Source organism: Neobacillus sp. K501, assembly GCF_053749995.1.
The window spans coordinates 1-230,686 of sequence record NZ_JBSLYA010000006.1 but is presented as its reverse complement, the minus strand read 5'-3'; the positions used below and the strand labels follow the sequence as shown (position 1 = coordinate 230,686).

Below are 230,686 nucleotides of genomic sequence, written 5' to 3'. Positions count from 1 at the left end.
TCCGCTGGAGATTCTTAACCAAATTGGACAGCCTTTTTTTTCAACGAAAGAAAATGGAACAGGACTGGGCATGTTAGTAAGCAGGCAAATTATCAAGGAACATAAAGGAGACATACACATAGAGAGTGATTCAAATGGAGCCTCCATTCATGTTGAATTACCATTACCTACACAAGGGTAATAATTTTTATTAATTATTATCTCAGGGAGTTGTTATCCTTTCGTAATATTGTTAAAATGATATTTGTCTAATGTCTTGCAGTCATTAGTTATATTATTCTGTTAAAAATGATTGATTCATATAAAATTTGTCATAACTTATTGTGATGGTAAATGGTGGAAACTATCTTTATAGTCGTCCTAACTGTGGCCTAACTTCCTTTTTGTGAAGTTAGGCCTTTTTTATTTTTTGTAAGGAGGATTTGAATGGTTGCAACTCAGGAAGATTTGGTGTCTCTTAGCAGTTCATTTAGTAAAGTTATAAAGCGGGGGTTTGGAAAAGGTCCTGAAACATGTTACGCGGTTTTAAGGGCAAACAGATTATATGTTTATATCCGTAACTTTAGGACACCTGCTGAGGACATTTTAACGGAGAAGCAAGAATTTAATTTAATGATGAAATACCGGTCGACAGTCATAACAGCATTGTCAGATGAATTATTAAGTGAGGCATCAAAATTATTAGGAAATCCCTTTGAATCACTCTATCAAGATTGGAACTATCATTCTAATTCGGGTATATTACTTTTAGTGAATAATAGTTTTAATCCTGATGTTAAGATAGATGAAAGCTTGGAGAGGAAGTTATTTCAATTAGTTCGACTAGTAGGATCCAAGCTGCATAAAATTCCTAATGACCTCAAGGTTATTAAGTATACCCAAAATATTTGTGCGATTGAATCAAAAGGAGTCATTCTTCCACTAGACTATTTACTTGTTAAACAGGGAAATTCCGACTTGTTATTTACCAATAACAGGGAAATTAAAAAGGGGTATCATAAGCATCGAGAAGTATTTGAAGAATTATTTAAACGGACGATTGAAGATTTATTTATGATGTGGGATCCTAAAAAAAATAGAAGTTATTTAATTTTCATTTTTAATAAAGGTTATACTAATTAAAAAAATAAAGAATTTACTGCCTGGGCATGATAATGTCAGGCAGTATTTTTTTGTTTTGAGAAAGTGAGGTCTTAGCACTGATGACTTTGTCCCTGCAACAAAAGCTAATGGATATTAGCAGTTTAACTAGTAAATTGTTAAGGAAAAATTTTGGGCGTGGACCGGAATCCTGTTTTGCTTTTGCAAATGAGAGGTTTCTCGTTTTTTACATCCGGGGCTTCATGTCTCCACTAGAATCTACTTTGTTAGAGCACGGAAATTCAGATAACATTGATATTTCACGAAATATTGTCATGAAAACAGTCCTTAACCAATTAAAGGGGATTCTTGAGCTGGAATTTGAACAGGACATTGAATCCTTTTACCACGATTGGAATTATCCGCAAAATACGGGTATGATAACTGTTCAATTTGAAAGTGTTGTTACTCAGTTTGTTGGCCAGAATCAAGATGCCCATATTGACCTGAATCCTTTAATCGATGAGGTTGATAGAATTAGTATATTGGTGCAAAAAAAACCTGAGAAAACAGTTGCCTATTGTATTTCGCCAAAGATTTTTTTGGTAAAACGAGATGGAATTTTAGTGCGAATTGAAAAGGCGTTAATTGCTAAGGGATTTGAACAGACTCTGTTGGTCACTAAGGATGAACTTGAAAAGTCGTATCTACACCGTGATGGTCGCTTTGAAGAAATATTCAGCAATCCTGTTGCAGATATATTTGTGGATTGGGAATTTCACGAAGATAAAAGTATCATATGCTTTGTCCTAAAGTAATGCAACGTTTGAAGTGAAAAGAAAATAGAAGAGATGTTTTAATAAATCTAATTAAAAATTTTGGATGGATAATAAAAAGGGGTACCCAAGTGATTTTTATTCATTGGATACCCCTTTAATCTTTAATTAAAACACTTTCGTAGTCCAATCCTCACAATTCCAAATATCGGTCGCAATTTCACGATAGAAATCTGGTTCGTGGGATACCATCAAGATACTTCCGCGATAGGCCTTTAAAGCACGTTTCAATTCATCTTTTGCGTCCACATCTAAGTGGTTGGTAGGTTCGTCCAGAATTAATAAATTCGTTTCAGTATTTAAAATTTTACACAAGCGAACCTTGGCTTTTTCGCCACCAGAAAGGACTTCGACTTTACTTTCAATATGCTTCGTCGTTAATCCACATTTTGCAAGAGCAGCACGGACTTCAGCCTGATTCATACTTGGGAATGTGCCCCAAATTTCTTCAATACAAGTGTTGTAGTTGGACTGCTTCACTTCCTGCTCGAAGTAACCGATGTGTTGATACTCACCACGTTCCACTTTACCCGAAATGGGATCAATCAACCCGAGAATACTTTTTAACAGCGTAGACTTACCAATCCCGTTGGCACCAACGAAGGCAATTTTTTGTCCGCGTTCCATTTTTAAATTCAGCGGGCGGGAAAGTGGCTCATTGTAACCAATAACAAGATCTTCCGTCGTGAAAATCCAACGGCTCGCTGCACGAGCTTCTTTAAAGTTAAACTCTGGTTTCGGCTTCTCTCTCCCTAATTCAATGATTTCCATTTTGTCGAGCTTCTTCTGACGGGACATCGCCATATTACGAGTCGCAACACTTGCCTTGTTACGAGCAACGAAATCCTTCAAATCAGCAATTTCTTGTTGTTGACGCTTGAAAGCAGACTCTAGCTGCTGCTTCTTCATTTCATGAATCTTTAAGAAGTTATCATAATCACCAACATAGCGATTCAACTCTTGGTTTTCCATGTGATAGATCAAGTTAACCACATTGTTCAGGAATGGAATATCATGGGATATCAAAATAAATGCATTCTCATATTCCTGCAGGTAGCGCTTCAGCCATTCGATATGCTGTTCATCCAAATAGTTCGTAGGCTCATCTAGTAATAGGATTTCAGGCTTTTCTAGCAAAAGCTTAGCTAGCAAAACCTTCGTACGCTGCCCACCGCTAAGATCATCTACATCTCGATCGAGTCCAACATCGTCTAACCCTAGACCACGAGCAACTTCCTCAACCTTTGAGTTAATTTGATAGAAATCATTACTATCTAGAGTTTCTTGAAGCTCTCCAACTTCAGCAAGCAGTGCATCGATATCAGCACCTTCATCACCCATTTTTGCATAAAGTTCATTGATTTCTGCTTCAGCATCAAATAGATATTGAAAAGCAGTACTCAAAGCCTCTCGCATTGTTGTACCTTTTTGCAGGACAGCATGCTGATCTAAATAACCAACACGTACTTTTCGTGACCACTCCACTTTCCCCTCATCTGGCTGTAACTTCCCGGTCACAATATTCATGAAAGTAGACTTACCCTCACCATTTGCCCCAACCAGTCCAACGTGCTCTCCTTTTAACAGTCGAAAAGACACATCATTAAAAATTGCACGATCACCGAAACCGTGACTTAAATTTTTGACGTTTAATACGCTCATTTTTTTAACCCCTTATCTAATATCACATGTGGTTATCTTACTAAATTTAGACTAGATTATCTACTTGAAGTTATTTCAAGTGCAACATGTAATTTTTGAATGCTATTCCATTAGTAGGGAAAACGAACTGAAAATGGAGGGATAGAAAATGACTGAAAAAGCAGGGGTTATCAAATTAACGAGTGCCGAAATTTCAAGTTTATGGGGAACATATTTAAACGATTGAGGATTCATGTCCAAATCAGGGGCATATGGTGAAGATGGGATGAATTTAATGATTGAGCGAAGCTGGATGGAACAACCTCCGCAATTCACTGAACGTAATAAATTAGTTAAATAATTGTCGTGAATACCGTAACAGAGAAAAAAGAGAAATTGAGCGCCCTCAATTTCTCTTTTTCTATTCTATTTGAAGCGACACTTGATGTTGATATTTTATTCGAACGCCATGATTATTTTGCAAAATAATCTATATATATTTGTCCATATTCATTTGGTATCAATATAGAACAAAAGAGTCACATTGGGGATATCCTCTTTTTGTCGTTAAAAAGAATGCATTGCTACTCCAATTTATTGAACACTTTGTGACAATGATATTAATTAATTCTTGTAAATATCTGCTATGTCTTTAGGAAATATTAAAATCAGGGAAGATAGATGATCCTTCAATTCCAATTAGTTATGCTTTTGTAATAGGATTTGTACCGTCTACAACCTCCAATATTTTAAAATTTAATAATGTATTTTTGGTGTTCCATTCTTCTTGGACAATGGTTGACAAAAAGCGACAAGTTTTAAATAATAGAATTAGAAAATGATAATCATTATCATTGTTTGATTATTAAGTTAGTGAGAGTTGAGAGGGGTATATTAATGAAGAAAAATTTAACATTAACCAGATTGTTAAGTTTCATTATGGTTATGATAGTAGCAATTGGTTTAGTAGGATGTGGCTCTGATACAACCGAAGAGTCTAAGAAGGATTCAGGTAAGAAGACAGAAGACTTTAGTGCGACAATTGAAACGAAATTTGGTAAGGTTGAAATAAAAGAAAAGCCTGAACGGATTGTGGCCCTTGGCTGGGGTGATGCGGAAACCGCTTTAGCTCTTGGAGTAGAACCTGTTGGGGCTAGTGATTGGCTTGCTTTTGGTGACGAAGGGGTAGGTCCGTGGTTAAAAGGTGCCTATAAGAACGCACCGACCATTCTTGGAACGATGGAACTGGATTATGAGCAAATTGCTTCCCTCGAACCAGACTTAATTCTTGATGTTCGATCTTCCGGTGATCAGGAGCGATATGATCGTCTTGCTGAAATTGCCCCAACTATCGGTGTTCCTGAAGGTGGCGACAGTTACTTGACATCTTCTGAACAACAGGTTCAAATGATTGCGAAGGCCCTTGGTAAGGAAACAGAGGGCGAGCAATTATTGAAGGATGTTGAGGCAGCTTTTGAAAAGGCAAGACAAGAATACCCACAATTTGCTGACAAAACCGTAGCAGTAGGTGCGTACACATCTGAAGGCTGGGGAGCGTATGTATCCGGTGATTCACGTGTTGATTTTATGACGAAGCTTGGTTTTACAAATAAAGAAGAAATTGAAACACAAGCAGACGGTGCTTTCTATATTAAAGTAGCAGACGAACAATTAGAGCTTCTAAATGCAGACTTAACAGTCGTTTTACCAATATTCGTAGACTCAAAAGAGGTTACGGGAAATGCCCTTTATCAAAAAATTCCTTCAGTAGTAGAAGGAAGAGCCGTGATTGTTGACGGCGATTATGCGAATGCCTTCTCATCAGGTACAGCACCAGCCTTAATTTGGGCCATTGAAAAATTACCAGAAATGTTTAATAAAGCCTTAGAAGGCGGGGAGTAAACTCGTGACAGCAAGTAAGCAGCCAAAAGGTGAACCAAAAAAAGTAGTTGAAAAGAAAATTAAAACAATTACTGCCTTGCGGTTGCAACGGATTTTAGGATTAGTATTCGCCCTATTCCTTTTGGCGGTGGCAGTTTTCCTAAGTCTCATGATCGGAGCGAAGTCACTTTCCTTTAGTGTTGTTTGGGAGGCTTTGTTTTCCTCCTCCAATAGTTATGACTATACCATTATTCATGAGTCCCGTTTACCCCGGACGATCGTTGCCCTTGCAGTTGGACCAGCCTTTGGTTTAGCTGGGGCTGTGATCCAGGCCTTGACACGGAATCCACTGGCTGACCCTGGCATTCTTGGCGTGAATGCAGGGGCAGCCTTTGCTGTTGCATTGGCAGTTGGTATTTTTTCCATTTCCTCCACAGCGATTTATATGTGGTTTGCGATTGCGGGGGCATTAGTTGCAACCGTTGCCATCTATTTCATTGGTGGTGGTGCAGGGAAGAAATCGCCAACACCAGAACAAATTACTCTAGCAGGAGTAGCAATGGCGGCAGCATTGGACGGAATCACTACTGCGCTATCGTTGATGAATAGCCGGGCTTTTGCTGGGATGCTGAATTGGAGAGTCGGCTCAGTAGCGCGCAAAGCACTTGAGGATCTATGGCCGATTATTCCGGTTCTCATTGTGGGCATATTATTAGCCTTAGTCATTGCTCCAGCGTTAAATACGATTGCCTTTGGTGATGATCGTGCTTCCTCTCTTGGTGTAAATGTTGGGATGATTCGGATTTTTGGGCTTATTTCTATTACACTATTAGCAGGTGGTGCAACGGCTATTGCGGGTCCCATTGTTTTTCTCGGTTTAATGGTTCCTCATTGTGTTCGATGGTTTGTTGGTCCCGATCAACCATGGATTTTCCTCTATTCCTTGGTCATTGCCCCATTGATCTTGCTTCTATCTGATATTATTGGAAGAGTGGTCATGTCTTCAGGAGAGGTTCCTGTTGGTATAATCACAGGTTTTGTCGGTGCCCCTATTCTTCTTATCCTTGTGAGAAGACGAAAAGCGAGTCGTTTATAATACAGGGACAGGAACAATTATATCGGGTTTACGATAAAAGGAGTGAATCTCATGGATCGAATTGATTTTGGTCGGAAATATGTGCGGCTTAAAGGACCGGTAAAGCTGCGCCTGGATGTAAAAAGCATGATTATTACTGCCATTTTCCTTGCAGCTATTATAGCCCTCAGCTTGTTTTCCCTTATGGTTGGAACGCTTAAATTAAGTGTTGCGGAGGTTTTTTCTGCCTTTGTTGGTGATTTGACAGGATTTAAACGGACGGTTGTGATCGAGTGGCGGCTGCCTCGGGTGTTAGCGGCAATTGTTTTTGGTGCAGGATTAGCAATAAGTGGATTGATTTTCCAGTCAATTACAAGAAATCCTTTAGCATCACCTGACATTCTTGGTTTTACATCAGGGTCCTACACAGGTGCCTTGGTTGTGATGCTTGTGATCAAGTCGATGTCCTTTACTTCCATTGCATTGGGGGCGCTTATCGGTGGATTTGCAACCGCATTTGTTATTTATCTCTTTGCTTTTCGCAAGGGCACACAGGGCTTCCGATTAATTATTGTTGGAATTGCAATTTCTACTGTTTTAGGCAGTGTTAATTCGATGCTTCTTCTCCAGAGTAAAGCTGAGGTTGCTTTAACAGCGGGTGCTTGGGGAGTAGGTTCCTTAAATGGAGTCAACTGGAACCATACATTGCCAGCCATTCTATTCGTATTCGTGTTACTGATTTTTGGCATGTTCATGAATCGCCCTCTCCGTGAAATGGGATTGGGAAAGGATACGGCTATGTCCCATGGTGTCCATTTCGAACGGGCACAGCTTTTATTGATTGTGATTGCCGTTGCCCTAACCGCTTCTGCAACAGCAATAATGGGACCGGTTACTTTTGTGGCACTAGCTGCTCCGCAAATTGCCCTTCGATTTACAAATACGACGGAAAGCTTGGCTCCAACAGCAGCGGTTGGTGCATTTGTTTTATTAAGTGCTGATGTTCTAGCACAGCGAATGATTCCCGGAACGATACTTCCTGTAGGGGTACTAACGTTATCTCTTGGAGGCTTGTATTTAATTTGGTTATTGTTTCACCAAGCACGCTCTGCCTCGTAAGGGAAATTACTATACCGATATTTTTGAAAGAGGTTGTCATTGATTATGGTCATAACAAAAGCAGACATTCAAAACCAAGCGATATCACCTAAACGTTCTCGTCTAGGAGCAGAGGATGTTACCACCCAATACGACCATCGGGTGATTTCTCAAAATCTCTCAATTGAGATACCTGACCAATCGTTTACGGTCATTATCGGACCGAATGCATGTGGGAAATCGACTCTCTTGCGAACCCTTTCAAATTTAATTAAACCTTCAAAAGGGTATGTATTATTAGACGGAAAAAAAATTAGTACTTATAAATCAAAGGAAGTCGCGAAAAGGCTTGGTCTTCTGCCACAATCATCGGTTGCCCCTGAGGGAATCACCGTTGCCAACTTGGTGGCACATGGACGTTATCCTTATCAAAATCTCATTCAACAATGGACGGAGGCAGACGAAGAGGCAGTTGTAACCGCGATGGAGCTGACGAACACAAGTGATCTTGCGAACCGCTTTGTTGATGAGCTGTCCGGCGGCCAACGGCAACGTGTCTGGGTAGCGATGCTGCTTGCTCAACAAACCCCCTTGCTTTTATTAGATGAGCCGACCACTTACCTAGATATTGCCCATCAAATTGAATTGCTTGAATTATTTACCGATCTCAATGAACAAGGGAATACCTTAGTGGCGGTTCTTCATGATTTAAATCAAGCTGCCCGCTATGCTACCCATCTAATCGCCATGAAAGCAGGCGAAGTAATCGCCCAAGGCAGCCCATCCGACATCGTCAGTGAAGAACTCATCGAAGAAGTTTTTGGTCTAAAGTGTCATGTCCTCGAAGACCCGGTTACCCGTACTCCACTTATCGTTCCACTTGGCAGGGATCGATCCAAATAAGATGTGCAATGGAAAGGAACAAATCTTGTTCGTTCTTACCTCCCAGCACTGATCTAAACTGACTTTGTATAAAAAAAGGAACAGTGAAGGTTATCCTTCACTGTTCCTTTTTGAAAATCATTGTAAAAGTCTACTTCGAAATCCTCCGAGGACTAAAGTTATGATGTATTAACCTTTTACCGCCCCTAATGTAATGCCGCGTGTGAATGACTTTTGGAATAGTAAGAAAATCGTAATCATCGGAATGGAGGCGAGTGTGGCACCTGCCATCATGACTCCAAAGTTTGTCTTATATTCACCCTGCATAGTGGCGATACCGAGTGGCAGTGTCATCATATCAGTGGAACGGGTAAGAACCAACTGGCTGAAGTAATCGTTCCAACTTGTCATGAAAGTAAAGATTGCCAATGCCCCAATGGCCGGTTTTAGCATTGGGAGAACAATGTAAAAGAAGGTACGGAAATGGCCCGCTCCATCCATTTTCGCCGCTTCGAGCAGTTCATTTGGGATGGTTTGTGCGAATTGCTTCATTAAAAAGATCCCAAATGGCCAGCCAATGGCCGGAAGTATGAGCCCGTGATACGTATTTACCCAGCCCCAATCTGCTAACATCGTAAATAAAGGAACTAGGATCACTTGTTTCGGGAGTGCCATTGCGGCAATCAGGATGGCAAAGATCAGCTTTCGGCCAGGGAATACTTTTTTCGCAAGTACGAAACCGGCAGCGGCACTTACTAAACAAACCCCAATCATTTCACAGAAAGAAATAAAGAAGCTATTAAATGTCCAGCGCAAAGCAGGATTATGGAACAAGGTTACCCAGTTATCTAATATAGGTTGAAGCGGAAACCATTCAGGCGGTATCGTTGTTGCTACAACCTGAGCTTTAAATGAACCTGTGACAATCCAATAAAACGGGAAAATAAAGAATAATGCGGTAAGCAACAAAATAACGGCTGAAACAATTCTTATTGGGCCTATTCGTTGCTTCTTTCGGCTATTTAGCTTGATCTCTTTTGGTGATTTCTTATAACTTTGCTTGGAACTTAACTCGGTTTGTGCTTTCAACAATATCCCTCCTTTTAATATTCAACATCATTGCCGAAGTACTTAAATTGAATGGTAGAAATGATACCTATGATGACTGCAAGGACAACACCCATTGCCGATGCAAGCCCAAAATTCCCTAATTTGAAGGCCTGTTCGTAAACACCATACATAACGGTTGAAGTACTATAAACGGGTCCCCCGGAAGTAAGGAGCTGAATGAGCGCAAAGATCTGAAAGGAATTGATGGTTGTAATCACGATGACATAAAGATTAGTCGGCATCAGCAGCGGCCAGATAATTTTACGAAAAATCTGACCTGTAGTTGCCTGATCCATTTCAGCAGCTTCAATATAGGAAGTAGGGATATTGCCTAATGAAGCAATATAGAGAATGATCGGCTGCCCGACGGAGGTGGTGATTAAAATAAGGGTAATCGCCATTAGAGCGGTTCTTGTATCTCCTAGCCATGATATAGGCTCCATTCCTAAGAAACTAGTTAGATAATTAAGAACGCCAAAGTTTGGATGATAAATCCATCCCCATACAACTGTTACACTTACAACCGATGTGACAGCAGGCAGATAAAACACACCCCTATAAAAGGACCTTGTAAACTCACTTTTTTTATAGACGGCCATCGCAACAAAAAGGGAGAAGGCAATAATGATCGGAACAGCCACTGCTACAATCATAATGGTATTCTTTACGGATTTGTGAAACGTTTCATCGTGCCATAAAGTCTTATAGTTTTCTAATCCAATAAACTCAAAACTTGTAATATTATAATCAAATAAGCTCATATAGACGCCTTTTAACATGGGGTAAAGGACGAAAATAATAAAGAATATTAATGCCGGAAATAAAAACAGATAGCTCATAAACCAGTCATGATATTTATCTTTCTTTAACCTGCTGATAATGGCTGACATATATAGCCCCCAATCTACTTTTAGTAATAAAAGAAGGAGCGCAATATAAATAGGCTCCTCCTCTTCGGTAAGTCTATTGTTTTACTTTCCCGTTTTTAATGGCTTTATTTGCGTTTTCAGCAAAGTCATCTAAAGCCTCTTTTGCTGACTTTGTTCTAAGCAGAGCCTCTTGTAAAGCTGGGAACCAGAAATTTCGGATTTCGGCATAGCCATCTGCGATCGTCGGAGGATCGGTTATGAATTTTCGAGCCAGGTCCGAATATTCGTATTCAGAACCTTCATATATACCGGTAATGGAGTTGCGGGCAGATAACCCTCCGGTTTGTTGGAGATTTTTCTTACCCCATTCAGGATCGTTGATAATAAAATCAATCAGTTTTTTCGCTGCTTCTGCCTTCTTGTCATCATCGTTATTGAAAACTGCCATCCCTCCAAGGAAAGGTTCTAGCTTTGGATCCGAGCCGTCAGGAGTTGGATAAGGCAGTAAGATGTCTTCAAATTCGACCGTTTTGTTTGGTTCAAATTGTTTTTTTACTACAGCAGAGTAATTGATTGTAAAGGCCATTTTCCCTTGTAAAAACAGGTCATTATTATCTTGGGCGGCTAGGGAGGCAGCACCTGGAGCAATTAATCCTTCTTTGGAAGCCTTTACAACCCACTCTAGGCCTTTAACGCCTCCTGGTGAGTTAATCGCCACTTCACTATAATCTTCTGTTAAAAATCTGCTTCCCCCAAGGTTGGTAATTAATCCTCGAGTACCTTGGTCTCCAGCAGTGCTCTTTGCAAAGAATCCTGCAGGAATTACTTCTGGGGCCTTATCTTTCACGGCACGTAAAGCTTTTTCAAATTCGGCGACAGTCCAAGTACGTTCGGGACGATCGAGCGGTAGTAGGTCAAGAGCGCCAATTTTCTCAAATAATGTTTTGTTAACAGCCATCATAAATGGACCTGTATTGAATGGATACATATAGATATCATCGCCCACCATTGATTGCTTCATCAGAGCAGGTGAAATATCATCCTTTACTTCTTTTGAAAACATGTCATTTAAAGGAACTAACAAATCTTTTTTACCCCAATCAATAATTCGGCCTGGTGCATCATAGATCATATCAGGCGCTGTATTAGAAGCAATCGCTAAATTAAGCTTCTCAGGTCCGCCTTCAAAACTAATCATTTCCAGATTTACCTTAATTTCTGGATGCTTTTTATTAAATGCATCGATAATTTGCTGTTCATATTTTCCTACCTCGCCATCGAGTGGTTGGAAGTTTGGAAATGCCCACCATGTGATTTCAACAGATTCAGAGTTGCCCTTGTCGTTCCCGTTCGCTGCTTCATTCGTGTTGCTTTGTGAAGATTCTTTACTACACCCAACCAAGAACAATGAAAAAGTAAGAATCATTGTTAGGAATATGGTTAGTCTCTTCTTCAAAACTGGCATCTTATTTCCCCCTTTTAATTATTTATATTTAAAGCGTTTTCATATTTCAGTGATTATCATAAAATGGATCAGTAATGTAAACAATCCCATAGATTTTACATTCATGCCCTTATTTTTACATAGTAGTTTGAAAATTGTGATATTTATTGTTTTTTTGTTAAGTGCTGCGATTTATTAAGTATAATTTTATATAAAACATAGGAAAAGGATTTAGATAAAATTTACTGGGGGAAAACAATGGTTAAATTGATGATAACGGAAGATGAGCTGCTAGTGCGTGAGGGGTTGAAACAATATTTTAATTGGGAGGAGCTAGGGGTTACGATTATCCTGGAAGCTGAAAATGGGAAACAAGGAAAAGAGATAGCTCTTCTGGAACAGCCTGATTTAGTTATAACGGACATCCGTATGCCCGAAATGGATGGGCTAGAAATGATTAAACAGCTTCGCGGTGAACTTCCAAATACTATTTTTATTATTTTGACTGGTTTTAGTGAATTTAGTTATGCGAAGACAGCTATACATTTGGGAGGGGTCCATGATTATTTATTAAAGCCCTTGCAATACAAAGAAAGCCTTGCAACCATTTCAACTTGTATCGAAAACATAAAACAAAGAAAGCAGCTTCTTACAACAGCATCACACTTAGACGGATTGAATCAGCAAGAAGACCGAATAGACTCTGAAGGTCTTCATTTATTTCAGCAAATCGAAACATTCGTTAAGGAAAATATCAAACAGGATCTAACCCTTCAAACGGTAGCGGAGCACTTTTTCTATAATCCATCCTACTTAAGTCGTTTGTTTAAAACAAAATTGAATAAAAATTATATGATTTTTGTATCCGAAATAAGAGTGAAATATGCACAAGAATGTTTAAAACAGCCACATTTATCAATTACAGATGTTGCAAGAATGTGTGGATACCAAAGCTATAAACATTTTGTTAAAATATTTAAAAGTATTAGTAGAATGACACCTACCGAGTATAGAAAGAACCTGAGGGTGTAATAAGTGAAAAAATTCAGCGAGTTTTTTCAAGTATTTCAATTAAAACGATTAAATCATCAGATTTTTTTTCTAATGATTATGACCATCACCATTCCGCTTTTGATTATTTCGATTATCGTTTATCTGTACTCGATCCAATCGGTAAAGAATGAATATCAAACTAGTTCGAATCTCATTCTAAACAATTTGTCATTTAATATAGATCAATATTTACAAAGCATTGAAAAAGGGACCTTAACGGCATTAATGGATACTAAGCTGCAGAATGCCCTTACTAATCTATCTATTAGCGGCACTAGTATTGAAGAATTTCAAAGCATTCAATTCCAAAATGCGATAGAACATTTTAATAGCACAATTGAAGTATCAATCAAAAATGTTGAGAGTGTCCAAATTTATGTGGGCAGCAGGGTATTTTACTCTGCTCTAAATAAACGGGATAATTATGATGCCTTAAACATAACAAATGATAAATGGTATAAACAAACACTTGAGAAAAAAGGCGGTATCGTACTACTTGGACTACATAAACCATTTTATCAAACAAACACGGATGAATCCGTTATTTCCATTGCCAGGGTTATCAACAAAAAAGGGACAAGACAGCCGTTAGGCGTATTATTAATTGATATCCGTTTGGATTCACTAAGTGAAATTTTAAGTCTATCAGAGAATCAAGACCGGAATTTCATCATTTTGGATTCCAATGGAGGAATTATTTATGATACCCATTATAAAATGACAGATACTTCACCTAAGATCAGTGAAAAAAGTTCTTTCCTTTTGAGAGTTTTGGAGCAAGAAAAAGGAGATTACTATTCTACCATTGACGGGGAAAATTCCTTCATCAATTTTATCACTTCTCCCTATTCCGGCTGGAAGGTTGTTCAGTATATTGAAGATAGAGAGATCACAAAGCATGCGGACATGCTGCGGAAAATCACGTTAAGCTCGGCATTCTTTTCACTTATTACGGCTCTTTTATTTATGTATTTCATTTTTATTAGGGTAACAAAGCCAGTTATATTTTTAAGCAAGCAGGTCTTGCTAGTTGGTAAAGGAATGTTCAATGTTAACTTAAGCAGCAACCGTAAGGATGAATTTGGCGTCCTTTTTAATGGAATTAGAAAAATGGTTACAGATATCCAGATTTATATTGAAAGGTCCTCCATCTTAAGAGCACAACAAAAGATTGCTCAATATCGAGCGCTAAAAAGTCAGATTAATCCCCACTTTTTAGCGAATGCCTTAGAAACGATTCAGATGAAAGCAGTGATAAACAAACAACACGATATAAGTGAAATGATCGGCCTTCTTGGAAGTCTGTTTCGTGGTCATATTCAGACTGGTAAAGAAACGATTTCTTTAGAGGAGGAATTATCCCATATCCGCTTGTATGTTAAGATTCAACAAATGAGATTTGGTGAAAAAATCAAGTATAGCGAGAATCTGGCTCCCCGCAGCGAGTCAGTTAGAGTTCTCCATTTTTCTTTACAGCCAATCATTGAGAATGGAATTGTTCATGGCATCGAGCCGAAAAATGGGGCGGGATTCCTTGAGGTTTCGACAGCTTATTCGGAAGGAGACCTGTTGATAACCGTTCGTGATAATGGAATTGGGATAAGTTTCGATAGGCTTCAGCAGATTCAGAAACGATTGGCGGACGATAATAGCAGAATGGATGAGCCACATATTGGAATTAAAAATGTGCATGACCAAATTAAGTATTATTATGGCTATCAATATGGACTTGAGATTACCAGCGCTGAAGGGGAAGGTACAACTGTAACGGTAAGGATTCCTGTAGAAAGTCAAAAAAGGTAAGAAACGGACATGGTTTTTATTTTTGCTTGCGGCTCTTGAAATTTATTAGAGGATTTCCAATGATTGAATAGAGGGAAATGTTTGAAGTTTAACATTATTTTGGTATTGTGTGTCAAAATACACATCTGATAAGCTATTACTATGTTATCTTATTTATATAATCCTTTTGGAGGTAAAAAGCGATGCAACTAACTATGGAAAACCCGAATGAAACCAAAAGTGACAAACTGCTATTTTCAAGAACGAATCCATTTCAAGCGAAGGTTCTAAAAAATATTAATTTAAATGGTACAGAGTCAAGTAAGGAAACGAGGCATATTGAGTTATCATTAGAGGGTTCAGGTTTTTCTTATAACCCTGGCGACGCACTTGGCATTGTCCCTTCGAATGATCCTGAACTGGCGGCTTCCATTCTAGAAGAAATGAATTGGAATGAGGAAGAGATTGTAACAGTAGGTAAGCAAGGTGAATCACTTCCGCTTAAGAGTGCGCTAACAAATTATTTTGAAATTACCCTGCTGACGAAGAAGATTTTACAACAGGCTGCTGTATTTACAGATAATGAGGAGCTGCAAAAGCTGCTGTTGGTTGAAAATGCAGGCCAACTGAAAGAATATTGCTATGGGCGTGATTTGCTTGATCTATTACGTGATTTTGGTCCATGGAAGGCATCTGCACAAGAGATCGTCGCTATTTTAAGAAAAATGACGCCGCGTCTTTATTCGATAGCAAGCAGCATTAGTGCTAATCCTGACGAAGTTCATTTAACGATCGGTGCTGTACGCTATACGGCACATGGACGCGAACGCAAAGGCGTTTGTTCCGTTTTATGTGCTGAACGTGTTCAAGAAGGAGATACTCTTCCTGTCTATGTGCAACCAAATAAACATTTCCATTTACCGGAGACTCAAGATAAAGATATTATCATGGTTGGCCCAGGAACAGGGATTGCCCCATTCCGATCTTTCTTACAGGAACGTGCAGTGAATGAAGCTTCAGGCCGTTCATGGCTGTTTTTTGGAGACCAGCATGCTGCATCAGATTTTCTATATCAAGCTGAGTTGGAAAAATATCAACAAGATGGGGCACTGGCAAAACTAGATACGGCATTCTCCCGTGATGGTGCTCAAAAAGTCTATGTTCAACACAAAATGCTTGAACAGGGTAAGGAATTGTTTGAGTGGATTGAAAATGGAGCTTATTTCTACGTATGTGGGGATAAGGACCATATGGCGAAGGACGTTAACGAAGCGCTCATTAATGTGATTGAAAAAGAAGGTACTATGAGCCGCGAAGAAGCCGAAGCGTATCTTAAAAATATGCAAAAGCAAGGACGTTATCAACGCGACGTGTATTAATAATAAGCCTCCGTTCCGTTTGGATCGGAGGCTTTCTATAATATAGCTTCCTGACATGAAGAATAACATAATTTAAGCTTTATTCACTAGCACCAAGTTTTGTAACTGTATTATTCAAGTTCTTAATACAAAAAGCAAAGGAGTTCATCATCGACTCTTTTGCTTTTTTAGTTTAGTTTAGTTTAAACATATCGATTGCGCCCTGATAGCATTCCAAAGATCATTTGCACAACAGAGACGCCAATTAACATCATTAGCGGAACAGTCCACAGATGGGTTAAGTCATAGACATATCCAATCAGTAGTGGCCCGACTGCGGCAAGGATATACCCTGTTGATTGTGTCATCCCTGACAATTCTGCAGCCTCTTGTGCGTTTCGAGCACGAAGGCCAATATAACTAAGAGCTAAGGGAAAGCTTCCTCCCAATGCAAGCCCAATTAGCATAATACTAACAATTAATACAGGATAGCTTGAGCCAGCTAATAAGCCGCTATAGCCTAAAATAGCGCATATTCCAAGGAAAAAAGAAATCCACACTTGTGATTGAAAACGTCCTGCTAGGACAGGGATGATAAAACTAGCAGGTAATCCTACCAGCTGGGTAAAGGAAAGCAGCCATCCCGCTGTTTCCATACTCATCCCATTACTGTGCAAGATTTCAGGTAACCACGAAATCGTTACATAAAATAAAAACGACTGAAACCCCATGAAGATGGCAATTTGCCAGGCAAGAGGTGTACGCCACATACGGTTAGAATGAGTACTTTGCTTCTGTTGAATGCCGCTTCTACCCTTTTGATTATTTTTTAGAAGAATCGACCACAGGATGAGACCGATGATAACTGGTAATCCCCAGACAATCTGGGCTCCCTGCCAGCCAAGTTCCAAATCCACAGCTAAAGGAACACTGATCCCAGATGCTAAAGAGGCAACCAATCCCATCGATGTCGAGTAAACACTAGTCATCAGTCCAAATTTTTGAGGGAATCGTTCCTTAACAACTGCCGGCAATAGAACATTGCCAATGGCAATCCCCAAACCAGCTAAAAGAGTCCCGGTAAAAAGGAAAAAAGCCACTGGAATCGAGCGAATCGTTATTCCAATTAACAGAGTAGTTAAGCCGATCATTAACGTTCGTTCATTTGTGAGTCGGGAAGCTATTTTAGGAACGAGAGGGGACATGACAGCAAAAACAATTAATGGCAGACTCATCAATAGTCCGGCACTCCAGTGTGCCAGCCCAATATCCTCTTGAATCATCCCGACCAATGGCCCTAATGAAGTAATAGCAGGGCGCAGATTAAATGCTATAAGGACAATTCCGGCAATGAATAAATATATATACGTAGAATGAGCAGAAGCCTTGGTTTTCAGTAACTCCATAAAAAATCCTCCATAATCCAAACTTTCTAAAGTATAGCACTAAAAGATGGAAAAAGGTTAATATGACTTCTACCATTAAAAGAAATCCATATATATAGGAGTAAAAATGAACAGGAGTAGAAGTCAGTGGATAAACAAACTAGCCAATTTAGATGGGTTGTATTTGCTTCTGTCTTGTTTACATATTTATTCATGGCGAGTCAAAGAACCGCCCCAGGATTGATCACGGAACAAGTGATGAGGGATTTTCAGGTAACGGCATCAACGATTGGGTTACTGACCAGCATTCAATATTTGGTATACACTGGTTTGCAAATTCCGATGGGGATTTTGGCTGATCGTTTTGGACCTAATTTTTTCCTTATTATAGGTGCAATACTTACAGGTTTAGGGACAATCATTTATAGTCTGGGTACACATGAATATGTTCTTTTTTTTGCTAGGATCTTAACGGGGACAGGGGATGCGACCATCTGGGTCAATATGGTGTTGATTTTAGGGCAATGGTTCAATGTAAAGGAATTTGTCAGATTAATTGGCTTTGCAGGAATGACAGGCAGCCTTGGTTTCCTTGTAGCGACCGTCCCTTTCTCAGCATGGATTGACCTGTTAGGTTGGAGGGGGGCATTTTTTTCAACGGGGCTCCTATTATGTTTTTGTGGCATGCTTCTTTATTTTGTACTAATAAAAAAACCAAAACGAATTTTTCCAAATGAACCGCTATCTATTATAAATAATACACAACGGGAAAAAATGTCGGTTTTACTAAGAAGAATATTTTCGAGTCGACAGGCTTGGGCGTTATTCTTTTGTCACTTTGGGGTAGTCGGCTCCTATGCGGGTTTTATCAGCTCATGGGCAGTTCCATTCGGGATGAATATGTATGGAATGACACGTTCCGGTGCAAGTCAACTCATCATGATGGGGCTTATTGGGGCACTGATTGGTGCTCCCCTGACAAGTTGGATTTCAAGTCGGTTAGCAACGATTAAACGACCGTATGTGTGTGTTCATATCATAACTTTATTGAGCTGGTCTACCTTTCTTTCTTTTAATGGGAATCCGCCATTTTTAGTACTCATTATTCTTTTCTTTTTGATTGGCTTTGGGTATGGGGCAAGTGCCTTAACGTTTGCTGTCGTTCGTCAGTCTTTTCCAATAACCGAATCTGGACTCGTATCAGGAGTTGCAAATACGGGTGGATTTTTAAGTGCGGTATTGCTGCCAAGCATTTTTGGAATGGTATTGGATCACTATCTGACTGAGTCAGGTAGTATTGCTGATGGATACTATTATGGTTTTTTCACTCCCGTAATCTTTTCTTTTATTGGATTGGTGGGGGTCATTCTTATTAAGGAAAAGCGTTTGGAGGAAGAAAAATCATAGTATTGAAAAAAGATAATTGGGCTGTCCGAAAAATCAGGTAACTGACCTTTGGTAGCCCCTTGATTCCCGTTTAACAAGAAAAACCCTGTGGAGTGTCATCAGGGAAGCCATCTGATGCCCGTTTAGCAAAAAAATACATGAGGTGGGGATCAGATATAAAAATATTTATAAATAAGCAGGAATTTCCAAGGTGTTTAGCAAATGTTTATGAATGAATATTCATTCAGTTAAAGGGGAGATACGATGCTTTTCTTAAACCCAAAGAAATTAAACCAACAACTAGAAGATGAGAAAACAAAAGCAATAATGGAGAAGACTCTTTCCTTTTTTGAAAAAAAGGGAAATGCGAAGTTAAAAGATGAGGATCAAGCATGTAAATGGTATGACGACTTTATTGAATTTTTAAAGGAAGAGGAAATTTTTTCAACTCTATTAACGCCTGCGGGGTATGGGGAGAAGGATGCGAGATTTGATCTTTCACGTATCTGTGACTACAGTGAGTTGACAGCTTTCTATTCGTTAGCCTATCAATATTGCTATCAAGTGAGCATTCTTGGACTTGGTCCGATCTGGATGTCCAATAATGAAGCTATCAAGCAAAGAACAGGGCAATTACTAAGGGATGGAGGCATTTTTGCCTTTGGGATGTCCGAGAAAAAACATGGCGCGGATTTGTACTCAAATGAAATGAAGCTATTGGCTCGGGAAGACGGAACTTACACAGGAAATGGGTCAAAGTATTATATCGGAAATGCGAATGAAGCGGCGCTTGTTTCCGTATTTGGACGAATGGCAGAAACGGATGAATTTGTTTTCTTTGTTGTTAATCCAAAAGATGATCATTATCATTTAGAAAAGAAAATATACACATCGGGTGTAAGGCCAGCGTTTGTAGGTTCATTTTCAATTAACGACTACCCAATTACCGAAGCGGAAATTTTATCAAAAGGACAAGCGGCATGGGATTCATCCTTATCTACGGTGAATATTGGCAAGTTCCAATTAGGCTTTGCATCAGCAGGAATATGTCAGCATGCATTCTATGAAGCACTAAACCATGCGAGTGAGCGTGTCTTGTACGGACAAAAGGTAACCGATTTTAGTCATGTAAAAGCATTATTCACAGAGTCTTTTGCACGGATCATTGCGATGAAACTTTATGCACTTAGGGCTGTTGATTACTTCCGCTCCTCTTCAGAAGAAGACCGCAGGTATCTGTTATTTAATCCGATTCAAAAAATGAAAGTCACCAAGCAGGGAATGGAAGTAATTGATATGCTATTGGATATTGTCGCTGCCAAAGGTTTTGAACAGGATACGTATATGGAATTAGCGATTCGTGATATCGGTATGATTCCACGCCTAGAAGGAACAACGCATGTAAATATGGCTTTAGTTATTAAGTTTATGGAAAACTACTTTTTCCATGAGAAAGAGTTTGCAGAAATTCCAATCCGCCGTGATGCAAAGGATGATTCTAATCTTTTTAAGCAAACAACTGGTTCGCTTGCAAGTGTGAAGTTCCCAAATTATCGCCGCTGCTATGATGGGGTGGAGCAGCCGAATGTTGTAACGTTTTTAGAACAAGTGGATTTATTCCGCGAAATGCTTTATAACGCGCCGCCGACTAACCTGCAAGCGAAAGACAAAAATCATATGCTCCATTTAGGTGAGCTTTTTACCATGGTTGTTTACGCACAGCTTGTATTGGAGAATGCCAAATTGTATCAAGTTGAAGAGGATCTATTGAACCATATTTTTAAGTTCATGGTCAGCGATTTTGCTCAATTTGCTTTAGCTCATTTGTCCAAATTTGAAAATACATCCGAACAAATTGACTATCTGGAAAGAATGTTAAAACGGCCTGAAATTAACGCAGAACAAGAAGAGCGGATCTGGAAGGAACAAGTGCTGGCGTTGAGAGAAGCTTAAGAAGTCACGGTATGTTATTTGGATTGAAATAGGATGGACTCAAAAGGTTGTAATCAAATAAACTGAATATAAATAGAAGGAGCATAATCCCTTAATAAGATTAGCTCCTTTTCCATTTTCACATGACTTTTACTTGAGGGTTCTTTTTAATTTACGAATCCACGTTCAAAGTGATTCATATCTGTTAGTTCAATGATATATTCATAGTTATGAATAGAATCTTGGAGGTTTTTCCTCTCTTCCTCTGATAAGTTCTGTGACTCCAATTTTTTCAGCAGTTCATTTTTGGATACTTCTAGTATATTCTTCACTTCTTGGTAATCCATTAGGAAAACCCCTTTCTTATAATAAAAAATAGCCATTATTAAAACGTTTTCATTAATATTTATATTATAATAGCTAAATTTGCTAAATGATTATTTGAAATGTTAAGAATCAATGAATCATTTTTTCTAAGTTCAACCATCTAAGCTGTGATATACATTGATATAAAGTTGAATATTAATTAGAATGAATAAAAAAAGCAGGTACCAATATGAGTATAATCTTAGCTTTATTAGCAGCTTTATTTGCTTCCCTCACAGCGATCTTAGCAAAAATCGGAATTGAAAATGTCAATTCTAATTTAGCCACTGCGATTCGAACGATTGTGGTTTTAATCATGGCCTATTTAACGGTAATCATAACGGGTCAGCATGACTCGATTACTCAGGTTCCCATCAAAGCTTTATGGTATTTATTATTTTCTGGTGTTTCGACAGGCTTATCATGGTTGTTTTTCTTCAAAGCTCTCGCCATTGGGGATGTGTCGAAAGTTGTACCGATTGATAAATCAAGTATCGTGTTAACGATTGCACTCTCCATTCTCTTCTTAGGCGAACCGGCCGAGCCCCTTGTAATCGCAGGGGGAGCGATTATCGCGATTGGGACTTTTATTTTAATTGGAAAAAATGAGGAAAAGAAACGATTTACAGGCTCACAAATCTATATTGTGTATGCCATTCTTGCGGCAGTATTTGCAGCCTTGACCTCGATATTAGCAAAAGTAGGAATGGAAGGCGTTGATTCGAATGTCGCCACTTTTTTAAGAACTATCGTTATTCTTTTGTTTGCATGGGCGATCGTTTTTTTCAAAGGAAACCATAAGGAATTGAAAAACATTACGAAGAAAGGCTACCTATTTTTAATCTTATCGGGGATTGCGACTGGATTATCATGGATCTGTTATTTCGCCGCTTTGGCGATGGGGAAAGTTTCAATCGTTGCCCCAATCGATAAATTTAGTGTAGTACTTACAATGATATTGAGTTTTGTTCTTTTAAAAGAAAAGGCAACGAAACACACGATTATCGGCGGAATCGTCATTTCGATAGGAACCGTTCTACTGCTTTTATAGTTAAGGTTTTAAACAATCTAGAGGCTGACCTCTAGATTTTTTTATTGTTCCTTGATGCGTTTGTAATCCATTACAACTGATTCACTAAAGTTCAATAATTATTAAATGAAATCGGCATTTATTGATAAATCGTTCATATAAATTTATTATTCTAACGGTATTTGTAATCCATTACATTGGATGTTTAACGAAAGTAGGTAGCATGATGGCGAATATTCACCAGGTAGCAGAAAAAGCAGGTGTTTCCGTTGCGACGGTTTCCAGAGTGCTGAATAACGGCCCTTCAGTAAGTCCGAAAACAAGGCTAAAGGTTGAAAGTGCGATAAAAGAACTGAAATATGAACCTAGTATGTTAGGAAGAAATCTTAGAAACTCCGAAAGTCGCCTCTTACTGGTACTAATACCTAGTATTTCAAATCCTTTTTACACAGAAATCATCAAGGGGATTGAAAATATTGCGATCAATCACCATTACAACATTCTTCTTTGTGAAACAGACTCGAATCCACAGCGGGAAAACATCTATTTTAATATGGTGAAAAATAAATTGGCGGATGGCATTATTTCGATGGATCCCACTGTCAATAGGAAAAAGCTCAATGAATTGGCGGAGAATCATTCGATTATTCTTTGTAGTGAGTACGAAGAAGGCGGCGCCATTCCTTACGTCACGATTGATAACGAACTGGCTGCCTATCATGCTATTAAACATTTGATTAAAATCGGGAACAAAAGTATAGCTATGATTAATGCGGATGAAAAGTTCTTATACACTCGACAGCGTAGAAGAGGGTATGAAAGGGCATTAAAGGAGTTTAACCTCCCTATTCGAACGGAATGGATTTATAACACCGAGAAACTGGATTTTGAAAATGGTGTTCATGCAATGAGGATGCTGCTTCAATTAAAGGAGCGACCGACAGCGGTTTTTGCTGTATCTGATACATTGGCTATTGGAGCACTAAAAGAGATAAATGTGAGTGGTTTAAAGGTTCCAGACGAGATAGCGGTAGTGGGCTTCGATAAAATCAGCTTTTCGAATATGACAAATCCAACCTTAACGACCGTTGCACAGCCGATGTACAAAATGGGCTGTACCGCAGCAATCATGTTAATTAATAGAATTAAAGGGAACAAAGTAGAAAGTATTGTGTTAGACCACGAATTAGTCATTCGCGAGTCAACAATGGGATAGGAGTAAAGAGTGGGAGGTTATGGATTTGGGAATAAAAGTTGGCATTATCGGATGTGGTTCGATAGCGAGGGTTCGCCATGCACCGGAGTATAAAGCAAATCCTTATGTTGAGGAGATTGTCTTTTTTGACCGTAAGCTAGAAAGAGCGAAACAACTTGCAAAGGAATTTGGCGGCAGAGCAGTAGATACAGTGGAAGAACTGTTTACGGATCCAACGATTGTAGCGATTAGCGATTGTTCCTCTAACGACTCTCATCATATTCATTCTACAAATGCCTTGTTAAACGGCAAACATGTCCTCTGTGAAAAGCCGTTAGCAATAAATGTGGAATGTGCTAATAAAATCCTCGAGGCACAAGCACAATCAGGGAAAAAATTAATGGTGGATTATAACCAACGTTTTACAAAGGCCCATCAGAAGGCGAAGGAAATCATTGACAGAAAAGAATTGGGCGAGGTTCTAACCTTTCAAACTACCTTTGGTCACAAAGGACCTGAAAGCTGGGGCGTTGATAAATCGAATGCCACTTGGTTTTTTAAAAAGGAGCGTTCTTTTTCAGGTGTGGCTGGTGATTTAGGTATTCATAAAATAGATCTCATTCATTTTTTATTGGACGATGAAGTAGAAGAGGTTCATTCCTTCTTTGGTGCTCTCGATAAAGTGGATGAAAAGGGAAAGCCAATCGAGGTTTGCGATAATGTTGTCTGCACCCTAAAGACGAAAAAGGGCCGGTTAGGAACGGCTTCCTTTTCTTGGACCTATTATGGCTCGGAGGATAATTCTACGACCATTTACTGTCAAAAAGGGATTATCAAAATCTATCATCATCCAGAAAATCAGCTCATAATCGAAATGAAGGATGGAGGGGTGGTCAAATATGAACTTGAGCCCATCCAAACCAATGATAACCAAACGAACACAGGTGTGATTGATTCATTTATAGATGCCATTATTCATGATAAAGAACCAATGGTTACCGGTGAGCAAGCACTTGTTACCCTAAAAATAATTGAGAAAATACTAGGATCCTAATCCTTTTAATCTTCCCAACGAGGATTCATTGGCATAGGAATGTAGTCGTAGTTCATAAATAATAAATTTTTTAATAATATTCATGTAACGGATTTCATACTATATTTTATCAAATACTATTTGCTTTTTATGTCATTGTAATGGGCATTAAGGAGGGTGGAATGTTAGATCAGCTTACGATAAATTCAAATACTTACCACGGTTTTTCCTTAGAGGATGCGGTAAAAGGTGCAAGGGAAGCAGGGTTCACGAAGATTGAATTAGCTGCAGTGAAGGGTCATACTGCTCATGTTTTACCGGAAATGTCATCCCAACAATTAAATAATATCAAAGCCTTGCTGCGGGAATATGGAATGAAATGCGTTGGGATTGGTGCACATAGTAATGTCATGAAGGAAGAAGGAATCGCCAATCTATTAAAAAGCATTGAGTTGGCTGTGGAATTTGATTGTCGGTATATCATAACAGCAACAGGTGATGCCCATGATGATTCAGATGTGATAGAAGATGCAGCCGTATTGGCAGCAAATTTAGAACCGATTATAGAAAAGTGCGAGAAGTTAAATAAACAACTTGTTCTGGAAACACACGGAAATAACTATCCAACAGGTCTTTCATTAAAAAAACTCGCTCAATCATTAAATAACCGGGTCAAAATCAATTATGATACCGCAAATGTGATCTTTTACGGTAATACATTACCATATGAAGATTTAGAGGCTTCCGTTGAATACGTTGAATTCATTCATTTGAAGGATAAGCTTGGTTCTTATAACGAATGGAATTTTCCGGCAATCGGGGATGGAGTCCTAGATTTTCAGAGAATATTTGGAATCCTCAAGAAAGCAAACTATAAGAGCCCTATTAGTGTGGAGATTGAATTTACACCTAAAGGCCCCGCTAATCTTGAGGAAGTAAATCGATGTGTGAAACGTTCTTTCAGCTATCTTGCAAAAATAATAGGTTAAAAGAAGGGCATGGGAATGAAGAACATTGGTCTGGTAGGCTTAGGTTTTATCGGGAAGAATCATTTGGAGGCTTATCAACATATTGAAAATGCTCAGGTGAAGGCCATTCTTACGAGGAACAAAGAAAAAAATCAAGATATTACTAGCAACTACCATGGTTTCTTTGTGACGGAATATGAAGATTTATTAAACGATAAAGACATTGATATCATTGATATTTGTTTGCCTACCTATTTACACGAGGAATATATTATTAAGGCAGCAAAAGCAGGGAAACAGATCATTTGTGAAAAACCATTAACGTTAACATTGGAGTCTGCCGACCGCATTATTCATGAAGTAAAGGAGAATAATGTAAATTTATTCGTCGCGCATGTCCTAAGGTTTTGGCCCGAATATAAGGCAATAAAATCCTATTGCGAAAGTAAGAAATTAATAGATATTAAAATTGTTCATGCGAAAAGACTAGGCCAGTTACCGAAATGGAGCAGCTGGTTTCAACACCCAGAAAAAAGCGGTGGTGCCTTATTTGATCTGCATATTCATGATATTGATTTCGCCTATTATCTTCTCGGTGAGGTTGATAGGGTATATGCCGTTGGCAGCAAAAATAAATACGGTGCATGGGATCAAATTTTGACTACGCTTACATTTAAGAATCATAGTATTGCTTTTATCGAAGCATCTCAGCGAATGCCCGATGGATACCCCTTCACGATGTCGTTTAGGGCACAATCAGATGAAGGTACAATAGACTTTAACCTTGTTGCAGGTGAAAATATTGAAAATCGGGAGCACAGTAACCGTCAGTTTTCTTATTACTCTAATCAAAAGAAGTCTCCGGTTGTAATAGAAAAAGGCGATGCGTTTCAAAATGAACTAGCGTATTTTGTGAATTGTATAGAAAACAACTATGTAAACACCGTTATCCCTTTAAACGACGTACTGTATACACAAAAGTTGTTAATGGCGATTGAAAATTCATTGGAAACAAGGCGAGAAGTTCGTATTTAGGTTTCTGATAAAAATCAATAGATTACTAAGGGGGTTATTTTTTGAAAAAGGCGTTTTCTTACATGGTGTTACTCCTATTGATTATCGTTCCGATTCTTAGCGCATGTAGTGGTGAAAAATCAACAGGTGAAGACCCAGGTAAAACGGATGACAACGATACTAAGAAGCACAAGATTGGAATTCTGGCACCAGCTGTTACACATGGCTGGGTTGCAGCCGTTGCCTACCACGCCGAGGCCCGTGCGAAGGAACTGTCTGGTGAGATTGAGTACAAAATTCAAACTAGCACGAATGCGGAGGAAATGACTTCTCAATTAGATGATTTGATGACATGGGGAGCTGAAGCGATTGTAGCCTTTCCGCAGTGGGAAGGGATGGAGGTGCCAATCCAGAGGGCGTTGGATGCCGGAATTAAAGTAGTGAATTTTGATATTGTCATTGATGCCGAAGGAGTCTACCGTGTGGCCGGTGATAACGAGGATATGGGAGTTCAAGGTGCCAATTATATTGTCGATAGGATTGGGAAAGAAGGGAACGTTGTGATTCTGGAGGTTCCTTCTTCAGGTTCCGTTTCTGAGCTAAGAAAGAAGGGGTTTGTAGAGACGATAGAGAAAATCGCGCCTGATATGGAGCTGCTTACTTATGCTACTCAGTTTACGAGGGAAGATGGCTTGAAGGACTTTGCTGATATTTTAACTAGCAATGCAAAAATTGATGCCGTTTACTCCATGGATGATGAAACCTCCATCGGTGTCCTCCAAGCAATCAAAGAAGCAGGCAGAACGGATATTAAGGTGGTAACAGGCGGCGGTGGAATGCAGGAATACTTTAATATGATGCCAGAAAATAATGATATCTGGATACAGTCCGCTCTTTACAGTCCAGCAATGGTCAAAGATGCGGTCGATATTGCACTAAAAGTATTAAATGGCGAAAAAGCTGAACTAGAAACGATTATCCCGACAACGATTGTCGATCGAGAGAATTATAAAGACTTCCTAGACGCAAATTCCCCTTATTAGCATCGTTCAATAGATTAATGGAATAGAAGAGAGGTTATGGCTCAGCTGTAGCCTCTCTTTTCATCAAAAGTATGTAGGTGATGGCATGATCATAGCGATGAAAAATATTAGAAAATCCTTTGGAAGTAATGAGGTACTTAAAGATGTATCCCTTACGATAGAAGGCGGAAACATCTGCGCGTTGCTAGGAGAAAATGGTGCAGGGAAATCTACACTTATGAACATACTGGGCGGCGTCCATCAAACTGACTCAGGTTCGATAACCATTGATGGAGAACAAGTAAGATTCAATACCCCTGCCCAATCACAAAAGGCAGGAATCGCCTTTATCCATCAGGAACTGAATCTGATTAATGATTTGCCGATTTATGAAAATATGTTCCTGGGCAGAGAATTGAAAACGAAAAGAGGAAGTCTGGACCTCGAAAGAATGTTTCAAGAAACAGAAAAGATGTTTAAGCAAATGAACGTGGATCTAAACCCGAAAACAATGGTACGTGACCTGGATGCTTCCTATAAACAAATCGTTGAAATCTGCCGGGCGATGATGACAAATGCATCCACTATCATTATGGATGAGCCGACCACTTCCTTAACAGAACCGGAAATCGAACGGGTTTTTACGATGATGAAGACGCTCCGCGATCATGATGTGGGGATCATATTTATCTCCCACAAGTTAAACGAGGTCATGCAGATATGCAATCGCTTTGTCGTGCTTCGAGATGGAAACCTGGTGGCAGAAGGGAATGTCAGTGAAGTGACGACAGAGACCCTTGCCCGTTTTATGGTCGGCTATGATGTGAGAACAGAACATTTAGTAAGAGAGAGAAAAATAGGAACGGAGATTTTACGGGTAGAGGGAATTACAGGCAATCCGGCCTTTAAAGATATTAGCTTTTCTATTAATGAGGGTGAAATCGTCGGATTTACGGGGCTGCTTGGTGATGGACGAAGTGAACTCTTTCAAGCTATTTTCGGAGCAAACAAAATTTCTTCAGGAAAAATCTATCTAAATGGACAAGAAGTAAAAATAACAAGTACGACACAGGCCATATCTGAGGGAATTGCCTATCTGCCACGTAATCGAAAAGAAAATGCCATGATCAAGGATATGAATATCCTAGAAAATGCATCGATTGTGACATGGCCTAAATTTTCAAAACGAGGCATCATAAACAAGAAAAGGCATCAGGAGATTTTTGAGCAACAAAAGCAAGCTTTACGAATAAAAATGGGAAAGCTTACCGACAACATTACAAGTCTTTCAGGGGGGAACCAGCAGAAGGTAGTCTTGGCCAAATGGTTAGCGGCTAGTCCAAAATTGCTTATCTTAGACAACCCTACCCAAGGTGTGGACGTGGGAGCGAAGGAAGATATTTATGATATTATTCTGAAACTGGCTGAGGATAACATTGCCGTCATCGTGCTATCTAGTGAAGCACCTGAAATTATCCGCATCTGTGATCGGGCGGTGGTTATGTTTCATGGAGCCATTCAAGGGGAATTGGCTGGAAAGGATATGAATGAGCATATGATCATGAGTCTTGCTACAGGTGGAGAGCTAAATTAGTAAGGGGGGGAGGCCGATTATGGATAATGCTAATTTGAATAAGAAACGAAGTTTTTTTGGATGGTTCGGATATAAATGGTCGAATGAACCATTGTTTAGCACAGCAATTGCACTCATCATCATGATTATTTTACAGACATTGGTTTTAGGATTTGACTATGATTCCTTTGGCAGCTGGTTTCAATCTTGGATAAACAACTGGATCAATATCTTAAGAAATAATGCAGGAATTGGAATTATTGCTTTGGGTATGACTTTTGTGATCATAACTGGAGGCATTGATTTAGCCGTCGGTTCGACGTTGGTGGTCACAGGTGCTTTCACGATGATGCTGATCGACACGGGGACCAAAGGGATTTTGGGAATTTTAGGATTGACTGGATTTCCAGCATTTGTTGTGACGGTCATACTCGTGCTGTTAGCTGGCTACTTGCTGGGATTACTAATTGGAGCAACGATTACAAAAGGGAATGTCCCGCCATTTATTGTGACCTTGGGGGCGATGATGATCTTTAGAAGTGTTACCCAGCACTTCATGCAAGGGTATAATCCGAAGGTGCCAATCGAATTTTTACAGATTGCTAGTTTTAAATTCGGAAATTATATGATCATGCCGATCCTCTATTGGGCCATCATTGCCTATATCCTTTACTATGTATCGAAGCGAACAACCTTTGGAAGACAGATTATTGCCGTGGGGTCAAATGAAAGAGCAGCCAAACTTTCTGGTGTCAATGTAAACAAAGTCAAGACGCGAGTATATGCGCTGATGGGATTCCTTGTTTCGATTGCCGCAATCATTCAAGTTTCTCGAATTGGTTCGATGGACTTTTCTAATGCTGGAAGAGGAATGGAAATGGATGCCATTGCAGCGGCTGTCGTAGGTGGTACCAGCATGATGGGTGGAAGAGGATTCATTCTAGGAACCGTGTATGGGATGTTAATTATCGCGGTTATGAACAATTTATTGAATTTATTTGGCGTCCCGCCTTTCTTAAGAGAGGCCTTTAAAGGGTTTATTGTGATTGGTGCAGTTCTGTTGCAAAGGAAGGAAAAGACGTCTTAGTACAAAATCGTTGACCCAATCAAGAGGACCCTAACTAACAGTGATAGGGTCCTTTTTTAATAGATTATTTTTGAATCACCAATTCCTTTGGCTCCACCAATCCCTCTTCAGCAAGATAGTCATGAACCACTTTTGTCCGTGGAAGCGAAAGGTCAGTGAGAATATGGGATGCAGACACAATTTCGAGCACTGGTAAATCTGCTAACGGGGCGAGCGCATGGGCAAATAATTGTAAGCGGGCTGGTGATGTCCAGGCTCCTTTGATGGTGATGTCTGTAATCTCACCGCGTACAAGCTCACAGATTCGTGGTTTCCCGTCATTGCCGCGAATAAGCTTTAGCATAAAGTATGGTTTGCAAAGCTCAGCGCGTGCCTGTTCTAGGTCGATCGCCTGATGTTTATACCCCATAGTAGCCGTTGCAACGCGTAAAGTACCATAGTCTAGTGTTCCGACTAATGTATCAGAATCTATGTACAGACTTGGTTTTCCTAGCTTTTTCGGATAGGCCCCTACTTCACGGCCGGCAGCAATCGCTGGGTGGTTGTCTACGTACATGGAATGAACATAGTCCCCTTTTTCTCCATTAAAACGAACAGGTATGACCTGCCCTGATTCGGTATAAGAGCCTAAACCGGTTACGTCTGGCATGCGGATGACCTCAAATTTCACTAACGGTTCATCAATTTCCAGCGGTTCAGGTACTACCTTTCTTAATGCCTCCATATCAGTACGATAAACGATGTTAAGGTATTCGCGGTTATTGAATCGGTATGGACCACGAGGGAATGCAGGAGCATCCAATGGAGTCGAGATTTGTTTTGTTACTTGATCAAGTTTCATTTTACAATCATCCTTCCTATTGTTATTCAAATTTAATATGAGAACATTATTGAATGAATAATAAATAACTCCTGTTTTTTTTATGAAAGGAGAATTTATCAATAATAGATTGATAGCAACTCTAAATTTCGAATAATTTTTAAAGGTAATTGACAGAAAATTCATTTATGTTTTATTATTTAAAATATAGCATACCAACCGGTTAGTATGCAAGACGAGTTTAAATTTTTCATAAAGGAGAATGGCAAATGAATCATACAGTTGATCAAATTAGCACGAATGTTCAATTTCTAACGGCAGATGAAGCAGTGAAGTATATTCCTGAGGCGGCTTCTATCATGGTAGGAGGTTTTGGTTTTCCTGGTATGCCCCGGCATCTGTCAAAAGCATTGATCAAACGAACGGAACTGAAAGATCTCACACTAATTATGAATAGCCTTGGCAGTGTGTCCATTCTCAATGATCTATTTGTGCAAAATCGAATCAAAAAAGTGATTGGCAGTTTCTTTTCCACCAACAAAGAGTTAGTTCGAGCACACCGTGAGGGAAGCGTCGAAATTGATTTATTGCCTCAAGGCACATTTACGGAAGCAATTCGTCTGGGCGGAGCAGGAATTCCAGCCTTTTTTACACCGACTGCAGCAGGAACGGAGCTGGCCCGTGGCAAAGAGACACGTGTTATTAATGGACGTGAACATGTATTAGAGAATTCATTGACTGCGGATGTCGCGATCATTAGAGCCTATAAAGCAGATAAAGCCGGAAATCTCATCTATCGAAAAACAGCCCGTAATTTCAATCCAGCCATGGCGACCGCTGCTAAATTGACGATCGTAGAAGTGGATGAGATCGTTGAAATTGGAGAACTGGATCCTGATATGATTGTTACACCATTTATCTTCGTTGATATTATTGTGAAAAGGGAGGAAGTATAAATGAGCGATTCTACTAAGAACTATATTGCATGGCGCTGTGCACAGGAATTATCGTCTGGAGTTGTGAATCTAGGAATTGGGATTCCAACAATGGTTGCGGATTATTTGCCTAAGGGAGTTGTTACGCTTCATTCTGAGAACGGCATTCTAGGAGTTGGTCCAGAGCCAGAAGAGTTCGAACTGGATATAGAAAATATGGACTTGGTTAATGCTTCAGGTGTTCAACCGATTACCGCCTTGCCTCATGCTTCTTATTTTGACAGTTCTCTTTCATTCTGTATTATGCGCGGTGGTCACCTTGATGCCACTGTCATTGGTGCTTTGCAGGTTTCTGAAACTGGTGATATCGCTAGTTGGGCAGTGCCAGGGAAAGATGTACTTGGCGTTGGAGGCGCCATGGATCTGGTAATTGGAGCGAAACGAGTCATCGCAGCGATGACGCATCTATCCCCTAAGGGAGAGCCGAAGATTTTGTCAGAATGTACATACCCGCTAACTGCTAAAAATAGGGTAGACACAATTGTTACAGAATACGCGGTATTCAAGTTCAGAGAAGGACGTCTATGGCTAGTAGAGTTGGTGGACGAGCTGTCGTTTGAACAGTTGAAGGAAATGACACCTGCTTCCTATGAAATCGCCGATGATTTCAAATGGGTACAAAGAAAATTGGTAGTCGAAGAAGTGCTTGTTACTAAGTAAGGCGAAGGAAGCTTAACTAAAGTTCCCTCAGACGAATCGTTTGAGGGAACTTTTTTAGGTTAGAAATGAAGGTTTTTCTTTAAAGAAAATAGAATGTATGAAGAAATGCTAGAGGAGGGTTTTGCATGTTCAAAAATTGGAAAAAGACCATTAAGGAAGAACTTTCAGGCAGACAAGCCTTTAGATATGCCGATCGAATAGCCCAATATCATCGAATTCAGGCGTCTCCTGGATACCGACAAGCTGCTCATGAAGTGGTCTCTTTATTAAAGAGAGATGGAGTAGACGCTGACCTTGTCTCCTATCCAGCAAGATATGGTGAACGATTCTTATCACATTTCTCCTTTCAAGAATGGAAGTGTGCTTCGGCAGAATTATGGATTGAAACCCCAGTTCGAAAAAGAATTGCCCGATTCGAGGAAGAAGAAATTTCTGTTATTCAACGGAGTATTTCAACTCCAATCGGTGGAGTAGAGGCTGAATTAGTGGTCATTGAAAATGCAGAAGAAGAAAGCAGCTATCAAGGTCTTGATTTAGAAGGGAAAATAGCCCTTGTAAGAGGGAATCAATTTATCATACATATGTTAGCGGTAGAAAAATATAAATGTGCCGGACTTATTTTTGATAATCTTACAGAATTCCACCCAATCCGTACACGGCTGGATTTACCAGATGCAAGACAATATACTTCCTATTGGTGGACCAGCCAAGAGGAAATGAAGTCATTTGGATTTGCGGTATCGCCAAGGATTGGGGAAGAGCTTAGAAATCTTGCAAAAAAACAAACGGTCAAGTTAAAAGCCTTTGTAAAAGCTGAATTAGCAGAAGGTCAATTTGAAAATATTGAATATTTAATTCCTGGTAAAAAGGATAAGGAAATCCTATTAGTCAGCCATTTATGTCACCCGTATCCTGGAGGGCAAGACAATGCCTCTGGTCCAGGAACATTGATGGAAGTGATGCGAACATTAACGCGATTGATCAACGAGGGAACTCTGCCACAGCCAGAGCTAGGGATCCGTTTTTTAATGATGCCGGAAATGACTGGTACCGCGGCTTATTTTCACCAGCATCCTGAGCGGATTCCGCGTACCATTGCTGCATTGAATCTTGATATGGTTGGCGCTGATCAAACGAAGGGCGGGGGGCCGCTATGTATCGAACAACCACCAATGGCTATGCCTACTTTTGTTGATCGGTTTGCCTATAAACTGGTTGAAGAAACTACAAATAATACTGAGAATTTCACAGGTACTACGGAATATAGTACGGTGCATTATATCAATACTCGCTTCTCTGGAGGAAGCGACCATTATATTATTTCAGACCCTACAATTGGGATTCCTTGCCCAATGCTCATTCAGTGGCCGGATAAGCATTACCATACGACAGCAGACTCCACGAAAAATCTCGATGAAAATATGATGAAATTAGTGGGCACGGTAACGGCATTATATAGTTACGGGTTGGCAAATGGAGAAGAGTCTGACTGGCTTTCCTATAGCTATCATCATGTCGGGAAGGTGGGTACTCATCTTAGTCAGGTAAAGGAATGGCTGGTAAAAGGGGATTTATCGAAGGAGCAATTTCAAAATGCCTTTTCTTTTTATGTTAATTATGAACAGGAGTCTTTGTCCCAATTAGATACTTATGCTGGCCTTCGTCATTTTAAGAGTTTACAGGAGTGTATTGTGGCGACGAAGCAGCTAATTATAAAGCAAGCAGACATCTTACGGGAAATTGCTGAGAGAGAGCTTGGCGAAGAACAAATAGATTCAAAGGAAGAGGATAGTCAAGATTGGATGAATGCTATTTATAGTCGCAACTATTCAGCTCCAGTCCAAATGCGGGATGAAATAAAAGGGTTGTCACTACATGAGAGATATCATTTGTTAAAAGAGGTGGGAGCTAAAATTCCTCAAGGGTATACGGATTTCCTCTTTTATTGGATGGACGGTGTGCGCACGGTGAAAGAGATCCTTAACCTTACGAAATACGAAACAGGTCAATATTTCCCTGAATATGCAAAGGAACTACTTCAAATTTGTCTGACTTTAAATATTATTAGTAAAAAAGAGGATGCATAGAATATGACCAATCTTTATACATTAGATACCCCAACATTGCTGGTGGATTATCGAAAGCTTCTAACTAATATTAATGAAATGGCCACTTTCGCAAGCGACCACGGTATTTCCTATCGGCCGCACATCAAAACACATAAATCAGTGAAAATTGCGCAGCTCCAGGTAAAGGCAGGAGCGGTTGGTATAACGGTTGCTAAAATTGGTGAAGCAGAGGTCATGGCTAAGGGAGGAATTGAGGATATCTTAATTGCCTATCCGATTTCAAGCCCAGCTAAGATTGAGAGGTTAGTAAAGCTTTTAGAAAAAGGAGTCAGACTGAAAGTATCCGTGGATAATGCCGAATCATTATCCCATCTGCAAAAAGGACTGGACCAAACTCCTTTTACTTTAGAGGTATGGATCAAAGTGAATTCCGGATTAAATCGTTGCGGAGTTGAACCGGGTAGGAAGGCCGTCCAACTAGCCAAGGTGATTATGACGTGCTCAAAGTTAAAACTTGGCGGGATATTTACCCATGCCGGACATTCTTATGCAGCAAAATCACTGGCGGAAATCGAAGCCATTGGCATTTACGAAGGTCAGGCAGTTGTTGAAAGTGCTGAGGAATGTGAACGGGCGGGCATTCAAATTCCCGTTCGCAGCGTCGGTTCTACCCCGACCTATCAAATAGCGGGAAAGATCCAGGGTGTAACCGAAATTAGACCAGGTAATGCGGTGTTTTTCGATAGGATTCAAGCAGGTTTAGGTGTGACTTCATTAGAAAATTGTGCCCTTACGCTGCTCTCTTCGGTTGTGGGAGTTTATCATGATCGAATTATTTTCGATACAGGCAGTAAGGCTCTTTGTTTAGACAAGGGTGCCCATGGTAACGAAACGGTTAAAGGGTTTGGTCATATCATTGGCCATCCGGAAGTAGTCATCGAACGTTTATCGGAAGAACATGGAGTAGGAGTGTTTTTACAGGAAACGGACTTAAAGTTGAACGATAAAGTACAAATTATTCCCAATCATGCCTGTACCGTAGTGAATCAGTTTGAAGAATATATTATTCATGAAAACGGAAAAGTGATCGATGTCTGGAAAGTAGATGCTAGAGGAATGATCAAATAAATTCGATGGAATGAGGCTCAATCCTATTAATGGATTGGGCTTCTTTTTATTGGCTAATTCTCTCAATAAACATTAAGCGTTTTTTGTCGATAAATAATATTATACGAACATAATGTTTACTTTACAGGATGGATTTCATGTATAGGAAAAATGAGAAAGATATAGGAGGGAATACCTTGTTCGAAAAGTTTAGATGGTCAAATATTAGGATCGGCGGAAAGTATACCGTTATTTTCTCAATAATTACCCTTTCATTTTTAATTGCTATATTCATTACAGGATTATTTATTAATCGAACGAGTGGGGATATGGATGAAACAGTGAAAAGAAACAATATTTCAACGTATTCATCTGACTTGATTACTTTGTTCGATGAAAAGTATTTGTTAATACCAGAATATATTCTCCTTTCAGACGAGGCAAAACTAGATGAGTATTTAGAACACAGCAAGAAATTTGTAAGTACAGCGAAAAAACTCAAGAAGGATCTAGATAAAGATCAATTGGCGACCTTTAATCAAATGATCGAAAACAATAATAAACTAGATGAGTATTTTTTTAGCACGATTGTCCCAAAGGTACAGGAAATTAACACAGCTGAGTTCAAGGTTTTACAGCAATCTGCCAATGAACTTAAAAACGAAACATCAAAACTTGGACACGAATTAAAAGATTCAGCAAAAAAATTAAGTAATGAGAAAATGGACATTGCGAAAAAGAATCTCGAAAAGCTGATTTGGATTTTGGTTATTTCGGCTATTAGTTCGATCGTGATTGCGTTTATTCTTCTGTTTGTGATGAGCAAGAAAATAAGCAAAAACTTAAATGAAATAGTTTCCATTAGTAAAGATATTGCAAGCGGGCAATTGAACAACGAACCTTTAACCTATCATGGAGAAGATGAAATCGGTCAGTTATCACACTCCATCAATGTTATGGGGCAGAGTTTACGGGAGATGATCTCAGAGATTTCTCACGTTTCTAATGATGTGGATCGAAATATTCTAACATTGTTTGAATCATCGAAAGAGGTTAAGATTGGCAGCCAAGAAGTAGCCATTTCAATCGAAGAAATGGCAAATGGATCGACGATTCAAGCGAAAAATGTTACCAATATCTCGCAAAAAACAAGGGAATTTAATGATAATATTTTAAGTGCGAGTGAACAGGGGGAAAAGCTTGTCCGGTTCTCCGATGAAGTATTACAAGCTGCTATCAATGGGGATAAGCAAATGAAACAATCGCTGGAACAAATGCATATTATTAACAGTGTTGTCCATCATTCTGTTGACCAAGTGCGAGGCCTGGAAAGCCGAACCGAATCGATTACAGAAATTATCCAAGTCATTAAATCGATTGCAGACCAAACCAATCTGTTAGCATTAAATGCTTCTATTGAAGCCGCACGAGCTGGTGAAGCGGGTAAGAGTTTTTCCGTAGTAGCAACGGAGGTTCGGAAACTAGCAGAAGAAGTTTCTAGCTCAGTTGAGAGCATCGCATCGATTATTTATTCGATTAAAGAAGAAACCTCTAAAATCGCGGGAAATCTCGATAAGGGATATAGTGAAGTGAGCAAAGGCAGTGAGAAAATTGAAAGTACAGGCCAACAATTTGCTGAGATCAATGAGAAGGTTTCCGAGATGTCTACAGGGGTAAAAATGATTTCATCTACGATAATGAAATTCAAACAGTCAAGCCAAGAAATTAACGATAATATTGTGGATATCGCGGCAATATCAGAAGAATCAGCCGCTGCAACGGAAGAAATATCTGCTTCTGTTGTTCAACAAACGGCATCTCTTGATATGATTTCCAGTAGTACAAAGAATCTTACCGAAATGGTAGAGAGAATGAATGACCAGATTAATAGGTTTAAACTATAAAAATGTGAACGAAAGGAGGAAAAGAAATGAAAAGATTTAGCAGAAATTATCTACCTATCTTACTATCTATATTCCTTGTAGTGATTACAGCGGGCTGTACGAGTGAACCATCTAAGGATGTGGCGCATGCAAAGGATATGAAATTAATTTCGGATGAAGATAAACCATATGTTGGATTTCTAATTGATTCATTGAAAGACGAGCGGTGGTATAAGGATAAAAACTTATTTGAAGATCAAATTAAAAAACTTGGCGGGCAAGTAAAGACACTGGCAGCTAATGGACTGGACAATGTGCAGATCAAACAGGCAGAACTGCTCATCGAAGAAGGTGTCGATGTATTAGTCGTGGTTCCCCATGATGCCGAGATTTCTTCCAAAATTGTTGATAAAGCACATAAAGCGGGAGTCAAGGTAATATCGTATGATCGGTTAATTAAAAACGCTAAGGTGGATTACTATATTTCTTTTGATAATGTAAAGGTTGGAGAGCTCCAGGCTACTGAAATCTTAAAACGGGTATCAAGCGGAAATTTCGTTTATATCGGGGGGGCCGAGTCGGATAATAATGCCATCTTGTTCCGTCAAGGAGCACTGAAGGTTATTCAACCGCTTATCGATAATGGACAAGTGAAGCTAGTCTATGATCAGTATACTGACGATTGGAAGCCAGAAAATGCTAAGGCAAATATGAAAACGGCCTTAAATGAAAATGGAAACCAGATTAATGCGGTTATCGCGGCCAATGATGGAACGGCAGGTGGAGTTATTGAGTCGTTAGCTTTCGTTGGTTTATCAGGTTCTGTTCCAGTGTCTGGACAAGATGCTGAGTTAGCAGGGATTCGTCGTATTGTTGGTGGTGTACAAACGATGACTATTTATAAACCGATTAATATCCTCGCGGTTAAGTCAGCGGAAATGGCCATCAAGGTTGCAAAAGGGGAGAAAATTAAAACTGACCATGTCACTAACAATGGGGAAATGGATATTCCTTCGATTTTACTTGATCCGACTGCAGTCACAAAAGATAACATTGATGATACTGTCATAAAAGATGGGTATTTGACGGAAAGTGAAGTTTATAATAATTAGATATTTAGAGCCAGTCCTTTTATAAAAGGGGACAGGCTTTTTTTTGTGGAATTTAATAAACTTTTGGAAATTGTCGAACTTCACTGTCAAAATAGAGGATATTGTACTAGTTCTGTAGAACTAGTAACTGTATTCTTTTACTAGAAGAAGGAGCTGACAGAGATGGAGAATAATTTAAGAGTTTTGATTTGTGATGATTCCGTTTTAATTAGAAAAAAATTAAGAACAGCATTAGAAAAATGTAAATGTGCAGAAATTTTCGAAGCAGAAAATGGAAATATTGCAGTAGATTTAGTGAGAGAGAATTCTATTGATTTAATCTTTATGGATATTGTAATGCCTTATAAAGACGGGATTGAAGCACTAAAAGAGATTAAAGAAATTAATCCAAATGCCAAAGTAGTAATGGCTTCATCTGTTGGGACAAATGAAAATCTGAAAATCGCCCTTAAAAATGGGGCCTATGATTTTGTTCAAAAACCAATTACCCTCGAAGCGGTTGTAAATATCATCGAAAAAGTTTTGAAAGAAGGTACAGTCAATGTTTAGTCAATACTTTGGTCATTATTTACTGAATCGTGATCTTATAACAAGGGAACAACTTGCGGATGCATTAGAGTTTCAGAAGTCTGTTCATGTAAAGTTTGGGGTAATTGCGGTTGATGAGGGATATATGACCCCAACACAAGTGGAGGAAGTGCATCTAAAGCAGAAACAGGTTGATAAGCGATTTGGTGAAATCGCTATTGAACTTGGCTATTTATCGGATGAACAAGTAGAAGCTCTTGTTTCGAAACAAAAGCAAAATCATTTATTCTTAGCGCAAGCACTTGTTGACCTAGGGATATTGACAATTGAACAGTTCGGGAACGCCTTACATGACTATAAAATGGAGAATAGCCTTTCTGATGATCAATTTGAAGCCATAAAGAGCGGGAGTATTGAAACATTAGTAGGAAATATCCTTGATGTGAAAGATATCGAACGGAAAACTACGTATGAAAAGTACTTGTCCCTTTTTGCAAAGAATATGATTCGATTTATCGATGATCAAGTGTATTTAGAGATTGAAGGGCTTGAGGCTTCGCAACCTGGCGACTGGTTAGTTCATCAAAATATTACTGGGGAATCTCCACTTTTCACAGCAATATCAGCTACCGAGGATGTATTCCTCTATCTAGCTTCGAAGCATGAGGAAGAAGAGCTAACGGAAGTTGATGAACTTGCAAAAGCATCAGTCAGTGAATTTCTAAATTTACATAATGGCATCTATTTAGTGAATATGTCGAATTGGGGTAAAAAGCTAAATATGGAGCCGCAAAATGTGCTGGAAAATGCATCGGTTTCGGGAGAGTCTTTCCTTGTTACCGTTAATACTTCGGGGGGGTCTTTCCAATTGATTCTCTCTGATCAGCCTGAAACTATTTCAATTGAATTGGAAAGAAATTCTCAGCAGCCGGTATAAAAAAGAACTATTTAATAGCCAGATAATTGTAACTAACAACAAGGCCCTTTCGAAATATCGAAAGGGCCTTGTTGTATTACGGACTATAACGCTGAACAGGGTTGGGTTGGTAATTTACTCCATTACTATTTTAGAGCACAAAATCTATATTACTTTGGTCCTGTTTTTTGTATAATTTAATAATATTTATCAAACGCTTCATATTTTGTCCCTATGATAGTTCTTACTTCTAAATTATTTTAGTAAAGGTTGTTGTATTTATGTTTTCTTCACCGGCATCACAAAACATTTATGTTCTACATGGGGAATATTCAGTTTCAATCGTAATCCTTTCCATTGCTATAGCCTGTTGTGCTTCCTATACAGCTTTGTCGATGAACCAAAGGATGCAGCAGAGTAGCTTTTTCCACAAGAATTTTTGGCTTTTGCTCTCTTCGGTTGCAATGGGTTTAGGTATTTGGTCTATGCATTTTATTGGAATGAGTGCTTTTAAACTGCCAATTGAGATGGAGTACGATATCTTTCTAACCACGATCTCTGCATTTCCAGCTGTTTTCGCCTCCTATTTGGCATTTTCTTTTGCCAATCGAACACACAAGACTCATCGTCCTGCTATTATTGCAGGCATCATCATGGGGCTTGGAATTTCATCTATGCACTATATTGGTATGGCTGCCATGAAGATGAATGCTGAATATATCTACAAACCATGGATATTTTTAGCATCTATTGTCATTGCCATAATCGTATCTTACGTTGCCTTGTTTATATTTTCCAAGTTACAAAAATATATGGGAAAGCAATTAATTAAAATTGGAACTTCTATTTTAATGGGCCTTGCCATTACGAGTATGCACTATACAGGGATGTCTGCAGTCGTTTTCTATGGAGAAGAACCCTTGAGAAACAATTTACATCACATGCACCAAATGGATACGACTTTAATGGTAACTGTGGTAACAATCGGAATTTCCCTATTGTTACTCATTTCTGGATTAGCTAGTTTACTTGATCGTTATGTTGATCATCGATTAAATTATTTTGATGCCTTAACACTATTACCTAATCAAAGACAGTTTGAACAAGACCTAAAACATATGAAAACGGCTGGGAGCTTAGCTATTATTCATATTCATAATTTAGAGAAATGGGTTAGTGGGCAGGGGTATACCTTTGGTGATCAAATGATAAAGGCAGTTGGAGATGTCATTCAGAGCTTAAAACCTGCTTCTGCAAATATATATCGCATAGAAGAAAATCGGTTTGCGGTTTACAATCTTAAGGAACACGATTATGAAAGTATGAAATTATCATTGGAGAGGATTTTATCGATTTTCATGAAACCATTGATGGTGGATCACCATCAAATTGTCATTGAAATGGTATGTGCGATTTCTCATTCTGGTGATAAAAAAGATGGCAGGGAATTATTTTCAAATAATATGGCTGTTCTTCAACACTCTTCGATTAGGTATAAGCATGAAGTTATTGAGTATGATCCAGATAAACATACCTATAGTTTCGAGAGGCAGATCGTTGAAGATATTACTAGTGCCATCACAAACAATGAACTATTCTTAGTATACCAACCCAAGGTATGTGCGAAAACACAGGGTGTATCTGGAGTTGAAGCGTTATTACGGTGGAATCATCCAGTACATGGAATGATTTCTCCAGCGATTTTTATTCCTATTTTAGAAGAGAATGGAAAAATATTTGATGTGACAGACTGGGTCATTCAAGAGGTTTGTCGTCAAGTATCCCTTTGGTTAAAAGAAGACCTCCGATTTGGTCAGGTGTCCATAAATATCCCAGGACCATATGTTACTTCATCAAAATTATTAAAAGTAATCAATCAAAACCTATTGATGCATAAAATTAATAGTCATTTTATTGAGCTTGAAATTACCGAAACAAGTGTTATTCATGATATTGAAAATGCGATTACTGCTGTAAATGAATTTAGAGAGCTTGGTTTATCCGTAGCATTAGATGATTTTGGAACAGGATTGTCATCATTGTCGTATTTAAGAAGAATTCCCATTTCAACGATTAAAATTGATAAATCCTTTGTTGATGGAATTCCGCTATCTGAAAGAGATTCTGCTTTATTAAGAGCGGTCATCACACTTTGCTATTCATTAAATTTAAAAGTTGTCATTGAGGGAGTAGAAACGAAAGAACAATTTGATTTCATTACTACCATGACAGAAACACCTAATATACAAGGGTATTATTTTTCCCGACCACTAACAGCGATGGAACTAGCTTCATGGATTCAAGAAAGAGTTTTAACAGTAAAATCTTCAAATTAATTCAACAATGGAAACCTAATAAACAATAAAAACAGCAGAGAGTTCACACCTCTGCTGTTTTTATTTTACTAGGCCGTAAAATTCCCATCATAGCTTAACATGATCGCTGATTTTACACCTACAATGCCGGAGATATTATTGATGAAGCCCAAATCATTCTCTTTCACTCTGATTTCATAGGTAACTTCAAAATCATTGCCAGGCATAACGGATTTTGATTTAAGCGAATGCTTCTTGGCATGTCCAGAAATGACATGCTCCAATGAGTTTTCAATCGAAGTTTCATTGTATCTGATAACCAGGAGATAAGGATTCTCAATCTTAATTTTATTTACAAAGAAAAACAGAACCAGACCGATTAGTATAGAACCAGTAATCGCGAGTATAATGAAGCCTGCACCGCATAAAATACCGACAACAATGGACCAGAATATATAAACGATATCCATTGGGTCTTTAATAGGGGTCCTAAAGCGGACAATCGATAAGGCACCAACCATACCCAGTGATAGAAGAACGTTGGATGAAATCCCAATGATAATGAGGGCGGTTGCTAATGACATAATGATAAGAGATATATTAAAGGTATGGGAGTAAATAACCCCGGTAAATGTTTTCTTGTAAATCATGTAAATGAACAGTCCCAAAGCGAATGCCACCAACATACCAATAACAGCATCGACTACTGAAACGTTGCTAGTCTTTTCTAAAATGCTAGATTTGAAAATATCTTTAAAATTCGTGATTTCCATTTTCTATTTCCTCCAAGAGTTAATTTTTAAAAAATAATAAAATATATCAATTTCATCTTTGAGAATTGTCCAGCTCCACAAGAGTAAGCTTCGAAAGCGGTACCTCGCACGAAATAAAAGCGTTAGCTTTTATGAGGAGCGCCTAGGGGTAAGCCCCTGATCAAGGCGCTTACGCTTTTCGTATTACCCGAACATCCTGCTGATTTGATACTTTGAGTAAGTTCCTCTTCGTCTGTCACCCAGCTGAAGAAGATATTTGATTGTATCTGGCAGAAATTCATCATATTTTACTTCAAGAATGACAATATCCGGATTGGTTTCAACCATCGGTATATCAGGATTCAATACTTCATTATTTCGGAAGCTTGTTTTAATTGAACTGTCAAACGTGACTCGTACGTTTCCATATTCATATATGAATACTTCCCTTTCGTAGTCGACGACGGTGACAGGCTTTAATTGAAACAGATTCATTTGGACAAATAAATCCTGGATGAGAGGTCTTGGGTCATTTTCCATCCAGCCAATTTTGCCGTGCCGAATCTGTTCATATTCCTCAGCTGTAATCTTGCATTTTTGCTTATATGTCATATTATTGCGCTTACTCTTTTTTTCAAGGTTTATGAAATGGGTATTATTGTCGTACAGCCTGACCCGAAATTTATCCCGTTCAATATGACCTTCCTTTTTCTGGTTCAGTACTTTATTTTCAAAGTTGTCAAAATAAACACTCCTAATTAAATACTTCCCGTCATTTTTTGCATGGGGGTCGGACTCCATAACATGTTTTAATCTATTTCTTAAATGGAAGCAATCCATTTTGGAAATTTCATGCTTTAATTCGTATCTGCCTCTTACACCATTCAAGCTCATTGCCTTCATGTCCATCATTCTCCTCTGTAAGTGTTCCATGAATGACATTATTAGGGACTAACCTTAAACAAACCTTAAAAAGTAAATATAAAAAAAGAAGATCACTTTTGTGATCTCCTACTTTGGTAGTTTAACCTTGAAGGTGGTGCCTTTCGATGGGTTTGGAATCGCTTTTATCGTCCCATTATGCTGTTCAACAATCCACTGCGCTATTGATAAACCTAAACCAACTCCTCCAGATTCGCGCGTGCGCGCTTTATCTTCACGGTAAAAGCGGTCAAAAATTTGTTTTCGATTTTCTTCTTTAATACCGATTCCAGTGTCACTTACCTCTAGGACAATCCTTTGGTCCTCCAAATATGTCTTTACACTGATGCTATCATTTTCACCTGTGTATTTTAAGGCATTATCTAATAAAATGACCAAAAGCTGATGAAGCCGAACTTCATCTGCATCTATCTGAATATCACATTTTAAATTCAGCCAAAAGTTCTTTTCCTGTGATTCTGCTATTTCCTTGTAAGGGGTGCTGACATTCTGAATAAAAGAATCAACATGGATGGACTGTTTCATTAGCTTGGTTTCAGCAGAATCAGCCCGTGCCAATGTCAGCAAATCCGATGTAAGCTTCGACAGGCGCCTTGTTTCCGAAAGGCTGAGCGCTATATTTTCAAATTTATTTGCGATCTTTTCATGAGGAGCCGTTAGCAGGAGCTCCAATTTGTTCTGGATGATGGTCAATGGAGTCCTCAGTTCGTGTGAAGCATTTTCAACAAATTCAGCTTGTTTATTCCAGGATTGGATAATAGGTTTCATCATTTTTTTGGACAGGATATAACTTGCTGAAATCGAAAGGACGATGAAAATGACAGAACAAATGATAATAAGCTTTCCAAAATTGTTAAGGATAAGCTGTTCTGCGTCGACATTGATCATCAGTTGTGTGTAGGCAATCTCGTCATCTTCATTCGTATCCTCAATCAGGATGTATCGGAAATGATACAAATCATTAATAACGATTGAGGTAACCTGATCTACATTTGTTTTATCAAGTTGATAATCCTGCAAATAGCTTTCAAAGAGTAGTGTTCCGATTTCATCTTTATTCAAGATTTCGCCGTCTTCACTCCAATTAACTACCATGATCCGCGGATTGGGGTTCTTTTGCCGGCCATTTGGAGGACCGGAGGGGTCCATTTCTTTATTTAGCAATGGAACCTTCGAATTTTCTATAGCATGATTTGCAAATCTATCTTTAAACGATTTAAGCTCCTCATCTGTTTTTTTATATAAAGTACTTTGGACCTGACTGAAAATGATAATGCCAAAAAATGTAAAAATTACAGTAAAGGCTAGCAGATTCAGAAGCATGAACTTCAGCTGCTGCTGTCGGAAAATTTTCCTTTTGAACATTAGCCTTCACCATCTTCCGACAGCATATAGCCCAGGCCGCGGAATGTCTTGATATAGTTGTCATATCCATACTTCTTCAGGCTTTTCCGTAAATTGCTTGCATAAACTTCAACGACCGTCGTCGAGGTATCGGACTCAAAACCCCAGATACGGTCAAAGATTTGTTCTTTGGTTAGGATGGTATTGTTATTGTTGATTAAATATTCAAGTAAGTCGAACTGTTTACCATTCAGTTTTACGGGTTCACCGTTTACCTCTGCCGTCTTATTTTTTAGATTAAGCTTTAGCTCTTTAAAGGAAAGGATGTTTTCCTTGAACTTTCCCCCTGCTCTTCTGACCATTGCCTCCAGTCGCAAAAGCAATTCTTCGCGGTGGAAAGGCTTGACCATATAATCATCGGCCCCGACCTTGAAGCCTTGGATTTTATCATCAATTCCATCTTTTGCTGTCAGCATGATAACAGGAGTTTCAATATTGCTTTTCCGCAATTCTTTTAAAACCTCATAACCATTCATCCCAGGCATCATAATGTCTAATATAATGACGTCAAATATATTTTGCTCTGCTAAGAAAAGCCCTTCTTCACCATCGAAGGCCTGCTCCGTTTCGAACAAGTCTTGGGTGGTTTCCCGGATTGTTTCTGATAGATGTTTATCATCTTCTATAATTAATAGCTTCATCCGTTTTTCTCCCTTTCTCTGAAAAGAGTCCTCTTCTTTCTCCCCATTGATATGTTCGATTATAGTCACAAACTCTAAAAATGCAAATGAAATTAGATTTTAAGGTTTGTTTAAGGTTAGTCCTTAATAATGTGGCTCATAGGGGACAAACAAACCCATTAAGATCTGCGCAAAAATATAATCTTATTTTAAAGGAGAAAATCATGTCGAAAAAAAAATCTAGATATACGAAATTAGCAGCATCACTTATGTGCACGGCCTTATTATTTGGCTGCAGCAATAACAGCAGCGAGACAGATAGCGCCAATAACAACGTTACGAAAGTAAACGCAGAAAGCTTGAGCACAATTGGTGATAAAAAGATTGCTGACGTCATTAGTGGGATCGTGAAGTATGACAAAGATGATCTGTACAGTGACTGGAAAAACGAGGACACTACCTCAATCAAATTAACTGGTACAGGAGCTGAAGTTGGCGATTCCAGCGGAGCAATGGCTGATGCGAATATCGTCACAATTAAAACTTCTGGCACCTATGTGATCAGCGGAACACTGAATGATGGGCAAATCATTGTCGATGCCGAGGATAAAGCAACAGTTAGGCTTGTGCTGAATGGAGTGGACATCAATTCCTCCAGCAATGCGCCAATATATGTAAAGCAAGCGGAAAAAACCGTCATTTCCCTTGAGGAAGGGACAGAAAACTATATCACGGACGGCACAACATATGACCTTGAAGACTCAGAGGATGAACCGAATGCGGCTATCTTCAGTAAAGACAACCTCACCATTAACGGAACAGGAAAACTGGTTGTCAAAGGCAATTATAATAATGGAATTGCTGGCAAAGATGAATTGAAAGTTATCGGTGGGACGATTGAAATCGAAGCAGTGGATGACGGTTTATTGGGCCGTGATATTTTAGCTGTGAAGGAAGGGAATATCACGATTAAAGCAGGCGGGGATGCGGTCAAGTCGACCAATGATGAAGATACTTCAAAAGGAGTGATTGCCATTGAAGGAGGAACATTCGATCTAACTGCTGCAAATGATGGTATCCAGGCAGTAACCTCACTACTGATCGCAGACGGTAACTTTAAAATTTCCGCTGGCGGTGGAAGTCCAGATACGATTGCCACAAAGGAAAATGGCGGACCAATGCCAGGACAAACGAACACAACTACAACTACTGTTACTGAGAAGGAATCGGATAGTGCCAAAGGCTTGAAGGCGGGCACCGAGGTTGCAATCGGAGGCGGGACATTTGATATTGATACTTTAGATGATGCTGTTCACAGCAACAACAGCGTAACAATAACAGGAGGAAAATTAGCGATTGCTACCGGTGATGATGGCATTCATGGGGATACCGCCATTCTTACCAAAGGCGGCGACATCACGATCAGCAAAAGCTATGAAGGAATTGAAAGTACGGTTGTAACCATTGCAGGCGGCGATATCCATGTTAATGCTAGTGATGATGGCATTAATATCGGGGGAGGAGTGGATGGTTCTAATCCTGATATGCAATCAACCTCTTCCGAAAACAATCTTCTTTCCATTACAGGTGGGAATGTCTATGTGAATTCACAGGGAGATGGTTTGGATTCCAATGGTTCCATCCAGATGACGGATGGTACCGTGATTGTCAGCGGACCGACTAATGCTGGTAATGGTTCACTTGATTATGACCAGACCTTTGACATGAGTGGCGGCCTCTTAATTGCTACAGGAAGTAGCGGCATGGTTCAGGCTGTGTCAGAGGATTCTAAACAGTACTCCATGCTGATGACTTACCCTGAAACACAAAAAGCAGGGACAATCCTCCATTTGGAAGACAGTAAAGGGAATACTGTCGTAACGTTCGCACCTGAAAAAGATTACCAAACTGTATTTATCAGCTCTCCGAAACTTGAAAAGGACGGCAAGTACACGTTATACGCTAATGGCTCCTCAACTGGAAGTGAAGAGAATGGGTATTATACGGATGGAAAATACTCTGGTGGTACCAAAGTAGTCGAATTCACCATAGCGGATTCTGTAACATGGCTGAACGAATCTGGGATTACAACGGCCGGGAGTGGCGGTCCTGGCGGCGGTGGTGGTCGTGGCGGGCAAGCTCCACAAGACGGTGGAAACCGTGGTGATATGTTCTCAAATCTAGATGAGGAGACGAAAGCAAAGGCCCAAGAAATCATGGAACAAGAACGGACAGGAACGATTACTAGGGAAGAGGCACAAGCTAAACTAGCGGATCTGGGAGTAGAATTTCCAGGAGGAGGCAATAGACCTCAATAACCAATACCTTGAGAAAGGGCAGCAGCAATAATATTGCACTGCCCTTTTCGTAATCTATCGGATGGCGGGAATCTTAATTTTAATAGTGAATTCTTCGTTTTTGTAGACAAAATCTAGGAATCCTTGGTGCTCGTTTACAATGTCTTGGATAATTTTCGTACCTAGCCCCTCATGCCCATCAGCCTTAGTGGTTTTACCATAGGTATGGAATAATTCATCTAGAATCTCCTTTGGGATGGGAAGACTATTATTTTTACAAATTAATAAGTACAAACCGCTTCTTTTATAAAATTGCAATGTAAGCATGGCCTGTTGTTTATGTTGCTTCTGCCACTCTTCACAAGCATCAATGCTGTTTGAGAGAAGATTTCCAAGCAGGGTGACCATATGATTATCAGACAGCGGCAATGTTGAAAATGGAAGATCAAGATCATATACAACAGAAATACCAGCGGCTTGGGCACGACGATACATTTGATGAAGAATTCCAGCCACACTGCCTCGCTCTCCTTTAATCGAAAGATTGGTCTCTTCATATCCATCCATTAACTGGTCGAAATAAATCTTTGCCTCATCATATTCTTTGTTCTCAAGCATGAAATGGACAGCGGCGATATGCTTTAGAAAATCATGCCTTTCACTGCGAACGATGCGAAAGGTTTCATTAAAATGGGCCTGCTGTTCTGCTACCTGGGCAAGCTCTTTCTGCAGGGAAGCTAGCTTATTTGCTCCCATTTGCCGTACCACTTCAATCCCGATAAAAACGCTCAGCAGCACGAAACCTACCGGTAAACCAATATCTTCAATGTATATCAATAGAAGTAACAGCTGCAGGGCCAGAAGGGAAATATTCCATTGCAGCCCTAAATGAGAGATTTTGAGAATGATTCTTTTTGAAAAATAAAAGACAAGACCTACAACTAGAAAAAATGGTAGATAAATCGGAATATTAATAGGAAGATTCGTAAATATCGTGTAGAGATGGATCATCCCAAGAACGGTTACGAAACTCCAATACAGTTTAGCTGATTTCAAGTTTTCTCCGCCTTTAAAAGTAATTTTCCTGTAAAAAATCTACCTTTTCCTTCGTAATCATTGCCTGTTCTTCGATTCCCTCGAAGATAACGATATAAGAGTTTTTCGCATAAAGGGAGAAATTCTTTACATAGTGAATATTAATGATGAAGGATCGATGGGAGCGGATAAAGTCTCTTTCTCTCAATTCACCCTCTAATTCATTAAGGGTTTGATAGGTTTTAATCGGACCGGATTTGGTATAAATGGTCGTCGATCGCCCTGATCTTTCGATAAATACAATATCCTTCTTTTGAATAATGTGGATATCATTCTTCTGTTTTAAATAGAGTCGGCCGGCAATTTCAGCCGATTTTGTTTTTTCCTTAAGTCTTTCAATCGATTTAATCAACCGTTCCTTCGGATAAGGCTTCATAATATAATCATGGACATTCAGTTCAAAGGCATGAACCGCATAGCCGCTATTCCCCGTGACAAAGATGACTGAGATATTTAGTGCATGGGAGTGAATAATATCTGCCAGTTCATAGCCTGATAGATTGGGCATCTCAATATCCGCTATCAATAAGTCGATTTCTTCCTTCTTAATATGCTCATAAGCTTCCTCCGCGGATAGAGTTGAGAATACGATCTCCACACCTTCTATCCCGGAAACAATTCCATTCAATTTATCTAAATCAATCATGCGATCATCGACTAATCCAACCTTCATATATTTCCGCCTTACCCTCAAAGTTTTCGTTTTAGCTTTATCCAACTGGTGAATGTTTCCACTTTATTTTACCACTTAAAGGGGGGAATTTGTCATTTTCACGACATCAAAAGGAATATTCGCGACATAAGTGCAGATTCCTGCTTTGTTTCTTTGTATGATAATGACAAGAAAACAAACAGATGGGATGGGAAAGATCATGATCGAGATTCATGAGGTAACGAAGAAATTTCAAGATAAAAAGATATATGTAACAGCACTAAAACACGTTTCCTTTTCGGTAAAGGAAGGTCAGGTAGTAGGTCTCTTAGGGGAGAATGGAGCGGGAAAGACAACTTTGTTAAGAACGGTTGCCACTCTGTTAACGCCAACGGAGGGTTACGTAAAAGTGGGCGGTTTTGATACGGTTAAAGAACCGAATGAAATCAAGAAGAGAATTGGTGTTTTGTTTGGCGGCGAAACAGGCTTATACGATCGCTTAACGGCCAGAGAAAACCTGGAATACTTTGCAATGTTATATGGCTTAGGGAAGCATGAAACGAAGGTGCGTATTGATGATCTAGCAAAGATGTTTGGGATGAAAGATTATCTAAACAGAAAAGTTGGCGGTTTTTCAAAAGGGATGCGCCAGAAGGTAGCCATTGCGAGGACACTTATCCATAATCCGGATATCATTCTGTTCGACGAACCGACAACTGGGTTGGATATTACCTCCTCGAATGTATTTCGCCAATTGGTTCATCAATTGAAGCGAGACGGCAAGACGATTATCTTTTCGAGCCATATTATGGAGGAAGTATCGATGCTGTGCGATACTGTCGCAATGATGCATAAGGGAGAGCTTGTTTACCAAGGTAACCTTGAGGAACTTTACAAATCCGAAGGAAGCCGCGATCTGAACTATATATTTATGAGTAAACTTGTCAGGGGGAACGAAAATTATGCTTCTTAATATCTATTTAAAAGAAATGAAGGACAGCTTCCGTGATCGTAGAACCTTATTCTTAACGGTACTGCTGCCGATTGTGATGATGACAGGATTAACCTTTTTTTATGAAAAATTAGCTTCTGATGGGGAAGGCGAATCCTTTACGCTCGCTGTTCATCAATCCTTAAGTACAGAGGAAGAGAAGATTTTTTCTGCTTATGAAAATATTGAATTTGTTAAATCTGCGGATCCTGAAGAAACGCTTGAAGAAGGAGAAGCTGCAGCGGCACTCATCCTTAGTCCCGACTTTGTCAGCAATATTGAGAACGGTAAAGAAGCATCGGTTACGATCATCGGCGATTCATTTAGCCAGAAATCATCTAATTTAATGAATCTAGTAACAAATGCGCTAAGTGTTTTTGAAAAATCCGTTACGGCGGAGCGCCTGCAGGCACAAGGAACAGATCTTTCACTCATTCAGCCTTTTACGGTCAATCAAAAGGAAATTTCGGAAGAAGACCCTAATATTAATATCCTAACTTTGTTGATTCCTTTGATTTTGTCGCTATCAATCGGGATAGGGGCAGGTCCGGCTGCTTCCGATCTATTTGCCGGAGAAAAAGAACGAAAGACGATGGAAGCTTTATTAATGACTCCCGTCAACCGAGGAACGATGCTCTTTGCAAAATGGCTGACCATTGCTTCAGTAGGGGCGATTACGGGTATTATTACCTTGATCGTCGTGGCTTTAGAAATAAATTTATTAACAGAAACTCTGAAAAAGGCAATCTCATTTGGCGATGACGCTGTTCTAGTTGTTGGATTAGCCGTAATTGTTTCGATTATTTATGCCATGTTCAATGCATCATTACTAATGCTAACAAGCATCATCGGTAAGACCGTTAAGGAATCACAAAGCTACAGCACTCCGGTTATGATGCTGACCGTATTTCCGAGTATGATGATTACTGGCATCGGGATTAATGAACTGAGTTTTCAACATTTTGCGATCCCAATCATGAATCTTTTCAGCCTCTTAAAGGAGTTGCTCTTTGGTGTTGTCCAAGTTGAACATATCTTAATCACACTCGCGAGTAATTTAATCGTCATGGTTGTTATATTTATCATTGGAAGAATCTTATTTATGAAAGATAAATGGGTAATGAATTAAAAAACTGACCCGCCTGAGCATTAGTCTTCGGCGGGTTTTGTTTTGGGCATTTCGATTTGAATTCTTTTGTACGTTTCCATCGCGAAATCTTTGTAGGATGTATGCGGGAGTGGCTCAAATTTTTCAACGGCTGATCGTGCTGATTGGAAAGCTTTCTCTAGGTTTCCGAGTTCCAGATAGCACAGCGCTTTGTAGGAACCACTTACATAAAGCAGCGCTAAATCAAAGGGATGATGAGTATCGACGGGTACTTCGACTTTTTCGAAACAGAGAATTGCCTCTTTAAATTGACAAAGAAAATACAAAGCTTTTCCTTTTTCAACCAAATGATAAACTTCAATCTTTGGGTCATTTACAAACTGATCAATGATTTCTAAGGCCTGTTGATACCCCTGCTTTTCTTCGATAAGAGTCATTACCATAATGAGATCATAAAAAATGATGGAATTGGGGTCCTCAGCAAATTCACCATATTGCTTTAACTTTGTCGCATAATGATCTTTCTTTGCAACATCTTTCGTTAGCAGCGCGTGGGCGCAGGCTAGCCGGTATAGATCATCAATTCGAAAATAGATACGGTGCTCCTTTGAAAAATTAATCGCGTTTTCCATCACACGAGTTGCCTCTTTGGAATTCCCGACAGCGAAATGCAAAATCGCCTCATGATAATCAAGGTCAACCCTTGTTATCGGATCAATGTATGAGTGTGTTGCTTCGATTTTCTCTCTTTCATTCAAAAGGATATTTAATGCATGTGTGTAGTCGTGTTCAACAAATTTCACCATAGATTGAAAGATGCCAACACTTGCACGTTTTCCAGTTATATTCATTTCATCGTACATCTTTGCTGCACGATCGGAAAAATCCTGCCAGCAATCCTCTTTTTCTTTAAATAGGCAGCGGCTATAAAGGTCTAATAATCGGGCTGCTTCATATCCTTGGGTCAGCTTTGGAAGATAGGGATCAATAAGAGCAATTAATTGTTTATGATGAGCTTCCTGCGTATTGTATAACTTCTCTGCTTTTTCAAGAATCTCGCGCAATTCCAGTGTGCTTGTTTCTTGCAACAGGTCGGTCAATTCTACGCCAAGACGTTTGGCGATATACGATAAGCTTTCTATGGAGGGATTCGCCTTATTATTTTCGATCAGGCTAAGCATTCCCTTTGTTAATTCTTCCCCCGCGAGTGCTTCCAGGGTCATCTTTTTCTTTTTCCGTATTTCACGTATCCGTTCACCTAACATATCGAAGGAACACTCCTAATTATAGTAATATAAGTTTAATTATATTAAACTTTTTCTTGAAATGGAAGAAATTTCATGATAAAATTTGTTTAATTAAATTAAACTTTTAGGTGGGATTTTGATGGAGGAGATAAAAAAGCTTAAAAAAGCGACATACCATCTGTGGACGTTCACCATTAGCAAGCTCATTTCTTCGTTTGGTGCACAAGTGTATGCCTTTGCGATTAGTTTTTATATTTTACAAGCGACTGGTTCGGCCACGAGCTTTGCTGCAAACCTAATTTGTAATATTTTGCCCCGTACATTGCTGGCACCCTTTGCCGGTTATTTAGTCGATAAATACTCGAGAAAGAAGATAATCGTTCTTTCCCAAATTGCCACAACGATTGCGATTGGAGGATTATTAGCTGTTATTATGATGTCCGAGTTATCATTAACAGCGATTTATGCTACTTCGTGTATCCTGTCGGTGACCTCGATGTTTTCAGGCGTAACCTTTACCTCTTCGATCACCGGCCTTGTTGATAAGGAAAGGGTTCAAAGAGCGATGTCATTGAATCAAATGTCGATTTCCTTTGCGTCAATTGGCAGTCCTGCGGTTGGAGGTCTTTTGTATGGAGCAGTATCGATGGAAGTGTTCCTTATTGTCTATATGGTTGCATCCATCATTGCGGTCATACTTGAGTCAACCATGAACTTCCAATTATTTGCGAATCGCAAAGAGAAGGAGACCTTTGAAGAGAAAGAGACGATGTGGCAAAGTATGAAGGCTGGAATTCGCTATTTGAAACTGCAGCCACTGCTGATGACCATCATTTGGATTTCGCTGTTAATAAATTTTCTCTTTTCAGCATTTGAAGTAGGCTACTCCTTTATCCTCATTGAAAAAATGAAAATGGCTTCTCAGCATTTTGGCTTTACACAAGGTGGATTTGCCATCGGTATGTTGTTGTTTTCGATTTATTTTTCTATAAGAAAAGATGTGAAATTTCCGTTACTAGTATCAAAGCGGGGGATCCTTGGAATGGGGGGCATCATGGGCGCGATTGCTATGCCATTACTGATAAAAATGTCCTATGGGGTCGTTTTTGGTTATTACCTGCTGTTGATGTTTAGTTTAGGATCATTAGTCATTATCGTGAATACACCCATGCAGGTGATGATGCAAAAACAAATCGATGACGATTATAAGGGCCGGGTTTTTTCGATACTTGAAACGATGGCAATGGCGTTAATGCCTTTAGGGATGGTGCTTTACGGTTTCTTGTATGATGTCTTCCCAGCACAATGGATTCTCCTAGTCTCTGCATGTATCTTCCTTGGAGTTGTTCTATTTCTGGCGAGGCCATCTGTTATTAGAAAGGCTCACCCACAATTGGAGCGGGATAGAGTGGTTAAAAGTGAAGCGCGAGTCACATCGTAAACAAATAAAAGGAACTAGACGAGCTCTAGTTCCTTTTTGCAGCTTGAAAACCTAAATGAATGTCGTTATACTTATATTTAGTAAATCAGTAATTTACTAAATTACTAAATATAAGGCGGTAGAAATTTATGAAAATCCCAACTAATTTAAAACATAAACCTGTTATCGTATCTGAGAACTACGAGAATGTAGACGGGAGAAATGCTTATCAATCGGATGCGAAGGGTCTTTCTTTAGGATTGGCTCAGTGGAATGATCGTGGCAAGGTTGATATTTCGGCTAAAGTGTGGCGATATACAGGAGAAAAATGGTCTAGGCAATCTGAGGAATTACCGCTCCATCGTGTCCTTGATCTTGCGATTCTTGTTAGTCGGGCCAAGCTTCATTTTCGCGAAGCCTATCAATATGAGAAATTGTATGATCCAGAAAATCCGATGATCGACAGAGTAGGAATTCAAGGTGATGCAATGACGGTTGCTGTTTGTACGGACAATGAAAAAATTGATGAAGATATTCAATTGTTCAGTCAGGCGCTTAGCCATGATGATGAGCTAATTGGTGAACGGCTGCGGACTTTATCAAGTATCTTGAAAGAGATGGGATATTAAATGGAGAGTAATCGAAAAAAGGAATTAAAATTGCAGTATAGAGAAATGAAGCACCCGATGGGCATCTATATCATTCGTTCAAAATCGGATAATAAGTGTTTCCTTGAAGCGACGGCCAATTTAAAGGCAAGAATGAACAGCAGTATCGTCAAGTTGCAATCAGGATTTCACCCCAATCGCGAATTAACCAAGGCGTGGAAGCAACAGGGGGAAGAAAACTTTGAGATGGAGATCCTCGAGAATCTTGAATATGATAAGGATGAAGCCAAAACCGACTACTCTGAAGAATTAGCTGTGTTGCAGTTTATTTGGGAAGAAAAATTGAGTAACGAAGGATTAGAATTTTATAAAAAGTAATGCAAAAGGATAGGGAACTGCTCCCTATCCTTTTTATATGCCCCTGACCAAGGCGCTTCCGCTTTTCGTTTTACCAGGCCATTTCACCATTGTCGTAGTTAATCTGCCAGTGAATTCCAAATTTATCGGTTACTTGACCGTAGAGCTTGCTCCAGAATGTTTCTTGAAGCTCCATCCCTACCTTGCCGCCTTCTTTTAATTGGTTAAACCAGGAGGTAAGATCGTCCGTATTATTACTGATTAAGGAAAGGGTAATGTTGTTGCCTTCCACAAACGGCATGCCTGGGAAAGTATCTGAAAACATGACATTGCTTCCAGCGATGTTCAGTCTTGTGTGCATAACTAAATTTTTCGCTTCTTCCGGCATTGGATAATTTGGATCTTGTGGTGTTTCACCGAAAGTCATCATTTTCGGTACTTCAGAACCAAAAACCTTGGCATAAAATTCTACCGCTTCCCGGCAATTGCCATTAAAATTAAGATAAACATCTACAGACATTTGCTTCACTCCCAAATTAGATTCGTTATACAACTCCATTTTTACCCAAATTAGGATAATTAATCAATAATGAAAAGGAACTATTATGCAAATAAGAGACTGAATGAAAAATGTGGTAGGATAATAATAAATGTAAGGGGTACTGAAAAGTTATTTAGTGAAAAGGTGATAACGTGGCAAATATTCGGGATTTGGCAAAAATGGCGGGAGTTTCAGTCACGACTGTTTCCCGTGTATTGAACCAGCATCCTTATGTGAAGGATGAAAAAAGAAAAGCCGTTTTAGAAGCGATCCGAAAGAGTAATTATCAGCGGAATATAAATGCCGTTCATTTAAGTAAAGGGAAGACCTTTCTTGTTGGTGTGGTCATTCCATTTTCAAATCATCCATACTTTGCCCAGTTGGTTAATGGAATTGCAACTGAGGCATTAAAGCAAAACTATAATCTAGTATTAATCCAAACCAATTATGTGAGGAGCAGGGAAATAGAGGCATTACGGATGCTTAAGCAAAAGCAGGTTGATGCCCTCATCATTTGTTCGAGAATTTGTGAGTGGTCCAAAATTGAAGAATACTTACCTTATGGACCAATTGTTTTTTGTGAAGATACCAAAGGGAAAGAAGCTTCTTCCACCTTCATCGACCATTATAAAAACTTTTCTTTTGCCTTGGATTATTTATATCGTGAAGGTCATCAAAAAATAGGTTATTGTATTGGTCGCAAAACAGGTCCGAGCAGTAAGGCTAGAGGATTGGCCTATAAGGATTTTAATGAAAAATACAAGTTACCGTTTCGCTCTGAATATATCTTTGATGATTGCTTGTATTTTGAAGATGGAGAGCAAGTGATTGAGCAGATTAAGCAGATGGTTAATCCACCATCTGCCTTATTAGTCACCGGTGACCAAGTGGCTGCTGGAATTGTTACCTGTGCCCAACAGCAAAACATTTCCATTCCCAATGAACTTGCGATTATCGGTTTTGATAATCAGCCGATTGCTAAAATGATGAACATCACAACCATTGAAATCCCTCTTGTTGAGATTGGAAGAAAGCTTTTTAATCAAGCTGTAAATAATGAAAAGCTCACTTACGAGGAAATACCCGTCCACTTGATCGTACGACGAACTGTTTGAAAAAATTTTTTAACCCTACTATTTTGGTTGATTTTATCGGAATGAAAGCGGTTAACGAAAGTGAAGGTTATTTTTAGACGATTGACAAAATAAAGATAGCTTAGTAGTATCTAAATAATCCTAATTTAATAATTAATTGAACTTATCGAGAGTGACCGAGGGACAAGGCCCTATGACGTCCGGCAACCCCCTTTTTGGGAAGGTGCCAATTCCTGCAGAATGACTTTCATTCTGAAAGATAAGTCGAGATATAGAATGTATTTCGATGCCCCTTTCAGTTGAAAGGGGCATTTTTTGTTCTTGATTTTTAAAAAAAGAGGGTAATCATATGATTGAAATTCGGAATCTTTCAAAAGTTTATAAAACAAAAAATGGGAGCATAAAAGGTGTTGATGAAGTCTCGTTATCCGTGCAAGAGGGCGAGATATTTGGAATTGTTGGTTATTCAGGTGCCGGAAAAAGTTCGCTGTTGCGCTGTATTAATCTGCTAGAGCGGCCAACCTCTGGAAGTATTACGGTAGATGGTATTGATCTAACTTCTTTAAAGGGTGAGAATCTTCGACTGGCACGGTTAAAAATCGGGATGATCTTCCAGCATTTCTACTTAATCAGCCAAAAAACAGTGTTCGAGAATATTGTTTTTTCCCTAAAGGCGGCCAAGATACCAGCCGACCAAATCAAAGAAAGGGTAGAAGAGCTGCTTGAGATGGTTGGTCTTTCGGATAAAAGAGATGTTTATCCCGCACAGCTAAGCGGCGGTCAAAAACAGCGGGTTGGTATAGCGCGGGCGCTTGCCAACAACCCAAAGGTGTTACTATGTGACGAAGCAACATCTGCACTCGACCCAACGACAACAAAGTCGATTTTAAATCTATTAAAAAAAATCAATAAAGAACTCAATATTACCATTGTTTTAATTACCCATGAAATGGATGTTGTAAAGGAAATCTGCAACCGGATGGCGATCATGCAGGATGGAAAAGTCATAGAAGAAGGTGCTGTCTATGATATCTTTGCCAATCCTCAAACGGAATTAACAAAAGAGTTTATTGAAAGTGTTGTTTCCTTAGAAATACCAGAAGTCATTTTAAATGGATGCGAAGGACCCATTGTGAAGGTGACATTCAAAGGGAAAGTAGCTGGAGAGGGGGTCATTTCTGATATGCTTCAGCAATTTAACGTAAAAGGCAACTTCCTCCACGGTTCGATTGAGTATATTCAAGAATTCCCTCTCGGCATCTTTATTATGGAGCTGAATGGTGAAAAACAAGAAATCAGAGCTGCCCTTCAATATATCGAGAATCGGGCAGCGCAAGTGGAGGTGTTACGTGATGGGCTTTGATTTTCAGCATCTCGTGGAACTCATTCCAGATATTAATACCGCTTTTTTTCAAACGATTTATATGATAACCATTTCATTACTAGTAGCCATCGTGATTGGACTGCCAGTTGGAATTCTATTATATATCACCGATAAAGGTTTGTTTTTAGAAAATCGTTTGATCCAAAATGTTTTAGGCTTTGCCGTAAATATGGTGCGGTCGATCCCGTTCATCATTTTACTAGTAGCTCTTATTCCATTAACAAATTTCTTAGTAGGAACAACCATTGGTCCGACAGCGGCAAGTGTTTCACTTACAGCTGCGGCAATTCCGTTTTTCGCAAGGATTGTTGAAACGGCGTTAAGGGAGATTGATAAAGGTGTTATTGAAGCTGCCATTGCTGCCGGTGCTACACCGTGGATGATTATTAAAGATGTACTGCTGCTTGAAGCGAGGTCTGGAATCATTTCTGGAGTTACCTTAACGCTCATCAGTTTAATTGGCTTTTCAGCGATGGCGGGTACCGTTGGCGGCGGAGGAATCGGCGATTTAGCGATACGGTTTGGTTATTATCGATACGATAATACGATTATGATTGCAACCGTTGTAATATTAATTGTTTTAGTTCAGGTAATCCAGCTACTTGGTGATTATATTGCCAAAGTTTTAGATAAAAGATAAGAAAGAAAAGGGGAATTGATGATGAAAAAGTGGTTAACAGGGATTATTTTAGTAGTAGTTGCTGCGGTTTTAGCAGCTTGCGGAGGTTCTGCTAGTAAGGAAAGCAGTAGTGAGGGAAAAGCAGCAGAAACAAAAGAAATTAAAATTGGTGCAACAGCTGGTCCCTATAGTGACATGGTATCAAAAGCGATTAAACCAGGGTTAGAAGAAAAGGGCTATAAGGTAGAAGTGGTTGAATTCAGTGATTATATTCAGCCGAACAAAGCATTAGATAATGGTGACATTCAAGCAAACCTATTCCAGCATACGATTTACCTTGAAAATTTTGAAAAAGAAAACAAGATGGATTTAACTGGACTTATTTCTGTACCAACTGCACCGATGGGGCTCTATTCAAATACATTTAAATCTATTGATGATGTGAAAGAGGGGGCAACGGTAACTCTTCCAAATGATCCGACAAATGCAGCCCGCGCATTGAACACGCTTCGTGACGAAGGCCTTATTAAAATTAATGAAGGTGCAGATCCGTTAAAAGTGTCAGAAAAAGATATTACAGAAAACAAGAAGAATTTGAAGTTCCAGCCAATTGAAGCTGGCCAGCTGCCACGTTCTGTTGAAAGTGCAGATTTAGCCGCAGTACCAGGAAACTTTGCATTGGCGGCAAAAATGGATCTACTTGATGCTGTTGCACTTGAAAATATGCTCGATCCATACCGAAATGTTGTAGCGGTTAAGGCAGATAATGAAGATGCTCAGTTTGCCAAAGACCTTAAAGCCATTGTTGAGTCAGCGGATTTCGAAGCGATCATTGATGAACAGTTTAAAGGCTTTGGAAAGCCAGAATGGATGCAAAAATAGGACATGCGTAAGAGCCTTTCAACCTAGAAAGGCTCTTTGCTTTGATTTAAGATATTTATAGTACTTTTAGTAAATCATCCTCTATCTTAAGTGGCTCAGTGGTTGGACTATAGCGTTCAATAACCTGTCCATTTCGGTCGACGAGGAATTTTGTGAAATTCCATTTAATTCTGTTCGTGAGAAGACCTTTTTTCTGCTCTGTTAAGTGTCTAAATAAAGGGTCAGCTTCTACTCCATATACATCGATTTTTGCAAACATCGGGAAGTTTACACCATAGTTTAGTTGGCAAAACTGTGTGGTTTCATCAATATTAGCAAACTCTTGATTATTGAATTGATCACACGGGAACCCCAGTATTTCTAAGCCTTGGTCCTTATACTTTTCATACAGTTCCTGAAGCCCTTTGAATTGTGGAGTAAAACCACATTTACTTGCTGTATTCACGATAAGTAAGGGTTTACCTTCAAAATCCTTCAACGATTTCACTTCACCATTCGTCATCTTCACATTAAAATCATATACTGTTTTCATTCTATCCCTCCCACTACTATTAGTTTAATTGCCTCAAATTAAATTGTACACCGTTTAGATTAAAATTGAAATTATAAGCCTTATAGAAATAAAAAAAGTACTTGCCACTAAAGTGACAAGTACCATTTATTATTAACGAATACCCTTCATAAAGCCCTGAATTTTTGGAGATAGGATCATGAGAATGATACCTAGAGCAATGGATGCTCCCCCGATGACACCGAAGTAAGTCATTTCTGTTTCAGGTGTGTAGAATTTAACAATTTGTGCGTTTAATGCTTGTGCAGCCGCACTTGCTAAGAACCATAAGCTCATTGTTTGTGCTGAGAATGCTGCAGGAGCTAATTTTGTTGTTGCAGATAATCCTACAGGTGACATACATAATTCACCAAATACTACGATTAAATAACTAAGAACAAGCCACATAGGACTTACTAGTGAATCAGTACCGCCAAGCCATGCAGGAATAAGGATTACAAGGAATGATAAACCAGCAAATAATAAAGATAATGAGAACTTTTGTGGTACTGTTGGCTGACGCTTTCCTAATTTAACCCAAAGAGACGCAAAAATAGGTGCAAAGATGATGATAAATAATGGGTTTAATGACTGGAACCATGCTGGAGAAATTTCAATTCCCATCCAGTCTAATTGCGTACGCTTATCCGCATAATTTGCAAGGATCGTTGAACCTTGTTCTTGGATCGACCAGAACATAACGGCAGCGATAAATAATGGTATATAAGCAATGATACGTGAACGTTCTATATCTGTTGTTTTCTTGCTGCGGTACATGACAACAAAATAGATCGTTGGAATCACGACACCAAGAATGGTAACGATATTAATAAAGCTAGAGAATGTTAAAACTCCCATTGGGATTAAGACAGCACATAAGATTGCTAGAACGACTACACCTAAACCAATCATTGTAAAGGTTTTTTTCTTTTCAGAAGGTGAAAGTGGGTTCGCAACAGTTGTACCTGCAAGACCAAGGTTTTTCTTCTTTGTTAAAACAAACATAACAAGTCCAAGGAACATACCAATAGCGGCGATACCAAAACCTAAGTGGAAGCTATAGTCCATCACACTTCCGACGATAAGTGGTGATAAGAAGGCCCCCATGTTAATTCCCATGTAAAAGATAGTGAATCCGGCATCACGACGATCATCCGTTTCGCTATACATTTCGCCAACGACAGTAGAAACGTTAGGTTTCAATAATCCTGTACCTAAAACAATCAATACCATAGATACAAAGAACATGGCAACACTGCCCGGAATGGCAAGAACAATATGACCAAGCATGATCAAAATTCCACCATAGAATACGGCTTTAGAAGTACCAAAGATCCGGTCAGCTAGCCATCCTCCGATAATTCCAGACATATACACAAGTGAACCGTAAATGGACATAATGGATAGGGCAAGGTTTTCATCAATTCCTAATCCACCTTTTGAAACTTCATAATACATATAGTATACAAGGATAGCTCTCATACCATAATAGGAGAAACGCTCCCAAAATTCTGTAAAGAAAAGAGTGAATAGTCCTTTAGGATGACCGAAGAAACCTTTTTGAGGAACACTATCCACAATTTTCTGTCTATTGATGTTTGACATCTTACAACCTCCCTTTATCTTCATATATTATAATACTTTTAATATTTTTCAATTGTCAAAAACTATTTTTTATAATAATTTTACATCTGTAGTCAAACCCTTGATTTTATTGGGTTATTTATATATCGAAGCATTAAAAAAAGTTAATTTAAAATAGTGGTTTTATTTTTAATAAAGGGACTTTTCGTTATATTTAAATAACTATTTGCGAAGATGAGATAATCTAGGAGTGAAAAATGTCATCGCTTACATCTTGTTTTTTAAAATTTTCATGATATGATGAACTTAATACGAATATCGAATCACATGTTACTAATACGATTAGGCATGGTGGTAAATAATAAGACTAATTTGGTCTGTTATGATACCCCCATGCCTTTTTTTTGTATTCTGAATTGCAAGGACAACTTATGTAGGAGGAAGATAGTATGTTCAATCTATTTAAAAAGAAACCATTACAAATAATCTCGCCAGTGACAGGAGCTGTAATACCGCTTTCTGAGGTTCCAGATCCCGTATTCAGCCAAAAGATGATGGGGGAAGGGCTAGCAATTATGCCGTCAGGTGGAACTATCCATTCACCTGTTAATGGGACTATTATGTTAGTCGCGGATACAAAACATGCAGTTGGCATAAAAGCCGAAGATGGGACAGAAATACTCATTCACGTCGGCTTAGAAACAGTAGCATTAAATGGAATGGGCTTTACCGCAGAGGTTAAAGAGGGAGAAAAGGTCTCTGCCGGCCAACTCTTGCTAGAAGTAGATTGGGATTATATTCGTAACAATGCGAAAAGCATTGTGACACCAATCATTATTACGAATAGTGATGACGGGAAAAAGCAATTTGCTATGACCGAGGAAGTTGAAGCGATTCAAGGAAAAACTGTCATCATTACCGCTTCTTCTAAATAAAAACTTAATAGTAAGGATTTGATAATTAAAGGAGGTGATCGTCTTCCAACGGGTGAGAGCAATGGTTATGACAAAGAAAAAATATTATTGATAGGGGGACAAAAAAATGATGAAATATTTGCAAAGACTGGGCCGATCCTTGATGCTGCCAGTTGCCGTATTACCGGCTGCAGCGATTTTGATGGGGATTGGTTATTGGATCGATCCTACTGGATGGGGTGGAGGAAGCCCAGTTGCTGCCTTCTTAATTAAAGCTGGTGGATCAATTATTGATAACATGGCTATTCTTTTTGCGGTTGGGGTAGCGCTGGGAATGTCGAAAGACAAAGATGGGTCAGCGGCTCTGAGTGGATTGGTTGCTTACTTAGTGGTAACAACAGTTCTTTCAACTAACTCTGTTGCCATGCTTCAAGGGATTCCTGCAGAAGAGGTCAATGCTGCATTCGGAAAGATTGGAACACAGTTTATAGGGATTTTATCTGGTATTATTGCTGCCATTATGTATAATCGTTTTAGTCATGTTAAATTGCCAGATGCCCTTTCATTCTTTAGTGGAAAACGTCTTGTTCCAATCATGACATCCGTGGCGATGTTAGTCGTTTCACTTGTATTATTATTTGTATGGCCAGCTGTATTCTCAGGTTTAGTGGCTTTCGGTAAAGCGATTGCAGAAATGGGTGCAATCGGTGCTGGTATTTATGGATTCTTTAACCGCTTATTAATTCCGATTGGATTGCACCATGCGTTAAACTCAGTATTCTGGTTTGATGTTGCTGGAATCAATGATATCGGTAACTTCTGGGCAAGTAAGGGTGAAAAAGGGATTACCGGTATGTATCAAGCTGGATTCTTCCCTGTAATGATGTTCGGTTTACCAGCAGCAGCATTAGCTATGTATCATACAGCAAAATCTTCTAAAAAGAAAACCGTTGCTGCCTTAATGATGGCTGCAGGTGTAGCTTCCTTCTTTACAGGAGTAACAGAGCCACTTGAATTTGCCTTTATGTTTGTTGCACCAGTTTTATATTTAACTCATGCAGTGTTAACAGGTATTTCCTTAGCGATCGCCGCAGCGTTCCAATGGACAGCTGGTTTCGGCTTTAGCGCTGGTTTAGTTGACTTTGTTCTAAGTTTAAAAATTCCAATTGCTAACCAACCTTATATGTTACTTCTTCAAGGCTTAGTATTTGCAGTTATTTACTATTTCTTATTCCGTTTTATTATTACGAAATTTAACTTAATGACTCCTGGCCGGGAGGAAGATGTAGAAGAAGAAGTTGAAGGTGTTACAGGCGGAAACAAATTTGAGGCAATGGCTGCTAAAATCTATGAAGGTTTAGGCGGCGATGCAAACGTAACATCTGTTGATAATTGTGTTACTCGTCTACGTTTAGAGGTTAAAAACATGGACGCAGTAGATCAGAAGAAGATTAAATCTACGGGTGTGCCGGGAATAAATGTTGTTGGGAAAAACAGCATTCAAGTTATTGTCGGAACAAACGTTCAATTTGTTGCAGATGAAATCATGAAAATTCGTAAACAAAAATAAAAAAGCGGAAGCGCCTTGTCCAGGGGCGACAGGCATAAGACGAGCCGGCGAGAAGGTTGTTCTTTAACCTTCTTGACGGATTGGCTTATGACCCGAGCCCCTAGGCGCTGGAGCTGGATTCAGAAAACCTCTCAAGATTATCCACACTAATATTTGTATAAAGTTTTTAAGTAATCAAAAAAATGCCTGGACCAATTTGGTCTAGGCATTTTTTAACGGCTTCTTAAGCGTTCGATATGGATGGTGATGTATCCCAGTTCCTGCTCGGGAAGACGTATTTCATGGTCTCGAGCAACCTTACTGGCAACCTTTTGAGCACAGCTAAAAGCAACAGGGAATTTATTTCTTATCATCATTAACATTTCGTCATCCATAATCGGCATTTCATCATTTGATAACCTATATAAGGCAAAACGGAGATGTGTCATTAATCGTTGATAGGAAAGGTCATCTTCATCATCCAAGGTAATGTTCAGGTGATCTTTGATCGTCTGAATCATTTCTCCAATGATCGCAGTTTGCCGCAACGTTTGCCTCATATTCTCTGCCTGCGGTTTGGCAGTATGAATATGTAGAGCGATATACGCAGCTTCGTCTACCGGCATCTTAATGTTGGATCTTTTTTCGATTAATTTAATGGCCCACATGCCTATATCGAATTCTTGTTTATAAAGGATTTTGATTTCGTTAAAAAGTTTATTTTTAATATGAATGCCATCGTTGGCTCTTTCAATCGCAAAGGATAGGTGATCGGTAAGTCCGATATGTATATGTTCGTTCAATTTTAACCCTAGGTTATCCTCAGCATAGGTGATGATTTCTTCGGAGAGGGCTAAATGTTCTGCAGGAATTTGCTGAAGTAGTTGCTGAAACTTCTCGTTTTCCTTCATCACAAATAGCTTTTCAATTTTTTCAGGATTCACAATATCGTTTTTCCTTTTTTGAAAAGCGATTCCTGCACCAATGGCGATTTTCTCTTCATTGTTATCGGAAACTACAACTGCATTATTATTTAGGATTTTCTTTATTTTCAACTAATCCAGCTCCTTGTTTTTTCCTTAACATGTCGAGATGATATCAAGAGTAAAATGAACTAATTCTAATTTTACCTTATTTCAATCAACAGTTCGACACCTTTCATAAATTCTCCTTTAATCTAGGGAAAAATAGATGTGCTGGTGAAGGAGAAATACGGTTTTAATGTATACAAATTAAATAGGAGCAGGTAAAATGAATTTAACCAATAAATCCAATCTGAAAGGTGGGTTTTTTATGACGAATACAGTAAGATCTATTCCTCGACCGCTTGTTAAAACGAATCAGACAGTCATTGTCCTTTGTGTTCTCTTAACATGGGTATTCGAAGCTGAATGGTTTTTATTAATCCCATTATTAGCAGGAATCTCAGGAATTGTTTTTCGATATAATCCAATTATGAATACGGCCAAACTTTTTCTTAAGAAAAAACCGGAGGAGTATATTCCGGAGGACTGGGAGCAGCAGCAATTTAATCAAATGATCGCTGTTTTTTGTTTAGGGGTCGGTTTTTTGGGCTTTCTCCTTGGCTGGGAGACTCTTGGCTATGTGTTTACCACTCTTGTATGTATCGCGGCGACTGTAGCAATCTGCGGTTTTTGCATCGGATGCTTCATCCACTATCAATGGAAAATGTACAAATATCGGAGAGCGAATTAATTTAAAAAAAGACTGATGTTCAGAATTCTGAACATCAGTCTTTTTTTATGACACGGCTTTTGCTCTAAGTGAGCGCTTCTGCCAGGTAATGGTGATGAATAAGGTTACGAGTAGTAGTACAAATCCGAGCATGAACGGGAAGCTTATTTTTACATCGTAAAGCAATCCGGCTAGTGTTGGTCCAAGGACGTTTCCTATACTCATATAAGCATTGTTCATCCCCATTGCAAATCCTTGCTCCTGACCTGCCAGCTTGGAGATCAGAGTATTTAAAACCGGACGCAGGATCGATGTGGAAAGGAAGATGAAAAGAGAAATTATAAAGAAGAAAGTATAGCTATTTGCGATTAAGGAAAATAAAAATCCGAGTGCGGCAACAGCGATAAAGACATTTAATACCGGAATTTCACCGAAACGTGTAACAATTCGGTCGACTACAAATAGTTGGACAATAACGCTGACAACGCCTGTAGCTGTTACCATTATTGCGATATCTTTGGCTGTCGACTGGAATTGATTATCAAGATAAAGTCCGATGACGGATTCATAGGCAATTAATCCAAAGCTCATGACAAGTGTGATAATAAGCGGGATGAAATAAGCAACTTTGGTTGAACGAGCAATTTTCTTCATCATTGATTCATCATCTACCATGCCCATTTCTTCTGCTGAATGAGCGGGTTTGCTTTCCTTAAGGAGAAAAATCGAGAACACTACGGAAACAAGCGAGACAAGTGCTGAGACTAAGAATGGGAACTTTAACCCAAAGTCAGCCAAAAACCCGCCAATTCCAGGTCCAATCACAATTCCTAACGACATAGCTGCAGAAACTAAACTGTTTCCTCTTGCCCGTTGTTCAAAAGTGGTGATATCGGCAACATAAGCAAAAATAGCTGGTACAAGCATCGCACAGCCGATACCGCCGACAGCGCGGGACAGATAAAGTACCCAGATGCTATTGGATGCGTAAAAGATAAACATCGATAAAGTCAGTCCAGCTAACCCGTAGATAATCATCTTTCTGCGACCGTACTGGTCCGTCCATTTTCCGGCGATTGGTGAGAATAGGAACTGAGCACCTGCAAAGATCGCAATAAACAGTCCGGCTGCTGTTCCACCTTGGTTTATGGACTCTAAATACGCGGGTAAAATGGGGATGATAATCCCGAAACTGCCTATGGCAATGAACATGTTAATCATTAACATGGTTATTTTCTTTTTTTGATCTGCTGTCATCTGCAAACCACCTTTCTTCAAAAGACACCCCTGAATTAAGGGCTAACTTATTTTTCCATGCTTACAATCTTATATAGGGAGACATGTTTTTGTCAAAGAAAATACTTGTAAATTGTTAGAAAGTTGTTAAGACTTATCCCGTTTACCAATGTCATCCCGTGGTATGTTTTATTTAAGAAGTAGATTTCCGTAAATGGAAGGTGGTTTCTAATTATGAGAAGTCAATTAATCCAATTAAACAATGGTCCACATGTTCAAAAGGAGAAAGAGATCGTAACCGAAATGTTTAATCTTTATTGTCATAGGAAACATAAAAGCAACAGTCTTTGCAAAGAGTGTCAGGCTTTAAAAAGCTATGCTTTAACAAGATTATCTCTATGCCGTTTTGGTGAAGAGAAAAGCGCTTGCTCCAATTGCCCCATTCACTGTTATAGGCCTAAGTATCGGGAAGAAATGAAAACCGTTATGCGCTATGCAGGTCCGTGGATGATGGTATACCATCCAATCTATTCTGTGAAGCATTTGTTGAATAAACCAAAAAGCAGCAGAAAGGCTGTTAAAAAGGCCTGATTCCCTCATGTTTGATTATTCAGATAATTCTGTACTAACATTAGTCGATTTTTGGTATTATTTAACTAAGGAATGGACAAGGAGTGATTCGTATGACTGGAACAATAGCTGTAATAATGGTATTTTCGATTCCCATCATTGCGATTTTAACAGGTCATTATCAGAAGCAGTCTAAAATTCGATTCAAAATCGTCCAGCAGGAGTTGGAGCTGGAGAAGTTAAAACATCAAAACTTTTTAATGGAAACAGAAAGAATGAAGCTTGAGCTAGAGAAAATGAAGCTAGATGATCCAAAAGATAAAATTATTTAATCGAAATAAAAAGGTCTAATGGGACCTTTTTATTTTTTCGTTGATTTTTGCTCAGGATTGATTTTTGCCAGCGTCTTTTTATCGCAAATGATAAAAAGCTGTGCATCCTCCGGAATGGGTTCGTCCAGTTTTTGGTTTATTTGAAGGTTACCGCGATCCGCAACGAGTGTTGCTCCTTTATTAAGCAGGTCAACGAAGGCATCGCGATAGGTTTTCCAGTTTGTCTGCTTTGGTATTTCATACATGGCTTCTTCGTATTGCGTGCTCATCAGTTCAGAATACATATTGGTCACCCCATGAGAAAAAAGGGAGCGGACAGCAGCGTGGGAAATCATCTCTTGTGTCGGAATAAATTCATCTACCTTTACCCGTTGGAATAAGCGAATATGCTTTTGATAGACCACTTCTGCCGTAACATGAATCGGTGCGTTGATTTTTTCTTCAATTGATGTGATTGCAGCGGCGATCAATAAAGTTTTTCCATCAACCAAGAGCGGATCTTTAGTGGCGAAGTTGTCTTGGGTTATTTGATCAGCAAATATAATCACGCCTTTTGCTTCTGGTAAATTAGCCTGGTAGAGCGTTTCTTCATCGGTAGCATCGCCGCGGATATAGTAAAGCTGCTTCTCTACCATTGGGGCTTTCTCTAAATCATCAACAATGACAATATCAATGGTTGTATCAGATTTTAATATCTCTTTAATCGCTAATTGTGATTTATCACTCCAGCCAATGATAATGATATGATTTTTGCCTGTGTATTTCATTTTTCCACCAACTTTTAATTTGTCGAGCAAATAAACGGATTTAATGACTTTACCAATAAATACGCTGATCAGCCCGATTCCAGTGATGTAAAGAACAATTGTAAAGGCTTGACCTAGCTGGGTTTGGGGGGCATAATCACCAAAGCCAACTGTAGCCAGTGTCGTCAGTACCCAGTAAATAGCGGTGAGATAGGTTTTAAAGGTTTGCGGTTCAAGATATAAAGCGATATAGGCCGCAAATAATATGTAAAGAATCGCAATCGGAAAGAAGATCCGATCCCGAAGCTTAACTAAATAATAAACAATTTTTTTAAAATACATCCCCATCAGTATCCATCCTAGCTGTAAGTCATCGAATAAAGTGAAACTACAAACTTATATTTCCATTTGCAGTAAGAAATTAACCATTATGAATTATTTGGTTTTATTTCATCGGAAAGCTTATAATGGTAACAAAATAAATTGCCCGTGGGGGATGGAATACATTGTCGAACACATCATTAAGAGAAAAAAATATTGTATTTATCGGTTTTATGGGTGCGGGAAAGACCACGGTAGGGAAACTTGTAGCGAAAAAGCTCTATCGAGATTTTATTGATATCGATGAAGAAATCGAAAAGGAATATAAGATGCCAGTTTCACAGATCTTTGCTGAAATTGGGGAGAAGGCATTTCGAGAAAGAGAGAAGAATATGATCACCAGCCTTTGTGATCAAAAGCTAAAGATAATTTCAGTTGGCGGAGGAGCATTCCTACAAGAAGAAATCAGAAATTTCTGCTTATCTTCCTGTATTGTTTTTTATCTAGATATCACATGGGATGCTTGGAAGAACCGGTTAAGTTCTATTATTGACACGCGTCCTGTATTGCAAGGAAAGACAATGGCTGAAATAGAGGAGTTATTTTATAAGAGAAAGGAAATTTACTCGAATAACTACCACTCAAAAATTGAAATTGATGGGCAGGATATGGAAGAACTAGCTGAGAGCATCGTGGAAACGCTGAAATTATCATGGGAGCTGCATGAAACGAAATAAGTTTGGGCGGGGGAGAAGATGAAAAAGACGGTAACGGTTAGGGGAGTTACGCTAGGCGAGGGAGCACCGAAGATTTGTGTTCCGATCGTAGGAGAAACGTTAATCCATTTAAAAGAAGAAGCGGCATTATTAAAAACAGTCGACTTGGACCTAGTAGAGTGGCGTGTTGATTTTTTTCATCATGTGGAAGATATCGAGAAGGTAAAAGTGGCGCTGACTGAAATTCGTACGGTTCTACCTGAGACACCGCTTATCTTTACTTTCCGCAGTTTGAGGGAAGGTGGAGAGAAAGAAATCAGCCCAGCCTATTATTTTGAGTTAAATAGAGCCGTTGCTGAAACAGGCCATGTGGATATCATGGATGTGGAGTTATTTAACGAAGAGGCAGAGGTCAAATCACTAATTTCTGCGGCACATAGGAATAATGTGTACACCATCATTTCGAATCATGATTTTGACAGGACGCCCGAAAAAGCTGAAATCATCTCACGCTTACGAAAAGCGCAGGACCTGGGTGCGGATCTGCCAAAGATCGCCGTTATGCCAAGGAATGTTGCAGACGTACTAACGTTGTTGGATGCAACCAATGAGATGAACGAGCAGTATGCGGACAGACCAATCATTACGATGTCAATGGCTGGAAAGGGAGTAATCAGCCGAATCGCTGGTGAGGTATTTGGTTCGTGCCTTACATTTGCAGCCGCCAAAAAAGCATCTGCTCCTGGTCAGGTACCAGTCAATGAACTAAGAAAAATACTATCACTCATCCATTCTAATTTATAAAAAGCACAGAGGCCTGCCACATTGGACAGGTCTTTGGTTTTTAGTGGTGCCTGTCACCGAGGGTGGTGTTCCCTAGCCTCCATATACAGCGCTTGGATGAATTTCTTGATGTTGATACGGGTGTTGCAGTTTTCTTCGTGCCCTTTTTTTCCTTCTAGTTCTAGCATTTTCATTCGGACTTGGCTGTAGTCGAAGAAACTGGATGCGTAGTTTTCGAATTTTGGATTGGTGTAGTCAGTTAGTCCAAGTGAGGCGATGTGTTCGAGTGCTTGATGGATGGCACGGCGAATTCTTTGCTCACAGGCTTTTATTTCCTTTTTTATCTCAGTTGCTGAAGCAGTGGGACCGAGACGTTTTATGATTGCCAATTCATATAAATCCTTTAATGACGGGGTTTCGCGAACTCCGTTTTCTTCTAATTTTTCTAAAACAGCTAATATATCGAGCAAATCCTTGTTGCCGCTTTCACCGATTAAGCCAAGTTCTAAAAGGATATTCTTTCCCGAAGTCACAATGGGATTCTGCTTTTTTCCAAGCGGCTTTTTCGATTCAGGCTTTTGGGTGTGATCTCTTAAGAAACTTAATGACTTTTGAATATCATTCAGGGACTTCTCCAGCCTGAGATGGTCCGAAACTTTTTTCAAGATATTCACAACCTCAAGGCGGTTGATTGGTTTCGTGATATAGTGATCAACTCCAAGTTGGTAAGCTTCACCAATCATATCTTTGGTTTCAACTTGTGAAACCATAATGATTTTCCCTTGGAAAAAGGGAGCAATTTCCCGAACGGTTTCAATGCCATCACGGTTTGGCATTAATAAATCAATTATCAGAATATCGATGTTTTGCTTAGCAAGAATATCAGCATAAACCTCTGAACCATCTTCTGCCTCACCAGCTACTGTTCCCAGCCCTTCTTCTTCAATAATATTCGAAAGCATCGCTCTAATTGTAGCCGAATCATCAACTATAAAGTATTTCAAAGCTATCAGCCTCTTTCTGTTAAGCTTGCCACCGGCAGCATAATTCCAAAGGTGGTGTTTGCTGGTGTATCCACCAGGTTAATTTCTCCACCGATATTTTCAATCACGTTCTTAATATGAGATAAGCCAATACCGTTGGAAGCGATACCTGTATCATCAAATTTGGTTGTAAAACCAGGTTCAAAAATAAAGGGTTTATTCTTATCAGAGATCCCCGCCCCAGTATCACTCACAGTTATTTCAAATACCTTATCCAGCTTTCGAACATTTAGGAAAATTCTCCCCTGCTCATGGATTGCTTCAACTGAATTGGCGACTAGGTTATTAATGAGGGAAAAGAGAATAAAAGAACGGTATTGAGAATGTTCCCCTGAAATATTGGCCTTATATTCAATGGATTTGCCCAGCATTTCCCCGTAGCATTTATTCGCTGAGATAATAACCGAGATAATTTCTTCGATGTTCATATAATCATTCCAGTTTTCCTTGACCATTAACTTGGATAGACCGGCATATATACGCTGATGATCCTTTTTTATTTCGTGCATTTGCCCGGCTATTTTGAGGGCCGTTTGTGCCTCTTGATTATTTTGCAGTGCCTTCAAATCCCGATATAAGCCATAGCAGGCGCTGGTTAACTCTTCGGCATTCTTTGCCGATTTCCTCACTTGAATCATTTCAACATATAAATTTGAGATTAATAGCAAGATCTCCTCATTTCTTTTCCGCTGTTGGTCTTCAGCAATCTTTGTTTCACGGAGAATGAGTATATTGAAAAAACCAAGAACAAAGAAGCTTCGGAAAACAGCAATCCCCCCAATCACCAGAAAAGTGGTAAAGGTAATCGGCATATGAGAATAAAAGGTTCTAACCGTAATTTCTACCATACTGGCAATGATCTCAATCACGACTCCTAGTAAACCGATGAAAAATGGACTTTCATGAAGGGTGTTAATTTTAAAAAATAAAAATAGCGATGCGTAAACTAAATAATAGAAGAAAACAGGAAAGTTCAACGAGAAAGAATCAATAAGCTGAAAGGGTTCTGCTTGAAAACTCTGAATAAAAATTCTAAAGCTAACGACAGCCATTCCAGCTAGTAATCCGGCCATAATTGGGTGGATTTTTCGTGACCATAATAAGATAAAGAAAAATAATGGAGTACCTAAACTGACTCGTAGGTCTCCGTCTATCGGGTAAAACTTTAACTCTCCAGCAATTGGTACAGCGAATATCATAAATAAGTAGGCAATCAGTTTCTCTCGCACAGAATCACTTCCTATAATAACTGTCACTATCATCGTATAGCATAAGAGTAATCATGTTATTCAGTAAAAATGACAAATTTATTAAGTTTCATAACAGTTGTGTTGGTTTTTGTAGTTTTTAGTAGTCTAGAAGATATGCTCTATGTGAACAGGAGAAGCAGATAAGAGATTGTTAGATCCGGTTCGATTTGGCCATTTTATATTTTTTATAGGACAGGAAAATGAAGTGCACGTCACAAAACACCGGAGGATTTGTGAAAATGTTCACAAGAAATTTCTTGAAGGCGGGTGAAGAAATCTAAGTTTTGAAGGCTTAAGGTTTCATAAAATTATTTTTATTACCGTTTGGAGGTAATCAATCATGTTCTGGATTCAATTTTTAATTATTCTAGCATGTATTTTCATTGGTGCTCGTTTAGGCGGGGTAGGCCTTGGAGTAATGGGTGGAGTCGGTTTAGCGATTCTCGTTTTCGTTTTCAAACTGCCGCCAACATCGGCACCAATCGATGTCATGCTGATGATCTTAGCTGTTGTAACCGCAGCAGGAGCCCTGCAGGCATCTGGCGGGATGGAGTATCTTGTCTATCTTGCTGAAAAAGCGTTAAGGAAAAATCCAAAGTGGATTACATTTATTGCACCGATTGTTACGTATGTATTCACATTTTGTGCAGGAACTGGCCACGTAGCTTATTCCGTTTTACCAGTTATTGCGGAAGTATCTCGTGAATCTGGCATCAGACCAGAAAGACCGATGTCAATTGCTGTTATTGCCTCCCAACAGGCGATTACAGCCAGCCCAATTTCAGCCGCAACCGTTGCCTTACTTGCCTTATTAACAGATTTCAAGATTAGTTTACTAGATATTCTTATGATCTGTATTCCGTCTACTTTTATTGCTTGTATGATTGCAGCATTTGTATCTAGCAAAATGGGTAAAGAGCTTAATAATGACCCTGAATACTTAAAGCGTTTGGAAGCAGGATTAGCTCCAATTAGAAAAGATAAAAAGGAATATGTTGCAACAAAGGGTTCAAAGCTTTCCGTTATCTTTTTCTTATTAGCTGCTGTTCTTGTTGTTCTATTAGGTTCATTTGAAGAATTACGTCCTGGTTGGGAAGTTGAAGGCGTATTTACACGAATGACGATGCCGGCATCGATTGAAATTGTCATGCTGACCATCGCAGCGTTAATCATTATTTTCTGTAAGCCAAATGTCGAAGAGATTGTCTCTGGCAGTGTTTTCAAGGCAGGAGCTGCCGCTGTTGTAGCCATCTTTGGTATCGCATGGATGGGAGATACGTTCTTCCAAGGAAACATGGCATTAATCTCTGGATCCATTTCTGATTTAGTTACAGCAGCACCTTGGTTATTTGCAGTTGCCTTATTCGCCTTATCCATCCTGCTTTATAGCCAGGCAGCAACTGTTCGTACATTAATGCCTCTTGGTGTAACACTTGGAATCAACCCAGCTTTACTTATTGCCATGTTCCCAGCGGTGAACGGATATTTCTTCATTCCGAACTATCCAACCGTAGTAGCAGCCATTAACTTTGACCGCACCGGAACCACTAAAATTGGTAAATATATATTAAATCACAGCTTCATGGTGCCAGGATTAATCGCAACAGTCGGTGCCGTAGCAATTGGTATTTTACTAAGTACTATTATTCTGTAATTTTTTAAACAAAAATGAATTTGGAGATGACGAGAATGAGTTGTTCAGAAGATTTCCGTATTGAAAAAGACTTCCTTGGCGAAAAACAGGTTCCGATTGACGCGTATTACGGTGTACAAACGATGCGTGCAGTCGAAAACTTTCCAATCACAGGATATCGAATTGATGAAGCATTAATAAAGGCGATGGCAATGGTTAAAAAAGCATCAGCATTTGCCAATGCAGAAATCGGTCAATTAGATAAGAATGTGTCCCGTGCCATTATGGCAGCTGCTGACGAAGTTCTAGAGGGAAAGCTGCATAACCAGTTTATCGTTGATCCGATTCAAGGGGGAGCAGGGACTTCAATCAACATGAACACAAATGAAGTCCTTGCGAACCGTGCCCTTGAGATGATTGGGGAGCAAAAAGGTAATTATAAAGTAATCAGCCCTAACACCCATGTCAATATGGCACAATCAACAAATGACGCTTTTCCAACAGCCATCCATTTGTCCACGTTAATGACATTGGAACAATTAATTAAGGTCATGGAAGACCTGCATCACGAATTTATGAAAAAGGCAAATGAGTTTGATGGCATTATCAAAATGGGAAGAACCCATTTACAGGATGCTGTGCCAATTCTGCTTAGTCAGGAATTCGAAGCATATGCTCGTGTTTTAAGAAGAGACATTAAGCGCATCAAGGCTACCCGCGAAAATCTTTACGAAGTCAATATGGGAGCAACAGCAGTTGGAACAGGCTTGAATGCTGAACCTGAATATATTGAAAAAACGGTTGCGTATTTAGCTGAGTTAACGGGTTATCCAATCAAAGGCTCCGAGGATTTAGTGGATGGAACGCAGAATACCGATGCGTATATAGAAGTTTCAGCGGCACTAAAAATTTGCATGCTGAATATGTCAAAAATTGCAAATGACTTACGGATGATGACCTCTGGTCCGCGCTGTGGATTAGGAGAAATCAATCTTCCAGCCCGTCAACCAGGATCTTCAATTATGCCAGGGAAGGTAAATCCAGTCATGGCTGAGGTCTTGAATCAAAGTGCTTTCCAGGTGGTCGGTAATGATTTAACGATCAGTATGGCATCAGAAGCCGGTCAATTTGAATTGAATGTCATGGAGCCGGTCATCGTTTTCAATCTATTACAATCTATCAAGATTATGAAGAATGTCTTTACCGTGTTCCGCGAGCATTGTTTAAGCGGAATTACCGCAAATCAAGAAAGAATGGAAGCTTATGTGAATAATAGTGTCGGAGTGATCACGGCGATTAATCCACACGTTGGCTATGAAACTGCAGCAAGCATTGCAAGAGAAGCAATTGTTTCAAACCGACCTGTTAGGGAAATTGTCCTTGAAAGAGGCGTGCTAACTGAAGGTGAGTTAGATACCATTTTACATCCATTTGAAATGACCAACCCTGGGATAGCAGGGAAAGAATTACTTATGAAAAAACGTCTTGAGAAAGAATTAGCATTAGTATAGTAAATGGATTGGGGCGCCTAGCTTCAGGGCTTGGCGCTCTGTTTTTTACAATGCATCATTAGGAGGTTTTACATTATGGAGCGTGGAAATCATCAGCATTTTCTCCGGAAGCTGCATTCCTTGTCGGGAATCATTCCTGTCGGCGTGTTTATGACTGTTCATTTATTCGTTAACTATACCGCGACATGGGGAGTCGATTCCTACAACAAAGCGGCTGGTTTTATGGTGAATTTGCCGTTTAAATATTTTTTAGAGCTATTTGTTATTTTTATCCCGTTATTATTTCATGCGGTTTACGGAGTCTTTATTGCTCGCCAAGCGAAGAACAATGTGAAAAGGTATGGGTTTTTCCGAAATTGGAAGTTCTTTTTACAAAGAATGACGGGTGTTATCGCGCTCGTTTTCATTATCTGGCATGTATGGGAAACGAAGGTACAAGTAGAGTTTAAGGATGTTCATGCAGATTACAACTTGATGGCAAATATCGTCGATAACGGCATTTCGCTATCACTCTATATTATTGGAATTCTCTCTTGTATTTATCACTTTGTAAACGGTATTTGGACCTTCCTGATTACATGGGGAATTACCGTCTCACCAAAGTCGCAGAAAGTAACTCAATACATTTCGTACGGATTGTTTATCGGATTAGCCTACATTGGTATTCGCGCAATCCTGGCATTTGCTTAGAGGCTAGATAGGGAGGACAGACAAATGAGCAAAGGTAATATTGTGATTGTCGGCGGCGGTTTGGCAGGGTTGATGGCCGCTATTAAAATAGCAGAAGAAGGAACGAAAGTCGATTTGTTCTCCGTAGTTCCTGTTAAACGCTCGCACTCTGTTTGTGCCCAAGGCGGCATTAATGGAGCGGTGAATACAAAAGGGGAGAATGATTCTCCTTGGGAGCATTTTGATGATTCTGTTTACGGTGGTGACTTCTTAGCCAACCAGCCAGCAGTAAAAGCGATGTGTGAGGCAGCACCGAAAATCATCCATATGTTTGACCGGATGGGGGTTATGTTTAACCGTACACCTGAAGGTTTGCTAGATTTCCGCCGCTTTGGGGGAACACAGCACCATCGGACTGCATTTGCCGGGGCAACAACCGGTCAGCAGCTCCTCTATGCATTAGATGAACAGGTGCGAAGCTTTGAAGTTCAAGGTTTAGTAACAAAATATGAAGGCTGGGAATTTGTATCAGCGATCCTTGATGATGAAGGCGTATGCCGCGGAATTACCGCACAGAATTTACGCTCAATGGAAATAAAAGCTTTTTCGGCTGATGCTGTAATTATGGCAAGCGGCGGACTAGGAATGATTTTTGGAAAGTCAACAAATTCAACTATCAATACAGGCTATGCGGCGGCAAGACTTTATCAGCAAGGTGCCCTGTATGCGAACGGTGAGTTCATTCAAATCCACCCAACGGCAATCCCAGGCGATGATAAAAACCGCCTGATGAGTGAATCAGCTCGTGGTGAAGGCGGCCGGGTTTGGACCTATAAAGATGGGAAACCATGGTACTTTTTAGAGGAAAAATATCCTGCCTATGGCAACCTTGTTCCGCGTGATATTGCAACCCGCGAGATCTTTGATGTCTGTGTGAATCAGAAGCTGGGGATTGATGGTGAAAATAAAGTTTACCTTGATCTCTCTCATATTGATGCAAAGCAGCTCGATATCAAGCTTGGCGGGATTATGGAAATCTATGAAAAATTCATGGGTGATGACCCACGCAAGGTACCGATGAAAATTTTCCCTGGTGTCCACTATTCGATGGGTGGCTTATGGGTCGATTATGATCAAAAAACAAATATTCCTGGATTATTTGCTGCAGGTGAATGTGATTATTCGCAGCATGGTGCCAACCGCCTCGGAGCAAACTCGCTATTGTCAGCGGTATACGGCGGAATGGTTGCAGGACCGAAAGCACTTGAGTATCTGAAGGGAATGGAAAAGTCGACTGATCAGATTTCAAGTTCCGTTTTTGATAGACAAGTTAGTGAAGACCTTGGAAAATACGATTCGATTTTAACTATGAATGGAACGGAGAATGCCTATAAGCTGCATAAGGAGCTAGGCGAGTTAATGACGGCAAATGTTACCGTTGTCCGTGAAAACAAAAAGTTAAAATACACGTACGAAAAGCTTCAGGAATTTTCTGAGCGCTATAAGCGGATTAATATTGAGGATACGGCAAAATGGAGCAATTCCAGTGCTTCGTTTGTCCGCCAGCTGGAAGGAATGATTAATCTCGCACATGTGATTACCCTTGGAGCTTTTAACCGTAACGAAAGCCGCGGGGCTCATTATAAGCCGGAATTCGCTGATCGTAATGACGAGGATTGGTTAAAAACAACGATGGCAAGATATAATCCAGCAGCAAATCTTCCTGAGTTATATTACGAGGAAGTAGATATTTCCTTAATCAAGCCGCGTAAGCGTGATTATACAAAAGCGAAGAAAGGAGCCAAATAATCATGTCGGATACAGGGAAGAAAATTCATTTAATTATTACTAGACAAACAGATTCGCAGTCTGCTCCCTATACGGAAGAATTTATGGTTCCTTATCGCTCAAATATGAACATCATTTCAGCTTTAATGGAAATTCAAAAGAATCCGATTAATACAAAAGGTGAACCATCGACCCCGGTTATCTGGGAATCAGTTTGCTTGGAAGAAGTTTGTGGTGCCTGCTCCATGGTGATCAATGGAAAGCCACGTCAAGCCTGTTCTTCTTTGATTGACCAGTTGGAGCAGCCAATTCGGATTGAACCATTGGCAACCTTCCCGGTTATGCGGGATTTAACCGTTGACCGTTCACGGATGTTTGATGCTTTGAAAAAGGTCAAAGCCTGGATTCCGATTGATGGAACATATGATTTAGGACCGGGACCAAGAATGCCTGAGAAAACTAGGCAGTGGGCGTATGAATTATCAAAATGTATGACCTGTGGCTGCTGCCTTGAGGCATGTCCAAACGTCAATGATAAATCTGATTTTATCGGACCAGCACCATTATCACAGGTTCGCTTATTCAATGCTCATCCAACTGGAGAAATGAATAAAGAAGAACGACTTGCGGCATTAATGGGCGAAGGAGGAATCACCTCCTGCGGCAACTCACAAAACTGCGTCGAAGTATGCCCGAAAGGCATCCCACTCACCACATCGATCGCCGCCCTAAACCGACAAGTAACCCTGCAGTCATTTAAGAACTTCTTTGGGTGAGGTTTTAGAGGTTTAGGTGCCTGTCACCGTTCGTGGACAGTGTCCACCCCAGATGGACACTAAGCAAAGTTTTGATTAAAAAGTGAATTTAATTTTAATTGTTGGAGCTGTTGGGAATTGTAATCCTGACAGCTCTTTTTTGGTAAGATTGGGTGGAGGGGGGATTGGATGATTCCGATTGAGGGAAATAGACGGATTGAGGTTCTTGATTATTTACGGGGTTTTGCGTTGCTTGGGATTATTTTAGTGAATATTATTCCATTGTTAGCTGTTGGGCTGCCTGCTCCAGGATCGGTGGATGCTTCTTATCAAAGATTTCTCTTTTTGTTTGTCGAGGGCAGATTTTATACGCTTTTTTCGTTTTTGTTTGGGGTTGGCTTTTATCTATTTATCTCAAGGGCCAACGCAAAAGGGAAAAATGGATATATCCTGTTTTTGCGCAGGCTTGTTGCTTTATTTGTATTTGGTTTCATTCATGTCAAGTTTCATCCGGGAGAGGCTTTGACGGTTTATGCCGCTGTCGGCTTCATCCTACTGCCCTTCTATAAAGTGAATAAGTGGGTAAATCTCATCATCAGCTTATTACTCTTACTAGTAAGCGGCGTTCTCGGAGTTAAAGTATTTATGGTCATTCCTTTAATCCTACTTGGTATTGCAGTAGGACAATTTCACTTTTTTGAGAATATCAATGATAAAACAAAAAAAATAGCTATTTTCACTGCGATTATCCTTATCATCAGCGTGGTAGGACTCATTTATCAATATAAAAATGCGCCATCGCTTCCGTTTGAGTTTTGGGGCGGAGACGCGTCGGCCTATCTTTTTAAAAGTATTGGAATTATGATTGGACCTTTGGTATCGGCTCTATATGTTGGGTTGTTGATACTGCTCTTACAAATTCCGTTAGTACAAAGACTGTTGTCCCCGCTAAAAAACTATGGCCGGATGGCGCTGACAAATTATGTTTCCCAAACATTACTAATCTACCTAGCGGGAAACCTATTTCAGTTATATGGACAAATTTCGTATCTGCAATCACTAATCGTATGTATCGTCATCTATGTGATACAGCTTTTATTCACCACCATTTGGTTGCGCTATTTCAGCTTTGGTCCACTCGAATGGATTTGGCGGATGATTACATACATAGAAGTACCACCTATGAAAAAACAATTAAAAGAGAAAGGGGTCTAAAATTTAGACCCCTCTTTCGTCGAATGCAAACCTTTCATCCATGTCCTATCGTCATTGATTGGTTTGGTTGTTTCGAATATAGTCCGAGTACTCCATGATTAAGATCGTGTTATCGATTTTTTCTTGAAGACCTTCGGCATTTTTCTTTTTCTTCATTGTTTTTCGGTCATATAAGGAGGCTGGCAGCTTTGCACTAGGCGCCATGTAAAAGGTTTTGTCACTGATAAATGATCCTCCAGGCAGATAATAACGCATTCCGAGCAAATTCTTCTTGTACTGAAATAAATTGTGTCCCATCATTTGCGTCTCATGCTCTACCCCCATCAGGTTTAAAAGGGTAGGCATCAAATCAATTTGACCGCCAAGATGGGAATAGGTTTCTCCGTTAAATAGGCCAGGGGCGGTAAAAAGAACAGGAATCACAAAGCGGTCCTGCATCGTATACTCATGTCCTAATGTCTCTTTTAATAAGACTTTATCTTGTTCCGTCACCGGTGCCCCATGCAGTCCGGAATGATCACCGTATATAAGTATCAGCGATTCATCATAAATCTCCATTTTCTTCAGGTGATCGATGAATAATCCAATTTGTTCATCTGTGTAGCGAACGGCCTGAAAATAGTTGCCGACATATGTTCCTTCATATTTAGCTGGTAATTCCAGCATTTTATACTCAGTTGGCATTTCAAAAGGAGTATGGTTGGTTAAGGTAATAATATTCGAATACATTCTTTCATGGTTTTTCAATTGCTTTGGCAACTGTGACTCAACATAATTGAATAACACTTCATCTGCTGGGCCAAAGCCAATTTCTTTTTCATTTGGTATTTCATTGCTCGTGTAAACATAGTCGAAGCCGAGTGCAGGGTATAGCTTATCCCGACTCCAATAAGTAATATCGTCAGCATGATAGGTTGCTGTCCCATAGCCATGCTTTTTCAATGTGCGGGTGAGCGAAGGGATTTCACTGCCGTCAATCGTATTAACCGTTGGGTCCATCCCTTCTGGGTAAAGGGAAGTATGCAACAGCCATTCTGCATCAGATGTATTGCCAGCGCCGATTTGCTGGTAAACATTATCGAAATAGGCACTTTCCTTTAGCAATGCATTTATATTTGGCGTAATTTCCTGCCCATTGATTTTTTGATTAATCGCAAATTCTTGCAGTGACTCGACTTGAATGATAAATAGATGACGATTTTTTGCAATACCAAAGCTCTTGTGCTCTGGAGCAGGGACAAATTTATTCCCTTTTAACTTTTCCAGTTGTTTTTCTGACATATGCTCCTGGCTGGCAAGGGCTGTCCCGATACTATTTTCAAAGGCTTGAACAATTTGGGACTGAATATAGCCATGCTTTTTGGCAAAATAAGAGACATCGATTAATGGATAGAAAAAGGCAATCACGGTTGTTAGTAAGCCGACACAACTAAAAGAAATCGCCCACCTTTTTGCATTTGCAAAGGAGGCAGACCTTTTGGTGAGAAACCAAATCAGCGGCAGGGCTAAAACGACATCTAAGAAAAATAAGAAATCAAATGGACTTCCCAGCAAGGCAACTGTCCCACCAACGGAATTGGATTGATAGATTTGTTTCACATCATAATAGGATGGAACCGTTGAAAAATAACGCGTGTAATACAGGACAACGATAAACAAAACAGATAGGATAAAATGATAGCTCCAGATGGCTAGCCAGGTGCGTTTTTTGAAGATCATGATAAGTAACATCAAGAATAGTCCCCACATCGGAAACTCAATAAGCAGGACATGGAAAAATGACTTGTTATCAAATATCACAACCTGAAAAGCAGTAAGTTTTATAAACAGCACTAATAAAAGTAATGTAATGGGATGGAGTAAATATTCCTTCATTTTAAGAAACCAATTTTTTTTCATAAATAGACACCTCTAAAAAAACCTCTTCTCTCTTAAACTTATCAAATCAACTGCCACTCTATCAACCAATATCTAGCAATAGACCTGTAATTTTATTCAACATCTTAAACAACCACATTGGAAAAAACTAATCAAACGTTTGATTAGATTGGCCAAAACCTTGATATAAATGGCTTGGATCAATTAATCAAACGTTTGTTTGAATTTTTTATTTTGTTTTTGAAACTGAAAAATTAAGTTTCATAGGCATCGATGAATTGCTTTTCTTTTTCAACCTCGATCGCAGAGACAATGTAGGCAAATCCATTCATTAAAAAGTAAATCATATTGGATTGAACCTGTTCATGTTCGCCTAAATACGTATTTATTATTGTACAGACTGAAAAGAAAATAACAAACAATAAAGCAATTTTATTCAAAATGATCATCGTCTCACACCCCATTCGTTAAAGTTCTTATAATGTACCACTGCGTAACCCTTATTTTTAGATATGGGGATATATGCTGTTTTATTACAAAAAAATAAATGATAACACTATACATTCCAGTAGCTTCTCTGATATAATTAAAAGGAACACTTGTTCTTGTTGTTAGAGATTTTCAAAGCACCAGACCTTTACAAAATAATGGATTAGAAAGTTCTCATCCATGGGGATGAATGCTATAACGAAATGGATATTTCGTCAAAATTTGTTGGAAAAAAAATTGACCCTGCCGTTACGTAATGCTGTATAGTATCTTGAGTACGGTCAATAATGAATTTATGTATATGAATGAAAAGTATGATTACAGATTTGGAGAGGCAGGGATAGGATGGAAAATCATAATAATGAAGGAGTATCCACGATGCCGGCAGGAAACATATTTTCTAATCGAATTGTATTAGCGATAATGAGCTCAAATTTCTTGCTGCAGCTTGGTATATGGATAAGAAATTTCGCGATTCTACTATATGTAACAGAGATAACGAATAACGATCCAGTTTATGTATCGTTGATTTCGGTAGTAGAGTTTGCACCCATTTTTATTTTTTCATTTATCGGTGGTACTTTCGCAGATCGATGGAAGCCAAAACTTACTATGGTTAGTTGCGATTTGTTATCTGCAGTTTCTATTGGACTAGTTTTAATAGCACTTATTTACGGTTCTTGGCAGGCTATCTTTTTAGCAACCTTAGTATCTGCGATTCTTTCACAATTCTCGATGCCTTCCGCAATGAAGCTGTTAAAGCAGCATGTACCTGGTGAGCAATTGCAATCTGTTATGGCGATGTTTCAATCATTGATGGCCATCTTTATGGTCATTGGTCCTGTAATTGGAACACTTATTTATCAACAGTATGGGATCTATATCTCAATCGCAGTAATGGGTGTTATGTTCTTACTATCAGCTCTTGTATTAATGGTCCTTCCACCTGATTTAGAAAAGGAAAAGTCCGAAGGTCAAAATAATTTTAAGAAAGAGCTTGCAGATGGATTCCGTTACGTAATGTCAAAAAAAATACTGAAATCAATGGGTGGTATATTTGCAGTATGTGGTCTAGCGGTAGGGCTTATTTCTCCTCTAGCTATTTTTGTAACGATGGAATTACTTGGGATGCCTAAGGAAAGTCTTCAGTGGTTATTAATGGCGAATGGCGCTGGGATGTTACTTGGCGGTGGTATTGTAATGGCTTTCTCCAAGAAAATTTCCCCACAAAAACTTCTAGCGCTTGGAATTTTCGCCAGTATGATCTTTACGATTAGTATAGGCTGGTCAACGAGCATCGTGGTAACACTTGTGTTACAGGTATTGAACGGGATGTTCTTTCCATGTATTCATATTGGGATTAACACGATTATCCTTAAATATTCAGAAGAAGCATTTATCGGGCGCGTAAACGGTGTTCTAAGTCCATTGTTTATGGGGATGATGGTCATCGGAATGTCGGTTTCAGGATTGGTAAAAGTTCCGCTGACTTTATCCGGTGTTTATACCCTATCAGGTGTTTTATTCCTGATTGGCTCGCTATTGGTTGTTCCGCTTTTTAAAATAAAAGAAGAAGGCGCAGCGGTTTCTATTTCAGAGAAGCAACCACAAACATAGATGGAAAAGGTGCATGAAGATTAGATTCATGCACCTTTTCTATTAAATTCTTTTTCTTCTGCTAAAAATAATCATCGCTGCAGTAAATGACACAACTAGCATTATTCCAAACCAAGAAAACGCCATCCATGAATTTCCTCCAATTGGTGTTCCAATGAGAAGGCCGCGTAATGTTTCAATAAGAGGTGTCATAGGCTGATTGTCAGCAAAACCATGAAGCCAAGAGGGCATCGTTTCAGTCGGAACAAAGGCGCTGCTCACGTAAGGTAAGAACATAATGAAAAAAGAAAATGAGCTGGCTGTTTCAACGGTTTTGGCAAGTAAACCAAATACCACGGATAGCCAGCTAATCGCTAGTAGAAATAAGCTAAGAAAACCAATTACACTAAGCCAGTCTAGCCATCCTGCATTTGGCCTGAAGCCAACCAACAAGGCAACAATGATTACCAATGCTGTACTGATAAGATTACGAACGAAGCTCCCGGCCACATGACCAACTAAGAGAGAGGAGGGGTGGAGTGGCATACTGCGAAAACGTTCAAAAAGTCCGCCTACCATATCCTGGCAAACACTCATGGCTGTTGTTGAGCTTCCGTAGCCAACACAAGTAATAATAATGCCAGGGACAATATAATTCACATACTCCGATCCCGTTTGAATAGCACCTCCGAATACGAAAACGAACATCAGCATAAGGATGATAGGTAAAGCGATACTCAAAAACAAGGAATCTGGATGACGTAAAATATGCTTGAGATTGCGTCTGAACATCGTCCAACCATCACTTAGAACCCAATATAGTCTTGATAAAATCACTGTCCATCCACTCCTTTACTGCGGTTTGTTAAATGCAAGAAGACATCATCGAGTGTTGGTTTGCGAAAATGAATATCATCCGCTGCGATTCCATGTTCATGCAAATCATTGAGGATTTGCCGCAGGCTTTCCATCGAGCCATCGGAGGTTAAGGCAATGCTTTGATTAGTTTCATTCGTATGGCCTTTTAACAGCGTTTGCGCTTTTTGAAGCATGGTCTTGCTAGAAAATTTGATCTCTAGTTTTTCTTCACCAACGATCCGTTTTAACTCATCAGCCGTTCCTTCTGCAACAATTTTCCCGCCGTCCATCACCGCAATTTTATCGGCCAGTCGTTCCGCTTCTTCTAAATACTGTGTCGTTAAAAAGATGGTCACCCCGCTGTTTGCCAGCCCTTGAATTAAACTCCACATATTCAGCCTGCTGCGCGGGTCCAGTCCTGTTGTAGGTTCATCTAAGAAAATAATCTGAGGGGTGGAGAGTAGACTGATCGCAATATCAAGCCTTCTCCGCATACCACCTGAATAGGTTTTGGCAGGCTGTTTTGCGGCTTCCACTAAATCGAATTGCTCTAATAATTCTTTTGAACGTGCTTTAACAGTACGGCGGTCAAGGTGATTTAAACGCCCCATCATTTGGAGATTTTCCTCGCCAGTAAGCAGCTCATCAACAGCGGCATATTGCCCTGTTAAACTGATCATTTTTCGAATTGAGGGAGCATGTTCCCTGCAATCAAATCCAGCAATGGTTGCAGTACCGCCATCAGGATGAATTAAGGTGGATAAAATTCGGACAGTCGTTGTTTTTCCAGCGCCATTTTCACCCAGTAAGGCAAAAATTGACCCTCGATTTACATCAAAGCTGAGTCCATTCAAAACGGTTTTCTTTCCGTAGTTTTTCTTTAGCTCTTTCACCGAAATAAGGCCCATTAATTTGACCTCCTTTAAACTTTTTTGATTGAATCATTCAGTCAATCTTAGAATAAAAGGTAACCCAGTTTTTGTCAACGGAGAATTTTGTTGAAAAAAGCTGGGTTTAATTATTTGCTAACGAACCGTAAACATCCTAATCAGAAGGGCTATTTTTCGATCAATATTTTCTTGCCACCATGGTAAATCATCTGACATGATTCCCGAAACAACAGTTAAGAAAAGTTCGAGCAATTCTTCAGGATCTCCTTCGATTATTTCGCCCATTTTCTGTCCTTCGATAAAGAGCGGAAGAAGTTTTTTTATGTACAGTTCACCTGAATATTCAATAAGATCTTGAGTTTGTTTAGGTATTGGATTACTTAAGCGAGACAGATGTTGAATAATCCGAAAGATATCGCTATTACCTTCAGATAAGCCAATCTTTAGGAACTGCTTAATTTTACCTAATGGAGTCAGTTCCAAGGCGTCAATTTCTTGAAGGATTTCGTTCGTGCCACCGGCCATCTTCCATTCAAGACTGGAATGGAGCACTTCTTCTTTGGATTTAAAATAGTGATATAGTAAGCCATGACTGATTCCGGCTTCAGCGGCAATCATACTGATTTTCGTCAATTTAATCCCATTTTCAGCAAATACCTTTAAAGCAGCAGTCATAATTTGATTCTTGCGATCATTACGAATTTGTTCTAATTGATCTTCGTTTAAGGGGGCCACTTAAATCAAAACTCCTCAATATATGATAAAACTATTTTATCATGCCAGTTGCTGCTCTGCGAATTCTCGATATAAGTTATGGGATCTTGTTAGTTCTAGATGAGTTCCAATTCCAGTAACTTGGCCTTTTTCGATGAAAATAATTTTATCTGCGTCCACGATCGTTGATAAGCGGTGGGCGATAACAAAGGTCGTTCGTCCTTCCATTAATCGGGTGAGGGCTTGTTGAACGATTCCTTCCGACTGGCTGTCTAAGCTGGCTGTTGCTTCGTCCATCATAAGAATTTTTGGATCTCGTAAAAAGGCACGAGCGATGGCGATCCGCTGTCTTTGCCCGCCCGATAATTTCACCCCGCGCTCTCCAACCTCTGTGTCCAACCCATTAGGGAATGATTGAATAAACTCATCGGCATAGGCCATTTTTGTCACTTCCCATAAACGTTCATCAGAAATTGTGGCGCTATCTTCTAGCCCATAACATAAATTCTCGCGAATGGTTCCTGCCATCATCGCGCTTTCCTGTGAAACATAGCCAATTTGCCGGCGCCATGTGGTTAGTGAAAGCTGAGAGATTGGCGTATCTCCAATTAGAATCTCACCCGTAGATGGCTCATAGAATCGTTCTAGCAACCCGAACATGGTTGTTTTTCCGCTGCCGCTTGGACCGGCAAAGGCAATCATTTCGCCTGGCTCTGCATCAAATGAAACATTTTCAAGGACGGGTTCCTCGTCGTAATAACGAAAAGTTATGTTTTTGACATGAATTGATTTATTCGTAATATCCATTTCCACACCATGCTGACCTTCTTCTAGAGGTAGATTAAGAATATCGATAATCCGCTCCGTTGCGCCTTTGGCTTTTTGTAGCTGGGTGAAAAACATGGCAAAGGAAGTAATGGGAAAAATGATTTGGAAAAGGTAGAGCAAGAAGGCTACAAGGGAACCAGTGGACATCGTCCCATTGGCAACACGCATCCCGCCGTATCCGATAATCATCACGATAACCATCATAATGACAAGGTACATGATTGGGGCAATGAATGCTGTAATCCGTGCTTCTTTAAGGCCAAAGCTGAGTAATTTATCAATTCCATTTAAGCCTTTGGTTTCTTCATGATGTTCAGCTGTGGATGATTTCATCAGGCGAATTTCACTCAACGTTTGCTGGATACTCCCTGTGAAAGTGGCCGTCTCATTTTGCAAACCACGAGAGATTTTCGCCATCTGCTTTCCAAGTGGTGTCATAATCGCAATGGTGACAGGCACCGAGATGAGCATCAATAACGTCATTTTCCAATCCATGATGAGTAGGATGATGACGGCACCAATAATCGAGATGATCCCTGTTATAAATTGAGGGAAGTGACTGGTGATTAACTCGCGGACCACACTAGTATCGTTAACGACCCGACTGACGTTTTCACCGCTTGACTGTTTATCAAAATAGCTCACAGGTAAACGGATTAATTTTACCCACATCCGTTCACGTAATCTCGCAACAATTTTTTGTCCGACGTAGCTAAGGAGATAGATAGAGATGCCATTGATGACGGCTTGAGCAATGAAGGCTGCTCCAATGCCAATCATGAGCGGGACACTTAACGATGATACCGAAAAACCGTCTACTAAATTTTTGGTTAGGACCGGTACAAGCAGGCCTGCTAGAGTGGTCAGGAGGCTAGCTGTTAATCCAATACTTAGTGCGAGTTTTGGTATTTTTGTAGATAGAATAAGAGAGAAAAACGGCTTTAAGCCATCTTGTTTCGAGTTCATTCTAACGACCTCATTCCATTTAAAAAAGTTTTTCCATAGCCAATGATACTGGTTACGTGACCGAAAACGCAAACAAGAAGGGGTTACGGTAACATAAAGGGTGTCTACGTGCCCGAAAAGGTGATCAAGATGCGGGATCGGTCACGTAAAGAGTGTCTACGAGCCCGAAAAAGCAAATAAGAAGGGGATGTGGTCACGTAAAGCTTGCCTACATGCCCGAAAAGGTGATCATGAAGCGGTTACGGTCACGTAAAGGGTGTCTATGTGCCCGAAAAAGCAAACAAGAAGAAACGAAAACGGTCACATAAAAGGGCTATTTTCAATGAAGGAGTCTTTTTTTTACATTTTTTAAAAATTACTTTGACAGATAGAGTAATTTTCAGTAAGATTACTCTATCAGATAGAATAGTGAAAAATCAAGGAAGTGACACCATGCTAAGAAGTGATACTATTCGTGGTCATTTGGATTCGCTAATTTTGCGGCTGATTTTTGAACAAGACAGATACGGATATGAAATCTCGAAGGAAATTAGCCAGCGGACAGATAATCGTTTTCAAATTAAAGAGGCGACACTATACGCGGTATTTCAGCGGCTTGAGAAAAAGGAATTGATTGAATCGTATATGGGCAGTGTTTCTCAAGGCGGGAAGAGGAAGTATTACCGAATTACAACACTAGGCAAAGCCTATTTAAAAGAATTGATCGAGGAATGGAAAGAAACGAAGGAAGTTCTTGATTTATTTTTGGAGGGATTAACGTGAAGAAGTTGAAAAATCATGTCGATGAGTTATTTAAAGATGTCCCGGAAAGTGAAGAAAAAACAGCGATTATGCAAGAAGTATTAGAAAATCTAGAAGAAAAAGTGTGGGATCTGATGGCTCAAGGGAAAGAAGAAGAGGATGCCATCAATAAAGCAATTGTAGATTTTGGTGACATTGAAGAAATTAAAAACGAACTAGGCTCCAAGCAGCCGGTTAAGAAAGATACAAAGAAACTTAACTTAAGCTTTTCGGTCTGGGGCAGCCTATTGATCATTGCTTTGTTTATCTTTATTAATTTCTATTACACGCCGCGAACAATCTGGTTTGTTTACCCAACCTTTGCGGTATTATGGTGGCCGTTAGCGATGTATTTTAGCTGGCAGCGTTCAAGGTAGGGAGGGATGAAAGTGAAGAAATTGGATATGGGTTTTGCAGTCGCAGGAAGCGTCATGACGATTATCTTTTTAATGATCGTAAATTTTATTACCAGCCCTAGCTACTCGTGGTTTATTTACCCCGCCTTTGCCGTTGCATTCATGGTTATCGGTTTGTATAGTTTGATGAACAGGATGCATAAACAGCTGTCTATTTCTTATAGTGTGCTTATCATAACATTCTTGATCGTGACAAACTATCTCAATACACCAGACTATCCATGGTTTCTCTATGCGGTTTTTCCAATTCTTTGGTGGCCGATTCTAGTTCATTTAGGTGACCGTGCCGGTTCGATGAAAGTGGCTGTGATTGGAAGCTCAAGCATCATTCTTTATTATGTCATCCTAAATATTTTTCTTGCACCTGGATATCTTTGGGCGATCTACCCTGCCTTTGCGGTATTATGGTGGCCGCTATCGCTCTATCATGCTGGAAAAAGAGCCTATTTCGAATTCTCTGTTCATGCGAGTCTATTAATTACGGTATTCTTTATTACGGTGAATCTTATTTCAACACCAACGACCATTTGGGCCGTATATCCCATCTTTGTGGTATTATGGTGGCCATTAAGTATGTACTATTTTGTGTATAAAAGATAAAAAAACGCTCAATTGAGCGTTTTTTAAAATTCTTTAGATTTACCTTTAGCTGGTAGTATAGCCCGTTCAGCTTTCTCATAAATAGCTAATAATTTTTGAATGACTTGTAGTCTAGGTACAATGTTGTAAACAAATGCCGCAGCAAGAGCGCTAATGACAGCACCGACGAAAACATCGGCTGGGTAATGAACGCCTACCCAAATCCTCGAAGTGCCTACAAGGAATGCCAACAAGATCCATAAGAATCCCCAACCTTTTTTAAAAAGCCAAAACGTCACACAAAAAGAAAAGAACAAAATCGTATGGTCACTCGGAAAGGAATTATCAACGGCTTTTTCGATGAGTTTATTCACATTCGACAGCTCCGCAAACGGATTTTGATTGGAATGGATTTTCCCGGCTAGTTTTCCGATGATTTCAGCGAGAATGAAAGAGAAACCTCCACAAATCACCATCATCCGATTTGTGTTTTTTCGGGTAAACCAAAATACAATAACGGACAAAGCTAGGAAAAGTACCATATATTCTGCAATGATTACCATCGAAGGATTCACCGCTGGGAATTCTTTACCTAAATCATTAATCATTCTAAATAACTCGATATTAAAATCCATATAAAATTTCCTCCTTGAAGGGTACTGATACAAGGAGTATATTTCAATCGTTTAGGGCGAGGAATGGCGTAACCTTACACGATTCTTACAGTTTTGTAAGCTTAAAAATCACCTTCGGATGCAGGGTGATTTTTTTATGCTGAACGATAAAAAACTCGGACTTAGGTCTTAGAGGATTTTACTTCTGTAGATAGGTTAATAATATGATAATTTTTTATATGCTTAATATACCTTCTAGAAAGTTGAAATGGGGGTTTCAAAATGGAAGTGTATATTGTTCTTACTGATACCGGGACATTATTAACAAAAATGATCAAACAGGTTACGAAGCAGCCATTAAATCATGCTTCGATTGCTTTTACAAAAGAATTAGACACGGCGGTTAGCTTCGGACGGAAAAGTGTAAACAACCCTTTTATCGGAGGATTTGTTAGAGAAGAGATGAAGGGGAAGTTATTCAATAAAGCAACCTGTGCAATCTACAGCTGTTCTGTTTCAGAATTTGAATTTGAGCAGATGCAGCAGTTCGTTCAACAAATCGAACAACAACAGCAAAACTATAAATATAATTTTATCGGGCTATTCGGAGTACTGCTGAATAAAAAGATTAATAGAAAAAGAGCTTTCTTTTGTTCAGAATTTGTAACCACGGTTTTAAATAACGGTGGAATATCGATTAAGAATAAACCTGCTTGTTTAGTCAAACCTGGCGATTTTATGGATTGTCACGATTTTCGCTTAGTCTATCAGGGGCAGCTAAGTTCCTACATTTCAATACATGATCATAGTAGAGAGATTGCAAGGGAGTCGGAAAAAGATCGCAGATTTCTACAATTTGATTTGTTTAAACTAACAAAATATCTTGTTTAATAAACTTTATTTTTTGAGGTTGGTGAAAAAGTGAATTTCATAGTAAACAAAGGCTCAAGTATTTTCCATAAATATGTTGGCTTTTTCTTTTTGGCAGTATTTTTCCTCTGGATGAAAACCTATATCGTTCAAGTTTCTCAGTTTGATTTGGGAATCGAAAGTACATTACAACAGTTTCTTTTATTTATCAATCCTTTAGGATCGTCCTTGCTGTTTTTAGGCTTTGCTTTTCTTTTTAAAGGGAGAAAAAAATATATTTGGCTGTTAATTATTGATTCGCTCTTATCGTTTCTACTATATGCCAATATTTTATATTATCGATTTTTTAATGATTTTATTACCTTGCCCACTTTAACGCAGACGCAAAATTTTGGGGATGTCAGTAGTAGTGTTCTAACCTTATTAAAACCTTATGACTTTTTATTTTTCATTGATATCATTGTCCTAACCGCATTACTTACTTTTCGGTTTGTGAAGATGGAAGTCAAGGACATGAGTCGTCGGAAAGTGGCCGCTTTATTTTCAATTGCAATGGCCTTTACTTTCATGAATTTAGGCTTAGCAGAAGAAGACCGTCCACAATTATTGACAAGAGGTTTTGATCGGAATTACATTGTGAAATATTTAGGTATTTACAATTACACCATTTATGATGCTGTCAAAAGTACGCAAGCCTCTGCACAAAGGGCGATGGCGGATAGTGATGACATGACAGAAGTAATTAACTATACGAAGTCCAATTATGCCGGGCCCAATCCAGCCTATTTCGGGACCGGAAAAGGGATGAATGTAATTTATTTACATCTTGAATCAATGCAAAACTTTCTTATTGATTACAAGTTGAATGGAGAAGAAGTAACACCGTTTTTAAATTCTTTGACAAGGGAAGAAAATACAATGTATTTTGATAATTTCTTCCACCAAACGGCACAAGGGAAAACGTCTGATGCCGAATTTATGCTGGAAAATTCACTCTATGGATTGCCAGAAGGTTCAGCTTTTACTAGGAAGGGTTTAAACACGTACCAAGCGGCACCTGCGATATTAGACCCTCTTGGCTATACATCGGCGGTGTTTCACGGGAATTCAGGAAGCTTCTGGAATCGGAATGAGATTTATAAATCATTTGGCTATCACCACTTTTTTGATGCGGATTTCTATGAAATGAATCCCGAAGACTTGGCCGATTATGGGCTAATGGATAAGCCGTTCTTCGAGCAATCCATACCGCTCTTGGAGTCTTTGCCTGAACCATTTTACACAAAATTTATGACCGTTTCGCACCATTATCCATATCCAATTGAGGAAAGTATTGCGACAATTGCCCCACATACAACGGGGGATAAATCTGTCGATACCTACTTCCAGACAGCACGATATGCAGATGAAGCATTGGAACAATTCTTTGCCTACTTAAAGGAATCAGGTCTTTATGATCGTTCGATTATTGTTATGTACGGTGACCATTATGGTATTTCCGAAAATCATAATAAAGCGATGGAAATGGTCCTTGGAAAAGAAATCGATTCGTTTGAAAGTTCCGGTCTGCAACGTGTCCCATTATTGATTCGTGTGCCTGGTATAGATGGCGGAATTCATCACGAGTACGGTGGACAAGTCGATTTACTTCCGACACTTCTTCACCTGCTGGGAATCGATACAAAAGATTATGTGCAATTCGGGACAGACCTATTGTCGGAACATCATGATGATATCATCCCATTCCGAAATGGTGAATTTGTAAGTTCTACTTTCACATTCACTGACGGTAAATATTATGATTCAAAAACTGGAATTGAATTAGACGAGGAAAGACAAGCTAAGGCGAAAGAATATGGGGAAATCGTAGAACAAAAACTGGCTCTTTCAGATAAGGTAGTCAATGGTGATCTCTTACGCTTTTACACTCCTAAAACGTTCACGCCGGTTGATCGGACACGTTATGACTATAATAATATTTTGAATAAATAAAAGTAAAACATCTCTCGATTAATCGGGGGATGTTTTTGTGTAACTCTGATAAGGTTATTCAAGTCTATATATTTATAGAAGGAATTTTTTATAAAAGGAGAATGTGAAATGAAGTGGAAGCTGTTAATAACATTGTTAATAGGTTTTTGCTTGTCTTTATTCTCGGCCGGGAGTACGTTTGCGGAAGCTGAGGACATGATTAACAAACAAAAAGAAGTGGATGATTATGTTTTTGTCCAGCATTCAGATGAATTAGCAGAAAAGGGAATTACGGTTACCCATACTGCACCACTTGAAAATACCGTTGAGATTGGAATCACTCCTTATTCAGAAGAAAACGTAAACTATTTGAAGGAGATTCTTGGTGCCGATATGGTTACAATTGTAGAGGGGATACAAGCTGTTCCGCTGAACCAAACAAGTGAACCATTTGACACGGAAACATTTGTTGAAAGTGCAACTTCCAAGAATCTTCTATATCTGCTAGCAGGAATCGTTGTATTGACAGGTCTCGGTTTTGTTTTATTCATGAAAAAAAGACGAACGGCGATTTGAAAATGAGGAAGACATCTCTCAAAGATTCGGGAGATGTCTTTTTTTATTAATGATTTAATTTTTCTAGCTCCGCGAATACGGCCTCGTAATCCTCTTTCTTATCAGCTTTGAAAGAGGTGTTTAAATAGGTGATGACTCCATCCTTATTCACAACAAACACCGAGCGGATAGCGACTTCGCCTTTTTCATTGAACACCTTATAGTCCTTTATCGTCTGTCTATGCCAATCAGATAATAAAGGATAGGGCAGCATGCTCATGCTTGCGGAAAAGACCTTGTGAGAATGAATATGATCAGCACTGATCCCTAACACTTCCGCTCCCAATTGTTCAAAACGTTTATAATCCTCTTTCCAAGAGGTAATTTCTTTAATTCAGCCAGGGGTAAAGTCCATGCCATAAAAAGCCACAACGACATTTTTCTTTCCTTTATAATCTGACAGTGAAATTGTCTCCTTTGTAGTAGCAGGTAAGGTAAAGGCGGGTGCAATCTCTCCAACTTTCAAAGTATCTTCCAAGGTCATTCCTCCACTTCTATAAAAATTCTTAGCGTAAAGTATGTTTTCCATTTTGGACGAATAATAGACGGATTTCTTTGTTCTTTTATCAAGGTAGAAAGAAAAAGTGCCATAATTAGGGAATATAATTGAAAGTAATTCTCAAGTAACGGTTGACTGGAAAATTCACAATGTTATAATCAAACTTAATAGCGGATGATAATCATTATCAGTGGTAAAGGTTTTGCCAGTGGCGATCATTATTTTCAGTATTTTTTTTATGTAATTAAGTGATAATTATTCTCACTTAATGCAAGATAGCTAGAAAGATAGATAGGATGAATAAAATAATAATCTATAAATATTAAAGAAGAATAGGGGATGTTAACGTGTTTGTTCAAATGAGAAAAACAGTTGTTACTGAAGGTAATGCAGAAAAGGTCGTTGAGCGTTTTGGTGGTAAAGGGTTAATTGAACAGCAAGAAGGATTTATTGATGCAACCGTCATGGTAAAAAAAGTTCGACGCGGCGATGAAGAGGTTGTAGTGATGATTAGGTGGGAATCAGAAGCACATTGGAAGCAATGGGAAAAAAGTGATGCCCATATTGCAGGCCATAAGGCAAAAATTGGTCAACCAAAACCTGAGTATGTCATCAGTTCAGATGGTGGCTTATACGAAGTAAAAACAGTCAAAAAAGCAGTAAAATAACTATTTTACATCTAAGATTTTCAATATCAGATAAAAAATTTTCACTTAGAATGATAATGGTTATCAATTGTCATGCTGAGAATAAACATATATGAGGATTACAAATGAGACTATGGATATTGATAATAGCAACGATCGTCCTGTCATTTGTATCGCTATTTATTGGTGCGATTGATATTAAGATTAGTGACTTGCTCGATTGGAATTCGGATAAGACACAAATTTTCCTAATCAGTCGAGTTCCTCGATTAATGGCGATTATTTTGGCAGGAGCAGGAATGAGTATTGCTGGCTTAATTATGCAATCTTTAAGTAGAAATAAATTTGTTTCACCCACGACTGCGGGTACATTAGATGCAGCGAAATTAGGGATTTTACTTTCCATGCTGTTTTTTCCTAACGTAACGTATACGCAGCAAATTATTTTTTGCTTTGCATTTGCTCTAGCCGGAACCTTTGTATTCATGCAAATTTTAGATCGTATCAAATTTAAAGATGCTATTTTCGTTCCCTTAATCGGGATTATGTACGGAAATATTTTATCAGCAATTACGACATTTTTTGGATATGAAGCAGACCTACTTCAAAATCTTTCATCCTGGTTAATGGGGAGCTTCACGTTAATGATTGCTGGCCGCTATGAGTTGTTGTACGTAAGTATTCCTGCGGTTATCTTAGCGTATCTTTATGCAAATAAATTTACAGTTGCAGGTATGGGGGAAGATTTTGCAAAAAACCTTGGATTAAGCTATAAGGCTGTGTTAAATATCGGTCTTATCCTTGTAGCCATTATTTCAACGACTGTTTTGCTGACGGTCGGAGTGATTCCATTTCTAGGATTAATCGTCCCTAATATTGTCTCTCTTTATTTGGGTGATAACCTTCGTAAAACGATTCCACATACAGCTGTGTTAGGGGTAGCCTTCCTATTAGTATGTGACATTTTGGGACGCATCATCGTTCACCCTTATGAGATTCCTGTTAACGTTACGGTAGCGGTAATCGGCAGTACGCTCTTCCTAATTATGCTATTAAGGGGGAAAGCGTATGCGAAATAGTACGAAATTGATGATATTAGCTGTAATTTCGATTGTTTGCATCCTGTTATATGCTTTTTATGATATTAAGGGAGGCTTTGATTACGCCTTCCCAAGACGGATGATTAAGATTACGGCGATGGTTGTAACTGGAATTGCGATCGCGTATTCAACCGTCGTATTCCAGACGATTACGCATAATCGAATTTTAACCCCTTCTGTTATGGGGCTTGACTCGATGTATCAAGTTGTCCAAACCTTAATTTACTTCTTTGCGGGTTCGATGTCCGTTTGGGTGTTAAATAAATATTTAAACTTTGGTGCAGCAATTTTTGCCATGGTATTGTTTGCCCTGATCCTATATCGATTTTTATTTCGGGCGGATAAGCATCCAATCTATTTACTGCTGTTAATCGGGATGATTTTAGGAACATTGTTAGGAAGCCTTGTGTCCTTCTTACAAGTATTGATTGATCCAGTAGAGTATTTGAGTTTGCAAAGCCGTCTATTCGCCACTTTTACTAACGTAAAGGCAGACTTATTATTAATTGCCATCGGTATTTTAGTCTTAGCATTTATTTACGGCTATTTCTTGATGGATAAGCTTGATGTTATGTCGCTTGGCCGTGAAAACGCGATTAACCTTGGTGTCAATTATGACGGTATGATCATGAAGGTATTAATTTTGTCGTCTATTTTAATTGCGACATCAACAGCGCTAGTGGGGCCAATCTTGTTTCTTGGTCTAATTGTCGCGAATCTTTCCTATCAATATTTAGTGTCGTATAAGCACTCTGTATTAATTTTAGGAGCAAGTTTACTTAGTATAATAGCGTTAGTAGGAGGACAGTTCCTCGTCGAACATATTCTTGAATTGAAGACAACGTTAAGTGTCATTATTAACTTTATCGGTGGTATTTACTTTATTTACTTATTATTAAAAGAAAGTAGGGCAGCAGGATGATTGAGATCAAGGGATTAACAAAGCGATTTGGTAAAAAGCCTGTTGTAGAAGATGTATCTGTCACGATCGAACCGGGGACGATTACATCGTTTATTGGACCGAATGGTGCTGGTAAATCGACACTTCTTTCAATGGTAAGCAGGTTGCTAGAATCAGATACAGGAGAGGTATTACTAGATAAAAATAATGTGAAAAAGTGGAAGTCTTCTGAGTTTTCGAAGCGCGTTTCGATTTTAAAGCAAGCAAACTTTATTAATGTTCGTTTATCGGTTCGTGAGCTTGTTTCCTTTGGACGCTATCCGTATTCAAAAGGACGACTTACCGCAGAAGACGAAAAGTTTGTTGATCAGGCGCTTGAATATATGAATTTAATGGATATGCAGGATAAATTATTAGATGAATTATCTGGCGGGCAAAAGCAGCGGGCTTTTATTGCCATGGTTATTGCACAAGACACGGACTATGTATTGTTGGATGAGCCTTTAAATAACTTAGATATGAAGCATTCCGTTCAAATTATGAAAATTTTACGGAAGCTAGTAGATGAACTTGGAAAGACGGTCGTTATCGTCCTTCACGATATTAACTTTGCGTCTGTTTATTCGGATCGTATTGTCGCGTTAAAAGACGGAAAGCTTGTAAAAAATGGGCCAACACATGAAATTATTAATTCGGATGCACTAAGGGATATTTACGATATGGAGATTCCTATTCAAGAACAAAATGGATGCCGGATTTGTGTTTACTTCAATTCTCATGCGTAAACCAGCATGATTAAAGCTGCCTAGAGGAAAGATTACTAGATTAACTGTTTTCTCTAGGCCTTTGTTTTATAACTATGCTTTTGATCTCTTGATTCGAAAAGTTAAATTCTAGAAAATATTTGCAATTATTGTTGACGGTGGAAATTTAGAACGGTATAATGAGAATTGTTATCAGTGATAATGATTATCATTATTGATTAAAAAGATACATAAAGGGAGAGAAACAAGAATGAAAAAATGGAAGTTTGCTAGTGCAATGTTAGCTTTAACTTTAATGCTATCTGCGTGTGGTTCTAGTGAAGAAACCACAACAGAGAAAAAGACTGAAGAGACTGCTTCAGAAACGAAAGCAGCGGAGGGAAAAGGTCCGGTTTATCCAATGACTGTATCTCCAACAGTTGCATCAGTTGAAGGCGAAAATCAAAGTGCAATTAATTTTGAGGATATTAAATTTGAAAAAATGCCAGAAAAAATCGCCGTATTTGATTATGGTTTCTTAGACACATTAGATGCTTTAGGTGTTGAAGGGATTGAAGGGGTTGCTAAAGATAATACCTTACCAGCTCACCTTGAAAAATATTCTGGAGATGAGTATAAAAGTGTTGGTGGTTTAAAAGAGCCATTACTAGAAGATATCGCTGAAATGGCACCAGATGTCATCTTTATTTCAGGCCGCCAATCTGCATTCTATGAAGAATTAAAGGAAATTGCTCCTGTCGTTTTCGTTGGTACTTCTGAAGATGACTATTGGAACACATTCTTAGCCTCTGTAGATCTAGCAGCTAAAATGTTTGGTAAGGAAGCGGAAGCGAAAGAGTACACTGCAAAGTTTGATACAGCTTTAGAAGAGATTAAAACTTTATCTGGTAACTATAAAACTTCATTAGTTACGATGTACAATGAAGGGAAATTAGCTGGTTTTGCTTCAAATTCTCGCTTTGGTTATATTTATGACATCTATGGTTTCAAACCAGTAACAGAGAATATTGAAGCTTCTTCACACGGTTCTAACTTCGGTTTTGAAGCAATTTTAGAATTCAACCCAGAAGTATTGTTTGTAATCGACCGTACAGCTGCTGTAGGTGGCGAATCTAACATCAAAGCTGATATGGAAAATGAAATTGTTAAGAAAACAGAAGCTTACAAAAATAAAAAAATTGTTTACTTAGATGGTCCGCTTTGGTACTTAAGTGGTGGCGGCTTACAATCTGAGCTTGAAAAGATTGAGGAAATTTTAGCAGAATTGAAATAGAACATCTTTGACCATAAGGTAATGCTAGCCCCCTTAGCGCCAAAACCTGGTTATGTCATTTATTAGATATATATGAAATAGAGGCTGACACTGAAACGTCATGATAGAAGACGATTTCGGTGCAGCCTCTTTTTAGGTCCTTATTTTTTCTCTAGCTCGACGTCATGATCCTTTGCTAATGCGTCAAGCTTCTTTTGATAATCCTCAATCAGCTGTTTTCCTTCGTTTAACAGTTGATTCGCCTCTTCAACAATACTGGCATCTTGTTTTTCAAGTGCTTCTACGACTTTTACAAATCCTTGATGCTGGAGATCGGCACCTTTTAGATAGATTTCATGTATTTCTTTTAGTTCATCCGTTTCAATCTTTACCGCCTCTAGTTCATCGAGAAATTCTGTGTAATTCGGGATGACATCATTTACTAAAGCGTCATACATGATTTGATCATCCTGATAATTGGCCCCCGAAACACCTTCATACGCTGCAATTGCCTTACTCTCTAACTCAGCCGCCGCTGTAGTCTCCTCATTTACATAATTCATAATATCATCCTGAACAGAATCCCCCAAACAACCTGACAGCACCAAAACAAAAACAAACATAACCACAGCCAACAAACGCTTCCCCATCACACACCACCTCCCACTCCACCAATATATGAACCACTGGAAGTCCACTATGTATCCAGTGGTTAGAAAAAAATGGAAAAGTGTCTGCCTGAGGTGGACAATGTCCACGAGTGGTGACAGGCACCGATTTTCACTGATTTTCAAAAGTTATTTTCATTTGTCGTACAATTCTGTAAGATATAAATATATTGATTCTGTTGTGTTTGGAGCGATTTTAATGGCCAAGTGTTTTCCGATTTTTGGGGATGAATGTGATCGTGATTTGTTTAATCCAGATGAGTTAATTGATTTGTTTCTTAATTGTACGGCTGATGGTATTGCGATTGTTGATATGGAGAATCGGTTTATTCGTGTGAATCAGATGTATACCAAGATTTTTGGATATACCGAGGAGGATATCATAGGGAGAAGCTTTGAGGAGTTTCCAAATCCGGATTCCGTCATAGAAATCGTATCAGAAGTGAAGATGGGCAGAGTATTTCAGAATATGGTTACCCAACGAAGTCATAAAGATGGACATATCCTCGATATTGCCGTTTCGTATTCACCTCTTCGAAATTCAAAGGGTCAGATTATTTCGATCATAGCTCTTTTTCGCGATATTACCGATATCATTTCAATGGAAAAAGAACTGAAGAAAACAAGAGAACTCTACAAATTGATTACGGAAAATACAACCGATTTAATAGGGGTATTTAATAAAGACACAACGATTGTCTACGTTTCTCCCTCCTATGAAGAAGTGGTGGGGATACCTCCTGAGGAAATAGTAGGGAAGAAAATAATAGAGTTTATTTCACCTGATGAAATAGAAGAACATAGTCGTGCATTCCAGAAACTGCTTGATACCGGAGAACCACAGCTCGTTCAAAAGAAAATGAAAACGGTCGATCAGGAGGATTTGTATGCGGAATACAATATTTCACCGATCTATAATGAACATGGAGAAATGGATTCGTTTGTCATTGTCGGAAGAAATATTACCGAAAGAATTAAAAATGATTTAGCGATGCGAAATTTAGATCGCCTTTCTATCATTGGTCAATTAGCCGCCGGAGTTGCACATGAAATTCGGAACCCGTTAACGTCGTTAAAGGGATTCTCGAAGCTTTTAAAATCGGCTTCTAGTAAGGAAAAACAAGAAAAATATTTATCCATTATATCAGAGGAACTAGACCGAATTGATATGATTGTCAATGAGTTTATGTCATTAGCAAAACCTCAAGCGATAAAATTTGAGCGTGGAAATCTAGTTTCTATTTTAAAAAGTACGGTGAATGTTTTAAACCCGCAAGCATTGCTCGATAATGTTCAATTACATATGAGTTATCATCAAGAGGATGATGTGGACCTCCTATGTTCACCCAATCAGCTTAAACAAGTATTTGTTAATATCCTGAAAAATGCGATTGAATCCATGCCTACTGGAGGAAAAATAGAAATCTCGATTCAAAAGTTGGAGAATAATAGAGTGGAGATCACCTTTGTCGATGAAGGTATGGGGATCGATGATGAACTACTTAGATATTTAGGCACGCCTTTTTACACAACGAAAGATAAGGGAATCGGTCTCGGCCTTACCGTCAGCAACAAGATTATTCAAGAACACAACGGTATAATGGAAATCATCAGTCAGCATGGAAGTGGAACAACCGTAAAAATAAACTTAGAACATATATAAAGGTGGATGGAAGGCTCTGAGCATTGTGCAGAGCCTTTTTATATTGCGGATACTTTATAAAAAAATCCATTAAATGCCTAACAATCTTTGTGCTCATTCATCATTTTATAAAGAGAGACAAGTATTTTTAATGATAGGGATGGATGAAGATGGCGAAAAGAAACCGAGGGAAAACACTGAGCCACCTGCCTTCCGGTGGAAGAGGAACCTGTCCGCTATGTGGCAGAACAAGAATAAAACTACTTTACCCGCATAAAACAGAAAACGATCAAACCATCAAGGTCTGCAAAAACTGCCGGCTTAAATAAAAAATGGGTGACAGGCACCAAAAATATACATATGTCCTCCTGGGGTGGACAGTGGTATGTTTAGGGTGTCTGGCTTTTTTTGTGGGTTTGAAGGAATTTTAGGCTGGGTGTGTAAATAGTTTAGATTAGGTAGATTATAGGAAATTTTTCAAAGGGGTACGGGTTATGGGCAGGGGTTTTCGGTGGATTTTTCTGTTTGTTTCTCATGGTGTTTGGTGGTACATTGCGGTTATTTCAGTAGCGTTGTTTCTTTATTCTGAGACGAAGGTGTATGATTGGCTGCTGCTGGTATGTAAGGGGAATAACTGTGCGGATTTATTCCTGCTCACTGCAGGGGAAGCGCATAGTCTACAATCCTATGGAATTTCGCTAACCTTCTATAGTAGTATTCTTACTGTTTTGTTACTCATCCAATTCCTGTCCTTTTTCGCGGTCGGCTGCTTACTTTATATATATGGGATGAGGGATCGTATTTGTTTGTACGCTTCACTCTTACTAATCGCTACGGGAACGATAATGAGTATTAGTAATCCAATCGTTTCCGGGGCGCCACAATTACAAAATATCTTGATGGTGGAAACCTTTGTCGGAGATCTTTATCTATTCTTTTTCTTTTTATTCCCAGATGGTCGGTTTATGCCAAGGTGGCTCGTCGTACCGGCTCTAATTGGATTCGCTGGGAATATTGGGACTTATTTTTTCTCGGGCTCACTGATCGACCCTGTTACCTGGCCGATGGCACTAAGAACAGGGACTTGGGTATCACTTCATCTTCTCGTTATTTTTTCGCAAATTTACCGTTATCGGCAAGCGGAAACGAAGCAGCTCAAAAGGCAAATTCGCTGGTTTGCCGTAAGTATGAGCGGATTTATTCTTTCGGTAGTAGCGTTGATATTGTCTTCAAATCTTAGTGATAATGGTCTTGTAAAATTAATGATGTGGTTCGTTTACTATTTGGCTCTTCTTTTTATGCCTTTTTCGATTGGAATTGCGATCTTAGAGCAGCGCCAGCGCAATTTATCGCTCGTTTTCAACCGCACCATCGTTTATACATTTGTAACGATATTCGTAATGGGCGTTTATGTATTGATTGTTGGATCACTAGGTTATCTACTAAACTATCAAAACAATATTTTTATTTCACTTTTGGCAACGGGGATTGTTGCTATTCTTTTTCAACCTTTACGGGAAAAAATACAAGCTTCTGTGAATCGGTTAGTATATGGCGATCGTGAGGACCCTTATAAAATATTATCCTCATTAACCGAACGATTAGAGTTAACGATGACAAATTCCTCGGTTCTGACCACGATCGTAGAGGAAGTGGCTAGGGCTCTTCGTCTTTCCTTTGCAGCGATTGAAATGAAGCGGGGGGAGAGATTCCAAAGAATCACATCATTTGGTGACGATAGTCAATGGAAAACTGAAATTCCTTTACAAATACAAGAAGAGTGTATTGGCAAGCTGATTGTTGGGGCGAAATCTTTACAAGAGACACTTCCTCCTGAAAAAATATATCTTTTAAACGATCTACTAAGACAAGTCACGGTTGCAGTACAAACGGTAAGGATTACAAATGAGCTGCACCGGTCGCGGATCAAGCTTGTCAGTTTAAGAGAAGAGGAAAGACGCAGGATGAGGCGTGATTTACATGACGGTCTTGGGGCTAGTCTAGCGAGTATCTCGTTAAAAATGGATACGCTTATTTTTCAAACTAAAGTGGAACAAGAAGTAAAAAGGAGATTCATAGCATTACAGGAACAGCTTCGTGCAGCTGTCGGAGATATTCGCCAATTGGTTTACAATTTGCGCCCGCCAGCATTAGATGAACTAGGGTTAATTTTTGCATTAGAGGAACTTTGCATCCAATATGAGGATAGTTCGGTCAAAGTAACATTGGAGGCACCTGAAATCGGCACTCCTCTTCATCCTGCGATTGAAGTCGCGGCTTACCGGATCGTCCAGGAGGCAATAACCAATGCGGTCAAGCACTCAAAAGGGTCATTATGTCATGTAACGCTAAGTACGGATGAAACTACTTTGATGATCACGATAAAAGATAATGGAATTGGTCTGGCCGCTGAACGGAAAAATGGTATTGGCCTACATTCAATGAGAGAACGTGCAGAAGAGGTTGATGGGCAATTTTTTATCCAAAAAGAAAAAGATTTAGGAACAACGCTCCAAGTGAAATTACCGCTTTGGAAGGAGGGCGAGTTAACTTAAATGAGAATTCTAATTGTTGAGGACCATCCGATGTTTAGAGATGGTTTACTTAAAATGTTAGAAACGGTAGAGGGATTTGATGTGGTGGGGGAGGCTGCATCGGGCGAGGAAGCATTGGAGCTTGCAGAACAACTGTATCCGGACATCGTATTAATGGATATTCATTTACCTAAGATGAGTGGGATTGAAGCGACCAAAAAGATTATTCATCAACAGGCGGATATCGGGATCCTCGTCTTAACGATGTATGACGATGACAGTTCGGTGTTTGCGGCTATGAGGGCTGGGGCAAGAGGATATCTTTTAAAAGAAGCCAATCGTAATGAGATCATCAGAGCGATTCAAGCCGTCGGAGAAGGGGAGGCTATCTTTAGTCCTGCGATTGCCCGAAGGATGATGTATTATTTTGAGGCAAAATCGAAGCTTTCCAAGGCGCAGGCTATGGTTTTTCCACAACTAACCGACAGAGAACGGGAAGTACTTGACCATATTGCCAGAGGAAAAAATAATGGTGATATTGCCAAGTGCCTTGATTTAAATCAAAAAACAGTCCGAAATCATGTTTCAAATATCTTAAGTAAACTGCATGCCAGCGACCGTGCTCATGCAATTATTATGGCAAGAGAAGCTGGGCTGGGAAAAGACTGTGAATAAATATCTGGAAGGAACTCAATTCATATTGGGTTCTTTTTTATTTAAAAACTTCCCGGCCTAGTCGGGACAGTGGTCACAGGACGCTGGGACGCCGGGATTGATACAGTAAGGTTAATAAAACGAAAGGAAGTTGATTCAAATGACATGGAATAAAGTGATTCGTTTGTTAGCCATTTTCAGTATCATCGGAGGTTTTTTCCGTGCTCTCATGTGTCCATTGGCATTAGTTTGGGGTATGAATAGTCCGCAGGAATTAATCGCAGGCGTGCTGGGAACGGTATTCATGGGATTGGGTATTTTTGGATTGTATTTTTCGCATCAAAAGGAATTTGGCAAATTAGGTTTTACAGCCTTTATCCTATATGCTCTTGGAAGCTTTATCCTTATGGGAATGGTGTTTACTACATTGGTTTTTGCGGTACATGATCCGAAGGTATTGCAGATGGATATGCCGCCGCTGCCGATTTTGGTTGCTAGTCCATTAATGATGCTCACGATTATGCTTTCAATGATATTACTCGGCATTTCCGTTCTAAGGACTAAAATTTTCTCCGCTGCTCCGGCAATCCTCCTTATTGTAGCACCGATTCTAAATTTTATCCCAGTGATGGGGGACTTTTCCGTGCTAGCCTGGGGTATCCCGTTCATGTGGTTTGGCTTTGAAGTATTCAAGAAAACAAAAGACAGCTCTGTCATAACATCTATAGAAGCGCCTCAGCTTCACACAAGAGGATAACACACAAAAGGCATCCACTTAATCGTGAGATGCCTTTTGTCGTTCGTTCAGAAAAATAACACTGTCCGCCTCAGGTGGACAAAATGGCTTAAATGTCCACGGGTGGTGACAGGCACCAATGTATAAACTATTTAAATGATGGTTGACTTTTGGATTTGTGAGGTGTACGATATAAACATAAGTTTAATTCATAAACAAATGTTTGCGAGGTGAGTGTGTGACGGATAAGGAACAATTGATAGTGGAGTTGATCCGCAAGAATCCATATGTTTCACAGCAGGAGTTGGCGGAGAGTTTAGGTTTATCTCGTCCTTCCGTTGCGAATATGATTTCCGGATTGATTCGAAAAGGAAATATTTTAGGCAGGGCCTATATTTTAAATGAATCACAGCAAATCATTTGTATTGGCGGCGCCAATGTGGACCGGAAATTACATGTGAAGGAAAAAGCTCATCTTGGCACTTCGAATCCGGCCGCGTCCACGCAAAGTGTTGGTGGAGTTTCTCGAAATATCGCAGAGAATCTTGGGCGCCTTGGTAAGGATGTGACATTATTAACTGCAAGTGGTGCGGACAGTGATTGGTCGTTCATTGCCGACTCGTCTTCTCTGTATATGAACCTTGACCAAGTAGCCCAAATTCCTGGGATGGCGACGGGCTCCTATACAGCGGTTTTAGATAATGAGGGAGAATTAATCATTGCCTTAGCAGATATGGAAGTGTACGAGTCCATTACCCCGGACTGGCTCCGTAAACATGATATTTTATTAAGTCGGGCACAATGTATCGTTGCCGACCTTAATTGCCCGAAGGAAACACTACAATTTTTATGTCATTTTGCTAAAAATCATGAACGGCCTATCGTGTTAATCCCGGTGTCCTCACCAAAAATGAACCGATTACCGGATGATTTAGAAGGTGTTACCTGGTTAATTACAAATCGCGATGAGTCGGAGATGTTTTTAAACACAGAGATTCATACCGAAGAGCAGTGGAAGCAAGCACTGGAAAAATGGCTCTTACTTGGTATCGAAAATGTCGTTATCACCAATGGAAAAAAAGGCGCAATGATCGGAAACAAACAGGAAGGGATTTTTCATATTCCTTCTATTGAAACAAAGGAAATTGTTGATGTTACAGGGGCAGGGGATGCATTTTCTTCAGCAGTCATCTATTCATGGCTTGAGGGGAAAAAGCTCAGCGATATTGCGAAAGCCGGTGCCGTAAATGCTAGTAAAACATTACAATCTCCCTATACAGTTCGTCACGATTTATCTGCAGCACAACTTCAAAAAGACATGGAGGAATTATAGATGCAACAATATATCACATTATCAGAAGAAGTACGTACAGCAAAGGAACAGGGAAAACCGATTGTCGCTCTTGAATCCACGATTATTTCACACGGTATGCCTTACCCGCAAAATGTTAAAACTGCACGTGAGGTAGAACAAATTATTCGTGACAACGGTGCTGTTCCGGCAACGATTGCTATTTTAGACGGAAAAATAAAAATCGGTTTATCAGATGAAGAGCTTGAAATGTTTGGGAAAAGTTCAGATGTTGCCAAAGCATCACGCCGAGACTTAGCATATTTAATTGCTACAAAGCAAAAAGGAGCAACAACCGTTGCGGCAACAATGATCTGTGCAGAATTGGCTGATATTAACATATTCGTTACGGGCGGAATTGGCGGAGCTCACCGCGGAGCAGAAACAACAATGGATATTTCTGCTGACTTAGAAGAACTTGCGCAAACCAATGTGGCAGTTATCTGTGCCGGTGCAAAGTCGATTTTAGACCTAGGTTTAACGATGGAATACCTTGAAACGAAGGGTGTACCAGTAATTGGCTACCAAACAGATGTCCTTCCGGCGTTTTACACTCGGACAAGTCAATATGCCGTAAACTTCCGAGCGGATGACGTTGAAACGATTGCTGCAACATTAAAAACGAAATGGGATCTTAATTTACATGGCGGAGCAGTCATTGCAAACCCAATTCCTGAAGAACATGCAATGGATGAAAAAACAATCACCGATGTGATCGAAACAGCACTGAAGGAAGCGGAAGAGAACAACATTGCCGGAAAAGATGTTACTCCATTCCTTTTAGGAAAAGTAAAAGAACTTACCGGTGGAAAAAGCTTAGAATCAAACATTGAACTTGTAAAAAACAACGCAGTTGTCGGTGCGAAACTTGCAGTCAGCTTCTTTTCACAAAAATAATTAAACGAGCCTGGTTCCTAGTTGAGCCAGGCTTTGCTATTTTAGGAAAAATGAAGGTATTGAAGGATGAATATCGAATAGTTTCATATATGTAGATGTTTACGAGAGAGAGGAATGAAAATGGCTTTTTCAGAAATGGAAATTATCGCTGAATCGAGTAAGTTTCATGTGAGTAATGTTCAGATGTATCAGTATTTAGATGAGGCACGAAAGGATTGGTATCAATACTGCATTTCAGTTGGTGTCGAAGCAGTATTAGTACATATAGGCGCAGATTTTAAAAAGGAAATTTTCAATCAGGATCTGCTCCGAATCCGAACGTGGCTTGAAAGGGTAGGAAATACTAGCTTCACTCTCAAGCAGACAGTCATGAACCAGGGAGATGATCTTATTGTTTCAGCTGAAGTAGTACTTGCAACCATTGATCGTGAAAAAAGAACAAAAGTCCGCGTCCCGAATGAAGTCAGGAGTCTTTTGAATGACCCTTCTGCTTTGGATATAAATGTGATAAATAGAGTATTAAAAAAATCCTAGGTTTGTCTAGGATTTTTTTAATCGAGATTATGATTTTGCTTTTTTGGATACTCGTACCGCGTTGTAGACGCTGGCTGCTAAGCCGCCCCATAGGATGATCATTCCGATTATCATCATTGTTATGGCACTTGCTGACATGTTAAGCAACCTCCCTTTTCTCGTCTAATGCTGTATTCGATTTCCATTTTTTGAAGGACAATAGTACTCCAATTATGATGCTTGCAGCAACTACGAACAACCCTGCGTACATGATCAACTCTGTTGGATACCCTTCATAATTTTCTTTTAAGTTTTGACGGATGTTGTCAAACATCATATAACCAAGGACCACTGGCGTTACAACTGTTAAGCAAATTTTCCACCATGCTCCAATGCGCAGGTCAGAAACGGCATTTGCATGAGCTTGTATACCACCAAGACCTTTAAAGAACCAAGCAATTAATAGCACTTCCACTAAACCTGCTGTTACGACACCAAAGTTATTGATAAAATAGTCCACGACGTCTAGGAAGTATAGACCGCCATTTGTTGCAAAAAGCAGGGAAATGGCAGTCGCAACTAAACCACTTGATAGTACAGCTTTTGTCCGGGATACTTTGAACTTATCTTGAATTCCTGCAACGAAGGTTTCTACGATGGAGATCAGAGAAGTCATTCCTGCAAAAACAAGGGAAAGGAAGAACAATACTCCGAAAAATCCGTTCATACCAGGAAATTCGTTAATAATGCTTGGGAATACAACAAAGGCTAAACCAATACCGCTGCTTACTACTTCTTCAACAGCCACTCCTTGCTGATTTGCCATAAAACCAAGAGCAGCGAAAACTCCAATACCGGCAATTAACTCAAACCCTGAATTAGCAAATGCCGTAATGAAGGCATTGTTATTGATATCTGATTTTTTTGGTAGATAACTAGAATAAGTTAACATAATTGCAAAGCCAATAGACAATGAGAAGAAAATTTGCCCGTAGGCAGCAATCCAAACTTTTCCGCTAAAAATCAAATCCCAGTTTGGTTTGAAAAAGGCATTTAATCCTTGTGCTGCACCATCAAGAGTGATGGCACGAACAACGATGATTAAAAACATAACAACAAGAGTAGGAAGGAAGATCTTATTTAGTTTTTCAATCCCCTTAGATACTCCGCGGTATAAAACAAAAAGGGTAACAGCCCATACAAATAGCAAAGGAATGACGATGCCAGGTACTAATCCGCCAATCGTTCCAGGTTTTTCAGCTAGCTTTAAAACATCACCGAATAAAAAACTTCCAGGGTCTGAACCCCATTGAGTACCAAATGAATAAATCGTATATTTTACAGCCCATGCGATAATTACCGCATAATAAGTACAGATGACGAAGGAGATTAATAGCTGCCACCAGCCAAGCCATTCAGCTTTTTTATTTAGACGAAAGAGTGAGAGTGGTGCGGAACCTCTATATTTATGACCGATCGTGAATTCTAAGATTAAAATCGGAATACCAGCTGTTAAAATCGCAAACAGGTAAGGTAAGAAAAATGCCCCTCCTCCGTTTTCATAAGCAACTGCTGGAAACCTCCAAATATTTCCTAAACCGACGGCGGATCCAACCGCTGCCATGATAAAACCGTAACGTGACCCCCATTGTTGACGTTGTTCCATAAGATGACCTCCAATAAATCTATCTTTTATAAAAATTCAGATAATTATTTCGTTATCTTAATATATCTTCTTTTTTTTGAAATGTCAAACTACTTGATAGATTTTTGTCGAATTTTTGCATAATCACACCGTATATCAGGGAAAAAACTAGGTTTAGAAGACAATTAATCACTATTGGTGTGAATTTCAATAACTTTTATTTCAACCGTGGATAGCAATGATTTTTAAAAAGAATACATAATAGTTTGGGATAAATTTATATATAGAAGGAAAACTTAGGGAGAAAACTTTCAAATTCGGGGGCTATTCATATGTTCATGTTAAAAAGACTTCTATCTATTTCTCTCCTCACCGTTTTAGTTTTTTCATCTCTTCCGAGGGAGTATGAAGCTGAAGGAAAGGTGAAAAATATCATTTTTCTAATCGGTGATGGAATGGGTGTTTCTTATACCTCTGGATATCGATACTTTAAGGATGATTCCAAAACAAAGAATATTGATCCTACTTTACTCGACAAATACTTAGTTGGACAGCAATCTACCTACCCAAATGATCCGAACCATAACATCACAGATTCAGCGGCTTCAGCTACGGCGATGGCCACAGGTGTTAAAACCTATAATAGTGCGATCTCGGTAGGAAAGGATCATCGGAAACTGAAAACCGTGCTGGAGTCTGCCAAGGAAAAGGGGAAGGCTACGGGACTGGTTGCAACAGCGCAAATCACTCACGGGACACCAGCGGCCTTTGGCTCCCACACCACTGACCGTAACAACATGGGGGGGATTGCTGACGATTATTATGATGAAAGGATTAATGGAAATCATAAAATCGATGTATTGCTTGGGGGAGGTTCTGCGTTGTTCCTCCGGAAGGACCGAAATCTTGTCCAAGAATTTGAAAGAGACGGATATAGCTATGTTAGAGATTTACATGAATTAACACAGGACAAAAATAGTCAGGTGCTAGGTCTGTTTTCAAAAGCCGGGATGCCGAAAATGCTCGACCGTCCAAATAGTATTCCCTCATTGGCTGATATGACGGTATCAGCGATTGAGAGATTGAAGCAAAACCCTAACGGCTTTTTTCTGATGGTTGAAGGCAGTCAGATTGATTGGGCGGCTCACGACAATGATATTGTCGGTGTCATGAGTGAAATGGAGGATTTCGAAAAAGCGTTCCAAGAGGCGATTAATTTCGCCAAACTAGATGGTGAAACTCTGGTAGTGGCAACGGCGGACCATTCAACAGGGGGATTCACAATTGGTGCGAGGGGCGAGTACAATTGGTTTAGTGAAGTATTAAAAGCAGTAAAACGTACCCCGGATTATATTGCTAGAGAAATTATGAACGGTGCGGATGTGAAAAACACACTAACAAAATATATTAAGTTTGAATTAACTTCGGAAGAAATTATATCCGTCAAAGCCGCTGCAAGAAAACAAAAAGCATCCGAAATTGACCGCGTAATCGAACAAATCATCAACGCCCGAACCTTCACAGGTTGGACAACTAAAGGACACACAGGGGAAGACGTAAACGTCTACGCCTTCGGACCTGAGAGTCACCGATTCACAGGACAAATCGACAACACCGATCATGCCAGAATCATTTTTGACATTCTGAAATAAGATCAGCCGTTGTTATGGTTAAAATTATGATTGTTTTCGATATAATTGAAACAAGTCACCCATAAATTTATTTGGGTTACGGTGATCATTTGTTAGCGAAGTGAGGATTTTGCCGTCTTCCATGAACAAAATGCGGTCCGCCGTTTCTGCGGCAACGTCCATCATATGAGTTGAAAAAATGACCGTTGTCCCACTGTTTTTTATATCGATTAGAAGTGTAATAAAAATATCAATCCAAAAAGGATCCAGACCGTTTGTAGGCTCATCCAATATTAAAACAGCTGGTTGTGACAGCCAAGCCTGCCCAAATAGAAGTCTTTGTCGCATCCCTTTCGATAACTGTTTATTTCGGGTATGTCTTTTTTCCTCCAAACCAAGTATTTGAATAACCTCCATAACTCGCGAGGGAGATATTTTTCTAAATGCAGCGTAAAAATTTAAAAATTCTTCGACTGTCAGGTTCTCTTGGGCAAAAAATTCATCAGGCATATAGCCAATTAACGATAAATACTGCTTCCTATTTTTGAGAATATCAATATCTTTAATCCTTACGGTACCCTGACCAGGTGAAGAAATACCAGCAATAATTGAAAGTAAAGTACTCTTTCCTGCACCATTTCCCCCACAAAGGGCAATGCACTCTCCAGCGGCTGCTTTTAATGTAATAGGGTGAAGGGCGGTTTTGGTTTTAAAAATTTTCGTTGCATTTATTATTTCGAGATGGGTTGTCATCGCAGCTGCCTCCTTCTCAAGATGAAGAATGATAGAGCAACCAATACAATGTGGTAGCTAATAAGATATGCCAAGAGAATAAACCAGCTGACGCCAGATTGAAATAGTTGGACAATCGAATCATAGGATTGGCCAAATATGGAACCGCTGTCCCATTTGCTGATAAGAAACACCCTCAGAAACTCAGCCGGATTTAACATCATGGCAACCTTCATTAACACTTCAATCATTGGGTAAGGGAGCAATCCTAAAACGGCAATAAGTGCTGTCGGCCAAATCATAATAAGGAAGAACCAGGTTGCTACCGTCATTGTTAAGGCTTTCCATCTCGTTTTGACTAAGCTGCCTAGAAAGATCCCAAGTATCAGAAAGATAAAGATGAGTAGTAACGAGAAAAGATAAATACCGAGCAGCCATTCTATGGATAACTCGATGCCTGACACCAATCCGATTGCCATGCTGATTCCAAAACTAAGGGTAAAAATGATTGCTTGGGCGGTAAACAACCCCGTGAATTTTCCATATAAGTAGGTTGGGATACTGATAGGATAGGTAAATAACAGGTCCCATTGTCCGTTTTCAAATTCATTTGTAATCGAGAAAGAGCCGATAATCATCATAAATAAGGGAAGTAAATAGAGAATAATATTAACAATGGTGCCGGTTATATTGGTATAGCCAGATAAACTACGATTGTTTCCTTCTAGCAAAAATAAGAGCGAAAAAACAGTAACCCATAGGAGTAAAAAAGAGTAATAGGACCGCTGCCTGGTCATTATCTTCCATTCAGAAAACCATAAATTTAACATATAATGACTTCCTTTCAAGTAAAAAGACAATCATGTATGACTGTCTTTTACGTACATCTTCTTAGTGAGTGGAATCCGCATCTTCCATTTTCATGTCTTCTTTTTCGCTACCCTCACTCATTTTCATTTTCTTCATTTCTTCCATCATGTCTTTATTTCTTTCCCATGAGTGCTTCGATAAATCTGAATAAGCTAATTGACTGCCTTCATTTTCATCAATGAATTTCTGAGCATCATCTTTGGTTGTAAAAGTGATGACATTGTAAGCCATTGGAGTTTTAATCGATTTTCCATAGACATAAGTAGCCTTTTCCATTTCAATCCAATCACTAGTTGAGTAATCACGAACATATTTTGCATCGACCTTCTGATCCTTGTTTTCCAGCAGCCATTTATTCATGCAGCCAATATCATCAAAGACAATAGCCTTTCCATTTTCCAAGATAATCTCAGTGGCAAATTGGTTATCTTTAACCTGCATATTGCAAATCTCACATTTTGCAGTTTCTTCATCAATAGCAACGGGCTTTACCTCTTGTTTTCCACACCCAGTGAAAACGAATAAGACGACAACGGTTAAAAGAATAGTTTTTAACACATGGTTTTTCATGTCTTTCTCCTCCCAAAATAGAAAAATAGTAGACTACTGGCGATCATGATAAAACTAATGGACCATAGCAGGGTTTGATTCGATTTTAATTTGTTTTCAGGTTCTATCGTATTTTGCATTAATGGTTGTTGGTCTACGACTAGTTGTTCTTCAGGTGTCTTTAGCATTTTTTGCAGCAAAATCATTCCAGGGTGTTGAAAGAAAAGCTGGTATGGCGGAAAATCCTTTGAGAGATTTAGAAAAAAGGGATCTGCACGATAAGGTAGGTTGCTATTTCCGTCCCCGTCAGTATCAAGCTTTAAAGCCGCATCCCAATAATTATTTTGGAGAATATTATTTGTCTCCTCATTTGCTTGTAACTCATTGACATTGCTAATAAAGGAATTGTTTGCTATGGTGTTATTCTTGATTTTCGTCAGTTGAGTGCCAACAAAATTGGCAGTTACTGTATTGCTGCTTATCTTATTGCGATTTGAATCCTCCATGTACAGACCAACTCTATTTTTTGAAATCGTATTTTCATAGATGTTCGATTCATGTACATCATAGAGCAGAAGTCCTTGAGCATTCACATTCTGATTGTTTTCAGTTAGTTGATTTCCTTGAATAAGAGAATCTTTTGAGCCCATAACCATCGCACCTGTAAAGTTTTGTGTGGAAATATTATTTTTGATGGTAATATGGTCTGAAAACATAATATGAAATCCATACCTTGATTTTCTGATTGTATTGTCAATAAAAGTATTGAGGTGGCTATTTTCCATATAAAATCCGTCCTGGACACGCCCCATTTGAACCTTTTCAAAGCGGTTCGAGTGAGATTCCCACAAATCTATACCATTTTCTATTCCTTGTCCGAGTATGCTAATATTCCGCACATTCGTTTTTTCAGTCTCTTCGAATTTAATTCCAACGATGGGAGAATCTATTGTAATTTTTTCGAGCCGATGATTATTGCCGCTAACATAAATGGCTGCTGGACTTGAATCATTTTGACAGCTCTTGATCGATATACCTGAAAGACTGACGTCTTGTCCTGTAATAGTAATCAGCGGCTCTGTGGAAGAGCAGGATAGGAAGGAGGCTCCTTTTTCACCTACTACCTTAATTGGTTTATCCAAAACAATCGCTTCACGATAAACTCCCTTTTTCAAATAAAGGGTATTACCTTCCAATGTTGAATCGATCCTTGACTGTAAAGACTGGGCCGCAAAAACATTTGTACCACTAGTTATACTCATAAAAATAATCAAAAGAATTATCCATTTAAAACCCTTCATAATAGTAAAATCCCTTCCTAAGAAAGAGTCATCCTACTACTAAATTAGTTAAGATTAGCAACAAATCATATGACCCCTTTGGGCTATATTTCTCGCAATTGTGAAGTATTTATGAACAATTGGTGAGTGGTGGTGAATGGTGACAGTGAATGGTGACAGTGAATGGTGACAGGCACCGCTCGTGGACACTGTCCACCTCAGGCGGACAGTGGATATCATTTTTGTAAGATTTGTGAATTTAATGGTTCGAGTTGATACTAAAAAGGCCTAAGCCCTTTTAGCATTTCTTCTTGAATGCATCAGGGTTTAGACCTTTTTTGAGGATTCCATTTCTCTTATTATCTTTTTGTATTGCTTGAGAGAGCCTAATTTACCTATATAGGAATTTTGTATTTTTAAATCATTTGAAATAAAGAGGATCGTTTGCTTTTGAAAAAACTTTTTGGATCGAAACCGCAAATCCTTCCAAAAAATAAAATAACCAGTTTTTCTTTTTTGAACAAAGGGATAGGCAAAATGCGTGCTTTTGAGAAAATCAGATACATGTTGGTTATTACGGCTGTCTAAGACAAGATTAGGATAATCTATTTCCTTAGAGAAAGTATGTTCAATCGATAGTTCTCCATTTGTATAGAAACCAAATAGAAAATCTAGATTGGTTTCAATGATAATATTCCATTGAAACGGTGAGGTTTTAGGAATCATTTTTACTTGGATTGCATTTTGAAAATGCTGCTTAAGCTTCCATTTCGTAAATTGTGTGGAAGCCATTCGAACCAAAATGTATAGAAAAATCCCAAAATAATTAATGGAAAAGACGGCTCCAGCTGCAAAAAAAGGAAGCAGACAAAATCCAAGTATATGAAACATAATGATATAAGGGTCGACCAATGGGAGGAAGTCTAGGGAAATCCAATTTGCAGAATAGGGAAATAACGCCTGTGTACCATTTACATTAAATATATCAAAGAGAACATGAACAGTAACGGAGAGTAATGTCCAAAAGAACAGATGAGAAAAAGATGTTTCGAGGAAGAAGAGAAAAATGAAACCAGCTAAGCCGAAACTCGTGGTCAGAATGGCAGGAAGAGAATGTGACCAGCCACGATGATTTTTATAATAGCAGCTTTTTCCTTTGATACGGTAGATAAAGTCAAAATCTGGACCGTTCGAACCGATGATGGTCCCAATAAGAACTGCGGTTGATAACGTATGATTATTGGAGATTACAGGATCGATTTGAGCCAGAGCACCTAATCCTAAGCCGATAATGATATGTGAAGCAGTATCCATATAATTACCTCCTTTGGGCGGAGAATGACTATGCATATTTTTTTTCTTTTGGTTCAGAGATAACCTCGGAATAATGGTTGATTAAATAATCAAACATCTGCTCCCACTTTTGTGTTAAGGCATATTTCCTTGCCTCTAACCCCATTTGTAGTCGTAAAGCGTCATCCGTTAACAAATGGATGATCTGATTGTTAAAATCTTCAGCATTCCCAGGGTCACATAATTGTCCCGTAACTCCATTTTTAATAATATTGATTACCCCGCCTGAGTTCGCGGCAATGACGGGCGTTCCGCTAGCAAGTGCTTCTAGAACAACATTTCCAAAGGTTTCTGTAGGAGATGGAAAAATGAATAAGTCTGATGCAGAATAAATTTCCGCTAATTGATTGCTGTTTAAATAACCTGTAAATGTCATATTTTTCGGTGCATTTTCCTCTAGCTCCTCACGTAGTGGCCCGTCTCCAACTATTAACCAATGAACTTGTTCACTTATGTTAGGAGGTAATGAGTTGGCTATTTCCATCAGTGTTTTTAGATCTTTTTCTGGTGCGAGTCTGCCTGCATAGGTAAAAAGAAATTTATTGGAAATAGAGTATTGTTTGCGGACGGCGTTTTTTTCATAAAATGGATGATATAGCTGACAATCAACACCTCTAGGCCAAATTTCTAAATGTGTGAAGCCATGGCGTTTTAGTTTTTCATACGTATCCTGGGAAGGGACAAAAATTTTTTTACAAGTGCTATGGAACCACCTTAAGTATTTCCATAGCACTTTGGATAGAAATTGAAGGTCATAGTATTGTAAATAGTAATTAAAATCGGTGTGATACGAACCGATAAGTGGAATTTGAAATTTTTTTGCAAAATAAACACCTGAAAGGCCTACCGTAAAGGGAGTGGCTACATGAATCAAATCAGGGGAGAATTGCTCAAGTTCTGACTTGATCTTAATAAAGTTTGGAAAAGCAAACCGACATTCCCGATAGAGAAAAAAGGGCAGGCTTTTAAACCGATGAATATGGCTTGACACATATTCATTTGAATCGGTATTAGGTGCAAAGATTTTAAAGGTAATTCCTTGATTCTCTAAATAATCGGTAAATCTTTTTAGTGTTCGTGCCACCCCGTTGATGTCTGGGTAAAAGGTATCAGTGAAAATCGCTATTTTCATAAAAACCCCTCCTAAACCTTCTTAATGATGTTGGGCAGGCTTCACATTCGAAATAGTGGGTCTTCCAATCGATACATAGGTAATCGGGTGCTTTTGAATGTCTTTAAGGGAATAGCAATTTCGGCCATCAAGCACTACCGGTACCTTCATATATGAAGCATATATTTGTAATGGTGCGTACTTGATTTGATCCCATTCGGTTACAATCATGGCAAAATCAGCATCCGTGATTGCCTGCCGAATATCCGTTGTGTATTGAATGGTATCGCCTAACACCTTTTGTACATTTGGTATGGCAATCGGGTCATACACCGTCACCTTTACCCCTTCTTTAAGCAGCTCGTTAATGAGGGTTAAGGAAGCAGCTTCACGAATATCATCTGTACCTGGCTTAAAGGCTACACCTAGCAAAGCAGCATTTTTATCTTTTAGCGGGCCAACGATTTCTTTTGCTTTTGATATGAGTAGAGATTGCTGCTGACGATTTACCTTTATGACGGACTCAAGCAATTCAAAGGGGTGATCGACGTTTCCAGCAAGTTGAGCGAGAGCTTTTGTGTCTTTTGGAAAACAAGAGCCCCCATAGCCAATCCCAGCTTGGAGAAAAGCGTGTCCGATTCGTTTATCGGTCCCAATCCCATTCGCCACTTCTTCAATATTGGCCCCAACTTTTTCACAAAGGTTGGCTATTTCGTTGATAAAGCTAATTTTTGTAGCGAGAAAGGCATTAGAGGTATACTTGATCATTTCAGCACTTTTGATATCTGTAAAGATGAGCGGGATTTTTAATGGCAGATAGAGTTGCTCCATTATCGATGCAGCTTCAGGGTTATCGATTCCTACCACAATACGATCGCCTTGAAAGAAATCTATGATGGCTGAGCCTTCGCGAAGAAACTCAGGAGTGGAAACCACTTCTGCATGGAGGTGTCGTGGCTTTCGCTTTTGGATAATGTGTTTAATTTCTGCATTTGTACCAACTGGTACTGTACTTTTCGTACAAACAATCACATCATTTTCAATATTCTCAGCAATGGTATAGGAAGCGGCATAAATGTATGATAAATCTACAGCCCCATCTGGTCTTTGAGGAGTCCCTACTGCGATAAAGATTACTTCGCTGCCGCCATAGGCTTTCCTTGGATCCATCGTGAAATGAAGTCGGCCACTGGAGAGATTCTTTTCTAATAAAGACTCCAAACCAGGTTCAAAAATTGGTGAATGTCCTTTTTTCAGCTTTTCTATTTTCTCTTTTTGAATGTCCAAGCATGTCACTTGATGACCTACTTCAGCAAAACAAACAGCTGTAACTAAACCTACATATCCTGCACCAGCGACGGCAATCTTCATCTAATCCCTCCAAACAGTTGTGTTAGTTTTATCTTATCGGAAAATTTTGAATTTATCCTTAATCTAGTGTTAAAAGAGTGTTAAGACTTTGTATAGTTAAGGAAACAGTATAGGGCCTGAGCCCCGGTGCGTTAGCTTGTGAACGCACCGGGGCTCAGGCCCCTATTTGGTATAGCGATTGGCATAGCTTGAAGCGACGAAGGCATTCGGCTTAATTTTCGGCTCTACTCCCATTGATTCTATTCTCGTCACCATTTCTTTGACAAATTCCCTTGTTTTATTGCGTTTGCCGGCCCCAATATCAATATGACCTTCCATCGTAAAGGTAGCCCCTTGATAAAGATAAGGGAGAACAATCTCGATTAAGCGATTTTTCCGCTCCTCGGTGAAAAGAGCTACGATGTCCTCTGTTAGTGTGAGCTCAAGAGAAATTCGCTCATGAAGCTGTGTCATTTTCCTAGGGATCACAACTTTTCTAATACAAGCCCAGACACCTTTCCCTTCATTTTGAATCACGATGCCGGTAATAAAAACAGTTTGCCTTTTATGAACCTGTGAATCAGTTCCGACCATTAAGCGATAATTCCCACTCGGCGCCAAGCTCATAAACTTAACGATATGATCAAACACCTGCTCAAACGACATACTACGCTCCTGGAGATTCTGAAACGAATAATGATAAACCTGATATTTTTTCATTTAATCGCACCACATCTTTCCTCTCGCTAAATTTAAGTCTCTAATTTTAATACTATTGTATGGAATAGAAATTATTCTCGTGAGTCAAAAGAGGACAAGGAACAAACAAAACTTTCAGGGTCAAAATAGTCAGTGTCCACTGGAGACGGACAAATGTCCTTGAATGGTGCCTGTCACCACTGTTGGCACCACTATCCCACTGTTGGTAACATAATACCATTGCCATTCATGTTAGATTTTGTTACATTAGAAACTTGAGAATATACAGAAAAATAGACTAACAGGAGGGAACAGAGGATGAGTTTGATTGAGAGTTTTTTAAATGGTGCGAACACGATATTGTGGTCATATGTTCTGATCGTGATGTTGGTGGGGTTGGGGCTCTATTATACCTTCAAAACTAAATTTGTTCAGTTTAGAATGGTTGGGGAAATGTTCCGTCTGATGGGGGAAGGTACAAAGGGCGATAAAAAAGGAATTTCGTCATTCCAAGCTTTTTGTATTAGTACAGCTTCCCGCGTTGGTACAGGTAACCTCGCCGGGGTTGCGATTGCGATTACGACTGGTGGCCCGGGAGCTGTTTTCTGGATGTGGTTAATTGCCATCATTGGTTCAGCATCTGCCTTTATGGAAAGTACCCTTGCGCAAATTTTTAAAGTGAAAGATGGCGACACTTATCGTGGTGGACCTGCTTACTATATGGAAAAAGCATTAAATGCGCGCTGGATGGGGATTACCTTTGCAGTTTTAATCTCGATCACTTTTGGACTAGCATTTAACTCCGTACAAGCAAACACGATTACTAGTTCATTAAACAATTCTTTTGGTCTTAATAAAACGGTTATTGCAATTATTTTATCAGTTGTGACAGCGGTAATTATTTTTGGCGGGGTAAAAACCGTTGCTAAGGTGTCAGAGTGGATGGTACCGGTTATGGCGGGTGCCTATATCTTAATTGCCTTATATATTATGGTAACGAACATTACAGAAATTCCTGGAGTATTAGCATTAATTTTTAAAAGTGCTTTTGGTTTTAGTGAAATCGCCGGCGGTGCTATGGGTGCTGCCATGATGAACGGAATTAAGCGCGGTTTGTTCTCGAACGAAGCAGGGATGGGTTCTGCGCCAAACGCAGCCGCGACAGCAGAAGTCAGCCACCCAGTTAAACAAGGATTAATCCAGGCACTTGGTGTATTTTTCGATACACTTGTGGTTTGTAGTTCGACGGCCTTTATCATTCTATTATCAGGTCTTTATACTTCAAAAGAGTCAGACGGGATTGTCTTAACTCAGAATGCCCTTGAAGGTTCACTAGGTTCATGGGCAGGTATTTTCCTTGCATTTATCGTATTCCTATTTGCATTCAGCTCGATTGTAGGAAACTACTATTATGCACAATCAAACATTGAATTTATAAAAAATAATAAACTAGCACTCAATGGATTCCGCGTGTTAGTAGTTGGTATGGTAGCATTTGGATCCGTAGCGGAGTTAAGCTTCGTATGGAGCCTTGCAGATTTATTCATGGCGCTAATGGCCATCATCAATTTAATTGCCGTCACACTCCTTGGGAAAATCGCTTACGCAGCCCTAGCAGACTACAAAAAACAAAGAGTAAACGGCCAAGACCCAGTCTTCTACAGCAGCAATATTGAAGGACTAAAAGATCTAGAAGCATGGGACAAAGCACCAGAACAGCAAACAGGTAAAAAAATAGGTTAATAGAATATCGGTGACAGGCACCGCTCGTGGACATTTGTCCTCCTGGGGTGGACAGTAAAAAGAGCCAAACAATTTGTTTGGCTCTTTTTTGTATGTCGGGCAGGTGCATATCTCCAAATAGAATGAAGGCAGCCGTGCAGTTTAATTGTTTTCCCCATAAGGGTGAATGGTTTGGATTGTTCCGTCTATGTTATAAGTTAGTTCGGTGTATTTTACTGAACGCTTATGGTCGACGCCATCTGATAGTGAGCAATCATGATAGAATAAATACCATTTATCCTGAAATTCGACTATCGAATGATGGGTGGTCCAGCCGCTAACCGGAGTAAGAATCGTTCCTTTAAAAACAAACGGACCCTGTGGATTTTCACTTACCGCATAAACAATTTTATGAGTAGTGCCGGTAGAATAAGATAGATAGTAAAGACCATTGTACTTATGAACCCATGGACCCTCAAAATATCTCCGATCCTCGTCACTTGCTAGAAGTGGATGGCCGTTTTCATCCACAATGGAGATTTCTTTCGGTTCACTTTTAAACGTCAGCATATCCTCGTTTAATTCCGCTACGATGGGCCCTAGTGCAGGTGCTGTTGGAGCTGGACCTTCAGCATCTTGAATAAATTCTCCTGTTTGCCATTTTTCCAGCTGTCCTCCCCAAAGACCGCCAAAATACATATAGGCACGGTCATCCACATCCACTAAAACGGCCGGATCAATGCTGAAGCTGCCTGGTATGTAATTTTCTTCTGGTGTAAAAGGTCCTGCAGGGTTAGGGCTTGTCGCGACGCCAATTCTAAAAATTCCATCATGGTCTCTTGCTGGGAAAAATAAATAATAGGTGTTGTTTTTATAAGCAGCATCAGGTGCCCACATTTGTTTAGATGCCCATGGGACATCTTTAATGTGAAGCGCTTCCCCGTGGTCGACAACAGAAGAGGTAACATCATCCATAGATAAAACATGGTAATCTTCCATCTTATATTGATCACCATTGTCATTTGATGGTTCATCATGATCAAGGTCATGTGAAGGATAAATATAGAGCTTCCCTTCAAAGACATGAGCAGAAGGATCTGCCGTGAAAATATGAGTAACTAAAGGTTCATTTGGTCTTGAGTTTTTCCCCATAACGCTCTCCCCTTAACAGTTTTTAGAAACTTACAAAATTAGTATAGCTTAAGTACAACGACTTTGTACATCCAAAAAACTAACCTTTTTAGAATATTGTTCGTGAAATAGGTAATATGAGTGTTCTAACCATGTCTGCACTGGATAGATTTTGAGTTGTGATTTAAGGAAAGAGCTGATTTTTTGCAGATTAACCAAGAAAAGACTCAAATAAATAAAAAATAGGCATGGCCAAAAACTTAGTTTATTTGATAGACAAACTTATGGAGTGGTGATACAATTTTCACATATTAGTAAGCAAGCGTTTTCATATGAGTTGAAAATAAAAGCCATTAATCTAAAAAACTACTTGGAGGAATAGCAAACTATGAAAAAACAACGAAACGCGCTTTATATTTTCTCACTTACTCTTGTTGCTGCTATAGGCGGCTTGTTGTTTGGATACGATACCGCGGTCATATCCGGTGCAGAGAAGTCAGTCCAAGCATATTTAATTGATAGTCTAGGTTTAGGGACATTAGCTCATGGTGCAACGATATCAAGCGCATTAATTGGTTGTATCTTTGGGGGAATCATCTCAGGGTATTTTGCTTCCAAACTTGGTCGGAAAAATTCGTTAATTATCTCAGCTGTTCTTTTCTTTATTTCTGCCCTTGGTTCGGCATATCCAGAGTTTTTGTTTTTTACAAAAGGAGAACCAAGCTTAGCTTTGCTTTTTATGTTTAATATCTACCGGATCATTGGCGGAATCGGAGTTGGTTTGGCCTCAGCGATTACCCCTATGTATATTAGCGAAATCGCTCCAGCTGATATTCGTGGAAAAATGGTTTCCTTTAACCAATTTATGATTATTTTCGGGATGCTCGTTGTTTATTTTGTCAATTGGGGTATTGCCAATGGACAATCAATTGAATGGATTAATGATATTGGTTGGAGATATATGTTTGGTTCTGAAGCGATCCCAGCCATTTTATTTGCACTATTATTATATTTTGTTCCAGAAACACCACGTTATCTAGCCATGCAAAATCAAAATGAAAAAGCACTTACGGTTCTTACAAAAATCAATGGTGCTGCCGAAGCGAAGTCTATTTTAAATGAGATTAAAAATAATGTCCGGTTATCATCGAATTCAAAGGCCGAAAAGATATATGCTTACGGAAAGTTGGTCATAGTCGTAGGGATTTTGCTTTCAGTCTTTCAACAATTTGTCGGAATTAATGTAGCTCTCTATTATGCTCCTCGTATTTTTGAAAGTATGGGAGCCGCGAAGGATGCTTCGATGTTACAGACAATTGTTATGGGCCTTGTAAATGTAATCTTCACAGTTGTTGCTATTTATACAGTTGATAAATGGGGACGTAAACCTTTATTAATAACAGGTTCGATAGGGATGGCAATAGGGATGTTTGGTGTAGCAGGACTAGCCTTTGCAAATATCATCGGCATAAGTACGTTAGTTTTTATCATTCTTTACACAGCTTCCTTTATGATGTCTTGGGGACCGATTTGCTGGGTGTTGATATCAGAAATTTTTCCTAATAAAATTCGCGGACAGGCTGTTGCGATTGCCGTTGCGGCACAATGGGCGGCTAACTACTTTATTTCATCGACTTATCCAATGATGATGGAATATAGCGGTGGAATGACCTATGGTTTCTATGGTCTAATGAGTGTCCTTTCTGCCATCTTTGTATGGAAGTGGGTACCAGAAACAAAGGGAAAAACACTGGAACAAATGGAAAGCTTATGGATGAAGAAAATGAAGGTCAACGAGAAAGCGTCATAAGAGGTATTGGGGTTGTCCTTGGGGGCGGCCCTTTTTCTAATTCCAATTATTATCCGAAGTCACGGTTGGCTTGACTGTGCTTAAAAAATAAACGGAATAATTCCGTTTAAATTGGGAAATACACTTATTTCCTTATAAATAAAGGTAGTATTTCCGCTTATCTGATCAAAATCTATAGATTTTCTCTTATTTGGAGTAGATAAGCAGAATTTGTTCGCTTATATCTGCTTCTAAGCTTCCTCAATCTAAAATAACCGGAAATTCTCCGCCTATGAATTCCTATACAACGAAAATCAACAATGAATAATAATAACAGAGCCAATCGAAAAAAAAATAACCCCGCTTTCGGAAAGCAGGGTTTTAAGATTATGATGTTTTGGCTTCTTCCTTGATAAAGTTCTCAACGACGAAAGCAGACACACCTAATGCAGTCGAATATTTTCCAAGCCGCGAAAAAGCTAATTGCAATTCATTTTGGTGATGTGCGAGGGTATGGTTTGCAATCGTGTTCCGAATTGACTGTTCAATCCATTCTTTTGTTAATGCTAATCGGTTTCCTAAGATCACCTGGTCAGGGTTAAAAGTATTAATAATATTATTAATACCATATCCGAGGTATTTTCCAATTTCCTCAAAATGATGTAGCACGGATTCCTCTCGCTTTTCAGCCAATCCAATCATTGACTCAAGCGAATCTTGATTCGCCATCTCAAGCAAGGCATTTTCAGAAGCATACGCTTCCCAACACCCTCTGCTGCCACAGCTGCAAGGTTTCCCGTTAAGATCAATGATCATATGTCCCATTTCGCCAGAGTATCCATTTCTACCTTGATACAATTCCTTGTTTAAAATAATCCCTACACCGATTCCGATACCTGCACTAATGTAAATCATGTTTTTATAGTCTTGACCAGCACCGAATTGTTGTTCCGCAACAGCCCCGGCATTTGCCTCGTTTTCAATAATAACGGGAACCTGGAATAAGTCCTCAAGGTCCTTTTTTAGGGCAATGTTCATCCAACCTAAGTTTGGAGCTAGCAGGACAGAGCCACTTTTGTTGACGATACCTGGAACACCGACACCGATGCCAACAACACCATAGCGGCTGGTTGGCATCTCCTTCATAATTGCCCCAATCATATTTTGAATTTTACTCATAATCGATGGATAAGGGGTCCGATTGACACGTTCATTTTTCTCAATCAAAATATTGCCTTTTAAATCGGTTAAAACAGATAGTACATAGTTAACCCCGATATCAATTCCAATCGCATAGCCGGCTGATTTATTGAAATGGAGGATAACTGGGCGCCTGCCACCGCTTGATTCCCCTGGTCCGCTTTCAAAGATAAGTTCCTCATCTAATAATTCATTTACTAAAGAGGATACCGTTGCCTTGTGCAAACCAGATACTTGAGCGATGTCTGCTCTTGAAATCGGCTCTTTTTCCATAATGAGTTGTAAAACGAGCGCTTTGTTATTTTTTTTTACTACTTGTTGATTCCATGTGATGGTTGCCACGTACAAAAACTCCTTGTTAACTAGTTATCATTATATTATCACAAACTTTGTTCACTGAATATACAAACTTGCGGACTCAATGGTATAATGAATACAGTTATTCCCTTTTAGTGCGAGATTCATTAAGAAAGGATCGATAAAATGAGAAAAGTCAGTTGGGGAGTTTTAAGTACCGCAGCTATTGGCCAGACACAGGTGATACCTTCGATTTTGCGTTCGGACAATGCGGAGTTAGTTGGAATTGCTAGCAGAGGTCCGAAGGCCAAGGAAGTAGCTGACAAATTTGCCATTCCAAATCACTATGATTCCTATGAGAAGCTGTTAAAGGATCCTGAAATTGAAGCCGTTTACATCCCGCTTCCGAATCATTTACATAAGGATTGGGTGATCGAAGCAGCTAAGCATGGGAAGCATGTCCTTGTCGAAAAACCGGCGGCGCTGACAGTGGAAGAAACAGAGGAAATGATAAAAGCTTGCCAAGACAACAATGTGAAATTCATGGAAGCTTTTATGTACCAATTTCATCCTCAACACAAGCGGGTACAAGAGATCATCGTTGCGGGAGAGATTGGTGAAATCAAATTCATGCGGGCAAGTTTTTCTTTTTTCCTAAAAGATCGAAAAATAAACATTCGAATGAACAAGGAGATGGGCGGAGGCAGTATTTATGACGTTGGTTGTTACTGTATTCATGCGATTCGGAACTTACTCGGATCTGAACCCATCACGATAGAGGCATTTGCGGAACAGGACCCTGAAACAGGAATCGATTTATCAGCGATTGTCCATATGAAGCTGGAGAATGGCGTGAATTGTGTGTTTGATTCCAGTTTCGATATGTCATTCAGACAGGAATACGAGATTGTAGGAACCGAAGGCAGGATTATCGTACCGAATGCCTTTCGGCCTGATGTGGTTGGACATGAAGCTGTGATTCACATCGGCAACCGGACGGAGAGTGTAGCTGGTGATCAATATAAACTGCAAATTGAACATTTTTCAAATACGATTCTAAAAGAATTAGTGCCTTGTTATTCAGGAAAAAATACCCTTCAAAATATGCGGGTGATTGATGCTTGTTATAAATCTATTGAATCCAGAAGTGAGGTAACTTTAATTTAATGTGGTGTTTCGTAAAAATTTTAATATCTTAGTTTATTCAATAGACAAACTAAGATTGTGGTGCTATAATTCATATTGTCAAAGGTTAATAGATTCCAATAATTAAATGTAAGCATTTACAAAGTGATTTAAAAAAATCTAATCTCTTAGGAGGAATCATCAATGGCTTATTTTGAAAACGTTAGCAAAATTCAATTTGAAGGTGCAACATCTAAAAATCCTTTATCATTCAAGTATTATAATCCAGAGGAAAAGGTTAACGGCAAAACAATGGAGGAGCTCCTTCGCTTCTCTGTTGCCTACTGGCATACATTCACAGCTGATGGCACCGATCCATTCGGCGTAGGAACTGCAATTCGCCCTTGGAATCGTCTCCAAGGTCTAGATTTAGCAAAAGCACGTGTAGAAGCAGCATTTGAACTTTTTGAAAAATTAAATGTTCCTTTCTTCGCTTTCCATGATGTGGATATCGCACCAGAAGGAAGCACATTAAAAGAAACAAATGAAAACCAAGACGTGATCGTTTCCATGATTAAAGAATACATGAAGACTAGCAAGACTAAACTGCTTTGGAACACTGCAAACATGTTCTCTAATCCACGCTATGTTCACGGTGCAGCAACTTCTCCGAATGCAGATGTGTTTGCTTACTCCGCAGCAAAAGTGAAAAAAGCGTTGGAGGTAGCAAAAGAGCTTGGCGCAGAAAACTATGTATTCTGGGGCGGCCGTGAAGGTTATGAAACCCTTCTAAATACGAATATGAAGCTTGAGCAAGATAACCTAGCACGCTTCTTCCATATGGCAGTTAATTATGCAAAAGAAATCGGCTTAAACGTTCCATTCTTAATCGAGCCAAAACCAAAAGAGCCAACAAAACACCAATATGACTTTGATGTAGCTACTGGTCTAGCATTCTTACAAAAATATGACCTAACAGACTACTTCAAATTCAATATCGAAGCAAACCACGCAACATTAGCGGGTCACACATTCGAGCATGAGCTACACGTTGCACGTATTAACGGTATGCTTGGTTCTGTTGACGCGAACCAAGGTGATACCTTACTGGGCTGGGATACGGACGAATTCCCAACTGACTTATACACGAACACATTAGCTATGTACGAAATCTTGAAAAATGGCGGTCTAGGTAAAGGTGGCTTGAACTTCGACGCGAAAGTACGTCGTGGCTCATTCGAACCAGAAGATTTATTCCACGCACACATTGCTGGTATGGACGCATTTGCAATCGGCCTAAAAGTTGCGAACAAATTAATTGAAGATAAAGTTCTAGACAGCTTCATCGAAGAGCGCTACAGCAGCTATACAAAAGGGATCGGCTTAGAAATCGTTGAAGGCAAAACGAACCTCCGTGAGCTTGAAGCGTACGCCCTTGGATTAACAGAAATCAAGAACACTTCTGGCAGAACAGAGCGTCTTAAAGCAACGATTAACCAATATCTACTTGAAACTCTTTCTAGTGTGACAGTTTAATTTAAATTTATAAAAAAGTGCTGGTAGCTTATTCTTCCAGCACTTTTTTGAAAAGGATGATACGGGATGAAGTATGTAATTGGTGTTGACCTTGGAACCAGTGCTGTAAAGATCTTACTTGTGAATCAGAACGGTGAGGTTTGTCAGGAAGTTTCTAAATCCTATCCACTTATTATTGAAAAATCAGGCTACAGCGAGCAAAATCCAGAAGAATGGGTGGCAAAAACAACAGCAGGCTTAACGGAACTCATCCAACAATTTGATGGAGACGTAAATGATATCGAAGGCATCAGCTTCTCTGGACAGATGCACGGCTTAGTGTTATTAGATGAAAACAACCAAGTGCTAAGAAACGCGATTTTGTGGAATGACACTAGAACGACAAAACAATGTCAGGAAATCTATGACGTAGTCGGCAAAGAGCGTTTATTAGAAGTAACGAAAAACCCTGCGTTAGAGGGCTTTACTTTGCCAAAAATACTCTGGGTAAAAGAGTACGAACCTTCGATATTTGAACGTGCTAGCGTGTTTTTGCTACCAAAAGATTTTCTTCGTTATCGTCTCACAGGAAACATCCATATGGAGTACTCTGATGCCGCCGGAACATTATTGTTAAACGTTGCAGAGCGCAAATGGAGCAGTGAAGTGTTAGATGCATTTGGTCTTTCAGCAGTTTTCTGTCCGCCGTTAGTAGAATCTCATGAGTTTGTGGGTACGGTTACTGCTGAATTCGCGCAAGAAACAGGCCTTTCAAAAGCTACTAAAGTAATTGCGGGTGGAGCAGACAATGCTTGCGGTGCAATTGGATCAGGAATCTTGTCTGAAGGGAAAACGTTAGCAAGTATCGGCACATCTGGTGTTGTTCTTTCCTATGAAGAGCGAAATGACCTCGATTTTGAAGGCAAGGTTCATTACTTTAACCACAGTGAAGAAAATGCTTACTATACAATGGGCGTAACGCTAGCTGCGGGCTACAGCTTGAGCTGGTTTAAAGATACATTTGCGAAGGAAGAGGCATTTGACCAATTCTTAGCAGGTGTGGATGAAGTGCCAGCAGGCAGCAACGGTTTACTTTTTACACCATATATCGTTGGTGAGAGAACACCACACGCGGATTCTACTATTCGCGGCAGCTTCATCGGTGTTGATGCTTCTCACGAGCGCAAGCACTTTGCCCGCGCCGTTCTCGAAGGAATTACGTTCTCTTTAAATGAGTCCATTGAGATTTTTAGAAGCAGCGGTAAGAAAATCGATACGGTTATCTCCATCGGCGGTGGTGCAAAAAATGAAACATGGCTGCAAATGCAGGCGGATATTTTTAATGCAAAAATTGAAAAACTGACAAGCGAACAGGGTCCTGGAATGGGGGCTGCGATGCTAGCGGCATATGGCTGCGGCTGGTATTCATCATTGAAGGAGTGTGCGGAAACCTTTATCCAAACAGCAAAATCGTATGAGCCGATTCCAGAAAATGTGGAAGCTTACAAGAACTTATTTTCAATCTACCATCAGGTATATAAGCAAACAAAGGAATTAAATGAGCAATTAAGAATGTATAGAAAGTGATACTTGAGAGCTGGCATTTGGTCAGCTCTTTTTAGCAAGCAGGGGCGATGATGGAAAATAGAAACGGCATGGGATCTGATACCCATCATCTGATGTAGCAAGCGTTTGAAAAAAGAAGTCATTTTAAATAGGAGGCTGCACAAATGAACTACCGTGAATTAGGAAATACAGGAATTAAAATTAGTGAGGTTAGTTTTGGAACATGGGCAATTGGCGGTTCATGGGGCAAGACCGATGACCAAGAAGCTTTGAGATCCTTAGAATATGCGATGGATCAGGGTGTGAACTTTTTTGATACGGCCGATGTATATGGGGATGGCCATAGCGAAGAGTTGTTGGCTAAGGCAACAAAGGGAAAGGAAGACCAAATCTACATCGCAACAAAATTCTGCCGGCAGGGAGACATTTTCGATCCGAAAAATTACAGCTATGAAGCGGTAAGCCGTTACTGTGAAGATAGTCTTCGCCGTTTAAACCGAGAGACCATCGATTTGTATCAAATCCATTGCCCGGCAACGGAAATTTTGAAGGATGGAAGTGTTTTTGAAGTATTAGATCGGTTAAAGGCTGAGGGGAAAATCCGTCATTATGGTGTGAGCGTGGAAACAGTGGAAGAAGGTCTTATCTGTTTGGAGCATGAGAATGTGAAAAGCCTACAGGTTATTTTTAATATGTTCCGTCAAAAGCCATTAGAGAAATTAATCCCTGATGCATACTCGAAGGGTGTCGGTCTCCTCGTTCGCTTACCGCTTGCTAGTGGATTATTAACCGGTAAATTTACAAGTAATCATGTGTTTGAGACGGATGATCACCGCCATTTTAATGAAAATGGTGAGGCTTTTAATGTGGGTGAAACCTTTGCGGGTCTTGGGTTTAAAAAAGGTGTCCAATTAGCAGATGGTTTAAGATGGATTGCAGACGGTCGAGATTCAATGGCTAGTGCAGCCCTGCGCTGGATTTTGGATCACAAAGAAATCACTTGTGTTATTCCCGGCTTTAAAAATGTAAAACAAGTAAACGGTAATCTCTTAGCATTAGATACAAGGCCTTTTTCTGAGGAAGAGAAGCTAGAAATTCAACGCTTCTATCAGGAAAAAGTGAAGGATTCTATAAGGGGACCGTATTAAATAAAGGAGGCCTTACCTTCTTCTTGCTAAATTTTTGAGAAGGGTCCAACTTGATAGAAAACTGCTATATAATAAAATTATTCAGTTTAATTGAAATGTGATAAGGCCTTATCTGCGGGTTTGGAGGGATTTGTTTGTATCAAACGAAAACGGTCAGTCGGATTTATTCCGCCACGGAATGGATTAGCAAATTTGCTTATATTAATATATTATGGCTTGCCTTCTCGTTAGTCGGTTTAGTCGTCCTTGGATTTTTTCCTGCCACAGTTTCAATGTTCACGATTATTCGCAAATGGTTAAAGGGGGAGGGGGATATTCCGATTTTCCGAACCTTTTGGAGCACCTATAAATCGGAGTTCCTTCGCAGCAATGGGCTGGGGTTGATTATGGCAGTAATAGGTGGATTGGTTGTTGTGGATTTCATTTTCATGAAGAATATGGGGAACAGTTTTACCAATGCGCTTCAAATCCCTCTTTATTTGTTGTTATTTGTCATCGTCATGACCATGTTCTACCTGTTCCCGGTTTACGTTCATTATGAATTGAAGCTGATCCAGATAATCAAAAATTCTTTTTTGATCATGATCATTCATCCCCTTGAAAATCTTGTTATGATTGCGGGTATTGTCGCATTGTTCTTTGTGGTAAAGTTCCTTCCAGGCTTAGGATTTTTCTTTTTCGGCAGTCTATCAGCTGCCATTATAATGGCGCCATGTTATCTTGCTTTTACAAAGGTGGAAAAAAAGAAGCAACAAACCTAATAAATAAAAGACAGATAAGAAGGTGTTTTATCCTTTCTTATCTGTCTTTTTCCATTTTGTAGATTTCTTGCCGATCAACCTTTGACCGAACCTGCCGCCATCCCCTCAACGATCTTATCACTTAAGAATAAGAAGGCAAGGAGAATAGGTACAATACTGATGACAAGCGTGGCACCAATTGCGCCCCAATCTGTTAAATATTGACCTACGAAATTATTAATCCCAACCGTTAGGGTTTTAAAATTGTCCGAACTAATGAAGGTGTTGACAAAGACAAATTCATTCCAGTTGTAAATCATGTTAATAATAGCTGTAGTGGACAGTACAGGTACAGTCATGGGAAGGGTGACCTGGAAAAAGATCCGGTGTACCGAGCATCCATCCATTACCGCGGCTTCTTCAATTTCACGAGGGAATGTTTTATAGAAGCCTAGTAAAATCATAATCGTTAACGGTAAGTTAAAGGCGGTATACGACAAAACAATCGATGCCGGATTATCTATTAAATTCACATTGTTATACATATTAAACAAAGGAATTAAGGTTGAATGCAACGGGATCATATAAGCCACTAAAAATAGTCCGAGAACGAGACCACTTAGTTTCCATTGCATCCGTGTAACAGCAAAAGTTACGAAACTAGCTAGAATAATCGTTAGGACAACGGATAAGATTGTAATCCAAACACTGTTGAAAAAGTAGAGTCCGATATTTCCAGAAGTCCAGGCTTTTGTATAGTTCTCCCATTGCGGGTCTTGCGGTAAAGAGAAAGGTGACATTCCAAACACTTCTTGATTGGTTTTCAGTGAAAAGAACACCAGCCAAACTAATGGATAGATCTGCATAATTGCAAATATCCCTAATATTAAATAAAGAAATCCAAATCCGATTTTGTTCAAGTAAGATTTCTTCGTGTTATTGGGTACGGAAAGGTTGGTTGTTGCTTGCTGTGTACTAACCTCACTCATCTTGTTTCACTCCCCCTTAAAATTGAACATCATCGTTAGATTTCGTTAGTTTCGAAGTTAACCAAGTCATGACAAGACAAATGATTAATAGTCCAAATCCGATGGCACTACCGTAACCGAAGTTATTTAATTTGAATGCTTCTTTGTACATATAGGAGGCCATTACTTCACTTGCTCCGTTTGGCCCTCCGCCAGTCATAACATAAATGAGATCAAAATATTTCAATGATCCAACTACTGCAAGCATAATCGTTACTTTAAATACTCCGGAAATCAGTGGTAATTTAATTTTAAAAGCGATTTGCAAGGCGCTAGCACCATCAATTTTCGCTGCCTCAATTACTTCTTCCGGTACATTTTTTAAGGCTGCATAATAAATAAGGATATAAAAGCCGGCATACTGCCAAATGACTGGGATAAAGATTGCGTAAAGCGCGACGGCCGGATCGGCTAACCAAATCGGTGTATTTTCCACGCCAAACATCTCAAGTAATTTGTTAGCCATGCCGTTCGTTGGGTCAAAAATCTTCATCCAAAGCTGAGCAATGGCAACAGAGGATAAGAGCATTGGAATTAAATAAATCTTTCGTAATAAATCTGATCCCTTAATTTTGCTTGCTAGAACGAGTGAAATTCCTAGGTATAGCAGTAAGCTAGCCGCGGAGAAAATCGCTAATTGAAAAGAATGCCATGTGCTTGTCCAGAAAACTTTATCCTGAACGAGGGTGACATAATTTTCTAAGCCAATAAATTTCATTTCGCCAATTCCGTCCCAATCCATGAGACCATAATATCCTGATAATGTAATGGGAATATAGATAAGGACTAGAATGAGAAGTAAGGCTGGGAGTGTATAAAGGGCAATAACATATTTATTCGACATCACATTTTTCATGTTGGTTTGTTCCCTTCCTTTCTATAAAGAAGAGGGCATATTTTTCAGCAATATGCCCTCCTTCTAAGGAATTATTATTTCTCAGCAGCAAGAGCCTCTTCTTGTGTTTTGGTAAACTCTTTAGGAGATGATTGTCCGCCGAATAATGCTTGAATTTGATTTAAGTGCACATCTGCTACGCCAGCAGACATTTGAACATCTGCATAAAGTGTTAGGTTTGTCGCATTTCCTAAATCTTTTAGGATGTCAATGTACATCTGATCAAGGTCACCATTGGATGTATCTACAACCGTTGCAGGAATAACACCAGCGTCAACCACGGAACGTTTGCCCCATTCTTCCACTAAATAAGAAACAAATTGTTTCGCTTCATCTTTTACTTTCGATTGTTCAGATACGAATAATCCAACACCAGGGCCGCCAACATAGCTGTCAATATTGCCTTTTCCGCCTTCATAGGTAGGGAACTTAAAGTAACCAACTTTGTCTTTAAATTTCTGATCCACATCAGGGCTAGTCGTGTAGTTTGGTAATTCCCAAGTCGCCATTAAATACATAGCTGCTTGTTCATTCATGAAATACCCTTTCGCTTCATCATTTGATAAGCCGTTAAATCCTTTAACAAATGCATTCATTTTCACTAGTTTCTCGATTTCTTCTGCTGCTTTAACCAATGCGGGATCTTCAAAGCTTCCAGTACGATTGATGGCATTGTTTAAGGCTTCTGGGCCGCCAATTCGGTCCGCAAGGTACATATACCACATGGATCCTGTCCAGCGGTCTTTGTTTCCTAACGTGATTGGAGTAACACCTTTATCAACAAGTGTTTCAACCACTTTTAAAAACTCATCATATGTTTTTGGAACCTCTAGGTTATGCTTTTTAAAAATTTCCTTGTTGTAATACACTGGGGTAATGTTTAATTCAAGAGGAATAGCGTATGGCTTTTCGTCAACCGAGAAAGCATCGAGTGTACCGGCAACGAATTTGTCTTCTTGGACAATATCATCTAATGGTGTAAACATATTTCCTTCAACAAATGGTTGCATGTATCCAGCTGCCCAAGTAATCCCAACGTCTGGTAATTCATTAGAAGCAGATAATACCTTGACTTTTTCTTTGTACTGCTCATTTCCTAAAATTTCCGTCTGAATGTCAACATCAGGATTTTCTTTTTCGTAGGCCTTGATAATGTCATCAACAATTGAATATTGGGCATTTGAACTTCCTTCAGGCCATAGATGCATCATTTTTACAACGGTTTTGTCACTACTTGACTTACCTGAATCCTCCGATGATCCAGAAGAAGATGATGAACAACCTCCTAAAATAAGCCCGCTCGTTAATGCCAAAGACAATACAGCGGTAAACGCTTTCTTTTTCATCAATTGAAACCCCCTTAATGTGTATTTATCCTTTACTATTTAAATCTACCATCGTTGTAATCATCATTAAAGGGCACTGAGGTTAGGAAAAATACCACCATTTTTAGAAATCGCTTTCATTACTTGTTTTTCGATAAGCACTTGGTGTCATTCCTTCCATTTCCTTGAAGATTTTTATAAAGTATTTAGCGGTTTTATAGCCTGCCATTTCAGCAATTTCATTTATCGGCAGCTTGGTTGAAATTACTAATTCTTTTGCCCGCTGAATTCTGCGTCTTGTCACGTATTCACTAAAGTTAAGCTTGACTTGCTCCTTGAACAATACGCTAAAATAACTTGAATTCAAGTGAACATGAGCAGCCACATCTTTAAGGGTTAATTCTTCTTTTAAATGTTTGTCAATATAGCTAATCGCTTTGCGAATCGTGTCTTTGGTTGAATCCATTTTCGTATTGGCATCGACAATTTTTTCATCCACTACTTTTTCAATCAGCCCGACTCTTACTTGTTTTTCAAGCACCTTAACGGCTTCTTCCACGGCTTCAATTAACTTTTTTTTACCGATAGGCTTTAAAAGATAATTCACCACCCCGAGTCGTAATGCTTCCTGAGCATACTCAAACTCTGAGTATGCGGAAATGACAATCACTACGGGAGAGTGACCTTTTTCTTTGATGTTTTTTAATAGTTGTAAACCGGTTATTTCAGGCATGCGGATATCAGTCAGTAAAATATGAATCTTCTTTTCCGTCATAATTTTCATGACCTCCTCACCGTTTTCCGCGGAGAGGATGGTAAATTCACTGTTATTCCAACTTTCTAGAGTTCTCTGCAGGCCTTGCCTTGTTCTAGGTTCATCATCAACGATTAGGATATTTTTCGTAAACATGCTATTCTCCTCCCGTAATCGGTAGTTCAAATGAAATCCTTGTACCCTCGTTTAACTTACTCTCAATCAAAAGGTCAGAATGTAAAATTCCTTTGTAATACAATGTTAAGCGCTTGTAAACGTTGGAAATTGCGATTCCTTTTCCGGTCATGGAGGACGTACCGCCATATTTCATGGATTGAATAATCCAATCAAGCCGTTCTTTATCCATACCAGAACCATCATCTTGAACCGTGATGCGTATACATTCTTTGTCTTCCCTTTGAACTGGTTCAACCGTTACGGAAATCAGACAATCTCCGACTTTGTTTCCTGCTCCATGCAAGATTGCATTTTCTACCAATGGCTGTATGATCAGTTTCGGTATTCTTACAAGCTCGTATTCTATAGGAATAGAGATATGCCATTGTAATCGATCTCCAAAACGCATTTTCATAATTTCCATATAGTCGCCGATATGCTTGATTTCATCCTTCAAAAATACCCAATCATCATCGGTTTCTTTTGTAATGGTATATCGAAATAAGTTGGACATGGCAAGGACAAGTTCAGATAATTCCTCTTCATCTTTTTCCTCCAGTGACCAATGAAGGGCATCGAGAGTATTGAAGAGAAAATGTGGATTAATTTGTGCCTGAAGGGCTTTAAGTTCACTTTGGCTCCTTAATATCTCTTTTTGATAAACCATTTGGATTAAATGGTTTGTCACTTTCACAAGTTGATTATACGTACTATTTAATTCATTAATTTCATTGACGGAAGCCACACTTGGATTCAGTGTTAATGAGCCTTCTCCTGCGCGCTGCATGGTTCTCGTTAATCTAACAATGGGCCTTGTAATGATGGTTGAAAGGAAAAAGGAGCAAATCGTAAAAATGAATAAACCGACAACTCCAGATAAAATAAATCCTGTTCGAATCCTTGACATTCCTTCTGTAAGTTCACTTACAGGGGTTAATATGAATACAGTCCACCCTGTGAGATCCGATGATTGCTTTGTCAAAATATAATCCTGATGATTTAGCTGAACAATGTTTTCATCACTATTAATAATGCTGTTTATGTTACCATGATAATTTCGAAAAATGGGTTTCTGGTCCTGATCTAAAAGAATCGTATATTGATCATCTTCATAGGCTTCATTTTCAAATTTAAAATGATTACGGTCAATACTAATGAGAAGATAACCAATATTCCTAAACTGTTTTTCTATTAAATTGACCCTGCGGATGGCTAGAAAGTAGTTTTTATCAATGGGATCCTCACCAATCCAAACCATTCTTCCTTTTGCCCGGTTCGCTTCATCAATCCATTTTCGATCGATGCGGTTCATTAAAGCCTCTTCACCTAGGGGGAGAACACGTCGCTGTTTACCAGAAAAGAGCTGAAAGGAAAAGATTCCATCCGTATTTCCTACTATTCTGTTAATATGTCCCATTAATTGTTGACGGTCATTAAAGCTTACTTCTTTTTCTTGATAGACGTCCGTAAGAATTCGCTGGACTCGTTCATCTGTTATGACAAGCTTAGAAGACATATTAATTTGCCCGTAAAGTGATTCTATTCGGCCATTTGCTTCAATTGCAACTTGTTGGATTTGTTTTTCAGCATTATTTTTCAATAAAGAGGAAACATGTCTCAATGTCAGCAGACTGACAACCAATAGAACAATGATCATAACAAATAAGAAGATAAACAAAATTTGGTTACGTAATGTATTCCATTTTTTTAGTCGATTCAGCATTGATTGTTCGCCTTTCTATTGGAAAATAATTTCATGAGTTTATAGTATGATTCTACCATTTTTGTGAAAATTAAAAAACCTTAGTTTATTTAACGGATAAACTAAGGTTCAACTTGAATATTCATTTACTTATGCATAAATGGGGGTTAAATGCATAAACGGTGACAGGCACCCTTCGAGTGCCTGTCATTCTTTTTGCTTGATTACTTGTTGTTGCGTGCGGTTGTGCTTAGCCAGGAAGGCCAAGGTTACGATGATGGATAGGCCGCCGAATAGGACGCACATGAGTTGGAGGCCGATTAGGTCCAGGAGGGAGCCTGTGATGATTAGGACGATTTGAAAGCCAATGCGGTCAAGCATGTTGCGGAAGGAGAAGAATCGGCCGTGAAAGTCCTTTGGTACTTTGGTTTGGAAGATGGTCGCGGCTGTTGGAAAAAAGCTGCCGACGGAAAAACCAAAAATGAGAAAGGCAATGATCGTTAACATCGGTATATCTGCAAAATAGAGTAAGAGCTGAGATAAACCTATGAGAATCGAACTGCCAAATAATATCGTGTAAGGTGAGATTTTGTCGCTGATTTGCTTGATGAAAAAAGCACCAATCATAAATGAAACGCCCTCTGCCGTGTAGATCCAGCCCTTGATCGCAGAACTTCCTTGAAGTTCACTGATATTGATGACCAATAAGTTGAACCCGCCTAAAAACAGGAGCGGAACTAGTGTCATCAGTAAGGTCATAAAGACAATGGGAAGTCCTTTAATAACCGGAAATACATCCTTAAAACTCGTTTTCTCCTGTTTGCCTTTACCTGCTTGCTGTTTACCCCTATCTTCATCAATATCCAAGAACCAAGTCATAATGAAAAGGACAATATACGCGACAAGTGAACCAACATAAAGCAGCGATAAGGGGAGGAGCACCAAAAGGATCCCAGCCGCCGCTGTTCCGATAATTCGTGATAGGGTTGAAACGTTCATATGAACGCCATTTAATTGAAGCAAATCCTTATCTGCAACGACAAGCGGGATCGCGGCTTGCAGCGCTGGAAAATAAAAGGCTGCTGAAATTTGAATAAAGATGAAGAAAACAACCATCCACCAGACTGAACCAGTGGCAATCGCGATCAGCATAAAAATAACACTAACGGCCCGAAGAAATCCGCTCATCAACATAACTTTCTTTTTACTAGTTTGATCTGTCAGCCTCCCAGCATAAGGACCAACGGCAATTCCCGCTAAAAGTCCCGTAGCCATCAAGAGGGACTTTAAAAAGTCTGAAGGTACCTTCTCCTGCATGAACTCTAAGTTTCCTATGATACTGAGCCATAGTCCTAGACCAGCGATGAATTCCCCTGTTAATAAAATCCACACATTTTTATTTTTCCACATGAAGTTAGCCTCTCAATTAAATAATTTCTAGTAATACTTACTATACTATAGAGTTTCTTACGGATAGGATATTTTTTAAAAAATTTACTAGATAATCTTTTGCTTTCACCAAGTTTTCACCATTCTCTTTTAAACTACAAACTATCAAGAACGAAAGGAGGAAAACAAAATGAAGGCCAAAGTAAAACTAGCAATATTTTTCGGTGTCGTAATCACGTCTATTCTACTCATCGTTAACTTCTTCTTACATCTGTTTGCCAATCAACCACAACAAGTTGTCGTAATGAAAGGATTTCATCCAGGTGGAAGAGGTCATCATGGTGGATTTGAAACACATGCGGTTATGAGAGCTCCGTATCATGGCAGTGATTTTTCATGGATGGGCTTACTACTATTCCTTGTTATTGGACTAGCTGTGGTGGTCCTTCTCGTGAAATGGTTAAGTAATAAATCAAAGAAGTCGTCTATGCAGCGCTTGATTGAAACACCTGTAACAGGTTCATATACAACGGTTATTAACCGTAATGCCCAGGTTTTAGACCAATGGGAAAAGAATTTACCAACTAAAAAGGAGAATCAGTAAAATGGGTATTTTTAAAAGAATTAAAACGATGACAAAGGCACAAGTCAATGGAGTATTAGATGGGATGGAAGATCCGATTGCGATGTTGAATGAGTATTCTAGAGAGTTAGAGGAAGAAATCGTCAAAGCGCAGAAAGCATTATCATTGCAAATTCTTGTGGAGAAAAAACAGGCGAATCTCCTATTAGAAACAGAAGGATTAGTAACAAAGAGAACCCGCCAGGCAAAACTAGCGATTGAGCAAGGCGAGGATACAATCGCAAAAATAGCTGTTCAAGAAAAACTAACAAACGAAAAACAACTAGCGCTATATCAGCAACAATATGAAGCGATTAAGGCTCAGACTGAAATCCTGATCGATAAAATAAACGAGTTAAAAGAGTCCTATAATGAATTACAGCATAAGAAGATTCTATTGGCTTCCAGAGCGAATGTGGCGCAATCGATGAAGCAGATTCAGCAGGCTACGGCTACATTCCAAACAGACAATATCGCAAGAGGTGTAGCACGAGCAGAAGAGCAGATCATGCTGATGGAAGCGCAGGTTCAGGCAGGCAGCCATTTCTCTAACTCTTTAGCCCAGCAGGATGCTGCCTATCAAACGTATGTAAACAACGAGGAACTTGAAAGAGAACTTGAGAAACTAAAAAACGAAAAAGAGTTACTTGTAAAAAACTAATTTGAGATAGGAGAGGGGGCACAAGGCAGGTGAGAGTGCTCCCTTTTTTGATAGAATGCTCTGGTTTTTATTCATTGCTGATTTTCGTGTTGGAGTTAGAGAATCCATAACCGGAGAAATTCCGGCTAATGTAGATTGAGGAGGCTTTAAAGGCAGATATAAGCGGAGAAATTTCCCTTAACTGCTCAAAAAAAGACAAAATCCATAGATTTGGATAAGATAAGCGGAAAAACTACCTTTATTATCAAGGAAATATGGTATTTCCCAGTTTAAACGGAATTTCTCCGTTTATTTTTCAAACACAATGTCAGTGAAAACAGAGCTTTTTTAATAGAAAGGAGTTTGGAACGTGAATACAATGACGCTCACCCTCGTTTATTTGGCTGCTGCGTTGCTGATAACGAGACTTCCATTCTTAAGGAGTTATTTTTCCCTGTTTAACACGTTGATCCCTGACATCATCCAACGATTATTAATAAAAGGGAAGACTTCTCCATCGGGAGAAAAGGTTATTTCTCCCCTTAAGCAGGGAATCATTAAGTACATTGGCTATACCATGACGTCGGTTCTAGCCATCATGTTGTTCTATAGTGTTGCAAAGGGAAGTTACTCTATTATTTTACTTATGCTAATTGGTTTAATCGTTTTAGCGCTGCTACTTTCAGTCCGCAGTTTTATTGCTTTTATTTGGGCACTTTCCTTTGTGGTTTTATTAGCTGGCCCACTTTATTACAAGCATGAAGCAGCGATTATGCATCTTAGTATTTTTCTATCATCGATGATTTTGGTCCAATTGATTAATAATGCTTTGAGAGAATTGAGCCGTAGTTTGAAGAAAAATCCTGAAAAAACTGCTCCGCTGGCCATGTTCAAAAGGGTTCCCGCTGTAATTTTTGGAGTGGTCGTGCTGGGCCAATCTCTATTTGCAGGCTACTTTATCGTCAGCAGCCTTCTTAATTTACAGGTAGCTGTGATAAGATTTGATATAGTGAAGACACTCCAAGGAGTAGAACAACTTTTTTCCTAAAAGCTCTATTAAATCAGGGGCATTAAAATAAAGAATCAGCTTTAATTTATCATCCTACTATGATGAAGGAGTTTCTTGGTGATGAAGATTTTATTAGCAGAAGATGATTCCCAGCTTGGTGAATTAGTTGTTTATATGCTAACGAAAAGTGGATATAAGGTAGAGTGGGTAATGGAAGGCGAGGATGCTTTTTATTATGCAGTCAACTCGCATTATGATGTCCTAGTCCTAGATTGGATGATGCCGAACGGGGATGGAGTGGAGGTATGCCGCCGTTTGCGAAAGCAGGGCTATTCGGGTGCGATCTTGATGTTGACCGCGAAGGATACGGTGGAAGACCGGATTGAAGGTCTGGATTCGGGAGCGGATGATTACTTGGTGAAGCCATTTGAAATTGGTGAACTCCTAGCGCGCTTACGTGCTCTTTCACGTCGAAATTATGCACCTATTTTAGAAGAGGAAACCCAAATAAAAGATTTGATTCTAAATCGGAATAGCCATTCGGTTCGCTTAGGCAGCGAGGAAATTCAATTAAGCCCAAGAGAATTTCAACTATTAGACTTATTGGTGCAAAATAAGGGACAGGTCATTCCCCGAGAGGTAATCCTTGAGCGAATTTGGGGATTTGATTCTGAGGTGGCTCCTAAAACGATTGATGCTACCGTGAAATTGATTCGCAAAAAGCTTGATCTGTTAGGGAAACAAGAATTAATCCAGAGTATTAGAGGGGTAGGGTATAAGATTGAAAACTAACCTTCTTTCTGTTTTTCGCATGATGACTAACCGTGGAGAAAAGGATGTTTTTAAAAGCACCCAAAGGCGGCTAACGCGAATTTATAGTGGCTTGCTATTGCTATTTCTCATTCTGTTTAGTGTGATTGTCTACTCGGTCCTCTACTTTAGTATTTTAAAGAATCAAGAACAAGAACTTCAAACATTAGTGGAACAGGAAGCTAAGTTGATCGAGGATTACTTAGTGACCAATCAAAAAAGTGACTTACGCGGCTTTCAAAATCAGGAGCTTGTCTTCGCCGGAGTAAATCAATTCTTTTATTATGTCGTCAATACGAATGGTGAGTTACTCATGGGGAGTGAAAGTGATGAACGGTTACGGCCAGCGTTACTACGGCTTTTAGGAGATGGAGTCCACAGAGATAGTGAAATTCGCAAGGAGTCATTGGAAATAGAAAGGAGCTTTGGTGGTAGGGGGGAATTCAGAGAATTTAATCAACCTGAACGAAAGCAAAATATTCGTCTGCTGATTGCGAGCCATTCTGTCTATGAAGATGGTCAATATATAGGGCAACTGTATGTAGGAAAAGATATTTCTTTTGCTTATCAGTTGTTTAAATGGTTATGGATTATCCTTTTAATGATTGGAATCATTTTTATTGGTGTTGCCTTGATTTTGAGTGCTGTGATGTCAAAACGAGCGATGGACCCGATTAGTAAAGCATTTGCAAGGCAACGTGAGTTTGTGGCCGATGCCTCCCATGAATTACGGACCCCTTTAAGTGTTTTGTTATCTTCCGTGGATGCGATGGAAATGACGATAGATACTGAAAAAGAGGACTTCGCTGGAAAATTGCTTGCGAATATGAGACAGGAAGTAAAACGAATGACCAATCTCGTAAGCGACCTTTTAACATTGGCCCGCTCAGATTCAAACATTATCGAACGGAGAACGGAAACGTTCGACTATCTCCCTTATGCAGTGAAGGCGATTGAATCCGTCCAGCCCCTGGCAGATTCGAAGGAGATTGCCCTCCATTTGGAGGCGTCTGACCGTGTCATGGTGGACGGTGACCCGCAAAGACTGTCCCAGCTTTTATACATTCTTTTAGACAATGCCATTAAATACACACCCAATGGCGGAGATGTTCGCCTCGCCTTATGGGAAAGCAATCAAGAACTGTGTATCAAAGTTCAAGACACAGGAATTGGCATTAAAAAAGAGGACCATCACCGCATATTTGAACGCTTTTACCGTGCTGACAAATCACGATCCCGGCAAATGGGCGGTCACGGACTCGGACTATCCATCGCCAAATGGATCATCGAAACCCACCAAGGAACCATCAAAATCTCAAGCGAAATCGGAAAAGGAACCACCTTTATCATCCAAATTCCTATTAAAAATTAGTAGCAGGTGCTAATAGTGGTGCCTGTCACCAGCCGTGTACATTTGTCCTCCTCGAGTGGACAGTGGCGAAAACGGCACCAAAAACAATACCGAAAACAATGCCTGACCTTATAAGGGGTCAGGCATTGTTTTTCGAGGGCCATTGTATAGGAATTGGCTGATGGTCTGTGTGATGGCTAATAGGATGATTGGCAGGCTGATGTAGTACCAGGGGTCCCACCATGCTTGAATGTGGAGAATTCCAACTTTTTTAAGGAGAAACGTTATGATGGCAAAACAGATGACGGTGGTTAGGTATTTCATCCAGGTCGTTCTCCATTTGATTTTTGTCATAAGAACATATAGGAAGCTGGCACTAAGGTAGTAAATGGCCGCAAAGGCCGTTGTATCTTGATATTGATTTTCGAACAACCCAAATTGATAGTAGCGATTTGAAAAAATCATTATCGGCGTGATGTGAAACATCCCAGAAAATGGCCCCACCAATAAAAATAAGGTTAAGGAATGCATAAATCCTTTCATTGGCTTAAGTAATTTCTTATAAAGGAATTTTGCCGAAATGAAATAAAAAGGCAAACCAAAGGATGTAAACCAACTATTCCACCAATTATGGGAGTAAATATGAATCTTTAGGAAAAACCATTCGATTAAGTGAATGAGTGCCACAAAAAAAAGCATCCAGACCCAATTTGTTCGAAAAATACTAATGAAGGTGGCTAGTGCAGGCAAGGCGAAGGCATTGGATGCGACGGCACCCAAATTACTATCGTAATATGGGTTGTGTTTGAAAATTTTAGGATAATAGCGATAGCTGTCTAAGAGATTATAAATCACCGCCTCAATGATATAACCAAGGCCAATCACAGCTAGAAAAAGCAACCAAACTCGGGGATTTCTTGTTTTTAGATAGATATAGATGATCAGAAGAATGCTTAAAGTAACCAAACCAACATACCAGTAGGCATTATTATCCATATATAACTCTCCTTCTGGTTCGTATTTGTTGGTATTATTTTTCCTGCCAGGAATATTATTCATATTAATAAAAGAAAGTCTAATTCCAACTTGACCGATAGGAATTAATGTATTAATATTTTCATAATATTAATAATAAAAATATTTAAAAGGGGGAGTCCAAGATGAACGCAGTATTAATTATTGTGAATGTCGTGGTTTTACTGGTGCTTATGTATGGTTTGTTTATCATGCAAAAGAAGCATGTATCTTTTTCAAAACGCGTCTTCGCGGGTTTAGGTTTAGGTCTTATATTTGGTTTTATTATTCATTTAATCTATGGAACTACATCTGAAGTGACAACAGAAACAATCAATTGGTTTAGCATCGTTGGTACCGGTTACGTCAAGTTATTACAAATGGTCGTGATGCCACTTGTATTTATTTCGATCGTTGGTGCATTTACGAAATTGAAGTTAACTAAAAACATTGGGAAAATTAGTTTCCTAGTTATCGGAATATTACTAGGCACAACAGCGATTTCTGCAGCCATCGGAATTGGCTCCGCTTTAGGATTTGGCCTTGATGGCATTGAGTTAACAGAAGGAGAAGCAGAAGCAGCACGTAATGCAGCGTTAGAAGAGAGAGTTGTTGGGGTTGAAGCGATGACGATGCCACAGCAAATCCTTGAATTAATTCCAAGCAATCCGTTTTTAGATTTAACGGGTGCACGTGCAACTTCAACGATTGCGGTCGTTATTTTTGCGGCATTTATCGGGGTTGCTTACCTGGGAGTAAAACGAAAACAACCAGAACAAGCTGAGTTTTTCGCTAAGATTATTGATACGTTATACAGCATTACTATGAGAGTCGTAACATTGATTCTTCGTCTGACTCCATATGGGATTCTAGCTATCATTACAAAGGTAGCAGCAACAAGTGATTATGCCGCGATAGCGAAGTTAGGTAAGTTTGTCATTGCCTCATACGTTGCACTTATTCTCATGTTCGTAGTCCACTTACTATTACTAGCATTGGCAAAATTGAGTCCTGTTAACTATGTGAAAAAGGCATTACCAACTTTAACTTTTGCTTTTACTTCACGTACAAGTGCAGGAACACTGCCAATGACAATCAAGACACAAACGAAAGACTTTGGTGTATCGGAGGGAATTGCAAACTTTGCTGGTTCCTTTGGACTTTCAATTGGTCAGAATGGATGTGCGGGAATCTATCCAGCCATGTTGGCAGTAATGGTAGCTCCAGCTGCCGGAATTGATCCATTAAGCCCAGGATTCATCATCTCTCTCATTCTTGTTGTCGCAATCAGCTCCTTTGGTGTTGCTGGAGTCGGTGGGGGTGCAACGTTTGCAGCTTTGATCGTACTTTCTGTCATGAACCTTCCGGTGGCTATTGTCGGATTACTAATCTCCGTTGAACCTTTAATCGACATGGGACGTACAGCTCTTAACGTAAGCGGCGCCATGACATCTGGGGTACTAACAAGCAAAATAACTGGAGAATTCGAAAACGAAGTTTACCAACAGCCAAATATTGTTGAGGCATAATAAGTAGGGTGACAGGCACCACAAATGTACAAATGTCCTTCTGGGGTGGACAGTGATAAATCATACAGCTGGATAGTCTTTGGGCTATCCAGTTTTTTTGTGAGCATTTTCGAGTATCAATAGTAAAGTTTTGATTTAGTGCTTATTTTTAATAGTAGTGGTACCTGTCACCTTGTGTTTTTTGATAAAATAGTTTTTAAAAATAGTATAGGAGGATTTTAGGATGATTTCTGAAATTGCAACAGTTGCCGTATATGTAGAAGATCAGCAAAAGGCGAAGGAGTTTTGGACAAATAAAGTGGGATTTGAAGTGTACGCCGAGTATCCGATGGGTCCGAATGCTTACTGGCTCGAGGTTGGACCACAAAATGCCAAATCCCATCTCGTTATTTATCCTAAATCAATGATGCAAGGACATGAAAATAGAAAGGCATCGATTGTGTTTGCTTGTGAAAATGTGGTGGAAACGTATGAGAAGATGAAAGCAAATGGCGTTCACTTTATCGATGAACCGAAGACCATGCAATGGGGGACGTTTGTCCAATTTGCGGATGAAGATGGAAATGAGTATTTAATGAAGGGATAACCTCAATTAAATCAAACGTTTAATTAGGTTCAATAAACCTATAGATAGCAACGCTTTTTGAGGTTTTAATCAAACGTTTGATTAGATCAGCTGGTAAACTAATCAAACGTTTAATTAAATAAAAACACGAAAAGCCCTCATTTCTCTGAGGGCTTTTTTGCTAGTCCATGCATAATAAATTGGATGACACGCTCTGTTTCAAGTTCATCGTCCCAATTGTTCTCTGGGAAAAGGACATATCGGGTAAATAAATATCCAAGGATATTGGTTATCGCGAGCCTTGCAACACTTTCAGGCGGCATCTCAATAATTTGGCCCTTTTCCTGATAGCTTTTGATCAGCACAGAAACCCGATTAAAGATGGTTTTGGCAATTTTATCAATAAACTGCTGCCGTAATTCCGGATGAAAGGGGATTTCTTGAAGCATGATTTTAACAACTGGAAGCAGCCGAATTAAAACGGCTCTTCTGTTTTCAATCGTCGCTCTTAGGAAATCTTCAACCCGGTCATATTGTTGATCCAGCACTTTATTAAAATCATTGACAACAAATGGAGCCACAAACTGTGTCATGAGTGGTGCAACAATGGATGTTAATAGTTCTTTTTTGGTTTTATAATGACGAAAAATGGTGCCTTCGGCTACTCCAGCCTTTTTTGCAATTTCACTTGTCGAAGTGGCAGAGTATCCTTTTTCTGAAAAAGATTCAATAGCGGCAACCAGGATTTTTTTTTGCTTATCGGTTAATTTCTCTTCATCAAACAGCTGTTGGATCATCAATTCTTCTTCTGACATGGTTAACTCCTTATAAAACAGGTTTTATTAGATTTTCCGATACTTCTTCAATGCTAATACATTTAGGACAATGAAGACAAGAGCGAAGCCTAATAAAACAAGGAGTTCATTTCTGATTGCACTGAATCCTAATCCTTTGTACATGACATCCACCAAAGCACTTCCGCCATAGTACATTGGCATACATTTCGCGATGACCTGCAGCCAATTTGCCATCCCATCTACAGGAAAAATTCCAGCGAAGAACACTTGAGGAACTATCGCAATTGGGATGAATTGCATCATTTGGAACTCGGAATTTGCAAATGCGGATAATAAAATACCGAGCGACAAGGCAACAAGAGCTAAAACGATGTTAATTAACACGACGAGCCAAAATGAACCAACAAGGGTAATATCTAAAACTGTAACCGCATATGTTACGACAATGATCGTTTGAATGACCGCAAACAAGCCGTAGCCTAACAAATAGCCGAACACGATATCTTTCCTCTGGATCGGTGTCGCGACTAGCCGTTCAAGAGTACCTGTCGTTCTTTCCCGCAACAAGGCAATTCCGGAAATTAAAAAGACGAAGAAGAAGACAAAGAAGCCTACTAAAATCGGACTTAACTGATCAAAAAAGACCGTATCTTCATCACCATAAATATAAGATATATCAATATCCGCTGCTTTAACGGGCTCCATGCTTAATGGGACTCCAGGAAGTTTGCTCTGAATAGTTTGCATAAAAGCAGCAAGATTTTCACCCTGAGCTTTCGCTTTCTCAGCAGCAATCGCCTGTTGAACCTTTATTTGTAAACCCTTTGCAGCAGACGGCTGCTCATTAGAAAGCGTTAAGATAATCTCATCATCACTCCACTGAAGAAATCCATCTAATTCATCCTCAATGACAAGATCTTTTACATCATCAAGTTTCTCATACTTTTTGACGATAATATCCATATCCTTTAATTGCTCCACAAGGGCATCATCAGCATTCACCACACCGATCCTTGGGTCAATCGTGTTAGCTGAGAGTAAGTAATGAAGCAGAGTCAGGATCAGCAAGGGAGCAACCATCATCAGGGCAAGAGCCCGCTTATCTCGTAACATCTGATGGATGATTCTTTTTACCATCGCAGCTATTCTCATCCTCGTTTCCCTCCTGCCTTTAAAAAAACATCTTCAAGACTGCTAATTCCGTAACGGTCTTTTAATTCAGCTGGTGAGCCGCTGGTAAGGATCTCACCTTCACGAACCATAGCGAGTTGGTCGCATTTTTCTGCTTCGTCCATGACATGAGTAGTGACTAAAATGGTTTTACCCTCATTTTTTAAACGGAATAACTCAGCCCAAATGGATTGCCTTAGTTCAGGATCAATTCCAACCGTAGGTTCATCTAAAATCAATACGTCAGGGTCTTGAATTAAGGCAACAGCCAGAGACAATCGGCGCTTCATTCCTCCTGAGTAATTTTGAACCCTCTTTTTTAAATCTGCCGTTAGATTTACTAAATTTGCGGCGTAGGCTATACGGTTTTTCTGTACATCCTTTTTTAACTTAAAAAGCGATGCGAAGAAAGCAAGATTTTCTTCTCCCGTTAAATCAGCATAGAGGGCATCTGCCTGAGCCATATAGCCGATTTTCTGCAGTAGGTTCAAACTAGGAACGGGTGTATCCAAGACATGGGTGGAGCCTTGGGACGGGCGGTCCATGCCGACAATAATCTTTACCAATGTGGTTTTCCCTGAACCTGAAGGCCCGATAAGACCATAGATTTGTCCAGGTGCGACATTTAAGCTAATGTTGTTCAAAACAAGTTTTTTTCCAAAGCTTTTAGTTACATTTTCAATTTTAATAGCGGATGTCATTGTAAAACCTCCTCTTCATACAAAATGAGTGATTACTCACTATTATTATAATCCATTCTAGTCTCTGGTCAATAGGCAATTAGGGAGCCATGCCCTTTTTCTAACGGAAATGATATACTTAGATGCAAAGAATTACTTAGTAGTAGGTGAGCATATGGCAAGAGAACGAAAAATCAATACCGCTGATTTATTTCAAACGACAAAGTACCTGCTTTTACAGCACGGTTATGAGGGATTTACCTTTAGTCATTTAGCAGAGCGATTAGAAGTATCAAGGGGCGCTTTGTATAAATACTACGAGAATAAAGAGGAATTAATAACTGACTTTATGGTCTATGAAATGGAGCAATTCCTATTTGAATTAACAGAAATGGAAAATCATGATGGTTTTGAGGCCAAATTTGATTTTTTGATCGAGTTTATTTTTAATAAAACAGAAATACAACATTTAATTAAAATCGGCCAAGAAATGTTGCCACGCGAGGATCTGCATAAAGAAACGAAAGAAAAGCTGTCATATCTTCCTTTAAATCTTTATAAGTATTTACAGAGCTTTATTGATATTGGAAAAGAAGAAAGAAAAATCAAACCACATATTCCAAACAGTCTTATGATTGGAATGATCCTTCAAACCGTTGCCATTCCTAATCATTTTGGAATCCCGCAAGAGGAATGGGTACATGGGATGAAGGAAATGATTAGTCAAGGAATGTTCACAAGTAGTTAATTGACACTAGTGTTACTTTCCAAGATAATTATAGTGTTAACTAATTTTTTTCGCGAAAGTGACAGTTGTGTTACTTTAAAAAATGATAAGGAGAGTGGAGCATATGAAATCACTCTTGCTGTGGATCACGGATCGGGTTACATCCAAAAAAGGAATGTGGATGACGCTCGGAATTTGGCTAGTAGTCACCGTATTACTTGCCGTCCTTGCTCCTGGTGCAAAGGACTATGAAGTAACGAAGATTGATTCTATTCCAAAAGATGCAAAATCTGTCATGGCACAGAATAAAGTCGATCAGTATTTTAAGGATAGTGAAGGAATTCCAGCCATTTTAGTCTTTCAATCGGATGACAAAGTGGAAATTTCACAGTTAACTTCTTTCATCGAAGATGTGGAAAAAATGGATGGGGTAAAGGAAGTCGTTCCATTAACAAGTATGCCTCCACAAGCCACAGCAAGTTTCTTTTCCGAGGACCAAACGACGTTGATATTGCCATTGACGTTTAAGTCTTCACTTGAATCAAAGGAAATGAGAACAGCACAAGAAAAAATGGTTAAAATGGTAGAAAAATCTACTGATTTGGAGCTAAATATTACTGGACCTGCAGGGATTGCTGTGGACACGGTTAATCTGTTTTCTCGTGCGGATGTGGTACTGATCCTTTCTACTGTAGGTCTCATTCTGATTTTGTTGATTGTGATTTACCGATCACCATTATTAGCGTTAATTCCACTGTTGGCTGCAGGATTTGTCTATGAGGTAGTCAATCAGATACTTGGATTAATGGGGCGTGCTGGTTTAGAGATAGGAAGTCAGACGTATTCGATTATGACGATTCTTTTATTCGCAGCCTTGATCGATTATTCACTCTTTGTTTTCTCGCGTTATCGTGAAGAATTAAAGAAACATGAATCTAAATTTGATGCAATGAAATATGCAATGAGAGAAACGGGAATGCCCGTATTCTTCTCTGGGGGAACGGTTTTAGCAGCGATGCTGGTGCTATTTTTCGCAGAGCTTGGCGACTATCGGAACTTTGCACCGATTTTTGCCACCGCGATGTTTGTCATTATGCTCGCTTCCATTACATTAGTACCTGCCTTATTTACTTTATTCGGCAGAAAGTCCTTCTGGCCAAAAATTCCGAAGGTTGGGGAGGATACGATTAAAACCAACTCCATTTGGAGTAAAGTTGGACGTTTCGTGGTGAAAAAACCGGTCATTTCGATAACGGTCATTGGTTTAATCATGCTGGCATCAGCTCTCAATATGCTGAACTTAAAATATGAGTTTGACACGATGAAATCATTCCCTAAGGATATGCCATCAAGAGTAGGATATGAAATTTTAGAAGAGAAGTTTGAGAAAGGTGACCTTGCTCAAACAACGGTTTTAGTTGAAGCGAAAGAGAAGATTACGCAAGACCAACAAGGTAAACTGTTAGAAACGTTAGCAGACCAAGAACTTGTTAGTAATGTCCGTCCAAATGGGACAGCAGAAGATGAAAAAGTACTCCAGCTAAGTCTGACTTTTAAAGAAAGTCCTTATGCTGTCGAGACGATGGATGCTTTAGAAAAAATGAGAGAAAAAGAGAATCAGCTATTAGCGGACAGTGATATCGATGGAGAGATTCATTTTGCCGGTGAAACCGCCACAAAAGTAGATGACCGGGCAGCCAATAATCATGACCTTATTGTGATTGTTTTACTAGAATCACTGTTGATTTTCGTCCTATTAATTGTTATGACAAAATCGTTCAAAATGCCGATTTATATGATGGGAACAATCTTAATTTCTTTCCTTGCTGCGGTAGGTTTAGGGATGTTCTTAAGCAATCTGTTCTTTGATATTGATACGATTAGTAACCGTGTGCCGCTTTATTCGTTTGTGTTCCTAGTCGCCCTCGGGATCGACTATAACATCATCTTAATTTCAAGATTCATGGAGGAGCGGAAGAAACATTCAGTGAAAAAAGCGGTCGAAATTGCTGTTGCCAATACAGGCGGAGTGATCTCGTCAGCGGGGATTATTCTTGCCGCAACCTTTGCGGTATTAATGACGCAGCCAATCCAATTGCTATTTGTTTTCGGCTTCATTGTGGCCGTGGGTATTCTGTTGGATACATTCCTTATTCGCGGAATCTTACTGCCAGCATTAATCGTATTACTTGAGAAGGATAAACCATTGGCTCAAAAACAAGAATAAGACAATTTTGAGAAGTATCATCCTCGGTGGTACTTCTTTTGTCTTTGTCTCAATTTTCCAAATGAAATATTATTTAACATATAGCCATAGAAATTGCTCTAGTTTATGATAGTAGAGTATTGAATTTATGTACTAGGTGGGAGCCAATGATTCTATTAGACTATATTGTTAATCTATCGGTATTTTCACTGCTGGTTAGTATTCCTTTAGTGATTCGTTCCTTTATTAAACATAGGCCATGTAAACAATTTCGCTTAATGGCAGGCCTATATGGTGGAATTGTTTCCTATATTCTCGTTACAATGGCTTTCGAGCAAGGTGGTTATACATACGATATCCGCTATGCGCCAATTGTTCTTGTTTTTGCTTATCTTGGACCGATTTCAGGTATCATAACGGGTGCTTTTGGGCTCCTCGCAAGGTTGGCTTCAGGTGGTCATTTACTCCCAGTGATTGTTGGCTGGGCCATGATTATGATCAGTTTATCCATTGTGCATTTTTATATCAAGAAATACTCATCCGTTATAAAATCCTTCATATTATATTGTTCTTATATTGTCGTATATCTCATAGTCGTTTTTATTTTTCATATATTTGAAGATAATCTCATGTTCCACTTACAGTATGGGTTGTTTGTTTTGCTAGGTGTGATTGTTGGTGCACTTTTAATTGAATCCTATGTAAAGCTGTATCGCCTAAATAATCGATTAGCTGAAATGTATCGGATGGTAGAAGAAAGTGAAACGAAATATCGGCTTATTGCTGAGAATACCTCTGATTTGATCATGGTGATGGATAAAGAGCATTCGTTTAGTTATTTCTCTCCCTCTCATGAGAATGTACTAGGGTATGATAGCTCTGAAATAGAAAAGGTTAAATTATGTAAGTTCATTCATCCTGAAGATGCTGCCATGTTTAAAAATACGATTGATCAGATGTTTGAAATGTCAGAATCAAAATCGATTGAATTTCGTCTTAACCACAAACAGGGACATTGGATAGAATTTGAGTCCCGCTGTATGCCTGTTAAGGGAGAGAATCAAGAAATCGAGTATATTGTCATAATAAGCCGGGATATATCTGAACGAAAAAAAGCAGAGGAAATCCTGTTACAATCTGAGAAACTATCCATTGTCGGGGAACTGGCAGCAGGGGTAGCCCATGAGATTCGCAATCCGCTTACAACGATTAAGGGATTTGTGCAGCTGTATAAATGGGAAAACGGAAAGAGTGAAATTAATGACTTACTCTTAAGTGAACTCGAACGGATTGAAACGATTACGAGTGAAATGCTTTCCTTAGGAAAACCCCAGGCTGTTCAACTTCATCGAACCAATTTAGGTGAATTGGTTGAAAATACACTTGAGCTTCTTTCGCCAGAAGCACTTATGAGTGATATTCAGTTTAATCTACAAATTGAAGATTCAGGGTTATTTATTACCTGTGAAAAAAATCAGTTAAAGCAAGTATTTCTCAATATCTTAAAAAATGCCATTGAAGCGATGCCAAAAGGTGGTACGATTGATATTCATCTTCGCAAAAGTGGCATAGGGGAATGCATTCTATCCTTTCAAGATGAAGGGGTTGGAATTCCAGAAGAAATTCTCCCACGCTTAGGTGAGCCTTTTTATACGTTAAAAGAAAAAGGAACAGGATTAGGTTTAATGATTTGTAATAAAATCGTTAAACAGCACCAGGGTACGATTTCCTATCATAGTAAGAAACAAGAAGGAACCTTGGTACAAATCAGATTACCTTTGACTGATTAATAGAAATGGGAGTGGGGCACCTCAAAACGGGTGCCCCACTCAATTTAACACTACATCCTATATAGATTCCGTTTTTGCTGAAAAAATGAGTTTGCTCGTGTTACAAATAAATCATGGGAGTGGTTAAAAAGTCTTCTCTTTTGAGAGCAGGCTTGAATAATTAACTGCTCAGCTTTTGTTGTATTTTATTAAATAGTTTATTAATCAAATATGAACTAATAGCAAGAGAAGGAATACCTATTATTAAGTACCAAACATTTTTGGGCATGTATATTTTAAAATAATATAGGAATAATACGGCCCATAAGAAAATTGCGACGTACTTTAAAGCTTTTAACAATGTCATCACCCTTTATTAAGATTAATAAATGTTTATCCATCCATTGTTGGGCTGTGAGTCTCTTTTGTCAATTTGTATTGCAATCATTCCACCGACATCAGAATAATCTAATGCTATGGCAACGGCAGCACCAACCACCCAAGCAAGTTTATTTGCTCCCCAAGCTTGTAGTCGGCTTGTAACGGTTTTAGTGAATATTCTTTGTGCTTCTTTTTTACCTTTATTAATAATGAATGATTGTATCGCACCAACACCACCACCAACAGCTACTCCAATAGCAACATTTAAAACAGAACCTGCAAAGTTTACCCCAAGGACAATTCTCAAAGTCGAATTTTATACATTCTTTCAATATCGCTATTGTCGTTTTAAATGATAGATAATTTATCAAAGCATAAAATTCCTTAATCGTCTTTTGTTTTTCTAACCTGAATCATTGGATTCCGCAAAAACGGAAGTTTCCGCATTTGCGGAATCCAAAACACAGGATATTCCGCAAATGCGGAATATGAACAGGCTCGTGATGGAGAAATGATTTATTTAATTACTGTAGACTGAATTTTTTAAAAATATAGACGTTGGCACGGAAGTTGCATTCGTAATAATCGTAGGTTGTTTTATGAAAACGCTTACCAAAAGGTGGATTGGGAATTTTTTTAAAACAGTAAAGGGGGATTATTATGGAGTTGTTGGCAATTCTTCTCGCGCTTGGACTGCTCATGTTTGTTGCTTACCGGGGTTTTTCAGTTATCTTATTTGCTCCACTTTGTGCCATTTTAGCTGTCTTACTTATTGATCCAAGTCATGTTTTACCGTTTTTCTCAGGTGTATTTATGGAAAAAATGGTCGGATTTATTAAATCATACTTCCCTGTGTTCTTGTTAGGGGCAATATTCGGGAAGGTTGTAGAAATGTCTGGGCTGGCAGAATCGATTGCGAAGACAATCGTTGGTTGGCTTGGAGCAAAACGGGCGATGCTGACAATCGTCTTATTGGGAGCCATTTTAACTTATAGTGGTGTCAGCTTATTCGTCGCTGTTTTTGCCATTTATCCATTTGCAGCACAAATGTTCAGACAAGCAAATATTCCAAAGCGGCTTATACCGGGAACCATTGCCCTTGGTGCCTTCACCTTCACCATGGATGCTTTACCTGGATCCCCACAAATACAAAACGTAATCCCCATTGCTTTCTTTAAAACAGATATTTACGCTGCCCCTATTTTAGGGATACTCGGCGGGATTTTTGTCTTTGCTCTCGGTTTATTATACCTGGAGATGAGAAGGAAGAAAGCAGAAAAAGCTGGTGAAGGCTATTATGGATTCGGAGCGGAGAACGCTTCAGCTTTAGAAAAAGAAATCGACTCTAATAAAGACGAAGTCCTACCAGATCTAACCTCGAAGCAATCAACATTAAGACAGGTCATGGCTTTCGTTCCACTTATTCTGGTTGGGGTGACGAATAAACTTTTTATTACCTACATCCCGAAATGGTATCCGAATGGCTTTGATTTTTCAGCTATCGGTTTAGGGACATACGCCGTAGATGTCCCAGCTGTTGCGGCCATTTGGGCGATTGAAATGGCGCTAGTCGTCGGGATTCTGTCTTCCCTTGCCTTTGACCCAAAGCGGGTAACGAAAAACTTTAAAGAAGGAATCAACCAAAGTATCGGTGGTTCTTTACTGGCAACGATGAATACAGGTGCAGAATATGGTTTTGGCGGAGTGATTGCCGCCCTTCCGGGATTTGCGAAAATCAGTGATGGCATTTCTGGTACATTCACAAATCCGCTTGTTAATGGGGCAGTAACTACAAGTACGCTTGCTGGTATAACAGGATCTGCATCTGGAGGAATGGGGATTGCCTTAGGAGCGATGGCTGATAAATACAATCAAGCGATTGCTGCAGCCAATATTCCACCAGAAGTCATGCACCGCGTTGTTGCGATGGCATCAGGGGGGATGGATACCCTTCCGCACAATGGAGCGGTTATTACTTTGCTTGCTGTAACAGGTTTAACCCATAAACAATCGTACCGTGATATCTTTGCGATCACGATCATCAAAACAGTGGCTGTGTTCGTCGTGATTGCCATCTATACTTTCTTAGGCCTGGTTTAGGAGGGTTACTATGTTAAAAGAAAAAGTAGCGTTTATTACCGGTTCTGCTAGTGGGATCGGTCTAGAAATGGCTAAGACGTTTGCTCAAGAGGGGGCTAAGGTGGTTATTTCCGATTTAAATAAGGAGAAATGTCATCAAGTTGCTTCAGAGTTAAAGAAGCAAGGGTTTGGTACCCTAGCTGCTCCATGTGATGTTACCGATGAGGAAGCTTATAAAAATAGCATTGACCTTGCCTATCAAACGTTTGGAAGGATCGATATTTTAATCAACAATGCCGGACTACAATTTGTTGCCCAGATTGAGGAGTTCCCAACAGAAAAATTTGAACTTTTGATAAAAGTGATGTTAACGGCACCGTTCATTGGCATTAAACATGTCTTCCCGATTATGAAAGAACAGGGCTTTGGCAGAGTCATCAATATGGCCTCGATTAATGGTGTAATTGGTTTTGCTGGAAAGGCGGCTTACAATAGTGCGAAACATGGCGTCATTGGTTTAACAAAGGTAGCGGCACTGGAAGGAGCTGCTCACGGAATCACTGTAAATGCCTTATGTCCTGGTTATGTCGACACCCCGCTCGTTCGAAATCAATTGAAAGATTTATCGATTACGAGAAATGTGAGTTTAGACAGAGTGATAGAGGATGTCCTCTTTCCGTTGGTTCCACAAAAAAGGCTACTATCGGTTGCTGAAATTGCCGATTATGCTGTGTTCTTAGCAAGTGACAAGGCAAGAGGAGTGACCGGTCAGGCGGTTGTATTAGACGGGGGCTATACAGCACAATAGTCATAGAATGAGAGAGCCCTTTTCGGTTTGTTCGATAGGGTTCTTTTTTTAGCCGATAGGAAAGTATAACTTTCCTATCAGGCATAAGTGCACTAAGGAATGCTTCGTGAGCATAAACATCGCAGTCGAAAGCTGTGCTTTAGACGAACTACGCCTCTGTCTTCGCCTAATGGCTCGCCAATCGACGAGTTTTCTTTAGGATGGACGTAATAGACAAACAATTCAATATATTTGTTATAATGGAGCAATAGATTAGAGGCAGGTGAGTAGATGATGAAAGTAGGAATCGAGGACATCCCCTATCATTGGCTGGAGGAAATTATCAATCTCTCTGCAGAACGGATTGTGGTCGTCGACCGCGATGGGATTATTCGCTATATCAATGAGTCATATTGTGAGTTTTTAGGTACAACCGTTGAAAAAGCCATTCGCCGGCCTGTACTAGAAGTCATCGAAAACACCAGGATGCATATTGTGGCCAAAACCGGTCAAGCTGAAATTGCGGCTGTACAGCATATTAAAGGCAGTGAGATGGTCGCCAATCGATTCCCGCTTATTGTAAAAGGAGAATTAGTCGGTGCAGTGGGAACAGTGATGTTTCGTAATCCAGAAGAACTGCATGTTTACAAAACAAAAATACAGCATTTAGTGGATGAAGTAAAATATTATAAGACAAAAGTAGAAAGAGATTTAACGAGTAAATATAGCTTCCGTGATTTAATTGGCGGAAGCCCTGCTTTTTTAGCAGCCAAAATGCTAGCAGAAAGAATTTCTGGGAGTCATTCTGCGGTTTTATTATTAGGAGAATCGGGGACAGGAAAGGAATTATTTGCCCATTCGATCCATCAAAACAGCATGCGTGCTGCGTTTCCCTTCGTTGCGATAAACTGTGCGTCCATACCGGAACATTTATTAGAATCGGAATTGTTCGGTTATGAGGACGGGGCGTTTACAGGAGCAAAAAGAGGGGGAAAAAAGGGTCAGTTCCAAACAGCTAATCGAGGAACGATCTTTTTAGATGAAATCGGTGATATGCCGCTAGCGATGCAGAGTAAACTACTGCGGGTTTTACAGGAAAAAGAAATTTATCCTGTCGGTGGGCAAAAGTCAGTTCCTGTGGATGTCCGAATTATTGCCGCCACCCACCGTAACTTAGAAAAAATGGTAGAGGAAGGGAATTTTCGCCAGGATTTATATTATCGATTAAATGTTATAAAAATAGAAATTCCACCATTAAGGAAACGGAAAGAGGATATTGAATCTATTTCCCTGAATTTGCTGCAAAAGCTCGAAGGGAAGTTTCATCGGAAAAAGTTAAGGATTTCGCTCGATGTCATAAATAAGCTAAAGGAGCATACATGGCCTGGGAATATCCGCGAGCTGGAAAATGTTCTGGAGCGATGTATTAATGTTTTGGATGGCACGATCATTGAAGAGAAACATCTTCCCCTGTATTTACGAGATCAAGAGAGTGAAACGAGTCCTAAAAGAGTAATAGAGGTAGAAAAGCAAAAGGAATTATCGTGCATCCCGCCCGTTCAGCCATTAAAAGAAACGCTGGCCCAAGTCGAAAAGCAAGCGATTCAACAGGCAATGGCGGTTGCGAACGGAAATAAGCTAGAAGCAGCGAAGCTTTTAGCAATAGGGAAAACCAAATTTTATCATATGTGCAAGTTGTATGACATTTGAGATTAATAGACACCATACTTCCTATGTGGTGTCTATTTGATTATTTACAAGCTGCAACTTGAAAGTGGTGAGAGTGGAATCGTCAAAATTGTCCTATGCCATTTAAAATATTGTAGAATATTATTACATTCATATTTTCACCAATTGGGGGGATATCGTTGTCAGCTGGGGAAAGAGGAAGAGTACTTATCGTAGATGACGAAATATTAATCAGACAAGGGATTAAGCATTATATCAATTGGGAGAGTGAAGGTTTTGAGATTGCCGGGGAGGCTTCGAATGGTAAGGAAGCTCTCGAATTAGTGGAAGCTGTCAATCCGCATATCATCATAACGGATATCGTCATGCCAATTATGGACGGGGAAGAGTTGACGAGAATTGTTAAGGAGAAATATCCCCAGATAGAAATGATTGTCCTTAGTAGTTTTGGAGAATTTGACTATGTGCGATCCACTTTTCAAAGTGGAGTTATCGATTATATACTAAAACCGAAGCTTGATGCAGAGGCGTTATTAAATGTGTTGAAGCGGGCATCAAGCAGGATTCCTGCGCTCAAATCCCGGGGAAAACAACTTGAAGCGATTCCATCTGTTGGGCAAATGTTGAACAAGCTTATTTCTGGCTACGAGGTCGATGATTATTCTTTAAAATTAACGGAAATATTTCCTAACCCAAGGTTTTGTTTATTAGGGGTAGAAATGATGAACAGGCAATCTGAAATCCCCCCTTATATAAAGGAGAAAATGGATAAGGGCTTAAAAAAAACAAGCTATCGCCTCTATATGGAGAAAAATCTTATTCTAGTGAACGGAAATGAGTTTTCCAAGTTGATAGAATTTGTGAAGGAACTGGCAGAAACCGAACAAGGCATCGGTTTTGTACTTAGCAACGAGTTTGATGATGTTTCGAAAATATGCCAAATTTACAAAGAAGATTTGTTAAAGCTACTAAATTACCAGTTTTATTTTCCAGACTCCCCGCTATTAATGAACCAAGACCTTAAAAATCAATTGCCTAAGTCTGAAAATTTTAATCTCGATTGGTTTACTAGTGAAATGAAACGTAAACATTTTGATTCTGCTTTTAGTTATTTACAGGAGCATGTGTCAGTATTGTCAAAATGCTATAAAACAGATGTGTATGAATTTAAGGCATTTTTCGGAAATATTATTTTCAATATTACGGTTCTTCTAAGTAATATGGAGTACAATGTAAAGGAATTTGAACAGGCTAGATACTCCTATTTAAGGTCCATTGAGGATGCCCGATCAGCGAAAGAAGCCGTAGAACAATTGTATCGCTTTATTGAAGAAGTAAAAAAATCGATTTTCTCTTTCCAAAATCAGCCGGAAAACGCAAATATCAAAAAGATATTAGATTATATTAATGACCATTATACAGAGCCTTTAACACTTGCCGATGTAGCACAGCATTTTCATTTTAATCCATCTTATCTTTCAAGTTATTTATCGGCTCATAATAATGAAGGATTTATTGAGTACTTAAACAAGGTTCGGATTGAAGAAGCGTCAAGGCTGCTCATGCAGGGTTCTGTCTCCATCTCTGAAATCAGCAGTATGGTTGGATATTCAGATCATAGTTATTTTTGCAAGGTGTTTAAGAAAATGAAAGGGCTGTCACCCAGCCAATTTAGAAGAAAACAATCGATGAGATAAGTGATGGTATACCTATGAGACTCATTCCTGAACGCTTTAGATATAATAATTTATTTATTACCATGTTTCTAATAACGGTCATGATGATCATTACCGTTTCAATCACCATTACATGGATGACAATTCGTATGTCGGAGGAATTCTTTTTTGAAAAGTTTAGCATTACAAATGCAAAAGTAATGGAACAAGTAAAAGAAAGTTTTGAAAAGTTTAATTACTCCGTTGTCATTACTTCAAACAACATATTACAAAGTGTCTCCATTAAGGAAGTCCTAACGAAGGAAGAGGAATCGAATATCGAAAAATTAGGTTCTATCTATACGATGAGTCAACTGATGAAACGTATTGAACCAAATTTGGCTTCTTATGAGGTTGGTATCATTGTTACTGGTGTAAACGGAGTAAGCTATGCAACCGATGATCGTATGTATTGGCCCATTAATGATGATGAGTTGAAGAATAATGACTTAACAAGAAAAACATTTGAAAATCCAAAAAAATTGTTATACCAATATAATCAGCGAACAGATAAAGCGAATGGCAATTACATAGTGGCTTCCAAGGCGCTAATGGATCGGTCTGGAACAGTCTATGGCGCATTGTATATTTCCATACAAGAGGATGAATTTAGAAAATTTTACTCCAATTATTCAAGTCCTGGAAATAATGTTTTTTTAGTAGACAAGCAAGGAGTCATTGCTTCGAGCAGCCAAACGAAGCTTATCGGAAAAAAATCAAATGAACTACTAGGTTATGCTCGGGAATTGGCGACGCCTTCAAAAGACGATTACATAATCAAACCATTCATGGGTAAGGAACAAATTATTTTAATGGAATATCTTCCATCCTTTGATATGTACATGTTTAACATTATCGATAAACAGACGGCAATTGGAGATTTAATTGATAAGAGAAAGATATTGTTTATATCAATGGGAATTGTATTGATCGCGATGATCATAGTCCTGCTTGCCTCGAGAAGATTAACAAATGCATTATCCAAACTGGTAAGGCAAATTGAAGGGGCATCGGAACATGATTTTGACCAATATGTTTCTGTTTCAGGCACATATGAAACAAGGCAAATTGGAAAAGCCTTCAATTCGATGCTTGATGAACTCCATGAGTATTTAGATCAGCTTGTCATATCACAAAAGCAGCGACGAAATGCGGAATTGGCAGCCTTGCAGCAGCAAATTAATCCACATTTTTTGTACAATACGTTGGCGTCTATCAAGTTCATGGTAAATCAAGGAAGTAAAGAAGATACGGAATCCATGATTAATGCCCTCATTTCTCTGCTTCAAAACACGATTGGTAATGTAAATGAAACCATTACCGTAAAGCAAGAAGTAGAAAATTTAAAGAACTATGTATTAATCAATCAAAAACGATATGGTGAACGAATTAAGGTGTACTATTTTATTTCACCGGATTGTATGGAGTTGCAAATTCCAAAGCTGATCCTTCAGCCCTTTATTGAAAATTCCTTTTTTCATGGTTTCACCCAAAAGCTAGAAGGTTATATTCATGTCCTTTTCTGGCGGGAGGGAGAGAATATGATATGCGAGGTTGTCGATAACGGTGATGGGATGGAAATTTCAGAGGATGTTACACTCCCTAGCACGAAGCGAAAACATCAATTTTTTTCAGGTATTGGTGTAAGAAATGTTGATGAGCGTATACAACTGATCTACGGCGATTTGTATGGGGTCACCATTTCTAGTGAGTTGGGAAATGGAACAAAGGTGCGAATATCCCTTCCTATCCAAAAATTGTCATAAAATCTAAATATAATACAAATTCAAAAAGAAAGCGGATACATCATCAAAATATAGTACAAATTTTCAAAAAAAACGTCCTAACGGTTTCTCTCAAGAGGGTGTAACATAATGTTTGTAAGATGGATAGCGCTTACAAAAGCAAGGTATTCATAATTGGGGGGAAATCTATGAAAAAGATACTCGGATTATTTTTAGTCAGTATCCTCATGTTGACAGCCTGTTCCTCAGGTTCGAAAACAGAAGATGCTTCAGGAGATTCAAAGGATACGAATCAAATAACGGTATGGACGTGGGATCCAAATTTTAACATTAAAGCTATGAATCTAGCAAAAGATGCGTATGCATCAGAAAATTCAGACCTTGAGATAAAGGTTATTGAAAATGCCCAAGATGACATTATCCAAAAGCTAAATACTAGCTTAAGCTCTGGAACGACGAAAGGGCTGCCAAATATTGTATTAATCGAAGATTATCGTGCGCAAAGCTTCCTTCAGGCATATCCGGATATGTTCCATGAATTAACTGGAACTTTTAAAGTAGAAGATTTTGCGCAGTATAAAATCGCTCCTACAAGTGTGGATGGTAAAAACTATGGTATTCCATTTGATACTGGTGTAGCAGGACTATACGTTAGAACCGATTATTTAGAAAAGGCAGGTTACACAGTAGACGATCTAAAAGATATTGATTGGAAGCAGTACATTGAAATTGGTAAAAAGATAAAAGAGGCAACGGGAAAAAATATGCTTACTCAAGATCCGAATGACCTTGGTCTCATTCGTATGATGATTCAATCAGCTGGTTCATGGTATACAAAAGAAGACGGAGTAACGCCTAATTTGGCTGGAAACGACGTACTCAAAGTAGCATTTGAAACCTATAAAGAAATTTTGGATGCAGATTTAGTAACACCTGTATCTGACTGGAGTCAATTTTTAGCTGGATTTAACAGTGGGGATGTTGCAACCGTTCCAACAGGAAACTGGATCACTCCTTCTGTGAAGGCTGAGGAATCACAAGCTGGTAAATGGGCAGTTGTTTCTCTTCCACGCCTTCCTGATGTAAAAAGTTCAGTTAACTCTTCCAACCTAGGCGGAAGTTCATGGTATGTTCTAAATGTTCCTGGAAAAGAAAAAGCTGCAGAATTCCTTGCGAGTACATTTGGTTCAAATGTTGACTTCTATCAGACATTAATTAAAGAAGTTGGTGCCATAGGTACGTATACACCGGCAACAGAAGGTGAAGCGTATCAAGAAGCGGACGAATTCTTTGGCGGCCAGCAAATTATTGCTGATTTTGCAAAGTGGACAGAGGAGATTCCTCAAATCAACTACGGGCTCCACACTTATGCCATCGAGGACATCTTAGCGGTTGAAGCGCAAAACTACCTAAAAGGTAAAGAGCTCGATAAAGTGTTAGAGGATGCACAAAAACAAGCAGAGGCACAAGTAAAATAAGCAAATAAAAAATTTTAATAAGAAATTAAGCCTCGGGAACTCGCCGGCTTCTCCTATTTGGTTTAATGGAGCGATCTAATTGTTTAGGTGAGATGGTTCCGAGGCTTTTTCTTTTTATTTATAAGAAGTAAGGAGTTGAATGGGTGTGATTGCAGCGAAAACCAAGCAGAATTTCCAACCTGTAAAATCTACACGGAACCTTCGTCTAAAAAATACAGCTATTGGTTGGTCTTTTATTACGATTGCAGCTTTGATGATTTGTTTATTTTATTTTTATCCAATGATTCAGGCGTTCATTATGTCATTACAATCAGGTACAGGTACGAACTTAACATTTGTCGGGTTTGAAAATTATGCACGCCTAATTAAGGATCCAACATTCCTTACCACGCTGAAGAATACGGTCATCTATTTAATTATTCAGGTACCGCTCATGATTGTCCTGGCCTTGTTTATTTCTGTTTTGTTAAATGATAAAACGATGAAATTCAAAGGTGTATTCCGAACAGCTATCTTTTTGCCATGTGTCACATCACTGGTTGCTTATTCAGTTATCTTTAAATATTTGTTTGGTCAGGAAGGAATCATAAACCTTTTTCTATTGAAGTTTTCGCTTATTTCAGAGCCGATCCAATGGCTGACAGATCCTTTTTGGGCAAAAATTGCGATTATTGTTGCGATAACCTGGCGTTGGACCGGATATAACATGATATTTTATCTATCTGCCCTACAAAATATTGATCAATCCATCTATGAAGCAGCGAAAATTGACGGAGCATCAAGCTTTCAAACCTTTTTTAAAATCACCGTACCGATGTTAAAGCCGATTATTTTATTTACATCGATTACTTCAACTATCGGGACACTTCAATTGTTTGATGAGGTCATGAATATTACTCAAGGTGGACCAGGCAATGCAACAATGACAATCTCTCAGTACATTTACAACTTATCATTTAAATACACCCCTGACTTTGGCTATGCCGCAACGGTATCTTACGCTATCGTCATTATGATTGTAATCTTCTCCATCATCCAGTTTAAAGTGGCAGGTGATAAAAATGATTAAAAAAATATTCAGCTATGGATTTTTAACAATAGCAGCAATCGTTTCGGTTTTTCCATTTTTGTGGATGATTGTCAGCTCAACGAATAAATCAGTCGATGTCACAAAGGGACGGTTATTACCAGGAAGCCATTTTTTGGAGAATTTAGGCAAGCTGTTAGAAACGGTTGATTTAGTACCTGCATTAATCAATTCTGCGATAATCTCTATTACTACTACCGTCCTTTCATTGGTGATTGCTTCTTTAGCAGGATATGGATTTGAAGTTTTTCAAAGTAAAGCAAAAGACATGGTGTTCAATTTCCTGCTGCTCTCCATGATGATTCCCTTTGCTGCATTAATGGTTCCATTATTTAGAATGTTTGGGACCATTTCTCAAACCGCACCGCTTATCGGAATTGATACCTTCGCAGCAGTCATTTTACCAACGGTTACAACGGCGTTTCTTATTTTTTTCTTTCGCCAGAGTACAAAAATGTTCCCGAAAGATATACTTGAAGCAGGACGAATTGATGGTTTAACCGAGCTGGGTTGTTTTTTCAGAATTTATGTTCCAACTATGAAAACCACCTATGCTGCTGGAGCGATTATTACGTTCATGGCTAGCTGGAACAGTTACTTGTGGCCGCTGGTCGTATTGCAGTCACCTGAAAAACAGACCATCCCTCTATTGATTTCTGTTCTTGGATCAAGTTATTCGCCAGATTTCGGTGTTATTATGACGGCGATCGTCATTGCTACGCTGCCAGCAGCACTTATTTTCTTTATTATGCAAAAGCATTTTGTGGCGGGTATGATGGGGTCTGTAAAGTAGTGTTAGGAAAAATTTAAATAGGAAGTGTGAACGTATGACTATAATCCCGAATTTAAACTGGCTTACAGATTTGAGTGTTTTTGCTGTAAATCGAATTCCGGCGCATTCAGATCATTACTATTATGAAAAGATGGAAGAGGCAAGAAGTTCTGCTCCAATGAAAATGCGTCATGACTTGAATGGAGACTGGAAATTTCATTATTCGGTTAATCCGGATAACCGGCCAGAACTTTTTTATAAACTTGATTTTAATTGTTCGGAATGGGGGGATATTTCCGTTCCAGGACATATTCAACTACAGGGCTACGGGCAGCCCCAATATGTGAATACGATGTACCCTTGGGATGGGCATAACGAGATTCGCCCGCCCGAAATTCCGACAGATCATAATCCTGTCGGCAGCTATGTTAACTATTTCACGGTTCCAGTGAATATGGAAAGTAAGCCCGTCTACATTTCCTTTCAAGGTGTAGAGTCAGCTTTCTATGTATGGTTAAACGGCGAGTTTGTCGGCTATAGTGAGGACTCATTTACTCCAGCAGAGTTTGAGCTAACACCATTTCTAACGGATGGAGAAAACAAGTTGGCTGTCGAGGTTTACCAGCGGAGCACTGGGAGTTGGCTTGAAGATCAGGATTTTTGGAGGTTTTCGGGAATCTTCCGTGATGTCTATATATATACCACACCAGAAATTCATGTTTCTGACTTGAATGTTCTTCCTGAGTTAGATTCTACTTTTACAAAAGGTACGTTAATAGCAGACTTAAAGCTGCAAGGGCAGGCTGTTTCAAAAATTAATGCTGAATTAATGGATAAGAATGGTGAAACGATTGCTGTTGCGAATGGAGAAGAAGTAAATGGTAAGTGGTCATTTACGATGAATGTTGATCAGCCAGAGCTTTGGAGCGCGGAAAGTCCCTATTTATACACATTATATATCCAGCTTTATAACCTTTCTGGAAAATTAGTTGAGGTTGTTCCGCAAAAAATTGGTTTTAGAAGATTTGAGCTTGTGGATAAAATCATGCGTCTCAACGGCGAACGGATTGTGTTCAAAGGGGTTAACCGTCATGAATTTAACCCACGACATGGTCGGGCGATAACAAAAGAAGATATGCTATGGGATATTAAAACGTTAAAGCGCCATAACATTAATGCTGTTCGTACCTCTCATTATCCAAATCAAAGCTATTGGTATGAATTATGTGACGAATATGGAGTGTATGTCATTGATGAAATGAATCTTGAAACACATGGTTCGTGGCAAAAAATGGGCACGGTGGAACCATCTTGGAATGTGCCAGGAAACAAACCGGAATGGCAGGATATCGTTATGGATCGTGCGATTTCGATGGTGGAGAGGGATAAGAATCATCCTTCGATCCTTATTTGGTCTTGTGGAAATGAATCCTATGCTGGTGAAGTTATTCTCAACGTTTCTAATTATTTTCGTCAGGTGGATCCAAGCCGACTGGTACATTATGAAGGGGTTTTCCATAACCGTGACTTTAATGACACCAGTGATATGGAAAGCCGGATGTATGCAAAGCCAGCAGATATCGAGAAGTATTTAACTGAAAATCCAGAGAAGCCCTATATCAGCTGTGAATACATGCACGCAATGGGGAATTCACTAGGCGGTATGTACAAGTACACTGATCTTGAACAGAAGTACCCGATGTATCAAGGCGGCTTCATTTGGGATTATATCGATCAGTCTATGTATAAGAAGGACCGCTATGGAAACGAATACCTTGCCTATGGCGGCGATTTTGGCGATCGTCCGACGGATTATGGGTTCTGTACGAATGGGATTGTGTATGCAAACCGGGAAATATCACCAAAGATGCAGGAAGTGAAATTATTATATCAAGACTTCAAGTTATTGCCGGATCAGACAGGTGTAACCATAAAAAATGAAAGTCTCTTCTCCAATATCGATGTTTATCAATTGGAATATGCACTATTTCTAGAGGGTAAGGAATTATATCGAAGCAAACTTTCTGCAAGTGTCGAGCCGCAACGCGAAGGACGATTTGAATTTAATTGTCCTGTGCACCTTACAGAAGTTTCCGGTGAGTATTGTGTGCAAACATCATTAAAGCTGAAAGAAAACACAGTATGGGCAGAGGCTGGTTATGAGATCGCGTTTGGACAGTTTGTTTATGAAGTTGGAGCGAAAGAAATTACTCATGCAGAGGGAGAGCTGAGGGTTGCTCATGGTGATGTAAACATAGGTGTTCACGGCAAAGATTTCACTGTTCTGTTTTCCAAACAGGTTGGCAGTCTCATTTCCTTGAACTATGCAGGAAGAGAAATGATTGCCCTTCCTCCAGCTCCGTTATTCTGGAGAGCTACCACTGACAATGATCGTGGCTATTCTCAGAGCTTCGATTCTGGAATTTGGTATGCAGCCAGTTTGGCAAGGAAATGCGTTGATTTTCAAGTGGAAGAGAGTGAAAGTCAAGTAACCGTTGCTTTCACCTATAAATTCTCCATTAACAGTGAGATTGAGGTTAAGAATATTTACACCGTATTTCCAGACGGAAATGTCCGTGTGAAATCTGCCTATAAAGGTGCAGAGAACCTTCCGCAACTTCCAATTTTCGCCTTGTCCTTCAAAGTTCCGGCAGATTATAACAAGTTGGAGTGGTATGCGATGGGACCAGAGGAAAATTACTCAGACCGTGCAATGGGAGCAAGACTTGGAATCTTTAAAAATAAAGTAACTGATAATCTATCAGAATATGTCATGCCGCAGGAGTCAGGAAATCGCACTGGAGTACGCCGCGTCAGCGTTACGAACCAAGAGGGACATGGAATTAGATTAGCTTCAGTAGGCAATCCGTTGGAGTGCAATTTCTCACCATATACAGCGTTTGAGCTTGAGAATGCCCAGCATATTTACGAGCTTCCGAATGTTCATTACACCGTTGTAACGCTTGCAGGAAGGCAGATGGGTGTTGGTGGTGACGACAGCTGGGGAGCTCCAGTACATGATGAACACCTGATTAAAGCAAATGAAAATCTGGAATTTCAATTTTTGATCCAAAGAATTTAAAACAAAAGAAGAGTCCCGCAAACCTGGGGCTCTTCACTTTTAATAGATTCTGGAGAAGGTGATATTTATTATGCTCATTTATGTGAATCAAGAAAATAAACAATTTCATTTAACCAATGGTCATGTAAGCTATATTTTTCATGTAATGAAAAATGAGCATCTTGGCCACCTTTATTATGGGAAAGCACTAAGGCACCGAAAGGATTTCTCACATTTGCAAACATATGATGTGCCGACGGCTGCAAGCTGTCATGTTTATCAGGATGACCCTGCGTTTAGCTTAGAAACGCTCCGTCAGGAATATCCCGCTTATGGGAACTCAGATTTCCGTGAACCGGCGATTAGTGTTGGAAAGGAAGACGTGCCACATGTCCCAAATTTTAAATACCATTCTTTTAAAATTGTAGAAGGGAAGCCTAAACTTAATGGGCTGCCAGCTACTTATGTGAACGGTGATAATGAAGCGAGCACACTCCAAATAGTCTTAAAAGATGAATTTTTACAGGCGGAATTGACCCTTAACTATACTATTTTTAGAGAAAAACCTGTTATCACCAGAAGTGCTGTTTTAAAAAATATCGGAACAGGGAATCTAGTGATTGAAAGATTAATGGGTGCATCCGTCGACCTGCCAGATAAGGAGTTTATTTTTACCCATTTAGCAGGGACTTGGTCGCGCGAAAGACATGTAAAGGAGCGCAAACTAGAGATGGGAGTTCAATCCATCTCCAGTCTGCGCGGGGCAAGCTCGCACCATCATAATCCGTTTTTGGCATTGAAACGTCTGGATTCCAGCGAGCATTCGGGTGAGGTATACGGTTTTAACTTCGTTTATAGCAGTAATTTTCTCATGCAGGTTGAAGTGGACCATTATGATACCGCTAGGTTAACCGTTGGGATTCATCCATTCGGATTCAAGTGGATGCTAGGTGGGGATGAAAGCTTCCAAACACCTGAAGTGGTCATGGTTTACTCTGATAAAGGATTGAACGGTATGAGCCAGGCATTCCATAATCTGTATCGTGAAAATTTGATTCCAAATCAGTGGAAAAGTGAAGATCGTCCGATTCTAATTAATAACTGGGAAGCGACTTATTTTGATTTCAATGAAGAAAAACTTGTGGACATTGCAAAATCAGCAAGTGTATTAGGGATAGAGTTATTTGTCCTCGATGATGGCTGGTTTGGAAAAAGAAATGATGATACTTCCTCTTTAGGGGATTGGCAGGTTGATTTGGATAAACTTCCTAACGGCCTGGAAAGTTTAGCGCGGAAGATTTCCGAAACAGGCATGCAATTTGGGCTTTGGTTTGAGCCGGAGATGATTAGTCCCAACAGCGAGTTATTTAGGGATCATCCAGACTGGGCTGTTGGGATGCCGGAACAGCATCAAACGCTTGGCCGTAACCAGCTTGTTCTCGATTTTTCCAGACCTGAGATAGTAGATTATATTTATGAGAAGATGTCCGATATTATGAAACGTACTGACCTTTCTTATATTAAATGGGATATGAATCGGAATATTACAGAGGCTTTTTCACAAAAATTGACCGTTAACCAGCAGGGAGAGTTCTTCCACCGTTATATTCTAGGTGTTTATCACTTATATGAAAGATTAACAAGAGCGTTTCCGAATGTCTTATTTGAGTCGTGCGCAGGCGGCGGCGGCCGATTTGATCCAGGGATGCTGTACTATGCACCTCAGGCTTGGACAAGTGATGATACGGATGCTGTCGAAAGGCTAAAAATTCAATATGGTACATCCTTTGCTTATCCAATCTATAGTATGGGTTCTCACGTGTCCGCTGTTCCAAACCACCAGACATTGAGGGAGACACCGTTAGCAACCAGGGCGAATACCGCTTATTTCGGAACCTTTGGCTATGAATTGAATCCGCAGATGTTAACAGACGTAGAACGAGAGGAAATAAAAGAACAAGTGGCATTCTATAAGCAACACCGCGGCTTAATCCGGGATGGTCATTTTTATCGGATTTTAAGCCCATTCGAAGGTAATGAAACAGCCTGGATGATTGTAAGTTCTGATCAAACAGAGGCACTGATAGGATACTATAAAGTATTGTCAGCACCGAACGGCAGGAAGCATCAGACCTTACGATTAAAAGGATTAGACGAAGAAAAAGTTTATCACGTTGAGGGAAGGGACTATTACGGAGATGAATTAATGCAAGTTGGCCTACCGTTGCCAACCGAATTTAATGGGGTCAACAGCAAACTAGCAAAACGTGGTGGAGACTACCAATCAGAAGTATTTCATTTAATAAGTAGGTAATGGAACAACTTTTTCAAGTTATGAAAATATCTTTTATGAACAGCCTCCAATAAAAAGATGGGAGGCTGTTTTACATTAGTAGGAAAAAGGTCATTGTCGATTTTTGGAATGTTCCGTATAATGTGTTTATCCCTCATTAACGGGCAGTAAGACCCCCACTGATTGAAGTTTCACTTTATCGAAAAAAGAATAGAGGTCGTGTGATGAGCAGATTTTCCATCTTGGCGTATACCTTAGGGATTTTGTTTTTTCTAGTAAGCTGCTCTTTTGCTAGTTTCTATGGTTATAAAGTCATTACTCATGATTTGCCGAATGAAAAGAAAACGGTTACAACCTATAAATATCATTTCGTCCTTGTTACGGAGGAGCTGGATAATGAATACTGGCGCCTTGTAGAAAAGGGGGCTCAGGTTGCAGCGAAGGAGAACGATATTTTACTTGAATATGTCGGCCCAAAGCAAGCGAATATTGAGGAACATGTCAAAACCATTGAAATGTCAGCGGCTTCAAAGGTCGATGGCATTATGACCCAAGGTTTAAGTGACGAGCAATTTACGCCTTTGATTAATAAGATAGTGGCAAGTGGAATTCCGGTGATTACGGTGGACACGGATGCCGCCAATAGCAATCGAATCGCCTATATTGGAACGGATAATTACTATTCTGGATACTTAGCAGGCCAGGCCTTGATTGCTGATACAGGTGGAAAAGCCAATGTCGCGATCATTACCGGGAGTTTTTATGCCAATCATATGCAACAGCGCGTCCTTGGTTTTCAGGATGCGGTGAAAGAAGCGCCTGGTATTAACATCGTTACCGTGGAAGAATCTGAGATTAGTAGGGTAATCGCAACCGAAAAAACGAATCAAATCTTGAAGGATTATCCTGAGGTTAACGCTTTTTTTGGGACAAGTGCCCTTGATGGAATTGAGATCGCTAAAGTCATTGAGAAATATAACAAACAAGATCAAATCTACATCATTGGATTTGATACACTTCCGGAAACACTCGAATTGATACGCAGGGGAACGATCAAGGCAACGGTGGTGCAAGAGCCGTTTGAAATGGGTTATCGTGCAGTTAAGATGATGATGGATCTTTCTGAAGGGAAACAGGTTCTTCCGATTGTACATACGAATACACAAATTATCCGAAAAGCAGATCTACCTATCAGTCACTTGGAACGATTGGAGGGGATGCGATAATGTTATTTCGAATCCGATCGAAACTGCTTCTTTATTTCATCGTCCTCGTCGTTTTGCTTACTTCAGTAGGGTTCTTTTTCTATAACAGCAGTGAAAAGCTGGTTAGTGAATATGATGATAGCTTTGAACGATTTCTGTTGTTAAATGATATCTCGCAAAGAACCAATTTAATGACGGAGAAGCTGAATGCTTATATTTTAGATAAAGAAAAATCGGATCTAAAGGATTATAAAAAGGAAAAGGTAAAGCTAATAAACAATCAAAAGCGACTTTATGAAATCATGGACTCCAGTGATATGACCCTTATGAATTATAAAAACATGATTGATAGTTTTCTAGATGAATGTGACGCTACCATTGGTGCCTTTAACAAAGACGAAATTAATAATTATTCTTATCATTTTAATGAACTTTTAAAAATTAATAGTTTTCTCCAGGAAAGCACATTAGCCCTTTTAAATAGCAAGCTGACCGATTATCAAAACTTTTATGATCAAATGGAAATGCAAAACCAGTATTATAAGAAAATGTCGATATTTCTTTTTGCAGCTGCATTTTTCCTCAGCACGTTACTGGCGTTTTGGATTTCAGGAGGGATAACAAGACCAATTAGTCTGTTATCAGCCGCTGCTAAGCAGATTTCCCGTGGAAATTTATCGGGGGAAGATATAAAAATTACGACAAAGGATGAATTAAAGCCGTTAACAGAGACGTTCAACCAAATGAGAACAAACTTAAGACAATTGGTTATGGAAATTAAACAAAAGTCTGAGCTTGATCAGCTTTTGAAGGAATTAGAACTGAGAAGTCTACAGAACCAAATCAACCCACATTTCTTATTCAATACGCTAAATACGGTTTCGAAAATGGCTTATCTGGAGGGGGCAGAGAATACCTCAAGATTGATTGAGGCCGTAGCAGCCTTACTACGTTACAATCTTGGCGGTGATTTAAATAAAGCAGCGACCCTGAGAGATGAAGTGAAAATCGTCCAAGAGTATTTTTATATCCAACAAACGCGCTTCGGAGATCGTATTGAATTTGTCACGGAAATTGAGGATGACTGTTTAGATATTGAAATCCCATCGTTAATTCTCCAGCCCATCGTTGAAAATGCCTTCATTCATGGGGTTGAAGCGTATGAAGAAGATGCCGTCATCGGCCTCTACATTTATCGCAACCAAGATCAAGTTCATATTGAGGTGGCCGATAATGGAGAAGGCATGGATGAGCGAACCAAAATGAAATTTTTGAATTATGTTAGAGGAACAGAGACAGAAGCGGATGTGGAGCCGGAAAAACCACAAGGCCACTCTACAGGTATTGGCGTGAAGAATGTGATTCGCAGGCTTCAGCTATTTTATCAAAGAAACGATATGGTTGAGATTGAGTCAGAGTTGAACAAAGGAACCATTTTTAGACTTACGATTCCTGATGTTGCAAGAGGGGGAAAAGAGCTTGTTGAAAATTCTCATTGTGGATGATGAAAATCTTGAACGGAAGGCATTAACCAAAATCATTAGCAGTTCTATTGAGAACGTCACGGTCATTGGTGAAGCACAAAATGGCAGAATAGCCATTGAATTGGCCAGGGAACATCGTCCAGATATTATTTTTATGGATATAAAAATGCCGGGGATTGATGGGGTCCAGGCAGTGAAGGAAATTAAGAAGCTGGATGCTGGCATCCGCTTTATTATGGTTTCGGCCTTTAATACCTTCGAATATGCCAAAGAAGTGATGCAGCAAGGGGTCAAGGAATACATCTTAAAGCCGAGTAGAAAGCAAGATATACTTGAGAGTTTGCAGCGTGTTGTAGATGAAATTCTTATGGAACGGAAGCTTGTGGAGGAGCAACAGAGCTTAAGATATAACTTGGAACGTGCCGTATCCATCGCTCAAAAAGAATGGGTCGCTTCGCTGATATTAAATCAAGTTGACGATTTGACGTTTGATGAATGGAGTCAGCTATTAGGTGTAGAAATTATCTCTGGATATGTGATGCTTTTTTCCCTCCTGCCTGCCAATGAGAAGGGAATTCCTGTGGAAGAAAGACAACATTGGTACGGTTGGATGAAGGAGGCGTTGAAATCAGTCGTAAAGAAGCACGAATTCATGATTGGCCCAATGAAGGACGAGCATGTCCCGGTCTTATTCCTATGCAAATCATCTAATGAGAAAGTCCCTTTTAAAACAAATGCACAGTCCATCCTTGAAAATCTGCTAAGTCTTTTTAAAGAAACAGATTTCCAAGCAGAGCTAAGAGCAGGGATTGGTCTCCCTTATGACGATGCAAAGAAACTGAATCATTCTTATCATGAGGCGGTATTAGCACTACAATGGCTATTGAAAACTCCGAATCGCAAGTATTTATTTGGCGGTAAGAATAGTACCAGTGAAATGGATTCTGTATCGGATGTCCTGGATATCGAGAAAAAGCTATTGGAGGCTGTCCGCCAAGGGGATATCAACGAGGTTTTATTGATGTTTGATTCCTTTATGGCCAAAATGGAAGAAAATGAGGTAAAGGCATCAGTAGTGAAAAAATCCTTTGATGAATTGTTTATTCTTATTTCTCGGATGCTTCATGAATTAGGAATCGGCTACGATCGCATTCCAACCATTGATGAGCCTGAAAATATTAAGCATATTTTTGAAAAAGGAAAAGTGCATTTACTAACAATCGTACAGCACGTTCAGGTTTGGAGAACCAATCATGCAAAGGGCATGCTGCATAAGGCTAAGGAGTATATTGAAACCCATTATGCTGATTCCATTACATTAGAATTAGTAGCCGAGTATGTGGAACTGAGTCCATATTATTTAAGCAAATTATTTAAAGATCGCTTCGGAATGACGTTTATTGATTATTTGACGGAAATCAGAATTAAACATGCGAAGACGGAAATGCTAAATCCCTCCAAAAGCTTAAAAGAAATCTGCTATTCGATTGGCTATAAAGACCCGAATTATTTCAGCCGCGTGTTTAAAAAACACACAGGTCTCTCCCCCTCAGAATTTCGCAAAGCAACAGTAAGTTAATAGATTACGATGAGAAAAGGCCCAAACACAAGGATTGGGTCTTTTCTCATGTTGATTGGAGTGCAAATGAATGCTATAAATTGTAACCGTTTGCAAGATAGTCTAGAAATTCACAAATATGTGCTATTGTTTGCAACTATGGAAGGATACATCCCCGTGCTAACATACATGTAAGGGCTTTCTTAAAAGGAAAGGTAAGTGCGGTTACCGAAGCCTTTACTAAAATAGCAAAAGGAGAAGGATGACATGTTTAAAAAGAAAAAGGGGTTAATGCTTTCATTAACAGTCGCATCTAGTATTCTATTAGCTGCAGGCTGCAGCAGCTCGACTGGCGGGTCTGATGATTCTGGTAAAGGTAAGGACAGCGACCTTCCTGCAGTGGGTGCAACGATTTACAAATTCGATGACAACTTTATGTCCTATGTGCGACGTGCAATGGAGACAGCAGCTGATGGAAAAGTAGACCTAATGTTGAATGACTCTCAAAACGACCAAGCAAAACAAATTGAACAAGTAGATACGCTGATCGCAAAAGGTGCTAAATCACTAGCTATCAACCTAGTAGATCCGAAAGCAGCACAAACGGTTATCGACAAAGCAAAAGCAAAGGATATTCCCGTTATCTTCTTTAACAAAGAGCCAGATGCAAAAGTATTAAAAGGCTATGACAAAGCTTACTATGTAGGAACTACTTCATCAGAATCAGGTATTCTTCAAGGTGAATTAATTGCGAAGGCTTGGGAAGCAAATAAAGATAAATATGACAAAAATGGTGATGGCAAACTTCAATACGTTCTTTTAAAAGGTGAGCCAGGACACCCAGATGCAGAAGCACGTACGAAATATGCAGTAGACACATTGAAAGAAAAAGGTGTCGAGGTTGAAGAATTAGCTTTAGATACAGGTATGTGGGATGCAACAAAAGCAACTGAAAAAATGGATGCATGGATAGCGAAATACGATGAAAAGATCGAATTCGTAATTGCTAATAACGATGGTATGGCACTAGGTGCGATTGCTTCTCTTGAAAAAGCAGGATACTTCTCTGGCGACAAGTTTATGCCGGTTGTTGGCGTAGACGCGATTCCAGAAGCACTTGAAATGATTGAAGACGGCAAAATGGTTGGTACAATCTTGAATGATGCGAAAAACCAAGGTAAAGCAACAGTTGAACTTGCTACAAATGCTGCTAACGGCAAGGATGTTTTAGACGGAACAGAGTGGGAGCTTGACGACAATAAAGCCGTTCGTGTTCCTTACATCGAAATCACAAAAGAAAATATCCAAGTTGGTAAAGACGCTTATAAGTAGAAAAGCGGAAGCGCCTTGTCCAGGGGCGACAGGCATAAGACGAGCCGGCATGAAGGTTGCTCTTTAACCTTCTTGACGGATTGGCTTATGACCCCGAGCCCCTAGGCGCTGGAGCTAGACAAGTAGAAAAGCGGAAGCGCCTTGTCCAGGGGATGTAATAATGCCCCTTTGGCGCTCCTCGAACGAAGGAAAAGAGGTTACTTTTCCTTCGTTCGGGGTAATGTTTCTAACTGGACACCGATAAATTTTTAAAAAAATTCATAATAAATATGAGACCACAAGAAAGTCTCATATTTTTTAAATGGTTGGCGAGGAGGTTCACTCATGACAGAAGCCAGTACAACCAATGTACTTGAAATGATTAACGTAACAAAGAGATTTCCTGGGGTAATTGCGCTTCAAAACGTCTCATTAAAAGTGAAGACAGGGACGGTCCATGCTCTCATGGGCGAAAATGGTGCAGGTAAATCGACTTTAATGAAATGCTTGTTTGGAATCTATTCGATGGATGAGGGAAAAATTCTCTTTGGCGGAAAAGAGGTTGCGTTTGCCAATTCAAAGCAGGCGCTAGAAAGCGGCGTATCGATGGTGCACCAGGAACTAAATCAGGTGCGTCAACGAAATGTCATGGATAATATTTGGCTGGGGCGATACCCGAAAAAAGGTATTTTCATTGATGAAAAGAAAATGTATGAGGACACAGCCGCTATTTTCAAAGATCTTGATATCAATATTGATCCACGCAGCAAGGTTAGTAGTTTATCTGTTTCCGAGATGCAAATGGTGGAAATTGCAAAGGCGGTTTCCTACGATTCGAAAATCATCGTAATGGACGAACCCACTTCCTCTCTTACGGAAAAAGAAGTGGATCATCTATTTAAAATCATTCGCACGCTGCAAAGGAAAAATGTTGCTGTCATCTATATTTCTCACAAAATGGAAGAAATTTTGAAAATCTCTGATGAAGTGACGATCATGCGCGATGGCCAATACATTGCAACGAAAAGCGCAAAAGAATTAACGACGGACGAAATCATCAAGCTGATGGTTGGCCGTGACTTATCACAGCGTTTCCCTGAAAAGGTGAACCAGCCTGGAGAGGTCATCCTAAAAGTAAGAGATTTAACCGCTGAGACTCAAGGCTCCTTTACCGAAGTTAACTTCGAATTGCGAAAAGGGGAAATCTTAGGGATCGCCGGCTTGGTAGGATCGAAACGGACCGAAGTGGTTGAAGCATTATTTGGGATAAGAGGATTAAAATCAGGGACGATTGAGGTAAATGGCAAGGTCGTTGACAACCATTCGCCACAGCACGCGATCAAAAATGGTTTTGCTCTTGTTACCGAAGAAAGAAGATCGACAGGGATTTACCCGGATCTAAGCATTAGTTTTAACTCGATTATTGCGAATCTAGCACAATATCGCAAAGGGATCTTCCTTTCTGATAGCAAAGTGCATGACGATACAAAATGGGTAATTGATTCGATGAAGGTGAAAACACCTTCGCAAAAAACACCAATCGGAAGTCTTTCAGGTGGTAACCAACAAAAGGTAATTATCGGGCGCTGGCTCCTGACAAGACCAGATATCTTATTGTTGGATGAACCAACGCGTGGTATTGACGTTGGGGCAAAGTTTGAGATTTATCAGCTTATTAACCAATTAGCAGCAGAAGGGAAAGGAATCATCATGATTTCTTCCGAGATGCCAGAACTTATGGGTACAACAGATAGAATTTTAGTAATGAGTAATGGAAGAGCCGCTGGAATCGTAGACACGAAAACGACATCTCAAGAAGAAATCATGCGATTGGCAGCTTTGTATTAGGAGGAGTGTAAAATGAATACTCAAGCCACAAAAAAATCAACTATTGTTAAATGGCTCTTTGATAATGTTATTTATGTATTTTTAGTTTTACTCGTCATTGGAATCGTCATTGCCTCACCAGACTTTTTGTCGATGACCAACCTGATTAATATCCTTAGCCAATCCTCTTCAAGGGTTATCATTGCGTTAGGTATCGCGGGAATTCTGATTTTAGGTGGGACGGATTTATCTGCAGGGCGTCAGGTTGGACTGGCAGCCGTTGTTTCGGCATCATTGCTCCAGGCAGGGGATTATGCTTATAAAATGTATCCGAACCTTCCTGAATTGCCATTATTTGTTCCTATTCTTATTGCAATGGCGATTACCGGTTTATTTGGAACTTTAAATGGATGGATTGTAGCGAAATTCCACGTTCCTCCGTTCATTGCTACATTAGGTATGATGATTGGTGTTTATGGTGTAACATCTATCTACTTTGACCGCCCGCCATATGGTGCACAGCCAATCGGTGGATTAAGTGAAGCTTTCACTACATTTGCTCAAAAAGGGATTAAAATTGGGCAGTATGAATTTCCGTACCTGATTATTTATGCAGTGATTGTTTCAGCTATCATTTGGGTACTTTGGAATAAAACACAACTTGGTAAAAACATGTATGCCATTGGTGGAAATCCAGAAGCAGCAAAGGTTTCCGGCGTAAACGTAGCGAAGAACATGATTATTATCTATATGATTGCCGGTCTTCTTTATGGATTTGCTGGTACGCTTGAAGCAGGTCGTGTAGGTAGTGCAACGAATAACACAGGTAATATGTATGAATTAGATGCGATCGCAGCTGCCGTTGTTGGTGGCGTATCGTTATCAGGTGGTATCGGTACCGTACCAGGCGTTATCACAGGGGTACTTATTTTCCAAATTATCAACTACGGACTAGCATTCTTAGGTGTAAGCCCATATATTCAATTTATTGTTAAAGGTGCAATCATCATCGTCGCCGTTGCCTTCGATATGAGGAAGCACGCGAAAAAGAAATAAATTCCTAGAAATAAAGACATGTTCTGATAAAAGGGCATGTCTTTTTTTTAGTAAAATAATAATAAAATTTAGTAAAAAATACTTGGTGATTTTTACTAAAAGGATTATGATAGATGTAAGCGGTATTATGGAAGGGAAGGAGGGGATAGGGTGGCAACAATTAAAGACATTGCTGAAAAGGCCGGTGTATCGATAGCCACGGTTTCACGGGTGTTAAATTATGATTCTTCCTTGTCGGTGACTGACGAGACGAGAAAGAAAATATTAGAAGTGGCGGAGGAGTTATCCTATAAAAAACGAGCTGTCCGAAAGCCTTCAACATCAAAAATAGCGATTATACATTGGTTTACAGAAAAAGAAGAGCTGGAGGATTTATACTATCTGTCGATCCGTTATGGGATCGAACAGCGCTGTCAGCAATTAGATATTCAATTTGAACATTATTTTTATAATGATTTAGAGAAGGTCAAAAATGAAAGTCCTCAAGGGATTATTGCGATTGGGAAATTCAGCTCACCTCAAGTAGAGAGCATCGCAGAAATTACCGAAAACATTGTGTTCGCTGATTTCAACCCAGATGAGGATCGATATGATTCAATCATTATTGATTTTGAAAAAGCGACCAAGAAAATTATCGACTATTTGCTTGAAAAAGGTCATCAATCGATCGGTTATATTGGCGGCCGTGAGTCTTTTAAAGATGGGACAGCGGAAATTGAGGATATTCGAGAAACTGCCTTTCGTCTTTATATGACTGAGCACGGCCTACTGGACGAGGGGAACATTTATATTGGAGCTTTTTCTGTTGATAGTGGCTACAGCTTAATGAAAAAAGCCATTGAGGAAAAAAGGGATAACTTGCCGACTGCTATTTTTGCTGGGAATGATTTAATCGCCATTGGCTGTCTGCGAGCACTGCACGAGGAGAATATCCTTGTTCCTGACCGGGTAAATGTGATTGGGATTAATGATATCAGTGTGTCTAAATATATCTACCCAGCATTAACGACGTTAAAGGTTCACACTGAATTAATGGGTGAGACGGCCATTGATACGATGATGGAACGAATGGCTGGAAGAAAAATAGCGAAAAAGATTTTTATCGCAACCGAACTAGTGAAACGGCAGAGCAGTTTTTAGGGGGCTGATTCCCGTTCTCGAGAAATTTCTTGTAAAACGGTAATCAGATGGATGATGTGATGCCCGTTCCCGATAAATTTCTAGTAAAACGGTAATCAGATGGATGATGTGATGCCTGTTCCCGATAAATTTCTAGTAAAACGGTAATCAGATGGACGATGTGATGCCCTTTCCCAAGGAATTTCAAGTAAAACGGTAATCAGATGAGTGATCTGATGCCCGATAGCGTGAATGATCAAGCAAAACCGGAATCAGAAGAATTTAATGTTGGGGGAATCAAGTTATGGTGAATCTTCAATCGTTAGTTAATCAGTTTCATGAAATTTTTTCACAGCAAGATGGTGGCGAAGTAAGAACATTCTTTTCACCAGGACGTATTAACTTAATCGGCGAACATACCGATTACAACGGTGGCCATGTTTTTCCATGTGCAATTACATATGGAACCTATGGGATTGTGCGAAAACGAAACGATAACCTTGTTCGTCTATATTCAATGAATTTCCCTAAAAGAGGAGTTATCGAATTTACCTTAAACAATCTAGAGTATCAAACAAAACATAATTGGGCGAACTATCCAAAAGGAATGATTCACTATATTCAGGAGGCTGGCTGGAAGTTGCCAGCTGGAGTAGAAGTTCTAATCTACGGCAATATTCCAAATGGTGCTGGTCTTTCTTCTTCTGCGTCACTTGAAATGCTAATGGGAGTAATCGTCGATGAATTATTTGCCTTTAACATCGATCGAATTGACTTAGTGAAGCTTGGCAAGAAAGTCGAGAACGAATTTATTGGTGTGAATAGTGGGATTATGGATCAATTTGCCGTCGGAATGGGCAAAAAAAACAGTGGAATTCTCCTAGACTGTAACACATTAACCTATGAGTATGCACCTCTTGAACTAACTCAGCACCAAATCATCATTATGAATACAAATAAACGGAGAGAGCTAGCTGATTCAAAATACAATGAACGGCGCGGGGAATGTGAAAGTGCCCTAGCTTTCCTTCAAAAAGAACTTGATATTCAATCATTGGGAGAGTTAACGGAAGCAGAATTTGAAATGCATAAGCATTTGATTCCTGAGGACGTTTTGCAGCGAAGAGCGAAGCATGCAGTTTACGAAAATCAGCGCACGCTGAAAGCACTGCAAGAATTGAGAGCAGGAAATCTTGAAAAGTTTGGTCGATTAATGAATGACTCCCATGATTCATTGCGAGATGACTATGAAGTAACGGGTGTAGAGCTTGATACATTAGTGGCAGCAGCATGGCAGCACAAAGGAACCTTAGGTGCTCGGATGACAGGCGCAGGCTTCGGTGGTTGTGCGATAGCCCTTGTTGAAACGAGTCAAACGGAATCATTTATCGAGGAAGTGGGAAAGACATATAAAGAAGCGATTGGTTACGATGCCGAATTCTATGTTGCAAGTATTGGGGAAGGCACAACAGAAGTAAAAATGGAGGTATATGGATGAGTGTATTAGTACTTGGCGGGGCCGGTTATATCGGTTCACATGCCGTTTATCAGTTGATTGATCAAAACTATGAGGTTGTGGTGATTGATAATTTACAAACAGGACATAAGGATGCCGTTCATCCACAGGCGAAATTTTATCAGGGGGACATCAGAGATAAGGAATTTCTTCGTACGGTATTTGCAGCCGAGAAAATAGATGGAGTACTTCATTTTGCTGCCAATTCACTTGTGGGCGAATCAATGGAAAAACCGTTGATGTATTTCGATAACAATGTATATGGAACCCAAGTGTTGTTAGAAATCATGAATGAATATGGAATCAAAAACATTGTCTTTTCATCAACAGCGGCAACGTATGGCGAACAAAAGGTAATGCCGATTACTGAAGACATGCCAACCCTTCCGACAAATGCCTATGGGGAAACAAAATTAACCATGGAAAAAATCATGAAGTGGTGTGAAATTGCACATGAATTAAAATATGTTTCATTACGCTATTTTAATGTCGCAGGAGCACGGTCAACAGGGGAGATCGGCGAGGATCATATGCCAGAAACCCATCTCATTCCGCTTATTCTTCAAGTTCCACTTGGGCAAAGGGAATTCATTTCCATTTTTGGTGATGATTACGACACAGAGGATGGAACATGCATCCGGGATTATATCCATGTTGAAGATTTAATTGATGCCCATATCCTTGCCCTAAACTATTTGAAAAATGGCGGAGAGAGTAATGTCTTTAATCTAGGCAGCGGCAGCGGCTACTCCGTAAAAGATATGATTGAAGCAGCACGGGAAGTAACCGGGCATGAAATTCCGGCTAAAGTTGTCCCGCGCAGAAGTGGTGACCCGAGCAAGCTCATTGCTTCATCAGCAAAAGCGAAACAAATTTTAGGCTGGGAGCCGAAAAAAGCATCGATTCGAAAAATCATTGAAGATGCTTGGAATTGGCACCAAGCTCATCCTCATGGTTATAACGATTAAGGGGGATTTTGAATGGATGTGTACCAAGTGATACAGGCCCTATTAAATAGGGCCCTGTCTCTGGAACTAATCGACCAGCAGGATGAAATTTATGCCCGTAATCAAATCATGGCGCAATTGTCGTTGAGTGATTTCCCTCAACAAGATACGATAGAAGCCGAAACGAGCATTCCTGATTTACTTGAATTGCTTGTTGAGTATTCGCTGGAGAAGGGGCTTATCGATGATTTGGACAGTGATAAAGATATTCTTTCCAGTAAAATTATGAATGTCCTAATCCCTAGACCTTCTGAGGTAAATCGGATATTTTTTGAAAAATATAAGAGTGGTTCTGTCGAAGCAACGGACTTTTTCTATCAGCTCAGCCGAAACAGCAATTACATTCAAACGAAAAGTATCGCCAAGAATATTAATTATCCGATTGCAACAGCTTATGGTGATTTAGATATTACGATTAATCTTTCTAAGCCGGAAAAGGATCCGAAGCAAATTGCCCGCGAGAGGGAAATGAAACCTGTGACTGCGAATTATCCTAAATGCCTGCTTTGTGTGGAAAATGAAGGATATGCGGGGCGGATAGGGCACCCAGCTCGGTCGAATCACCGAATCATCCATTTAGAATTAACGGAAGAGCCTTGGTTTTTACAGTATTCCCCTTATGTTTATTACAATGAACACTGCATTGTTTTCTCTGGTGAGCATCGGGATATGAAAATTGACCGTGGTACTTTTGCGAGATTGCTAGAATTTGTTGAGAAATTTCCACACTATTTTGTTGGCTCGAATGCCGACCTTCCAATTGTTGGTGGTTCCATTCTAATTCATGATCACTATCAGGGCGGAAATTATGAATTTGCCATGGCTAGAGCGAAGGAGGATGTTGCTTTTTCACTAAGTGACTTCCCGTCGATTCAAGCAACAACCTTGAAATGGCCGCTATCGGTGATTCGCTTAAGGGGTATGAATCGGGTTGAGTTGGTTGCCGCCTCAGATATGATTTTAGAAGCTTGGAAGAATCATAGTGACTCATCCGTCGGGATTGAGGCCTATACCGGTGAAACAAGACATAACACGATTACTCCAATTGCGAGGATGAGGGGTGAACTGTTTGAGATGGATCTTGTTCTTCGGAATAATCGCACGAGTGATGAACATCCACTTGGGATATTCCACCCGCATGATGATGTCCATCATATTAAAAAGGAGAACATTGGCCTGATTGAAGTGATGGGGCTTGCGGTGCTACCGGCAAGATTGGAAACAGAGTTAAAAGAAATCGAGCAGTTTTTGTTATCACAGCCTTCAGAAGTAAAGGAATACCACTTACCATGGGCGAATGAACTTAAAACGAAGTACAACTCAGCTGTGACTGCAGAAACTGTAGAAGGGATCATTCGCAACGAGGTTGGTGCGAAGTTTGTAAGAGTATTAGAGGATGCTGGTGTCTTTAAGCAAAACGAAACGGGTAAACAAGCGTTTCGCCGTTTTACTAAAACTTTGTAAACGATTGGAGTTTATGAGAATGAGAGTAATTCAAAAAAAGTTTGTTGAATTAGCTGGCCAAACGGTTACAGCGTATACGTTGGTAAACGACCATGGCATGGAAGTGACGACGATTGATTATGGCTGTACGATCACAAAAATTCTTGTTCCGGACCGAAACGGGGTAATCGAAAATGTGGTTTTAGGCTTTGATACACTTGAAGAGTATCAGCAATATTCTCCTTATTTTGGTGCAATCTGCGGTCGTCATGCTGGCAGAATCGCCAATGCTGAGTTTACATTAGATGGAACTACTTATCAGCTTGCGAAAAATAACGGCGGTAATCATCTCCATGGTGGGTTGCAAGGTTTTGATAAGGTGGTTTGGAACACGGTGGTAGTAGAAGAAAAGGATTCAATTCATCTTGAATTTTCCTATTTAAGCAAAGATGGGGAAGAAGGTTATCCTGGGAATTTGGAGATGAAGGTAACGTACACCTTAAATAATGAGAATGAACTTGTGATCGATTATGAAGGGGTAAGTGATCAAGCCACTGTCTTAAATGTGACGAATCATTCTTATTTTAACCTAAGCGGAAATTTGAAACGGGACATTCTTCAGCATACATTAACGTTGAAAAGTGATTGCTTTCTTGAACTGAATGAGGAACTGATTCCCACTGGTGAAATTCTTCCTGTTGAAGGGACGGAATTTGATTTCAGGACTGGGCGTAAAATTGTTGGTGGAACAGAAACAACGAACCCACAAAATGTGCTGGTTGGAAATGGCTATGATCACCCATTTTTACTAGCGGAAAATGGGAATAAAGAAATTCAGCTTTACGACGAAAAAAGCGGCCGGAGACTAATCATCGAAACAGACCAACCTGGAGTCGTCCTCTACACCGGAAACATGCTAGGCGAAGACTTCTCAATTCGCGGAGTTCAAGCAAGAAAACACCTGGGACTATGCCTAGAAACACAAGGACCGCCAGACTCACTGAACCACCCGCACTTCCCATCTGCTGTACTTGAAAAAGGTGAAAAATACAAAGCAGTAACTAAATACAGATTTATGAACTAAGGGTGTTCACTATACGGTGCCTGTCACCGCTCGTGGACACTGTCCACCTCAGGCGGACAGTTCATGCATGCTGAGATTCAAAAAAGACTTGGATTTCCTTCGGGGGACCAAGTCTTTTCTGTGTTATTGCAGGCTGCTGAAGAAGCCGAGTGCGTATTTGATTCCTTCTTCAATGTTGTTTGTTTCGTAGCCTTGCAGGTCTTCGTTGGTGATTTCGAGTTTGGTTCCGGTTAAGGAGTAGCCGCTGTCGAGGTTGATGTCGAGCAGTACTTCATAGCCATTTGTGGTTTGGTTGATTTCGATGATGTCGTAATCGCGGACCGGGGCTCCGGTTTCGTAATCAAATGAATCTAGTTCAGACACACTAGCACCTCCAGATTTTTCTTCTAACCAACATAGCTTTTCCAAAAAACGCTACAATAACCAGTTTTTAAGGTGAATTTATTCAAAAATCAACATCAGATTATTCCACACAACTGGACATAATATCCAACATTTTATCGTCTGCGATGGATACATTGTCTAATGACACCCCCCCTATATGTTATATAATTAAAGTTAACAGAAAATTTACATAAAATAATGGCTTATACAATCACTATTTGAATAGGAGTGATGAAAAGTGCAGCGACAAAAGCTATTGATTAATGGTGAAAGACTTAAGAATGAACTGGAACGTTTCGCCAACTTTGGCCAGACAGAAAATAATGGGGTTACGCGTCTGTCCTTATCAGAGGAAGACAGAAGGGCACGAGATTTTTTCCGTTCTTGCTGTGAAGAGCTGGGCCTACATGTCAGGGTAGACGATATGGGCTGTATGTATGCCACGCTGGCAGGAATCGAAAACAAGCCACCGATTGTCATCGGGTCCCATCTTGATTCCGTCAAAAAAGGCGGACGCTTTGATGGTGTCCTAGGGGTATTAGCTGGATTAGAAGTAGTAAGAACATTAGTCGAGAATAAAATCAAACCGCAAATTCCCATTACTATCGTCAATTTCACCAATGAAGAAGGAGCGAGGTTTGAGCCTTCGATGATGGCATCAGGAGTGCTGTCTGGTAAATTTGATAAAGCGGTAATGTTAAAAAAGACCGATCGCGATGGAATTACCTTTGAAGATGCACTAAAGTCAATAGGCTACGAAGGGGAAGTGGAGAATCGTCTCAAAGAGGCGTCCGCCTTTTTGGAGCTGCATATTGAACAAGGTCCTATCCTTGAAACGGAAGCCATTTCAATTGGTGTCGTGGATTGTGTTGTTGGGATGGCCTGCTACGATATTGAAATTACTGGTGAATCTGACCATGCTGGAACAACCCCGATGAATATGCGTAAGGATGCTCTCTTTGCAGCAAATAACTTAATTAATGAGATTCGTAAAACACTCTCAGCATTAGATGAACAACTCGTCTTTACGATCGGCAGGGTCAATGTATATCCGAGTATCCATACGGTGATTCCAAATAAGGTTGTCTTTTCATTAGAAGCTCGTCATAAAAATCCAGAGATCGTCAGTGTCTTTAAAGATTTTGTCCAAGAACTGCCGTATAAAGGGTTAAATGAAGGCTGTGAGGTCAAAACCACAAAGCTTTGGGAGCGGGATACGGTTTGGTTTGCACCGGAGCTGGTGAATCAATTAGAGCAATCTGCGCAGTCTTTAGGTTACCCCAACAAAAAAATGGCCAGTGGTGCCGGGCATGATGCCCAATTCATTTCCAGTTATATCCCGTCGGCGATGCTATTTGTACCAAGCATCAACGGTAAAAGTCATTGTGAAATCGAACTTACTACCTGGGAGGACTGTGAAAAGGGAGTCAACGTCCTTTTGGATACAGTGCTTGCCTTGTTAGCTAAATAAGTGGTTATTTTGAGAGGCACCCATCAGGTTGGGTGCCTTCTACTTTTTTTGCATGCGACAGTGGGAATGTGGTAAATATGTAAGAGAAGCTAAAAGAAAGAAGGTAACCTTTGTGGCATACAGAGTAAAAGATGTAATGATTTCAGAACAAGAGATTAAAGAGAGAGTAAAGGAATTAGCAGCGGAAATTGAACGTGATTTCAATAACGAGGAAATTTTTTTCATTGTTGTTTTGAAAGGATCGTTTGTATTTGCAGCCGACTTGCTTCGTGAAATGAAGAGCAATATTCAAGTAGATTTCATCTCCGTTTCCAGCTACAGTGACCAAACTGAAACGACCGGGAAAGTGAAGTTATTAAAGGATCTTGATGCAGATATTACTGATCGGAATGTGGTTGTAATTGAGGATATCATCGACAGCGGTCTTACCCTGCATTTCCTCCGTGATCACTTGAAAATGCATAAGCCAAAGCAAGTTAAAATCTGCACGCTTTTAGACAAGCCGGAAAGAAGGAGAATTGACCTGCCAGTGGATTATGTCGGCTTTGTGATCCCCGATGAATTCATTGTTGGTTATGGGATTGACTATGCCCAGCAGTATCGGAATTTACCGTATATCGCCAATGTCGAAGAGTATTAGATATGGAAAAAGCAAAAGACTAGTGAATTCTCACTAGTCTTTTTGTATAACTTTGTTTATAATTTTTTACTTGCCAAGTTTTTCTCGGTTTGCTGCCGTTGGTGGTTGCTCTAACCATCCGTATTTTATCAACAGTTGTGCTCCGTCCTCAGCATATAACCCTACCTCTGCCATAAGGGCAGTATACTCCACAGCGAGGTCCCTTCTTTGCGAAACGGATACACCAGCTCCGTAATATCCTACTGCAGCTGAAATCAAAATGACAATATGATTAAGCATCAATTTATCTGAAAAAGGAGGTACTGTTGAATTTTTCACTTCAGATACCCATGATTTAGGAGAAGATAATTCATCTTTGGTTAATATCTTACTGAGAACTCCAAATTGCTGTTCACAAAGAGTTTTCCCTCTTTGGAAATATTTTTGGACTTCTTTTGTTTGGCATACTTGTCCAAAGCCAATTTCTAAAACCACTTTAACAATAACCTTTACCATATTATAACTTATTCCGCTAATTTCCATTGCGTTTAAAGGTCGTTTCTTACCAAACCACCCATTTAAATAACGTTGATCCTCTACAAAATCAACTTGACTTGGTGTATTAATACGTGGGGGTTTACCGTAAACCCCTTTATTCAGCATTACATGTGCGATTCGTTTGTATAGTTCCATTGTTTCTTTATTACATTGGATAAAGTAGTCGATTTGGTCAGGACGAGCAGATGTAGCAACGGCACCAGCATAACCTGTTAACCCTAACAATGTCATGACATGCATATAGACCAACATAAAGATATCCGTAAATATCGGAGGGGCATGAATGTTAACATCTTCTGCTATTGTAAATCCCTTTGGAATAGGGAAATTCTCTTGATGAAAAAATCCCTTGATTTTTACAATATGGTTTTCCGCAATATTTAGAGCAAATTCAAGAATGTCTTTAACGTCTTCATCTTTTGCATGTTCAATAGAATGAGTAAGGATGCAGATTGATAAGGAGTCATTGATATATTGGGTCCAGAGATTGGCTATTTCTGATGAAGTGAGTTCTGTGTCGTGACTGATTTCTTTCAAAAAAAACCCTCCGATTTACTTTTCATTAAGTCCCTTTAAAGTTCTATGTATAATTACCATGTTATTATTCAAAATTTGATGAGGATTTATGCTAGTTTTTATAGATTTTAAGTATGGATAAAAACGAAAACACACGCTCTAGCAAGAGCATGTGTTTTAGATTAAAGTGCTTCTTTAATGATTTTTTTGTAGTAAAAGACCGATAGGATCCCGAAGATGGAATATAATGCCGTGTATAATACCATGACAATAATCATTGGTGTCCATACTTCAGTTCCAAATAGGAACCAGCCTGATTGGACGGCAAAGTAGCTATGAACGAGTCCGACGATTAAAGGGATTCCAAAATTAAAGATTTGTTTAGCTTGAATGCCCTTCAATAGATCTCCCTGTGTGTAACCGAGCTTACGTAAAATCGTGTAATTCGGCTTTTCCTCTTCGCCTTCGCCCATTTGTTTAAAATAAAGAATGCAGCCGGAGGTAACTAGGAAGGTTAAACCTAGGAAGCCAACGATAAACATGGTCAGACCCATCAGTTTTTTCTGATTGTTGCTGATTTCTAGGCGTGAATCATTCCCAGAATCTTCATTAATATTCACTTTATTAAATAAGTCATTTGCTTTTTCAAGCTTATCTTCATTTTTTACCGTAATCCCGTTATAGAGGGAAGATTCCAACTGAATTTCTGGATCCAAATCATTTTTTAATCGCTCAAAGGTGAACTCATCGACAATCGCAGTAGGTGCACCGCCGTCCGTGAAATACCAAGAAATAATTGAATCCTTCTCTAAACCTAAATACTTTAACGGAATCGAATCCTGTTTACCGTTTAATTCGATTTGACCGGAATCTTTTAATGTCATTAATTTTTGCAATAAATCGCTATAACCGGTAAAAATGGTTTCCTCTGGGGAAACATCTACGCCTTTAATAGCTCGATCACTGACGACTGATAGAGGCATTTTATTCGGGTCGACCATTAATTCATCTAAAGTAGAATCCATAATCGCTGATAAATTTGTGTTCACTTGAATTACATCGATTTTCTTTTCGTGAAAACCAATCTCATTGTCTTTTAATTGCTGTTTAAATTTCTCTGCCTTCCCTTTATCAATGAACGAAAAGTCTGCGGCCACATTATTAGAGGCTGATTTTTCTGCAGAGAAGTAGGAAATATAACTCAACGATAATAAGCCAATCGCTAGTGCTGAAACTGTCGTCACAATCGTTAATAATAGGGCATTTGATTTCATACGAAACATGACCGATGACAGGGATAGCACCTCATTAATCGATAAATAACCATTTTTCCTTTTTCGAATGAGGTTAAAGATAAAACTAACCGATCCTTTATAAAAAAGGTACGTCCCGATGATGACCGATCCGAGGATAAAGATCATCGCCCCGAACAATTCATTCATCGTTTTAAAATCGCCGCCAAATAATTTCGAAGAAACGAAGTAGCCAAGAATGATTAACACGATTCCAAAGATACCAATCGTCATTTCAAAAATACTTAGCTTTTTCACTCTTTCCTCTGCAGAAGAAGTCACGCGGAATAATGATAAAATCGTTTGTCTTTTAATAAAAAGATAGTTCATCAACATGATTAACAAGTAGATAATGCCGAAAACGATCAAGGTTTGGATGAGCGCTGCCGTCGAAAAATGAAGGGTTGCAATCGCATCCACACCGGTAATCTTAAATAAAATCATGATGATGAATTTTGAAATAGAAAATCCAAAGAAAATTCCGAGAATCAAAGAAGTAAAATAAAGAATAAAGTTTTCTGCGCTCAGAATTCGAAAAATCTTATGTTTTGTCATGCCGATTAACTGAAAGAGTCCGATTTCTTTACTACGCCTTTTGATAAAGATGTTATTGGCGTATAAAAGAAAGATCGAAACAATCGCGACGAGCAGAATGGATGCAGCACGGATCGAAGCCGCTCCTTTGACCGTACCTTTCGCTTCGTCCATTGCCGGGTCGTACTGCAAAGTAACAAAGGCAAAGTAAAGGGCGACACTAAAAACCAAGGCAAACACATAGAGATAGTAATTCTTGAGGTTCTTTTTCAAATTTCGAAAAATTAGTTGATTAATGCTCATCGTGCACACCACCTAGTACACCCTGCGTTTTCATAATGTCTTTAAAGAAGGCTTGCCTCGATTCATCCCCTTTATTTAATTGGGTATAGATATTTCCATCTTTAATAAAAATGACACGGCTGCAATAACTAGCCGCAACAGGGTCATGGGTAACCATAAGAATGGTTGCTTTTCGTTTTTGGTTTAAATCGCTTAGTTTTTTTAATAAATCAGAGGCTGATTTCGAATCAAGCGCTCCGGTTGGTTCATCGGCAAAGATAATACTCGGCTCGTGAATGAAAGCACGGGCTGCAGAGGTTCGTTGTTTCTGACCGCCGGAAATTTCATTTGGATATTTATCCTTCAATTCATAGATTCCGAGCTCTGTCGCCACCTCTTGGAATTTTGCCTCCGCATCCTTCTTCGCAGTTTTTGTCATCGAAAGCGGCAATAGGATATTTTCTTTAACCGTCAATGTATCAAGCAAGTTATAATCTTGAAAAATAAACCCTAAATGGTCTTTTCGAAATTCGGCTAATTGTTTTTCCTTCAACCTTGTGATTTCTTTACCTTCGATTTTGATTTCCCCTTGGCTCACCTGATCAATTGAGGAAAGAACATTAAGTAACGTGGTTTTACCAGAACCAGATGCTCCCATAATACTGACAAATTCACCTTTTTCAATTCCGATGTCAATGCCTTTTAAAACCTCTTGTTTATTAAATTTATTTCCATAGCTTTTATAGATTTTTGCAGCTTCTAAAATTTTCATCTTCACACATCCTTTGATTCAATAGCTTTATTATAATTTCCCTTATTGTTGAATTCCTTCGATTGGGCGAACAAAATAATAAGGCATGTGACATTTTTGTCACATGCCTAAAATCGTAACGAAGTCATTTCTTTGGGGAAAAGTTAGCGTAAAGGTCGTACCAGCTCCAAGAGTAGAGTGAACATCGATATGGATCAGTAACGGTTGTGCGGCTTTTTGGGCTAAGAATAACCCCATGCCAGTGCCGGCATGATCTTGATGATGGGTCGTGGAGGTAAACCCTTTATCAAAGATACGTGGGAGATCCCTTTGATCAATGCCGCGGCCAAAATCCTCGACTTCGAGGATCGTATGACCATCCCGCTTGTAACTTCTGATGATAATATCAGAGGCTTCACTATATTTAACGGCGTTCGTTAACAGCTGTCTTAGGATAAATGCGAGCCATTTCGCATCACTTAGTACTTCTGAAGTCTCGAGCTCGACTTCAAAGCCAATTCCTTTTTGGATACACCAGGATTGTAACATCTTAATCTCTTTAAAAATGAGCGGCTTTAAGCCAGTATTTTCGATATATAAGTCATTTTCCATAAATGGAATTCGCTTTTGGTGAAGCTGTTGATCAAGCAGGAGGTGGATGCGCAGCCATTCGTATCTCATTTGTGCTTTCATCGTATCATCGTCAAGGCGGTCAATCATTAAATGCATTGCCGTCAGCGGTGTTTTCACCTCGTGAATCCAAGCTAATAGTTCATCCTTTTCTACCTCTAACAACAGCTGATTTTCTGAAGCCTTTTTTATTAACAACTCCGTTTGGTTGGTAATGCTATTTTCAATGATTTTTTCAAACGGAGTTTCGGAATCGATGATCTTTGTTAAATCGAGATTGTTTTCCCACTCTGCTAAGCTTTGATAGAATTTCGTTTCTTTATGGTAGCGGAAGATTAAGAAAATCGTAAAAATGATCAGCGACAAGAAGACAAGATAAAAGATCGACGAGAATGGGATGGTTTTATCAAGAAAGGTGACACAAAGGGTGAGAATCTGCAGGAGTAGGTACAGTAGAATCCAACTGCGTCGTTCGGTTAAGAATTTTTTTATCATCCTTCGCCAGCCTCTTCAATGGCGATGTACCCTTGTCCAACCTTTGTTTCAATATATTGTCCCAAGTGAATCTCATCTAATTTTTTCCGAAGGCGATTGACGTTGACTGTTAAGGTATTGTCACTAACAAAACGCTCGTCCTCCCATAAGCTTCGGATTAGTTCTTCGCGGCTAACAATTCTATTCTTGTGGTCAATCAATTGCTTTAAGATAAAAATTTCATTTTTCGTCAGTTCAATCGAGCCTTGGTCGCTGCTGACCGTGTTTTTCTCATAATCGATAGTGGCGCCGCACCAAGTTTTGAGCGCAATCGGATCCGTATTGTAATTGTAGACACGGCGGAGAATCGCCTGTATTTTGGCAATTAGCACTTCGAAATGAAACGGCTTTTGTATAAAATCGTCGGCTCCAAGCTGCATCGACATCACCATATCAGTCGGATGATCGCGGGAGGAAAGAAAAACAATCGGAACATTCGAATGAGAGCGAATCATTCGGCACCAATGAAAGCCATCAAACTTCGGTAATTGAATATCAATAATCACTAAATCAGGTTTGATCACAGTAAATTCATGAAGCACTTTACTAAAATCGGAAATCCCATATACCTCATAGGCCCAGCCCGTTAAGCGGTCCTTGACTTCATGAAATAAGGTTTCATCGTCTTCGATGAGCAATAGTTTAAACAAAGTTTTCACCACACTTCTTTATCTACCATCATTTTAATGGAAAATCTTGCAAGATTCTAGTGAATAGGTAAGATGGCTGAACTGGAAAAAGCTTATGGTGGTTGTTGCTCTTTGAAAATAGTAAAATATTATCTTGGAACTTTAACAGCAGGGGGGATTCCCACATGAGTAAGGATGATAGATTTCCGGCACAATACGAGAGTGCCTGGCAGGAATTGATCAAGGGAAAAGAAGAGTCTTCGGCAACTATTGCGCTCGAAGAAAGAGTAAAGCTTCCTAAGCGCTTCGGAAGTAGGAAAAAGCATGTTATTAAATTCATTGGTGTTAAAAATATATTAATTGTGATCCTGGCAGCAATGGTCGTTGGTGCCGGGGTATGGATATTTAATGGCAGTACGTTTAAAAAGGAAAGCACCACTTTTATTGAACAGGTACAGGAGTTAGCCACGCTGGCAACGGCCCAAGCACATGTGAAGGTTGTTATTGAACAAGAAGACAACAAATTGTTTGGCAAGGATATTCAAGTAGATTTGCCTGGTACGAAGCGGGAGTTATTACTAGTGGTGCCAGCAACGGTTACGGCAGGAGTAGATTTAAAGGAAGTGACTGAGGATGATATGAAGATGGATGAAGGGAAAAAAGTGATCGAAATCGTCCTTCCACACGCAGAGTTCATTCAGGAACCAGCAATTCAAATGGACAAGGTTAGAACCTTCTCTGATGAAGGCCTTCTCCGTGGAGAAACAAAATGGGACGAAGGCTTCGACCTAGCAGCAGAAGCCCAATACCAAATCAAAGCCGAATCCGTCGAAATCGGACTACTTCAAACCGCGGAAAAAAACGCTGAGAAAGTCCTCAAAGAATTCTTTGGAACCCTTGGGTATTCGGTGGAGATTTCATATCGATAAAAGGTTCGCCTCTAAGTTTGAACTCTATTAAAATCAAAAAAATAGACTACAACCGTTCCCCTTTCTTCTAGCATTCATATTTTATTAAAAAGTATGAAAGGAAGGGATAGGTATGTTTGGGTATTCGATGGTTCAAATGGTACGAGCCCATGCTGGTAAGTTAGAGAAGCCGTTGCGGGAACAATTACTGAACCTTTATAGACCATTTAAATGGACACCATGCTTTTTGCATAATATGTTTGAGGGGTTTCTTAAACTAGGGAAGAAATTCTCCGTCATTGTTGAGTTTGAAAATAGTTGCTTTGAGGCAGGTTGTAATAAAGTTAAGCAGGTTACAAATAATCATTTCTTCAATAACGTAAAACGCGAATTTCCTCGTGTATCCTGTTGTAGTGTAGATGTAACGCCAAAGGGATTGGAAGAAATGCTTGCTAGCTGTAATCATATCCGTAGAGTTTATTTAAATCGTGAGGTTAATGCTTTGCTTGATAATGCCGTGTCTTCAGCAAAAGCAAAAGGGATTGTAAGAAATGATCAAGTACTAACTGGCGCGGGTGTAACGATTGCTATTATTGATACAGGAATTTACCCGCATCAAGACCTAGAAGATAGAATCATAGATTTTAAGGATTTTGTGAATAATCGAACCGAGCCTTATGATGATAATGGCCATGGAACGCATTGTGCAGGGGATGCTGCCGGTAATGGCGCCGCTTCAGATTTTCAGTATATTGGACCAGCACCGGAGGCAAATCTGATCGGAGTAAAGGTTTTAGATAAATTGGGGTCAGGATCACTTGAAACCATTATGGATGGGGTTGAATGGTGTATTCAATACAATGAGAGCAACCCGGCCAATAAAATTGATATTATCAGCATGTCATTGGGAAGCGATGCCCAAGATTATGGAAGTGACAACAATGATCCAATGGTCAGCATCGTTGAGGCAGCTTGGAAATCAGGAATTGTAGTTTGTGTCGCTGCAGGAAATTCCGGTCCTAGTGCGGGTTCGATCGCCAGTCCAGGTGTCAGTGATCTAGTGATAACTGTTGGAGCACTGGATGACCGTGATACTCCTGGCACAAAGACGGATGATGTTGTTGCGGAGTTTTCAAGTAGAGGCCCCACTGTATATGGCTTAGAGAAACCTGATATTGTTGCACCAGGGGTTAATATTATTTCTTTACGTTCACCAAATTCCTATTTGGACAAGCTGCAAAAATCCAGCCGCGTCGGAAATGATTACACCGTGTTATCCGGTACCTCCATGGCAACACCAATATGTGCCGGAATCGTCGCACTCATGAAACAGCACAAACCTAACCTCACGCCAGATGACATTAAACATCAACTAAAAATAGGTGCAGATACATGGAAAGACCTAGACCCTAACAAATACGGCGCTGGATATATCAATGCAGAAAACTCGATAAGGTGATGCTAATACGGTGACAGGCACCACTCGTGGACAGTGTCCACCGTGGGCGGACACTCTACGTTTAATTTCACTAAAAAAGAAGCTTTGGAATTTTTTTATTAAATACAAAGCTTCTTTTTTGTTGTTTTAGCGTTTGCTTCCTAGTTTGGCGGAGATGCACAGGCCGTATTGGGTAACTTTTTCGCATAGGAAGTGTTGTCTTTCTTCTGTTAGGTTGAAGTTGACGTAGCCGATGCTTAAAGCTCCTATTAGTTCATTGGAATGATTAAAGATTGGAGCTGCAACGGACGAAGTACCATTCGTTTTCTCGCCGTGGCTTTCTCCATAGCCTTCATCTCGGATTCTGTTCAATAATTGTAAGAAATCGTCTTTTTCTTCTGAAGGTACTAATGTATGAACCAGTTTTAAAGTTTCTTTCTCAGGCATATGGGCCAACATCACCTTGTTTGCCGCCCCAATGTTCATCGGGATTCTGAGTCCTAGCTGGTCATAAATTCGAATCGGATTATGCGGGCAATCAATTCTTTCAACTACTAATGCCTCTTCCCCAATCGGTTTACTAAAATAAACACTCTCTCCCACTTCATGCATTAATTTCTCCATTTCGGGGCGGATCAGCCCGACAAAGTCAAAGGTATCGTACATTTGCAGCCCATATTCCAGCCAAGTATTACCCATCGAATAGAGTTTTAGATTGGGATCCTGCTGGATAAGCCCATGTTTAATCATGGATTGCAAAAGTCGATGCATCGTGCTTACAGGTAAATCACATTCTTTCGACAAATCGGAAATAGATATCCATTTCTTTTGGTCACTTCCAGCAAGAACTTTAATAACTTGCATAGCTCGATCAATTGTTTGCATGATAGCGCTCCTATCTGAATTCTATAAAAATAAATATTCAGCAAATTCTAAATATATTGACATGGTTTTATACCTACTATAATATCATATTATAAGTTTTCCATCATAAGAAAATGTTTTCCACTATGCGGAAAAAGAGAGGTGAGTTGGTTGTTAACTTCTATGTTTAAAAATCTTAACAAGGTGATCGTAAAACATCCAAAAGATGCTTTTATCAGTCAAGAACATTTAAGGAATGAATGGAAGAAATTCAACTATATCGATGAGCCAGATTTCATTAAGGCCCAGCTTGAGTATGAACAGTTTCTTTCGATTATGAAACAACATGTAGAGCAAATTGAATTTTTACCTGCTGTAGATACGGTAGGACTAGATTCTCTTTACGCCCACGATCCTGTTAAGTTCACGAAAAATGGTGCCATTATTTTAAAATCAGGAAAGAAGTTGCGCCAGTTGGAAGCAGAGGTCTATAAACAATTTTTAGAAGAAAAGAATATACCGATTTTAGGAGAATTAGCGGGAGATGCGGTTGCTGATGGAGGAGATCTTGTTTGGCTGGATGACCGCACGTTGTTAATTGGCCGCGGGTACCGTACGAATGATGAAGCCATCCAACAAATCAAAGAAATGACCAAAGACCTAGTAGATGAGTGCATTGTTGTTCAGCTCCCGCATGATCAAGGGGAAGAGGAATGTCTTCATCTTATGTCCTTTATCAGCATTGTGGATGAAAATTTGGCAGTGGTTTATTCAAGACTTATGCCTGTCTTCCTCAGACAGCTTCTTCTTAAGCGAGGCTTTCAATTGATTGAAGTACCTGATGAAGAATACCTTGGGCTTGGCTGTAATGTGTTGGCGTTAGCGCCTAGAGTTTGCCTGATTGTTTCTGGAAACCCTTACACAAAGCAACAATTAATCGAAGCAGGCGCAACGGTCTACGAATATGAAGGAAATGAAATTTCTTATTTAGGAACTGGCGGGCCGACATGTCTTACATGTCCAGTGGTTCGTGGATAATACAAAGGGGGAAAAAATATGTTTAAAAATACAATTGTCAAAACACCAGGAGAAAGCTATATCAATGGTTTAACTACTTCCGATCTTGGAACACCCATTTTGGAGAAAGCGTTAGAGCAGCACCAAGCATATATTGAAGCTTTGAAAAAATGTGGAACAGAAGTAACGGTGCTTCCAAGTAATAATGAATTTCCAGACTCCACATTTGTGGAAGACACGGCTGTACTGACTCCTAATTTCGCTGTTATCTCAAATCCTGGAGCCCTTTCGCGGAATGGTGAAATTCACGAAATGGAGCCTGCGATTAAATCATTCTATGAAAATATTTACTATATTAAGGCTCCTGGAACGCTAGATGGAGGAGATATTCTCCAGATTGAAGATCATTTTTATATTGGGATTTCAGCAAGAACAAACCTTCAGGGTGCTGAGCAGTTAAAAGTGATTTTAGAATTAGAAAACTACAAAGCAACCATTGTTCAGCTTGAAAAATTCTTTCATTTAAAAACAGGAATTGCCTATCTAGGAAATCAAACGATTGTGGCTGCGGGCGAATTCATTGACCATCCAGATTTCAACTCCTATAAAAAAATCGTTGTTCCGCCAGAAGAGGAATATGCGGCCAATTGTATTCAAGTGAATGACTATGTCATCATTCCGGCAGGATATCCTATCACTAAGCAAAAAATCAACGAGGCTGGATATCAAACGATCGAGTTGGAAATGTCTGAATTCCGTAAACTAGACGGAGGATTAAGCTGCTTGTCACTGCGCTTTTAAAAGGGGACTGCCATTAATTAAAGGGGTGTGAGTAAGTATGGTCAATCAAGGGGGTCAGCAAGAACAGTTAAATCGTTCAATGAAACGGCGGCATTTGTTTATGCTTTCGTTGGGGGGAGTCATTGGAACAGGGCTGTTTTTAAATGCGGGGTATACGATTAATCAGGCAGGAGCCGGAGGCGCGTTAATCGGTTACATATTCGGCGGTATTATTTTGTATCTTGTCATGGTGTGTTTGGGGGAACTAGCCGTCTTTATGCCTGTAACAGGTTCGTTTCAAACCTATGCAAGTAAGTTTATTAGCCCTTCCGCTGGTTTTTCCTTAGGGTGGATGTATTTTATTGGATCGGCAACCACAGCAGGAGTTGAATTTACCGCCGCTGGTATTTTGATGCAGCGGTGGTTCCCTGATATATCGGTTTGGGTCTGGTGTGCGGTTTTCATCGCACTGTTATTTGGTCTCAATGCCTTAACGACTAGGGGTTTCGCCGAGGCAGAATACTGGTTTGCTGGAATAAAAGTAATAGCAGTTATTTTCTTTATCATTATTGGTGTAGGGGCCATTTTTGGAATCATTCCATTGGAAGATAGACCCGCTCCCTTATTAGAAAACCTGGCTCCATCTGGTTTGTTCCCTGCCGGTATTGCGATTTTGTTTGTCACAATGATGAATGTTATTTTTTCTTATCAGGGATCTGAGTTAATTGGAATAGCTGCAGGGGAAAGTGAAGAACCGGAAAAGAATATTCCGCGTGCCATTCGTAACGTTTTATTTAGAATTATCGTTTTTTATCTTGCTTCTATTATTATCTTATCTGCTATTTTTCCAACGAAGGAACTTGGATTATTAGAAAGCCCATTCGTTACTTTGATGGATTTAGCGGGAATTCCTTTCGCTCCGGATATTATGAACTTTGTCATCCTTACCGCAATTTTATCCGTTGGTAATTCCTGTATTTATGCCTCCACACGTCTACTGTGGGCAATGTCTCATGAAGGAATGGCACCAAAGGTTTTTGGAAAACTATCAAAACGTAAGGTTCCATTTACAGCACTCGTGTTTACAATGATTTTCTCCCTTTTATCGTTACTGACAAGTGTGATTGCAGCCGATACAGTATTCGTGTTATTGATGTCGATAGCGGGGATTTCCGTCACGATTTCTTGGATGGGGATTGCCTTAAGCCAGTTCATGTTTCGTCGTAAATACTTGCGTGATGGCGGTAAACTAGAGGACCTGCACTACAAAGTTCCGCTTTATCCGCTCATCCCGATTATTTGTATCGTCTTCTGTATATCCATACTAATCTTCCTAGCTTTCGACCCAACCCAACTAATCGGGCTTCTAATCGGACTAGGATTCCTAGCTGCATGCTACCTGTTCTATTACATCAAAAACAAAAAAACAGATAAAGCTAATGCAGAAACGGATATTAAAGGATAATATTGGCGGTATTTGCGTTGCAGTTTGCGGTGCCTGTCACCGCTCGTGGACAGTGTCCACCCCAGGCGGACACTTGAATGAGAATGATATAAGAATGGTAAAGGGGTAAATGAAATGGAACAGCTTAGGTGGGGGACGCCAGAGGCATTGCGAAGGTTGTTGGGTGAGTTGGTTAGTTGGAGGAGTATGACGTTGACCGACGGTGAGCGTGAGTTTCCTGGCAAGGTTCTGGCGAAGCTTAAAGAACTCCGGTATTTTCAGGAGAATCCTAAAAATCTGGGACTTCATGATGCGGATTTGGGGAGGAGCTTTTTAACGGCTATATATAAGCATGAAGATGCAAAGGAAACCATCGTTTTAATCAGTCATTTTGATACAGTCAATACAGAAGAGTACGGTGATCTAGAGGAATATGCGTATCGACCAGAGGAATTAACGAAATTACTTTTAAACCGAATTGATGAATTACATGAAGATGCCCAGCGGGATCTTCTGTCTGGGGAATATTTATTTGGCCGGGGCACAATGGATATGAAGATGGGTCTTGCCATGCACATGGGGTTAATCGAAAAAGCATCGGTTGAAAAATGGCCGATTAACCTTCTGCTGCTAACGGTGCCGGATGAGGAGGTTAACTCATCTGGTATGCGTGCCGCCGTGACAAAATTATTAGAAATAAAGGAAGCCTACAATCTTACCTATAAGCTATTTTTAAACGGTGAGCCAGTATTTACGCAAGAACCAGGTGACAGAAACTATTATGTCTACTCAGGTTCAATCGGGAAAATCATGCCATCTGCTCTTTTTTATGGAAAGGAGACCCATGTAGGCGAACCGCTCAGCGGTATTACGGCACCCTATATGGCCTCTTTTTTGACCCAGCGGATGGAGTGGAACTTGAGCCTTCAGGAAAAAGTAATGGGGGAAGTCACGCCACTTCCCGTAACTCTTCAGCAAAAGGATTTAAGAATGGAATACTCCGTTCAAACTCCGTACCGTTCAGCCGCTCTTTATAATGTTTTTTTAATGAAGCGGAATGCGGAGGAAATTATGGAGACATTTGAAAAAGTAGCCAATGATGCAGCACAGGCATGTAACCGAGCCTATAAAGCGGTTTGTTTGAAGCAATCTGTAAAGCCTGTTGGTGAAGTTCGTGTTCTACGCTATGAGGACTTACAAACGCATGCGATCCGTAAATTTGGCAGTGAGTTTGTGGAAGAAATTAAAGCAGAGGTTCAGGGAAATGTTGATTGGGATGATCGTGAAAAATCATTGCGAATTGCCGACAGCCTGATGATTGAATGTCAGGAGCTCGCTCCTGCCATTGTTCTACTGTTTGCACCACCCTATTACCCGGCGGTTAATTCTTCAGAAGATGGGCTGGTCAAGCAATGTATTGAGTATGTTAAGGAAAAGGGAAATGAAAAATTTGGGCTGCCTGTCAATCAGGTGCACTATTTCAATGGAATCAGCGATTTAAGCTATGTCAATTATCAGGATGCCGGAGAGGGCTGGACCGCCTTTAAAGCTAACACCCCAGTATGGGGGAGCAGCTATAGTATCCCATTTGATGCAATGGCACAGCTCCAAGCACCAGTCTTGAACGTCGGTCCTTTTGGAAAAGACGCCCATAAACGAACCGAACGCCTCCACACCAAAAGCGCCTTCGAAGAGGTACCAGCACTCGTTGAAGGAATGATCAAAATGATTTGTGGAAATGTGGAAAAAGAGACGGTAAAGGATACCGTAATAATAAAAGCGGTGACAGGCACCACTCGTGGACAGTGTCCACCTCAGGCGGACACTAAAGAAAAAATGGCAATGAGAGAGTTGGTTTAGATTTAGGCTGCATTCTTTTCTCAATTTATTGAGAGAGGGATGCTTTTTTGTTTTTATCATTAGCTTTAATTTGGCAGGATAAATTTACTAATTCAAAGTCTTGAAGATTCTTACAATGATGATTTAAAAAATAAGGAGTATAATCTTTAGATGAAGTTAATGCAGGGGAAGAGATAGATTTGGAAAAGCAAAATAGCAGGTATAGATGGGTTGTTTTTTCGACGGTTCTGTTTGCCTATTTTTTAATCGTCAGTCAACGAACAGCACCGGGGTTAATTACCGATCAATTGATGAAAGATTTCAAGGTGAGTGCATCGACGATTGGGTTTCTGACTAGTATTCAATTTTTGGCCTATGCATCCTTACAGGTTCCGATTGGGATCTTATCTGATCGTTATGGTCCCAATTTTTTTCTTATTGCCGGTACCACATTATGCGGTCTAGGAACGTTTATTTATAGTCTAGCAGGAAATGAATACATTCTTTTACTGGCAAGGTTAATGGTAGGAATAGGGGACGCGGCGATTTGGGTAAATTTAGTTTTAATCTTAAGCCAATGGTTCAAAGTAAAGGAATTTGTTGGTCTCCTTGGTTTGGCAGGAATGAGTGGCAGTTTAGGGTTCTTACTGGCAACCGTTCCGTTTTCAGCCTGGATTAGCCTATCAGGCTGGCGGGCTCCGTTTTTCATTATGGGAATTATCTTATGCTTGTGCGGTATCCTCCTTTATTTTGAACTTGTTAAAAAAGCAAAAAAAATCATAACAGGTTATTCTGCCAAAGGTTCAAAGAAAAAAGAGCGTCAACGTGGAAATACGATGGTGATGCTTCGAGGTTTATTGACGAATCGCCAAGCATGGGCCACCTTCTTTTGCCACTTTGGTGCAGTAGGGACTTATGTTGGTTTTATTGGCTCATGGGCGGTTCCTTATGGAATGAACGTTTATGAAATGACAAGGGGAAGTGCAAGTCAGCTAATTATGGTGGGGCTTATCGGGGCCATGATAGGTGCTCCGTTAACTAGTTGGATTTCCAGCCGCTATGGAACGATCAAAAGACCTTACATCGTTGTTCATTTGATTATCTTAATGAGTTGGTCAGCTTTTGTTGTGTTTGGTGGAAAACCACCAATGTTTATGCTAATTATACTTTTCCTTCTCATTGGTTATGGTAACGGGGCAAGCACCTTAACCTTTGCCGCCGTCCGTCAATCATTTCCAATGAAAGAGGTGGGAGTGGTTTCAGGATTTGCAAATACAGGAGGATTTTTAAGTGCCGTCCTTCTGCCAAGTATTTTCGGTAAGGTGTTAGACCATTTTCAGACTACCGGAGGTCACACCGGCTACCATTACGGATTTATGATTCCTGTTTTCTTTGCTTGCCTTGGTTTAATGGGCGGGCTTCTTATCAAAGAGAAGCGGATGGAAGAAGAGCAACAGAGCGAACAAATCGCATAATTTTTAGTAAGTTAAAAGGAGCTGGGTGACAGCTCCTTTTCTGCATCATGCGGCTAGGTTTAGTTGTTGTTGTTTACGTCTAAAAACGACCTTTGATAATAACACGCTGCATTCATAAAGAAAGATGAGCGGGATGACGACTAAAATATCAGATAAGAAATCCGGCGGGGTGATGAAAACGGCAATGACAATTAATACAAAATAGGAGTATTTACGCATCTTTTGCAAGCGGTAGGGGTTTAATACTCCTAGGCTGGTCAGGAACATAATAATCACTGGCAGTTCGAATAAAACGCCAAATGGCAATGTCATATGAATCAGAAAGCGAAAGTATTTTTCTGTCGTAAAGAAGGTCATGAACATGCCTTCTGACATCGAAAGCAGGAATTTAAAGACAATTGGAAAAATCACGAAATAGCCGAAGCAAATTCCGATAATAAACAGAAAGAATAGTGCCGGAATATAGGCTAGAGTAACCTTTTGCTCACTTTCTTTCAAAGCAGGGCGGATAAACAGCCAGATTTGATAAGCGGCCATCGGAATGGTTCCGGCAATGGAGACCACACTGGCGAGAACTAAATAGACCCATAAAATGTCACTTGGACCGAGGATTGCAAGCTTAATCTCCAAGCCGCCGACAAGCCAATGATAAATATTCTGTACATAAATAAAGGCAATGATGAAAAATAGAATAAAGGTTCCTAGAGTGATAATGAGCCGTTTTCGTAATTCCTCGAAATGGCCGACAAGGTCCATATCTTGAGGCTTCATTATAGGGCTTTTTCCTTTTTGTTTTTCGATGAATCATGACTTGGGTCATCGTCGTTTACTAATTCCCGGGTCGATTTTTTGAATTCCTTTAACGTGGAACCCACGGCACGACCTAATTCAGGTAGCTTTGACGGGCCGAAAATAATTAATGCAATCACGAGAACGAGAATTAAACCTGGAATGCCAATGTTTTGCAGCATAAATGTACCTCCGTTTACATCGCGTTTTTCCGCTGATGGATATAATTAAACAGCCTATATTTTGCTTTACTGTTGCAAATGAGACAGCTTGATTGGATTGCTTCTTCCTCGTTAATTAGCTTAACATGGGGAAGAAAGATCATTTTCAGTGCATCCTTTACATGGTTAGAGCAGACGAGAATCATTGAAGTAACCCCTCCAGACCTGTTTAGCAAATTTATGATGTGATTACTGCACGAAATCAATAGATTTCCGCGAACTTTTGTCATATTTCCGCGGAAATTAGGAGCAATTCCGCGGTGTTTTGCAAGAATTCCGCGAGATTCACCATTATCCCGCGGATGTCAAAAAGTCACAGACCTCAAGTTAACTATTTACCGAAGCTTCCCCCTTGAATCGCCACCAAACAAGAACGTCCAAAGGCTTGCCCAGGGTATGGGTTCCAGGTTTCAGGATGCTGAATGTCTAAAAATAATGTACTTTCATCCGGTGTTAACCACGGACCTGTACACTCACTCCCTTTTGGACCGGAGGCGAACTGCTGTGGTTCACCGTAATCTTTTCCATTGGTTGGGACCATAAACACGCCACAGTTTTTATAAGCCGCATAAACATTGTCTTCGGTTGCTCCGAAATCTTCTACTACCCAAAGGTTACCTTTGCTGTCGAAGTGAAGATTATCCGGGCAGGTAATCCCACTGCGTTCACCGCCAGCAATAAATACTTCAAACGTAAAGCTGTCGCTGCCATGGTCGCCATTGGCTGGGGCAAAGCGAATAATTTGTCCATGGAAGTTTCCGTGGCCAGTATTATTGGTCAAGGCTAAGAAGACAGATCCATCATGCGGATGAATTTCAACATCCTCAGGACGATCCAATTTCGTTCCACCTACAGCAATGGCCGCGTCGCGAGCATTGGTCAGGACCTCGGCTTGGTCGGAAAATTTGCTTTGAAGGTTAGCATTTGCCGAATGATCTAAAGCCACCCATGTCCGTTTGCTCAGATTCGCCGTATACAAAGTTCCGCTTTCTAAAATATCGAAATTGGCTTCACGATTTTTCCCGTTGAATTTCTTACTGCTAATAAATTTATAAAAACACGCGTCGCCTTTATCATCTCCCATATAAACGACGACTCTGCCATCCTTCGTTAAACCCATCGCGGCATTTTCATGGGCAAAACGGCCAAGTGCTGTATGTTTGCGGACAGGACGATTTGGATCAAATGGATCGACTTCCACGACCCAGCCGTAATGATTATCGTTAAAGTCTGGCCAGCCGTAGTCATCCCCATATTCAGTGTTTTCCTCACAGGATAATGCCGTATTCCAAAGCGTGCGTCCGCCACTGCAATTTCCTAATGAGCCAACAACAGTTGTTGCCCCGTTGACAGCATGACTTCCACGTGCAGGGCCGGTTAATTCGATAGGAGTATTCCCATCAACACGGCGGTTATATGTATCATCTTGAACGAGTTTCCATTCTCCCTTTTCTTTCTTCACGTGTATGACGGATCCGCCGACTGCTTCTTTTTCCATTTTTAAAAGTTCAGGGTAGTCAGCTGGATTTCCAGAAAAAGTAGCTTCATTGATTCCTAGCAGCCTCAGATAGTTTCCTGGCTCAGGAAATTCATGATTTACCCATATTAATCCTTCCTCGGAATTACTTCCGCCCTTTAAACTATCAATTGGGAAGTAGACAGTAAGATCGGCTGCATCCCCAAATTTTTCTCCTTTGGAATTAATAGGGTCACCATATGAAGCGATAATATTGTAGTAGTATCCTTTAGGGAGGGTTAAATCATTTTCCCATGTACGGCTAATCGGCTTAAATGGTGTAGTGAGGGGTCTCCCTTTTGGAAATGGCTGTCCGTTCATTAAGTGATTTCCCGTCATGGCATTTCCTGTTATTGCTCCAAATCCTGATGACGCGGCAACAAGTGCAGCAGTACTGCTACCTACATAGGTTAAAAATAATCGGCGATCCATCCATCATTCTCCTCTTCTAACTGGTTTAGTAGATTACAACCTTGATTATAGGTAAGCAACATTGCGATGTTAATTAAGGGAGTGTAAAGAATTGTTAAGAAAAGTTGGACTATTTTAATTGTTAGTAAATTTTGTAAACAACAGTCAAATAGAGAAGGAAAGTTGCGTAACATATATGTTTACTTCGAAGCAATCCTTCTTTAAATTGGATGGATTGTAAGGTTTTTGCGGAGGATTACTATTTTTTTGCGTGTTTCATGTATTTAACCTCCTTTATAATGAGTATTAAGAGGACCGATCTCAATGTTAAGGAGTAATGTGATGAAGAATGATCAAGAAATCATCAGAAGTGCTCAGTGCCTGCTAAAGGAATTTCCAAATCCAATATATTTTATTGACCTGGAAAATAAAGTTATATGGGTAAATGATCTGTTTCAGGAACGGTTTGGCTCAGATTGTCATCATTGGAATCGTCAGTTAGAGAAATTAATATTTGTGGACAAAGAAGAGGCTGGTCAATCAATCCTCTTTTGTGAAAATGGATCTCGTATAACGGTAAAACTCCAAATTCGGCCAATCTATAACAATTTGAATCTTCCTATTGCCCATTACGGTATCATCCAAGAATGCAATTCAGATGAGCTTCTTATTGAGGATATTAGGTACAAAATCGCCGCGGATAACACTTCAGATGTCATTGTTCTAACGGACAACAGAGCAATTGTCCGTTATGTTTCACCCTCTATTGAATCTTCTGTTGGTTACACAGTGGAAGAGTATGAAGGGATGGATGCCTTCGACCTGATTCACCCAGAGGACAGAGAGCGGGTTCGAATCGCCCATTTACAAGCAGTTCAAACGAAGACTTCCTGTGTATTGGAATATCGTGTCATCCATTCAGATGGTTCAACCGTTCATGTAGAAGCAAAAGTGAAGCCTGTTTTGAATAGTTTTGGAAATGTAAAATATGTTGTCGCTGTCGTCCGCGATATTACGGCCCGTAAAAAGACCGAGCAATTACTGGAGAACATTTTGGAAAGTGTAAACGCTGCGGTATGGTCAACGGATAAAGACTTTTCTTTTTACACCTATTGTTCAGAGAGTATTGAAAAAATCTCGGGTATCCCAAAGCAGGAAATCATGCATAACCCGATTCGACTGCACGACCATATCCATCCTGATGATAATGCTATGCTCATGGGAGAAGTGAAAGCTACATTGGATAGAGGAATACCAGTTAACAAAGTCATCCGTAATATTCATATAGAAGGTGAAACAAGATGGCAAAGACTCATTGTTCATCCCTATATGAATAATGCGGGGATGAATGAGCGGCTTGACGGAATGTTATTAGATATTACTGAGAAAAAACGTTCGGAATTAGCCTTGGAGGAGAGTGAACAAAGGTATAAATCTCTCTTTGAAAATAATTTGGATGGCGTATTTTCCATTGATTTAAATGGTTATTTTGTCAATGCGAATCAATCCTTTGAAACAATTACAGGAATTAATATTGATGCCCTTCCTGATCGTTGTTTTATTGGATTAATCTATGATGAAGATCATATTGCAGTGAATCAAGTCTTATTTGAAGTCGTGAAAAAGCAGGAGCCTAGGGATGTAGAGTGTCGAATTTATCGCCCTGGTCATGGGGAGAGAATCGTCACGATTACCTTTGTGCCTATCTTCCTTTCAGGTGAACTCAATGGCGTTCATGGAATTGTGAAGGATATTACGGAAAGAAAACGGGAGGAAAGGGAATTAATCAAAAGTGAAGAACGATATAAATCGCTTCAGCAAAGTATTACCCGCTTCTCGAATGACCTTGCGAACGTAATGAAGGTTTCAGAATTGGAGAATCGTCTAATAGAAGAGGTTAAGAAAGTATTACCGGTTACCAGTGTATCCATTGTAGAAGTTGATAGAGGTCAAGAATCTAATCTTGAAGAGAAATGGATCAAAATTGCCGAGAAGGATTCGTTTGTCTATTTGAAAATCGGGATCCGACAGCCGCTGTTAAAAATAGAGGAAGAATGGATGGAAACAGCCGTTCATTATGTCACTATTCTTTATGATAATTTACAGCTTATTGAAGATCTATTTGAGCGCCTTGAGAATATGGTAGAGAATAATGATACACCAAGATGGATGTTAAGGCTGTTATTTAAGCTATCGGAGAAGGAAAGGGCGTCACTTTCAAGTGACCTGCATGATTCTGTTCTACAGGATTTAATTATTTGGTATCGGAAGCTTGAATCGATGCGATCCTCTGCTACATTTAGCGAGGAAACACAAAATGAACTCATGGAAATTGAAGAAGGATTATTAGATGCGATTCATCAAATTCGAATCACCTGTAATGAATTACGGCCTCCTTTTTTATTAAAAATGGGATTAGTTGAAAGTTTAAAAAGTCTTTTTTCATACGCACGAATGTTTTCTAATTATGAGATTGAATTTTCAGCGATGAATTTGGCTAATCCGCTAAATGAAGACCAGATTCTTGGGATGTATCGGATTGTTCAAGAATTGTTAAATAACGCGACCAAGCATTCAAAGGCCACAAAAGTGACAATGGAGCTAAAAGTAAATAATGAAAAAATTCTTTTTTCCTATAAGGATAATGGTGTCGGTATGGATTTAACTATTTTTGAAGACTCGTTTAAACATATGGGGATTGCAGGAATAAAAAATAGAGTTCTTAGTTTAGAGGGGGAAGTAGAGATTATTTCCGCTCCTCAAGAAGGTCTACAAGTGGATATATATATTCCGATTACTATGAAGCAAAAAGGTGAGCGCTATGGAAATATTATTGGTTGATGACCATCGGTCTGTCGTTGAGGGAACGAAGATGTTAATTGAAGCGGAGAAAGACATGAATGTCACCATTGAGACGGACGTGTATCTTGTTCCAGATTTAGTTCGTCTAAAAGAATTTGATGTGATTCTGTTTGATTTATATATGCCTAATATGAATGGGGCAGATTTGGCCCGTAAGGTGATTGAGGATGTTCCGGATGCTATCATTCTCATTTATTCGGGCTTTGAAATTGGTCCACATTTTAATTTATTGATGGAGTCAGGTGTTTCTGGGTTTATTTCCAAAACATCTACCCGTGAGCAGCTAGTCCAAGCAATCCGCAGTGCAGCGAGAAAAGAGGCAATTATCCCCATGCAGCTCCTAAAGCAGCTTAGACGTAAAGAGATTGTTCTCCAGGGGCAAACACCGAATGATAAGACGACGATCAGCCAAAAAGAAGATAAACTACTCCGAGAATTAGCAAAGGGCCATAGCAACAAAGAAATCTCGAAAACACTCTTGATCAGTCAACGATCATTGGAATACAGCTTAACAGAACTTTTTCAAAAATTAAATGTGAACTCCCGGGTGGAAGCAATCAAAAAAGCAAAAAGCCTAGGGATTCTGCCAACGGAAGATTTATATTAAGGGCCGGTATATTTGTACCGGTTTTTTTGTACGTTAAAGTATTAAATTTTTTCTCTGAAGAAATTTCGACGTAGTTAAAATTTTTAGGAATTAAGTATAAGTGCAACTAGGCAATCGCCTGCGCCTAACGGCTTGGCGCTAGCCAAGTTTTCTTTATGTTCAAAAATTGTAGGATTTGCGGGAAGTCCGCAAATGATTGCGGGAAAGTCAGCATAGTTTGCGCGAATCGGTATCTTTCTCTGACTTATGATGGTGTTATATCGATGAAGAGGAGAGACTTTGATGCTTGATAAGGTTTTACTACAATTAAATTGGAAGGGTGATTGGAGATGAATGCATTGATTTTACAATGGGGATTATTCTCCTTTATGATTGGAATCTTTTTGTCGCTCCCACTTGCTGCAGTTTACTATCAGAAGAATTCCATCCTAACAAAGGTATTTACCAATGCCAGAAAGCTTAAATCGGCACACCTTGATTTTTTTACGCAAGCTTTTGCAATGGGATTTGCTTATTTATTGGAATTTTCAATGAAGCTGGAGTTGCCCTTGTATGTGGTAATCCCCCTCATTTTTGGAACGATTATGAACCCGTCTATATTGTTACTAGAGGCAACTCCTTTTATCCGATCTGGATTGGGTAAAATAGTTTATAAGTTACTCAGGGCAACCAGCCCCATATCACTTTTATTTGCCTGGTTTGCCATCGCGATTCAATTTTTGCCATTGTCATTACAGTTATTACTTTTGGCTGTAGTGATCTTTGGAGGATTGTTATTTATATTTATAACTTTTCAAAATAAGGAAAAAAAGCAGGGGGAAGACAATCAAATCCAACATTATCTCAAACCTTAACAATTTATGTTAAGGTTTCTTTTTTTTCAACAGAGAAAGGTAAATGCAAAACACATGCGGAGATACCCCTGAATTCTGCGGTAGTTTACAAAAAACGTGCGGTTTGGAAGGTGTTAAAAGTAAGTAGAATGAGATTGTAAATAATTTCTATAAAACTAGTTGAAATAGTAAAAAACAAAATGGAGGTTTCGAAAATGATTCTTATTCAAGATGTTTCAAAAGTTTATTCGTTAGAATCTGGGGATTTTTTTGCCTTAAAAAATAACAATGTTCACATTCAAAAAGGAGAGTTCACTGCGATCATGGGTCCAAGTGGGTCGGGGAAAAGTACCCTGTTGCAGCTAATTGGCGGACTTGACCAGCCATCCTCTGGCAGTGTAATCGTCGATAATGTTCAATTAACAGACCTTGGTGAAAAGGAGACGACGCTGTTTCGCCGTACAAGAGTCGGATTTGTGTTTCAAAATTATCAGCTGCTGCCAATGATGACGGTTGGAGAAAATATTGCTCTTTCCTTATCTGCGAATAAGGCTTCTAAAGCAAAAATTCAGCAACGAGTGCAGGAATTGCTTAGAGATGTAAACCTTGAAGGAAAAGAGTCCCAGTTCCCGTCCCAGCTTAGTGGAGGCCAGCAGCAGCGGGTCGCAATTGCCAGAGCGCTAGCGATGAAACCAAAACTGATATTAGCGGATGAACCGACAGGGAATTTAGATCAAAAAAATGGCGAAGATATCTTGAGGCTTCTTTCCAAATTAAATAAAGAAGAGCAAATTACGATTGTGATGGTCACGCATGACCAACAGGCAGCGTCCGCAGCTGACCGCATCATTGTCATTCGTGATGGAGAAATCGTAAAGGATCATAAAAAAGGGGTGATTGTTAATGAATCCATGGCTAGTAGCTTGGCGTAATTTAATGCGCCGAAAAGTCCGAACGTTCCTTACGATGATGGCTATTGTCATTGGAGTTGCCTCAACCTTTGCGGTAATATCGGCAGTTGATACGGCAGAGAGAACGATTCCGCTTTACCTGAAAGCAGCGTTTGGCAAAGCGGATTTTACCTTAAATGGTGAAAAGGAATATTTTTCAGAAAATCTCCATGAGGAAGTCAAGAAACTTAATCAGACGAATTCAATCGCGGTCATCAAGGAAAATACAAAACTTCATCTTAAAGACAAGAAAGTTTCCGCGATACAGAAGAGGGTTGATATCAGCGGCTATAGTCGGTTTGATACAGCCCTGACTGATTTCAAACTCATCGAAGGAAAATTGAAGGCAGATGGAGCGGTCATCACCGATCGAACAGCAAAAGTATGGAAGAAAGGCGTCGGTGATACGATTTCCTTTGAAACGGACAAAGGCTTAAAAAGTATTAAAGTTACAGCGATTATAAAATATACGGTAGAGCTTATGGGGCCAAACAACTGGGGAATGGCTAAATATCATCCTTGGACGGTAGCAGTCCCCTTAGAAGTGGTGCAGGATTGGTTTGACGTATCCGGACAAATTGGCAGCGTTCAAATCAAGGCGGTTGATGGTAATTTGGAAGATTTAGAGCATCAGCTGGAGCATTTTGTGAAGGGGCAGGAAGGAATTTATCTGCAGCCAGTCGTTGTTGATATGGATGCTCAATCTGAAATATTAGATTCGTTTTTTCTCGCCCTGTATATTGCTGGATTTTTAGGAATTGTGCTTAGTGCTTTTATTATTTTCAACTCGCTTTATGTAAGCATCAAGGAACGGAAGAATGAATTCGCGGTACTGAAAACAATTGGCTATACCCCAAAGCAAATTCAAAATATGGTTTTATCTGAGGTGGTATTGTTATCCATCGTCGGAACGGCCATTGGGCTAGTGGTTGGTTATGGGCTTGGAATTGGTTTGAAAGCACTAATCTTCATGATCGTTGGTGTCCATGGTGGAGGCAGCATGGTGGTCGTAAAAGGGATGATCATTTCCGTCTTAGCTGGCATTCTAGTACCGATTTTGGCAGCTCTGTATCCGATGAAGCAAGCGGGCAAGGTAAGTGTCATCGAGGTATTAAAAGAGAATCGCGCTGCGGCTTTCTCTCCGAATAAGTGGCTCGCGTTGCTTGGAGTTTTGTTGATCATTACTGGATTTTTTATCAAACATTTACTTCTGGTTGTCCCGTTATTAATCGGAATCGCTCTTGTTTTTCCATACTTGTTTAAAGTATTTGATTTCCTATTAAAAGGCATTTATCGCGTGATGTTTCGATTCACTGGCGGAATGGCTACCAAAAATTTAAATAGGAACTTAGGCAGGACCTCGATGACTTCTGTTATTCTCTGTATGGGAATTGCGATGATTGTGTTAATGAGTTCATTGAATGCGGCGCTTTTACAAACGTACGAAAGAGTTATTTACTCCTCTTATGGTGGGAATTTGGATATCATGCTCCACCATATTGAAAAGGATGATTTAGAAATCATCAAGAATACTGAAGGTGTTGCCGATGCAGCCACCTACTCCTTACAAACAGCTGTGTGGGTCGATGCGGATCAAAAGCGGCAGCTCCCCGTTTATGGAGTAGGAGAGGAATGGATTGATCGTTTTCCATTGTTTTCTGTATCTGGAAAATCACACAGTGAATTAATTGGAAAATTAAAGAACGATGAAATTATTCTCGATAAGATTTCTTATAGGATTTGGGGTGGGAAGATTGGTGAATCGATCACGCTGAATACCTTGAATGGACCTAAAGACTTTAAAGTAACAGCTGTTGTCGATACGATGAAGAACAGTGGTTACGGGGCATTTATGAATCATGAGTTTTTTAAAGAAAGCTTTGGGACCAAGTTCGAAAGGAATGCCCTTGTCATTAAGGGTGAGAAGACAAGTCCGTTACAGCTAAGGGAAAATATTTTTGATCAGTTCGGTGAAAGAATTGAAAGTATGTTCGGTCCAGAAGACTGGGTTTCGGTCATCAGCGCTTATTATACAGGCTCCTTCTCGATCATTAATGGCCTTGTCTTATTGGCGATCATTGTTTCTGGAATTGGGATTACGAATACCCTGTTGATTAGTGTCATGGAACGGATTCGCGAGATTGGGATGATGCGTGCGGTTGGGGTAACACGTCGGCAAATCATTGGGATGATTTTATTAGAAGGCTTTGGGATTGGACTGTCTGCGACCGTCATCGGTTCTTTGTTTGGTATTTTGTTAGTCTATATTTCTTCTACATTTATGGAGATTGGATCCCTCACCTTTGAATTCGGAATTTCCTGGCTGATCATTCTGCTAATCTTCTTATTCGGTATCGTTGTGAGTTTAGTATCGAGCTTCGCACCGGCATCACGAGCGGCAAAAACGAAATTAAGTGAGGCACTGCGTTATGAGTAGGATTCTGTTTATACTCCTGCTGCCATTGTTATTTTTGACTGCTTGTGGAACCGATACATCATGGGAGGAAGAACAGGGAGTAGAGGTTAGTGATCGTGTCCTGGCTGATGACGTTCAGGTAGAGTGGAAGATGGACGGGGATGTAGTTCAACTGAAGATTGTTGATAAAAGTGGTAAACCCATTGAAAAATTCGATATCAATCACGAAAAATTGCTTCATTTAATCATCGTCAGTAAGGACCTGTCTTACTTTAACCATGTCCATCCTGAGTACAAAGGGGGCGGTTTTTTTGAAATAAAAAATGACTTCCCTGCTGGCGGTGAGTATCGAATGGTAGCAGACTTTAAGCCGACCGACGGCGGTTCTATGACGAAAATGGAGTGGGTACAGGTTGAGGGTGAGCAGCTGAACCCCGTACCTGTCACAGTTAATGAGAGCTTAGTAGATACTGTCGATGGAAAGCGGGTTACCTTAATGATTGACTCCCCTGCAGCAGGGAAGGAGCTGTCACTTAAGTTCTCTTTGAATGATGAAATGACGAATCAACCGATTATGGATTTAGAACCATATTTAGGGTCTATCGGCCATGTGGTAGTTTTATCGGAGAATGGAGAGCGCTATTTACACGTTCACGCCATAGAAGGGCAGGGTAGTGGACCAGAAGCACTCTTTGAAACTGAGTTTCCAGAAAGCGGAGTTTACAAGATATGGGGGCAGTTTCAAAAAGAAGGCCAAGTGTTTACCGTTTCTTATGTGGTAAACGTTCCTTAAAAAAAGAGTGGTGATATCCTCTTTTGGCTAATCACACAGTGTAGTTCTCTCTATGTGGCCGAAAGGGAGTAGAAAATCCGAGTAGGGTCACATAGGAGGGTTCTACGTGACCGAAGAGTTAGGTGAAATTTATGAGATGGTTGTTAACGTACTTTAAGGCATATCCTCCCATCGTTCATTTTCTGATTATGGGTACTACTATCATAAGTTTAACAAGTTCAATGAGTATAGTATTTTTGCCGATTTATCTGATGAATTTTGCCCAAATAGGGCCAATAGCGATCGGACTTATCGTAGGAGCTGGAGCTATATCCGCTACAATTGGAGGATTTTTGGGAGGAGCACTTTCAGATTTCATGGGAAGAAATCGCTTGATGCTAATTTCCTTGATTGCGTTGGGCGCACTATTTATCGGATTTGTCATTACCAATAATGTTGTATTGCTATTCGTCATCAATACACTACGAGGCCTTTTTTCTGCATTTTTCTTAACCATTTCTAAGGCATTAATGGCGGATGTAACTCCTAAGGAAAAGAGAGTTAGAGTGTTTTCCAATCGGTACTTGGCCGGCAACATTGGCTTTTCGATAGGCCCAATTTTTGGATCATTTTTTGGGATAGCAGGAAACATGAATGCCTTTATCCTTACTGCATTCATTTACTTTTGTTACTTTCTTTTAATGGGTGGTCTGATTCTTTTCACCAATGTTAATAGAGAGGAAGAAGAAATTCCCGAAAAGGTGTCGATATCGCAGGCTTGGACTCTGTTTCGAAAGGATAGAGCCCTCCTCCTCTTTATTATTGGGAGTGTATTACTTACTACGGTTCATGGAGAAATGTCCGTCACCATGTCCCAATATTTAAAACTAAATATTTCAGACGGTGTAAGGCTGTTTGGGTATTTGATGAGTTTAAATGGAATAACGGTTATTTTAACTCAAGTAATGATTACAAGATGGTCGGAAAGGTTTGGTCTTTTAACAAGGATTGCCCTTGGCAGCATGTTATTTACAATCGGAGAAATCGGGTTTGCCTTTTCAAGCGGTTGGTCCGGTTTAATTCTCTCTATGATCGTATTCACTTTTGGCGAAATCTTGATCATCCCATCGGAATACGCGCAAATTGATGAAATTACCCCTCATGGAATGAGAGGCATGTACTACGGTGCACAAGGATTTAGTGAAATTGGTAATTTCATTGGTCCGTGGTTCGGCAGTATTTTACTGGTTTCATTTGGTGGGAAAACGATGTTTCTTACGTTTGCTTTACTGCCTATCGTTAGTATTGTTTTCTATGCGTGGGGCCGCAAACTTCACCTTAGGAAAAAGCCATTGACAAATGTAAACCATATTAAGGGAGTGACAATATGAAAAAGCAATGGAATGTTGGTATCGTATTATTTGATAATGTTGATGTTTTAGATTATTCGGGCCCGTTTGAAGTACTGTCATTAACGACGAACGATGCCAAAGAAATAACAGAATTACTAACTCAATCCATACCAGTGGAAAGAAAGCCTTTTAAAGTATGGACAATTTCCAAGGATGGTGGTGTTGTTATATCCAATAATGAGATGAAAATTATTCCAGACTTTAGTTTTGAGAGCTTGAATCAAAATCTTGACATTCTCGTTGTACCAGGTGGTCCTTTTAAGGCTATTGAAGCCTGTCTTCAGGATCGTGATTTCATTCATTGGATTGGATCATTCCACCAATCTGGTGGTATCATAGCATCTATTTGCTCAGGGGCCATTTTGTTAGCAGAGGCTGGAGTTTTAACTAATAAAAAAGCAACTACCCATCCGTTCGCCTATGATTTTATGGAACAGTCTTATACAAATATAGAGGTTGTGCGAGATGTCCGCTTTGTAGATAATGGGAACGTACTTACCTCCGGCGGAGTGTCAGCTGGCATTGATATGTCACTTTATTTGGTAGGTAGATTAATGGGAGAAGAAGTGGCAGAAACAACTGCCGCTACGCTGGTATATCCATACTTTGATAATAAGCAAAATCTAAAATTAGTATAATCGCTCTTTGAAATCCGCCAGTTCAGGCGGATTTTTTTTCAAATGTATTCGGTGAGTTGCAAAAAACATTCGGGATGGTGCCAAAACAATGCGGGAATCACCGAAAAAGTATGCGGTTTGTTATTGATGAATCTGCCGTACAATGAAATCATCCGTTTTAGGGAAATGTTTCCTAAGAGCCAAAGGAGGATTTCAGAATGAAAGATTATAAGTTCTTTATTCCGTATGTAAGACGTGTAAATAAGTTATATCTGATCGGATTTGTTGGGAGCCTGTTTCGATTCCTGATCCCGCTTTTTGTTCCGTTGATATTAAAATATACTTTTGATCATTTGCTGCAAATTGAAGCAATGTCCCGTACGGATAAGTTGGAACAATTAATCTACATTACTATCGGGATGCTTATTGTATTTCTTTTCATTCGAACCCCGATGGAATATGTAAGACAGTTCTGTATTCATAAGGCTAACAACAATATTATTAAATGCCTACGTAAAGATGCCTTTAAAAAAGTGCATTCACTGGATGCCAAATATTTTGTGGACAACAAAAGCGGCGAAATTGGAACGCGATTTTTCGATGATATTGAAAAAATAAGAGGCTTTTTAACAGCAGTATTTGGAAACATCTGGATTGAAATGATTGTCTTGTTGTTTGTTGTGATCGTAATGTTGGGTTTAAATGTAAAATTAACGATCCTTGCAGTTGGACTTGTTGGTTTTCAATTTATTCTAGCCCATTTATTATCGAAGAGGTTTAAACAATCAACACGAAATATGATGAATTATCGTTCGGTATTGAGCGGGTTTATCTTTGAAAAAATCCAGGGTGCGTTTATGTCGAAGTTATTTGCTTCTGAAAAACGTGACAAGGAAGAGCTTCAGCAACACCTAAATCATTTTGATACCTTAACGGATCGGCATGCAAAAATAAATGCCGTTATGTTAGCATCGGTTAATGTATTAAGTGATATGACACCCTTTATAGTGGCAATGCTTGCGAGTCTGTTTGTTATGAATGGCAGTTTAACCGTTGGCAGTCTAATCGCCTTTTTTGCCTATGTGGATAAAATGAGAAGTCCTGTAGCTGCACTTGTAAATGCGTTTCCTGTGATAACGGAAGGTCGTGTTGCGTTAAAAAGGATTTTTGAATTCTTCCAAACTCCTTCAACCATTAAAGAACAGGAAAATCCAGTTGAATTAAAGCAATTTGCAGATTCCATAATTTTTAATAATGTGTCATTTTCTTATGATGGTAAAGAAAATATAATCCGAAACCTTGATTTTTTGATAGAAAGAGGAAAATCGTATGCTTTTGTGGGTGAGAGCGGGGGCGGTAAGAGCACCATCCTTCAGTTATTGCTGAGAATGTATGATGTCACAAATGGTGAAGTTTTAATAGATGGAGTCAATATCAAAGATTACTCAATTGCTAGTCTTAGAGAACATATGGGAATCGTCACACAAGATAACTTTTTGTATAGCACGTCGATAAAAGACAATATCCAAATGGCAAAGCTAGATGCGACGGATGAAGAAATCATTGCTGCTGCGCAGAAGGCTTTTGCTCATAATTTTATAACAGCATTACCCAAGGGCTACGATACAGAAATTGGAGAAAGAGGAATCAAGCTCTCGGGAGGTCAAAAACAAAGGATCGCACTTGCTCGGGTATTTCTGAAAAATCCATCTTTAATTATTTTAGATGAAGCGACCAGTGCCCTCGACAATGAAAGTGAAAAACTCGTTCAGGGTTCGATTAATCAATTTGATAGTGATAAGACTATTATTATGATTGCCCACAGACTTTCAACGATTGTAAATGTCGATACAATATTTGTAGTGAAAAGTGGGAAAATCATCGAAAGTGGCAGTCACCAAACCCTGCTCTCTCGAAATGGTTACTACAGAGAGCTGTATATGAAGCAAAATATTTCTAACGAGGAACTGAAATTAGCGATAGGACAATAAAAAAGGATACCGTTAATTAACGGTATCCTTTTTGTTAGATTCTCTCATAATTTCCACATAAAACTTAATGGCGTTTAGGTAATTTTCAATACTAACATGTTCGTTTGTGCCGTGCATTCGATTGAGATCCTCAGAGCTGATTTGGACAGGGAGGAAACGATAGGTACTTTTTGATATCTGATCATAATGCTTAGCATCAGAGCCGGCAAACATTAAGTATGGCGCGATAACGGCCTCATCATAAGCATTTCTGGCGGCTTGCTGAATCGCTTGGAATTGCCAGCCGTCAATGGATGATACCTTTGAAGCCTCGGTGCCTGTCACCGTCACTTTGATTTTCTCATCATCAATCGTTTTTTCGATAAAGTTTTTCACGTCTTCTAGGGAATCCCCAGGCATTAAGCGTAAGTTAATGATCGCAGAGGCTTTTTCCGGCAGGGCATTGTATTGTTCCCCCGCTTGAAAAATCGTTGGTGCAATCGTGGTACGGATTAAGGCGGCAGAGGCCGGTTGCTGCAGTAATATTTTTTCAATAATCGGCTCGAATATCCACTTGTTAGCAAATACGTACTTCATCGCAAAGCTCATTTCAGGTGCTACAAAGTCAAATAAATCTTCTCCTGGTCCTTTAAGGTCTGCGTTAAACTGGGTATCTTCTAATTTCGCAATCGCGCTGGCGATTCTGCCGATATTCGTGTGGTCCTTTGGCTGGGAGGAGTGGCCACCGCTGCCTTCAATCGAAAGTTCGGCTGTTGCTGAACCTTTTTCAGAGATACCAACCACACCGACAGGTTGATTCACACCAGGGACCATTTTTTCAACAATCGCTCCACCTTCATCTAAAACAAAATCAAAAGTGATACCTCGATCTTCGAGGATCTTTACAATTGCATTCGCTCCTTCGTCGCCGCCAATTTCCTCATCAAAGCCAAACATGAAATACATGTCACGGTTTGGTTTGAAATCTTCATTCAGTAAATATTCAACCGCTTGAAGGATGCCAATGACTCCAATTTTGTCATCTAATGTTCCACGCCCCCATATCTTTCCATCTGCAACTGCACCGCTGAAAGGATCCTGTTCCCAATTGGCTTCTGTTCCTTCTAACACAGGGACCACATCATAATGGCTTGTTAGACCAATAGGGTTTTTCTGAGGATCCGTTCCCTTCCATTTATAAACGAGAGCATAATGATTTACCTTTTCTAATTCAAGCTGGTCATGAACGGCAGGATAGGTTTCCTCCAAAAATGCAATAAATTGATCGAATTCCTTCAAGTCAAACTTACTGCGATCCTGGTAGGAAACGGTTTTGAAAGTGATTGCCTTTGATAGGTTGGCAACGGCAGCCTCTTGGTTGATCGTAATCTTGGCGGGTTTTGCCGCGGGCTGTTTGGATTTAATTGTAACCGTTCTGAATGCGGTTACAATTAGAAAAACAAGAATAAAACTACCTATGATCATGAAAGCCAGTTTTCGTTTTTTCATATAATTCCCCCAAAATCTTAATAGTTTAATATTACAATATTCTGTAATTTATTAGTGGAATTATTTTAAAAAAATTCAGAATAATTTTTTCGTAGAATTTCATTATTCTTTTTTCGTAAAGCAGAGGGTATTAAATTATTGAAAAATCTTTATAACGCTAGAAGTATCATGGGATTAACGATGTAAGCGCTATTATAATTATTGCATTTATCTAAATTTAATAAATATTGAAATAATATAGTAGACGAACATTGAAAATTGTTTTACAATACTATTTATTCATTTAATATTAGAATATTCAAAAAGGGGATCATCACATGAAAAAGAAGGTAGCAAAGGTGTTTATGGCTTCTACATTATTTGCTGGGATTCTAGCAGGCTGTTCAGGAGCGAAAGAAAGTTCCGGAGGCAGCAGTTCGGATAGTATTAAAGTCGGCGTAAACTTAGAGCTATCTGGTAATGTAGCTTCATATGGAGAATCATTGGAGAAAGGGATCGATTTAGCAGTTGAAGAAATCAACAAAGATGGCGGTGTAGAAGGTAAAAAACTAGAAATCATTAAAGTGGATAATAAGTCTGAAGCAGCAGAAGCAACGAACGGCGCAATTAAGTTAACCAGCCAAGACAAGGTAACAGCAATCATCGGTGCTGCTACAAGTGGAAATACTGTGGCACAGGCACAAATGGCCAATGATACGAAAACCGTTTTAATCACACCATCTGGAACTTCACCAAATGTAACAGTGAATGAAGATGGTGATGTAAACGAGTACGTTTTCCGTACATCATTTATTGATCCTTTCCAAGGTACGGTTGCTGCCAATTTTGCAGCGAAAGATTTAAAGGTAAAAAATGCAGCGATTTTTGCTGATAGTGCCAGCGATTATTCAAAAGGGTTAGCTGAATCCTTTAAGGAAACCTTTAAAGATGCCGGAGGAAAGATTGTAGCGGAGGAAGCTTATGTAGGGAAAGATACGGACTTCCGTGCTACTCTCACTCGAATCAAGGCAAAAAATCCTGAGTTCATTTTTATTCCTGGTTACTATGAAGAAGTAGGCTTAATCGTAAAACAAGCTCGTGAATTGGGTATAACAGTTCCATTAATGGGAGCAGATGGCTGGGATTCACCGAAGTTAATTGAACTAGCTGGAGCAGAAGCGTTAAATAACACATTTATCACAAACCACTATTCTGCAGAAGATGAAGATGAAAATATGCAAGCATTCTTAACGGCATTTAAAGATCAGAATGATGGTGAAGCACCAAACGCATTCAATGCACTTGGCTATGACACTGTTTATTTATTGGCAGACGCGATTAAGCGTGCAGGCAGCTCAGATTCTAGCAAAATTAAAGATGAACTAGCGAAAACAAAAGATCTTTCACTTGTGACGGGGATTTACTCAGTTGATAAAAATCACCATCCAATTAAATCAGCTACTGTCTTAGAATACAAAGATGGAAAGCAAGTGTTCAACACAAAAGTTAATCCATAAGAAGCTGGGTAAGTAGAATGGAAGGTGATCCTTTCATTCTATTTTTTTGGCTAAAAGCGCATTAGGGAAGCTATCCTCTTTCTTCGCCTAACAGCACGCTAGTCGGCGAGTTTTCTTCAAAAAATAATCAGAATATTTATATATCTAACTTTACCAGCCACAAGGTACTTGTTAAAGTTGAGTAGAGGGTTATTAAATCTAATTTTATATCTACAAGGGGTGGAACTGATTGAATATTTATCTTATCCGTCATGGGGAAGCAGAGCATAATGTCGATCGAACCGTGATGGCACATACCCATGATTCACAACATAGTTTGACAGAGTTAGGTCATAGACAAGCAAGAAATACCGCAGAATTTCTTCAGACGATTATCAATGGGAAGACGGTTGTATATAGTTCGCCTTATTTGCGGACAATGCAAACAGCGCAGGCGATTCATTCCTTACTTCCGGAGCAGGTGCCTTTTTACGAGAATCCGCTTTTGAGAGAATGGGAGCTTGGGAACCTTTATGATTTTACCAATCGCACACCAGAGGCAAAAAAGGAGTTTAAAGCGGCGGGGCTCTTTTATTTTCGCCATCCTAATGGTGAATCCTTAGCAGATGTGTATTTACGGGCAACGATGTTCATGAATACCGTCATCGAACGTGTGAAACAGCAAGGTCGCTACGAAAACATCGTCATCGTCACCCATGCCGCCTTCATGCACATGCTCCTGACCCACCTAATGAACTGGCCGACCGAAACACTAAACAACTTCAAACCCGTCGAAAATGCATCCGTCATTACCATTAACGAAGTGGATGGGGACTACCAATACGAAAAAATCTATGTACCAAACGTAAATTAGATTAGTAGTTGGTACTAATCGAGGTGCCTGTCACCGCTCGTGGACAGTGTACACCTCAGGCGGACACGAGTGAAAAAATAGGCGGCCACCCTCCTTAGTATACGGGAGGGTGGCCGCCTGTTTTATGGGTTTATACGAATGTTTTGATTTTGCTAGATGGTAGAACGCTTTGCAAGGCTTGTTGTTCTTGTTCGTTTAGTGGAACTAATGGTAAGCGGAGGCTGCCAACGTTGATTCCATTCCAATTTAATGCTGCTTTGACCGGTGCTGGGCTTGGGGCAGCAAATAGTGCTTTCATGATTGGGAGAAGGCTGCGATGGGCTGCTGCAGCTTCCTGGACACGGCCATTTTTAAAATTCGTGATCATTTCTTGCATTTCATTCCCAATGATATGAGATGCAACGGAAACCACTCCCACTCCGCCAATCGCTAAAACAGGTACCGTTAAACCATCATCACCACTGTACAACGAAAAATCACTTGGCGTCTGACTAATAATTTCAGCCATCGCATCTAAGTTACCTGAAGCCTCTTTAATGCAGACGATATTGTCAATCTGCGAAAGACGGACAATTGTCTCTATCGACATATTCACGACACTACGTCCAGGAATGTTATAGAGCATTACCGGAAGGGAAGTGGAAGTGGCAATCGCTTGAAAGTGTTGAAACAATCCTTCTTGGGATGGCTTGTTATAGTAAGGAGTAACGAGCATGATCCCATCAACACCGACCTCAGCCGCCTGCTCCGTTAAACTAATCGATGCCCTCGTGTTATTTGAGCCAGTTCCAGCAATAACGGGTACTCTCCCATCAACGACTTCGACGACAAATTTAAACAATGCCACCTTTTCTTCTGTTGTTAAGGTAGGCGATTCTCCGGTTGTCCCGGCAACGACTAAACCATCTGTTCCATTAGCAAGTAAGTAATTAACTAAATTTCTTACCTCGTTAAAGTCAATATCACCATTCACATCAAATGGCGTCACCATAGCGGTTAATACTTGGCCAAAATTCATCATTCTCACCCTTTACAATTATTATTTTGAAAAATAAGAGGGGGAGGCCATGCGAAAATCAACGCAAAAAAGCAGCAACGAGGGTTCGCTGCTGCCTTAGAAACATAATAAAAACCCGTTCCTATGCGTGAGATAGCCCTCCATATAGTTTCCTATATGACAGTTCTGTATTTATTCAATAGCAGAACCAGCTTCAAGATCAATGAGAGTCTATCTGCTTCGGCAAATTCCCCTTTCCACAATGGTCAATGGACCTCATTATCCTCGCGTTGTGTACTAATGGTCTTTGCGCCTCTATCCTCACTTCAAAAGGTATTGAAGTAAGAGACATATTAAATTGACTGTAAATATAACAGAAAAATCCGAAAAACTCAAGAGAAATCAGTTTCAAAGTTCTCTTTTTTATGCCTTAGAAAACTACGGAAGTGTCAATAAGAATATCTTATTGACTTTTATAATTATTATTAAATTTATTTATCGTTTAGCGAATCATATACTTTTAGTAGATATCAAGGAGGTGAAGGATATGGAGTATGCATTGATGTTTATTGTTGGGATTTGTGCAACCACACTGGGAACACTGGCGGGCGGCGGGGGATTGATCAGCCTGCCAATGATGCTGATGATGGGGATGCCGGTGCATTCAGCCATTGGGGCTAATAAAGTTTCGAATACGGTTAGCTCGTTCTCGAGTTTTTATATTCTTTATAAGAGAAAGGAAATCTCGCTAAAAGAATCATTCTGGATTGTCCCGGTCAGTGTTGGTGGCGGGATCAGCGGCGGTTTCATTGCTTCGGGGATTTCGGGTGACAATATGTATATGATTGCGATAGTTCTGTTAATGTTTGCCTTCCTTACTTCGTTTGTCGGAAAAGGAAATTTCACGGGAGAACAACCGTTAAAAATGAACAAAGTCAGTGTGCCTGGTCTTTATGGGATTGGCATTTATGATGGTCTCTTTGGGCCTGGGCAAGGAACGTTAATGCTCTATTTGTTCGGCTATTTGAATATCGCTTATATTCGTGCAGTAGGCTTAGTGCGCCTGGCGACGTTCTCAAGCTGTTTCGGTGCTGCCATTACTTATATCGCAACGGGAAAAATTATCTGGCCGCTTACCATTGCCCTTCTCCTCGGATCGACAACTGGTGCGCAAATCGGAGTACGGATTGCTCAAAGGTTAAAACCGCAATACATCAAACCGATTCTCCGGATCGTCACAGCCGCCCTAATCGTTCAAATCTTTGTGGAAAATATTTTCTGAAAAAACTACAAGTATAAAATTTCTAGTAAAACTAAAACACTGTTAATATAAAAGAAACTACCTCAGAAAGGAGCCGGGCATTTGAATATAGAGTTACATCCCAAGAAAATTAAAGAAATGTGCGGAACAGTCTCCTTTAAACGAGGGGATTCTTTTTATCGAGCAGGTAAAGTGAAATTTGATGTTTATCGACCTAATTATTGTGAGGCCACTGTGGAAGCAATGGAGGATTTTTATGTCACGATCGAGAGGGATGATAGTGGCGAAATCCATACTTCTTGCAGTTGTCCGACACTATCCTCGGTTAAAACCGATTGTCAACATATCGCTGCCGTATTGCTGGCGATATATGACCACCAGCAACACGGAACAAAACCAGTAATCGTGCGGGAACAGCAGTCTGAATCCAGTCAAGCACTAACAGAAGGGCTTTTAACTCTTTTCGGTGATCAGCAGAAACGGAAAAGCGGTCATCAACTTCATTTTGAAAATAGGCAAGTCCTTGATGCGGAGTTTACGTGCAAACCGGTGACCGTTGCAACTGGACAGCACTTATTTGCGATAGAGATGAAAATCGGGCCGACTCCATTGGAGCAGATTCGACCCTTTCTTGAGCAAGTGAAGGAAGGGAAGCCGAGCGTGCTTTCCGACATCTTTACCTACAACCCGAGTCAACACTGCTTTCAAAAAGAAACAGATGCCGTTATTCAGCAATTAATTCAAGTCCTTTATGATGAAAAAGTTTCGGATGAAATAGACCATTCCCTTACCAGCAATCTGCTGTTAATCCCGCCATCGTCCTGGGCGCAGCTTCTTCCATTACTTCGGAAAGCCCCTCTGGTTGGGTTGGAGATGGATGGAACAAGGTATGGCGCATTCCACATTTCTGAAGAACTCCTGCCATTGCAGTTTATTCTGACTGGATCGGAAGGAACAGGCTTTCATCTGAAAATAAATGGGTTAAACCGCGTGGTTGTGATGGATTCGTATCACACTGTGCTAGCTGGTGGGAAAGTGGTTATCCTCAATGAGGAGGACTGCCACCGTTTAGCGGATCTTAAACAGATGCTTGGCACCTCAGGCACAAAGCAAATTTCAATTCCGACGGAGCAAATCGAGTTCTTTTTAGAAAAAGTAGCCCCGGGCTTGAAAAGACTTGGTGAGGTTCAACTGCCACCAAGGATGAAGCAACAATTAATGAAGACACCGCTGAAGGCCAAACTCTATCTGGATCGGTTGAAAAATCGCCTGCTGGCGAGTTTGGAGTTTCATTATGAAAATATCGTGATCAATCCATTGGAAGGCCCAGAACCACTGACAGGTCCCCTGTTAATAAGGGATTTGGAGCGTGAGCAGGAAATTCTCCAACTGATGGAGGGAAGTTCGTTTGCGACGACAGACAGTGGTTACTATTTGCATAATGAAGAGCTTGAATATGAGTTTTTGTATCATGTATTGCCTAAGCTGCAAAAACTAACGCAAATTTATGCAACAACTGCAGTGAGAAACAGGATTTTTCGAGAGAATGTGATTCCGAAAATTCGAATCAAGGTGAAGAAAGAACGAACCAACTGGCTCGAATTCAAATTTGAAATGGATGGGATTGGGGACAAACAAATCCGTGATATCCTTGCGGCTCTTGAGGAAAAACGAAAGTACTATCGGATGCCGAATGGAGCTTTGCTCTCGCTAGAGACAAGAGAAATTCAAGAAATCAATCGTTTTCTGCTAGCAGCACATGCAGAGGCTGAGGAATTAGAAAAAGGTTTGAATTTCACAATCGTACAAGGGATGAGGCTGCTGGATTCGGTGGAGGACAGCCAAAACTTTATGGTGGAGGAATCTTTCCGTCAATTTTTAGAAACCATCCGAGATCCAGGCAAGATGGAGTTTGAGGTTCCGATGAGTGTGAAGCGGATTTTAAGAGATTATCAAGTTCAGGGGTTCAAATGGATGAAAACATTGGCTAGCTATGGATTCGGAGGAATTCTTGCGGATGATATGGGACTTGGGAAAACCCTGCAGAGTATCACATATATTCTATCCGAACTTCAAGAAGTGCGAAAAAGTAAGCAGCCAATTCTTGTTGCCTGTCCATCCTCGCTTACCTATAACTGGTTGAGTGAACTCAGGAAATTTGCCCCGGAAGTAAAAGCGAAGGTGGTCGATGGCGATAAAACCGAGCGAGCAGCGATACTGAAAGATGCAGCGGAGGAGGACGTTGTCATTACCTCCTATCCACTTTTACGAAGAGATATCAAATGGTACGAAAAACAATCTTTTCACACTGTGTTTTTTGACGAAGCGCAGGCATTTAAAAACCCTTTGACCCAAACGGCAAGGGCGGTAAAAAGAGTTAACGCGAACCACAAATTCGCGCTTACGGGAACACCTGTGGAGAATTCCTTGGAGGAGCTATGGTCCCTTTTTCATGTCGTATTTCCAGAACTATTTATGGGGTTGAAGGAATACAGTCAGCTGACTAAAAAAACCATCGCTAGAAGGATTCGTCCATTTTTATTGCGGCGGTTGAAGGAAAATGTGTTAGGGGAGCTTCCGGAAAAAATCGAGTCCATCGATTCCGCGGAACTACTGCCCGAGCAAAAGAAATTGTATGCAGCCTATTTAGCAAAGCTTCGCCATGACACGTTGAAGCATTTGGACAAGGATACGATTAGAAAAAATCGAATTAAAATTCTTGCTGGTTTGACAAGGCTCAGGCAAATTTGCTGTCACCCTGCATTGTTTGTAGATGGATATAAAGGGAGTTCAGCAAAATTTGAACAACTGCTGCAAATCATAGAGGAAGCCAGACTTGCTGGAAGACGAGTGTTAATTTTCTCGCAGTTTACAAAGATGCTCCAGCTAATCGGAAGGGAATTGTTTTTACAAGGACTTCCTTACTTCTATTTAGATGGTCAAACTCCGTCGGAAGAACGGTTAAATTTGACGAATCAATTTAATGAAGGAGAGCGGGATTTCTTCTTGATCTCCTTAAAGGCAGGAGGTACGGGACTGAATCTAACTGGTGCCGATACGGTAATTCTGTATGACCTTTGGTGGAATCCTGCCGTGGAGGAGCAGGCTGCAGACCGAGCCCATCGGATCGGACAAACCAGCATGGTCCAAGTCATCAAACTTATCGCCCGAGGGACGATTGAAGAAAAAATCAATGAGCTTCAAGATAAAAAAAGAAATCTAATTGGGGAAATTTTTGATTCAAAGGAAAATGGTGTCTCAACACTGACAGAAGAGGATATTCGGGAGATATTGATGATCTGAAAAATAAAAAGACTGACTCAAAGTTTGAGTCAGTCTTCATTGTTTGCCACCCCTTGCCGTAACGCTCAGTTCCCTGATTACGCCGACACGCGTTGACATGAATTGCAGTTTCAGTATATTTTATGAAACACGTTTCAGGTCAAGGGATTTTCAAGAAAACATAATAAATGGTTAGAAAGGAGGACCAGGTATGCCTGTTATTGAATATCGCTTAGTTATAAAGGCGCCCATTGATGTATGTTTTGATCTGGCAAGGAATGTTAATCTAATCACTGCAGGTAGTGATAGAAATGAAAAACTATTAGAGGAAGGGAATACCGTTACAAGGATAACGGTAACTAAACAAAGACTTATAACCAAAGTGATATTTATGGAAAGACCGTATCATTTTGTTGAGAAAATGGTAAGAGGACCATTCAGTTCTTTTATACAAATTTACCAGTTTACCGAAGAAGAGAGAGGAACAATGTTGTTGAATCATGTTCAATATAAATCTCGATTTGGACCAATTGGAACGGCCTTAGATAAAATTTTCTTGGAGCAGGTAATGAAATCATTCATCATTTCGCGATCAGAAGAACTAAAAGAATTAGCTGAAACATTCCTTCATAAATAAATCTGTATTATGCTATTGCTTTTTAAAAAGTAATATAGTAATATAATAAATCTCAGCGCTTCTTTGTTATTTGTTAAAAGATTTTTACAGGAATTTAAAATGAATTCCGAAAAAGATATTTTAATAAAGTTGTTGACACAGAAGAAATGAGATGATATATTAATAAAGTCGCTTCGGACGACATCGTAATTTGCTCTTTGAAAACTAAACAAACAAAAACGTCAACAAACAATAATATTTTTAGTTTCTATTATAGAAACTAAGCCAACGTAAATTTATGAGCTATATCAACTTTCTTGGAGAGTTTGATCCTGGCTCAGGACGAACGCTGGCGGCGTGCCTAATACATGCAAGTCGAGCGAATCTTGAGGTGCTTGCACCTCTTGGTTAGCGGCGGACGG

The 230,686-nt window shown here is 39.6% G+C and carries 202 protein-coding genes, 1 rRNA gene and 2 riboswitches (1 of these 205 cut by a window edge); of the genes, 136 read left to right on the top strand and 67 right to left on the bottom strand.

What is annotated here, in order from left to right; translation table 11 throughout:
* The 3 genes from ACWM35_RS15455 to ACWM35_RS15445 all read left to right on the top strand — a co-directional run.
* Nucleotides 1-181, top strand: the end of a protein-coding gene (locus ACWM35_RS15455; protein WP_454819690.1) for an ATP-binding protein. It extends 944 nt beyond the left edge of the window; 181 of the gene's 1,125 nt are visible here — the last part of the coding sequence; the start codon falls outside the window, past its left edge; the stop codon is at nucleotides 179-181.
* Between the two features lie 245 nt (nucleotides 182-426).
* Complete coding sequence (locus tag ACWM35_RS15450) at nucleotides 427-1,122, top strand: Na-translocating system protein MpsC family protein (protein WP_454819689.1); 696 nt, start codon at nucleotides 427-429, stop codon at nucleotides 1,120-1,122.
* Between the two features lie 80 nt (nucleotides 1,123-1,202).
* Nucleotides 1,203-1,898, top strand: coding sequence for a Na-translocating system protein MpsC family protein (locus tag ACWM35_RS15445; protein ID WP_454819688.1), 696 nt, complete (start codon nucleotides 1,203-1,205; stop codon nucleotides 1,896-1,898).
* 126 nt (nucleotides 1,899-2,024) lie between these two features.
* Here ACWM35_RS15445 and ACWM35_RS15440 read toward each other — a convergent pair whose 3' ends face one another.
* Nucleotides 2,025-3,578: an ABC-F family ATP-binding cassette domain-containing protein gene (locus tag ACWM35_RS15440; protein ID WP_454819687.1), complete on the bottom strand. Its 1,554-nt coding sequence runs from the start codon at nucleotides 3,576-3,578 to the stop codon at nucleotides 2,025-2,027.
* A 232-nt stretch (nucleotides 3,579-3,810) separates the two neighbouring features.
* Between ACWM35_RS15440 and ACWM35_RS15435 the strand changes: the two genes are divergently transcribed.
* The 5 genes from ACWM35_RS15435 to ACWM35_RS15415 all read left to right on the top strand — a co-directional run bounded on the left by ACWM35_RS15435 (nucleotide 3,811) and on the right by ACWM35_RS15415 (nucleotide 8,514).
* Entirely contained in the window at nucleotides 3,811-3,918 is a 108-nt protein-coding gene (locus ACWM35_RS15435) for a hypothetical protein (protein ID WP_454819686.1), read from the top strand.
* A 536-nt stretch (nucleotides 3,919-4,454) separates the two neighbouring features.
* A complete protein-coding gene (locus ACWM35_RS15430; protein WP_454819685.1) occupies nucleotides 4,455-5,459 on the top strand; it encodes an iron-siderophore ABC transporter substrate-binding protein in 1,005 nt (334 codons plus the stop codon).
* 4 nt (nucleotides 5,460-5,463) lie between these two features.
* Nucleotides 5,464-6,534, top strand: a complete 1,071-nt coding sequence (locus tag ACWM35_RS15425; RefSeq protein WP_454819684.1) for a FecCD family ABC transporter permease — start codon at nucleotides 5,464-5,466, stop codon at nucleotides 6,532-6,534.
* 51 nt (nucleotides 6,535-6,585) lie between these two features.
* Nucleotides 6,586-7,632, top strand: a complete 1,047-nt coding sequence (locus tag ACWM35_RS15420) for a FecCD family ABC transporter permease (protein WP_454819683.1) — start codon at nucleotides 6,586-6,588, stop codon at nucleotides 7,630-7,632.
* A gap of 45 nt (nucleotides 7,633-7,677) precedes the next feature.
* Complete coding sequence (locus tag ACWM35_RS15415) at nucleotides 7,678-8,514, top strand: ABC transporter ATP-binding protein (protein ID WP_454819756.1); 837 nt, start codon at nucleotides 7,678-7,680, stop codon at nucleotides 8,512-8,514.
* A 168-nt stretch (nucleotides 8,515-8,682) separates the two neighbouring features.
* Here the strand turns inward: ACWM35_RS15415 and ACWM35_RS15410 are convergent, their stop codons facing one another.
* The 3 genes from ACWM35_RS15410 to ACWM35_RS15400 all read right to left on the bottom strand — a co-directional run bounded on the left by ACWM35_RS15410 (nucleotide 8,683) and on the right by ACWM35_RS15400 (nucleotide 11,937).
* Nucleotides 8,683-9,582, bottom strand: coding sequence for a carbohydrate ABC transporter permease (locus tag ACWM35_RS15410; protein ID WP_454819682.1), 900 nt, complete (start codon nucleotides 9,580-9,582; stop codon nucleotides 8,683-8,685).
* Nucleotides 9,583-9,596: 14 nt separating this feature from the next.
* Nucleotides 9,597-10,493 (bottom strand): carbohydrate ABC transporter permease, encoded by an 897-nt coding sequence (locus ACWM35_RS15405; RefSeq protein WP_454819681.1) that lies wholly within the window; start codon nucleotides 10,491-10,493, stop codon nucleotides 9,597-9,599.
* Between the two features lie 73 nt (nucleotides 10,494-10,566).
* Nucleotides 10,567-11,937, bottom strand: a complete 1,371-nt coding sequence (locus ACWM35_RS15400) for an ABC transporter substrate-binding protein (protein WP_454819680.1) — start codon at nucleotides 11,935-11,937, stop codon at nucleotides 10,567-10,569.
* A 237-nt stretch (nucleotides 11,938-12,174) separates the two neighbouring features.
* Between ACWM35_RS15400 and ACWM35_RS15395 the strand changes: the two genes are divergently transcribed.
* The 3 genes from ACWM35_RS15395 to ACWM35_RS15385 all read left to right on the top strand — a co-directional run bounded on the left by ACWM35_RS15395 (nucleotide 12,175) and on the right by ACWM35_RS15385 (nucleotide 16,130).
* Complete coding sequence (locus ACWM35_RS15395) at nucleotides 12,175-12,948, top strand: response regulator transcription factor (RefSeq protein ID WP_454819679.1); 774 nt, start codon at nucleotides 12,175-12,177, stop codon at nucleotides 12,946-12,948.
* 3 nt (nucleotides 12,949-12,951) lie between these two features.
* The gene (locus ACWM35_RS15390; protein ID WP_454819678.1) at nucleotides 12,952-14,772 is read left to right on the top strand and encodes a cache domain-containing sensor histidine kinase; all 1,821 of its coding nucleotides are present in this window, start codon (nucleotides 12,952-12,954) and stop codon (nucleotides 14,770-14,772) included.
* A gap of 182 nt (nucleotides 14,773-14,954) precedes the next feature.
* Nucleotides 14,955-16,130 (top strand): sulfite reductase subunit alpha, encoded by a 1,176-nt coding sequence (locus ACWM35_RS15385; protein WP_454819677.1) that lies wholly within the window; start codon nucleotides 14,955-14,957, stop codon nucleotides 16,128-16,130.
* A gap of 182 nt (nucleotides 16,131-16,312) precedes the next feature.
* Here the strand turns inward: ACWM35_RS15385 and ACWM35_RS15380 are convergent, their stop codons facing one another.
* Nucleotides 16,313-17,515, bottom strand: a complete 1,203-nt coding sequence (locus ACWM35_RS15380; RefSeq protein ID WP_454819676.1) for a CynX/NimT family MFS transporter — start codon at nucleotides 17,513-17,515, stop codon at nucleotides 16,313-16,315.
* Between the two features lie 126 nt (nucleotides 17,516-17,641).
* Between ACWM35_RS15380 and ACWM35_RS15375 the strand changes: the two genes are divergently transcribed.
* Together ACWM35_RS15375 and ACWM35_RS15370 are read left to right on the top strand one after the other, a co-directional pair.
* Nucleotides 17,642-18,901 carry an MFS transporter gene (locus ACWM35_RS15375; protein WP_454819675.1) on the top strand — a complete coding sequence of 420 codons (1,260 nt, stop codon included), beginning with the start codon at nucleotides 17,642-17,644 and terminating at the stop codon, nucleotides 18,899-18,901.
* Between the two features lie 243 nt (nucleotides 18,902-19,144).
* The gene (locus ACWM35_RS15370; protein ID WP_454819674.1) at nucleotides 19,145-20,833 is read left to right on the top strand and encodes an acyl-CoA dehydrogenase; all 1,689 of its coding nucleotides are present in this window, start codon (nucleotides 19,145-19,147) and stop codon (nucleotides 20,831-20,833) included.
* A 146-nt stretch (nucleotides 20,834-20,979) separates the two neighbouring features.
* Here ACWM35_RS15370 and ACWM35_RS15365 read toward each other — a convergent pair whose 3' ends face one another.
* Complete coding sequence (locus ACWM35_RS15365; RefSeq protein ID WP_454819673.1) at nucleotides 20,980-21,159, bottom strand: DUF3896 family protein; 180 nt, start codon at nucleotides 21,157-21,159, stop codon at nucleotides 20,980-20,982.
* Between the two features lie 209 nt (nucleotides 21,160-21,368).
* On the opposite strand from ACWM35_RS15365, the gene ACWM35_RS15360 reads away from it, so the two are divergent.
* The 8 genes from ACWM35_RS15360 (at nucleotide 21,369) to ACWM35_RS15325 (ending at nucleotide 30,100) form a co-directional block, all read left to right on the top strand.
* Nucleotides 21,369-22,229 (top strand): EamA family transporter, encoded by an 861-nt coding sequence (locus ACWM35_RS15360; protein WP_454819672.1) that lies wholly within the window; start codon nucleotides 21,369-21,371, stop codon nucleotides 22,227-22,229.
* 205 nt (nucleotides 22,230-22,434) lie between these two features.
* Nucleotides 22,435-23,424 carry a LacI family DNA-binding transcriptional regulator gene (locus ACWM35_RS15355; RefSeq protein WP_454819671.1) on the top strand — a complete coding sequence of 330 codons (990 nt, stop codon included), beginning with the start codon at nucleotides 22,435-22,437 and terminating at the stop codon, nucleotides 23,422-23,424.
* 25 nt (nucleotides 23,425-23,449) lie between these two features.
* A complete protein-coding gene (locus tag ACWM35_RS15350) occupies nucleotides 23,450-24,457 on the top strand; it encodes a Gfo/Idh/MocA family protein (RefSeq protein WP_454819670.1) in 1,008 nt (335 codons plus the stop codon).
* A gap of 161 nt (nucleotides 24,458-24,618) precedes the next feature.
* Complete coding sequence (locus ACWM35_RS15345; RefSeq protein ID WP_454819669.1) at nucleotides 24,619-25,425, top strand: sugar phosphate isomerase/epimerase family protein; 807 nt, start codon at nucleotides 24,619-24,621, stop codon at nucleotides 25,423-25,425.
* Nucleotides 25,426-25,440: 15 nt separating this feature from the next.
* Complete coding sequence (locus ACWM35_RS15340) at nucleotides 25,441-26,439, top strand: Gfo/Idh/MocA family protein (RefSeq protein ID WP_454819668.1); 999 nt, start codon at nucleotides 25,441-25,443, stop codon at nucleotides 26,437-26,439.
* Between the two features lie 41 nt (nucleotides 26,440-26,480).
* Nucleotides 26,481-27,461, top strand: coding sequence for an ABC transporter substrate-binding protein (locus tag ACWM35_RS15335; RefSeq protein WP_454819667.1), 981 nt, complete (start codon nucleotides 26,481-26,483; stop codon nucleotides 27,459-27,461).
* A gap of 85 nt (nucleotides 27,462-27,546) precedes the next feature.
* On the top strand, nucleotides 27,547-29,034 hold the full coding sequence (locus ACWM35_RS15330) for a sugar ABC transporter ATP-binding protein (RefSeq protein WP_454819666.1): 1,488 nt from the start codon (nucleotides 27,547-27,549) through the stop codon (nucleotides 29,032-29,034).
* Between the two features lie 19 nt (nucleotides 29,035-29,053).
* Nucleotides 29,054-30,100: an ABC transporter permease gene (locus ACWM35_RS15325; protein WP_454819665.1), complete on the top strand. Its 1,047-nt coding sequence runs from the start codon at nucleotides 29,054-29,056 to the stop codon at nucleotides 30,098-30,100.
* A gap of 64 nt (nucleotides 30,101-30,164) precedes the next feature.
* On the opposite strand, the gene adc is transcribed toward ACWM35_RS15325, so the two are convergent.
* Complete coding sequence (adc, locus tag ACWM35_RS15320; protein WP_454819664.1) at nucleotides 30,165-30,941, bottom strand: acetoacetate decarboxylase; 777 nt, start codon at nucleotides 30,939-30,941, stop codon at nucleotides 30,165-30,167.
* Between the two features lie 248 nt (nucleotides 30,942-31,189).
* Here adc and ACWM35_RS15315 point away from each other — a divergent pair, with 248 nt between their 5' ends.
* The 9 genes from ACWM35_RS15315 to ACWM35_RS15275 all read left to right on the top strand — a co-directional run bounded on the left by ACWM35_RS15315 (nucleotide 31,190) and on the right by ACWM35_RS15275 (nucleotide 42,526).
* Nucleotides 31,190-31,876, top strand: coding sequence for a CoA transferase subunit A (locus ACWM35_RS15315; RefSeq protein ID WP_454819663.1), 687 nt, complete (start codon nucleotides 31,190-31,192; stop codon nucleotides 31,874-31,876).
* Complete coding sequence (locus tag ACWM35_RS15310; RefSeq protein ID WP_454819662.1) at nucleotides 31,877-32,575, top strand: 3-oxoacid CoA-transferase subunit B; 699 nt, start codon at nucleotides 31,877-31,879, stop codon at nucleotides 32,573-32,575.
* A gap of 125 nt (nucleotides 32,576-32,700) precedes the next feature.
* A complete protein-coding gene (locus ACWM35_RS15305) occupies nucleotides 32,701-34,662 on the top strand; it encodes a DUF4910 domain-containing protein (protein WP_454819661.1) in 1,962 nt (653 codons plus the stop codon).
* 3 nt (nucleotides 34,663-34,665) lie between these two features.
* Complete coding sequence (locus ACWM35_RS15300; protein WP_454819660.1) at nucleotides 34,666-35,772, top strand: D-TA family PLP-dependent enzyme; 1,107 nt, start codon at nucleotides 34,666-34,668, stop codon at nucleotides 35,770-35,772.
* A 176-nt stretch (nucleotides 35,773-35,948) separates the two neighbouring features.
* A complete protein-coding gene (locus ACWM35_RS15295) occupies nucleotides 35,949-37,655 on the top strand; it encodes a methyl-accepting chemotaxis protein (protein WP_454819659.1) in 1,707 nt (568 codons plus the stop codon).
* A gap of 26 nt (nucleotides 37,656-37,681) precedes the next feature.
* Nucleotides 37,682-38,746: a sugar ABC transporter substrate-binding protein gene (locus ACWM35_RS15290; RefSeq protein ID WP_454819658.1), complete on the top strand. Its 1,065-nt coding sequence runs from the start codon at nucleotides 37,682-37,684 to the stop codon at nucleotides 38,744-38,746.
* Between the two features lie 162 nt (nucleotides 38,747-38,908).
* Nucleotides 38,909-39,295 (top strand): response regulator, encoded by a 387-nt coding sequence (locus tag ACWM35_RS15285; protein WP_454819657.1) that lies wholly within the window; start codon nucleotides 38,909-38,911, stop codon nucleotides 39,293-39,295.
* Nucleotides 39,288-40,211, top strand: coding sequence for a hypothetical protein (locus ACWM35_RS15280; protein WP_454819656.1), 924 nt, complete (start codon nucleotides 39,288-39,290; stop codon nucleotides 40,209-40,211). Before ACWM35_RS15285 ends, ACWM35_RS15280 begins: the two co-directional genes overlap by 8 nt.
* 260 nt (nucleotides 40,212-40,471) lie before the next feature.
* On the top strand, nucleotides 40,472-42,526 hold the full coding sequence (locus ACWM35_RS15275) for a bifunctional diguanylate cyclase/phosphodiesterase (protein ID WP_454819655.1): 2,055 nt from the start codon (nucleotides 40,472-40,474) through the stop codon (nucleotides 42,524-42,526).
* Nucleotides 42,527-42,594: 68 nt separating this feature from the next.
* On the opposite strand, the gene ACWM35_RS15270 is transcribed toward ACWM35_RS15275, so the two are convergent.
* The 4 genes from ACWM35_RS15270 to ACWM35_RS15255 form a co-directional block, all read right to left on the bottom strand.
* Nucleotides 42,595-43,278, bottom strand: a complete 684-nt coding sequence (locus ACWM35_RS15270; RefSeq protein WP_454819654.1) for a DUF4956 domain-containing protein — start codon at nucleotides 43,276-43,278, stop codon at nucleotides 42,595-42,597.
* Between the two features lie 183 nt (nucleotides 43,279-43,461).
* On the bottom strand, nucleotides 43,462-44,160 hold the full coding sequence (locus ACWM35_RS15265) for a polyphosphate polymerase domain-containing protein (protein WP_454819653.1): 699 nt from the start codon (nucleotides 44,158-44,160) through the stop codon (nucleotides 43,462-43,464).
* A gap of 108 nt (nucleotides 44,161-44,268) precedes the next feature.
* Nucleotides 44,269-45,564: a sensor histidine kinase gene (locus ACWM35_RS15260; RefSeq protein ID WP_454819652.1), complete on the bottom strand. Its 1,296-nt coding sequence runs from the start codon at nucleotides 45,562-45,564 to the stop codon at nucleotides 44,269-44,271.
* Nucleotides 45,564-46,244, bottom strand: a complete 681-nt coding sequence (locus tag ACWM35_RS15255) for a response regulator transcription factor (protein ID WP_454819651.1) — start codon at nucleotides 46,242-46,244, stop codon at nucleotides 45,564-45,566. Before ACWM35_RS15255 ends, ACWM35_RS15260 begins: the two co-directional genes overlap by 1 nt.
* Nucleotides 46,245-46,447: 203 nt before the next feature.
* Here ACWM35_RS15255 and ACWM35_RS15250 point away from each other — a divergent pair, with 203 nt between their 5' ends.
* On the top strand, nucleotides 46,448-48,541 hold the full coding sequence (locus ACWM35_RS15250; RefSeq protein WP_454819650.1) for a carbohydrate-binding domain-containing protein: 2,094 nt from the start codon (nucleotides 46,448-46,450) through the stop codon (nucleotides 48,539-48,541).
* 54 nt (nucleotides 48,542-48,595) lie between these two features.
* Here ACWM35_RS15250 and ACWM35_RS15245 read toward each other — a convergent pair whose 3' ends face one another.
* Nucleotides 48,596-49,576 carry a sensor histidine kinase gene (locus ACWM35_RS15245; RefSeq protein ID WP_454819649.1) on the bottom strand — a complete coding sequence of 327 codons (981 nt, stop codon included), beginning with the start codon at nucleotides 49,574-49,576 and terminating at the stop codon, nucleotides 48,596-48,598.
* A gap of 13 nt (nucleotides 49,577-49,589) precedes the next feature.
* A complete protein-coding gene (locus ACWM35_RS15240) occupies nucleotides 49,590-50,288 on the bottom strand; it encodes a LytR/AlgR family response regulator transcription factor (protein ID WP_454819648.1) in 699 nt (232 codons plus the stop codon).
* Nucleotides 50,289-50,487: 199 nt separating this feature from the next.
* Between ACWM35_RS15240 and ACWM35_RS15235 the strand changes: the two genes are divergently transcribed.
* A complete protein-coding gene (locus tag ACWM35_RS15235; RefSeq protein ID WP_454819647.1) occupies nucleotides 50,488-51,240 on the top strand; it encodes an ABC transporter ATP-binding protein in 753 nt (250 codons plus the stop codon).
* Entirely contained in the window at nucleotides 51,230-52,387 is a 1,158-nt protein-coding gene (locus ACWM35_RS15230; protein ID WP_454819646.1) for an ABC transporter permease, read from the top strand. The genes ACWM35_RS15235 and ACWM35_RS15230 overlap by 11 nt, the downstream gene beginning before the upstream one ends.
* A 20-nt stretch (nucleotides 52,388-52,407) precedes the next feature.
* Here the strand turns inward: ACWM35_RS15230 and ACWM35_RS15225 are convergent, their stop codons facing one another.
* A complete protein-coding gene (locus tag ACWM35_RS15225) occupies nucleotides 52,408-53,631 on the bottom strand; it encodes a helix-turn-helix domain-containing protein (protein WP_454819645.1) in 1,224 nt (407 codons plus the stop codon).
* 121 nt (nucleotides 53,632-53,752) lie between these two features.
* Here ACWM35_RS15225 and ACWM35_RS15220 point away from each other — a divergent pair, with 121 nt between their 5' ends.
* The 3 genes from ACWM35_RS15220 (at nucleotide 53,753) to ACWM35_RS15210 (ending at nucleotide 56,019) form a co-directional block, all read left to right on the top strand.
* Complete coding sequence (locus tag ACWM35_RS15220) at nucleotides 53,753-55,054, top strand: MFS transporter (protein WP_454819644.1); 1,302 nt, start codon at nucleotides 53,753-53,755, stop codon at nucleotides 55,052-55,054.
* A 128-nt stretch (nucleotides 55,055-55,182) separates the two neighbouring features.
* On the top strand, nucleotides 55,183-55,662 hold the full coding sequence (locus ACWM35_RS15215) for a DUF6530 family protein (RefSeq protein ID WP_454819643.1): 480 nt from the start codon (nucleotides 55,183-55,185) through the stop codon (nucleotides 55,660-55,662).
* A complete protein-coding gene (locus ACWM35_RS15210; RefSeq protein WP_454819642.1) occupies nucleotides 55,663-56,019 on the top strand; it encodes a GIY-YIG nuclease family protein in 357 nt (118 codons plus the stop codon).
* A gap of 70 nt (nucleotides 56,020-56,089) precedes the next feature.
* Here ACWM35_RS15210 and ACWM35_RS15205 read toward each other — a convergent pair whose 3' ends face one another.
* Nucleotides 56,090-56,518: a VOC family protein gene (locus ACWM35_RS15205; RefSeq protein WP_454819641.1), complete on the bottom strand. Its 429-nt coding sequence runs from the start codon at nucleotides 56,516-56,518 to the stop codon at nucleotides 56,090-56,092.
* 173 nt (nucleotides 56,519-56,691) lie between these two features.
* Between ACWM35_RS15205 and ACWM35_RS15200 the strand changes: the two genes are divergently transcribed.
* The 4 genes from ACWM35_RS15200 (at nucleotide 56,692) to ACWM35_RS15185 (ending at nucleotide 60,518) form a co-directional block, all read left to right on the top strand.
* Nucleotides 56,692-57,654: a LacI family DNA-binding transcriptional regulator gene (locus ACWM35_RS15200; RefSeq protein ID WP_454819640.1), complete on the top strand. Its 963-nt coding sequence runs from the start codon at nucleotides 56,692-56,694 to the stop codon at nucleotides 57,652-57,654.
* 139 nt (nucleotides 57,655-57,793) lie between these two features.
* A riboswitch (SAM riboswitch) is annotated at nucleotides 57,794-57,899 on the top strand.
* An 83-nt stretch (nucleotides 57,900-57,982) separates the two neighbouring features.
* Nucleotides 57,983-58,996: a methionine ABC transporter ATP-binding protein gene (locus tag ACWM35_RS15195; protein ID WP_454819639.1), complete on the top strand. Its 1,014-nt coding sequence runs from the start codon at nucleotides 57,983-57,985 to the stop codon at nucleotides 58,994-58,996.
* Nucleotides 58,986-59,657, top strand: coding sequence for a methionine ABC transporter permease (locus ACWM35_RS15190; RefSeq protein WP_454819638.1), 672 nt, complete (start codon nucleotides 58,986-58,988; stop codon nucleotides 59,655-59,657). Before ACWM35_RS15195 ends, ACWM35_RS15190 begins: the two co-directional genes overlap by 11 nt.
* A 21-nt stretch (nucleotides 59,658-59,678) precedes the next feature.
* Complete coding sequence (locus ACWM35_RS15185; RefSeq protein WP_454819637.1) at nucleotides 59,679-60,518, top strand: MetQ/NlpA family ABC transporter substrate-binding protein; 840 nt, start codon at nucleotides 59,679-59,681, stop codon at nucleotides 60,516-60,518.
* A 55-nt stretch (nucleotides 60,519-60,573) separates the two neighbouring features.
* Here the strand turns inward: ACWM35_RS15185 and ACWM35_RS15180 are convergent, their stop codons facing one another.
* Both ACWM35_RS15180 and ACWM35_RS15175 read right to left on the bottom strand, forming a co-directional pair.
* A complete protein-coding gene (locus ACWM35_RS15180) occupies nucleotides 60,574-61,050 on the bottom strand; it encodes a glutathione peroxidase (protein ID WP_454819636.1) in 477 nt (158 codons plus the stop codon).
* A gap of 132 nt (nucleotides 61,051-61,182) precedes the next feature.
* A complete protein-coding gene (locus tag ACWM35_RS15175) occupies nucleotides 61,183-62,673 on the bottom strand; it encodes a peptide MFS transporter (protein WP_454819635.1) in 1,491 nt (496 codons plus the stop codon).
* A gap of 428 nt (nucleotides 62,674-63,101) precedes the next feature.
* Here ACWM35_RS15175 and ACWM35_RS15170 point away from each other — a divergent pair, with 428 nt between their 5' ends.
* Entirely contained in the window at nucleotides 63,102-63,587 is a 486-nt protein-coding gene (locus ACWM35_RS15170) for a PTS sugar transporter subunit IIA (protein ID WP_454819634.1), read from the top strand.
* Nucleotides 63,588-63,693: 106 nt separating this feature from the next.
* The gene (nagE, locus tag ACWM35_RS15165; RefSeq protein WP_454819633.1) at nucleotides 63,694-65,136 is read left to right on the top strand and encodes an N-acetylglucosamine-specific PTS transporter subunit IIBC; all 1,443 of its coding nucleotides are present in this window, start codon (nucleotides 63,694-63,696) and stop codon (nucleotides 65,134-65,136) included.
* Between the two features lie 212 nt (nucleotides 65,137-65,348).
* Here the strand turns inward: nagE and ACWM35_RS15160 are convergent, their stop codons facing one another.
* A complete protein-coding gene (locus ACWM35_RS15160; RefSeq protein ID WP_454819632.1) occupies nucleotides 65,349-66,170 on the bottom strand; it encodes a PRD domain-containing protein in 822 nt (273 codons plus the stop codon).
* A gap of 238 nt (nucleotides 66,171-66,408) precedes the next feature.
* Here ACWM35_RS15160 and ACWM35_RS15155 point away from each other — a divergent pair, with 238 nt between their 5' ends.
* Nucleotides 66,409-66,831 (top strand): DUF4395 domain-containing protein, encoded by a 423-nt coding sequence (locus tag ACWM35_RS15155; protein WP_454819631.1) that lies wholly within the window; start codon nucleotides 66,409-66,411, stop codon nucleotides 66,829-66,831.
* A gap of 45 nt (nucleotides 66,832-66,876) precedes the next feature.
* Here the strand turns inward: ACWM35_RS15155 and ACWM35_RS15150 are convergent, their stop codons facing one another.
* Complete coding sequence (locus ACWM35_RS15150; RefSeq protein ID WP_454819630.1) at nucleotides 66,877-68,067, bottom strand: MFS transporter; 1,191 nt, start codon at nucleotides 68,065-68,067, stop codon at nucleotides 66,877-66,879.
* Between the two features lie 213 nt (nucleotides 68,068-68,280).
* Between ACWM35_RS15150 and ACWM35_RS15145 the strand changes: the two genes are divergently transcribed.
* Nucleotides 68,281-68,637 (top strand): nitrous oxide-stimulated promoter family protein, encoded by a 357-nt coding sequence (locus ACWM35_RS15145; protein WP_454819629.1) that lies wholly within the window; start codon nucleotides 68,281-68,283, stop codon nucleotides 68,635-68,637.
* 92 nt (nucleotides 68,638-68,729) lie between these two features.
* Nucleotides 68,730-68,948 carry a hypothetical protein gene (locus tag ACWM35_RS15140; protein WP_454819628.1) on the top strand — a complete coding sequence of 73 codons (219 nt, stop codon included), beginning with the start codon at nucleotides 68,730-68,732 and terminating at the stop codon, nucleotides 68,946-68,948.
* A gap of 29 nt (nucleotides 68,949-68,977) precedes the next feature.
* On the opposite strand, the gene ACWM35_RS15135 is transcribed toward ACWM35_RS15140, so the two are convergent.
* Nucleotides 68,978-70,042, bottom strand: coding sequence for a potassium channel family protein (locus ACWM35_RS15135; RefSeq protein WP_454819627.1), 1,065 nt, complete (start codon nucleotides 70,040-70,042; stop codon nucleotides 68,978-68,980).
* Between the two features lie 206 nt (nucleotides 70,043-70,248).
* On the opposite strand from ACWM35_RS15135, the gene ACWM35_RS15130 reads away from it, so the two are divergent.
* A complete protein-coding gene (locus ACWM35_RS15130) occupies nucleotides 70,249-70,752 on the top strand; it encodes a shikimate kinase (protein WP_454819755.1) in 504 nt (167 codons plus the stop codon).
* Nucleotides 70,753-70,770: 18 nt separating this feature from the next.
* Nucleotides 70,771-71,535, top strand: a complete 765-nt coding sequence (gene aroD, locus ACWM35_RS15125; protein ID WP_454819626.1) for a type I 3-dehydroquinate dehydratase — start codon at nucleotides 70,771-70,773, stop codon at nucleotides 71,533-71,535.
* Between the two features lie 53 nt (nucleotides 71,536-71,588).
* Here aroD and ACWM35_RS15120 read toward each other — a convergent pair whose 3' ends face one another.
* On the bottom strand, nucleotides 71,589-72,518 hold the full coding sequence (locus tag ACWM35_RS15120; protein WP_454819625.1) for a response regulator: 930 nt from the start codon (nucleotides 72,516-72,518) through the stop codon (nucleotides 71,589-71,591).
* A 5-nt stretch (nucleotides 72,519-72,523) separates the two neighbouring features.
* A complete protein-coding gene (locus tag ACWM35_RS15115) occupies nucleotides 72,524-73,786 on the bottom strand; it encodes an ATP-binding protein (RefSeq protein ID WP_454819624.1) in 1,263 nt (420 codons plus the stop codon).
* A 361-nt stretch (nucleotides 73,787-74,147) separates the two neighbouring features.
* Here ACWM35_RS15115 and ACWM35_RS15110 point away from each other — a divergent pair, with 361 nt between their 5' ends.
* From ACWM35_RS15110 to ACWM35_RS15085, 6 genes are all read left to right on the top strand, one after another.
* A complete protein-coding gene (locus tag ACWM35_RS15110; protein ID WP_454819623.1) occupies nucleotides 74,148-75,461 on the top strand; it encodes an anaerobic C4-dicarboxylate transporter family protein in 1,314 nt (437 codons plus the stop codon).
* Nucleotides 75,462-75,496: 35 nt separating this feature from the next.
* Nucleotides 75,497-76,951, top strand: a complete 1,455-nt coding sequence (gene aspA, locus ACWM35_RS15105) for an aspartate ammonia-lyase (RefSeq protein ID WP_454819622.1) — start codon at nucleotides 75,497-75,499, stop codon at nucleotides 76,949-76,951.
* A gap of 75 nt (nucleotides 76,952-77,026) precedes the next feature.
* Entirely contained in the window at nucleotides 77,027-77,641 is a 615-nt protein-coding gene (locus ACWM35_RS15100) for a succinate dehydrogenase cytochrome b558 subunit (RefSeq protein ID WP_454819621.1), read from the top strand.
* Between the two features lie 24 nt (nucleotides 77,642-77,665).
* Entirely contained in the window at nucleotides 77,666-79,429 is a 1,764-nt protein-coding gene (gene sdhA, locus ACWM35_RS15095; protein WP_454819620.1) for a succinate dehydrogenase flavoprotein subunit, read from the top strand.
* A 2-nt stretch (nucleotides 79,430-79,431) separates the two neighbouring features.
* A complete protein-coding gene (sdhB, locus tag ACWM35_RS15090; protein WP_454819619.1) occupies nucleotides 79,432-80,184 on the top strand; it encodes a succinate dehydrogenase iron-sulfur subunit in 753 nt (250 codons plus the stop codon).
* Nucleotides 80,185-80,352: 168 nt separating this feature from the next.
* Nucleotides 80,353-81,378, top strand: a complete 1,026-nt coding sequence (locus tag ACWM35_RS15085; RefSeq protein ID WP_454819618.1) for a DUF418 domain-containing protein — start codon at nucleotides 80,353-80,355, stop codon at nucleotides 81,376-81,378.
* A 51-nt stretch (nucleotides 81,379-81,429) separates the two neighbouring features.
* Here the strand turns inward: ACWM35_RS15085 and ACWM35_RS15080 are convergent, their stop codons facing one another.
* Nucleotides 81,430-83,277 carry an LTA synthase family protein gene (locus tag ACWM35_RS15080; RefSeq protein ID WP_454819617.1) on the bottom strand — a complete coding sequence of 616 codons (1,848 nt, stop codon included), beginning with the start codon at nucleotides 83,275-83,277 and terminating at the stop codon, nucleotides 81,430-81,432.
* Nucleotides 83,278-83,510: 233 nt separating this feature from the next.
* Entirely contained in the window at nucleotides 83,511-83,705 is a 195-nt protein-coding gene (locus ACWM35_RS15075; RefSeq protein WP_454819616.1) for a hypothetical protein, read from the bottom strand.
* A 385-nt stretch (nucleotides 83,706-84,090) separates the two neighbouring features.
* Between ACWM35_RS15075 and ACWM35_RS15070 the strand changes: the two genes are divergently transcribed.
* Nucleotides 84,091-85,362, top strand: a complete 1,272-nt coding sequence (locus ACWM35_RS15070) for an MFS transporter (RefSeq protein WP_454819615.1) — start codon at nucleotides 84,091-84,093, stop codon at nucleotides 85,360-85,362.
* A gap of 42 nt (nucleotides 85,363-85,404) precedes the next feature.
* On the opposite strand, the gene ACWM35_RS15065 is transcribed toward ACWM35_RS15070, so the two are convergent.
* The 4 genes from ACWM35_RS15065 to ACWM35_RS15050 all read right to left on the bottom strand — a co-directional run bounded on the left by ACWM35_RS15065 (nucleotide 85,405) and on the right by ACWM35_RS15050 (nucleotide 89,597).
* A complete protein-coding gene (locus ACWM35_RS15065) occupies nucleotides 85,405-86,178 on the bottom strand; it encodes an ABC transporter permease (protein ID WP_454819614.1) in 774 nt (257 codons plus the stop codon).
* Nucleotides 86,175-87,107, bottom strand: a complete 933-nt coding sequence (locus ACWM35_RS15060; protein ID WP_454819613.1) for an ATP-binding cassette domain-containing protein — start codon at nucleotides 87,105-87,107, stop codon at nucleotides 86,175-86,177. The genes ACWM35_RS15065 and ACWM35_RS15060 overlap by 4 nt, the downstream gene beginning before the upstream one ends.
* Before the next feature lie 117 nt (nucleotides 87,108-87,224).
* Nucleotides 87,225-87,824: a TetR/AcrR family transcriptional regulator gene (locus tag ACWM35_RS15055; protein ID WP_454819612.1), complete on the bottom strand. Its 600-nt coding sequence runs from the start codon at nucleotides 87,822-87,824 to the stop codon at nucleotides 87,225-87,227.
* A gap of 39 nt (nucleotides 87,825-87,863) precedes the next feature.
* Entirely contained in the window at nucleotides 87,864-89,597 is a 1,734-nt protein-coding gene (locus tag ACWM35_RS15050) for an ABC transporter ATP-binding protein (RefSeq protein WP_454819611.1), read from the bottom strand.
* 432 nt (nucleotides 89,598-90,029) lie between these two features.
* Here ACWM35_RS15050 and ACWM35_RS15045 point away from each other — a divergent pair, with 432 nt between their 5' ends.
* Genes ACWM35_RS15045 through ACWM35_RS15035 form a run of 3 tightly spaced genes read left to right on the top strand, consistent with a single transcriptional unit; the run spans nucleotide 90,030 to nucleotide 91,393 of the window.
* Nucleotides 90,030-90,359: a PadR family transcriptional regulator gene (locus ACWM35_RS15045; protein ID WP_454819610.1), complete on the top strand. Its 330-nt coding sequence runs from the start codon at nucleotides 90,030-90,032 to the stop codon at nucleotides 90,357-90,359.
* Nucleotides 90,356-90,754: a permease prefix domain 1-containing protein gene (locus tag ACWM35_RS15040; protein ID WP_454819609.1), complete on the top strand. Its 399-nt coding sequence runs from the start codon at nucleotides 90,356-90,358 to the stop codon at nucleotides 90,752-90,754. Before ACWM35_RS15045 ends, ACWM35_RS15040 begins: the two co-directional genes overlap by 4 nt.
* Before the next feature lie 6 nt (nucleotides 90,755-90,760).
* Nucleotides 90,761-91,393: a hypothetical protein gene (locus tag ACWM35_RS15035; protein ID WP_454819608.1), complete on the top strand. Its 633-nt coding sequence runs from the start codon at nucleotides 90,761-90,763 to the stop codon at nucleotides 91,391-91,393.
* A 23-nt stretch (nucleotides 91,394-91,416) separates the two neighbouring features.
* On the opposite strand, the gene ACWM35_RS15030 is transcribed toward ACWM35_RS15035, so the two are convergent.
* The gene (locus tag ACWM35_RS15030; RefSeq protein WP_454819607.1) at nucleotides 91,417-92,007 is read right to left on the bottom strand and encodes an undecaprenyl-diphosphatase; all 591 of its coding nucleotides are present in this window, start codon (nucleotides 92,005-92,007) and stop codon (nucleotides 91,417-91,419) included.
* Nucleotides 92,008-92,268: 261 nt separating this feature from the next.
* Here ACWM35_RS15030 and ACWM35_RS15025 point away from each other — a divergent pair, with 261 nt between their 5' ends.
* From ACWM35_RS15025 to ACWM35_RS15015, 3 genes are all read left to right on the top strand, one after another.
* Complete coding sequence (locus tag ACWM35_RS15025; protein ID WP_454819606.1) at nucleotides 92,269-92,877, top strand: hypothetical protein; 609 nt, start codon at nucleotides 92,269-92,271, stop codon at nucleotides 92,875-92,877.
* A gap of 30 nt (nucleotides 92,878-92,907) precedes the next feature.
* A complete protein-coding gene (locus ACWM35_RS15020; protein ID WP_454819605.1) occupies nucleotides 92,908-94,848 on the top strand; it encodes an LTA synthase family protein in 1,941 nt (646 codons plus the stop codon).
* 108 nt (nucleotides 94,849-94,956) lie between these two features.
* Nucleotides 94,957-95,403 (top strand): LPXTG cell wall anchor domain-containing protein, encoded by a 447-nt coding sequence (locus ACWM35_RS15015; protein ID WP_454819604.1) that lies wholly within the window; start codon nucleotides 94,957-94,959, stop codon nucleotides 95,401-95,403.
* Between the two features lie 46 nt (nucleotides 95,404-95,449).
* Here ACWM35_RS15015 and ACWM35_RS15010 read toward each other — a convergent pair whose 3' ends face one another.
* Nucleotides 95,450-95,926 (bottom strand): redoxin domain-containing protein, encoded by a 477-nt coding sequence (locus tag ACWM35_RS15010; protein ID WP_454819603.1) that lies wholly within the window; start codon nucleotides 95,924-95,926, stop codon nucleotides 95,450-95,452.
* A gap of 362 nt (nucleotides 95,927-96,288) precedes the next feature.
* On the opposite strand from ACWM35_RS15010, the gene ACWM35_RS15005 reads away from it, so the two are divergent.
* The 5 genes from ACWM35_RS15005 (at nucleotide 96,289) to ACWM35_RS14985 (ending at nucleotide 100,626) form a co-directional block, all read left to right on the top strand.
* Nucleotides 96,289-96,609, top strand: a complete 321-nt coding sequence (locus ACWM35_RS15005) for an antibiotic biosynthesis monooxygenase (RefSeq protein WP_454819602.1) — start codon at nucleotides 96,289-96,291, stop codon at nucleotides 96,607-96,609.
* 104 nt (nucleotides 96,610-96,713) lie between these two features.
* The gene (locus tag ACWM35_RS15000; protein ID WP_454819601.1) at nucleotides 96,714-97,667 is read left to right on the top strand and encodes an ABC transporter permease; all 954 of its coding nucleotides are present in this window, start codon (nucleotides 96,714-96,716) and stop codon (nucleotides 97,665-97,667) included.
* The gene (locus ACWM35_RS14995; protein WP_454819600.1) at nucleotides 97,657-98,610 is read left to right on the top strand and encodes an iron chelate uptake ABC transporter family permease subunit; all 954 of its coding nucleotides are present in this window, start codon (nucleotides 97,657-97,659) and stop codon (nucleotides 98,608-98,610) included. Before ACWM35_RS15000 ends, ACWM35_RS14995 begins: the two co-directional genes overlap by 11 nt.
* Nucleotides 98,607-99,374: an iron ABC transporter ATP-binding protein gene (locus tag ACWM35_RS14990; protein WP_454819599.1), complete on the top strand. Its 768-nt coding sequence runs from the start codon at nucleotides 98,607-98,609 to the stop codon at nucleotides 99,372-99,374. Before ACWM35_RS14995 ends, ACWM35_RS14990 begins: the two co-directional genes overlap by 4 nt.
* Before the next feature lie 229 nt (nucleotides 99,375-99,603).
* On the top strand, nucleotides 99,604-100,626 hold the full coding sequence (locus tag ACWM35_RS14985; protein WP_454819598.1) for a siderophore ABC transporter substrate-binding protein: 1,023 nt from the start codon (nucleotides 99,604-99,606) through the stop codon (nucleotides 100,624-100,626).
* Between the two features lie 140 nt (nucleotides 100,627-100,766).
* On the opposite strand, the gene ACWM35_RS14980 is transcribed toward ACWM35_RS14985, so the two are convergent.
* Nucleotides 100,767-101,255, bottom strand: coding sequence for a hypothetical protein (locus ACWM35_RS14980; RefSeq protein ID WP_454819597.1), 489 nt, complete (start codon nucleotides 101,253-101,255; stop codon nucleotides 100,767-100,769).
* A 217-nt stretch (nucleotides 101,256-101,472) separates the two neighbouring features.
* On the opposite strand from ACWM35_RS14980, the gene ACWM35_RS14975 reads away from it, so the two are divergent.
* From ACWM35_RS14975 to ACWM35_RS14940, 8 genes are all read left to right on the top strand, one after another.
* The gene (locus tag ACWM35_RS14975; RefSeq protein ID WP_454819596.1) at nucleotides 101,473-102,936 is read left to right on the top strand and encodes a PAS domain-containing sensor histidine kinase; all 1,464 of its coding nucleotides are present in this window, start codon (nucleotides 101,473-101,475) and stop codon (nucleotides 102,934-102,936) included.
* A 149-nt stretch (nucleotides 102,937-103,085) separates the two neighbouring features.
* Entirely contained in the window at nucleotides 103,086-103,244 is a 159-nt protein-coding gene (locus ACWM35_RS14970; RefSeq protein ID WP_454819595.1) for a hypothetical protein, read from the top strand.
* Nucleotides 103,245-103,409: 165 nt separating this feature from the next.
* A complete protein-coding gene (locus tag ACWM35_RS14965; RefSeq protein WP_454819594.1) occupies nucleotides 103,410-105,470 on the top strand; it encodes a sensor histidine kinase in 2,061 nt (686 codons plus the stop codon).
* Nucleotides 105,471-106,124, top strand: coding sequence for a response regulator (locus tag ACWM35_RS14960; protein WP_454819593.1), 654 nt, complete (start codon nucleotides 105,471-105,473; stop codon nucleotides 106,122-106,124).
* Nucleotides 106,125-106,263: 139 nt separating this feature from the next.
* Nucleotides 106,264-106,860, top strand: coding sequence for a hypothetical protein (locus ACWM35_RS14955; protein ID WP_454819592.1), 597 nt, complete (start codon nucleotides 106,264-106,266; stop codon nucleotides 106,858-106,860).
* Between the two features lie 217 nt (nucleotides 106,861-107,077).
* On the top strand, nucleotides 107,078-108,172 hold the full coding sequence (locus ACWM35_RS14950; protein WP_454819591.1) for a PfkB family carbohydrate kinase: 1,095 nt from the start codon (nucleotides 107,078-107,080) through the stop codon (nucleotides 108,170-108,172).
* Nucleotides 108,173-109,087 (top strand): pseudouridine-5'-phosphate glycosidase, encoded by a 915-nt coding sequence (locus tag ACWM35_RS14945; RefSeq protein ID WP_454819590.1) that lies wholly within the window; start codon nucleotides 108,173-108,175, stop codon nucleotides 109,085-109,087.
* 120 nt (nucleotides 109,088-109,207) lie between these two features.
* Nucleotides 109,208-109,621 carry an acyl-CoA thioesterase gene (locus ACWM35_RS14940; RefSeq protein ID WP_454819589.1) on the top strand — a complete coding sequence of 138 codons (414 nt, stop codon included), beginning with the start codon at nucleotides 109,208-109,210 and terminating at the stop codon, nucleotides 109,619-109,621.
* 27 nt (nucleotides 109,622-109,648) lie between these two features.
* Here the strand turns inward: ACWM35_RS14940 and ACWM35_RS14935 are convergent, their stop codons facing one another.
* Together ACWM35_RS14935 and ACWM35_RS14930 are read right to left on the bottom strand one after the other, a co-directional pair.
* Nucleotides 109,649-109,759 carry a methionine/alanine import family NSS transporter small subunit gene (locus ACWM35_RS14935; RefSeq protein ID WP_454819588.1) on the bottom strand — a complete coding sequence of 37 codons (111 nt, stop codon included), beginning with the start codon at nucleotides 109,757-109,759 and terminating at the stop codon, nucleotides 109,649-109,651.
* Nucleotide 109,760: 1 nt separating this feature from the next.
* Nucleotides 109,761-111,266 (bottom strand): sodium-dependent transporter, encoded by a 1,506-nt coding sequence (locus ACWM35_RS14930; RefSeq protein WP_454819587.1) that lies wholly within the window; start codon nucleotides 111,264-111,266, stop codon nucleotides 109,761-109,763.
* 311 nt (nucleotides 111,267-111,577) lie between these two features.
* Here ACWM35_RS14930 and ACWM35_RS14925 point away from each other — a divergent pair, with 311 nt between their 5' ends.
* A complete protein-coding gene (locus tag ACWM35_RS14925) occupies nucleotides 111,578-112,897 on the top strand; it encodes an alkaline phosphatase (RefSeq protein ID WP_454819586.1) in 1,320 nt (439 codons plus the stop codon).
* 24 nt (nucleotides 112,898-112,921) lie between these two features.
* Here ACWM35_RS14925 and ACWM35_RS14920 read toward each other — a convergent pair whose 3' ends face one another.
* The 8 genes from ACWM35_RS14920 to ACWM35_RS14885 form a co-directional block, all read right to left on the bottom strand.
* The gene (locus ACWM35_RS14920) at nucleotides 112,922-113,629 is read right to left on the bottom strand and encodes an ABC transporter ATP-binding protein (protein ID WP_454819585.1); all 708 of its coding nucleotides are present in this window, start codon (nucleotides 113,627-113,629) and stop codon (nucleotides 112,922-112,924) included.
* Nucleotides 113,626-114,438: an ABC transporter permease gene (locus ACWM35_RS14915; RefSeq protein WP_454819584.1), complete on the bottom strand. Its 813-nt coding sequence runs from the start codon at nucleotides 114,436-114,438 to the stop codon at nucleotides 113,626-113,628. The genes ACWM35_RS14920 and ACWM35_RS14915 overlap by 4 nt, the downstream gene beginning before the upstream one ends.
* A 61-nt stretch (nucleotides 114,439-114,499) precedes the next feature.
* The gene (locus tag ACWM35_RS14910; RefSeq protein WP_454819583.1) at nucleotides 114,500-115,048 is read right to left on the bottom strand and encodes a nitrous oxide reductase accessory protein NosL; all 549 of its coding nucleotides are present in this window, start codon (nucleotides 115,046-115,048) and stop codon (nucleotides 114,500-114,502) included.
* Nucleotides 115,045-116,328, bottom strand: a complete 1,284-nt coding sequence (locus ACWM35_RS14905) for a right-handed parallel beta-helix repeat-containing protein (RefSeq protein WP_454819582.1) — start codon at nucleotides 116,326-116,328, stop codon at nucleotides 115,045-115,047. The genes ACWM35_RS14910 and ACWM35_RS14905 overlap by 4 nt, the downstream gene beginning before the upstream one ends.
* A gap of 306 nt (nucleotides 116,329-116,634) precedes the next feature.
* Nucleotides 116,635-117,621 (bottom strand): metal-dependent hydrolase, encoded by a 987-nt coding sequence (locus ACWM35_RS14900; RefSeq protein ID WP_454819581.1) that lies wholly within the window; start codon nucleotides 117,619-117,621, stop codon nucleotides 116,635-116,637.
* Nucleotides 117,622-117,649: 28 nt separating this feature from the next.
* Entirely contained in the window at nucleotides 117,650-118,792 is a 1,143-nt protein-coding gene (locus ACWM35_RS14895; protein WP_454819580.1) for a glycosyltransferase family 4 protein, read from the bottom strand.
* Between the two features lie 21 nt (nucleotides 118,793-118,813).
* Nucleotides 118,814-120,142: a UDP-glucose dehydrogenase family protein gene (locus ACWM35_RS14890; RefSeq protein WP_454819579.1), complete on the bottom strand. Its 1,329-nt coding sequence runs from the start codon at nucleotides 120,140-120,142 to the stop codon at nucleotides 118,814-118,816.
* Nucleotides 120,143-120,304: 162 nt separating this feature from the next.
* Nucleotides 120,305-120,841 carry a ribonuclease H-like YkuK family protein gene (locus ACWM35_RS14885; protein ID WP_454819578.1) on the bottom strand — a complete coding sequence of 179 codons (537 nt, stop codon included), beginning with the start codon at nucleotides 120,839-120,841 and terminating at the stop codon, nucleotides 120,305-120,307.
* Nucleotides 120,842-121,138: 297 nt separating this feature from the next.
* Here ACWM35_RS14885 and ACWM35_RS14880 point away from each other — a divergent pair, with 297 nt between their 5' ends.
* Nucleotides 121,139-122,563: an alanine/glycine:cation symporter family protein gene (locus ACWM35_RS14880; RefSeq protein WP_454819577.1), complete on the top strand. Its 1,425-nt coding sequence runs from the start codon at nucleotides 121,139-121,141 to the stop codon at nucleotides 122,561-122,563.
* Between the two features lie 141 nt (nucleotides 122,564-122,704).
* Here the strand turns inward: ACWM35_RS14880 and ACWM35_RS14875 are convergent, their stop codons facing one another.
* Nucleotides 122,705-123,694 (bottom strand): glycoside hydrolase family 43 protein, encoded by a 990-nt coding sequence (locus ACWM35_RS14875; RefSeq protein WP_454819576.1) that lies wholly within the window; start codon nucleotides 123,692-123,694, stop codon nucleotides 122,705-122,707.
* A gap of 367 nt (nucleotides 123,695-124,061) precedes the next feature.
* On the opposite strand from ACWM35_RS14875, the gene xylE reads away from it, so the two are divergent.
* Nucleotides 124,062-125,483 carry a D-xylose transporter XylE gene (gene xylE / locus ACWM35_RS14870; protein ID WP_454819575.1) on the top strand — a complete coding sequence of 474 codons (1,422 nt, stop codon included), beginning with the start codon at nucleotides 124,062-124,064 and terminating at the stop codon, nucleotides 125,481-125,483.
* Nucleotides 125,484-125,849: 366 nt separating this feature from the next.
* Here xylE and ACWM35_RS14865 read toward each other — a convergent pair whose 3' ends face one another.
* Nucleotides 125,850-127,004: an ROK family protein gene (locus ACWM35_RS14865; RefSeq protein ID WP_454819574.1), complete on the bottom strand. Its 1,155-nt coding sequence runs from the start codon at nucleotides 127,002-127,004 to the stop codon at nucleotides 125,850-125,852.
* Nucleotides 127,005-127,145: 141 nt separating this feature from the next.
* Between ACWM35_RS14865 and ACWM35_RS14860 the strand changes: the two genes are divergently transcribed.
* The 5 genes from ACWM35_RS14860 to ACWM35_RS14840 all read left to right on the top strand — a co-directional run bounded on the left by ACWM35_RS14860 (nucleotide 127,146) and on the right by ACWM35_RS14840 (nucleotide 133,074).
* The gene (locus ACWM35_RS14860) at nucleotides 127,146-128,126 is read left to right on the top strand and encodes a Gfo/Idh/MocA family protein (RefSeq protein ID WP_454819573.1); all 981 of its coding nucleotides are present in this window, start codon (nucleotides 127,146-127,148) and stop codon (nucleotides 128,124-128,126) included.
* Nucleotides 128,127-128,288: 162 nt separating this feature from the next.
* Nucleotides 128,289-129,620: a xylose isomerase gene (gene xylA, locus ACWM35_RS14855; RefSeq protein WP_454819572.1), complete on the top strand. Its 1,332-nt coding sequence runs from the start codon at nucleotides 128,289-128,291 to the stop codon at nucleotides 129,618-129,620.
* Nucleotides 129,621-129,686: 66 nt separating this feature from the next.
* Nucleotides 129,687-131,186 carry a xylulokinase gene (gene xylB / locus ACWM35_RS14850; RefSeq protein WP_454819571.1) on the top strand — a complete coding sequence of 500 codons (1,500 nt, stop codon included), beginning with the start codon at nucleotides 129,687-129,689 and terminating at the stop codon, nucleotides 131,184-131,186.
* Between the two features lie 143 nt (nucleotides 131,187-131,329).
* Nucleotides 131,330-132,313 (top strand): aldo/keto reductase, encoded by a 984-nt coding sequence (locus tag ACWM35_RS14845; protein WP_454819570.1) that lies wholly within the window; start codon nucleotides 131,330-131,332, stop codon nucleotides 132,311-132,313.
* 134 nt (nucleotides 132,314-132,447) lie between these two features.
* Nucleotides 132,448-133,074 carry a YesL family protein gene (locus ACWM35_RS14840; protein WP_454819569.1) on the top strand — a complete coding sequence of 209 codons (627 nt, stop codon included), beginning with the start codon at nucleotides 132,448-132,450 and terminating at the stop codon, nucleotides 133,072-133,074.
* A gap of 74 nt (nucleotides 133,075-133,148) precedes the next feature.
* On the opposite strand, the gene ACWM35_RS14835 is transcribed toward ACWM35_RS14840, so the two are convergent.
* The 6 genes from ACWM35_RS14835 to ACWM35_RS14810 form a co-directional block, all read right to left on the bottom strand.
* Nucleotides 133,149-134,042: a carbohydrate ABC transporter permease gene (locus ACWM35_RS14835; RefSeq protein WP_454819568.1), complete on the bottom strand. Its 894-nt coding sequence runs from the start codon at nucleotides 134,040-134,042 to the stop codon at nucleotides 133,149-133,151.
* Nucleotides 134,043-134,058: 16 nt separating this feature from the next.
* Nucleotides 134,059-134,937 (bottom strand): carbohydrate ABC transporter permease, encoded by an 879-nt coding sequence (locus ACWM35_RS14830; protein ID WP_454819567.1) that lies wholly within the window; start codon nucleotides 134,935-134,937, stop codon nucleotides 134,059-134,061.
* Nucleotides 134,938-135,011: 74 nt separating this feature from the next.
* Nucleotides 135,012-136,322 carry an extracellular solute-binding protein gene (locus ACWM35_RS14825; protein ID WP_454819566.1) on the bottom strand — a complete coding sequence of 437 codons (1,311 nt, stop codon included), beginning with the start codon at nucleotides 136,320-136,322 and terminating at the stop codon, nucleotides 135,012-135,014.
* A gap of 103 nt (nucleotides 136,323-136,425) precedes the next feature.
* Nucleotides 136,426-137,211, bottom strand: coding sequence for a response regulator transcription factor (locus tag ACWM35_RS14820; protein ID WP_454819565.1), 786 nt, complete (start codon nucleotides 137,209-137,211; stop codon nucleotides 136,426-136,428).
* A 1-nt stretch (nucleotide 137,212) separates the two neighbouring features.
* On the bottom strand, nucleotides 137,213-138,955 hold the full coding sequence (locus tag ACWM35_RS14815; RefSeq protein WP_454819564.1) for a sensor histidine kinase: 1,743 nt from the start codon (nucleotides 138,953-138,955) through the stop codon (nucleotides 137,213-137,215).
* A 186-nt stretch (nucleotides 138,956-139,141) separates the two neighbouring features.
* The gene (locus tag ACWM35_RS14810) at nucleotides 139,142-140,344 is read right to left on the bottom strand and encodes an MFS transporter (protein ID WP_454819563.1); all 1,203 of its coding nucleotides are present in this window, start codon (nucleotides 140,342-140,344) and stop codon (nucleotides 139,142-139,144) included.
* Between the two features lie 169 nt (nucleotides 140,345-140,513).
* Between ACWM35_RS14810 and ACWM35_RS14805 the strand changes: the two genes are divergently transcribed.
* From ACWM35_RS14805 to ACWM35_RS14785, 5 genes are all read left to right on the top strand, one after another.
* A complete protein-coding gene (locus ACWM35_RS14805; RefSeq protein ID WP_454819562.1) occupies nucleotides 140,514-140,927 on the top strand; it encodes a hypothetical protein in 414 nt (137 codons plus the stop codon).
* Nucleotide 140,928: 1 nt separating this feature from the next.
* A complete protein-coding gene (locus ACWM35_RS14800) occupies nucleotides 140,929-141,606 on the top strand; it encodes a PspA/IM30 family protein (protein ID WP_454819561.1) in 678 nt (225 codons plus the stop codon).
* Between the two features lie 358 nt (nucleotides 141,607-141,964).
* Nucleotides 141,965-142,633: a M50 family metallopeptidase gene (locus ACWM35_RS14795; RefSeq protein WP_454819754.1), complete on the top strand. Its 669-nt coding sequence runs from the start codon at nucleotides 141,965-141,967 to the stop codon at nucleotides 142,631-142,633.
* 81 nt (nucleotides 142,634-142,714) lie between these two features.
* On the top strand, nucleotides 142,715-143,386 hold the full coding sequence (locus tag ACWM35_RS14790; RefSeq protein WP_454819560.1) for a response regulator transcription factor: 672 nt from the start codon (nucleotides 142,715-142,717) through the stop codon (nucleotides 143,384-143,386).
* Nucleotides 143,376-144,776: a sensor histidine kinase gene (locus tag ACWM35_RS14785; protein ID WP_454819559.1), complete on the top strand. Its 1,401-nt coding sequence runs from the start codon at nucleotides 143,376-143,378 to the stop codon at nucleotides 144,774-144,776. Before ACWM35_RS14790 ends, ACWM35_RS14785 begins: the two co-directional genes overlap by 11 nt.
* 108 nt (nucleotides 144,777-144,884) lie before the next feature.
* On the opposite strand, the gene ACWM35_RS14780 is transcribed toward ACWM35_RS14785, so the two are convergent.
* Nucleotides 144,885-145,751: a hypothetical protein gene (locus tag ACWM35_RS14780; protein WP_454819558.1), complete on the bottom strand. Its 867-nt coding sequence runs from the start codon at nucleotides 145,749-145,751 to the stop codon at nucleotides 144,885-144,887.
* A 164-nt stretch (nucleotides 145,752-145,915) separates the two neighbouring features.
* Between ACWM35_RS14780 and ACWM35_RS14775 the strand changes: the two genes are divergently transcribed.
* Both ACWM35_RS14775 and ACWM35_RS14770 read left to right on the top strand, forming a co-directional pair.
* Nucleotides 145,916-147,298: an L-cystine transporter gene (locus ACWM35_RS14775; protein ID WP_454819557.1), complete on the top strand. Its 1,383-nt coding sequence runs from the start codon at nucleotides 145,916-145,918 to the stop codon at nucleotides 147,296-147,298.
* Nucleotides 147,299-147,521: 223 nt separating this feature from the next.
* Complete coding sequence (locus tag ACWM35_RS14770) at nucleotides 147,522-147,884, top strand: VOC family protein (protein ID WP_454819556.1); 363 nt, start codon at nucleotides 147,522-147,524, stop codon at nucleotides 147,882-147,884.
* A gap of 137 nt (nucleotides 147,885-148,021) precedes the next feature.
* On the opposite strand, the gene ACWM35_RS14765 is transcribed toward ACWM35_RS14770, so the two are convergent.
* Genes ACWM35_RS14765 through ACWM35_RS14755 form a run of 3 tightly spaced genes read right to left on the bottom strand, consistent with a single transcriptional unit; the run spans nucleotide 148,022 to nucleotide 150,531 of the window.
* Nucleotides 148,022-148,678, bottom strand: a complete 657-nt coding sequence (locus ACWM35_RS14765) for a TetR/AcrR family transcriptional regulator (RefSeq protein ID WP_454819555.1) — start codon at nucleotides 148,676-148,678, stop codon at nucleotides 148,022-148,024.
* 27 nt (nucleotides 148,679-148,705) lie between these two features.
* The gene (locus tag ACWM35_RS14760; RefSeq protein WP_454819554.1) at nucleotides 148,706-149,812 is read right to left on the bottom strand and encodes an ABC transporter permease; all 1,107 of its coding nucleotides are present in this window, start codon (nucleotides 149,810-149,812) and stop codon (nucleotides 148,706-148,708) included.
* Entirely contained in the window at nucleotides 149,809-150,531 is a 723-nt protein-coding gene (locus tag ACWM35_RS14755) for an ABC transporter ATP-binding protein (RefSeq protein ID WP_454819553.1), read from the bottom strand. Before ACWM35_RS14755 ends, ACWM35_RS14760 begins: the two co-directional genes overlap by 4 nt.
* A 154-nt stretch (nucleotides 150,532-150,685) precedes the next feature.
* Here ACWM35_RS14755 and ACWM35_RS14750 point away from each other — a divergent pair, with 154 nt between their 5' ends.
* The 3 genes from ACWM35_RS14750 to ACWM35_RS14740 all read left to right on the top strand — a co-directional run bounded on the left by ACWM35_RS14750 (nucleotide 150,686) and on the right by ACWM35_RS14740 (nucleotide 155,233).
* Entirely contained in the window at nucleotides 150,686-151,258 is a 573-nt protein-coding gene (locus ACWM35_RS14750) for a TetR/AcrR family transcriptional regulator (RefSeq protein ID WP_454819552.1), read from the top strand.
* A 103-nt stretch (nucleotides 151,259-151,361) separates the two neighbouring features.
* Entirely contained in the window at nucleotides 151,362-153,464 is a 2,103-nt protein-coding gene (locus ACWM35_RS14745) for an MMPL family transporter (protein WP_454819551.1), read from the top strand.
* A gap of 146 nt (nucleotides 153,465-153,610) precedes the next feature.
* The gene (locus ACWM35_RS14740; RefSeq protein ID WP_454819550.1) at nucleotides 153,611-155,233 is read left to right on the top strand and encodes an ATP-binding protein; all 1,623 of its coding nucleotides are present in this window, start codon (nucleotides 153,611-153,613) and stop codon (nucleotides 155,231-155,233) included.
* A 361-nt stretch (nucleotides 155,234-155,594) separates the two neighbouring features.
* On the opposite strand, the gene ACWM35_RS14735 is transcribed toward ACWM35_RS14740, so the two are convergent.
* Complete coding sequence (locus ACWM35_RS14735) at nucleotides 155,595-155,900, bottom strand: hypothetical protein (RefSeq protein ID WP_454819549.1); 306 nt, start codon at nucleotides 155,898-155,900, stop codon at nucleotides 155,595-155,597.
* 353 nt (nucleotides 155,901-156,253) lie between these two features.
* Between ACWM35_RS14735 and ACWM35_RS14730 the strand changes: the two genes are divergently transcribed.
* From ACWM35_RS14730 to ACWM35_RS14630, 21 genes are all read left to right on the top strand, one after another.
* Nucleotides 156,254-157,693 (top strand): GntP family permease, encoded by a 1,440-nt coding sequence (locus tag ACWM35_RS14730; RefSeq protein ID WP_454819548.1) that lies wholly within the window; start codon nucleotides 156,254-156,256, stop codon nucleotides 157,691-157,693.
* A gap of 10 nt (nucleotides 157,694-157,703) precedes the next feature.
* The gene (locus tag ACWM35_RS14725) at nucleotides 157,704-158,480 is read left to right on the top strand and encodes a 3-hydroxybutyrate dehydrogenase (RefSeq protein WP_454819547.1); all 777 of its coding nucleotides are present in this window, start codon (nucleotides 157,704-157,706) and stop codon (nucleotides 158,478-158,480) included.
* Between the two features lie 273 nt (nucleotides 158,481-158,753).
* Nucleotides 158,754-160,169: a sigma-54 interaction domain-containing protein gene (locus ACWM35_RS14720; RefSeq protein WP_454819546.1), complete on the top strand. Its 1,416-nt coding sequence runs from the start codon at nucleotides 158,754-158,756 to the stop codon at nucleotides 160,167-160,169.
* 158 nt (nucleotides 160,170-160,327) lie between these two features.
* Nucleotides 160,328-161,845: a response regulator transcription factor gene (locus ACWM35_RS14715; protein WP_454819545.1), complete on the top strand. Its 1,518-nt coding sequence runs from the start codon at nucleotides 160,328-160,330 to the stop codon at nucleotides 161,843-161,845.
* Between the two features lie 14 nt (nucleotides 161,846-161,859).
* Nucleotides 161,860-163,629, top strand: coding sequence for a sensor histidine kinase (locus ACWM35_RS14710; RefSeq protein WP_454819544.1), 1,770 nt, complete (start codon nucleotides 161,860-161,862; stop codon nucleotides 163,627-163,629).
* A gap of 167 nt (nucleotides 163,630-163,796) precedes the next feature.
* Nucleotides 163,797-165,086, top strand: coding sequence for an ABC transporter substrate-binding protein (locus ACWM35_RS14705; protein ID WP_454819543.1), 1,290 nt, complete (start codon nucleotides 163,797-163,799; stop codon nucleotides 165,084-165,086).
* A gap of 148 nt (nucleotides 165,087-165,234) precedes the next feature.
* Nucleotides 165,235-166,155, top strand: coding sequence for a carbohydrate ABC transporter permease (locus ACWM35_RS14700; protein WP_454819753.1), 921 nt, complete (start codon nucleotides 165,235-165,237; stop codon nucleotides 166,153-166,155).
* Entirely contained in the window at nucleotides 166,148-166,966 is an 819-nt protein-coding gene (locus ACWM35_RS14695) for a carbohydrate ABC transporter permease (protein ID WP_454819542.1), read from the top strand. Before ACWM35_RS14700 ends, ACWM35_RS14695 begins: the two co-directional genes overlap by 8 nt.
* Before the next feature lie 34 nt (nucleotides 166,967-167,000).
* Nucleotides 167,001-170,027: a glycoside hydrolase family 2 TIM barrel-domain containing protein gene (locus ACWM35_RS14690; protein ID WP_454819541.1), complete on the top strand. Its 3,027-nt coding sequence runs from the start codon at nucleotides 167,001-167,003 to the stop codon at nucleotides 170,025-170,027.
* 70 nt (nucleotides 170,028-170,097) lie between these two features.
* Nucleotides 170,098-172,320, top strand: coding sequence for an alpha-galactosidase (locus ACWM35_RS14685; protein WP_454819540.1), 2,223 nt, complete (start codon nucleotides 170,098-170,100; stop codon nucleotides 172,318-172,320).
* A gap of 203 nt (nucleotides 172,321-172,523) precedes the next feature.
* Nucleotides 172,524-173,525, top strand: coding sequence for a sugar-binding protein (locus tag ACWM35_RS14680; protein WP_454819539.1), 1,002 nt, complete (start codon nucleotides 172,524-172,526; stop codon nucleotides 173,523-173,525).
* On the top strand, nucleotides 173,525-175,009 hold the full coding sequence (locus tag ACWM35_RS14675) for a sensor histidine kinase (RefSeq protein ID WP_454819538.1): 1,485 nt from the start codon (nucleotides 173,525-173,527) through the stop codon (nucleotides 175,007-175,009). Before ACWM35_RS14680 ends, ACWM35_RS14675 begins: the two co-directional genes overlap by 1 nt.
* Nucleotides 174,984-176,567, top strand: a complete 1,584-nt coding sequence (locus ACWM35_RS14670; RefSeq protein ID WP_454819537.1) for a response regulator — start codon at nucleotides 174,984-174,986, stop codon at nucleotides 176,565-176,567. The genes ACWM35_RS14675 and ACWM35_RS14670 overlap by 26 nt, the downstream gene beginning before the upstream one ends.
* 246 nt (nucleotides 176,568-176,813) lie before the next feature.
* Nucleotides 176,814-177,878: a galactose/glucose ABC transporter substrate-binding protein MglB gene (gene mglB, locus ACWM35_RS14665; protein WP_454819536.1), complete on the top strand. Its 1,065-nt coding sequence runs from the start codon at nucleotides 176,814-176,816 to the stop codon at nucleotides 177,876-177,878.
* A 324-nt stretch (nucleotides 177,879-178,202) separates the two neighbouring features.
* Entirely contained in the window at nucleotides 178,203-179,705 is a 1,503-nt protein-coding gene (gene mglA / locus ACWM35_RS14660) for a galactose/methyl galactoside ABC transporter ATP-binding protein MglA (protein WP_454819535.1), read from the top strand.
* A gap of 12 nt (nucleotides 179,706-179,717) precedes the next feature.
* Nucleotides 179,718-180,740, top strand: coding sequence for a galactose/methyl galactoside ABC transporter permease MglC (gene mglC, locus ACWM35_RS14655; protein ID WP_454819534.1), 1,023 nt, complete (start codon nucleotides 179,718-179,720; stop codon nucleotides 180,738-180,740).
* Between the two features lie 150 nt (nucleotides 180,741-180,890).
* Nucleotides 180,891-181,880 carry a LacI family DNA-binding transcriptional regulator gene (locus tag ACWM35_RS14650; protein ID WP_454819533.1) on the top strand — a complete coding sequence of 330 codons (990 nt, stop codon included), beginning with the start codon at nucleotides 180,891-180,893 and terminating at the stop codon, nucleotides 181,878-181,880.
* Nucleotides 181,881-182,163: 283 nt separating this feature from the next.
* Nucleotides 182,164-183,357: a galactokinase gene (locus ACWM35_RS14645; protein WP_454819532.1), complete on the top strand. Its 1,194-nt coding sequence runs from the start codon at nucleotides 182,164-182,166 to the stop codon at nucleotides 183,355-183,357.
* Nucleotides 183,354-184,343, top strand: a complete 990-nt coding sequence (galE, locus tag ACWM35_RS14640) for a UDP-glucose 4-epimerase GalE (RefSeq protein ID WP_454819531.1) — start codon at nucleotides 183,354-183,356, stop codon at nucleotides 184,341-184,343. The genes ACWM35_RS14645 and galE overlap by 4 nt, the downstream gene beginning before the upstream one ends.
* A 12-nt stretch (nucleotides 184,344-184,355) precedes the next feature.
* Entirely contained in the window at nucleotides 184,356-185,846 is a 1,491-nt protein-coding gene (galT, locus tag ACWM35_RS14635; protein WP_454819530.1) for a UDP-glucose--hexose-1-phosphate uridylyltransferase, read from the top strand.
* A 19-nt stretch (nucleotides 185,847-185,865) separates the two neighbouring features.
* On the top strand, nucleotides 185,866-186,909 hold the full coding sequence (locus tag ACWM35_RS14630) for an aldose epimerase family protein (RefSeq protein WP_454819529.1): 1,044 nt from the start codon (nucleotides 185,866-185,868) through the stop codon (nucleotides 186,907-186,909).
* Between the two features lie 123 nt (nucleotides 186,910-187,032).
* Here the strand turns inward: ACWM35_RS14630 and ACWM35_RS14625 are convergent, their stop codons facing one another.
* On the bottom strand, nucleotides 187,033-187,272 hold the full coding sequence (locus tag ACWM35_RS14625) for a hypothetical protein (RefSeq protein WP_454819528.1): 240 nt from the start codon (nucleotides 187,270-187,272) through the stop codon (nucleotides 187,033-187,035).
* Between the two features lie 259 nt (nucleotides 187,273-187,531).
* Here ACWM35_RS14625 and ACWM35_RS14620 point away from each other — a divergent pair, with 259 nt between their 5' ends.
* Together ACWM35_RS14620 and hpt are read left to right on the top strand one after the other, a co-directional pair.
* A complete protein-coding gene (locus ACWM35_RS14620) occupies nucleotides 187,532-188,764 on the top strand; it encodes an allantoate amidohydrolase (RefSeq protein ID WP_454819527.1) in 1,233 nt (410 codons plus the stop codon).
* Between the two features lie 136 nt (nucleotides 188,765-188,900).
* Nucleotides 188,901-189,404 (top strand): hypoxanthine phosphoribosyltransferase, encoded by a 504-nt coding sequence (gene hpt / locus ACWM35_RS14615; protein WP_454819752.1) that lies wholly within the window; start codon nucleotides 188,901-188,903, stop codon nucleotides 189,402-189,404.
* A gap of 66 nt (nucleotides 189,405-189,470) precedes the next feature.
* On the opposite strand, the gene ACWM35_RS14610 is transcribed toward hpt, so the two are convergent.
* The 5 genes from ACWM35_RS14610 to ACWM35_RS14590 all read right to left on the bottom strand — a co-directional run bounded on the left by ACWM35_RS14610 (nucleotide 189,471) and on the right by ACWM35_RS14590 (nucleotide 195,130).
* Entirely contained in the window at nucleotides 189,471-190,478 is a 1,008-nt protein-coding gene (locus ACWM35_RS14610) for a DUF3231 family protein (RefSeq protein ID WP_454819526.1), read from the bottom strand.
* Between the two features lie 161 nt (nucleotides 190,479-190,639).
* On the bottom strand, nucleotides 190,640-192,586 hold the full coding sequence (locus ACWM35_RS14605; protein ID WP_454819525.1) for an FtsX-like permease family protein: 1,947 nt from the start codon (nucleotides 192,584-192,586) through the stop codon (nucleotides 190,640-190,642).
* Nucleotides 192,576-193,337, bottom strand: a complete 762-nt coding sequence (locus tag ACWM35_RS14600) for an ABC transporter ATP-binding protein (RefSeq protein ID WP_454819524.1) — start codon at nucleotides 193,335-193,337, stop codon at nucleotides 192,576-192,578. Before ACWM35_RS14600 ends, ACWM35_RS14605 begins: the two co-directional genes overlap by 11 nt.
* 99 nt (nucleotides 193,338-193,436) lie before the next feature.
* The gene (locus ACWM35_RS14595; RefSeq protein WP_454819523.1) at nucleotides 193,437-194,441 is read right to left on the bottom strand and encodes an ATP-binding protein; all 1,005 of its coding nucleotides are present in this window, start codon (nucleotides 194,439-194,441) and stop codon (nucleotides 193,437-193,439) included.
* Nucleotides 194,438-195,130: a winged helix-turn-helix domain-containing protein gene (locus ACWM35_RS14590; RefSeq protein WP_454819522.1), complete on the bottom strand. Its 693-nt coding sequence runs from the start codon at nucleotides 195,128-195,130 to the stop codon at nucleotides 194,438-194,440. Before ACWM35_RS14590 ends, ACWM35_RS14595 begins: the two co-directional genes overlap by 4 nt.
* A 164-nt stretch (nucleotides 195,131-195,294) precedes the next feature.
* Here ACWM35_RS14590 and ACWM35_RS14585 point away from each other — a divergent pair, with 164 nt between their 5' ends.
* Nucleotides 195,295-196,038, top strand: coding sequence for a DUF4230 domain-containing protein (locus tag ACWM35_RS14585; RefSeq protein ID WP_454819521.1), 744 nt, complete (start codon nucleotides 195,295-195,297; stop codon nucleotides 196,036-196,038).
* A gap of 112 nt (nucleotides 196,039-196,150) precedes the next feature.
* Nucleotides 196,151-197,476, top strand: a complete 1,326-nt coding sequence (locus ACWM35_RS14580; protein ID WP_454819520.1) for a S8 family peptidase — start codon at nucleotides 196,151-196,153, stop codon at nucleotides 197,474-197,476.
* 126 nt (nucleotides 197,477-197,602) lie between these two features.
* Here ACWM35_RS14580 and ACWM35_RS14575 read toward each other — a convergent pair whose 3' ends face one another.
* The gene (locus tag ACWM35_RS14575; RefSeq protein ID WP_454819519.1) at nucleotides 197,603-198,340 is read right to left on the bottom strand and encodes an IclR family transcriptional regulator; all 738 of its coding nucleotides are present in this window, start codon (nucleotides 198,338-198,340) and stop codon (nucleotides 197,603-197,605) included.
* Nucleotides 198,341-198,502: 162 nt separating this feature from the next.
* Between ACWM35_RS14575 and ACWM35_RS14570 the strand changes: the two genes are divergently transcribed.
* From ACWM35_RS14570 to ACWM35_RS14550, 5 genes are all read left to right on the top strand, one after another.
* The gene (locus ACWM35_RS14570) at nucleotides 198,503-199,357 is read left to right on the top strand and encodes a dimethylarginine dimethylaminohydrolase family protein (RefSeq protein ID WP_454819518.1); all 855 of its coding nucleotides are present in this window, start codon (nucleotides 198,503-198,505) and stop codon (nucleotides 199,355-199,357) included.
* A gap of 18 nt (nucleotides 199,358-199,375) precedes the next feature.
* Nucleotides 199,376-200,137, top strand: a complete 762-nt coding sequence (locus ACWM35_RS14565; RefSeq protein ID WP_454819517.1) for a dimethylarginine dimethylaminohydrolase family protein — start codon at nucleotides 199,376-199,378, stop codon at nucleotides 200,135-200,137.
* Between the two features lie 37 nt (nucleotides 200,138-200,174).
* Complete coding sequence (locus ACWM35_RS14560; protein ID WP_454819516.1) at nucleotides 200,175-201,581, top strand: amino acid permease; 1,407 nt, start codon at nucleotides 200,175-200,177, stop codon at nucleotides 201,579-201,581.
* Nucleotides 201,582-201,695: 114 nt separating this feature from the next.
* On the top strand, nucleotides 201,696-203,420 hold the full coding sequence (locus ACWM35_RS14555) for a M20/M25/M40 family metallo-hydrolase (RefSeq protein ID WP_454819515.1): 1,725 nt from the start codon (nucleotides 201,696-201,698) through the stop codon (nucleotides 203,418-203,420).
* 179 nt (nucleotides 203,421-203,599) lie between these two features.
* Nucleotides 203,600-204,874, top strand: a complete 1,275-nt coding sequence (locus ACWM35_RS14550) for an MFS transporter (RefSeq protein ID WP_454819514.1) — start codon at nucleotides 203,600-203,602, stop codon at nucleotides 204,872-204,874.
* A 45-nt stretch (nucleotides 204,875-204,919) separates the two neighbouring features.
* On the opposite strand, the gene tatC is transcribed toward ACWM35_RS14550, so the two are convergent.
* From tatC to ACWM35_RS14530, 4 genes are all read right to left on the bottom strand, one after another.
* A complete protein-coding gene (gene tatC, locus ACWM35_RS14545; protein WP_454819513.1) occupies nucleotides 204,920-205,645 on the bottom strand; it encodes a twin-arginine translocase subunit TatC in 726 nt (241 codons plus the stop codon).
* Entirely contained in the window at nucleotides 205,645-205,845 is a 201-nt protein-coding gene (locus tag ACWM35_RS14540; RefSeq protein WP_454819512.1) for a twin-arginine translocase TatA/TatE family subunit, read from the bottom strand. Before ACWM35_RS14540 ends, tatC begins: the two co-directional genes overlap by 1 nt.
* A gap of 14 nt (nucleotides 205,846-205,859) precedes the next feature.
* Nucleotides 205,860-206,030: a hypothetical protein gene (locus tag ACWM35_RS14535; RefSeq protein WP_454819511.1), complete on the bottom strand. Its 171-nt coding sequence runs from the start codon at nucleotides 206,028-206,030 to the stop codon at nucleotides 205,860-205,862.
* 185 nt (nucleotides 206,031-206,215) lie between these two features.
* The gene (locus ACWM35_RS14530) at nucleotides 206,216-207,832 is read right to left on the bottom strand and encodes a PhoX family protein (protein WP_454819510.1); all 1,617 of its coding nucleotides are present in this window, start codon (nucleotides 207,830-207,832) and stop codon (nucleotides 206,216-206,218) included.
* 321 nt (nucleotides 207,833-208,153) lie between these two features.
* Here ACWM35_RS14530 and ACWM35_RS14525 point away from each other — a divergent pair, with 321 nt between their 5' ends.
* The 9 genes from ACWM35_RS14525 to ACWM35_RS14485 all read left to right on the top strand — a co-directional run bounded on the left by ACWM35_RS14525 (nucleotide 208,154) and on the right by ACWM35_RS14485 (nucleotide 220,271).
* Nucleotides 208,154-210,652, top strand: a complete 2,499-nt coding sequence (locus ACWM35_RS14525) for a PAS domain-containing sensor histidine kinase (RefSeq protein WP_454819509.1) — start codon at nucleotides 208,154-208,156, stop codon at nucleotides 210,650-210,652.
* Nucleotides 210,633-211,280: a response regulator transcription factor gene (locus ACWM35_RS14520; RefSeq protein ID WP_454819508.1), complete on the top strand. Its 648-nt coding sequence runs from the start codon at nucleotides 210,633-210,635 to the stop codon at nucleotides 211,278-211,280. Before ACWM35_RS14525 ends, ACWM35_RS14520 begins: the two co-directional genes overlap by 20 nt.
* A gap of 329 nt (nucleotides 211,281-211,609) precedes the next feature.
* Nucleotides 211,610-212,134: a hypothetical protein gene (locus ACWM35_RS14515; protein ID WP_454819507.1), complete on the top strand. Its 525-nt coding sequence runs from the start codon at nucleotides 211,610-211,612 to the stop codon at nucleotides 212,132-212,134.
* A 194-nt stretch (nucleotides 212,135-212,328) separates the two neighbouring features.
* Nucleotides 212,329-213,045, top strand: coding sequence for an ABC transporter ATP-binding protein (locus tag ACWM35_RS14510; RefSeq protein WP_454819506.1), 717 nt, complete (start codon nucleotides 212,329-212,331; stop codon nucleotides 213,043-213,045).
* The gene (locus tag ACWM35_RS14505; RefSeq protein ID WP_454819505.1) at nucleotides 213,017-215,500 is read left to right on the top strand and encodes an ABC transporter permease; all 2,484 of its coding nucleotides are present in this window, start codon (nucleotides 213,017-213,019) and stop codon (nucleotides 215,498-215,500) included. The genes ACWM35_RS14510 and ACWM35_RS14505 overlap by 29 nt, the downstream gene beginning before the upstream one ends.
* Nucleotides 215,493-216,272 carry a hypothetical protein gene (locus ACWM35_RS14500; protein WP_454819504.1) on the top strand — a complete coding sequence of 260 codons (780 nt, stop codon included), beginning with the start codon at nucleotides 215,493-215,495 and terminating at the stop codon, nucleotides 216,270-216,272. Before ACWM35_RS14505 ends, ACWM35_RS14500 begins: the two co-directional genes overlap by 8 nt.
* A gap of 131 nt (nucleotides 216,273-216,403) precedes the next feature.
* Nucleotides 216,404-217,642, top strand: coding sequence for an MDR family MFS transporter (locus ACWM35_RS14495; RefSeq protein WP_454819503.1), 1,239 nt, complete (start codon nucleotides 216,404-216,406; stop codon nucleotides 217,640-217,642).
* On the top strand, nucleotides 217,639-218,301 hold the full coding sequence (locus tag ACWM35_RS14490; RefSeq protein WP_454819502.1) for a DJ-1/PfpI family protein: 663 nt from the start codon (nucleotides 217,639-217,641) through the stop codon (nucleotides 218,299-218,301). The genes ACWM35_RS14495 and ACWM35_RS14490 overlap by 4 nt, the downstream gene beginning before the upstream one ends.
* A 197-nt stretch (nucleotides 218,302-218,498) precedes the next feature.
* Entirely contained in the window at nucleotides 218,499-220,271 is a 1,773-nt protein-coding gene (locus tag ACWM35_RS14485; RefSeq protein ID WP_454819501.1) for an ABC transporter ATP-binding protein, read from the top strand.
* 12 nt (nucleotides 220,272-220,283) lie between these two features.
* Here the strand turns inward: ACWM35_RS14485 and ACWM35_RS14480 are convergent, their stop codons facing one another.
* The gene (locus tag ACWM35_RS14480) at nucleotides 220,284-221,759 is read right to left on the bottom strand and encodes a M20 family peptidase (protein WP_454819500.1); all 1,476 of its coding nucleotides are present in this window, start codon (nucleotides 221,757-221,759) and stop codon (nucleotides 220,284-220,286) included.
* A 317-nt stretch (nucleotides 221,760-222,076) separates the two neighbouring features.
* On the opposite strand from ACWM35_RS14480, the gene ACWM35_RS14475 reads away from it, so the two are divergent.
* Entirely contained in the window at nucleotides 222,077-223,255 is a 1,179-nt protein-coding gene (locus ACWM35_RS14475; RefSeq protein WP_454819499.1) for an ABC transporter substrate-binding protein, read from the top strand.
* Between the two features lie 229 nt (nucleotides 223,256-223,484).
* Nucleotides 223,485-224,108: a histidine phosphatase family protein gene (locus tag ACWM35_RS14470; protein WP_454819498.1), complete on the top strand. Its 624-nt coding sequence runs from the start codon at nucleotides 223,485-223,487 to the stop codon at nucleotides 224,106-224,108.
* A gap of 130 nt (nucleotides 224,109-224,238) precedes the next feature.
* Here the strand turns inward: ACWM35_RS14470 and dapA are convergent, their stop codons facing one another.
* Nucleotides 224,239-225,126: a 4-hydroxy-tetrahydrodipicolinate synthase gene (gene dapA / locus ACWM35_RS14465; protein WP_454819497.1), complete on the bottom strand. Its 888-nt coding sequence runs from the start codon at nucleotides 225,124-225,126 to the stop codon at nucleotides 224,239-224,241.
* A 125-nt stretch (nucleotides 225,127-225,251) separates the two neighbouring features.
* Nucleotides 225,252-225,431, bottom strand: a riboswitch (Lysine riboswitch).
* A 221-nt stretch (nucleotides 225,432-225,652) separates the two neighbouring features.
* Here dapA and ACWM35_RS14460 point away from each other — a divergent pair.
* The 4 genes from ACWM35_RS14460 to ACWM35_RS14445 all read left to right on the top strand — a co-directional run.
* The gene (locus ACWM35_RS14460; RefSeq protein ID WP_454819496.1) at nucleotides 225,653-226,387 is read left to right on the top strand and encodes a sulfite exporter TauE/SafE family protein; all 735 of its coding nucleotides are present in this window, start codon (nucleotides 225,653-225,655) and stop codon (nucleotides 226,385-226,387) included.
* An 81-nt stretch (nucleotides 226,388-226,468) separates the two neighbouring features.
* Nucleotides 226,469-229,669 (top strand): DEAD/DEAH box helicase, encoded by a 3,201-nt coding sequence (locus ACWM35_RS14455; RefSeq protein WP_454819495.1) that lies wholly within the window; start codon nucleotides 226,469-226,471, stop codon nucleotides 229,667-229,669.
* A gap of 190 nt (nucleotides 229,670-229,859) precedes the next feature.
* Nucleotides 229,860-230,285 carry an SRPBCC family protein gene (locus tag ACWM35_RS14450; RefSeq protein WP_454819494.1) on the top strand — a complete coding sequence of 142 codons (426 nt, stop codon included), beginning with the start codon at nucleotides 229,860-229,862 and terminating at the stop codon, nucleotides 230,283-230,285.
* A gap of 293 nt (nucleotides 230,286-230,578) precedes the next feature.
* Nucleotides 230,579-230,686: ribosomal RNA gene (locus ACWM35_RS14445) — 16S ribosomal RNA — on the top strand; the annotation flags it as partial.

Bases quoted from the DNA above. Each gene is read 5' to 3' on its own strand.
- ACWM35_RS15450 (WP_454819689.1), top strand. From the start codon at position 427: ATGGTTGCAACTCAGGAAGATTTGGTGTCTCTTAGCAGTTCATTTAGT.
- ACWM35_RS15445 (WP_454819688.1), top strand. From the start codon at position 1,203: ATGACTTTGTCCCTGCAACAAAAGCTAATGGATATTAGCAGTTTAACT.
- ACWM35_RS15440 (WP_454819687.1), bottom strand. From the start codon at position 3,578: ATGAGCGTATTAAACGTCAAAAATTTAAGTCACGGTTTCGGTGATCGT.
- ACWM35_RS15435 (WP_454819686.1), top strand. From the start codon at position 3,811: ATGTCCAAATCAGGGGCATATGGTGAAGATGGGATGAATTTAATGATT.
- ACWM35_RS15430 (WP_454819685.1), top strand. From the start codon at position 4,455: ATGAAGAAAAATTTAACATTAACCAGATTGTTAAGTTTCATTATGGTT.
- ACWM35_RS15420 (WP_454819683.1), top strand. From the start codon at position 6,586: ATGGATCGAATTGATTTTGGTCGGAAATATGTGCGGCTTAAAGGACCG.
- ACWM35_RS15415 (WP_454819756.1), top strand. From the start codon at position 7,678: ATGGTCATAACAAAAGCAGACATTCAAAACCAAGCGATATCACCTAAA.
- ACWM35_RS15405 (WP_454819681.1), bottom strand. From the start codon at position 10,493: ATGTCAGCCATTATCAGCAGGTTAAAGAAAGATAAATATCATGACTGG.
- ACWM35_RS15400 (WP_454819680.1), bottom strand. From the start codon at position 11,937: ATGCCAGTTTTGAAGAAGAGACTAACCATATTCCTAACAATGATTCTT.
- ACWM35_RS15395 (WP_454819679.1), top strand. From the start codon at position 12,175: ATGGTTAAATTGATGATAACGGAAGATGAGCTGCTAGTGCGTGAGGGG.
- ACWM35_RS15385 (WP_454819677.1), top strand. From the start codon at position 14,955: ATGCAACTAACTATGGAAAACCCGAATGAAACCAAAAGTGACAAACTG.
- ACWM35_RS15380 (WP_454819676.1), bottom strand. From the start codon at position 17,515: ATGGAGTTACTGAAAACCAAGGCTTCTGCTCATTCTACGTATATATAT.
- ACWM35_RS15370 (WP_454819674.1), top strand. From the start codon at position 19,145: ATGCTTTTCTTAAACCCAAAGAAATTAAACCAACAACTAGAAGATGAG.
- ACWM35_RS15365 (WP_454819673.1), bottom strand. From the start codon at position 21,159: ATGGATTACCAAGAAGTGAAGAATATACTAGAAGTATCCAAAAATGAA.
- ACWM35_RS15360 (WP_454819672.1), top strand. From the start codon at position 21,369: ATGAGTATAATCTTAGCTTTATTAGCAGCTTTATTTGCTTCCCTCACA.
- ACWM35_RS15355 (WP_454819671.1), top strand. From the start codon at position 22,435: ATGGCGAATATTCACCAGGTAGCAGAAAAAGCAGGTGTTTCCGTTGCG.
- ACWM35_RS15345 (WP_454819669.1), top strand. From the start codon at position 24,619: ATGTTAGATCAGCTTACGATAAATTCAAATACTTACCACGGTTTTTCC.
- ACWM35_RS15340 (WP_454819668.1), top strand. From the start codon at position 25,441: ATGAAGAACATTGGTCTGGTAGGCTTAGGTTTTATCGGGAAGAATCAT.
- ACWM35_RS15330 (WP_454819666.1), top strand. From the start codon at position 27,547: ATGATCATAGCGATGAAAAATATTAGAAAATCCTTTGGAAGTAATGAG.
- ACWM35_RS15325 (WP_454819665.1), top strand. From the start codon at position 29,054: ATGGATAATGCTAATTTGAATAAGAAACGAAGTTTTTTTGGATGGTTC.
- adc (WP_454819664.1), bottom strand. From the start codon at position 30,941: ATGAAACTTGATCAAGTAACAAAACAAATCTCGACTCCATTGGATGCT.
- ACWM35_RS15315 (WP_454819663.1), top strand. From the start codon at position 31,190: ATGAATCATACAGTTGATCAAATTAGCACGAATGTTCAATTTCTAACG.
- ACWM35_RS15310 (WP_454819662.1), top strand. From the start codon at position 31,877: ATGAGCGATTCTACTAAGAACTATATTGCATGGCGCTGTGCACAGGAA.
- ACWM35_RS15305 (WP_454819661.1), top strand. From the start codon at position 32,701: ATGTTCAAAAATTGGAAAAAGACCATTAAGGAAGAACTTTCAGGCAGA.
- ACWM35_RS15300 (WP_454819660.1), top strand. From the start codon at position 34,666: ATGACCAATCTTTATACATTAGATACCCCAACATTGCTGGTGGATTAT.
- ACWM35_RS15290 (WP_454819658.1), top strand. From the start codon at position 37,682: ATGAAAAGATTTAGCAGAAATTATCTACCTATCTTACTATCTATATTC.
- ACWM35_RS15285 (WP_454819657.1), top strand. From the start codon at position 38,909: ATGGAGAATAATTTAAGAGTTTTGATTTGTGATGATTCCGTTTTAATT.
- ACWM35_RS15280 (WP_454819656.1), top strand. From the start codon at position 39,288: ATGTTTAGTCAATACTTTGGTCATTATTTACTGAATCGTGATCTTATA.
- ACWM35_RS15275 (WP_454819655.1), top strand. From the start codon at position 40,472: ATGTTTTCTTCACCGGCATCACAAAACATTTATGTTCTACATGGGGAA.
- ACWM35_RS15270 (WP_454819654.1), bottom strand. From the start codon at position 43,278: ATGGAAATCACGAATTTTAAAGATATTTTCAAATCTAGCATTTTAGAA.
- ACWM35_RS15265 (WP_454819653.1), bottom strand. From the start codon at position 44,160: ATGAAGGCAATGAGCTTGAATGGTGTAAGAGGCAGATACGAATTAAAG.
- ACWM35_RS15260 (WP_454819652.1), bottom strand. From the start codon at position 45,564: ATGTTCAAAAGGAAAATTTTCCGACAGCAGCAGCTGAAGTTCATGCTT.
- ACWM35_RS15255 (WP_454819651.1), bottom strand. From the start codon at position 46,244: ATGAAGCTATTAATTATAGAAGATGATAAACATCTATCAGAAACAATC.
- ACWM35_RS15250 (WP_454819650.1), top strand. From the start codon at position 46,448: ATGTCGAAAAAAAAATCTAGATATACGAAATTAGCAGCATCACTTATG.
- ACWM35_RS15240 (WP_454819648.1), bottom strand. From the start codon at position 50,288: ATGAAGGTTGGATTAGTCGATGATCGCATGATTGATTTAGATAAATTG.
- ACWM35_RS15235 (WP_454819647.1), top strand. From the start codon at position 50,488: ATGATCGAGATTCATGAGGTAACGAAGAAATTTCAAGATAAAAAGATA.
- ACWM35_RS15230 (WP_454819646.1), top strand. From the start codon at position 51,230: ATGCTTCTTAATATCTATTTAAAAGAAATGAAGGACAGCTTCCGTGAT.
- ACWM35_RS15225 (WP_454819645.1), bottom strand. From the start codon at position 53,631: ATGTTAGGTGAACGGATACGTGAAATACGGAAAAAGAAAAAGATGACC.
- ACWM35_RS15220 (WP_454819644.1), top strand. From the start codon at position 53,753: ATGGAGGAGATAAAAAAGCTTAAAAAAGCGACATACCATCTGTGGACG.
- ACWM35_RS15215 (WP_454819643.1), top strand. From the start codon at position 55,183: ATGAAAATCCCAACTAATTTAAAACATAAACCTGTTATCGTATCTGAG.
- ACWM35_RS15210 (WP_454819642.1), top strand. From the start codon at position 55,663: ATGGAGAGTAATCGAAAAAAGGAATTAAAATTGCAGTATAGAGAAATG.
- ACWM35_RS15205 (WP_454819641.1), bottom strand. From the start codon at position 56,518: ATGTCTGTAGATGTTTATCTTAATTTTAATGGCAATTGCCGGGAAGCG.
- ACWM35_RS15195 (WP_454819639.1), top strand. From the start codon at position 57,983: ATGATTGAAATTCGGAATCTTTCAAAAGTTTATAAAACAAAAAATGGG.
- ACWM35_RS15190 (WP_454819638.1), top strand. From the start codon at position 58,986: ATGGGCTTTGATTTTCAGCATCTCGTGGAACTCATTCCAGATATTAAT.
- ACWM35_RS15185 (WP_454819637.1), top strand. From the start codon at position 59,679: ATGAAAAAGTGGTTAACAGGGATTATTTTAGTAGTAGTTGCTGCGGTT.
- ACWM35_RS15180 (WP_454819636.1), bottom strand. From the start codon at position 61,050: ATGAAAACAGTATATGATTTTAATGTGAAGATGACGAATGGTGAAGTG.
- ACWM35_RS15175 (WP_454819635.1), bottom strand. From the start codon at position 62,673: ATGTCAAACATCAATAGACAGAAAATTGTGGATAGTGTTCCTCAAAAA.
- ACWM35_RS15170 (WP_454819634.1), top strand. From the start codon at position 63,102: ATGTTCAATCTATTTAAAAAGAAACCATTACAAATAATCTCGCCAGTG.
- nagE (WP_454819633.1), top strand. From the start codon at position 63,694: ATGATGAAATATTTGCAAAGACTGGGCCGATCCTTGATGCTGCCAGTT.
- ACWM35_RS15155 (WP_454819631.1), top strand. From the start codon at position 66,409: ATGACGAATACAGTAAGATCTATTCCTCGACCGCTTGTTAAAACGAAT.
- ACWM35_RS15150 (WP_454819630.1), bottom strand. From the start codon at position 68,067: ATGACAGCAGATCAAAAAAAGAAAATAACCATGTTAATGATTAACATG.
- ACWM35_RS15145 (WP_454819629.1), top strand. From the start codon at position 68,281: ATGAGAAGTCAATTAATCCAATTAAACAATGGTCCACATGTTCAAAAG.
- ACWM35_RS15140 (WP_454819628.1), top strand. From the start codon at position 68,730: ATGACTGGAACAATAGCTGTAATAATGGTATTTTCGATTCCCATCATT.
- ACWM35_RS15135 (WP_454819627.1), bottom strand. From the start codon at position 70,042: ATGGGGATGTATTTTAAAAAAATTGTTTATTATTTAGTTAAGCTTCGG.
- ACWM35_RS15130 (WP_454819755.1), top strand. From the start codon at position 70,249: ATGGGTGCGGGAAAGACCACGGTAGGGAAACTTGTAGCGAAAAAGCTC.
- aroD (WP_454819626.1), top strand. From the start codon at position 70,771: ATGAAAAAGACGGTAACGGTTAGGGGAGTTACGCTAGGCGAGGGAGCA.
- ACWM35_RS15110 (WP_454819623.1), top strand. From the start codon at position 74,148: ATGTTCTGGATTCAATTTTTAATTATTCTAGCATGTATTTTCATTGGT.
- aspA (WP_454819622.1), top strand. From the start codon at position 75,497: ATGAGTTGTTCAGAAGATTTCCGTATTGAAAAAGACTTCCTTGGCGAA.
- ACWM35_RS15100 (WP_454819621.1), top strand. From the start codon at position 77,027: ATGGAGCGTGGAAATCATCAGCATTTTCTCCGGAAGCTGCATTCCTTG.
- sdhA (WP_454819620.1), top strand. From the start codon at position 77,666: ATGAGCAAAGGTAATATTGTGATTGTCGGCGGCGGTTTGGCAGGGTTG.
- sdhB (WP_454819619.1), top strand. From the start codon at position 79,432: ATGTCGGATACAGGGAAGAAAATTCATTTAATTATTACTAGACAAACA.
- ACWM35_RS15085 (WP_454819618.1), top strand. From the start codon at position 80,353: ATGATTCCGATTGAGGGAAATAGACGGATTGAGGTTCTTGATTATTTA.
- ACWM35_RS15080 (WP_454819617.1), bottom strand. From the start codon at position 83,277: ATGAAAAAAAATTGGTTTCTTAAAATGAAGGAATATTTACTCCATCCC.
- ACWM35_RS15075 (WP_454819616.1), bottom strand. From the start codon at position 83,705: ATGATCATTTTGAATAAAATTGCTTTATTGTTTGTTATTTTCTTTTCA.
- ACWM35_RS15070 (WP_454819615.1), top strand. From the start codon at position 84,091: ATGGAAAATCATAATAATGAAGGAGTATCCACGATGCCGGCAGGAAAC.
- ACWM35_RS15060 (WP_454819613.1), bottom strand. From the start codon at position 87,107: ATGGGCCTTATTTCGGTGAAAGAGCTAAAGAAAAACTACGGAAAGAAA.
- ACWM35_RS15050 (WP_454819611.1), bottom strand. From the start codon at position 89,597: ATGAACTCGAAACAAGATGGCTTAAAGCCGTTTTTCTCTCTTATTCTA.
- ACWM35_RS15045 (WP_454819610.1), top strand. From the start codon at position 90,030: ATGCTAAGAAGTGATACTATTCGTGGTCATTTGGATTCGCTAATTTTG.
- ACWM35_RS15035 (WP_454819608.1), top strand. From the start codon at position 90,761: ATGAAAGTGAAGAAATTGGATATGGGTTTTGCAGTCGCAGGAAGCGTC.
- ACWM35_RS15030 (WP_454819607.1), bottom strand. From the start codon at position 92,007: ATGGATTTTAATATCGAGTTATTTAGAATGATTAATGATTTAGGTAAA.
- ACWM35_RS15025 (WP_454819606.1), top strand. From the start codon at position 92,269: ATGGAAGTGTATATTGTTCTTACTGATACCGGGACATTATTAACAAAA.
- ACWM35_RS15015 (WP_454819604.1), top strand. From the start codon at position 94,957: ATGAAGTGGAAGCTGTTAATAACATTGTTAATAGGTTTTTGCTTGTCT.
- ACWM35_RS15000 (WP_454819601.1), top strand. From the start codon at position 96,714: ATGAGACTATGGATATTGATAATAGCAACGATCGTCCTGTCATTTGTA.
- ACWM35_RS14995 (WP_454819600.1), top strand. From the start codon at position 97,657: ATGCGAAATAGTACGAAATTGATGATATTAGCTGTAATTTCGATTGTT.
- ACWM35_RS14990 (WP_454819599.1), top strand. From the start codon at position 98,607: ATGATTGAGATCAAGGGATTAACAAAGCGATTTGGTAAAAAGCCTGTT.
- ACWM35_RS14985 (WP_454819598.1), top strand. From the start codon at position 99,604: ATGAAAAAATGGAAGTTTGCTAGTGCAATGTTAGCTTTAACTTTAATG.
- ACWM35_RS14980 (WP_454819597.1), bottom strand. From the start codon at position 101,255: ATGGGGAAGCGTTTGTTGGCTGTGGTTATGTTTGTTTTTGTTTTGGTG.
- ACWM35_RS14975 (WP_454819596.1), top strand. From the start codon at position 101,473: ATGGCCAAGTGTTTTCCGATTTTTGGGGATGAATGTGATCGTGATTTG.
- ACWM35_RS14970 (WP_454819595.1), top strand. From the start codon at position 103,086: ATGGCGAAAAGAAACCGAGGGAAAACACTGAGCCACCTGCCTTCCGGT.
- ACWM35_RS14965 (WP_454819594.1), top strand. From the start codon at position 103,410: ATGGGCAGGGGTTTTCGGTGGATTTTTCTGTTTGTTTCTCATGGTGTT.
- ACWM35_RS14960 (WP_454819593.1), top strand. From the start codon at position 105,471: ATGAGAATTCTAATTGTTGAGGACCATCCGATGTTTAGAGATGGTTTA.
- ACWM35_RS14955 (WP_454819592.1), top strand. From the start codon at position 106,264: ATGACATGGAATAAAGTGATTCGTTTGTTAGCCATTTTCAGTATCATC.
- ACWM35_RS14945 (WP_454819590.1), top strand. From the start codon at position 108,173: ATGCAACAATATATCACATTATCAGAAGAAGTACGTACAGCAAAGGAA.
- ACWM35_RS14940 (WP_454819589.1), top strand. From the start codon at position 109,208: ATGGCTTTTTCAGAAATGGAAATTATCGCTGAATCGAGTAAGTTTCAT.
- ACWM35_RS14935 (WP_454819588.1), bottom strand. From the start codon at position 109,759: ATGTCAGCAAGTGCCATAACAATGATGATAATCGGAATGATCATCCTA.
- ACWM35_RS14930 (WP_454819587.1), bottom strand. From the start codon at position 111,266: ATGGAACAACGTCAACAATGGGGGTCACGTTACGGTTTTATCATGGCA.
- ACWM35_RS14925 (WP_454819586.1), top strand. From the start codon at position 111,578: ATGTTCATGTTAAAAAGACTTCTATCTATTTCTCTCCTCACCGTTTTA.
- ACWM35_RS14920 (WP_454819585.1), bottom strand. From the start codon at position 113,629: ATGACAACCCATCTCGAAATAATAAATGCAACGAAAATTTTTAAAACC.
- ACWM35_RS14915 (WP_454819584.1), bottom strand. From the start codon at position 114,438: ATGTTAAATTTATGGTTTTCTGAATGGAAGATAATGACCAGGCAGCGG.
- ACWM35_RS14910 (WP_454819583.1), bottom strand. From the start codon at position 115,048: ATGAAAAACCATGTGTTAAAAACTATTCTTTTAACCGTTGTCGTCTTA.
- ACWM35_RS14905 (WP_454819582.1), bottom strand. From the start codon at position 116,328: ATGAAGGGTTTTAAATGGATAATTCTTTTGATTATTTTTATGAGTATA.
- ACWM35_RS14900 (WP_454819581.1), bottom strand. From the start codon at position 117,621: ATGGATACTGCTTCACATATCATTATCGGCTTAGGATTAGGTGCTCTG.
- ACWM35_RS14895 (WP_454819580.1), bottom strand. From the start codon at position 118,792: ATGAAAATAGCGATTTTCACTGATACCTTTTACCCAGACATCAACGGG.
- ACWM35_RS14890 (WP_454819579.1), bottom strand. From the start codon at position 120,142: ATGAAGATTGCCGTCGCTGGTGCAGGATATGTAGGTTTAGTTACAGCT.
- ACWM35_RS14885 (WP_454819578.1), bottom strand. From the start codon at position 120,841: ATGAAAAAATATCAGGTTTATCATTATTCGTTTCAGAATCTCCAGGAG.
- ACWM35_RS14880 (WP_454819577.1), top strand. From the start codon at position 121,139: ATGAGTTTGATTGAGAGTTTTTTAAATGGTGCGAACACGATATTGTGG.
- ACWM35_RS14875 (WP_454819576.1), bottom strand. From the start codon at position 123,694: ATGGGGAAAAACTCAAGACCAAATGAACCTTTAGTTACTCATATTTTC.
- xylE (WP_454819575.1), top strand. From the start codon at position 124,062: ATGAAAAAACAACGAAACGCGCTTTATATTTTCTCACTTACTCTTGTT.
- ACWM35_RS14860 (WP_454819573.1), top strand. From the start codon at position 127,146: ATGAGAAAAGTCAGTTGGGGAGTTTTAAGTACCGCAGCTATTGGCCAG.
- xylA (WP_454819572.1), top strand. From the start codon at position 128,289: ATGGCTTATTTTGAAAACGTTAGCAAAATTCAATTTGAAGGTGCAACA.
- xylB (WP_454819571.1), top strand. From the start codon at position 129,687: ATGAAGTATGTAATTGGTGTTGACCTTGGAACCAGTGCTGTAAAGATC.
- ACWM35_RS14845 (WP_454819570.1), top strand. From the start codon at position 131,330: ATGAACTACCGTGAATTAGGAAATACAGGAATTAAAATTAGTGAGGTT.
- ACWM35_RS14835 (WP_454819568.1), bottom strand. From the start codon at position 134,042: ATGAGTGAGGTTAGTACACAGCAAGCAACAACCAACCTTTCCGTACCC.
- ACWM35_RS14830 (WP_454819567.1), bottom strand. From the start codon at position 134,937: ATGAAAAATGTGATGTCGAATAAATATGTTATTGCCCTTTATACACTC.
- ACWM35_RS14825 (WP_454819566.1), bottom strand. From the start codon at position 136,322: ATGAAAAAGAAAGCGTTTACCGCTGTATTGTCTTTGGCATTAACGAGC.
- ACWM35_RS14820 (WP_454819565.1), bottom strand. From the start codon at position 137,211: ATGTTTACGAAAAATATCCTAATCGTTGATGATGAACCTAGAACAAGG.
- ACWM35_RS14815 (WP_454819564.1), bottom strand. From the start codon at position 138,955: ATGCTGAATCGACTAAAAAAATGGAATACATTACGTAACCAAATTTTG.
- ACWM35_RS14810 (WP_454819563.1), bottom strand. From the start codon at position 140,344: ATGTGGAAAAATAAAAATGTGTGGATTTTATTAACAGGGGAATTCATC.
- ACWM35_RS14805 (WP_454819562.1), top strand. From the start codon at position 140,514: ATGAAGGCCAAAGTAAAACTAGCAATATTTTTCGGTGTCGTAATCACG.
- ACWM35_RS14800 (WP_454819561.1), top strand. From the start codon at position 140,929: ATGGGTATTTTTAAAAGAATTAAAACGATGACAAAGGCACAAGTCAAT.
- ACWM35_RS14795 (WP_454819754.1), top strand. From the start codon at position 141,965: ATGACGCTCACCCTCGTTTATTTGGCTGCTGCGTTGCTGATAACGAGA.
- ACWM35_RS14790 (WP_454819560.1), top strand. From the start codon at position 142,715: ATGAAGATTTTATTAGCAGAAGATGATTCCCAGCTTGGTGAATTAGTT.
- ACWM35_RS14780 (WP_454819558.1), bottom strand. From the start codon at position 145,751: ATGGATAATAATGCCTACTGGTATGTTGGTTTGGTTACTTTAAGCATT.
- ACWM35_RS14775 (WP_454819557.1), top strand. From the start codon at position 145,916: ATGAACGCAGTATTAATTATTGTGAATGTCGTGGTTTTACTGGTGCTT.
- ACWM35_RS14770 (WP_454819556.1), top strand. From the start codon at position 147,522: ATGATTTCTGAAATTGCAACAGTTGCCGTATATGTAGAAGATCAGCAA.
- ACWM35_RS14765 (WP_454819555.1), bottom strand. From the start codon at position 148,678: ATGTCAGAAGAAGAATTGATGATCCAACAGCTGTTTGATGAAGAGAAA.
- ACWM35_RS14760 (WP_454819554.1), bottom strand. From the start codon at position 149,812: ATGAGAATAGCTGCGATGGTAAAAAGAATCATCCATCAGATGTTACGA.
- ACWM35_RS14755 (WP_454819553.1), bottom strand. From the start codon at position 150,531: ATGACATCCGCTATTAAAATTGAAAATGTAACTAAAAGCTTTGGAAAA.
- ACWM35_RS14750 (WP_454819552.1), top strand. From the start codon at position 150,686: ATGGCAAGAGAACGAAAAATCAATACCGCTGATTTATTTCAAACGACA.
- ACWM35_RS14745 (WP_454819551.1), top strand. From the start codon at position 151,362: ATGAAATCACTCTTGCTGTGGATCACGGATCGGGTTACATCCAAAAAA.
- ACWM35_RS14740 (WP_454819550.1), top strand. From the start codon at position 153,611: ATGATTCTATTAGACTATATTGTTAATCTATCGGTATTTTCACTGCTG.
- ACWM35_RS14730 (WP_454819548.1), top strand. From the start codon at position 156,254: ATGGAGTTGTTGGCAATTCTTCTCGCGCTTGGACTGCTCATGTTTGTT.
- ACWM35_RS14725 (WP_454819547.1), top strand. From the start codon at position 157,704: ATGTTAAAAGAAAAAGTAGCGTTTATTACCGGTTCTGCTAGTGGGATC.
- ACWM35_RS14720 (WP_454819546.1), top strand. From the start codon at position 158,754: ATGAAAGTAGGAATCGAGGACATCCCCTATCATTGGCTGGAGGAAATT.
- ACWM35_RS14710 (WP_454819544.1), top strand. From the start codon at position 161,860: ATGAGACTCATTCCTGAACGCTTTAGATATAATAATTTATTTATTACC.
- ACWM35_RS14705 (WP_454819543.1), top strand. From the start codon at position 163,797: ATGAAAAAGATACTCGGATTATTTTTAGTCAGTATCCTCATGTTGACA.
- ACWM35_RS14695 (WP_454819542.1), top strand. From the start codon at position 166,148: ATGATTAAAAAAATATTCAGCTATGGATTTTTAACAATAGCAGCAATC.
- ACWM35_RS14690 (WP_454819541.1), top strand. From the start codon at position 167,001: ATGACTATAATCCCGAATTTAAACTGGCTTACAGATTTGAGTGTTTTT.
- ACWM35_RS14685 (WP_454819540.1), top strand. From the start codon at position 170,098: ATGCTCATTTATGTGAATCAAGAAAATAAACAATTTCATTTAACCAAT.
- ACWM35_RS14680 (WP_454819539.1), top strand. From the start codon at position 172,524: ATGAGCAGATTTTCCATCTTGGCGTATACCTTAGGGATTTTGTTTTTT.
- ACWM35_RS14675 (WP_454819538.1), top strand. From the start codon at position 173,525: ATGTTATTTCGAATCCGATCGAAACTGCTTCTTTATTTCATCGTCCTC.
- mglB (WP_454819536.1), top strand. From the start codon at position 176,814: ATGTTTAAAAAGAAAAAGGGGTTAATGCTTTCATTAACAGTCGCATCT.
- mglA (WP_454819535.1), top strand. From the start codon at position 178,203: ATGACAGAAGCCAGTACAACCAATGTACTTGAAATGATTAACGTAACA.
- mglC (WP_454819534.1), top strand. From the start codon at position 179,718: ATGAATACTCAAGCCACAAAAAAATCAACTATTGTTAAATGGCTCTTT.
- ACWM35_RS14645 (WP_454819532.1), top strand. From the start codon at position 182,164: ATGGTGAATCTTCAATCGTTAGTTAATCAGTTTCATGAAATTTTTTCA.
- galE (WP_454819531.1), top strand. From the start codon at position 183,354: ATGAGTGTATTAGTACTTGGCGGGGCCGGTTATATCGGTTCACATGCC.
- galT (WP_454819530.1), top strand. From the start codon at position 184,356: ATGGATGTGTACCAAGTGATACAGGCCCTATTAAATAGGGCCCTGTCT.
- ACWM35_RS14630 (WP_454819529.1), top strand. From the start codon at position 185,866: ATGAGAGTAATTCAAAAAAAGTTTGTTGAATTAGCTGGCCAAACGGTT.
- hpt (WP_454819752.1), top strand. From the start codon at position 188,901: ATGATTTCAGAACAAGAGATTAAAGAGAGAGTAAAGGAATTAGCAGCG.
- ACWM35_RS14605 (WP_454819525.1), bottom strand. From the start codon at position 192,586: ATGAGCATTAATCAACTAATTTTTCGAAATTTGAAAAAGAACCTCAAG.
- ACWM35_RS14600 (WP_454819524.1), bottom strand. From the start codon at position 193,337: ATGAAAATTTTAGAAGCTGCAAAAATCTATAAAAGCTATGGAAATAAA.
- ACWM35_RS14595 (WP_454819523.1), bottom strand. From the start codon at position 194,441: ATGATAAAAAAATTCTTAACCGAACGACGCAGTTGGATTCTACTGTAC.
- ACWM35_RS14585 (WP_454819521.1), top strand. From the start codon at position 195,295: ATGAGTAAGGATGATAGATTTCCGGCACAATACGAGAGTGCCTGGCAG.
- ACWM35_RS14580 (WP_454819520.1), top strand. From the start codon at position 196,151: ATGTTTGGGTATTCGATGGTTCAAATGGTACGAGCCCATGCTGGTAAG.
- ACWM35_RS14575 (WP_454819519.1), bottom strand. From the start codon at position 198,340: ATGCAAACAATTGATCGAGCTATGCAAGTTATTAAAGTTCTTGCTGGA.
- ACWM35_RS14570 (WP_454819518.1), top strand. From the start codon at position 198,503: ATGTTTAAAAATCTTAACAAGGTGATCGTAAAACATCCAAAAGATGCT.
- ACWM35_RS14565 (WP_454819517.1), top strand. From the start codon at position 199,376: ATGTTTAAAAATACAATTGTCAAAACACCAGGAGAAAGCTATATCAAT.
- ACWM35_RS14560 (WP_454819516.1), top strand. From the start codon at position 200,175: ATGGTCAATCAAGGGGGTCAGCAAGAACAGTTAAATCGTTCAATGAAA.
- ACWM35_RS14555 (WP_454819515.1), top strand. From the start codon at position 201,696: ATGGAACAGCTTAGGTGGGGGACGCCAGAGGCATTGCGAAGGTTGTTG.
- tatC (WP_454819513.1), bottom strand. From the start codon at position 205,645: ATGAAGCCTCAAGATATGGACCTTGTCGGCCATTTCGAGGAATTACGA.
- ACWM35_RS14540 (WP_454819512.1), bottom strand. From the start codon at position 205,845: ATGCTGCAAAACATTGGCATTCCAGGTTTAATTCTCGTTCTCGTGATT.
- ACWM35_RS14535 (WP_454819511.1), bottom strand. From the start codon at position 206,030: ATGATTCTCGTCTGCTCTAACCATGTAAAGGATGCACTGAAAATGATC.
- ACWM35_RS14530 (WP_454819510.1), bottom strand. From the start codon at position 207,832: ATGGATCGCCGATTATTTTTAACCTATGTAGGTAGCAGTACTGCTGCA.
- ACWM35_RS14525 (WP_454819509.1), top strand. From the start codon at position 208,154: ATGAAGAATGATCAAGAAATCATCAGAAGTGCTCAGTGCCTGCTAAAG.
- ACWM35_RS14520 (WP_454819508.1), top strand. From the start codon at position 210,633: ATGGAAATATTATTGGTTGATGACCATCGGTCTGTCGTTGAGGGAACG.
- ACWM35_RS14515 (WP_454819507.1), top strand. From the start codon at position 211,610: ATGAATGCATTGATTTTACAATGGGGATTATTCTCCTTTATGATTGGA.
- ACWM35_RS14510 (WP_454819506.1), top strand. From the start codon at position 212,329: ATGATTCTTATTCAAGATGTTTCAAAAGTTTATTCGTTAGAATCTGGG.
- ACWM35_RS14505 (WP_454819505.1), top strand. From the start codon at position 213,017: ATGAATCCATGGCTAGTAGCTTGGCGTAATTTAATGCGCCGAAAAGTC.
- ACWM35_RS14500 (WP_454819504.1), top strand. From the start codon at position 215,493: ATGAGTAGGATTCTGTTTATACTCCTGCTGCCATTGTTATTTTTGACT.
- ACWM35_RS14495 (WP_454819503.1), top strand. From the start codon at position 216,404: ATGAGATGGTTGTTAACGTACTTTAAGGCATATCCTCCCATCGTTCAT.
- ACWM35_RS14490 (WP_454819502.1), top strand. From the start codon at position 217,639: ATGAAAAAGCAATGGAATGTTGGTATCGTATTATTTGATAATGTTGAT.
- ACWM35_RS14485 (WP_454819501.1), top strand. From the start codon at position 218,499: ATGAAAGATTATAAGTTCTTTATTCCGTATGTAAGACGTGTAAATAAG.
- ACWM35_RS14480 (WP_454819500.1), bottom strand. From the start codon at position 221,759: ATGAAAAAACGAAAACTGGCTTTCATGATCATAGGTAGTTTTATTCTT.
- ACWM35_RS14475 (WP_454819499.1), top strand. From the start codon at position 222,077: ATGAAAAAGAAGGTAGCAAAGGTGTTTATGGCTTCTACATTATTTGCT.
- dapA (WP_454819497.1), bottom strand. From the start codon at position 225,126: ATGAATTTTGGCCAAGTATTAACCGCTATGGTGACGCCATTTGATGTG.
- ACWM35_RS14460 (WP_454819496.1), top strand. From the start codon at position 225,653: ATGGAGTATGCATTGATGTTTATTGTTGGGATTTGTGCAACCACACTG.
- ACWM35_RS14450 (WP_454819494.1), top strand. From the start codon at position 229,860: ATGCCTGTTATTGAATATCGCTTAGTTATAAAGGCGCCCATTGATGTA.